General features: G+C 62.0%; 180 protein-coding genes and 1 pseudogene (1 of these 181 only partly in view). 94 read left to right on the top strand and 87 right to left on the bottom strand.

Annotated features, from left to right (window positions below):
- The coding region (locus tag ACTU46_RS08085) for a WhiB family transcriptional regulator (RefSeq protein WP_443380741.1) at window positions 1-225 on the bottom strand (225 nt) is incomplete at its 3' end.
- 332 nt (window positions 226-557) lie between these two features.
- Here ACTU46_RS08085 and ACTU46_RS08080 point away from each other — a divergent pair.
- Window positions 558-944 carry a hypothetical protein gene (locus ACTU46_RS08080; protein ID WP_443380740.1) on the top strand — a complete coding sequence of 129 codons (387 nt, stop codon included), beginning with the start codon at window positions 558-560 and terminating at the stop codon, window positions 942-944.
- A 660-nt stretch (window positions 945-1,604) separates the two neighbouring features.
- Here the strand turns inward: ACTU46_RS08080 and ACTU46_RS08075 are convergent.
- Window positions 1,605-2,588, bottom strand: coding sequence for an AraC-like ligand-binding domain-containing protein (locus ACTU46_RS08075; RefSeq protein WP_443380739.1), 984 nt, complete (start codon window positions 2,586-2,588; stop codon window positions 1,605-1,607).
- A gap of 138 nt (window positions 2,589-2,726) precedes the next feature.
- Here ACTU46_RS08075 and ACTU46_RS08070 point away from each other — a divergent pair, with 138 nt between their 5' ends.
- Genes ACTU46_RS08070 through ACTU46_RS08060 form a run of 3 tightly spaced genes read left to right on the top strand, consistent with a single transcriptional unit; the run spans window position 2,727 to window position 5,527 of the window.
- On the top strand, window positions 2,727-3,938 hold the full coding sequence (locus ACTU46_RS08070; RefSeq protein WP_443380738.1) for an acyl-CoA dehydrogenase family protein: 1,212 nt from the start codon (window positions 2,727-2,729) through the stop codon (window positions 3,936-3,938).
- 25 nt (window positions 3,939-3,963) lie between these two features.
- The gene (locus ACTU46_RS08065) at window positions 3,964-4,509 is read left to right on the top strand and encodes a flavin reductase family protein (RefSeq protein WP_443380737.1); all 546 of its coding nucleotides are present in this window, start codon (window positions 3,964-3,966) and stop codon (window positions 4,507-4,509) included.
- A 52-nt stretch (window positions 4,510-4,561) separates the two neighbouring features.
- Complete coding sequence (locus tag ACTU46_RS08060; protein WP_443380736.1) at window positions 4,562-5,527, top strand: alpha/beta hydrolase; 966 nt, start codon at window positions 4,562-4,564, stop codon at window positions 5,525-5,527.
- Between the two features lie 387 nt (window positions 5,528-5,914).
- Here the strand turns inward: ACTU46_RS08060 and ACTU46_RS08055 are convergent, their stop codons facing one another.
- The 3 genes and pseudogenes from ACTU46_RS08055 to ACTU46_RS08045 form a co-directional block, all read right to left on the bottom strand.
- Window positions 5,915-6,244 (bottom strand): hypothetical protein, encoded by a 330-nt coding sequence (locus ACTU46_RS08055; RefSeq protein WP_443380735.1) that lies wholly within the window; start codon window positions 6,242-6,244, stop codon window positions 5,915-5,917.
- A 141-nt stretch (window positions 6,245-6,385) separates the two neighbouring features.
- Window positions 6,386-6,586: a hypothetical protein gene (locus ACTU46_RS08050; RefSeq protein ID WP_443380734.1), complete on the bottom strand. Its 201-nt coding sequence runs from the start codon at window positions 6,584-6,586 to the stop codon at window positions 6,386-6,388.
- A 79-nt stretch (window positions 6,587-6,665) separates the two neighbouring features.
- A pseudogene (locus ACTU46_RS08045) lies at window positions 6,666-7,097 on the bottom strand (recombinase family protein); the annotation flags it as partial.
- Window positions 7,098-7,971: 874 nt separating this feature from the next.
- On the opposite strand from ACTU46_RS08045, the gene ACTU46_RS08040 reads away from it, so the two are divergent.
- From ACTU46_RS08040 to ACTU46_RS08030, 3 genes are all read left to right on the top strand, one after another.
- Window positions 7,972-8,625 carry a hypothetical protein gene (locus ACTU46_RS08040; RefSeq protein ID WP_443380733.1) on the top strand — a complete coding sequence of 218 codons (654 nt, stop codon included), beginning with the start codon at window positions 7,972-7,974 and terminating at the stop codon, window positions 8,623-8,625.
- Window positions 8,626-8,800: 175 nt separating this feature from the next.
- Window positions 8,801-9,751, top strand: a complete 951-nt coding sequence (locus ACTU46_RS08035) for a restriction endonuclease (RefSeq protein WP_443380732.1) — start codon at window positions 8,801-8,803, stop codon at window positions 9,749-9,751.
- Between the two features lie 107 nt (window positions 9,752-9,858).
- Window positions 9,859-10,800, top strand: a complete 942-nt coding sequence (locus ACTU46_RS08030) for a DNA-processing protein DprA (RefSeq protein ID WP_443380731.1) — start codon at window positions 9,859-9,861, stop codon at window positions 10,798-10,800.
- 745 nt (window positions 10,801-11,545) lie between these two features.
- Here ACTU46_RS08030 and ACTU46_RS08025 read toward each other — a convergent pair.
- From ACTU46_RS08025 to arsB, 4 genes are read right to left on the bottom strand one after another with little or no spacing between them, the layout of a single operon-like run.
- Entirely contained in the window at window positions 11,546-12,175 is a 630-nt protein-coding gene (locus tag ACTU46_RS08025; RefSeq protein WP_443380730.1) for an arsenate reductase/protein-tyrosine-phosphatase family protein, read from the bottom strand.
- Window positions 12,176-12,204: 29 nt separating this feature from the next.
- A complete protein-coding gene (locus ACTU46_RS08020) occupies window positions 12,205-12,612 on the bottom strand; it encodes an arsenate reductase ArsC (RefSeq protein WP_443380729.1) in 408 nt (135 codons plus the stop codon).
- 2 nt (window positions 12,613-12,614) lie between these two features.
- Window positions 12,615-13,043, bottom strand: a complete 429-nt coding sequence (locus ACTU46_RS08015) for an arsenate-mycothiol transferase ArsC (RefSeq protein ID WP_443380728.1) — start codon at window positions 13,041-13,043, stop codon at window positions 12,615-12,617.
- Window positions 13,040-14,170 carry an ACR3 family arsenite efflux transporter gene (arsB, locus tag ACTU46_RS08010; protein WP_443380727.1) on the bottom strand — a complete coding sequence of 377 codons (1,131 nt, stop codon included), beginning with the start codon at window positions 14,168-14,170 and terminating at the stop codon, window positions 13,040-13,042. The genes ACTU46_RS08015 and arsB overlap by 4 nt, the downstream gene beginning before the upstream one ends.
- 82 nt (window positions 14,171-14,252) lie before the next feature.
- On the opposite strand from arsB, the gene ACTU46_RS08005 reads away from it, so the two are divergent.
- Complete coding sequence (locus ACTU46_RS08005; protein WP_443380726.1) at window positions 14,253-14,600, top strand: ArsR/SmtB family transcription factor; 348 nt, start codon at window positions 14,253-14,255, stop codon at window positions 14,598-14,600.
- Between the two features lie 119 nt (window positions 14,601-14,719).
- A complete protein-coding gene (locus ACTU46_RS08000; RefSeq protein WP_443380725.1) occupies window positions 14,720-15,202 on the top strand; it encodes a nucleoside deaminase in 483 nt (160 codons plus the stop codon).
- Here ACTU46_RS08000 and ACTU46_RS07995 read toward each other — a convergent pair.
- Window positions 15,199-16,140 (bottom strand): LysR family transcriptional regulator, encoded by a 942-nt coding sequence (locus ACTU46_RS07995; RefSeq protein ID WP_443380724.1) that lies wholly within the window; start codon window positions 16,138-16,140, stop codon window positions 15,199-15,201. The genes ACTU46_RS08000 and ACTU46_RS07995 overlap by 4 nt on opposite strands.
- A 182-nt stretch (window positions 16,141-16,322) precedes the next feature.
- Between ACTU46_RS07995 and ACTU46_RS07990 the strand changes: the two genes are divergently transcribed.
- The 3 genes from ACTU46_RS07990 to ACTU46_RS07980 all read left to right on the top strand — a co-directional run bounded on the left by ACTU46_RS07990 (window position 16,323) and on the right by ACTU46_RS07980 (window position 20,296).
- Window positions 16,323-17,411, top strand: a complete 1,089-nt coding sequence (locus ACTU46_RS07990; RefSeq protein WP_443380723.1) for a maleylacetate reductase — start codon at window positions 16,323-16,325, stop codon at window positions 17,409-17,411.
- A 4-nt stretch (window positions 17,412-17,415) separates the two neighbouring features.
- Window positions 17,416-18,324, top strand: coding sequence for an intradiol ring-cleavage dioxygenase (locus tag ACTU46_RS07985; RefSeq protein ID WP_443380722.1), 909 nt, complete (start codon window positions 17,416-17,418; stop codon window positions 18,322-18,324).
- Between the two features lie 64 nt (window positions 18,325-18,388).
- A complete protein-coding gene (locus tag ACTU46_RS07980) occupies window positions 18,389-20,296 on the top strand; it encodes an FAD-dependent oxidoreductase (protein ID WP_443380721.1) in 1,908 nt (635 codons plus the stop codon).
- On the opposite strand, the gene ACTU46_RS07975 is transcribed toward ACTU46_RS07980, so the two are convergent.
- Window positions 20,206-20,649 (bottom strand): anthrone oxygenase family protein, encoded by a 444-nt coding sequence (locus tag ACTU46_RS07975; protein WP_443380720.1) that lies wholly within the window; start codon window positions 20,647-20,649, stop codon window positions 20,206-20,208. The two genes, ACTU46_RS07980 and ACTU46_RS07975, sit on opposite strands and share 91 nt — an antisense overlap.
- A gap of 75 nt (window positions 20,650-20,724) precedes the next feature.
- Between ACTU46_RS07975 and ACTU46_RS07970 the strand changes: the two genes are divergently transcribed.
- The 3 genes from ACTU46_RS07970 (at window position 20,725) to ACTU46_RS07960 (ending at window position 23,078) form a co-directional block, all read left to right on the top strand.
- Window positions 20,725-21,636, top strand: coding sequence for a helix-turn-helix domain-containing protein (locus tag ACTU46_RS07970; RefSeq protein ID WP_443380719.1), 912 nt, complete (start codon window positions 20,725-20,727; stop codon window positions 21,634-21,636).
- 37 nt (window positions 21,637-21,673) lie between these two features.
- On the top strand, window positions 21,674-22,066 hold the full coding sequence (locus ACTU46_RS07965) for a VOC family protein (RefSeq protein ID WP_443380718.1): 393 nt from the start codon (window positions 21,674-21,676) through the stop codon (window positions 22,064-22,066).
- A gap of 112 nt (window positions 22,067-22,178) precedes the next feature.
- The gene (locus ACTU46_RS07960; protein WP_443380717.1) at window positions 22,179-23,078 is read left to right on the top strand and encodes a hypothetical protein; all 900 of its coding nucleotides are present in this window, start codon (window positions 22,179-22,181) and stop codon (window positions 23,076-23,078) included.
- Window positions 23,079-23,185: 107 nt separating this feature from the next.
- Here ACTU46_RS07960 and ACTU46_RS07955 read toward each other — a convergent pair whose 3' ends face one another.
- Window positions 23,186-24,664 carry a succinic semialdehyde dehydrogenase gene (locus tag ACTU46_RS07955; RefSeq protein ID WP_443380716.1) on the bottom strand — a complete coding sequence of 493 codons (1,479 nt, stop codon included), beginning with the start codon at window positions 24,662-24,664 and terminating at the stop codon, window positions 23,186-23,188.
- Between the two features lie 258 nt (window positions 24,665-24,922).
- Complete coding sequence (locus ACTU46_RS07950; RefSeq protein WP_443380715.1) at window positions 24,923-26,449, bottom strand: peptide MFS transporter; 1,527 nt, start codon at window positions 26,447-26,449, stop codon at window positions 24,923-24,925.
- A gap of 390 nt (window positions 26,450-26,839) precedes the next feature.
- On the opposite strand from ACTU46_RS07950, the gene ACTU46_RS07945 reads away from it, so the two are divergent.
- From ACTU46_RS07945 to ACTU46_RS07930, 4 genes are all read left to right on the top strand, one after another.
- Window positions 26,840-27,652, top strand: coding sequence for an SDR family NAD(P)-dependent oxidoreductase (locus ACTU46_RS07945; RefSeq protein WP_443380714.1), 813 nt, complete (start codon window positions 26,840-26,842; stop codon window positions 27,650-27,652).
- Window positions 27,653-27,701: 49 nt separating this feature from the next.
- Window positions 27,702-28,865: a serine hydrolase domain-containing protein gene (locus ACTU46_RS07940; protein WP_443380713.1), complete on the top strand. Its 1,164-nt coding sequence runs from the start codon at window positions 27,702-27,704 to the stop codon at window positions 28,863-28,865.
- 39 nt (window positions 28,866-28,904) lie between these two features.
- Entirely contained in the window at window positions 28,905-31,151 is a 2,247-nt protein-coding gene (locus ACTU46_RS07935; protein WP_443380712.1) for a cytochrome P450, read from the top strand.
- Window positions 31,152-31,344: 193 nt separating this feature from the next.
- Window positions 31,345-32,463, top strand: a complete 1,119-nt coding sequence (locus tag ACTU46_RS07930) for a YncE family protein (protein ID WP_443380711.1) — start codon at window positions 31,345-31,347, stop codon at window positions 32,461-32,463.
- Window positions 32,464-32,698: 235 nt separating this feature from the next.
- Here the strand turns inward: ACTU46_RS07930 and ACTU46_RS07925 are convergent, their stop codons facing one another.
- From ACTU46_RS07925 to ACTU46_RS07905, 5 genes are all read right to left on the bottom strand, one after another.
- Complete coding sequence (locus ACTU46_RS07925) at window positions 32,699-33,793, bottom strand: HigA family addiction module antitoxin (protein ID WP_443380710.1); 1,095 nt, start codon at window positions 33,791-33,793, stop codon at window positions 32,699-32,701.
- Between the two features lie 23 nt (window positions 33,794-33,816).
- Complete coding sequence (locus tag ACTU46_RS07920) at window positions 33,817-34,143, bottom strand: hypothetical protein (RefSeq protein WP_443380709.1); 327 nt, start codon at window positions 34,141-34,143, stop codon at window positions 33,817-33,819.
- Window positions 34,144-34,403: 260 nt separating this feature from the next.
- The gene (locus ACTU46_RS07915; protein WP_443380708.1) at window positions 34,404-34,961 is read right to left on the bottom strand and encodes a TetR/AcrR family transcriptional regulator; all 558 of its coding nucleotides are present in this window, start codon (window positions 34,959-34,961) and stop codon (window positions 34,404-34,406) included.
- A 189-nt stretch (window positions 34,962-35,150) separates the two neighbouring features.
- A complete protein-coding gene (locus ACTU46_RS07910; protein ID WP_443380707.1) occupies window positions 35,151-36,644 on the bottom strand; it encodes an MFS transporter in 1,494 nt (497 codons plus the stop codon).
- A gap of 273 nt (window positions 36,645-36,917) precedes the next feature.
- Complete coding sequence (locus ACTU46_RS07905) at window positions 36,918-38,018, bottom strand: YPDG domain-containing protein (RefSeq protein WP_443380706.1); 1,101 nt, start codon at window positions 38,016-38,018, stop codon at window positions 36,918-36,920.
- 196 nt (window positions 38,019-38,214) lie between these two features.
- Here ACTU46_RS07905 and ACTU46_RS07900 point away from each other — a divergent pair, with 196 nt between their 5' ends.
- Complete coding sequence (locus ACTU46_RS07900; RefSeq protein ID WP_443380705.1) at window positions 38,215-39,183, top strand: Sir2 family NAD-dependent protein deacetylase; 969 nt, start codon at window positions 38,215-38,217, stop codon at window positions 39,181-39,183.
- A gap of 47 nt (window positions 39,184-39,230) precedes the next feature.
- On the opposite strand, the gene ACTU46_RS07895 is transcribed toward ACTU46_RS07900, so the two are convergent.
- Both ACTU46_RS07895 and ACTU46_RS07890 read right to left on the bottom strand, forming a co-directional pair.
- Window positions 39,231-40,409, bottom strand: a complete 1,179-nt coding sequence (locus ACTU46_RS07895) for an MFS transporter (protein ID WP_443380753.1) — start codon at window positions 40,407-40,409, stop codon at window positions 39,231-39,233.
- 99 nt (window positions 40,410-40,508) lie between these two features.
- Window positions 40,509-41,528 (bottom strand): esterase/lipase family protein, encoded by a 1,020-nt coding sequence (locus ACTU46_RS07890; RefSeq protein WP_443380704.1) that lies wholly within the window; start codon window positions 41,526-41,528, stop codon window positions 40,509-40,511.
- Window positions 41,529-41,635: 107 nt separating this feature from the next.
- Between ACTU46_RS07890 and amn the strand changes: the two genes are divergently transcribed.
- From amn to ACTU46_RS07860, 6 genes are all read left to right on the top strand, one after another.
- Complete coding sequence (gene amn / locus ACTU46_RS07885) at window positions 41,636-43,063, top strand: AMP nucleosidase (RefSeq protein ID WP_443380703.1); 1,428 nt, start codon at window positions 41,636-41,638, stop codon at window positions 43,061-43,063.
- Window positions 43,064-43,361: 298 nt separating this feature from the next.
- Entirely contained in the window at window positions 43,362-44,339 is a 978-nt protein-coding gene (locus ACTU46_RS07880) for an RNase H family protein (protein WP_443380702.1), read from the top strand.
- An 84-nt stretch (window positions 44,340-44,423) separates the two neighbouring features.
- Window positions 44,424-45,449 carry an LLM class flavin-dependent oxidoreductase gene (locus tag ACTU46_RS07875; protein ID WP_443380701.1) on the top strand — a complete coding sequence of 342 codons (1,026 nt, stop codon included), beginning with the start codon at window positions 44,424-44,426 and terminating at the stop codon, window positions 45,447-45,449.
- A gap of 205 nt (window positions 45,450-45,654) precedes the next feature.
- Window positions 45,655-46,698 carry a fatty acid desaturase family protein gene (locus tag ACTU46_RS07870; RefSeq protein WP_443380700.1) on the top strand — a complete coding sequence of 348 codons (1,044 nt, stop codon included), beginning with the start codon at window positions 45,655-45,657 and terminating at the stop codon, window positions 46,696-46,698.
- Between the two features lie 51 nt (window positions 46,699-46,749).
- Window positions 46,750-46,980, top strand: coding sequence for a ferredoxin (locus tag ACTU46_RS07865; RefSeq protein WP_443380699.1), 231 nt, complete (start codon window positions 46,750-46,752; stop codon window positions 46,978-46,980).
- Between the two features lie 89 nt (window positions 46,981-47,069).
- A complete protein-coding gene (locus ACTU46_RS07860) occupies window positions 47,070-48,461 on the top strand; it encodes an AI-2E family transporter (protein WP_443380698.1) in 1,392 nt (463 codons plus the stop codon).
- A gap of 279 nt (window positions 48,462-48,740) precedes the next feature.
- Here the strand turns inward: ACTU46_RS07860 and ACTU46_RS07855 are convergent, their stop codons facing one another.
- The 6 genes from ACTU46_RS07855 to ACTU46_RS07830 are packed head-to-tail and all read right to left on the bottom strand — an operon-like array spanning window position 48,741 to window position 66,410.
- On the bottom strand, window positions 48,741-50,867 hold the full coding sequence (locus tag ACTU46_RS07855) for a DEAD/DEAH box helicase (protein WP_443380697.1): 2,127 nt from the start codon (window positions 50,865-50,867) through the stop codon (window positions 48,741-48,743).
- The gene (gene brxD, locus ACTU46_RS07850) at window positions 50,864-52,150 is read right to left on the bottom strand and encodes a BREX system ATP-binding protein BrxD (protein ID WP_443380696.1); all 1,287 of its coding nucleotides are present in this window, start codon (window positions 52,148-52,150) and stop codon (window positions 50,864-50,866) included. The genes ACTU46_RS07855 and brxD overlap by 4 nt, the downstream gene beginning before the upstream one ends.
- A gap of 4 nt (window positions 52,151-52,154) precedes the next feature.
- Window positions 52,155-54,908: a BREX-2 system phosphatase PglZ gene (gene pglZ, locus ACTU46_RS07845; protein ID WP_443380695.1), complete on the bottom strand. Its 2,754-nt coding sequence runs from the start codon at window positions 54,906-54,908 to the stop codon at window positions 52,155-52,157.
- A 3-nt stretch (window positions 54,909-54,911) separates the two neighbouring features.
- The gene (locus tag ACTU46_RS07840) at window positions 54,912-58,763 is read right to left on the bottom strand and encodes a DUF6079 family protein (protein ID WP_443380694.1); all 3,852 of its coding nucleotides are present in this window, start codon (window positions 58,761-58,763) and stop codon (window positions 54,912-54,914) included.
- On the bottom strand, window positions 58,760-62,326 hold the full coding sequence (gene pglX / locus ACTU46_RS07835; protein WP_443380693.1) for a BREX-2 system adenine-specific DNA-methyltransferase PglX: 3,567 nt from the start codon (window positions 62,324-62,326) through the stop codon (window positions 58,760-58,762). The genes ACTU46_RS07840 and pglX overlap by 4 nt, the downstream gene beginning before the upstream one ends.
- Window positions 62,327-62,375: 49 nt before the next feature.
- The gene (locus tag ACTU46_RS07830; protein ID WP_443380692.1) at window positions 62,376-66,410 is read right to left on the bottom strand and encodes a protein kinase domain-containing protein; all 4,035 of its coding nucleotides are present in this window, start codon (window positions 66,408-66,410) and stop codon (window positions 62,376-62,378) included.
- 710 nt (window positions 66,411-67,120) lie between these two features.
- Here ACTU46_RS07830 and uriT point away from each other — a divergent pair.
- From uriT to ACTU46_RS07815, 3 genes are all read left to right on the top strand, one after another.
- Window positions 67,121-68,590, top strand: a complete 1,470-nt coding sequence (uriT, locus tag ACTU46_RS07825) for a uridine transporter UriT (RefSeq protein ID WP_443380691.1) — start codon at window positions 67,121-67,123, stop codon at window positions 68,588-68,590.
- Window positions 68,591-68,604: 14 nt separating this feature from the next.
- Window positions 68,605-69,558, top strand: a complete 954-nt coding sequence (uriH, locus tag ACTU46_RS07820; RefSeq protein WP_443380690.1) for a uridine-preferring nucleoside hydrolase UriH — start codon at window positions 68,605-68,607, stop codon at window positions 69,556-69,558.
- Between the two features lie 255 nt (window positions 69,559-69,813).
- Window positions 69,814-71,949, top strand: coding sequence for a LamG-like jellyroll fold domain-containing protein (locus ACTU46_RS07815; RefSeq protein ID WP_443380689.1), 2,136 nt, complete (start codon window positions 69,814-69,816; stop codon window positions 71,947-71,949).
- Window positions 71,950-72,019: 70 nt separating this feature from the next.
- On the opposite strand, the gene ACTU46_RS07810 is transcribed toward ACTU46_RS07815, so the two are convergent.
- Both ACTU46_RS07810 and ACTU46_RS07805 read right to left on the bottom strand, forming a co-directional pair.
- Window positions 72,020-72,751 carry a FadR/GntR family transcriptional regulator gene (locus ACTU46_RS07810; RefSeq protein WP_443380688.1) on the bottom strand — a complete coding sequence of 244 codons (732 nt, stop codon included), beginning with the start codon at window positions 72,749-72,751 and terminating at the stop codon, window positions 72,020-72,022.
- A gap of 138 nt (window positions 72,752-72,889) precedes the next feature.
- On the bottom strand, window positions 72,890-74,560 hold the full coding sequence (locus tag ACTU46_RS07805; RefSeq protein ID WP_443380687.1) for an L-lactate permease: 1,671 nt from the start codon (window positions 74,558-74,560) through the stop codon (window positions 72,890-72,892).
- A 408-nt stretch (window positions 74,561-74,968) separates the two neighbouring features.
- Between ACTU46_RS07805 and ACTU46_RS07800 the strand changes: the two genes are divergently transcribed.
- The 3 genes from ACTU46_RS07800 to ACTU46_RS07790 are packed head-to-tail and all read left to right on the top strand — an operon-like array spanning window position 74,969 to window position 78,035.
- The gene (locus ACTU46_RS07800) at window positions 74,969-75,799 is read left to right on the top strand and encodes a (Fe-S)-binding protein (RefSeq protein WP_443380686.1); all 831 of its coding nucleotides are present in this window, start codon (window positions 74,969-74,971) and stop codon (window positions 75,797-75,799) included.
- Window positions 75,796-77,400: a LutB/LldF family L-lactate oxidation iron-sulfur protein gene (locus ACTU46_RS07795; RefSeq protein WP_443380685.1), complete on the top strand. Its 1,605-nt coding sequence runs from the start codon at window positions 75,796-75,798 to the stop codon at window positions 77,398-77,400. The genes ACTU46_RS07800 and ACTU46_RS07795 overlap by 4 nt, the downstream gene beginning before the upstream one ends.
- Window positions 77,397-78,035 carry a LutC/YkgG family protein gene (locus ACTU46_RS07790; protein WP_443380684.1) on the top strand — a complete coding sequence of 213 codons (639 nt, stop codon included), beginning with the start codon at window positions 77,397-77,399 and terminating at the stop codon, window positions 78,033-78,035. The genes ACTU46_RS07795 and ACTU46_RS07790 overlap by 4 nt, the downstream gene beginning before the upstream one ends.
- Window positions 78,036-78,406: 371 nt before the next feature.
- On the opposite strand, the gene ACTU46_RS07785 is transcribed toward ACTU46_RS07790, so the two are convergent.
- Entirely contained in the window at window positions 78,407-78,850 is a 444-nt protein-coding gene (locus ACTU46_RS07785; RefSeq protein WP_443380683.1) for a hypothetical protein, read from the bottom strand.
- Entirely contained in the window at window positions 78,850-79,119 is a 270-nt protein-coding gene (locus ACTU46_RS07780) for a hypothetical protein (protein WP_443380682.1), read from the bottom strand. Before ACTU46_RS07780 ends, ACTU46_RS07785 begins: the two co-directional genes overlap by 1 nt.
- A 486-nt stretch (window positions 79,120-79,605) precedes the next feature.
- Between ACTU46_RS07780 and ACTU46_RS07775 the strand changes: the two genes are divergently transcribed.
- On the top strand, window positions 79,606-80,154 hold the full coding sequence (locus ACTU46_RS07775) for a hypothetical protein (RefSeq protein ID WP_443380681.1): 549 nt from the start codon (window positions 79,606-79,608) through the stop codon (window positions 80,152-80,154).
- On the opposite strand, the gene ACTU46_RS07770 is transcribed toward ACTU46_RS07775, so the two are convergent.
- Entirely contained in the window at window positions 80,151-81,215 is a 1,065-nt protein-coding gene (locus ACTU46_RS07770) for a CNNM domain-containing protein (protein WP_443380680.1), read from the bottom strand. The genes ACTU46_RS07775 and ACTU46_RS07770 overlap by 4 nt on opposite strands.
- 3 nt (window positions 81,216-81,218) lie before the next feature.
- Window positions 81,219-82,625 carry a hemolysin family protein gene (locus ACTU46_RS07765; protein ID WP_443380679.1) on the bottom strand — a complete coding sequence of 469 codons (1,407 nt, stop codon included), beginning with the start codon at window positions 82,623-82,625 and terminating at the stop codon, window positions 81,219-81,221.
- A 251-nt stretch (window positions 82,626-82,876) separates the two neighbouring features.
- Here ACTU46_RS07765 and ACTU46_RS07760 point away from each other — a divergent pair, with 251 nt between their 5' ends.
- The 3 genes from ACTU46_RS07760 to ACTU46_RS07750 all read left to right on the top strand — a co-directional run bounded on the left by ACTU46_RS07760 (window position 82,877) and on the right by ACTU46_RS07750 (window position 87,921).
- On the top strand, window positions 82,877-83,542 hold the full coding sequence (locus ACTU46_RS07760; RefSeq protein ID WP_443380678.1) for a DUF1801 domain-containing protein: 666 nt from the start codon (window positions 82,877-82,879) through the stop codon (window positions 83,540-83,542).
- Window positions 83,543-83,909: 367 nt separating this feature from the next.
- On the top strand, window positions 83,910-85,457 hold the full coding sequence (locus ACTU46_RS07755) for a GntP family permease (RefSeq protein WP_443380677.1): 1,548 nt from the start codon (window positions 83,910-83,912) through the stop codon (window positions 85,455-85,457).
- A 94-nt stretch (window positions 85,458-85,551) separates the two neighbouring features.
- Window positions 85,552-87,921: a cytochrome P450/oxidoreductase gene (locus tag ACTU46_RS07750; RefSeq protein WP_443380676.1), complete on the top strand. Its 2,370-nt coding sequence runs from the start codon at window positions 85,552-85,554 to the stop codon at window positions 87,919-87,921.
- A 687-nt stretch (window positions 87,922-88,608) separates the two neighbouring features.
- Here the strand turns inward: ACTU46_RS07750 and ACTU46_RS07745 are convergent.
- The 7 genes from ACTU46_RS07745 to ACTU46_RS07715 form a co-directional block, all read right to left on the bottom strand.
- On the bottom strand, window positions 88,609-89,169 hold the full coding sequence (locus tag ACTU46_RS07745) for a MarR family winged helix-turn-helix transcriptional regulator (protein ID WP_443380675.1): 561 nt from the start codon (window positions 89,167-89,169) through the stop codon (window positions 88,609-88,611).
- Window positions 89,170-89,310: 141 nt separating this feature from the next.
- Window positions 89,311-90,516 carry an acetyl-CoA C-acetyltransferase gene (locus ACTU46_RS07740; protein ID WP_443380674.1) on the bottom strand — a complete coding sequence of 402 codons (1,206 nt, stop codon included), beginning with the start codon at window positions 90,514-90,516 and terminating at the stop codon, window positions 89,311-89,313.
- A 1-nt stretch (window position 90,517) separates the two neighbouring features.
- Complete coding sequence (locus tag ACTU46_RS07735) at window positions 90,518-91,159, bottom strand: CoA transferase subunit B (RefSeq protein WP_443380673.1); 642 nt, start codon at window positions 91,157-91,159, stop codon at window positions 90,518-90,520.
- Window position 91,160: 1 nt separating this feature from the next.
- Entirely contained in the window at window positions 91,161-91,871 is a 711-nt protein-coding gene (locus ACTU46_RS07730) for a CoA transferase subunit A (protein WP_443380672.1), read from the bottom strand.
- Entirely contained in the window at window positions 91,871-93,115 is a 1,245-nt protein-coding gene (locus ACTU46_RS07725) for a fumarylacetoacetate hydrolase family protein (protein WP_443380671.1), read from the bottom strand. Before ACTU46_RS07725 ends, ACTU46_RS07730 begins: the two co-directional genes overlap by 1 nt.
- 29 nt (window positions 93,116-93,144) lie before the next feature.
- On the bottom strand, window positions 93,145-93,984 hold the full coding sequence (locus tag ACTU46_RS07720; RefSeq protein WP_443380670.1) for a hypothetical protein: 840 nt from the start codon (window positions 93,982-93,984) through the stop codon (window positions 93,145-93,147).
- A 3-nt stretch (window positions 93,985-93,987) separates the two neighbouring features.
- Window positions 93,988-95,199, bottom strand: a complete 1,212-nt coding sequence (locus tag ACTU46_RS07715) for a homogentisate 1,2-dioxygenase (RefSeq protein ID WP_443380669.1) — start codon at window positions 95,197-95,199, stop codon at window positions 93,988-93,990.
- Window positions 95,200-95,248: 49 nt separating this feature from the next.
- Here ACTU46_RS07715 and ACTU46_RS07710 point away from each other — a divergent pair, with 49 nt between their 5' ends.
- Window positions 95,249-95,839 (top strand): MarR family winged helix-turn-helix transcriptional regulator, encoded by a 591-nt coding sequence (locus ACTU46_RS07710; protein ID WP_443380668.1) that lies wholly within the window; start codon window positions 95,249-95,251, stop codon window positions 95,837-95,839.
- An 806-nt stretch (window positions 95,840-96,645) separates the two neighbouring features.
- Here ACTU46_RS07710 and ACTU46_RS07705 read toward each other — a convergent pair.
- The 3 genes from ACTU46_RS07705 to ACTU46_RS07695 form a co-directional block, all read right to left on the bottom strand.
- The gene (locus ACTU46_RS07705; protein ID WP_443380667.1) at window positions 96,646-97,170 is read right to left on the bottom strand and encodes a GNAT family N-acetyltransferase; all 525 of its coding nucleotides are present in this window, start codon (window positions 97,168-97,170) and stop codon (window positions 96,646-96,648) included.
- Between the two features lie 138 nt (window positions 97,171-97,308).
- Entirely contained in the window at window positions 97,309-98,847 is a 1,539-nt protein-coding gene (locus ACTU46_RS07700) for a mannitol dehydrogenase family protein (protein ID WP_443380666.1), read from the bottom strand.
- 47 nt (window positions 98,848-98,894) lie between these two features.
- Window positions 98,895-100,322 (bottom strand): RbtT/DalT/CsbX family MFS transporter, encoded by a 1,428-nt coding sequence (locus tag ACTU46_RS07695; protein WP_443380665.1) that lies wholly within the window; start codon window positions 100,320-100,322, stop codon window positions 98,895-98,897.
- Window positions 100,323-100,532: 210 nt separating this feature from the next.
- On the opposite strand from ACTU46_RS07695, the gene ACTU46_RS07690 reads away from it, so the two are divergent.
- Both ACTU46_RS07690 and xylB read left to right on the top strand, forming a co-directional pair.
- Window positions 100,533-101,387, top strand: coding sequence for a DeoR/GlpR family DNA-binding transcription regulator (locus ACTU46_RS07690; protein WP_443380664.1), 855 nt, complete (start codon window positions 100,533-100,535; stop codon window positions 101,385-101,387).
- On the top strand, window positions 101,388-102,782 hold the full coding sequence (gene xylB / locus ACTU46_RS07685; protein ID WP_443380663.1) for a xylulokinase: 1,395 nt from the start codon (window positions 101,388-101,390) through the stop codon (window positions 102,780-102,782).
- Between the two features lie 102 nt (window positions 102,783-102,884).
- On the opposite strand, the gene ACTU46_RS07680 is transcribed toward xylB, so the two are convergent.
- Entirely contained in the window at window positions 102,885-104,057 is a 1,173-nt protein-coding gene (locus ACTU46_RS07680) for an NAD(P)-dependent malic enzyme (protein ID WP_443380662.1), read from the bottom strand.
- An 852-nt stretch (window positions 104,058-104,909) separates the two neighbouring features.
- Here ACTU46_RS07680 and ACTU46_RS07675 point away from each other — a divergent pair.
- The 5 genes from ACTU46_RS07675 to ACTU46_RS07655 all read left to right on the top strand — a co-directional run bounded on the left by ACTU46_RS07675 (window position 104,910) and on the right by ACTU46_RS07655 (window position 109,652).
- Entirely contained in the window at window positions 104,910-105,983 is a 1,074-nt protein-coding gene (locus ACTU46_RS07675) for a TRAP transporter substrate-binding protein (RefSeq protein WP_443380661.1), read from the top strand.
- On the top strand, window positions 105,983-106,588 hold the full coding sequence (locus ACTU46_RS07670; protein ID WP_443380660.1) for a TRAP transporter small permease: 606 nt from the start codon (window positions 105,983-105,985) through the stop codon (window positions 106,586-106,588). Before ACTU46_RS07675 ends, ACTU46_RS07670 begins: the two co-directional genes overlap by 1 nt.
- On the top strand, window positions 106,588-107,907 hold the full coding sequence (locus tag ACTU46_RS07665) for a TRAP transporter large permease (RefSeq protein WP_443380659.1): 1,320 nt from the start codon (window positions 106,588-106,590) through the stop codon (window positions 107,905-107,907). The genes ACTU46_RS07670 and ACTU46_RS07665 overlap by 1 nt, the downstream gene beginning before the upstream one ends.
- A gap of 121 nt (window positions 107,908-108,028) precedes the next feature.
- The gene (locus ACTU46_RS07660; RefSeq protein ID WP_443380658.1) at window positions 108,029-108,415 is read left to right on the top strand and encodes an ArsR/SmtB family transcription factor; all 387 of its coding nucleotides are present in this window, start codon (window positions 108,029-108,031) and stop codon (window positions 108,413-108,415) included.
- Complete coding sequence (locus ACTU46_RS07655; protein WP_443380657.1) at window positions 108,408-109,652, top strand: MFS transporter; 1,245 nt, start codon at window positions 108,408-108,410, stop codon at window positions 109,650-109,652. Before ACTU46_RS07660 ends, ACTU46_RS07655 begins: the two co-directional genes overlap by 8 nt.
- On the opposite strand, the gene ACTU46_RS07650 is transcribed toward ACTU46_RS07655, so the two are convergent.
- Window positions 109,614-110,834, bottom strand: a complete 1,221-nt coding sequence (locus tag ACTU46_RS07650) for an FAD-dependent oxidoreductase (RefSeq protein WP_443380656.1) — start codon at window positions 110,832-110,834, stop codon at window positions 109,614-109,616. The two genes, ACTU46_RS07655 and ACTU46_RS07650, sit on opposite strands and share 39 nt — an antisense overlap.
- A gap of 280 nt (window positions 110,835-111,114) precedes the next feature.
- Here ACTU46_RS07650 and ACTU46_RS07645 point away from each other — a divergent pair, with 280 nt between their 5' ends.
- The gene (locus ACTU46_RS07645; protein ID WP_443380655.1) at window positions 111,115-112,308 is read left to right on the top strand and encodes an LppP/LprE family lipoprotein; all 1,194 of its coding nucleotides are present in this window, start codon (window positions 111,115-111,117) and stop codon (window positions 112,306-112,308) included.
- A gap of 34 nt (window positions 112,309-112,342) precedes the next feature.
- Here the strand turns inward: ACTU46_RS07645 and ACTU46_RS07640 are convergent, their stop codons facing one another.
- The 3 genes from ACTU46_RS07640 to ACTU46_RS07630 all read right to left on the bottom strand — a co-directional run bounded on the left by ACTU46_RS07640 (window position 112,343) and on the right by ACTU46_RS07630 (window position 114,523).
- Complete coding sequence (locus ACTU46_RS07640) at window positions 112,343-112,945, bottom strand: GNAT family N-acetyltransferase (RefSeq protein ID WP_443380654.1); 603 nt, start codon at window positions 112,943-112,945, stop codon at window positions 112,343-112,345.
- A gap of 79 nt (window positions 112,946-113,024) precedes the next feature.
- Window positions 113,025-113,183 carry a hypothetical protein gene (locus tag ACTU46_RS07635; protein WP_443380653.1) on the bottom strand — a complete coding sequence of 53 codons (159 nt, stop codon included), beginning with the start codon at window positions 113,181-113,183 and terminating at the stop codon, window positions 113,025-113,027.
- A gap of 206 nt (window positions 113,184-113,389) precedes the next feature.
- Window positions 113,390-114,523, bottom strand: coding sequence for an ROK family protein (locus ACTU46_RS07630; RefSeq protein WP_443380652.1), 1,134 nt, complete (start codon window positions 114,521-114,523; stop codon window positions 113,390-113,392).
- 317 nt (window positions 114,524-114,840) lie between these two features.
- Between ACTU46_RS07630 and ACTU46_RS07625 the strand changes: the two genes are divergently transcribed.
- Window positions 114,841-116,301 carry a sugar porter family MFS transporter gene (locus ACTU46_RS07625; protein WP_443380651.1) on the top strand — a complete coding sequence of 487 codons (1,461 nt, stop codon included), beginning with the start codon at window positions 114,841-114,843 and terminating at the stop codon, window positions 116,299-116,301.
- A gap of 222 nt (window positions 116,302-116,523) precedes the next feature.
- Here ACTU46_RS07625 and ACTU46_RS07620 read toward each other — a convergent pair whose 3' ends face one another.
- Entirely contained in the window at window positions 116,524-117,165 is a 642-nt protein-coding gene (locus ACTU46_RS07620) for a hypothetical protein (RefSeq protein ID WP_443380650.1), read from the bottom strand.
- A 198-nt stretch (window positions 117,166-117,363) separates the two neighbouring features.
- Between ACTU46_RS07620 and ACTU46_RS07615 the strand changes: the two genes are divergently transcribed.
- Window positions 117,364-118,140 carry an alpha/beta fold hydrolase gene (locus ACTU46_RS07615; protein WP_443380649.1) on the top strand — a complete coding sequence of 259 codons (777 nt, stop codon included), beginning with the start codon at window positions 117,364-117,366 and terminating at the stop codon, window positions 118,138-118,140.
- Between the two features lie 28 nt (window positions 118,141-118,168).
- On the opposite strand, the gene ACTU46_RS07610 is transcribed toward ACTU46_RS07615, so the two are convergent.
- Together ACTU46_RS07610 and ACTU46_RS07605 are read right to left on the bottom strand one after the other, a co-directional pair.
- On the bottom strand, window positions 118,169-118,675 hold the full coding sequence (locus ACTU46_RS07610) for a GNAT family N-acetyltransferase (protein ID WP_443380648.1): 507 nt from the start codon (window positions 118,673-118,675) through the stop codon (window positions 118,169-118,171).
- A 25-nt stretch (window positions 118,676-118,700) separates the two neighbouring features.
- Window positions 118,701-119,348: an isochorismatase family protein gene (locus tag ACTU46_RS07605; RefSeq protein WP_443380647.1), complete on the bottom strand. Its 648-nt coding sequence runs from the start codon at window positions 119,346-119,348 to the stop codon at window positions 118,701-118,703.
- 115 nt (window positions 119,349-119,463) lie between these two features.
- On the opposite strand from ACTU46_RS07605, the gene ACTU46_RS07600 reads away from it, so the two are divergent.
- Window positions 119,464-120,435, top strand: a complete 972-nt coding sequence (locus tag ACTU46_RS07600; RefSeq protein WP_443380646.1) for a GlxA family transcriptional regulator — start codon at window positions 119,464-119,466, stop codon at window positions 120,433-120,435.
- Between the two features lie 9 nt (window positions 120,436-120,444).
- On the opposite strand, the gene ACTU46_RS07595 is transcribed toward ACTU46_RS07600, so the two are convergent.
- The 10 genes from ACTU46_RS07595 to ACTU46_RS07550 form a co-directional block, all read right to left on the bottom strand.
- Entirely contained in the window at window positions 120,445-121,146 is a 702-nt protein-coding gene (locus tag ACTU46_RS07595) for a hypothetical protein (protein ID WP_443380645.1), read from the bottom strand.
- Window positions 121,143-121,757: a hypothetical protein gene (locus ACTU46_RS07590; RefSeq protein ID WP_443380644.1), complete on the bottom strand. Its 615-nt coding sequence runs from the start codon at window positions 121,755-121,757 to the stop codon at window positions 121,143-121,145. The genes ACTU46_RS07595 and ACTU46_RS07590 overlap by 4 nt, the downstream gene beginning before the upstream one ends.
- Entirely contained in the window at window positions 121,750-122,607 is an 858-nt protein-coding gene (locus ACTU46_RS07585) for an ABC transporter ATP-binding protein (protein WP_443380643.1), read from the bottom strand. The genes ACTU46_RS07590 and ACTU46_RS07585 overlap by 8 nt, the downstream gene beginning before the upstream one ends.
- Window positions 122,608-122,618: 11 nt before the next feature.
- On the bottom strand, window positions 122,619-123,722 hold the full coding sequence (locus ACTU46_RS07580; protein WP_443380642.1) for a FecCD family ABC transporter permease: 1,104 nt from the start codon (window positions 123,720-123,722) through the stop codon (window positions 122,619-122,621).
- On the bottom strand, window positions 123,706-124,818 hold the full coding sequence (locus ACTU46_RS07575; RefSeq protein WP_443380641.1) for an ABC transporter substrate-binding protein: 1,113 nt from the start codon (window positions 124,816-124,818) through the stop codon (window positions 123,706-123,708). Before ACTU46_RS07575 ends, ACTU46_RS07580 begins: the two co-directional genes overlap by 17 nt.
- Before the next feature lie 224 nt (window positions 124,819-125,042).
- The gene (gene panC / locus ACTU46_RS07570; RefSeq protein ID WP_443380640.1) at window positions 125,043-125,939 is read right to left on the bottom strand and encodes a pantoate--beta-alanine ligase; all 897 of its coding nucleotides are present in this window, start codon (window positions 125,937-125,939) and stop codon (window positions 125,043-125,045) included.
- Between the two features lie 3 nt (window positions 125,940-125,942).
- Complete coding sequence (gene panB, locus ACTU46_RS07565; protein WP_443380639.1) at window positions 125,943-126,770, bottom strand: 3-methyl-2-oxobutanoate hydroxymethyltransferase; 828 nt, start codon at window positions 126,768-126,770, stop codon at window positions 125,943-125,945.
- A gap of 379 nt (window positions 126,771-127,149) precedes the next feature.
- Window positions 127,150-127,506: a hypothetical protein gene (locus tag ACTU46_RS07560; protein ID WP_443380638.1), complete on the bottom strand. Its 357-nt coding sequence runs from the start codon at window positions 127,504-127,506 to the stop codon at window positions 127,150-127,152.
- A gap of 193 nt (window positions 127,507-127,699) precedes the next feature.
- Window positions 127,700-128,149 carry a helix-turn-helix domain-containing protein gene (locus ACTU46_RS07555; protein ID WP_443380637.1) on the bottom strand — a complete coding sequence of 150 codons (450 nt, stop codon included), beginning with the start codon at window positions 128,147-128,149 and terminating at the stop codon, window positions 127,700-127,702.
- Between the two features lie 148 nt (window positions 128,150-128,297).
- Window positions 128,298-128,867 carry a DNA-3-methyladenine glycosylase gene (locus tag ACTU46_RS07550; RefSeq protein ID WP_443380636.1) on the bottom strand — a complete coding sequence of 190 codons (570 nt, stop codon included), beginning with the start codon at window positions 128,865-128,867 and terminating at the stop codon, window positions 128,298-128,300.
- Between the two features lie 154 nt (window positions 128,868-129,021).
- On the opposite strand from ACTU46_RS07550, the gene ACTU46_RS07545 reads away from it, so the two are divergent.
- Complete coding sequence (locus ACTU46_RS07545; protein WP_443380635.1) at window positions 129,022-129,633, top strand: nitroreductase family protein; 612 nt, start codon at window positions 129,022-129,024, stop codon at window positions 129,631-129,633.
- 19 nt (window positions 129,634-129,652) lie between these two features.
- Here the strand turns inward: ACTU46_RS07545 and ACTU46_RS07540 are convergent, their stop codons facing one another.
- Window positions 129,653-131,263, bottom strand: a complete 1,611-nt coding sequence (locus ACTU46_RS07540) for a metallophosphoesterase family protein (protein WP_443380634.1) — start codon at window positions 131,261-131,263, stop codon at window positions 129,653-129,655.
- Between the two features lie 234 nt (window positions 131,264-131,497).
- Here ACTU46_RS07540 and ACTU46_RS07535 point away from each other — a divergent pair, with 234 nt between their 5' ends.
- Window positions 131,498-132,091 carry an HAD family hydrolase gene (locus ACTU46_RS07535; RefSeq protein ID WP_443380633.1) on the top strand — a complete coding sequence of 198 codons (594 nt, stop codon included), beginning with the start codon at window positions 131,498-131,500 and terminating at the stop codon, window positions 132,089-132,091.
- A complete protein-coding gene (locus tag ACTU46_RS07530; RefSeq protein WP_443380632.1) occupies window positions 132,091-132,654 on the top strand; it encodes a gamma carbonic anhydrase family protein in 564 nt (187 codons plus the stop codon). The genes ACTU46_RS07535 and ACTU46_RS07530 overlap by 1 nt, the downstream gene beginning before the upstream one ends.
- 51 nt (window positions 132,655-132,705) lie before the next feature.
- Here the strand turns inward: ACTU46_RS07530 and ACTU46_RS07525 are convergent, their stop codons facing one another.
- The 4 genes from ACTU46_RS07525 to ACTU46_RS07510 form a co-directional block, all read right to left on the bottom strand.
- A complete protein-coding gene (locus ACTU46_RS07525) occupies window positions 132,706-133,854 on the bottom strand; it encodes an ROK family protein (protein ID WP_443380631.1) in 1,149 nt (382 codons plus the stop codon).
- Between the two features lie 69 nt (window positions 133,855-133,923).
- Window positions 133,924-135,210, bottom strand: coding sequence for an MFS transporter (locus tag ACTU46_RS07520; protein WP_443380630.1), 1,287 nt, complete (start codon window positions 135,208-135,210; stop codon window positions 133,924-133,926).
- Window positions 135,211-135,324: 114 nt separating this feature from the next.
- Window positions 135,325-136,482, bottom strand: coding sequence for an LppP/LprE family lipoprotein (locus ACTU46_RS07515; RefSeq protein WP_443380629.1), 1,158 nt, complete (start codon window positions 136,480-136,482; stop codon window positions 135,325-135,327).
- Window positions 136,483-136,681: 199 nt separating this feature from the next.
- Window positions 136,682-137,446: an NAD-dependent deacylase gene (locus ACTU46_RS07510; protein WP_443380628.1), complete on the bottom strand. Its 765-nt coding sequence runs from the start codon at window positions 137,444-137,446 to the stop codon at window positions 136,682-136,684.
- 143 nt (window positions 137,447-137,589) lie between these two features.
- Here ACTU46_RS07510 and ACTU46_RS07505 point away from each other — a divergent pair, with 143 nt between their 5' ends.
- On the top strand, window positions 137,590-138,696 hold the full coding sequence (locus ACTU46_RS07505) for a TIGR00730 family Rossman fold protein (RefSeq protein WP_443380627.1): 1,107 nt from the start codon (window positions 137,590-137,592) through the stop codon (window positions 138,694-138,696).
- A gap of 174 nt (window positions 138,697-138,870) precedes the next feature.
- Window positions 138,871-140,535, top strand: a complete 1,665-nt coding sequence (locus ACTU46_RS07500; protein ID WP_443380626.1) for a DUF885 domain-containing protein — start codon at window positions 138,871-138,873, stop codon at window positions 140,533-140,535.
- Window positions 140,536-140,942: 407 nt separating this feature from the next.
- Here ACTU46_RS07500 and ACTU46_RS07495 read toward each other — a convergent pair whose 3' ends face one another.
- Together ACTU46_RS07495 and ACTU46_RS07490 are read right to left on the bottom strand one after the other, a co-directional pair.
- On the bottom strand, window positions 140,943-142,151 hold the full coding sequence (locus tag ACTU46_RS07495) for an ABC transporter permease (protein WP_443380625.1): 1,209 nt from the start codon (window positions 142,149-142,151) through the stop codon (window positions 140,943-140,945).
- A complete protein-coding gene (locus ACTU46_RS07490; protein WP_443380624.1) occupies window positions 142,148-143,029 on the bottom strand; it encodes an ABC transporter ATP-binding protein in 882 nt (293 codons plus the stop codon). Before ACTU46_RS07490 ends, ACTU46_RS07495 begins: the two co-directional genes overlap by 4 nt.
- Before the next feature lie 217 nt (window positions 143,030-143,246).
- Here ACTU46_RS07490 and ACTU46_RS07485 point away from each other — a divergent pair, with 217 nt between their 5' ends.
- From ACTU46_RS07485 to ACTU46_RS07425, 13 genes are all read left to right on the top strand, one after another.
- Window positions 143,247-143,888 carry a hypothetical protein gene (locus ACTU46_RS07485; RefSeq protein WP_443380623.1) on the top strand — a complete coding sequence of 214 codons (642 nt, stop codon included), beginning with the start codon at window positions 143,247-143,249 and terminating at the stop codon, window positions 143,886-143,888.
- 812 nt (window positions 143,889-144,700) lie between these two features.
- Complete coding sequence (gene rpsJ / locus ACTU46_RS07480) at window positions 144,701-145,006, top strand: 30S ribosomal protein S10 (RefSeq protein WP_003854291.1); 306 nt, start codon at window positions 144,701-144,703, stop codon at window positions 145,004-145,006.
- A 32-nt stretch (window positions 145,007-145,038) separates the two neighbouring features.
- Entirely contained in the window at window positions 145,039-145,695 is a 657-nt protein-coding gene (rplC, locus tag ACTU46_RS07475; RefSeq protein ID WP_443380622.1) for a 50S ribosomal protein L3, read from the top strand.
- Complete coding sequence (gene rplD, locus ACTU46_RS07470; protein ID WP_443380621.1) at window positions 145,692-146,348, top strand: 50S ribosomal protein L4; 657 nt, start codon at window positions 145,692-145,694, stop codon at window positions 146,346-146,348. Before rplC ends, rplD begins: the two co-directional genes overlap by 4 nt.
- The gene (rplW, locus tag ACTU46_RS07465) at window positions 146,348-146,653 is read left to right on the top strand and encodes a 50S ribosomal protein L23 (protein WP_443380620.1); all 306 of its coding nucleotides are present in this window, start codon (window positions 146,348-146,350) and stop codon (window positions 146,651-146,653) included. The genes rplD and rplW overlap by 1 nt, the downstream gene beginning before the upstream one ends.
- Before the next feature lie 23 nt (window positions 146,654-146,676).
- On the top strand, window positions 146,677-147,513 hold the full coding sequence (rplB, locus tag ACTU46_RS07460; protein ID WP_443380619.1) for a 50S ribosomal protein L2: 837 nt from the start codon (window positions 146,677-146,679) through the stop codon (window positions 147,511-147,513).
- Between the two features lie 16 nt (window positions 147,514-147,529).
- The gene (gene rpsS / locus ACTU46_RS07455; protein WP_443380618.1) at window positions 147,530-147,805 is read left to right on the top strand and encodes a 30S ribosomal protein S19; all 276 of its coding nucleotides are present in this window, start codon (window positions 147,530-147,532) and stop codon (window positions 147,803-147,805) included.
- A 3-nt stretch (window positions 147,806-147,808) separates the two neighbouring features.
- The gene (rplV, locus tag ACTU46_RS07450) at window positions 147,809-148,171 is read left to right on the top strand and encodes a 50S ribosomal protein L22 (RefSeq protein ID WP_443380617.1); all 363 of its coding nucleotides are present in this window, start codon (window positions 147,809-147,811) and stop codon (window positions 148,169-148,171) included.
- Window positions 148,171-148,926, top strand: coding sequence for a 30S ribosomal protein S3 (gene rpsC / locus ACTU46_RS07445; RefSeq protein ID WP_443380616.1), 756 nt, complete (start codon window positions 148,171-148,173; stop codon window positions 148,924-148,926). The genes rplV and rpsC overlap by 1 nt, the downstream gene beginning before the upstream one ends.
- A 5-nt stretch (window positions 148,927-148,931) precedes the next feature.
- A complete protein-coding gene (gene rplP / locus ACTU46_RS07440; protein WP_443380615.1) occupies window positions 148,932-149,348 on the top strand; it encodes a 50S ribosomal protein L16 in 417 nt (138 codons plus the stop codon).
- Window positions 149,348-149,578 (top strand): 50S ribosomal protein L29, encoded by a 231-nt coding sequence (gene rpmC / locus ACTU46_RS07435; protein ID WP_443380614.1) that lies wholly within the window; start codon window positions 149,348-149,350, stop codon window positions 149,576-149,578. Before rplP ends, rpmC begins: the two co-directional genes overlap by 1 nt.
- A gap of 2 nt (window positions 149,579-149,580) precedes the next feature.
- The gene (rpsQ, locus tag ACTU46_RS07430) at window positions 149,581-149,859 is read left to right on the top strand and encodes a 30S ribosomal protein S17 (RefSeq protein WP_443380613.1); all 279 of its coding nucleotides are present in this window, start codon (window positions 149,581-149,583) and stop codon (window positions 149,857-149,859) included.
- A gap of 186 nt (window positions 149,860-150,045) precedes the next feature.
- Window positions 150,046-151,062, top strand: coding sequence for a hypothetical protein (locus tag ACTU46_RS07425; RefSeq protein WP_443380612.1), 1,017 nt, complete (start codon window positions 150,046-150,048; stop codon window positions 151,060-151,062).
- A gap of 89 nt (window positions 151,063-151,151) precedes the next feature.
- On the opposite strand, the gene ACTU46_RS07420 is transcribed toward ACTU46_RS07425, so the two are convergent.
- From ACTU46_RS07420 to ACTU46_RS07410, 3 genes are read right to left on the bottom strand one after another with little or no spacing between them, the layout of a single operon-like run.
- A complete protein-coding gene (locus ACTU46_RS07420; protein ID WP_443380611.1) occupies window positions 151,152-153,509 on the bottom strand; it encodes a GNAT family N-acetyltransferase in 2,358 nt (785 codons plus the stop codon).
- Window positions 153,506-154,822: a lysine N(6)-hydroxylase/L-ornithine N(5)-oxygenase family protein gene (locus ACTU46_RS07415; protein WP_443380610.1), complete on the bottom strand. Its 1,317-nt coding sequence runs from the start codon at window positions 154,820-154,822 to the stop codon at window positions 153,506-153,508. The genes ACTU46_RS07420 and ACTU46_RS07415 overlap by 4 nt, the downstream gene beginning before the upstream one ends.
- Window positions 154,823-156,304 carry a pyridoxal phosphate-dependent decarboxylase family protein gene (locus tag ACTU46_RS07410; RefSeq protein WP_443380609.1) on the bottom strand — a complete coding sequence of 494 codons (1,482 nt, stop codon included), beginning with the start codon at window positions 156,302-156,304 and terminating at the stop codon, window positions 154,823-154,825.
- 317 nt (window positions 156,305-156,621) lie between these two features.
- Between ACTU46_RS07410 and ACTU46_RS07405 the strand changes: the two genes are divergently transcribed.
- The 4 genes from ACTU46_RS07405 (at window position 156,622) to rplE (ending at window position 159,406) form a co-directional block, all read left to right on the top strand.
- Window positions 156,622-157,857: an MFS transporter gene (locus ACTU46_RS07405; RefSeq protein WP_443380608.1), complete on the top strand. Its 1,236-nt coding sequence runs from the start codon at window positions 156,622-156,624 to the stop codon at window positions 157,855-157,857.
- A gap of 284 nt (window positions 157,858-158,141) precedes the next feature.
- Complete coding sequence (gene rplN, locus ACTU46_RS07400) at window positions 158,142-158,510, top strand: 50S ribosomal protein L14 (protein WP_443380607.1); 369 nt, start codon at window positions 158,142-158,144, stop codon at window positions 158,508-158,510.
- Window positions 158,511-158,825 carry a 50S ribosomal protein L24 gene (gene rplX, locus ACTU46_RS07395; protein WP_443380606.1) on the top strand — a complete coding sequence of 105 codons (315 nt, stop codon included), beginning with the start codon at window positions 158,511-158,513 and terminating at the stop codon, window positions 158,823-158,825.
- Between the two features lie 2 nt (window positions 158,826-158,827).
- Window positions 158,828-159,406: a 50S ribosomal protein L5 gene (gene rplE, locus ACTU46_RS07390; protein WP_443380605.1), complete on the top strand. Its 579-nt coding sequence runs from the start codon at window positions 158,828-158,830 to the stop codon at window positions 159,404-159,406.
- 198 nt (window positions 159,407-159,604) lie between these two features.
- Here rplE and ACTU46_RS07385 read toward each other — a convergent pair whose 3' ends face one another.
- Together ACTU46_RS07385 and betT are read right to left on the bottom strand one after the other, a co-directional pair.
- Window positions 159,605-159,979, bottom strand: coding sequence for a hypothetical protein (locus ACTU46_RS07385; RefSeq protein WP_443380604.1), 375 nt, complete (start codon window positions 159,977-159,979; stop codon window positions 159,605-159,607).
- Between the two features lie 153 nt (window positions 159,980-160,132).
- Complete coding sequence (gene betT, locus ACTU46_RS07380; protein ID WP_443380603.1) at window positions 160,133-162,391, bottom strand: choline BCCT transporter BetT; 2,259 nt, start codon at window positions 162,389-162,391, stop codon at window positions 160,133-160,135.
- Window positions 162,392-162,807: 416 nt separating this feature from the next.
- Between betT and ACTU46_RS07375 the strand changes: the two genes are divergently transcribed.
- Window positions 162,808-163,593: a formate/nitrite transporter family protein gene (locus ACTU46_RS07375; protein WP_443380602.1), complete on the top strand. Its 786-nt coding sequence runs from the start codon at window positions 162,808-162,810 to the stop codon at window positions 163,591-163,593.
- On the opposite strand, the gene ACTU46_RS07370 is transcribed toward ACTU46_RS07375, so the two are convergent.
- The 4 genes from ACTU46_RS07370 to ACTU46_RS07355 all read right to left on the bottom strand — a co-directional run bounded on the left by ACTU46_RS07370 (window position 163,590) and on the right by ACTU46_RS07355 (window position 167,793).
- Window positions 163,590-164,207 carry an aldo/keto reductase gene (locus ACTU46_RS07370; RefSeq protein WP_443380601.1) on the bottom strand — a complete coding sequence of 206 codons (618 nt, stop codon included), beginning with the start codon at window positions 164,205-164,207 and terminating at the stop codon, window positions 163,590-163,592. The genes ACTU46_RS07375 and ACTU46_RS07370 overlap by 4 nt on opposite strands.
- 77 nt (window positions 164,208-164,284) lie before the next feature.
- Window positions 164,285-165,136: a formate dehydrogenase accessory sulfurtransferase FdhD gene (fdhD, locus tag ACTU46_RS07365; RefSeq protein ID WP_443380600.1), complete on the bottom strand. Its 852-nt coding sequence runs from the start codon at window positions 165,134-165,136 to the stop codon at window positions 164,285-164,287.
- Window positions 165,137-167,449 (bottom strand): FdhF/YdeP family oxidoreductase, encoded by a 2,313-nt coding sequence (locus ACTU46_RS07360; RefSeq protein WP_443380599.1) that lies wholly within the window; start codon window positions 167,447-167,449, stop codon window positions 165,137-165,139. It abuts the gene before it with no gap.
- Window positions 167,450-167,502: 53 nt separating this feature from the next.
- Window positions 167,503-167,793, bottom strand: coding sequence for a DUF6457 domain-containing protein (locus ACTU46_RS07355; protein ID WP_443380598.1), 291 nt, complete (start codon window positions 167,791-167,793; stop codon window positions 167,503-167,505).
- Window positions 167,794-168,200: 407 nt separating this feature from the next.
- Between ACTU46_RS07355 and rpsH the strand changes: the two genes are divergently transcribed.
- The 6 genes from rpsH to rplO are packed head-to-tail and all read left to right on the top strand — an operon-like array spanning window position 168,201 to window position 170,907.
- Window positions 168,201-168,599, top strand: a complete 399-nt coding sequence (rpsH, locus tag ACTU46_RS07350) for a 30S ribosomal protein S8 (RefSeq protein WP_443380597.1) — start codon at window positions 168,201-168,203, stop codon at window positions 168,597-168,599.
- Between the two features lie 16 nt (window positions 168,600-168,615).
- A complete protein-coding gene (rplF, locus tag ACTU46_RS07345) occupies window positions 168,616-169,152 on the top strand; it encodes a 50S ribosomal protein L6 (RefSeq protein ID WP_443380596.1) in 537 nt (178 codons plus the stop codon).
- Between the two features lie 2 nt (window positions 169,153-169,154).
- Window positions 169,155-169,562: a 50S ribosomal protein L18 gene (gene rplR, locus ACTU46_RS07340; RefSeq protein ID WP_443380595.1), complete on the top strand. Its 408-nt coding sequence runs from the start codon at window positions 169,155-169,157 to the stop codon at window positions 169,560-169,562.
- A 43-nt stretch (window positions 169,563-169,605) separates the two neighbouring features.
- On the top strand, window positions 169,606-170,265 hold the full coding sequence (rpsE, locus tag ACTU46_RS07335) for a 30S ribosomal protein S5 (RefSeq protein WP_443380594.1): 660 nt from the start codon (window positions 169,606-169,608) through the stop codon (window positions 170,263-170,265).
- Window positions 170,266-170,267: 2 nt separating this feature from the next.
- Window positions 170,268-170,453 carry a 50S ribosomal protein L30 gene (gene rpmD / locus ACTU46_RS07330; protein ID WP_443380593.1) on the top strand — a complete coding sequence of 62 codons (186 nt, stop codon included), beginning with the start codon at window positions 170,268-170,270 and terminating at the stop codon, window positions 170,451-170,453.
- 4 nt (window positions 170,454-170,457) lie between these two features.
- Complete coding sequence (rplO, locus tag ACTU46_RS07325) at window positions 170,458-170,907, top strand: 50S ribosomal protein L15 (protein WP_443380592.1); 450 nt, start codon at window positions 170,458-170,460, stop codon at window positions 170,905-170,907.
- Window positions 170,908-171,692: 785 nt separating this feature from the next.
- On the opposite strand, the gene ACTU46_RS07320 is transcribed toward rplO, so the two are convergent.
- The 9 genes from ACTU46_RS07320 to ACTU46_RS07280 all read right to left on the bottom strand — a co-directional run bounded on the left by ACTU46_RS07320 (window position 171,693) and on the right by ACTU46_RS07280 (window position 181,739).
- On the bottom strand, window positions 171,693-173,183 hold the full coding sequence (locus ACTU46_RS07320) for an aldehyde dehydrogenase family protein (protein ID WP_443380751.1): 1,491 nt from the start codon (window positions 173,181-173,183) through the stop codon (window positions 171,693-171,695).
- Window positions 173,184-173,197: 14 nt separating this feature from the next.
- Complete coding sequence (locus ACTU46_RS07315; protein WP_443380591.1) at window positions 173,198-173,935, bottom strand: HD domain-containing protein; 738 nt, start codon at window positions 173,933-173,935, stop codon at window positions 173,198-173,200.
- Window positions 173,932-175,221 carry an NAD(P)/FAD-dependent oxidoreductase gene (locus tag ACTU46_RS07310; RefSeq protein ID WP_443380590.1) on the bottom strand — a complete coding sequence of 430 codons (1,290 nt, stop codon included), beginning with the start codon at window positions 175,219-175,221 and terminating at the stop codon, window positions 173,932-173,934. Before ACTU46_RS07310 ends, ACTU46_RS07315 begins: the two co-directional genes overlap by 4 nt.
- A gap of 32 nt (window positions 175,222-175,253) precedes the next feature.
- Window positions 175,254-175,574, bottom strand: a complete 321-nt coding sequence (locus ACTU46_RS07305) for a 2Fe-2S iron-sulfur cluster-binding protein (protein WP_443380589.1) — start codon at window positions 175,572-175,574, stop codon at window positions 175,254-175,256.
- Between the two features lie 55 nt (window positions 175,575-175,629).
- Window positions 175,630-176,370, bottom strand: a complete 741-nt coding sequence (locus ACTU46_RS07300; RefSeq protein ID WP_443380588.1) for an SDR family NAD(P)-dependent oxidoreductase — start codon at window positions 176,368-176,370, stop codon at window positions 175,630-175,632.
- Entirely contained in the window at window positions 176,363-178,246 is a 1,884-nt protein-coding gene (locus tag ACTU46_RS07295) for a PEP-utilizing enzyme (RefSeq protein WP_443380587.1), read from the bottom strand. Before ACTU46_RS07295 ends, ACTU46_RS07300 begins: the two co-directional genes overlap by 8 nt.
- Before the next feature lie 77 nt (window positions 178,247-178,323).
- On the bottom strand, window positions 178,324-179,421 hold the full coding sequence (locus ACTU46_RS07290) for a PEP/pyruvate-binding domain-containing protein (protein WP_443380586.1): 1,098 nt from the start codon (window positions 179,419-179,421) through the stop codon (window positions 178,324-178,326).
- Between the two features lie 17 nt (window positions 179,422-179,438).
- Window positions 179,439-180,734 (bottom strand): cytochrome P450, encoded by a 1,296-nt coding sequence (locus tag ACTU46_RS07285; RefSeq protein WP_443380585.1) that lies wholly within the window; start codon window positions 180,732-180,734, stop codon window positions 179,439-179,441.
- Window positions 180,735-180,938: 204 nt separating this feature from the next.
- Entirely contained in the window at window positions 180,939-181,739 is an 801-nt protein-coding gene (locus ACTU46_RS07280) for an IclR family transcriptional regulator (RefSeq protein ID WP_443380584.1), read from the bottom strand.
- Between the two features lie 367 nt (window positions 181,740-182,106).
- Here ACTU46_RS07280 and secY point away from each other — a divergent pair, with 367 nt between their 5' ends.
- From secY to ACTU46_RS07195, 17 genes are all read left to right on the top strand, one after another.
- Window positions 182,107-183,429, top strand: coding sequence for a preprotein translocase subunit SecY (gene secY, locus ACTU46_RS07275; RefSeq protein WP_443380583.1), 1,323 nt, complete (start codon window positions 182,107-182,109; stop codon window positions 183,427-183,429).
- The gene (locus ACTU46_RS07270; protein WP_443380582.1) at window positions 183,426-183,971 is read left to right on the top strand and encodes an adenylate kinase; all 546 of its coding nucleotides are present in this window, start codon (window positions 183,426-183,428) and stop codon (window positions 183,969-183,971) included. Before secY ends, ACTU46_RS07270 begins: the two co-directional genes overlap by 4 nt.
- 166 nt (window positions 183,972-184,137) lie before the next feature.
- Window positions 184,138-184,932 (top strand): type I methionyl aminopeptidase, encoded by a 795-nt coding sequence (gene map, locus ACTU46_RS07265; RefSeq protein ID WP_443380581.1) that lies wholly within the window; start codon window positions 184,138-184,140, stop codon window positions 184,930-184,932.
- Between the two features lie 77 nt (window positions 184,933-185,009).
- The gene (locus tag ACTU46_RS07260) at window positions 185,010-185,774 is read left to right on the top strand and encodes a L,D-transpeptidase (protein ID WP_443380580.1); all 765 of its coding nucleotides are present in this window, start codon (window positions 185,010-185,012) and stop codon (window positions 185,772-185,774) included.
- A gap of 347 nt (window positions 185,775-186,121) precedes the next feature.
- A complete protein-coding gene (infA, locus tag ACTU46_RS07255) occupies window positions 186,122-186,340 on the top strand; it encodes a translation initiation factor IF-1 (protein ID WP_003854422.1) in 219 nt (72 codons plus the stop codon).
- 189 nt (window positions 186,341-186,529) lie between these two features.
- Complete coding sequence (rpsM, locus tag ACTU46_RS07250; protein ID WP_443380579.1) at window positions 186,530-186,898, top strand: 30S ribosomal protein S13; 369 nt, start codon at window positions 186,530-186,532, stop codon at window positions 186,896-186,898.
- Window positions 186,898-187,302 (top strand): 30S ribosomal protein S11, encoded by a 405-nt coding sequence (rpsK, locus tag ACTU46_RS07245; protein WP_443380578.1) that lies wholly within the window; start codon window positions 186,898-186,900, stop codon window positions 187,300-187,302. Before rpsM ends, rpsK begins: the two co-directional genes overlap by 1 nt.
- A 28-nt stretch (window positions 187,303-187,330) precedes the next feature.
- Window positions 187,331-187,936, top strand: coding sequence for a 30S ribosomal protein S4 (gene rpsD / locus ACTU46_RS07240; protein ID WP_443380577.1), 606 nt, complete (start codon window positions 187,331-187,333; stop codon window positions 187,934-187,936).
- A 95-nt stretch (window positions 187,937-188,031) separates the two neighbouring features.
- A complete protein-coding gene (locus tag ACTU46_RS07235) occupies window positions 188,032-189,048 on the top strand; it encodes a DNA-directed RNA polymerase subunit alpha (RefSeq protein ID WP_443380576.1) in 1,017 nt (338 codons plus the stop codon).
- 73 nt (window positions 189,049-189,121) lie between these two features.
- Window positions 189,122-189,625: a 50S ribosomal protein L17 gene (rplQ, locus tag ACTU46_RS07230; protein ID WP_443380575.1), complete on the top strand. Its 504-nt coding sequence runs from the start codon at window positions 189,122-189,124 to the stop codon at window positions 189,623-189,625.
- Window positions 189,626-189,814: 189 nt separating this feature from the next.
- Entirely contained in the window at window positions 189,815-190,591 is a 777-nt protein-coding gene (locus ACTU46_RS07225; protein ID WP_443380574.1) for a DUF998 domain-containing protein, read from the top strand.
- Complete coding sequence (gene truA / locus ACTU46_RS07220) at window positions 190,588-191,445, top strand: tRNA pseudouridine(38-40) synthase TruA (RefSeq protein WP_443380573.1); 858 nt, start codon at window positions 190,588-190,590, stop codon at window positions 191,443-191,445. The genes ACTU46_RS07225 and truA overlap by 4 nt, the downstream gene beginning before the upstream one ends.
- Window positions 191,446-191,596: 151 nt before the next feature.
- Window positions 191,597-194,062 carry a DUF6541 family protein gene (locus ACTU46_RS07215; protein ID WP_443380572.1) on the top strand — a complete coding sequence of 822 codons (2,466 nt, stop codon included), beginning with the start codon at window positions 191,597-191,599 and terminating at the stop codon, window positions 194,060-194,062.
- A gap of 85 nt (window positions 194,063-194,147) precedes the next feature.
- Entirely contained in the window at window positions 194,148-195,398 is a 1,251-nt protein-coding gene (gene eccB / locus ACTU46_RS07210) for a type VII secretion protein EccB (protein ID WP_443380571.1), read from the top strand.
- A gap of 177 nt (window positions 195,399-195,575) precedes the next feature.
- On the top strand, window positions 195,576-197,114 hold the full coding sequence (locus ACTU46_RS07205; protein WP_443380570.1) for an FAD-binding oxidoreductase: 1,539 nt from the start codon (window positions 195,576-195,578) through the stop codon (window positions 197,112-197,114).
- A 65-nt stretch (window positions 197,115-197,179) separates the two neighbouring features.
- Window positions 197,180-198,478: a class I SAM-dependent methyltransferase gene (locus ACTU46_RS07200; protein WP_443380569.1), complete on the top strand. Its 1,299-nt coding sequence runs from the start codon at window positions 197,180-197,182 to the stop codon at window positions 198,476-198,478.
- Window positions 198,479-198,525: 47 nt separating this feature from the next.
- Window positions 198,526-198,954, top strand: coding sequence for a TIGR02611 family protein (locus tag ACTU46_RS07195; protein ID WP_443380568.1), 429 nt, complete (start codon window positions 198,526-198,528; stop codon window positions 198,952-198,954).
- Here the strand turns inward: ACTU46_RS07195 and mycP are convergent.
- Window positions 198,951-200,120: a type VII secretion-associated serine protease mycosin gene (mycP, locus tag ACTU46_RS07190; protein WP_443380567.1), complete on the bottom strand. Its 1,170-nt coding sequence runs from the start codon at window positions 200,118-200,120 to the stop codon at window positions 198,951-198,953. The genes ACTU46_RS07195 and mycP overlap by 4 nt on opposite strands.
- Window positions 200,121-200,155: 35 nt before the next feature.
- Window positions 200,156-201,013, bottom strand: the 3' portion of a protein-coding gene (gene eccD / locus ACTU46_RS07185; protein ID WP_443380566.1) for a type VII secretion integral membrane protein EccD. 465 nt of this gene lie beyond the right edge of the window; 858 of the gene's 1,323 nt are visible here — the last part of the coding sequence; its start codon lies beyond the right edge, outside the window — the gene reads right to left on this strand; it ends in the stop codon at window positions 200,156-200,158.

Genomic DNA, 201,013 nt, shown 5'->3' with positions numbered 1-201,013 from the left:
CGCGGTCACCAGACACTGGGTGCGTACCGGGCAGTGTCGGCAGATCACGGCGGCTCGGCGTTGTGCTGCTCCGCGGACAAAGAGATCATCGGGATCGCCTTGGCGGCATTTGGCTTGAGCGATCAACACCTCCCGTGGGGAGAGATCGTCCTGATTGCTTGCCCGGGCAGCGGCCCGCCAGATGGGAAGGGCACGGTGTTGATTCAGGTACAGCGAAGCGGTCATCGTCAATGTCTCCCTCTCGGAGAGCTACCCAGAACAAGTTTTGCAATGGAAACCAAAGCGTATTCACAGGTTGGTCGAATGTCGATAGGGTCATCCATAAAAAGTCATATCTTCTCGCGATCCACCCATGAATGGGGGATAAGGCCAGCTCAAAGCCCCCGAACATGGGGGCAGTCTGATGGGGGTCGCCCCCGGATCCTCGCTGAAGATATGATCACGCTGTGGGGAAAATAGGCACTTTTTTAAGTGTGGTAGTTGTGATGGTCGGGCTCATGGCATGTAGCGGTGAGGGGTCCCCGATCGCGACGGCCCCGTCTTCCCCTTCGTCATCCATGACCGGCGAGGTGCCCTCCACGGCAGCTAGCGGTACCGGGGTGCGTGAGGGGGATTTATCTGGCCCGGAACTGGCACCGGTAACCGATAGGGAGCAGGCGGCGGCGATGGTGCTCTTGGAGCGGTTTTCCGGCACGCGTATCCGCGACTTGACGGTGGGGGAGGTGGTGATCGCTGCGCGGTTATCGTGTGCGATGGCAGATCCCGCGGACCGGGCTTTCTATGATCCTGCGGCGCTGAAGGAATCGATGAGGATCACCTACAGCTGGCATCGGGAGGAGTCGGGGATATGGTTTCTTCCGGGGATGGTGGAACAGTTTTGCCCGGAGTTGCATCCCGGTGACGAGGTCATCGATGAGTTGATCACCGATATCACCAGCGGCTAACCTCCCCGCACCTCCCGGCGGCCGGCAATCTTGCGGAATGCGCAGCCGCAGCCGAGAGGCATCCTGAAGCAGGCACTGGCCTCCACACGGTGCGCCCGAGGGCGACCCCGCATGCCCCCTCGCTCATGCCCTTCATCATGACGTAAAATCCCCAAATTACTTCATTAGTATCTAAAACAGATAGTTTTGAAGCAATAAGGGGCCACTTAAGGTGCTGTTGCAAAGTTCGGGTAACGGAGTAATCGACGTGGAATGATCACGGTTACGGGCATCTTCTCCGGTCGGCAGTTCCCTCGTGACATCGTCCTGTGGGCGGTGCGCAGGCCACTACCCGCTACGGGGTGAGCTATCGAGACCTGGAAGAGATGATGACTAGTGAAACAGCTTCTCGCCTATTACTGACTTCGCGTGAGAGTGCTTGAGCTTGGCAATCAACCGATTTCTGTGCCTCATCCGGCGGCCCCGGCATGACCTTTCCTTCTGCACTGTGGATCCGGGGCTGTTACAACCGCCAAGCGAAGCTGTGACTGATATTTAGGGCCTGGTGGCCAAGGTCGTGAGATCGGCTGTTGACCACTGTTTCTTCCCTCCTCGTGTGTACTAGGTTGAAATCATTAGAAGTCCTGTTCGCAACGTCCCGATGGTCCCGATGAAGCGCACCTAGAGCGCGTCGCGGGATCCGAATGCTTTCCGACGAAACTCGGTGGGAGTGCATCCTTCGATTCGTTTGAACACCTGCCCGAAGTGCGACGGGTTCTGCACGCCCCACCGCTGAAGGAGCTTTTCGATTGGCACCATGGCGAACTCTTCCAGCGCCAGATCTGCCCTTACCCTCTCAATGCGCCGCAACCGGATGTAGCTGGCGCAGGTCATCCCCGACTGTTTGAAGGTCTGGTGTAGGTAGCGAACAGAAATGTGAGCGGAGTCCGCCACCATCTGGGGGTTGAGTTGAGGATCCGACAAGTTCGCCTCAATGAAGGCGAGGGACTGCTCCAACAACTCCGCCGCAGGGGACTGGAGGGAACCCTCCTCGGACGGGTATAGATCTGCCAGCATTGCCTCAATGAGGCCGACAAGGTGGTTCGCTACCGCCGCCCGGGCAGACGGTGTGAGCGTGGGTTCCGCGGGGAACAGTCCCGTCAGAAAGTTCAATATCGGCGGTGCCAGGCCCTGGGTGCCGTCAAATGTCAGTGCCCCGAGTTCTTCCCACCGTTTTGACCTGGTGTTGAGGCGGTCGACCGGAATGCGGACGCTACGGCTTTGGTAGTTGCCGTAGCACTCGAGCTGGGCGGGTTTATTGGACAAATACAACCCGATCTGACCGGGAGTTAGCTGAACTTGTTTACCCTGCTGGGTGAGTTTTAACATGCCGCTGACCTGGAAGGTAACGATGACATATTCGTCGTTCTCGTTCCTGACGTGCTCGACAGTGCGTTCGGCGGTGTGATCCCTAGTCGTCATGGAGAAGACGCTGGCGCTGAGGAATTTGGCGGCTTCAAAGTCACCCCGGAATGCACTGTCGTCCTGGACTGTAAACCGGAACGGCATGACGTCGTTGCCAACCCTTTCGCCCCAGGCGTCGAGATTTTGCCGGCGGCTACTCGACTCACTGTCTACCCCGCCCAGCCACAATCCATGGTCCATGACACGTAAACATATCACTGTGTCCCAGCACATAAACGTGCACGGGATCGAGAGGGGTGCTCGCTCAATCGATAGGGCAACGCTTGTGGCCCCGCTTACATTGTGAGTACACCGCCACACCGAGAGACAGGGAAGACCATGACTACGACCTTACGAACCCCGAACCGCACCGGTCTCAACCCGGGACGCGAGTTTGAAGCGCTCATGGACCGACTCGACGGCATCACCGACCTTTTGAGAGCCAATGGCGAGAAGAACGAGGACCTTGGACGCCTGACGGATGAGAGCTTTCAGGCGCTTAAAGACGTCGGAGCTTTCAAGATCGGCATTCCGGAAGAGCTCGGTGGCTACGAGCTGAAGCCCACCCAGACGATTGCCGTCCTGGAGAAGGTATCTAGGGCGGATCCGGCCTCCGGCTGGGTGCTCATGGTGCTGCAGATGATTTCTGGAACCACCGCTGCCTACCTGCCGGAGGAGGCACAGCGCGAGCTGTTCCCTGAAAACGGCGAGCACGCACTCGTCGCCGGTCAGGGCACCCGGTTCGGCAAGGCCGAGCGTGTCGACGGCGGCTACAAAATCAGCGGCAACTGGTTCTTCGGCTCGGGCATGCGCCACGCGACCTGGATTCACACCGGGGCCTTCGACGAGAAAAACGGCCGCGCCATGATGGTGCACTTCCCCCGGGAGAAGGCAAGCCTCGACGGCAACTGGGATGTGCTCGGCCTGCGCGCGACCGGCAGCATCAACTACTCCTGCGAGGACGTATTCGTTCCAGACGCCTACGTCTACGAGCCCAACACGACCGATCCCCTGGCCGGTGGCGCGCTGTATAAAACCGGACTCGCTTTGATGTCCGGGATCTGCCACACCGGCTGGGCGCTAGGCGTCGGCCGTCGCTTCCTCGATGAGATGCAGGCACATGCCGCCAAGAAGAAGAACCAGCCCGGTGCATCCACCAACACCGACCAGTTCCACGCCGAATACGCCAAGGCTGAGGCTCGGATGCGCTCCGCACGCTCATGGGCGATGGAGGTGTGGGGAGACAACGAGCGTGCTCTCGATGCCGGCGAAAAATTGACCATGCAGCAGGAGACGATGACCCGCCTCGTTCTCAACAACAGCACCTGGGCCTCCCACGACGTCAGCCAGACCGTTCACCTGTGGTCCGCGACCGCCCTCGCCCGGCGTGGCGACCTGCAGCGCACGTTCCGTGACCTGCACGTCGGCACCGGCCACGTCACCAGCGGCCCCGTTGTCCTGCAGCAGGTGGGCAAGTACCTCGCAGGCCTGGCCGCCCCTGATTCCCACTGGAACTTCTTCGACCTCGCAGAACCGACCTCGTCCGAGTAAAGACTCAGAAAGAAGGAGAATTCTCATGACTACGATGACTATGGCCCCTACCCAGACCCTTCCCGAGAAAATCTCCCAGGATTTCCGCAACGCCTTCCGGACACACCCCGCCGGCGTCGCCATCGTCACCGCCGATTCCGGAACCGGACCGGTCGGCCTGACCGCCACTAGCGTCAGCAGTGTGTCCGCCGATCCGCCGACGATCGCCCTCAACCTTTCCTCTCTTTCCCGTTCCGCCGAAAAGATCCGCGCCGCGGAACACGTGGTCGTCCACCTCCTCGGCCGAGAGCAGCTCGACCTGGCTCAGCTGTTTGCCACGCCCGGTGCCGACCGCTTCGGCGACACGTCCGTGTGGGACCGGCTTCCGTCAGGAGAGCCGTACCTTCTGAATTCCCACGTATGGATGCGTGGAAAGATCGTCGGCTCCATTGACGTCAACGGATCCACACTGGCAGCTATCGAGCTGGTTGAAACTCACGTCGATACGTCTGTAGAGCCTGCCCCGCTGGTCTACTACAACCGAACGTGGCACAAGCTGTCCGAGATGAGCTCCGTAAATCCCAGTGCGTGACGTCAGCGCGGCACTCTTCCACCCCATAATTGCGTGAAGCTAGGAGACCCACATGTCATTCGATGAAGCGACGAGTAACTTCCTCACCGCCGCCGCGGACAACACCGGCGATCGCCCGCTCTGGGAGATGTCCGCCCCCGAGGCACGCGAAGCCACCTCCGGTCTGGATGAGCTATACGGCCCCGGCCCGGAGATGCACGAAGCGCGCGACCACCAGGTCACGGGCGAGGACGGCGGGAAATTTACCGTTCGCGTCCTGGTTCCTTCTCCTTCTCCGACCGCCGTGGTCGTTTACTACCACGGCGGTGGCTGGGTGCTGGAAAACCTCACAGGCTACGACACCCTCGGACGGCAGCTGGCTGAAAAATCCGGTGCGGCTGTGGTGCTGGTGGAATACCGCAAGGCCCCGGAACACCCTTTCCCCGTCCCCGTTGAAGATGCGTGGGCCGGTATGAAATGGGCGGAGGAGAATGTCGCGAAGCAAGGCGTGGATACGCTTCCTGTCATTGTGGCCGGTGACAGTGCCGGCGCAAACCTAGCCGCTGTCGTTGCTCAGCGAGCTCGTAACGAAGGAGCACCGACGCTACAAGCACAGATTCTTGTCTGCCCGGTCACCGATGCCGATTTCACCCGCGACTCCTACCTTGCCGCGGAAAACCAGACGATGGTCTCCCTCGACGCAATGAAGTGGTTCTGGGATCAGTATGTTCCGGATGTCACCTACCGCAGTAACCCGGCGGCAACCCCACTCAACGCTCCATCTTTGGCCGGTCTTCCCCCAGCGTTGGTCATCACCGCTGAACACGATGTGCTTCGTGACGAGGGTGAGGCCTACGCGGATGCCATGCAGGAAGCTGGCGTAGAGGTGGAGCATCACCGGTGGGCAGGTCAGATGCACACCTTCTTCTCGATGGTCAACGTGCTGCCGGGTAACGCTGAAGCCATCGATCTGGTCACGACGCGAATCAAAGACTTCGCAAGGGATGCTGTTGCAAAATCGGGGTCGCTGACGGCGTAGAAGTGGAATGATCACGGTCATGTTCTCCGGCCGTCACTTCCCCCGTGAAATCATTTTTTGGGTGGTGAAATGGTGCTGATGCTACGGGCTGATCTACCACGACCTGGAAGAAATGATAACCGAGCACACTAAATATGATCTATGACATGATTGGGCGACAGTGTAGCCCGCTTCACCTATGGAGTGGGGTGCGCGGAAAGGACGGGGAAAAATGGGTTTCCTGAAATTCACCCACTCCTGACGACACCCGGCCGGGGCTGGGGTGAGTGAAGCTGGGTGCTGCACTTCACCCGTTCAGCACCCGGCTTCACCAGGCGTGGGACCCGAAACCCCTGTTCGCACACGCCATGAGCGGTTACGATGGAGCGGAACAGGGATTAAGAGTCGCTATCTGATGCCGATTGCGGAGCTGCCGATCGAGAACAACTCCTGGTAGTCCGTCTGGGGAAGGACATCATCATGGGAGCCGAAGGACAGCTGCGGTAGTAGCGTGACGTCAGCGCTGCCCAGACTGAATCGAGTGGGATCCACTAGGCTGCAGGGGTGATCCGGTACGAGCCACCAGTTCAGGTCGAACGCGATGGCGGTGCAGTTGATAGGTGAGCCCTTTTCAACGGAGGGGGCCGCATCCTGGGCGCTGGCCACCGGTGCGGACAGTAAAGCGGCCGTGGTAGCGGCGATTACCGCTGTACGTCGGGCGAATCGAGAATAGGTCATGGCACTATATCTTTCTGTAGAGGAACGAGAGTAGAGCGCGGGAAAACTTTCCGCAGACCACAGGTCTATCGTTCCCGAAGCAGATCCTTCGCGGGGAGTAGAGGGGTAGCTCTCGGCCGTGGATGGTGGTCTTTCGCGCCTTCAGGGGGCGGGTGTGATCTCCGGGAACTGGTTATTTTCCCCAGCGAGCAGTTTTCGCCCATCCTCCCGCAACTCCCCCGTCGGGGACACATGGCGGTACAGCGTCTGGCGGGTAATCCCGAGTTCTTTGCAGAGTGCCGCGACGCTGGTTTCCGGGTGTCCCATCGACGCCATCGCTAGGCGCAGCTTGGTCGGGTTCATCTTGAACGGCCGACCCCTTGCGCCCGCGGGCCCAGGCGGATTCTAGGCTGGCCTTGGTGTGCTCGGAGATCAGCTCGCGTTCAACCTCAGCCAAAGTGGCGAAAATACCGAAGACGAGCTTGCCTTGGGCGGTGGTGGTATCCACGGCCGCGCCCTTACCGGTGAGCGCCTTGAGTCCGACCTCCCGCTGCGTCAGGTCGTGGACGATATTGACCAGATGACGCATATCCCTACCCAACCAGACGGGCTTCTCTACCAGCAACGTGTCACCCGGACGTAGTGCTTTCAGGCACGCCGTCAATTCCGGGCGGTCCCCTTTCCTACCCGACGCCTTGTCCTCGTGGGTGCTGTTGCAAATAGGAATTCCGGCTGACTCACTACTGGTTAGCGTGCAGCGCAACGAAGTGGCTGATCCGCTGTTTTCTGCGGCGACCCCTACTTGACACAACAGGATTCTTGTTAGGGACGTGCTTTTAGTAGCAGGGTTCTGACGAACCCACCAAAACAGCACGTACCCACCTTAGGTGGCTAAGCGTTTCTAGTGGTCCTGAGGTTGCCGGTAAATACTCCGCTAAGGTGTATCCGAACGTCGCAAGATTTTTCTGCCGAGCATAAGGACAAGAGTGGCAACCTCATACGAGCTTGAGACATTTCCTCAGAGAATCTATGTGTGCTACCTGCAGGAGTCCATTCAGCGGAGGCAAAGGGTTTTGGCCGTCGTTCCTTCTCTTGAGGACGCCAAGGAGGTTGCGAGACGTCATAATGACTCCGTTTTTCATGTCTATTGGAGTGAATGTGCTGTGGATTGTGGAGAGAATTCCAGTTGGCGCCCGGTCCATGCAGCATCGGTAGTCGTGGCGTTCAGCCCTGGATACGGTCTGGAGGAGGTGCCCCTCCCAGACAGTGACGAGCCGGTTGATGTTCGAGCATTCCTGAACCGAGATTCTGCAGTGAACTATTTGAGGTGGTTCGACCGAAACTTGGACCCTGCGTTTTGGCAACACGCATTTTGGGAAGTTGAGCTCGGGTGGGAATCTCCAGACCTCAAGGACATTATGAAGAGATGGCAAGAATAATAAGTGGTGGCAGTATAGGTAGTGTCAGGGGCCATCGGCGGCGTGATTCCCGCCATGGCTTCTCTGGGTGTTGTTGTAAACTCGCGTTTTCGACGAAAACGGTGGATCCGGCACCAGCGTTGCGCTGCATGCTCACACATGGTTAGTTCGCTGGAATTGCTGTTTGCAACAGGACCTCCTGATAGAACAACCACGTGACCTCCAACGCGACGTAGCTATCATCGGAGGCCCCAGGCCCAGTCGCTTCCTCTCCATCAGGTGCGCGCTGTCTCAAGGCAGCACCTCAGTAGGTATGGCACTCTCATATTCATGACAGCAGCACGCATGCACGGCACTCCGGAGGAATCCCAGCGCCTGGACGAGCTGGATAAGGCCGCTAACAAAATAGATAATCAAATCCACCGGCTACTCGCCGAGCGTGAGCACCTCATGGCTGAGGCGGGCAAAATTACGACGGCAATAGAAGAACGAGTACGACCAGAAATAACAACGACAGTGCCCCGCGACGCAGGAATGAACCTTGAGCTACTCGCGAGCTGGCTCGCACTGAAGGTCCAGCGCCTGGAAGATGAAAACCTTTGGGGACTTGAAGGCAGGCTTCGTGACCCCAGGATCATGCCGGGTATGGAACTGATCATGGTGTGGGATGACGGGTACTGCACCCAACTGGTGATCCATTTCGATGCTGACCGATTCCAGGGGCTTGTCGGATACTCGCTGGAGGATCAAGGCCAGCGGTGGCAACCTGACTACGACGAACAGCGTCACGCCGAGTTCACCGCTGTGCTGCTGATGGGCGAATACCCGATCAAGTTCGCGCAAGAGTGCCGCCTCGGTGAGATCAACTGGGCAAGCCGGGCCCCTGGCTATCCGCACCCGGAAAGTATTGGCGAGCTTGTAGACCTGGCACAGCGGAACGGGGCCTGGCTACATCCGAGGATCAGCGAAATTCCACGTAATTAATACAGAGCCTCAACGGTTCCTACTCATGACAGAACCAGGTAACCAGAGTTCCTTGCTGTGCAGTGAGAAACTCAGATCCCAGGAGGTAAACCTCTCCCCTCCTAGAACACCTTTCTCACCGCCCAGGACATAAGGGTGTCGCCGAGGGCACGCACGATCCTGGAAGGATGGGGCCATGACTACAGGAGAGAGCGCACCGTCGTTTACCCAGCAGGGCATGCCCACCCATCACAACCTGGTGGTCCCTATCATCCGGGCAGTCGTGGACCTGGGCGGATCCGCACAGTCCAGGGAGATCGTTGACCACGTCCTTGAGCACTACCCGGGGGCAGAGCGCCTTCTCCAGATCACCTACCCCAACCGGCCAGAAGCAGCGGTGTTTCCCCATCGCGTTGCCTGGGGCAGGTCCACCGCGAAACTCATCGGCGCTCTCGAACAGCCCGCCCCAGGTATGTATCTATCGACTAAGTTGGGCGAAGACCTCCTGGAGATGACTGATCAGGACGCTCTGGAGAAAATCCGTGAGCTCAACCGCGAGTACAACCGTCAACAACGCCAGAAAAAAGCCCAGAACACCATCACACCCGATGCCCCTGATGTTGATGAGGCGCAACCCTCCGCGGAGGTCCTGGCGGAGACGGAAGCCGAAGACGATGCTGCCGGCTCGGAATGGAAAGCCCAGCTACTGGAACGACTCCACCGGCTCTCCCCGGAGGGCTTTGAGAAGTTCGTGCTCTACCTACTACGCCGGTATGGCCTCCAGCTGACCCACATCGGCGGAAGCGGGGACGAGGGGATCGACGGAATCGGCACCGCCCCGTTGAGCCCGGTACTCTCCTCCCGGGTGGCGGTCCAGGTCAAACGCTACGCACCCCACGGAAAACCGATCGGCCGAGAGACCGTGGCCCTGTTCCAGCGTGATGCCCAGACCCAGGGTGCTGAACGCGCCATCTTGGTGACGTTGAGCAGGTTTACCGAGCCTGCCCGTAAGGCCGCTAACTCTGCCTCCCCGACGGTGGATCTGATCAGTGGTGATCGGCTCGCGGATCTGATCCGTGATGATGGACAGTCCGGTGTTCGCCTCCAGCCCACGGTCAACGAGACCTGGTTCGACAAATTCGACTAGAAACCTCCCCGGCCCCGCAGCGCGCTACAGGGCGCTGCCAGGCCCTTCACCCCACAAGGATCAACCCCACCAAACGCCTGCTGACTGGGTCTTCGGGTATATCCGTGGTGCGGACTACGATCAGAACTATAAACGCCACAGACGCACCCACCGCATACACCGCATACACCGAAGGGGATACCTCCCTCATCGGTGTTATCGCTGCGGTGCGGGCCAAGTCCTCGTTGTCGCAGTCCGCCCGCGTCTCGATCCTGATCAGCGAGGGCGTAGACGCCGTGCTGGAGGACATCTTCGGCCATACCCTCATCCACCCCGAGCGTGACGCCGCCCTGGACATGGCTGCAGCGGACCTGGCCAGGTGGCGTGAGCAGGGCTACCAGGTCACCAGCATCCTTGATGCCGACTACCCCGAGCACCTGGCCGGGGTGCATGAAGCCCCTGCCCTGCTGTTTAGTCAAGGGAGTCTCCTCCCGGCTGATAACGGGGTCAGTGTTGTCGGTTCCCGCAACGCCTCGCCCGGACAGCTCCAGGCGGCCGGGCAGATCGCCACTGAGTTAGCCCGGCGGAACCTGACCGTGGTCTCCGGGCTTGCCACGGGTATTGATACCGCGGCCCATGCGGCAGCCTTGGCTGCGGGTGGGCGCACCGTCGCGGTCATGGGCACCGGACTGGACCACACCTACCCAGCCGGCAACCATGCACTGCGCCACCGTATCGAGTCCACCGGCCTGGTGGTCTCCCAGTTCTTCCCTGACCAGACCGGATCACGGGCCTCGTTCCCGATGCGCAATGCCGTGATGTCGGGCTATGGGCGGGCCACGATCGTGGTCGGTGCGACCGAGAAATCCGGCACCCGCCACCAGGCGAAGGCCGCAGTCGGCCACTCCCGTGGGTTGGTGCTAACACCTCAGGTGGCCACGCAGACCAGCTGGGGGCGAGACTATGTGGCCGCAGGGCTCGCACAGGTCGCCCACGGCCCAGAGGAAGCAGTCGATATTGTCTCATCGATCATCGCTACCGCTGATGCCGGCGCCCATCTGTTTGCATGAGGATCGATCCGAAGTTTGATCACACCGCCGGGTAGTCCCTCAGCTGTCCGCACATTGTCTAGAGTGTCGAGGATCATTCCTTGAAATAGGACAGGTCGTGGAGGCCACGGATGGCAGGGAGAGCAGGTGATGAACGCCAACCGCAGGGGCTAGCTCGACTCGCCCCCTGGCGAAACTTCGTGCCAGGGAGTTGATGATCATGCCCATCCTGGGATGATGTCATGCAGACAATGTCGCCATGAGTAAGAGCTAGGGTCCCACTGGCAGGTAGGGATGGTCCTTGCCAGACCGGGTTCAGGCACCGGCCGGCGACCTCCGGAGAGGCCTCCAGTGGGCGGTAGCGCTCGGGGTATTCCGCGAAGTCTTTCGCTGCTCGAGGAAACCTGGTCTCCCACTCTGAACTGCTCCCCAGAAGTTGGACTGAGAAATCAGGCACCAACCACTGGGGAGCTTTTCCATGCGAGAACGAAGTACCTTGATGCAACATCAACGAGAACAACTCGTTGACCTATTCGAAAACGGTAGCGGCTATCGCGCCGCCGCCCATCACTTAGCGGTGAGTATCAACGTCGTCCGAAAAATATTTCACCGGTGACAGTTCCATGTCAGCCCAGTCTCGGTCATCCCACCACCAAGTCTCCTAACTCTGATCAATCAACGCCAGATCCTCTGGCAGCGGCCGACCGAACAGAAAAACCTCCCCTCAGCCCTAAGTGGGCCGAGGAGAGGTTCCCGGTATCGGCGATCAGCTCTGGATGCTTTCCCAGAGGCCGCTGATGCGTCGGTCGATGTCTTCGACGATGCTTCGGGTTTCCTCGACGGTGACATCGGAGGGATCATCGAGTTCCCAGTCGAGGTAGTGCTTGCCGGGGTAGATCGGGCAGACATCGCCACAGCCCATGGTGATCACGTAGTCGGCCGCGCGCACCACATCATCGGTCAGCGGCTTCGGGAAGGCTGTGGTGAGGTCGATCCCACGCTCGGCCAGGACCTCCAGCACGACCGGATGAACTTCGGAGGCCGGGGCGGAGCCGGCGGAGCGGACTTCCACGCCCGAGCCTGCGTAGTGGCTGAGCAGGGCCGCGGCGATCTGGGAACGGCCGGCGTTGTGGACACAGACGAAGAGCACCTGTGGAACGGTGTGTTGGATCTTTCCCTCGGCCAGCGCCAGGGCGCGGAGGCGGTCTTTGACGAATTTCTCGGTGAGGACCGGGAGGTAGGTCTTGATCCGGGCGGTGCGGGCGAGGGAGATATAGGACTCGTAGACGTAGCGCTCGACGGTTTCCGCCGAGAAGACTCCTTGGTAGGACTTAGTGAGATCTTGGGCGAGGCGTTGGAGGATCTGGGTGTGCATGACCGGGGTGGTGGTGGACATGACAGACCTTTCGAGGTCGAGGTGTGAAGCTAGATGGTGGAGAGTAGCTCGTCGATCAGAAGCGTGATGCGACTCTTGATCTCGTCGCGGATTTCGCGTACCTCCTCGATGCCCCGGCCTGCCGGGTCATCGAGTTCCCAGTCCAGGTATCTGGTGCCGGGGAAGAAGGGGCAGGTGTCGCCACAGCCCATGGTGATCACGACGTCGGAAGCCTGGACAGTGTCGGCGGTGAGGATCTTCGGGGTTGCGGCGGTGATGTCGATGCCGTCTTCAGCCATGGCGGCCACCGCCACCGGGTTGAGCTGATCGGCGGGTTCGGAGCCTGCCGAGCGGACGGTGACGCGGCCGTCGGAAAGCGTGCTGAGGTAGGCGGCAGCTATCTGGGAGCGGCCGGCGTTGTGGACGCAGACGAAGAGGACGCTCGGTGCGGGGCTCATAATCAGCGCTCTTGGACTGCCTTGAGCTCGGTGAGCAGGCCCTGGACCCGGTTGTCGATGTCATCGCGGACCAGACGCATGCGCTCCAGGCCTTCGATGCCACGCTCGGAGGGCTCATCGGTGAGCCAGCGCTCGAGGGTGCCCCGGGCGTCGGCGGGCAGCTCCACCTGGGCATCGGCGCCCAGGACAACCACCCGGTCGACGCTGGTGAGCAGCTCCGGGTCAATGCCCTTCGGGGTGCCCTGGGACATATCGGCCCCAGCTTCGGCGATGACCTCGATGGACGCGGCATTGAGCTTGGAGCCGGGCTTGGTGCCGGCAGAGTGAATCTTCAGGGTATCGCCGGCGTGCTTGTGTGCCAGTGCCGCAGCCATCTGGGATTTACCGCCATTGCCGACGCAGAGGAAGAGAACGGAAGGGTTAGTGCTCATGAGGTGACAGGCTCCTTGTTCAGGGAAGGTTCCGGAGAGGAGGAACGGGCAGGGGGAAGGGTGGGGTCGCCGGGGAAGAGCTTCGGCCCCAGCCACAGCATGACGTATACCAGGCCGACAAGCACGGGGATCTCGATCAACGGTCCGATCGTGCCGGCCAGCGCCTGGGCGGAGGTCGCACCGAAGGTGCCGATGGCCACCGCGATGGCGAGCTCGAAGTTGTTGCCGGTGGCGGTAAAGGACACCGAGGCGGACTGGGCATAGCCCATGCCGGAGAGCTTGGATGCTGCCAGGGAGATGAAGAACATGGCCACGAAGTAGCTCAGCAGCGGAACCGCCAGGCGTGCCACAGTCCAGGGCTGGGAGGTGATCTGCTCGCCCTGCAGGGAAAACAGCAGGACGATGGTGTAGAGCAGGCCGATCAAGGACAGCGGAGAAATGGCGGGCAGGAACTTCGACTCATACCAACGACGTCCCTTGACCTTCTCGCCGATGATCCGGGAAAGCACACCGGCCAGCAACGGGATACCGAGGAAGACGAGCACGGAGGTGACGATCGACCAGAAGGAGAACTGGGCGGAGGTGGTCTCCAGGCCGAGCCAGGAGGGCAGGACCTGCAGGTAGAACCAACCGAGCACGCCAAACATGATCACCTGGAAAACCGAGTTGATCGCGACGAGCACGGCCGTGGCTTCACGGTCAGCGCAGGACATGTCACTCCAGACCAGCACCATGGCGATGCACCGTGCCAGACCAACAATGATCAGGCCGGTACGCAGTTCCGGCTGATCGGGCAGGAAGATCCAGGCCAGGGCGAACATCAACAGGGGGCCGACGATCCAGTTGAGAATGAGGGAAACACTCATCATGCGCTTGTCCGAGGCGATCTGTCTGGTCTTGTCATAGCGAACCTTGGCCAGCGGCGGGTACATCATCACCAGCAGGCCCAGGGCTATCGGCAGGGATATCCCGCCGACCTCCATGGAACCGAGGAAGGGAGCCAGTCCGGGGATGCCGCGGCCCAGCAGGAGGCCGAGCGCCATGGCGAGGATGATCCAGATCGGAATATATTTATCGAGGAAGGAAATACGAGCGGGTTGTACCCGGGTCTGGGTGGGAGTGGTCATGCGTCACCTTTCGAGGTATTGATGTTCGTCTATGTAAGAAGTTACTTCCTATATTGATGATCGTCAATATATGGTGGGTGGTATGAGCGTCCCCCTGTTTCTGCCGTTGACCGACCTCTCCGAATGCTGCTCCCTGGGTAGCGGGCCGCTCACTGACACGGAATCTGAGCGTTATGCGGCCCTGTTTAAGGTGCTGGCTGAGCCGGTCCGGCTGCGCATTCTTTCAAATCTGGCTGCCGGTGGTTGTGGGCCGGTCAGCGTCAATGAGCTTACGGAATTAATGGGGCTGAGCCAGCCGACGATCTCGCATCATCTGAAGAAGATGACCGAGGCGGGCCTGCTGGAGCGCATCCCGGAGGGGAGGATGGTCAAGCACCGGGTCCGTCCGGAACTCTTCGTGGAACTGCGGACCGTCCTGCAGCTCGGCTGAGACCGGGTGCGCCCCGGCGCGCTGCTTATCGACGCCGCGTACTACTCGGCAGGCGGGTTCAGTCCCGCTGCCGCCTCCCGGCGCTGCCCGGGGGCCGCCGGATGTGCCACTATGGGGCCATGATCACCAAGGTAGATCGTCTCCATCTCCGGCGCTGCATCGAACTTGCGGAGCAGGCCCTGGCCACCGACAACAGTCCTTTTGGATCCATCCTGGTCGGCGCTGATAATGAGGTCCTTTTTGCGGACCACAACCGCGATGCCAACGGCGACCCCCTCCGGCATCCCGAGTTCGAGATCGCCCGCTGGGCGCTGAAGTATATGACTGCCACCGAGCGGATGGAATCAACGGTCTACACCTCCGGAGAGCACTGCCCGATGTGCGCAGCTGCGCATGCCTGGGCGGGGCTCGGCAGAATCGTCTACGCCAGTTCCTCGACGCAGCTGGCCACCTGGCTCAATGATTTCGGGGCGCCGGCGATGCCGGTTGAGGGGTTGCCGATCAACCAGATCGCGCCGGGCATTCTGGTGGAGGGGCCGGTCGATGACCTGGCCGCCGAGGTTCAGGAGCTGCAACGCAGCTACCACCGCGAGCAGTACTAGCGCGCGGTGGTTCCCGCCGCGGTGCCGGCTACCTCGGTGCGGATGAGTTCAAGGACCCGGCGGACCACCGGGGGCAGGTAGTTCTGGACGCGCCAGAGCATGACCAGGTGGAGTGGGGGGATATCGTCGAGAATCTTGCGGTGGACGATGGAATCCACCTTGAGTCCGGTGGAGAATTCGGGCAGGACAGCCACGCCGGCACCGCCGGCGATCAGCGGAAGTGCGGTCTGCAGGGTGGCGATCTGATGAATGTGTCGGGGGCGGGATTCGGGGTGGAGGGCCCAGAATGTGTCCAGCGATTCGGGCAGGCCCGGGAACTCCGGATGCCGGGTGGGGACCAGCCAGTCGTCCTCGCGCACCTCGTGGAGGCCGATTGCGTCGATGCCGGGCGCGGCTGCGGGATGGTCGGGGTGTAGCCCCAGCAGCATGGGTAGCGTCACCAGTTTCTCGAAGTGAAGTTCCGGGTGCATCGTCCGAAGTCGGGGGATATCGCTGGTGGGCATGATGCCGATATCGGCCCGCCCCGTCCGGATGTTCTTGAGGGTGTCTGCGGGCTCCGGGTCAGCGAGGATGAACTCGACATCCGGGATCTCCCGACGGAAGGTGCGCAGCAGTATCGGCAGGTGGGACCAGTTGAACTCGGGTGCGATGTTCAAGGTGATCTGCCCGGTGGTTCCGGCGGCGTGCTCGAGGATCTTGTTCTTCGCGGCGTCCATCTGGTCGAGGACATGGGTGGCCAACTTGTAGACCTCACGTCCGGTCTCGGTGGCGGTGACCCCGGAGCGGGAGCGGATGAGTAATTCGGTGTCCAGCTCTGTTTCCAGGTTGCGGATCGCGGTGGATAGTGAGGGTTGGGTGAGGAAGAGCGCCTTCGAGGCGGCGGTGAAGGAGCCGTGGTCGATGACGGCCCGCAGGTAGTGGAGCTGGCGACTATCCATAAATTAAGTTTATACAAGGTACAGATATTTAGTATTTGTCTATGTGTTGACCGACACATAGTGTTGGCAGCAGCATGATGTGACTTTCTTCATAAACAAGTTTCTGTGTGCCTTATCGCATTGTTCATCGCTCGTTACTACGTCGGTCCCCGGGGCATTCCGGGGCATTTCGAGGAGATCGCATGACCGGGTATGAATTCACCCACCGGACCCTGGGGCAGGCCGTACATTTCGGTAGAGGAGAGGCCAGCAGATACGCCGCCGAGGAGGTGGCGGGCCATGACGCCCAGCGCGTCATGCTCATCGCCAGTGAGCGGGAAGCCGAGCTGGCGGCCGCAGTGGTCAAGGAAATTAAGATTGCCCTGACCTGGGATGACGTCATCCAGCACGTCCCCGTCGACTTGGCTCAGCGTGCCACCGAGGCTGCCCGAGAGGCCGGGATCGACCTGATCATCTCCGTCGGCGGCGGGTCCACCACCGGACTGGCCAAGGGTATCGCCCTGGAGACCGGCATCCCCGTGATCGCGGTGCCCACCACTTACGCCGGTTCCGAGGCCACCAACGTCTGGGGCCTGACAGCAGAAGCGACCAAGACCACCGGTGTTGATGACAAGGTGCTGCCGGCAACCGTCATCTACGATGCCGATCTGGTGGCTACCCTCCCGATGGGGCTGGCGGTGGCCAGTGCGCTCAACGCCATGGCTCACTGTGTGGATTCCCTCTGGGCACCCCGGGCCGATCCGATCAACCAGGTCAACGCGCTGGAAGGTGCCCGTTCACTGGCCGCGGCACTGCGCCGCATCCATGCGGACCCCGAGGATATTGACGCCCGCGGCGAAGCTTTCTACGGCTGCTATCTGGCGGCGGTCTCCTTCGCTTCCGCTGGCTCCGGCCTGCACCACAAGCTCTGCCACGTCCTCGGTGGCACCTTTGATCTCCCGCACGCCGAGACCCACGCCATCGTCCTGCCTCATGTCCTGGCCTTCAATGAGCCAGCTGTACCAGAACTCGCCGAACGGCTGAACCGTGCGTTGACCGGTGGCGACTCCCACCCCGAGGGTGCCGTCGGAGCCTTGGCCGAGCTCTACCGCGAGGTCGGCGCCCCGCGTGCGCTTCTCGACGTCGGCTTCACCGCCGCCGGCATCCCCGACGCGGTCCGCCGCACCCTGGCCGCCGTCCCGGCGTCCAACCCGGTCACCGCGACCGAAGAAAACCTCACCCAGCTGCTGCACAACGCCCTCAGCGGCGAATTGAACACCGGAAAGGCCTGACACCATGACCACCACCTCAACCACGTCGCCGACGGCTGCCGCCGTAGAACAGTCACTGCGGGAAACCAAGCTGACCGAGGAGGTCATCGCCTCCTTCGCCGGTACCGCTGACCCACGGCTGAAACAGATCATGGAAGCCACCGTGCGCCACCTGCACGCCCTGGTCCGGGAGGTCCGGCTGACCGAGGCGGAGTGGGAGTACGCCATTGACTTCCTCACCCGCGTCGGACACATCACCGATGACAAGCGCCAGGAATTCGTCCTGCTCTCCGATGTGCTGGGGGTATCCATGCAGACCATCGCGGTGAATAACCCGGCGGCCGGAGAGGCCACCGAAGCCACCGTCTTCGGGCCCTTTCATGTGGAGGACTCCCCGGAGATCCCCCTCGGCGGTGATATCGCGGGTGGTGCGCTCGGCCAGCCCTGCTGGGTGGAGGGAACCGTCACCGACACCGACGGCAACCCCGTCGCCGGTGCCAAGATCGAAGCCTGGGAAGCCGATGAAGACGGCTTCTATGATGTCCAGTACACCGATGAGCGCACCGCCGGCCGAGCCTGGTTACGCACCGATGATCAGGGGCGTTATGCCTTCTGGGCACTGACCCCGGTCCCGTATCCCATCCCGCACGACGGCCCTGTCGGCCAGATGCTGCAGGCCGTGGACCGCTCCCCGGTGCGCGCTGCCCACCTGCACTTCATGGTCACCGCCGAAGGCTTTCGCCGACTGGTCACCCATATCTTCGTCACCGGTGACCCACAGCTGGAGATCGGCGACTCCGTCTTCGGCGTCAAGGATTCCCTGATCAAGGACTTCCAGGAACAGACTGCCGATACCCCGACCCCCGATGGCCGGGAACTGGCTGGCAAGACCTGGTCCCGGGCGCGCTTTGATGTAGTCCTGGCGCAGCAGTAGTACCAGCCACCACCGGATTTAAGCACCATCACCCACACCACCTCGCACTAGGAACGGATCTCCCATGCCTTCTTCCGCTCTGCCCACCACCAACCAGCCCAACACCACCGTCCAGCCTGGCGATGTGGAAACCGATGTCCTCGTCGTCGGTTCGGGACCTGCCGGTTCCACCGCAGCGCTGGCCCTGGCCACCCACGGCATCGCCCACGTCGTCGTCAGTCGCTATCACAACACCGCCAACACCCCGCGTGCCCACATCAGCAATCAGCGCACCATGGAGGTCTTCCGGGACTTCGGCATCCAGGATCAGGCGGATCGTGATTCCACCCCGCACGCCAAGATCGGCGAGACCGTGTTCTGCACCGCCATCAACGGTGAGGAACTGGGACGGCTGCGCTCCTGGGGGGTCGGTCCGGAGCGGCACGCCGATTATGAGATGGCCTCGCCCACGCTCAACTGCGATCTGCCGCAGACCTACGCGGAGCCGCTGCTGGTCCGCAACGCCATGGCCCGCGGTTCCCGTTACCGCTGGTCCACCGAGTACGTCTCCCTGATCCAGGATGCGGAAGGCGTACACGTGCTGGTCCGCGACCGGTTGACCGGCACGGAATACACCATCCACGCCCGCTATGTCATCGGTGCCGATGGGGCGCGCTCCCGCGTCGCCGAGGACATCAACCTTCCGCTGGTGGGGCAGATGGGGAAGTCCGGGTCCATCAACATCCACTGCAAGATGGACCTCACCAAGTGGTGTGAGAACCGGGAGTCGGTGCTCTACTGGGTGCTGCAGCCGGGTGCCTCCGTCGGCGGCATCGGACTCGGCCTGGTGCGCATGGTCCGGCCCTGGAATGAGTGGCTGGTGACCTGGGGCTATGACATCGAGCAGGAACCACCGCAGCTGGATGACCAGATGGCGGAGGACATTGTCCGCCAGCTCATCGGCGATGCCGACCTCGATATCGAGGTACTCGACCACTCCATGTGGACCGTCAATGAAATGTACGCCACCCGCAACTCCGCCGGCCGGGTCTTCTGCGTCGGCGACGCCGTCCACCGTCACCCGCCTTCAAATGGCCTGGGCTCCAACACCTCCATCCAGGATTCCTTCAACCTGGGATGGAAGCTGGCCTATGTGCTCAAGGGCTGGGCCGGGGCGGAATTACTGGACTCCTACAACGATGAGCGCGTCCCGGTGGGCGAGCAGATCGTCAAACGGGCCAACAAGTCCATCACCGAATTCGGTGGCATCCTCGAGGCCCTGGGCCTGGACCCGCGCGATGACACCGAGACCATGCAGCGCCAGATCGCCACCCGCAAGGATGCGAGTCCCGAGGGGGAGCTGCGTCGTCAAGCATTGCGGGATGCCCTGGTGGCCAAGAACTACGAGTTCAACGCCCACGGCGTGGAGATGGGGCAGCGCTACGAGTCCACCGCCATCGCCCCGGACGGCACCCCCTGGCCGGAATACACCCGCGACCCGGAGCTCTACTTCCACCCGACCACCCACCCCGGTGCCCGCCTACCGCACGTCTGGATCGCCGAAGCAGACCCCACCAAGGCCAAGATCTCGACCCTGGATCTCTGCGGACACGGCGAGTTCACCCTGCTCACCGGCATCAACGGTGGTGGCTGGGTAGCGGCTGCGGGGGAGATTGCCGCGGAGCTGGGGATCCCGCTCAACGTCCACCAGATCGGTGCCGGGGGCGACTTCGAGGACCTCTACGGTGACTGGGCGCGCCTGCGTGAGGTCACTGATGAAGGTGCGATCCTGGTTCGCCCCGACCACCACGTCGCCTGGCGTTCCCTGAACGCGGTGACGGATCCCGCCGCCGCCCTGAGCTCAGCCCTGAACACTGTCCTGGCGCGTGGCTCCCAGTCAGATCAGCGCAGCAAAGGTGCCGCCAGTGCGACTGCACCGGCCACGCAGAGCAATCCGCGCACCGAGTTCGCGGCGGTCCAGGGCCCCCGGTAGGCAGCCCAGTCGAGAACACCGCTGGCCAGACGGTTGTTCAACGGCACGTTGTAGGCGACCGTCAATGCGGTGCCGGCGAGCACCGCGACCCCACCCGCCACCGCCAGATAATCCCCTCTGATCCCGCCGAGCACGGCAAGCGCGCCGGCCGCCACCGCGGAGCCGAAGAAGAGACCCAGGAAGGGCGGGGTTTCGGCCAGGACGTTGATGTGGTTCATGGTCTCGGTGGCACGGGTATCGCCGAGTCGGTCGAGAGCGGGCATGACAACCAGGCTGAAGGCGGAGTAGAAGCCGCCAACCGTCCCGGCGGTGGCAATGGCGGTGATGCGGATCAGATCTGTCGTGAGGTCCATGGTTCCGATCTAACTCCGGAATCATGGCGCCGAGAATGGTTCAGCGTCGACAGAACATACGCCAGCATCCATACTGTGAGCGTGCAACAGATTGGGATCACCGCCGCCGGGCCCCGCGCCCGAGATGCCTTCATCCTCCGCCTCCGCATGCGCGGACAGTGGCTTATCGACGTCCGCGACCGCACCCCGCTCTCGGTGATCAGCCCACTGCGCGGGCCCTGCGTGGTACGGCGGGGCACCGATTCGGTGGCCCTGGCACCCTTCGAACTGGCGCTGGTGGCAGGCAGCGGGCCCTATGAGGTGCTGCGCACCGAAGAAGATACCGAGCCGTCGGTCTACACGGTGCTGCCCAGCCAGAAATGTCTCGGCCCGGATGGCCGCCACGTGGATCAGGAACTCCGACACGGGCTCCGGACCTGGGGAAATGATCTGACAGGACCGGATGAAATCCTCGTCGGCTCCTATACCTCCATCAGCTCGGTGGCCGAGCTATTGCTGGGCACTTCAGCGCTGATCCGGGTGCCTGACCAGCAGACCCGCCCCTGGGTGGAACTGCTCGCCACCGAGGCCGGACAGGTCAGTCCGGTACACGCCGCAGTACTGGACCGGCTTCTCGATATCGTGACCCTGCGCGCCCTGGAAACCGTACCGGCTGTACCGGGCGGGATCACCGACCCCGGGATCAATGCTGCGGTAGCGGTGATCTGGGAGACGCCGGCACAGAAATGGACAGTGGCACAGCTGGCTGACATCGCCCGGATGTCACGTTCCGCCTTCGCAGTAGCCTTCCGGGAGGCACTGGGGGATACGCCGGCGTCCTACCTGACCTCACTGCGGTTGGCCTTGGCCTCCGATGCCCTCCGGGACACGGATTCTTCGCTGGATCAGATTGCCCGGGAGGTGGGCTACTCCACCGGCTTCGCGTTGAGTGAGGCCTTCCGGCGGGAGCTGGGGATCAGGCCCTCTGAGCTGCGCGTTCGCCGTTGAACGGTGAATGTCCGGTGGGTGGTTTACCCTGGGGTCCATGAGAATCAACATCACCAGCATCTTTGTCGACGACCAGGAAAAAGCCCGCGAGTTCTACACCGAAAAGCTCGGATTCCAGGTCCGCCACAATGTGCCGGTGGATGGCACCGCACTGTGGCTGACCGTGGTCTCCCCGCAGGACCCGGAAGGCACCGAACTGCTGCTCGAGCCGGACGGCCACCCGGCAGTCAAACCCTATAAGGAGGCACTGGTTGCCGATGGCATCCCGGCCACCCAGTTCGCGGTAGATGATCTCGCCGCCGAAGTGGAAAGACTCAAGGGCCTGGGCGTGAAGTTCACCATGGAGCCGGTGGACATGGAGAACATCGCCTTCGCGGTGATCGATGACACCTGCGGAAACCTGATCCAGATCGCGCAATACAAGATCTAGATCACTGGGCTAGCCTGGGTGTTCAACGGGTTTCTGGCGTGCCTTGGTTTTTCTGAGCCTTGTCTTTCCCGGAAACATCCTCGACAAACCCTGTAACCCCAAGGAGTCCGGCATGCCGCAGCTACTCGTTCTCGCCCGGGATCTGGACCGGATCGAGCTGATCGACACCAAGACCGGGGATCGTGAGGTCATCATCACCGACACCGGCCCCCACCCGGATGGTGTGGCCCGTGATGAGGACAGCATCTACTGGACAACGATGGGGAAACGGACCGCGCTCGCGCCCGGCGGTGAAGCCATCTACTCCGATGTTGATGGGGGAGTGCACGCCATCGGGGTGGACGGAAAGAACCGTCGCGATATCATCGCACCCGGCGACACCACCACCGGCAAACAACTCGCCCTGGACAGCCGCGGCAACCTCTACTGGGGAAACCGCGAGGGCCTCTCACTAGCTACCTCCCGCTGTGATGGGAGTGGGCTGCGTGACCTGGTCAAACGCGATGGTTCAGGCGCTGAGCGGGACTGGATCGTCGGCTTAGCTATCGATGAGGCCAACGGTCACATCTACTGGAGTCAGAAGGGATCTTTCACCGGTGGTGACGGCCGCATCTTCCGCGCCGGACTGGAGATTCCGGCAGGACAGACCGCGGAAAACCGGAGCGATATTGAGCTGCTGTGGGATAACCTACCTGCCCCGATCGACCTTGAACTGATCGAGGACCGGTTGCTCTGGACCGACCGGGGCTCCGGCTCCTGGCCCGGCGGCAACTCACTCAACCGGGCGAAGGTACCTGAGGTGGGTGAACGTGGCGAAACCCCCACCATTTTGGCAGAGGGCTTTGCGGAGGCCATTGGACTGGCAGTGGATCCGGAGCGGAAGGTGGCCTATGTCGCTGATCTTTCCGGTCAGATCTGGATCGTTCCGGCACCGGAGAATACCGATGTGGAAACCCATGTGGTGATCGACCTTGGGTTCCCGATAACCGGATTGAACCTCTTTCACCGGTAGAACCACCGGTCCGGCGCTTATCGACGCCGCGCGGGGAACCGGGGTGCGGGATCGCGGCGTCGTTAAGCGCTCACGCCGCTACCGGACGACCCACATCGGCGCATCATCTAACGCAGCACCCGCTTGCCCAGCTTCAGCGCGGTGCTCAGTGTCTTCGCGTACACCTCGCGGGAAAGTGTGTGGGGACCGCTGATCGGGAGCATGCGCTGCACTGCCACGGTGCGGGATTCGGTGTACTTCAATAGGCCTTCATCGGCGTGTCGACGGCCAACACCGGAGGCCTTCCAGCCGCCCATCGGGGCGTCGAGACTACCCCAGGCGGCAGCGAAACCTTCGTTGATGTTCACGGTGCCGAACTCCAGCTGGGCGGCGATTTTCCGGCCGGTCGATGGTTTCGCCCAGATACTGGCGTTGAGCCCGTAGTCGGAGTTATTGGCCTGCTGGACCGCTTCCGTCATGCTGTCCACGGCCTGGATGGCGACGACCGGTCCGAAGGTCTCTTCATAGAAGAGCTCGGCGTTTCCAGGAACATCGATGAGTATGGTGGGGGCGAAGAAGCAGGGGCCGAGCTCTGGCAGGGAGTGCCCTCCGGTGAGGATCTTGGCTCCCTTGGCCACCGCGTCGTCGATAAGCGACTGCACCCGGGCGAGGTGCTCGGGGGAGATCAACGAGCCCATCTCCACGGTCCATTCATGCCCGGCGCCGAGTTTCAGGGACCTGGTGGCGGCCTTGAAGCGGGCGGTGAACTCGTCGGCGAGTTCACGGTGGACGTAGATTCGCTCGATGGAGATGCACAGCTGGCCGGAGTTGGAGAAGCAGGCGTTGACCGCCCCGCGAACAGCCTTATCCAGATCGGCGTCAGCGGCAATGATCAAGGGATTCTTGCCGCCGAGTTCCGCGGAGAAGCTGATCAACCGCTCGCCGGCCTGCTTCGCCAGCTGGCGGCCGGTTTTAGTGGAACCGGTGAACATCAGGAAGTCGCATTCTTCGACAATCGCTTGCCCGACCACGGAACCCGTGCCGGTGAGCACCTGAAACACAAAATCCGGGAGTCCTGCCTCGGTGAGGAGCCGGGCTGCGAGCAGTGCGCTGAGCGGGGTCTTCTCATCCGGTTTTAGTACAACTGTATTACCCGCGAGGATCGCCGGGATGGCATCGGACACCGCCAGGGACAGCGGATAGTTCCAGGGGGAGATGATCCCCACCACGCCCTTCGGGACATGCTGGACCTGGGTGTGTGTCAGGACCGGCAGCGCACCTTTGGCGCGATCGGTGCGCAGTAACCTGGCAGCGGCGAAGGCATAGTGTCGCGCGGTCACCGCCACATCCATGACCTCATCGAAGGCGCTGGCGCGGTTCTTTCCGGACTCATCCTGGATGGTATCCAGGATCTCATACTGACGGTCCAGCACCAGGTCATGGAAACGCAGCATGATCTCCCGGCGTTCCCTGGCGGAGGTTTTCGCCCACTGTTTCTGAGTCTGACGGGCACGTTCGAAGGCCTGGCGGGTGTCCTCGACGGTGTGCGCGGGGACCTCGCCGAGGATGCGGTTATCGAAGGGAGAAGTGACGCTGAGGCGGCTCATGGGTTCAACGGTAGGGGAAAACCGGGTATCCCACAGGGAGATGCTCCAGCCCCGATTCTCCCGGGCACCTGCTGCGTTGTTGATTCCCGCGGGCGGCCGAGATGAACGTGGCGTGGATAGGTCGGCTCGATGATCCGGGGCCAGATCGCTGAGGCGGTGCGGCGGGTGGTGAATCCCAAGAAGTAGGGCGCAGCAAAAGGCCGGGACCCGGTAAAAACCAGGACCCGGCCGAAGCGCCAGCAAGAAGAAGTTCAGGAACTAACGCACATCCACGAACTTGCCCAGGACCCACTTCTTCGAGGCGATGATGAGGGCACCGATCACGATGGCGGCGATGCCGACCGAGATGAAGAAAGTCCGCTCGGCCGAGGCATCTTCCGGATTGTAGAAGCCGCCGAGTGTGCCAGAGAGTGAGGTGCCCATGGAGATGGCCATCAGCCAGACCGCGAACATCCGGGATTGGAAGGCAGCCGGCGCGACCTTGGTCGCCAGCGAGTTGCCCACTGGGGAGAGCAGCAGTTCACCCATGGTGAAGAGGAAGAGGATCCAGATGATCAGTAGCATCGGGGTGGAGTTCGCGCCGCCACCGGCATAAGGCAGGAAGAAAAATAGCGAGGCGCCGATGATCATATTGGCCACACCGAACTTCACGGGAGTGGACCACTGGCGCTTTCCCAGCTTCGTCCAGATAGCGGCGAAGACGCCGGAGAAGATGATGATGAAGATCGGATTGAAGGACTGGACCAGGCCTGGTTTGAGTTCCGTGCCGAGGAAGTTGAGGTTCAGTCGCTGGTCCGCGTAGACCGCCAGCACTGTGAACTGGGTCTGGAAGATGGCGAAGAAGAGCACGCCGCCGATGAACATCGGGATGAACCCCAGCAGGCGGGACTTTTCCTTCGGCGTGGTCTGCGGTGAGGAGTACATCTGTGTGAGAAGAGCGACTGCGGCGACCAGGGCAATCAGCGCCATGATGTTGGACAGCCAGGCCAGCTTGATCACACCGGTGGCGATCAGTGCGACGACGGCCACGACCACCACGATGGTGCCGAGGGCCCAGGGGAGGAACTGCTTGCGTGGCAGCGGGTTCGGCACTTCATGGCCCGCCGCGCCGATGGTGGTCTTGCGCATCAGCACGTACTGGATCAGGCCGAGTGCCATGCCGATGGCCGCGAGGCCGAAGCCCCAGTGGAAGCCGCCCCAACCCCAGAGAGCATTGGTGAGCAGCGGGCCGAAGAGAGCGCCGATGTTCACACCCATGTAGAAGATGGAGAAGCCGGCGTCGCGGCGGGGGTCGGTGCGGGAGTAGAGCTGGCCGAGGACCACCTGGGCGGCGGTTTTCACGCCACCGGAGCCCAGGGCGATCAGCACCAGGCCGAGGGATAGTCCGATATGGCCGGGGAGCAGGGCCAGCGCGATATGGCCGAGCATCACGATGATGGCCGAGTAGAACAGTGTCTTCTCGGAGCCGATGAGGCGGTCCGCGATAAAAGAGGCCGCCAGGGAGCTCATGTAGACGAAGCCGCCGTAGGCGCCGACGATGGAGAGCGCGGTGGTCTGGTCCATGCCCAGGCCACCGTCAGTGACGGAGTAGTACAGGTAGAAGGCCAGGATCGACTGCATGCCGTAGAAGCTGAAACGCTCCCACATCTCCACGCCGAAGAGGTTTGCCAGCCCCCAGGGCTGACCGAAGAATTGTCTGTGCCGGTGGGCATCCGAAATATCGGTCCCTGATGGGGGACGGTGGGATTCGGGTGTCACACCGTCTTGTGTGGTGTCGGTGTTCATGCCTTAAATCATGCCGCACATCACATTGCGGAGGGAAATTGTGCCGTGCTATGGGAATGGTTTTGGGGTGATGGCACTGGCTGGTGACCTCGGGAAACGTCGGTGCAGTGAGATTTGTGGAAGGGTCCCGGAAGGTGTTGCGGCCCTTCGGGTCCGGCCGTTTATCGGCGCTCGGGTCGGTCGGGGGCGCGCATTTCCCGCCCGCCGCTGCGGGGCGGGTTGGATGCGGCGTCGATAAGCCTGTGATGGCATCCCATAACCCCCAAATGGGGTGACTGGGGGCATATTCAAGAATATCTTCAAACTATGACTAGACAGGTGTCCAGTTATCCGGCATGCTGTGCCCAGCACATAAATGTGTCCCAATGCACAGCAGGTAGGAGTTTTGAGATGAGTCTCAGCGGAAAGATTGCGGTAGTCACCGGAGCGGGTTCGGGAATGGGGTTGGCGACGGTCCAGGCCTTCGTTCGTGAGGGTGCCACGGTCTACGCCTTCGACATCTCCCAGGACAATCTCGAACGTGAACTCAGTTCCGAGTCCGCGGTGACCACCATCGCGCTGGATATCGCGGATTCCGCCGCGGTCAACGCCGCCTTCGCGCAGGTCAATCAGGCACACGGCAAGCTGGACATCCTCATCAACGCCGCCGGCGTGAACACCCCGAACCGTCAGGCCACCGAGTGGCTCGACAACATCAACCACTCCATGCTCGAGCATGCTAAAAAGGGCGAGCCCTTCGCACCGGACTTCCTCTCCGAGATCCCGGATGAGGACTTCGAGCGGGTTATGAAGATCAACGTACACGGCACCTTCTACGCCATCCGCGCCGCCGCCCCGCTGCTTAAAGCCGCTGGTGGGGGAGCTATCGTCAACTTCGCCTCGGTCGCCGGCCTGGTCGGCCTGCCGATGCCGGCCTACTACCCGGCCTCCAAGGCCGCGGTCGTCGGTATGACCCGTTCCCTCTCCGGCGAGCTGGCCCCCTTCAATATCCGTGTCAACGCCCTGGCCCCAGCGGGCATCAACACCGCCCTGCTCACCCAGTCCGGTGAGGACCACGTTCAGGCACTCCTGTCTTTGCAGCCGCTCAAGCGCCTGGCCGAGCCCGAGGAAATCGCCGAAACCCTGGTTTTCCTCGCCTCTGATGCCGGCGCCCACTACACGGGCCAGGTGCTCTCGCCCTCCGGCGGCGCCTACCTCGCCTAATTAGTACGCCTGTAACAGAATTCAGCCAGCCGAAGGAGTCTCCCAGAACATGTCCACCCAGGATTTCAACCAGTCCGCCCTCGACCGCCTCGAATCCGTCATCAAGGCCGATATTGAACGCGGTGACTATGACGGCGTGAATATCATCCTCGCCCGACACGGTGAGATCGGCCTGCAGGGCAGCTACGGTTTCGCCGAGCGTGCCACCGGCAGGCCCACTCGGCGTGATGATGTCTACCGCATCCTCTCGATGACCAAGGCCTTCACCAACACCCTGGTCTACCGCGCTCTCGGCGAGGGCAAGCTTTCGTTGTCTACCCGCGTGGTTGATCTGATCCCGGAGTTCTTCGGCACCGATCCTTTCCGCGCGGTGCGTAAGGACAAGATCAATCTGGGGCATCTGCTCACTCACCGCTCCGGTATGCCGGCTACCCCGGATCCGGGTCTGCCGGCCGCGCAGTTCAATGTGCTGGCAGATGTCATCGCGGCCCTGGGTTCGGTGGATGTGGTTAATGAGCCCGGCTCCAACCTCAACTACGCCCCCTCGATCAATCATGCGCTGATGGGGGAGATGGTCCGCCGAGCCTACGGCTACGAGCACTTCCGTGACCTGGCCCGCGAGCTCATCTTCGAGCCCCTCGGTATGAAGGACACCGCCTTCGGTCTGCCCTCGCGTAATGAAGAGCGGGCCGTTCCGCTGAAGGTTTATGTACCCGAAGATGGTTGGCTGGCGCCGGAGGACATCGAGTGCCTCAACCGCTACATCACCGAGGACGCCGAGATGCCCTGGGTCGGTGGCACCTCCACCGTCGATGACATTTTCACCTTCGCCGAGATGTTCCGCCGTGGTGGTGAGGCGGGCGGTGAGCAGCTGATCGCACCGGCCATCCTCGACGAGGCCACCACCCTCCAAACCGGAGACATGCCCAATGACCTCTACTCCGGCATCGCCGCCGCCCGCGGTTGGGAGGCACCGGGCGGGAACTTCGGTCTCGGGTTCTCGCTGTCTGGGACCGGTACCGCCCCGAACTTCTTCGGCCCCTTCACCTCCCCGCGCACCTTCGGCAACTACGGTGCCGGCTCCACTCTCTTCTGGGTCGACCCGGAACGCGACCTGACCTTCGTCTTCCTCTCCTCCGGAGTGATGGATGAGGGCGATAACGTCGCCCGTTTCCAGAAGCTCTCCACCATGGCCGTCGCCGCGGCTCTCTGACCACTGCTTATCGACGCCCCGCCAGAAAGGCTCACAGTCATGACCACCGTTTCAGCCCCCGCCGGTAAGTGCCCCTTCGCCCACGGTTTCGACGCCATGGGAGATGATTACTACCAGGACCCGGCCGTCCACTTCGCCCAGTTCCGCGATGAGACCCCGACCTTCTTTTACCCCTACCTCAACGCCTGGATGATCAACCGGCGCGAGGATGCCCTGCAGGTGCTGGGTGATTGGCAGAAGTTCTCTTCGGCCTCCAATGGTGGGCTGATCGAGGTGCCGGAACAGTTCCAGCACATCATCTCCGGTGAATTGATCTCCCGCATTCTCGTCGGTTCGGACCCGCAGGGCCATACCACCGCCCGCGGCGTCGCCCAGCTGGGTTTCCTGCAGGAGGATATGGATGCCCTGGCGCCGGAGATTGAGGCCCGCGCTCACCGCATCATCGATAAATTCGAGAATAAGGGTGCCGGTAACCTGCTCGAGGATTACTTCATTGAGCTGACCACCCAGACGCTGCTGGCGCACATGGGCCTGGATTATGAGCATGATGGACTGATCCGGCAGCTGCGTGATGATTTCTTCGCGGTGCTGGCTTCCGCCCAGGAGCCCCTGCCGGAGCCGATGCGCTCCCAGGTCTGGTCCCGCTTCACCGAGGCCAACCTTCAGTTGCAGGAGATCATCGAGTCCCGTCGCGAGTCCGATGCCCGTGACCTGATCTCGATCATGGCCTCGCAGCAGGATGAAGAAGGCAACTACATTCTCGGGGCGGACCAGATCGCCGTCCACCTTTCGGAGTTTGCCGCCGCCGGTACCGATACCACCGCTCAGGCGATGGCCAACGCGCTGCTCTTCCTGCAGCAGAACCCGGAGGCACTAGAGGATGCGCTGCTGGAGCCGGAGCTGTGGCCGCGGGTCTTCGAGGAGACCGTCCGTCGACGTCCCTCCTCCACTTTCGCCTCCCGCCGCTCGAATATCGATATCGAGCTCTCCGGAGCGCAGATCAAGAAGGGCGACATGGTCTGGATTGCGCTGGCCTCGGTGAACACCGATCCGGAGTACGTCGAAGATCCTTTCAAATTTGATATCCACCGCCCGGATCCGCAGGATCACCTGTCCTTTTCCACTGGCCGCCACAAGTGCCTGGGCAATCCACTAGCCCGCGTCCAGGGCGCCATCGGCCTGCAGGTCCTCTTCGAGCGGCTGCCCTCGGTCACCGTTGATGATCCGGCGGCGATCGACTTCGTCCGCATGGCCCTGCTGCCGGCCCGCCGTTCGCTCAATGTCCACTGGGATGTCGCCGATGTCGAGTTCTCCAAGCGCAACACCCTGCGCACCCTGAACCTCAAGATCGCCGAGCGCAAGATTGAATCCGAGGGCGTGATCTCCCTGGCTCTGGTACACCTGGATGGCGGCGAACTACCCACGTGGAAGCCGGGCGCCCACATTGACCTGCACCTCCAGGGCCCAGACGGCGAGGAGCTGGTCCGCCAGTATTCGCTGTCCTCCGATTGCGATGACCAGTCCTGCTACCGCGTGGGTATCCTCCGCGAACCCGCCGGCCGTGGTGGCTCCGCCGCCGCCCACGACACCCTCCTCGAAGGCGGCACCCTCACCGTGTCCTGGCCGCGTAACAATTTCCGCTTCGCCGAGGCCGAGCACTACCTCTTCATCGCCGGTGGCATCGGCATCACCCCGCTCCTCGCCATGATCCGGGAAGCCGAGCGTCAGGGCAAGGACTGGACGCTGCTCTACGGTGGCCGCACCCGCAGCTCCATGGCCTTCCTCCCGGAACTGGCCACCTACGGTGACCGGGTGCAGCTGGTACCCCAGGACGAACTCGGCCACCTCGACCTGGACACCGCGCTTATCGACGCCGCGCCGAACACGCTGATCTACACCTGCGGCCCGGAGGGACTGCTGCAGGCGGTGGAGGCCCAGGCGGCACACTGGCCCAAGGGCAGCCTCCGCCTTGAGCGCTTCGCCCCGAAGATCATCGAGCGCGAGGGCGATGACGAAGCCTTCGAGGTGGAGTTCGCCGGGTCTGGGAAGACGGTCACGGTCGGAGCCGGGGAGTCCATCCTCGACGCCGCCAAGCGTGAAGGCATGCCGGTGATCTCCTCCTGTGAGACCGGTACCTGCGGCACCTGTGAAACCGCAGTGCTCAGCGGAACAGTGGATCACCGAGATTCCATCCTCACCAACGATGAACAGGCCGCGAATGACACCATGATGATCTGCGTCTCCCGTGCCGGGAAGGGTTGTTCAAAGCTGGTGCTGAGCAGGTAGAAACCCCCTGCGGTGGCCAGTCATCTCAGCACCTCGGCTGGTCGCTTCAACCTCCAAGGAAGCATGCGGCGGACTTGGCGGAACTTAAGAGCGGCCAGAACTGGCCGGAACTGGTCGGGACGGCAGTCCTAGTTTTTAATGCCGGTCAAAAGACCAAACCAACTACTCAAAAACACCCCTACCAAGGAGCCCCATGAGCCCCAACCGACTCCACCGCAGCCTCTCAGTTGCTGCGCTTCTCACCGGACTGGTTACCCTCACCGCGTGCACTCAAACCGTGGCAGAGTCGCCAGAACCCTCCACCACGGTCAATTCCGCGAATGAATGGGATGAGAAGCTCATCGAGGGTCCCCATAAGCCGGAGGACCTGATCCAGTTGTCCTCCGGGACGGTATTCCTCAGCGGAATGGCAGAAAATCCCGGCGATGCTGATGGTGGAGCAGGAAGCCTCCACACGATGAACCCGGATACCGGGCAATTGACGAATATCTGGTCGCAATCCACTATCGATGTCGCGCATGACATGGGTAAGTTCGGTGAATGCCCTGGTTCCTTGGATCCCGCTGTTGCTTCGCCCCATGGTCTCGGAACCGAAACCGCCGAAGACGGTACGGAATACCTGTACGTGGTTAACCACGGTGGTCGTGAAAGCATCGAGGTATTCGAGGTCAACGGTGGAAACACCGACACCCGACTCACCTGGGTGGGATGTTCGATTCTCTCCGAGGGAAGCATGGGCAACGGAGTGGTCGCAGACCCGAGTGGTGATGGCTTTTATGTGACTAATTTCCTGGATCCGGCTGATATGGAGGGGAACTTCGAAAAGGCCTTTGCCAATGAGCCCACCGGAGAAGTTCTGCACTGGACTCCCGAATCAGGGTGGGCCACAGTTCCGGGCTCAGAAATGTCCACTCCTAATGGAATAGCAGTCTCTGAGGACGGAAAGTCACTATATGTAGCCTCCTGGGGTGGTCGAGAACTCGTTGAATTGGATATGGCCACCGGTGAGCAACTAAATTCCGTGGCGCTGGAATTCATGCCGGACAACCTTCGCTTCATGGCAGATGGTCGACTGCTGGTCACCGGTCAGGTCATTGATAGTTTCGATACATTCATGGGATATGAGTTCGGTGAACTGCAGCCCGAGGAGCGCTATGACGTATATGCCCTTTCGACGGATTCATTCACCGTTGAGCCGGTTGCTGAGGGCAACATTGCCGGATTCGGTAATCCCACCACTGCCCTTGAGGTAGGTGAGCGCATCTTTGTGGGAAGCGTCGCGGGGGACAAGATCCTCCAGCTCGAACGGTGAATGCTGCCTCGGCTTGATGCGCGGTACTTAGCCTTCTACCCGGGAGCAGTCCCTGTCTGAGAGATTTGTGATGCCGGAGATCCATCGCAGGTGACTGTGCGATGTTCGGGCGACAGTGTCAACCTACAAGAAGTCCTTGCTTTCCTTTTAGGGGAAGCGGGGACTTCTTGTGTTCCCGCGTCAGTGTCTCACCCGGATCTGAGTGACAAAGCTACTGGTCCCGTGATGTCTCAGACTATGAGGGCAGCTTAAATGTGCGGATCTTGTCACGACCCCATCGGTGATCTTTGAGATCTAGGTGATGCATGCGTCCAATAATGATGCCAACGCTCACGCCAGCCTCGCGGGCAAGTTCCTCGGCGGCATCTTTTGAATGAATCTGACTGAGAGCTTCGTGGTATTCAGGGTTCAAGAGATGAGCAGAAGCCCAGTCATTTGCGTTTTTCTCCCTGTCGTCCTTTGGTGAGGTGACGCCCTCTTCGGTGTCTATCAGGGGCGCGGAAATGTCATCATGGAGTACATGGGCGATTTCATGGAAGAGTGTGAACCAGAAGTTATCTTCCCGGTGAAAGCGATCCGTCACGCAAATGATGGGGTTGCCATTCTGCATAAAGGAAGCTCCATTCACTCGTGCTCCCGGAATATCCTTTAATGCCACGAACCCAACGCCGCACTTGGCTAACTCTCGCGAAACTTCGCTGACGAAACTATCCGGTTCCTTCAGAGTTAGGTCTCGAAGGACGGGAATCTTATCGCGGAGGAGGTCTGCGGAGAATTCGCTCAGAGAATATGCAGATTCTTGGGCAAGATTTTCTGCCAAGAGTAGCCAGGAACCAAGTGCACCGTTCTTAACGTCATATGCAGTGCTTTGCCGATAGGCAACGGAAGTCTGCTGGGCTAGAGAAATTTTCAGACCGGGCGTTGAAGCAACTCTAAACTTCTGAAATATCTCCCGAACCAGGTCTTCGGCCTTGCGCCAGCTGCCAGTGATAATTCCGGCTTTTCTCAAGGGTGCGAGACAGTCAGCGGGGAAGAGGGACTTGACGGTGGAGATGTCTTCTTGGGAAATGGTGATCTTTTTGGTTCGAGCATCAAATTTAGCTTGGTGAACCAACCAGAACTCAGCGGAAATTCCCGTCGTAAGTTCCAGCCGACAGGCAAAGTCGGGGGAAATACTGTTATGCCCGTTGATGACTCGGCTGAGGTGCTTATTTGAGCAGCCGAGCTTGGCTGCCAGTTCATGCTGACTGACAGGGTTGTCTTCGATCCATTCCTCGAGGTAGGTTCCGGGGTGGAGAAGAGGTGCTGGTCTCGTGGGCATGACGGACATCGCGATCCTCCTTTCGATTCTGGTTAGTGGGTGTCTTTAATCTCGATGATGATCACTGAAGTGGTATCGCCTAATGGGCCGGTGGGTGGAGCAAGAAGGATCCTGAGGGATCCGGTCAGATCGCCCGAAATCTTCCCGGTATCGATGCCGCCGTCGCGACCATCCAAGACGTGCCAGCGGCCGGGCCCTTGAGCACCTAGGCGGAGGAGTTCTGCAACGTTGTCATAGTTGGCGATTTCATTGAGTCTCCGGTCTCGCTTTTTGGTGGCGCTTTTGCCGAATCTTTTGGTGAAGAGCCGATCGTCCTCGAAGAGGGCACGAGTGCGTTCATCGGCATATCTGTATTCCAATTAATTACCTACTAGGTGATCATAACAGGTCAAGGGGGTAATGAATAGGGGAAAATTGAGAAAGGAACTCTTCAGGGTGGAGCGTGATGTCCTGTTTAGATTGGAGCAGGTCATCCTGATTATGTTGATTCGGCCCGGGGAAGCATGATGGTGCTTCCTAGGCTGGGGGTCGCGCCATCAGATTAACATTGCCCGAGGTTATGATGGGAATGTATTTGCTAATTATTGGCCGGAAATACCTTGATGACCCGCCCCAACCCTCAGTCAAACAACGCCAGCCACTGTCGAGCGATCGCCCGGTGTACTAATTCCTCATTGATCGTCTGGTTGCGGACATAGAGGAAGTAGAAGTTGCGATCCATGCTCATCAGCGCGGTGAGGAACTGCACCCGGCGTTCCTCGTTCCCGGCGAGTTCCGGGATGGTGGAACTGAGGCGGCGCATCATATTCAGCCACTCATCGGCCACTGCCTGGTCTTCGGCCATGGCCTGCTCCATGGATGAGAAGTCCACGGCATGTGCCAGCCACATCTCCCGCATGACTCCCAGCCATTCGATGATGGCTTCCAGCGTGTGCTCGGGGAGAGCGAAGACACCGCTGATCGGGGTGCGGATCTCCGGCTCAATCTCCCGCATTTTGGCCAGCATGATGTCCGGTTTATTGCGGAAATGCAGGTACAGGTTCGCCCGGCTGCCATTGGCTCGTCGGGCGATCTGGTTCATGCTGGTAGCGCCGTAGCCCTGCTCCTGGAAGAGTTCATAGGCGGCATCGATGAACCGCTGGCGCGTGTGCGCCGCTTTCTGGTCCTTGAGATTCACCTTTTCGCCCCCGACCTTGATCCTGCAGTGCTTTTGGTCAGGGTACTTCAGGATGGGAGAACGAGGTGGCGGGGGTATGTCTGTGATGGAGAGAAAATCATGGCAGGGAAACACAACTGACTGAACTCCGCGCGGAAGAGACGGCAGTTCAGTCAGATATGGAACGTGAGATTTCAGGAGCGGTGCTGATTAGTGCGCGGCCACCTCGGCGATCGGCTTCCGGTGGGTGATCAGCACCCCGGCGACCACCGCGACCAGGCCGAACCCGGCCGCCACGAAGTAGCCCATGGTGAAGGCCTCCGGCAGCGGCATGCCCTCCGGGGTGGAGTTGCCGGACATGATGGCGGAGAACAGGGCGACGCCGATCGAGGACATGGCGAGCGCGACCGCGACATAGACGGAGGCGGTGCCGGCACCCTTGCCGTGCGCCGCTTCAATCGCGATGACAGAAACCGCGGCGGTGAGCAGCGTGGTGTACGCGATGCCGTAGACGAAGATGCCCAGCACCATCGCCCACACCGTGGAATGGTTCAGGGCCAACCAGATGAAGGACAGTGCCATAGCCGCACCGGAGAGAATGATCGCGCCACGAGGGGAACGGCCGAGTGCCTTCGGAGCGATGCGGGTGGCGATGATCCCGGCGAAAGTCATCGCGAGGAAGACAAAGGATGCCAGCAGCGGGGTCAGCCCGAAGCCAAAGGCGATCGGCGCGCCGGGGATCTGCAGCAGCCCCATGGTGAAGTTGAACAGCAGCATGCCGCAGACCCCGAGGGTGATGAAGATGGCATAAGCCGGGCCGAGGCGTCGGCTGAAGATGTCGCTGACCGGCAGTAGCGGGCTGGGCGTCTTGGACTCCCAGATCAGCGAAGCAATGAGCAGTGCGACGCCCAGGAGAACCGTACCGATGGTCAGCGCGGAGAACACTCCCCAGACGGTGGACTGCGAAATACCGACGCACAGGGCGGTCAACCCGAGCCCCATCAGCGCCACGCCCGCGACGTCGAGACGCTCGCTCACACCGGCGAGACGCGCCTTGGCGCGGCGGTGCACGGCGTCGGAATCGAAGCCCCATCGGTAGAACCCGATCGCACTGATCACGGTGAGAGCCGCTCCAACCCAGAACGCATCGCGCCAGGTGCCGCCGATGGCGAGCAGCGCGCCACCGAGGGCGAAGCCGAAGAAGACGCCCACGGCCTGCCCGCCGGCAATGATGGCAACTGCTTTGCGACGGTCGCCCGGGCTGAGGCGGTCTGCCATGATACCCACGCACAGTGCCTGGCCCGCCATGATGCCGGTCAGTGCCCGACCAATCATGAGGATGGCGAAGCTCGGCGCGAGGGCGGAGATGAGGTAACCGGCGGTAATACCGACCAGGCTGAGATACATCAGCCGACGGTGGCCGAACACATCACCGGCCTTCGCCAGAATTGGGATGGTGGCGGCCCCGAAGAGGGTGGTGCTCAGGAGTGCCCACGCGGTCTGGCCAGGTGTGAGGCTCAGTGACTCTCCCATCGATGCATAGAGCGGGATCGCCATCATCGTGCCGATCTCATTGAGCATCTGGAGCAGGGAGAAGGTCAATGCCATGGAGAGTCCGGCATTGCGCCAGTTGAGGATCGCGCCGGGCTTCGCTGGGGTGGCGCCCCGGGTCGGGGCGGTGGGGTGAGTCGTCGTCTGGACCATAATTCCTCGCAGATTTAAGGGAGTGACTCAGCTGCCACTCATGGGAGAATTATGATCTAGTTCACCAATATGGACAAGTGTCCAGTGAAAATAATTTTGAGCGGGTGTGGGATTTCTGGACATGTGTCCAGTTTTCGCAGTTCAGGCCATGCTCATCTCTTTTGGAGGGTGGGGTGGTGAGAAGCGCAGAGTGCCCCCGCGCACTGGTGGAAATTGTGCGCGGGGGCTGGATCCGAGACTGATTAACCGCAGTTGAATGCGGGTGGGCGGAGTTTAGCTGGAGCCGAAGGAACTGCCGCCAGCCTTGATCGGCTTCTCGATCGGGTTGGGATCTTCGTCCTTGGGATCTTCCACTGCCTTGGCCTTGGCGGTGATGTTTGTGCCGGTGGGTTCGGTGGTGCCGTCGGGGTAGGTGACGGTCAGGTTGATCTGGACTGCTCCGTCGGCATCTGCCGGGGCGGTGGCGGTGAGTTCGCCTGCGGTGGTGACCTGGAAAGTCCAGCCTGCGGTGATCAGTGCCGCGTTGTCGGCAAGGGTGATGGTGGTGCCTTCGGGAAGGGTGGTTTCCTTCGGGGTGATGGTGACGGATTTACCGCCGGTGAGGGTAGCGGCAGCGTAGGTCACGTCGTGAAGCTCAGCGTCGAGTGGTTTTGCTTCCACGGATACGATCGCGGAGGAGGACTCGGAAGTGCCATCGGAATAGGTGACCAGAATGGGTAGGGTCACCTCGCCTTCAGCGTCTTCAGGGGCAGCGATGGTGAGTGTGCCGTCTTGAGCCATGTCAAGGGTCCATCCGGCTGTGCGAAGGTTGCCCAGTTCGGGGAGGTTTACCAGTGAAATCTTGATATCTTCGGGCAGATTCGTCGCTAATGGCTGAGTAATTGTGGTCTCGCCAGGAGCTATTTTCATGGCCGGATATTCAACGGAGTAGGAGTCATTCTGGGGTGGGATGTAGGTAAGCTTCGCCGTGATGATCTCTGCGGATCCATCCGGATAGATAACGGTGATGCGAGGCGTGATCGTGGTGCCGGTGGGTGGAACCGTTATGTTGGAAAAGCTCCAGTCGGTGAATGCGAGGGATCCGTCACCGCTTTCGCTGAGTGCAACATAGAGGCCCTTTTCCACGCCGTAATTGGCGTCAGTGTGGTCTGTGAGGAGGAACTTGGTGCCAGCGGGTAGTCCGGTAGCGGAGTATAGATATGCCGAGTTGATAATCCGGCTGTGGCCCACAACGTCTTTGTAGTAAGGCTCATACTGCTCCGCCATCGTCTGCTCAGCGGCGATGACCGTCGGGGAAACCACTGCAGCGGTCGCGATTGCGCCGCCGCTTACTGCTGCGGCTGTTAGCAGTGACAGCATCTTCTTAGAAATCACGAGAGGAAGGCTCCTTGGTAAAGGGTCAAGCAGGAATCCACACAGGGAATATGTGCGACAGCTGTTAATGGTATTGCTTAGGCCTGACATGAAAATGAGTTAGGGTGAACAACTATTCGAATCACAAGCTCAACAGATCAAATACAACTCCATAATCTGCCCGCCACGAACTAGGTTGGGCAGTGTGAAATCCCGAGTGACATCCAGCGATATTTCAGCAGCGGTCCCTGACGGACAATTCCCTGACCCCGCCATCAACGAGGCTCACCGGTCTGCGCTGCGCTCCATCGCCCGGGTGGTGGAAGAGACCGTTGAACCCACCCCTCCGGCGCAGGCTCTGGCACAGATCAAGGCACAGCTCGACAAGGGCCCCGCCCTGGCGCTCACCGGTGCGGGTGTCTCCACTGATTCCGGGATCCCGGATTATCGGAGTCCGCACGGACGGCTGACCCAGCACCGTCCCATGACCTACCAGGAGTTCCTGCATGACCCGGCGGCGTCGCAACGCTACTGGGCCCGTGCCTTCGTGGGGTGGCGCCGGATGACGGGGATGAAACCGAACCGAACGCACTTCGCCCTCGTCGAGCTGGAGAAAGCTGGTTTTATCAACGGTGTGGTCACCCAGAATGTCGATGGCCTGCACCGCGATGCCGGCACGAAGAATGTCGTCCATCTGCACGGGGACATGCAGTCGGTGGTGTGCCTGGATTGTGGCACTTCAGAGGATCGTCGGCATTTCGATGAACGTCTCAGTATCGCCAACCCGCATTATCTGGCGAGCATCGAGCTCAGGCCGCAGATGATCAACCCGGATGGCGATGTCAGCTTGGCCGATGTCGACATCGCCCGCTTCCGGATGATTCCTTGTCTGAACTGTGGCTCCTTGAGGCTCAAGCCAGATGTGGTCTACTTCGGTGAGAATGTGCCGCCGGCGCGTAAGGAAGCCACGGAGCAGCTGCTCAATGACGCTGCGTCCGTCCTCGTCGCGGGTTCTTCGCTGGCCGTGATGAGTGGTTATCGGATCGTCTTGGACGCGCTCAAGCAGGGCAAGCCGGTCGCGGTGATCAATGGCGGTCCAGGTCGGGCGGACCAGAAGGTGGACACGCTGTGGCGGACCCGCGTCGCCCCGGCCTTCGATGAGCTTCTCGACGCCCTGGACCTGTAGCGCTCCCGAATGCCGGGGCGGGGCGTCGATAAGCATTCCCCGCAGCGCTAATGAAACAGCGTGCTTCGGCTCAGTTGCACCCACCGGATCAGCGCGCAGAGTACCGCGAAACCAGCCAGGATCAGCAGCGGGAGAGAGGCTCCCAGCGTGGGGAGAATTGCTTCGAGTAGCACTGGAAGGCCAAATCCGAGGTAGGCGACCACATAGAAAATGCCGATGGCGGACCCGCGTCGACTGGGTGGGCTGAGTGTGCCGATATCGCTCAACCCCTGTTGCAGGCACAGGCCATAGGCGGTGCCCAAGAGGATGGAACCTGCGAAGAACACCCACAGTGGGGGAGCGGCCCCACCGAAACTGGCCAGAGCCATTCCGGCGGCGGCACAGAGGGCGCCTGCGATTCCGGCCCCTGGCCCCCAGTTGTAGCGGCGGCCCAGCATCTGGACCCCCAGCCCGGAGCTGAAGGTGAAGATGGCGGCGATGCCCGGCAGCAGGAGTCCGGAGCTGAAGTGTCCGGCCACCCGGCTGGCCAGGACCACGAAGGCGGTGGTAGCCGTGCTGAACACCCACAGTCCCACCGGTAGGGCAGCGAGCAGGGCCCGCCCGAGGCTACGGGGCGTCGGGGTTTTTCCGCCAGCGTCACCCGTTGCGGGTGCCGGGGTGCCGCTTATCGACGCCGCGTCTCCCAGCATCCCGGCTAGGGCCACGGTGGCCAGGGAGAACAGAGTACTGAGTGCAAAGGGGAACCACAGTGAGATGCCGGGTGGCAATAGGAAAGCCAGCAGCCCGGAGGCGATCGGACCACCGGCGAAACCAAGGGAGAGGAAGATCCCGGCCAGGGTGGAACCGCCGGGCCCGCGGAGTTGTCCGGCCCAGGCGGTCCCGGCGCTCATGGCCAGACCGACTCCGAGCCCGACCAGGAACCGACCCGTCATGAGACCGGCCCCACTGTGCCACAGCATCAGGCTGAGATTGCCCAGGGCGGCGATCACTCCGCCACTCAGCACCACCGGGCGGGCACCGATCCGATCAGACAGCAGCCCGCCACCGAGCAAGCAGGGCAGGAGTCCCAGTGCGTAGATTCCGTAGGCGCCGTTGAGTAGCACGCTGGAGAGGTGTTGTTGTTCCCGGAGGACCCCGAGCATGGAGGCAAAGTGATTTGCCGCCCATCCGGAGCTCAATAACAACAGGGCGATTGCGATGAAGACTCGCTGTGGGGAACTCCGCAGGGCCATATCCGCCTCTTAGCTCAGTGATCAACAGGACACGTATACCGGGAAACTCTAGGGCCTTTAGAACGCTGGGGCAGGAACATCGCCGGGTCCCGTTTAATCCACCTGTGCCAGTTCTGCCCGGATGATCGCCCGCACCCGCGCGTCCTGGGGGAGGTCGGCATGCAGGATCACCGCCCGGGGATGATGATCCTGGATCCAGATATTCCGGACCGGATTATCGTCCGATGAATCTTCAGCGGGGTAGAGGAAGCAGGTTTCCGGCGGTTGGATCACGGTGTCACCCCGGGTGGCGATGCAGGTGTAGCTCACCCCGGGTTCCAGATCACCGCCCTCATTGATCGCCTCGATGGTGGGGTGTCCGGCCACCTGCTCGAAACCGGATTCCCCGAACCAGCTGCTGACCAGGGAGTTCATGATGCTCTCCGCCATGGAGGTGCGCACCAGCGGGCTGACGATGCCACCCAGGGTCGTGCCGTGGTTCGGTGCTGCCAGGCACACCAGATGGCGTACCTTCGGGGCCCCTCCCAGCAACCGCATCCAGTAGCGGGAGAGGGTGCCGCCCTGGGAATGGCCCACCAGAATAATCTTCGAAGCGCCCGTGACCTGCATGACGACATCGATATAGGCGCTGATCTGGGAGGCGGATTCCGCAATGGAATCGGTGGCCCGGTGGCCGAAATCCGGGGCGAAGACCGCGTAGCCTTCGGCCCGGAGGTCCGCCCCCAGCTCGGTCCAGTCACCTTTGGTGGTGCCGGTGCCATGGATGCAGATCACCGGATAGGGATGGCTTTCCGAGGGTCGCGCCCGCCAGTCGTCCTCGAAGATTCCCTTTGCGCGGATCCGCGCCAGAATCGGCAGCGAGATGGTGGCTGGACTGGCATCCAGCTCATCATCGGGGTCGTTGTCGACGTAGGCCACCACTTCCCGGGCCACCTCTGCGGCTTCCGGGGATCGTCGGCGTCCGCCGCCGGGCAGGATCACCGGGTTGTCGGGGTCGTCGGCCAGCGCGGAGGTGGATTCGATGTCTTCTGGGGCGTGGTGGGGTTTGGGGAGCAGCTTGCCCAGTCTTTCGGAGAGTTCCTGGAGCAGGTCATTCGCTCGCTCCTGTGGCATCTTCAGATCCTTCACTTCAGCTGGGGCACCTTTTAACGGCCAGTCTAGAGATCCCGGCGCTAGGCTGGGGCGCACAAGCCAAGGGATATTTAAGGGGGAGACATCGGATGACTGAACCGAAGCTCACGCAGGTGGAGACCGTCGCCGCGGCCGTCGAGAAGCTCGTGGAGCTCTACGAGGAGTCCGCTCAGTTGGCCCGGGAGGTGCTCAAGAACGGCAATTACGAGGACTACCGGGGGGTGGTCTATCCCAAGGTCGTGGTGGACGTGCTGGAATGGCGTCCGATCTCACGTTCCGAACCCTTCGGCTACGTCAACGAAGCGGGACGTTACTCAGCCACCCTCTCCAAGCCGCATCTGACCCGAGATTACCTCACTGAGCAGCTGGAACGTCTCACCGGAAACTATCCCTGCAAGATCTATGTCGGTCCTTCCGAAACCCGGATTCCGCCGGAGTACCTCCACGATGTCCAGGGTATGACCGAGGCCCGTCGCGCCGGGGACACCGCGGACGCCATTCCGCGCCCGACCCTGGATGAGGTGCATGATGCGATCGTCGATGGCGAATGGGACGCTTTCCACGGGGCGGAGAAGCCGCTGTTCCACTTCGGTCCGCAGCGTTTCGATATCGCCTGCGCCCGCATCCAGCACTACACCGGCATCGATGTGGACACGATGCAGCGCTTCATCCTCTTCACCAACTACGCCATGCACACCACGGAGTTCGTGCGGTTCGGGCTGCGCGAACTGCGCGAAGCGGACTCCCGGTACACCGCGCTGATCCTGCCGAACGGGCAGAAGATCACCACTGCTGAGGCCACCGCGATCGATCTGGACCAGCTCAACCTCGATTCCCGTTTCCAGATGCCGCGTTATGACCTCTGCACCGAAGACGGCTACGGCATCACCATGATCAACATCGGCGTCGGACCCTCGAACGCCAAGACCATCACCGATTGCCTCGCGGTGCTGCGCCCCGAAGCCTGGATCATGATCGGCCACTGCGCCGGCCTTGACGGGCGCATGCGCATCGGCGATCTCATCCTCGGCAACGCCTACCAGCGCCAGGACCGGATTCTCGATGGCCGCATCAACCCCGACATCCCGATCCCCGCGGTACCGGAGATCCAGCGTGCCCTGGAGGCCAGCGTCCATGAGATCTACGGCGGCGACAAATCGCTGATGCGCACCGGCACTGTCCTATCCACCGGCGACCGGAACTGGGAATGGCATACCCCGAAGGCCCTGTGGGAGCTGTTCAAGGGTTCGACCGCTGCCGCCGTGGACATGGAATCCTGCGCCCTGGCCGCGAACGGCTACCGCTACCGCATTCCCTACGGCACCTTGCTCAGCGTCTCCGATCTGCCACTTCACGCGGTGCCGAAGCTGCCCGCCCAGGCGCAGGCCTTCTATTCCAACTCCAAGGAGGCGCACGTCATGTGCGCGGTGCGCGCGGTGGAATCCCTGGCCAGCGACCCCGAGCGGCTGCGTACCCGCAAGCTGCGCCGCGCGATGGGCGAGGTGCCTTTCCGGTAGGCGCGGCGCTGGCCGGTGCTTATCGACGCCGCGATCCGGGCGCAGCACTGCGGCCTGGAGCTGGCAGACCCTCCTCACCTGGCACTTTATGGTGATATGTCGATTCGATCGACATATGCCCTGGGATCCAGGCCCCAACCCGCACTGGTACGGCCGTGCCAGTGGGGCGCGGCGTCGATAAGCGGGGGAGCTCTCGCCTGCCTGTTCGCTTGAATGAGGAAACCTCAGTGCGGTGTGTCCGTGCCTGTGGCAATATCCGGGGCAACACCCCAAACCCGCTTCCGTCGAGGAGTCCTTCATGCACGCAGCCGCGTCACCGGCCGAGAACGCCACCCCAGCCCGCCTCATTCATCCGCAGCCTCCGGTTGCGGTGATCCACAGCGGGTTCACCTCCCTGAGCGGTGGCGGTGAGCTGGTGCTTTCGGTGTCGGCAACGGGGCACGGTGCCCAGGCGACCTGGTTCCCCGGCTCGGAAGTGGTGGCCGCCCGCGGGCACATCATCGATGCCTTCCTCGATCTGTGGCAGCAGCATCGGGATACCGGGCTACTCCTTTATATCTCAGACAGCACCGTGCGGGGGCTCCTCAAGGAACAGTTGGATTCCTTCCCGGGCCTGGTGATTCGTGAGGTCATCGCCGGCGAGCGACTCCGGGATACCTGGGATCGGTGTCTCAGCGCCCACCGTGCCGAGGAGCTTTCCCGGGAGCCCGCCCCGGTGGAGAAGCAGCGCCCACCGCTGATGGTGGTCGCCACGGATGCTTCCCGGCAGAAACGTGGGAAATCCACCGGGATCGCTGCGGTGGGTTCGGATGGCCGGGTGCGCATGGGAAGCATGGAGGCACTATCGATTCTCGCCGGAGAGTTTTCCGCCGTGGAGATGGCCCTGAAGAGCTGGGGCCGTGCGGCTGACTGTCTCTGGATTCTCACCGATTCCCAGGCGGTGAGTCATTTCCTCAACGCCCGCATCGGAAGTGGGTGCCGTAAGGGGATGGCCTCCCAGGACGGCTGTCTGCGCAAAATCCGGGAGCTGGAACGGCAGGGGATCGAGGTGCGCATCAGCTGGGTGCGTGGCCATGATGAGCACCTGCTCAATACCTACGCTGACCGGGCGGCGGTCGCTGCGCGACGCTGTGCGGAATTCAAGCTGGCCAATCGCGCGGAGTTCGCTGAGCGCCTGCGAGCGGAACTGCAGGAAGTGCTTCTAGGCGTCCCGGTGGAACAGCTGCGCACCCATCGGATCAGTGCCGGCGAGACCGCGGTGACCGGGGTGCGCTGACGGCACCGGGACGACCTCCCCGGGGGGATCAGGCACCGGTACCAGCAGGAATGAAGTGCAGGTGGAGATGGTTGCCACTGTTGTATGCCTTTGCTCCGAAATACGTTAGGAAACCCAGTTTTGTCTGTGCCGTTGAATATTCTTGATCTGGTTTCCATCTCTGAGGGCTCCACTGCCCGAGAGGCCATTGCCGCCTCGATGGAATCCGCCACGCTCGCTGATCAGCTGGGTTATCGCCGCCTCTGGTTCGCGGAACACCACAACACCCCGAATCTTGCGTCCAGTGCCACGTCTCTGTTGATCTCACAGGCGGCTTCGGTGACTGAGCAGATCCGGCTGGGTTCCGGCGGGGTGATGCTGCCCAACCATGCTCCCTTGATGGTGGCTGAGCAGTACGGCACCCTGGCCAATATGCATGGGGGCCGGATTGACCTGGGTCTGGGACGGGCGCCGGGAACGGATCGGATGACCGCTCAGGCACTGAGCCGTTCCTCGGCTGAGCCGCAGGCCTTTGCCCAGAGCATCTATGACCTGCAGGGATGGTTCGGCGAGACCGGCACCGCCAATAGCTCCCCGATCATTTCGGCTGCCTCGGCTGGCACCGGGGTTCCCATCTGGGTGCTCGGCTCCACCGTCAATGGTGCCTCGATTGCCGGTCAGTTGGGGCTGCCCTTCTCTGTGGCCTCGCATTTCGCGCCTGATCAGATTGATGAGGCCATCGTGGTATACCGGGATTCCTTCACCACGGAGATGCCCACCGCGCAGATCGACAAACCCTATGTGATGGCCGGGATCAACGTCATGGTCGCTGATACCGATGCGGAGGCGGAGCGGGAGTTCACCACCATCGAGCAGATGTTCCTTGATATCCAACAGGGCCAGTCCCGCAAGATCCAGCCACCGGTGGATCCGAGCACTCTCTTGGGGAACAGCAACCCGGATCAGTCCATGCTGCGGATCAAGGCGGTGGGTTCCCCACAGACCGTGAAGACACAGCTGTCGGAGTTCGTGGAGCGTACCGGTGCCGATGAGCTCATCACCGTCACCTACGCCTTTGACCCGGCTGTCCGGAACCGATCGCTGCAGTTGCTGGCGGAGACCTGGTTCTGACCTCAGGATCCTGGACCGGGTTAGCCTGCGCGACTACTCCACGGACTCTTTGGTTGGCCGGTGAGGGTGCTGATCTGTCACCGTTAAAAAGGCTCCTAGCAGCATGAATCGCTCAGATGGTCAACCGGAACGGTTGTCCGTCCCCTGGATCTATGATTGAATTAAGCGAGAAAGTGTGTCTTAGATCACGGGGATGGGAGTCAGGGTGATCGCCAATCCGTACATCGAATCCTTCCTGGAACTAACCGAGAAAGTTCAGGACGCCGGTCTGATGCGGCGGCGCTACGACTTCTACCTCCCGAGAATCCTCTTCTGGACGCTGTCGATCGTGGCCACGCTGGTTGGCGTGGTAATGGTGGGGGAGAGTTGGTACCAACTGATTCTCGCGGCATTCCTGGGGCTGGCGATGTCCCAGCTCGGCTTCCTCAGCCACGAGGCCACCCACCAGGAGATCTTCCAGTCCCGGCGGTGGAATGAGTGGACCGCGCGGGTGGTCGCTGGCCTGTTCATCGGGCTGAGCTACGGCTGGTGGGCGGATAAACATGGTCGGCATCATGCGAATCCCAATAAAGAGCGCACTGATCCAGACGTGGGTTCCGGAGCATTCGCCATGACCCCGGACAACGCTGACCGCCGCACCGGACTGGGTGCCAAACTCGCCCGCTATCAGGGATACTACTTCTTACCGTTGCTGCCCTTCGAGGGATTCTCCCTCCACTTCGACTCCGTACGGACCCTGCTCAAGGCTGAGCGGGTGAAACACCGGTGGATCGAGATCCTCTTGGTCGGATTCCGGCTGATCGGCCTCCCGGTGTTTCTGTTCCTCCTGCTTCCCTTCTGGCTCGCCCTCGCCTTCATTTTTGTCCAGGTGCTGGTGTTCGGCTTTTTACTCGGCGGGGCCTTCGCGGCCAATCACATCGGCATGCCGAGCGTCCCGCACGACATCAAGCTCGACTTTCTGCGTCGGCAGGTGCATATGTCCCGCAATATCCGTGGTGGCCGGGTGGTGAACTTTTTCATGGGCGGTCTGCAGTATCAGATCGAGCACCACCTATTTCCCAAGGTTCCTCGACCGCATCTGCCGATGTTGCAGAAGATGGTCCGGGAACATTGCGCCCGTCATGGCGTCACCTATACCGAGACCACCTTGTTCGGGGCCTTCGCCATCATCATCGCCTATCTCAATCAGGTGGGTCTGAAGAACCGTGACCCCTACACCTGCCCACTGGTCCGCCAATATCGGGGTTGAACCTTCCTGAGCCGAACTGAAATAGCCGGACATACCGAGGATGAGAGCGACATGAAAGTAACCGTCAACCACGATTCCTGCGTTGCCTCAGGTAATTGCGGGTACCTTGCCCCGGAGGTTTTCCGGAATCTGGATGAACACGATGGTTTTGTCAGTCTGCTGAATAAAAATCCGCCGGAATCAGAATGGCCGGCGGTCCGGAAAGCCGAGCGGCTCTGCCCTTCCGGAACGATCTTTATCACTGATGATGCTCCTCAGGATCCCACTGACCCGCCGCATTAAACGCCCCTGCCGGCATCAGTGGCCTACTGACGCAGGCGCCCGCGCAGTGTCTTTTCTGATCGCTCCCACTTGTTTGAGGAGATGCCATCATGACCATCCCGCAAGACTCCACCCCGGACCCGTCCCGGCTACCGCGGGATGCGGTCTCCGGGGAGGAGGGAGCCAGTCACCTCGACGCCACAACCGGTGCCACCCCGCACCTCCCCGATGAATCCACGGTCCGGGAGAAGCATGCAAGCAGCTCGGCGGCGGCAGTTCCGTGGTCGGACACTTTGGGGCAGGCCGCCTCCCGCTGCGCCCAGATCCTGCTCATCGCTGCGGTGTCGGTGGGGGTGGTGTGGCTCCTGGTCCGGGTATCGGTGGTGGTCATCGCCACGCTGCTGGCGCTGATTCTGGCCTCGGCGGTCTACCCCCTGGTGAGATGGTTGGTGGATAAGAAGTGGTCCCGATTGCTGGCGACGATCGCCGCCTTCCTGGGAATCCTGGCGCTGCTCAGTGGGCTGGTCACGGGCATCGTCTTCGCGGTCCGCAGTGAATGGGATGAATTATCCTCATCCGCGGTGGCGGGTTGGCAGGAACTGCAGGATTTCATCATGGACAGCCCGCTGCCCGTTGATACCGCCGCCATCGACACCGCATTGCAGCGGGCCACCGAATTTCTCACCAGTGGCGCTTTCATCGGCAGCGCGCTGACCGGGATCAGCGCTGCGACGGAGGTCATCACTGGCCTGGTGCTCATGATCGTCATCTTGTTCTTCTTCTTGAAGGACGGGCCGAAGATATGGAATTTCACGTTGAGGTGGTTTCATGGCGGAACGCGTGCCAAAGTAGCTGAATCCGGGGACCGAACCATCCAGACCCTCGGCGGTTACGTTCGTGGCACCGCGATCATCGCGGCCGTCGATGCCCTGTTCATCGGGATTCCGCTGGCCTTGCTCGGGGTTCCGCTGGCACTGCCCCTGGCGGCCATCGTATTCGTCGGGGGATTTCTCCCGATCGTGGGTGCCACGGTCGCCGGAATCCTGGCTGCGCTGGTGGCTCTGGTGACCAATGGTCTGGTGATCGCGCTCATCGTGGTCGCCATCGTCATTGCGGTCAACCAGCTTGAGGGCGATCTGCTCCAGCCCGTGGTGATGGGCAGGACGCTGAGTCTGCACGCCATTATCGTGCTGCTGGCCTTGGCGGTGGGAACCATCGTGGGTGGATTCTTCGGGGCGGTGCTCGCCGTTCCCTTGGCAGCGGTGGCGTGGTCGGTGATCCAGGTGTGGAATGACACGTATCAGGTGGGTACGGATCCGGTACTGGGGGAGGACCCGCTAGATCCCAAAGACCGGGTGGATGCGAAGTCGAGTATGGCCGAGCGGTGGAAGTACCAGCAGATGCGTTATCAGCGGAGATTCACCAGGAAGCGCCCCATGAAAAATGAGGCCGCTGAAATGGAAACAGAGGTCGGCGGACGGCAGGATTCAACGCCGGAGTAACCACGCTGTGTTTTCCGGATGTCTTCAATCGAGGGGGTTGAAGAAAGTACATAGCGAAGTTCCAATCCAGGGAGCTGTGTTCGGTGCGTCGTTGCTGAAATACCTGAGAAAATTCGCATTCGCAGACCATGCCAACAGCCGCACAACTTCATAGTGAAGCGCCACGTTTGGTCGGGATGAATTCATCGTTTAATCAGAGCACCGTTATCAAGAAACGCTATTTACCGCATGGAGAACATCATAAGTCTCCTGAAAACCCGGCACTTTTCCGCCAAAACTCTATTCGGTGATTAGCCTTGTCTCGAGTACATGCAATGCCCACTCCGCTGGTAGGGCCTGCGAGAACTTCAGCTCATCGAGTGCGTCCTCGTTGACCTCGGGCAGGGGGCGATCACTTATAGACAGTCTCCTGGCAAGGTTCACGCGTTCGCGCACCGCGGATTCCGGAACTCCGTGATGGATGAAGATCCGGTCATGGCGGATGCGTTGGCGTTGTGGCGCGAGTTCCTCCCCGAGACACGGGCCGAGGTCGGCGACGAGCTGCTGGTTGGCTACCGTCCCCGCCCACGTCCACAGCTGCCCGTGGGAGGTCTCGTTCGAGCTGGGCGCATACAGGAACCCACCCGAAGGTGTGAGTGCTGCGTACTCCTCGCGGAGATGCCCCAACACTTCTGCCGCGCGTCTGGTCACAGCAACCCCTGCTGGATTCTCACCACGCAGCACCGCGAGCATTCCGGCGGTGACCTCGGGTCCAAAACCTCGGGAGGTTGATCCCCACCTAGTGACCGCCCCGGTGTCGGTCTTCTCTACCAACAGGCGTCGACGCCGCCAGTCGATCGAGGTGACTTTCCAATACCTTCCCGCCAAGGACATGGTCATTGGTGCCGATGGACCGGAAGCCTTTGATGAAGAAGCAGAGAGCATAGTGCGCAGCTCGACGGTACCGATGTCATAGCGGCCGTCGGTAACGGTGAACACTGGCGGGGTGGTGAAGGCAGAGAGCAGCTCCATGAAGTGGCGGCGCCCGAAAGCCTTCTCTGCCTCGACCCCGATGAATGCCTGGCCGCCGTCGGTTTCCAACATGCCTGAGGAGATGAGGTGCTGGAGGATTTCGGCCGGGTCGATCCCGAGAATTTCCTCAGTCATTAGGGGGGTGGCGGCCCAAAGTCGCCGCCAGGTGCCCAGGTTGATAGTGCCATTACTCAGGGCAGCCGCTAGAAACTGCTGCGCTGCCAGGTGCATAGGCAGCGGCGGGGGAGTGACCTGTTCGACGAACCCATCTGACCAGGCCTGTAACAAGCCAAGGGTGTGGATGATACCGTCCTCGTCGTCAATGGTGATCAGCAGGCAGTTGCGCAAGGATCCCGCACGCCGCCCGGTGCGCCCGAGTCGCTGCAGGAAGGACGACACGGTACCAGGGGTGCCGATCTGGATGACCCGGTCAAGATCTCCGACGTCGATACCCAGTTCAAGGGTGGAGGTGGCCACGATGATGCAGTCACGGTCGTTGGCGAAGGCATCCTCAGCTCGTCGTCTCTCATCGGCCGACAGCGATGAGTGGGACAGATACACCTGGGTCCCACGCTCGTGGAGTGCGGCCCCGAGTTCCTCCGCCATGCGACGCGAATCCACGAAGACCAGGCGCTTTTCCCCCTGGTGGAGCTTGGACAGCAACAGGGCGGCCGACGATACACCGCTGACATAGTCGAGGGTGATATCCGCCTGGGCCACAATCCCCGGCTCAATATCTGGCGCCAGGATGTGGCCCGGGCGATCGTGCCGGCCACCCTGGAGCCAGGACAACAGCGACTCTGGGTTGCCCACAGTCGCGGACATTCCTATCCGCTGCAGCGGGTGGCCGGTGAGCTCCTCCAGCCTGGAAAGTACCGCGGACAAGTGCCATCCTCGGTCATCACCGGCGAACGCGTGGACCTCGTCGATGATCACAGCGTTGACCCCACCGAGAAATTCGGCGGCATTGACCCCACGGCTGACCATCATGGCCTCGAGAGACTCTGGGGTGGTCAGTAGGATGTCCGGCGGGTCGGTGATGATGCGCTTTCGCGAGGACTGCCCGACGTCGCCGTGCCAGACTGCCACGCGTCGCCCGAGCCAGGCAGCGTACTCGCTCAGTCGAGGTTCGAGGTTATTGAGCAGTGCCTTGATAGGGCAGAGGTAGAGGACCGAGACCCCCGCCCACTCCTCGGAAGCCATTCTGGACAGGATCGGGAAGACGGCGGCCTCTGTCTTGCCGCCAGCCGTGGGTGCCAACAGGATCGCATCTTCCCCCGCTGCTAGCGGGGCGGCGGCCTGTTCTTGGAGGGGACGCAGCCCCGGCCACCGCAGCGTAGAGGCGATGTAGTGGATGATCACCGGGTGCAGGGCATCGAGGCCGGAGTTACTCACAGCCCAATGTCATCCGGGTTGGTCACCACGCCATGGGCGGCTGCCCGTTCACTCTCGGACATACTGGTTTCGGGGATGGAGACGGTGTAGTCGGTTCGGGGATCGAAGGCGTGGTGCAGCTCGATCCTGTCGAGGACGTCGATCAGGGTGCGCAGGAATTGACGAGGGGCGACACCCACCCTGCCTCCAAGCACACCGGCGACGGCATCGGCGAGGTCAGCGACGAACTCATCGTCGGCGCTCGCCAGAATCCGCTCGCCTGCGGAGGATCCAGCGACGTAGAGGTCCCGGACCTTGATGCCGACCTCAATGAGTCGGTCGCGGGTGAAGCCCTGCAGCCGGATCTGCGGTAGGCGGGGATTGTCCCACTTCGGGTCCCCGGAAAAGTCGACCCGCAATCGGGAATCCAGTGGCGGGAGACGGCGTACACCCTGGTTGCCCTCGAAGAAGGCGGTAGTGCCGGTGATGAGCAGGTACAAGCCGGGGTAGTGGCCGGCGTCGATCTCATCGATCCACTGGCGTAATGCGTTGAGGGCTTTCTCGCGGGAATCGGTGCGCATGCGCTGCAGGGTCTCTACCTCGTCGAGGACGAGGACCAAGCCGGAATGCCCCGAACCGCGGAGGATCTCCACCAACCCCCGCAGGAAACCCATGGCGGTGAAATGATCGAGATCGCTTTTGACCCCGGCCCTGCGCTTGATAGAGGCAGCGACGGAGGGCTGACCACCGAGCCAAGCAGCCAGACCATCGGCGGTGGTGACATCATCCTCAAGAATGGACTGCCGGTAGGAGCGCAACGCCAGCGGGAATACTGGCGCCGTCGCGGCGACGGCGGCCAGCCGTTGCTCGACGATGGAGTCTGCCACCTCATTCGAACCGTGCGAATCCTTCTCCACCTGGTAGAGCCAGGTGTCGAGGACCATGCGGAACCCACCGGATCCGAAGGCCGCGGTGCGTAGGCTCTCAGTAGCCCGACGGTAGACGGTCTCCAGTTTGTGCAACGGGGTCTCCAGCTCGGAGATCTGGACTTCGGCGACCGCGAAGTTCTTGCCTAGGGCGTGCTGTTGAATCCACCGTGAGGCGAAAGTCTTGCCCGATCCATATTCACCGCGGATCGCTTTGAACACCGCTGCACCGCTAGCGACCTTGTCCAGTTCTTCGGCGATGACCGGTTCGAGCTGGTTTAGGCCTACTGCCAACTGATCAAGCCCGGAGGCGGGAACTGTCCCTCGGCGGAGGGCGTCGATGATCGCTGTGCGGCGAGCTGGCGAGACCTCGGGCATGGTTTTAGGAATCCTTTACATCGAATTGCTCGGTCAGCAGGTTCCGGTTGAGCACGAGGTCTGCATCCTGCTGTTCGAGTACCTGGACCCCGTCCACATTGAGGATACGGAGCAATGTGGAAATGACCCCGCGCAGCTGGATGGGGCCGAGCTGCCACGTCTCTCGGAGGGTTGCCACCGGTAGACGTCCGCTGTTGGTAGCGATCTGACGAATTAGGTCGGCGACCTCTCCCCGGGAGCGACCATCCACCGGATAGGACGTGGTCTGGGTCTTGAAGAGCGCATTGGTCTCCAAGTCCGGGAAGATACCAGTATTCCGCGTGAGAGTGGTGGCAGGGTCATCGAATAGTGTGGGGGCATCGTCAACGCGTTTCTTCTTGGCGGGTGAGGGTTTGGACACTGGCATGGGAGCCTGCCCATCCCCGGAACGAAGATCCCACCAGGCGGGGTAGCGGGTAGACGCACCGCCGGTGGTCAGCGGGAACCCAGGCAACCGATCCGCCAGCGTAGCCACTGAGCCAGTCAGGATGGTCACGGGGATGGCGACCTCGGCGAGGCTGAGGCCGCCGTGATATCCGGCCTTCCGAGAGGTGTACCGGATGCCCTCATCGACCGCGAGGATCGCCTCATGGGAATCGTTGCGTACTCGGGAACCGGAGACCACCGTCTCGCCAGGGCCTGGCGGAGTGAGGGGTTCCCTCCATCGGGCGGCACCCGTGCCACCCGAGGTGGGAGAAGTTTCATGCCGTTCCAGCACATGCCCATGATCGGAGACGAACACCACCGTACGGCCCACGACCGCGGCGGCGCGCAGCAGCGGATGCAGATGGGAGATGTCCTTGACATCCCACACGCGTTCGATCGGGTCAGACTTGTTCAGTGCATCGTCGATAGTGTTGAGCACCGCCACGACCAGCTTGTTGTGGGCGGTATCCTCTACCTGGGCGCGGACACTGTCGACGATCCCGGCATCCAGATCGGCCTTGTGGAGCAGGCTCCAGCCCGGCGACTGATTCTTGAGATGGGCGGAGACCCAGGCACGCAACCCGGCGCGCTCCTCGGCCTGCCCGCCGGTGGTCAGCGTCCCGGAGATCAGGCTCGTGCGGGCGAAGGTGGTCACGCTGGGTAGGACGCTGAGCGCGGTGGAGAGTTCCTCTTCACCTGGAACCGCCTCCTGCCAGTGTCCGTTGAGGTCGGTGAGGATATTGTCCACCAGGATGTTGGAGGCGGGCACACTCATGCCGTCAAGCACGATCATGAGCACCGGACGGGGGTCGGCAGCATCATTCAGGAGTGGGGCCACGACCCGGTCGAGGACGTCTTCGGCTAGGAGCGTACTGCCAGCTGTGTGTCGTTCGGTGGCAGTCGTGGCGGCGATCCCCGCGAAGTCACGGTCGAGCGCGGCGCGCCGGGGGCGGACTTCGGCGAGCACGCGGTGGGCCAGCTGCGCGAGTTGTGAGGTTGACTGGTTGCGCCATGCCCGGTTGACACACACATCCAGCCAGCTGGCATCGCGGCGATAGTACTTCAGCCAACCAGACAGTGTGGTCGGCGTCGATGCGGGCGGGGTGCGTAACCATTGGACCATGCGGATCACGGCGGTGGCGACAGTGATATCCGGATGGTCGGGGAGACCGGCGATATGGGCCCGGACCGCTGCCAAGGCATCTGGTACACCGACCCAACCAGGGTCGGCGTACCAGGTGGACAGGGCTTCGGTGAGCCTGGCAATCCGGGCATCGAGCGCTCCGCGGCACACCCGTGAGCGATACAGCAGTTCCTTTGCGCCAAGACGGGAGCCGGAGGTGATGAATTCCTCGGCCCGCCCGGCGGCTTCCTTGAGATGATCATCCGCCCCAGTGCCGGGGTGTGATCGGGAGGTGAACACTGACACGGAGGCATTCGCCCAGGAGTCGAGTTCCTCCGCAGCGGTCGGCCCGGTGCCGGTAGTTATCCGGAAAGCACCTTCGGCGGCGGCGCGGACAGTGTCGTCGACCCCGGGACCAGGTTGGATGACCTCCGCGGCCAATCCCCACGCGGCCAGATCCTGCGGGCCATATGCGTCCAGATAGCGCACCATTGCCCCGGATCCGTCACCCAGCCGGGTGCGCAGCCAGCCCAAGGAACTTTCTGCGACCTCGCGGGACACAGAGGAGATGAAGTCCGACCACCGGTGAGCAGATTCGGGGTCGAGCGACCATTCGGCTACCGCGGACATAGTCAGGGTTGAGGGCAACCCTGCCCCGACGGTCAGCAGCTGGTAGTGGAGATGAGCGGTGGTGAGCACACCCGCTGGCGCCGGGGCCAGATCGACGGGGTTGCCGTCGCAGCGAGCCAGGAACTCAACGACACCCGCGATATCGCGGCGATTGCGGATGATGCCACGCCCTTGGGTGGTGGCGGAGAACAACTCACGGAGTGCGTCGGCGGGGATGGGGATATTAACCCGGTGAAAAGGCGTGAGGTGGGTGAGGATGTCACCGGGAAGGGAGGCGTCGAGCAGTGGGGTGACCAACACCGTGAAGTCGGCGTCCCCTTCGGGGAAGGCGATGGCCTGGCGCATCGACAAGGGCGTGGGAGTATCGATGACCGCGACCCGCGCTCCAGCCACCTCCACGGTGGGAGGACCCTCCCACCCGGAGGGGTCGTAGAGGGCAATGATGCCGGTGGTGAAATTTTTCTCCATGACATGGGCGATAGCGCTGGCGATGTCGCTTCTGCCCACCTGCGTGTGCAGGATGGGTGCTGGGGTTGACATGGACTACTCGTCCTCCCAGGTCACGGTGATGGTGAAGGCCCGGTTGGACCCGGCGAACTCGTCAAGGCTGGCCTTGACCGCAGTCAGATCCAGGGGGTCCTTGACCATGAACGTCCGCGCCGGGGTGGGATTCGGGTCAGTAATGGGAGGAGCGACCGGAACAGGAGTGGGGGCAGGGGTCGAGGTCGGGTTGGTAGCGGGAGGAGTGATGAGCAGCTCGCTGATCCACCGGGAGAAGTCCTCACCGAACATGCGGATGGTCACAGACGCCCGACTGATGAATTCGTGTTCGCGGATGCCCTTGCGCAGCTTGTCGACGATCATCTGTGCCCCGCTGTCATTGCCCTGGTTGTCCGCTGCGTGACCGAGCACAGTGGTGAGGTTCTTGGCATGGGATTCAGAACGGAAGCGGCGCAACAGCTCCGTCACGTCCTCGGCCGTCTCCAAGGACTCGAGCGCCTCCAGGGTGGTAGCTCCGCACACGGTGGTTGCTCCCCCCTGGCGGTGTGTGATCGTCGAGGCCAGGTGGCCGACCACCTTTAGCGAGGAGGAGGAATCGCGGGCCAGCTGGTCGATGAGCGTGTTGAGGTCTGCTGCCAGGCGGGAACGATGGCTTTCTCCGGTGATCCCGATGAAGGTGTTGAAGCTGGCCACCTCGGTGGCCAGAGCCTGCGCTGCAGAGCGCAGGGAGGCCGCCCGGTCGGTGACCTGGTTTTGCAGTTCCTTGAGGTTGGTACTGGTCAGATGAGCGTTGAGGTGGATGCCGAACAGCAACCCGGCGGCCTCGACAGCATCTGCCCACTCCTGCGCTTCGGGGAGTGCGACTGGCTGCAATTCCATCCGCGGGTCGATGTCCTTGAGGGTGGGTTCGTTGCTGAGGGTGCTGCCGTAGTGGACCCAGGAGCGGTTGCGGGCGGCAGCCCAGGCGGCGATGTAGAGGTGGATGGTGTCCTGGTTGAGACCGAAGTTGGGGTGGAGCTGTTCAATGGCGTTGTAGATCGCCTGCACGTTCACCACCGCTGTGGGGTCAAGCCCGCTGCGTCGGAGCTGGGTATCAATGTCGGTCAGTTTCTTGCCGTGGGAATCCACGTTGAAGGTCAGATGGGTGTCAAAGACTTGGGCGAGGTTCAGCGGTGGCAGGATCGATCTGGCTGCCTTGCGCTCTTCCAGTGCCAGGTCGGTGCGGTGGGCGCGGTCACCGGCGGCCCGGCGCAGAACACCCGCGACCCTGGTGAAGTCGGTGGTGGTCAACAGCCGCTCCGAATCGAAACGTGGGTGAGAAGGATAACGGGCGGTGAACACCGCCTCGATGAGCCGATCGGCCGCGTCAGAGAAATCCGCGCCCGAGGGTTTGGCCACGGTGATTGAGGGATCGAGACTTTTCAGTGGTTCCTGCCCCTCTGCGAAGGTGACGCCCGACTGGGCGCCGTAGGCTTCGGCGAGTTCGCGCTCCAGGGAAGAATTGAGCGTTTCGGCCCGAGAACGCAGGATCTGCTTGATGGATTCCCGGGAATCCTCGGCGATCCTGGCGGTGTAGTCCCGCCAGCCACTTTTGGTCAACAGATGCTCGATGACCACCAGCTCGCCGAGCTTGTTCATCTGTTCGTTAGCGAAGAACTGCGGCAGCCACACCACTGTAAACGGTGCCTCTCCATCGGAAACCCGCAGCTGATCGACTCGCTGGTGATCCTCTGCGGGAGTATGACCAGGCTCGTCGAAGGGATAGTCGACGACAAGACGTAGGGCCTGTGCCTGGAAGGGGCGGAAATCCGAGTCCTTGAGGTTGGCACGGTCGCGGACGTTGCCGAAGATCACCTCTGCCTTGCGGGCAGTGCCTCGCCAGATGACCAGACGGGTCAGGGATCCGTCAGCCGCCGGAGCCACATCTGCCACGCGGAGTGCCTCAGCAAGTAGGGAGCGGATCTTGACTCTGCGACGTTCGTCGGTGTCCTCGCGTTGGGCTTGCTCGACGAGGTCTTTCCACGGCACCTCATCAAGACGCACGGAGATCACGGGGTCATTGGTGCCGGGTTGAATGACGATCTCGGTGAACTCACGGGCCCATTCGCGTATCAGCTCCATGGTCTGGCTGATGCTGTCATTCTTGAACATGGTGACCATGGAGCCGTGGTTGAGATGAGCCAGGCGGGAGATCGTCATCGACTTCAAGGCAGGAACTTCGGGGGCAACGCCGGCGAGGATCAAGGTCTTGCCGATGCGCAGCTCGGCGTGCAGGGCGCGCAATTCGGTGGGCAGATCGCGGTCCGGGGTGTCGGTGGGAATGGAGTACTTGGCCAGGATGTGGGGGCGCAGCTGTTCCACCCAGAACTTCCTGCCCAGGCGGAAGGCCTCGCCACCCTGCTTGCTGATGTGCTTGTCGCCCTCAAGGAGGTAGTCGAAGGAGTCACCGACGGGGATGATCTTGTCGATGGTCATGGTTTCGCGTTTATCGATCAGGAGTTGTTCCATGACCTTCAATGCGGTGCGTTCACGCTGCATGATCGATGACAGGGCGACGAGGGTGTCCACGAGGGCGGGGGAGAAAGGATAGGTAAGCCGGAACTGCTCCATCGTGGAGGAGGAGTGCTGGTCATTGGTGTTGACCCCATCGAGCAGCACCGTAGAAATATCCTGGTTGAGACCCAACTTGCTGAATGACTCATCGAGCTGCATCTTTGCCTGGGCGTTTCGGGGTTGCAGGAGGCGTCGGTTGGCGATCTTGGGCAGGTTCTTGTCTCCCAAAGTGATCGTGTGAAAACGACCGCCCTGGTGGTTGAAGGCCTGCTGGCGGGCATCGAGGTCCGCACCCGACTCGATGCTGGTGTCCTGCCAGGTGGACAGGTCAAACTGGCGGGCGATGAAAAAGACCATCGGCAGGGCCGAACCGTGCTCATTTTCCACCAGCAGGGTCAGTTTCTGTGCCTCCTGGTTGAACTGCGCGCGGCTGGGAATCATGAACATCAACCACAGGATCAACTCGTCGAGGTAGAAGATCACCCCGTCGTAACCCAGGGATTTCGCGTGTTCGGAGATAACCTTCAACCCCTCGGCCATACCCAGCCAGGGGGAAGTGGTGGCATAGGAGGAGAACATCGTCTGGGTCAATGCCTGGATTAGCGCGGTGCGCGTATGTTCATCGGCGTCGGTCGAGATCGCAGCATCGAAAGCGGCCGCATTCCACCTGGCAGTGTCCTGGCCAGTCAGGGAGCCGAAATCGATTCCGGTGGACTGGGCCTTGGCGGACTGCCCCGTGCCACCTGGCATGGCGGTGGCCTTGTTGAGGCTGGAGAAAAAAGCGTCATCGCCCAAGGTGCGTCGCATCCCCGTGGCGTCCTCAAACAACCCGCCGGCGGTGTGCAGCACCGGGGCAGGAGCCTCGGGGTGGAGCTTATTGATCTGGCGGAGGTAACCCTTGAACAGGGTGTCCTCGACGGAACTCGAATCCAGGAAATGGTACGTCAGCTGAAGAAGGTTCTTACCGGTAATATCCGCATGCTCAGCAGCGATCGGTTGGAGCTCGGCATCCTCACGGGTGACCGGGGCGCCAGCCAGCAGGCCGTAGAGCACTGCCATGAAGTGCGACTTACCGGAGCCGAAGGAGCCGTGGAGGTAGACCGCCTGGCTCTCCTGTCGGGAAAATGCCGTCTCCACGAAGTCCATGGCGGTGTCGAGATTGCGGGCAATCTCCTCGGTGACCACATAGGAGGAGACGGTCTCGCGCAGCTTGTCCTCCGCGACCGAGTTCTCCAACTTGAGCACGAAGGTGTCGCCCTGGTGCTCGGAGATGTCGAAGACTTCGCCAAGGGTCGGGGCCTGCGGGGCGTTGTTACCGAAGCCGGGGAGGGAGAAACTCATGGCTGGGTACGTCCTTTCCGTCCGCGGGTGGTCGCGGGGATATAGGTGTCAAGATCTTCGACGGGGATGCCGATGGCGTTGGCGGCGTTATTGAGCTGGCCGCTGAGGTAGTCACCGAGTTTGAGACCGGTGTGGGGATCAAGCTCGTTGTGCCATTGGAGGATCCACGGCAGCTGCTCCTGCAGACCCGAGAGGATGCTGGCCAGCTGCTCCGGGGAGGCATCCTCGCTGTCGCGCTCCTGATACAACCACATGCTGGCCAGCCCCTGCTCAAGGTGGTCCCAACCCGCCCAGCCGATGACGGTGGAAGGGTCGTCAACGCTGCCCGCGCCGGGATAGGAGATGAAGCGTTCCTTGGGTACGTCGAGTTTCCCGCGGTGGCGCCACACTGCGGTGGGCATGTCCGCGCTGGTGTAGTTCGGAGGGACGGGGACCTGATCGGCGGTGATCTCATCGGCATCTTCCTGGCGTTGTGCGTCCCAGGTAGCTTCCCATTCGGCGCGTTTGCGCACGCCCTTGCCCTTGTAGCGCATCCCCTTGAGGTAGGGCACAGCCTCTGCATTGAGCAGGTCTGCGAGCATGAGGGCGGTGGTGGCGTCGCGCTTGGCGCTCCACAATGACAGCACCTGGCGCAGATCGTTGAACTCATCGGAGGTCTCGATGACACCGGCGAGCTGATTGATGCTCAACGGCCGGGGCATGCCGTTGTTATCGCGCCACAGTCCGGGCGCTTCCAAGCGGGTCAGCAGCCAGGCCGCTAGTGCCTCGGGGACCTTGTCCTCCCAGAGGACCGTTTGCCAGCGTCGCTTGTACTCCGGTTGCTCCAGCAGTGCGATCTTCTTGTCCACTGCTGCCAGGTCCATGCGTTGCTGTACCGCGTCACGATAGGAGTCGCTCCAGGTGTCGGGCAGATCGGTGGTAGGGGTGGAGTGGTGGCGTTCAAACCAGGCGGTGGTGGTTTCCCCGTCCGCCACCCGACACGCCAGTGTGATTTCGAAGGCACGGGTGCCTAACTCGATGCCGTCGACCTCACCGACGGGCAAGGAATAGTTAGTATCTGTGAGCCCATAGAGGTGGTAGACATCCCAGTCGAGTTCCTCCTGCTCTGCGATCATGAGGTTGTGAATCCGCTGCCACTGGGCATGAGCCTCATCGCTGGTCTCCATGCTGGGGGTGGAACGCTCGAATACTGCGACAGGCTCCCACTTCGCCAGCTCCTGCGCCAGTTCATCCAGCCGACGACCACGGTCAGTGACGTTGCCAGCAGGCAAGGGGAAACGCTTGAGTGTGGTACCGGTGAATTCGAAGAACTCATCGAAAAGCTCATGGCGTGACTCTTGATTCACACCACCGATTCCCTTTCCATGGCTGTTCTGCTTCAGCCAGAAGCAGGCGGTCGATGAGTTCAACACACCCAGGAGCTCGAGATGGTCGTCCTCGGTCGCATCCTCCGGCAGCTTGATCACCGGGGCAGATTGCTTGAAGACTTTCCCGCCACGGTCCAGCACGAAATGGTTGTGGGTAGTGACGAAGGCGAAGGCGATTCCTAGCGGAGCGGTGAATCGAGCGGGAAAGAACATCGTGTGATCAAACCATCGAAGACCTCGTTGTTCAGGTGTTTGTCCAAAATCTTGACGTTTCTTGAGTAAAACTCGGAAAGTCCAGAAATGGCGTTGCTCAAATTTTCCAGGCTGCAGAGGGCTAGCTTTATCCGAGTATGGGAACAGGGTAATGAGGTTCTTCGAAGCGTTGAAATCGCGAACCTCCTGGCCCGTGACCAGGGGAACCTGGTTCTTAATGCCAAAGGTATTTTCTGAGTAGCTCGGATAGAAATAGGCGGGGTCAAGACCGGTGTGCGTGGTTCGTCCAATCACTGAGATCCACTCTGAGAGTTCCTTCGATGAGTGAGAATCTATTGCTGCTGCTGTATCTGCAGCTGAGCCGCCCTGCAAGTTCCATGGATGTGTGGATACGAACTCGCGCGATAGCTCAGATACTGTTACATAGTTGTCTTGGTAACCGGAGACGTCGATATGCTTGACAATAGATCGCCATACTTTCCCTTCTGACGCGATGTCCGGGACACCTGGCTCGCCCTGAATACCGAGCACGCCGATGATTTTGCGGCGCGAAGGCGCTGCGTGACGACCGACGATGATCACAGTGGGTGTTCCGTGTCCCGGGATGTAGGCACCGGAGGAATCGATTACCTCGCGGAGATCAACCTGTCCGAAGTACTTCTCAATCATTGGCTTGCCAAACTCCCGTTGCATGAAGGAGTTCGAGGTGATTTGGCCTACCCAACCGGCGAGACCAGCCGTGTTCGGGCCTTTTGCTAGGCGGAAGAATTTCACCATGAAGGGCACAGTCAGGGCGTAGGTTCCCTTGCAATATTCCTTGTAGCGCTCCCGATAGGTCTTGTTTAGGACCTTGTCTTTGACAGTGATATACGGCGGGTTACCCACCACAGCGTCGTAGGTCTGCGGCTGGAGCAGCTTGTTTAGACGTTGTTGATCTTCAGTCTCCAAAGCATAGACCCCCGATTGCAGCGCAAATTCGCCCTGACCAGATACGGACGCTCCATACAGCAGGCTGTCCCCAGCCAACACCTCAAACTCCGGCTCTGTGAGACCGACATCAAGACGCTCTTCCTGTGATGCCTTCATGAAGGCGACGATGAGGCGGAAACGGGTAATGGCGACTGCAAACGGGTTGATGTCTACGCCATGGATCGCGCCCATGGCCTTGATAGCGCGTTCACGGGCGTTGAGCCCGGGCTCCTGCTGGGTCCACCGGTCAAACAGTCGCTGAAACGCCCCGAGGAGGAAGTGGCCGGAACCGCAGGTCGGATCGATGAGCCTGAAGCCCTCGAGTCGGCGTTCGGCTAGGGCCGGGGTCAGAGTGCGGTCGAGGATGAACTCCTCGACGAACTCCGGGGTCTGCCGCAGTGCGTACTTCTCCTGCGCATAGGTGGACAGATTCTCGTACAAGTCGCCCAGGTAGCGGGTGTCTAGCTCAGGGTCGCGAAAACCCCAGACAGAGTTGTCCTCATCATCGGCCTGGCGCCAGAAGTCGATGAGGTCACGGGCGGCATCATCTGAGGGGGAGTAGAGGCTGATTGCGGCGTGATCGTCGACCAAGCCCTGCGTCGCCGGAACTGCGCGTAGCTGTGCACAGACCTCCTCCAGGTAACCGAGATAGTTGAGGTGGGGGTGCTCAGCGTAGAAACGTTGCTCACGGTCGCGGGAAGCGCTCCGCCGCTGGAGGGTGTTCCCGGAGATGAAGGTGCCTGCCGGGCCGAAGAGCTCATTGTCCTCGATGAAACGGACGAAGACGGTGGTCAGCACCCAGCCAACGGCCGCCTGCAGGAGCAGATCCTCGCACCAGTCGCCGAAGCTGCCGCCGACGCGCTCGGCCTTGCGCGCGGCGTCGTAGTCATCCTTCCAGCGCGCCCTGGTGTCCTCGTCGGCGTCGAGACCCGAACGCATGTCAGCCAGCACCATCGCCACCACTGGTTGCAGGGCGGTGGTCAGGGTTATTTCGGTGTGTGTTCCTCGTGCCATCGGAGTAAAGCTCCTTGTGCTCTGTCTATGGTTGGTACAGGTGGGAAGGTCAGTGGTGGATGATCTGGCCGGGGCTGGACAACGGCAATGCCACCCCGAAGATTTCCACGGAGGTGGAAGAGACCGTCTTGTCCGGGCGAGGGACAAACAACCAGATCGCCGACCGGTTGACGTTCTGCGCCACGTCGGCATGATCACGCAGCAGATCCAGGCAACCGTAGTCGGCGAGGATCGAGAGGTCGGTGAGCACAATCGCGTCGGCATTAGTAGACAGGATATTCGGCCATGCCCGCTCGGCTGCACGCCTAATCACCGGAGCGATATCACCACGGGTCTCGGGCGTATCTAGCGATAACAGTGCCGTCATTTTGTCTCCTTGACCTGTCGACTCCAGCAGAATCTTCAGTTCATTCAACACCGCAGCGGCGACACTGACCTTGGGCACCTCGAACAGCTGCGCGATTCGGCTGGCAGTGGACTCCAGATCATTGACGTGAACCGTGACTGCACGCAGCATGCGGGCAGCGATGGACTCCCGCAACCGTTCGGCGAGCTCCGCGACCGGGGTGCGGATGTGCGGATCTGATGCCGTGGTGGTGGGCACACGGGTGTGCAGGGAAGTGAAAGCGGATTCGTCTTCGGCTGAACGGAGGTAGGCAGCAGCCTGGATATCCCAGCGTAGATCCGGGTCCACCGCCGAGATGACCGCGTCCAGCTCCGGGTGGGAGGGCAACTTCTGGTGGTGAACGGCAGGGAACCTCGATGTGATGCCGCGGGTAAGGACCCCGCGCCTCACCAACCTGGTATCCGCCAGGGGGAGAACCTCGCGAAGAAGTTCCACGGAGTTCATATGGCGCGAGTACAGGTCACCGGTCGGGGTCAGTGCCATGTCCGGAGAGCTGTGTACCGCAAGTCCTGGCAGTGCCCGGCGAGAGACCGGGAGGTTGCTCGGATTGACATTTAGGAAGGCTGCGGCGGCGGTGAGTAGGGCCTCCTGAAATTCGGCTGACGGGACCACAACCCTGCCGGCACTGTCCAGCAGAGATCTACCGGCAGTGGCGAGCGCGCCGGGCAGATCCTCCAACCCAACATGAGAGGTCAGCGCCACGACGTTCTGGGAGCGACCACGCCGGACCACGGACAGGGACACATCCGTCTCACGGTTACGGGTGATGCCCAGCTCCACTAGGCGCAGCGCACCGAGTTGCTGGCGGCGGGTCTGAGTCATCGCGTCGTCGGGGTAGAGGTCGGTGACCATGCCTGCCAGTTGCTCTGGGGTGGCGATCCCGCCGAGGGCCTCGAGGTTGTTGCTCAGGGCATTTTTCAACCGGCTGAATTCCGTCGCCAGCAGGGGCGTTTTCCCCCAGAGGGCGGGGATGTCGCCGGTGAGCTGGGGGATTCTGCCCACCGAGACCTTGAGGATCTTCGAGTACGTGGGGTTGGTGGCGAAGGGGTCCTCGGGGGAGCTCTCGGCAGTGCCGAGAATGTTGGCTACGAGGCGTCGACCCGAGCTGTTCTTGACACCGGCGCGGTTGAGCAGGTCGTCGATGAGCATGCTCAGCGAGGTGATACCAGCCGTCGTGGTGCTCGCTGGCTGCGGAGCCGGGGTGGGGTGGGCTATGTTGACTGGGGTTGTGTCGGGCTGGTCTTTGTCTGCCTTCCTGGCGGCGAGGAAGGCGGTGCGCATCTCCTCGGCTGACCCGGGGCGGCGGCGGATATCGCCGTCAAGGGCGGAAGACAGCAGCGTGCTCAGTAGTTCACGCTGCTGCGCGGTCCACACTGCCGGTAGGTCCTCAGAGGAAAGCAGCAGGCGGCCGTCGGTGGCGTCAGCCGAGGTGTTGTCCTCGGCGTAGCGTGGGGATTCTTGCATCGCCATCTGGTAGAGGACAGCGGCAGCCGAGTAGCGCTCCGCATGCGAATCGAAGATCGTCCGCCCGCACTGGCCGAGGAACGGGTCCCGGTACGGCGGGGTACCGGCGTCGATGTTGTCGAGCGGGGAGTGGCTGAGCGAGAAATCGAAGAGCATGAGCTTGAGCTTCGAGGGTTTCCCCGATAGCCCGAGGTTGGCGGGCTTGATGTCCCGGTGAGTGATGCCCGTGCCCTCCAGGGCCACCAGGATGTTCAGTAGCTGTAGTCCGAGGCCCCAGAATTGATCAGTGGTGGGGATTCCCAGTGTCAGCCCGTCCGAGAGCGTGGCATCGCCGCAGGAGGACAACAACAGCGCATGCCGGGAATGCGGTAGTCCCGGAAGTTCCTGGAGAAGGGTGACAAAGGAGTTCCGGTGTTCGTGCCCGCTGAGTTCCTTGTCCAAGGCTCGGAGGGTTTGGGCCTCCTCCACGAGGGTGGTGGCCTTGTTCGCGGAGGTGGCCATCTTGAGTACCCGCGGCGTCGATGATTCATCGTTGACGTCGACCACCGAGATGCCGCGCGCCGTCGAGCCGGAACCAAGCACCTTGAGCACCTCGAGGCGGCCGTCGATGAGCTCGCCGATCGGGGTCTGCAGCGGATCGTCCTCCGTGGTGGCACGACGTCCCTGCGCCAGTTCCCGCAGTTTCCCGGCGAACAGCTCCACCGGGGAGGGTGTGACCCTCGGCGGGTTCACCGGCAGGACCGCTTTGTGGCGGACGGCCGGGCTGGCGGAGGTGATCTTCGTGATCAGTGCCTGCATCAACGGTTCCACCTGTGTGCCGGTGGTTCCCAGATCGAGGCCACCGTGGTCCTTGAGCAAACCGATGAGCTCCGCGCGCGTGGTCGCTGGTTGCACGCCACCTGAGAGAATGAAATAAGCCAGGGCGCCGACGGAGAAGAGATCAGCCAGGCGGCCGTCAGCCTGCGCCAGGTATCCCTCCGGGGGGAGGAAACCCACCCCGGCGTCATAGGCGGCCGTCGTGCTCATCGGCTGTAAGGCCGTGCCCAACAGGGTTCCCTGCGGCTGGACGGCGTCTACCTGCACTGCCTGAGCCCAGTCGGTGACCTTGACCTCGACCCTGGGGTTCGCTCCCTGCAGCGCGATGACGTTGAGCAGGACCGCCTCTGGCGTCAGCTGCCGGTGGATGACGTTATTGCGGTGCGCGTAGGCCACCGCATCGGCGATCTGCAGGATAATCTCTACCTGCTGGGCGGCAGTCAGCTTCAGTCCGGGCAACAGCAGGTCGAGTTGCTCGAAACCCGGGTGTTCCGGGTAGACGAGCGCTGGTAGATCATACTTGTCCACCCGCTCGAGGCTCTTGGGTGAGTCAATTCCCGGGTGGGCCAGCGAGGACAGTAACTTGTACTCGCGGGTGGCGGCCTTTTCCGCCCGGAGGGCATCGGCAGCTGTCGCTTCAGGGGCGATTGGGCGGAGCTTGATCAGCGCTTTCTCGTTATGGTCAACGTGCCGGGCGGACCACACCACCACGTCGTCCGAGTCATCGACTTTCGAGAGCAGCTCCCATGAGCCGGCGCGTTGTTTGCGGTTGATAACCCCGGAAATTTTGTCGATGGCCGAGCTCATCATGATGCGGCCGAAATCCTCGTCGACCTCGGTATAGGTGGGTGACTCCAGGATCCGCTCGGTGATCCCTGGCAGGTTCACCACGTCGGTGAGGTGGTCCAGTGTGAACACGTTCATCTGGCCGTCGGCACTGAGCTGGGAGAGGAAGTGGTTGCTGTGCAGCAACACGCCTTCCTTGACGATCGGGGGAGTGAGGTACCGCGGCGGGATGGGGAAGTCCGCTGCAGCCTTTATCTCTTGAAACGCGGTCTGCAGCTTGCTGGCCAGCCGCTGCGCCTTACGCCGAGTGGCCAGCGTCGGGGACTTCCGGTTGAAGACACTCCCGGTCTTGCCCGTGAGGTTCCAGTTGTGTTCATCACCGCGGATGATTCCGCTCCAGCTCTTGAGCTCGAGGAGGTGGAGGCGTCCGCGGCCGAGAACGAGTGCGTCAACCTCATTCCAGGTGCCCTGGGAGTCCTGGAACTCGAAGTTGGTCCACAGGCGGTAGGGGGCGGCATCGGGAATCAGCTTCCCAAGGGCGTCGAGGCCGGCTCGTTCATGGTCGTACTCGGAGCGGGAGATCTCTACCCATCTCAGGGAATCTTTACGCACTTCTGTTTCCGTCCTTTCCGCCGCGGCATACCCGAGCCTGGGGGCTGCTTTGGATGGCACACGTTTAACACTCCATGTTAATGCGATTAACCCGATCGGCGGAGCATCAGGTGCCACCAAGGCATCCTGGGCAATCACTAGCTCAGTCTGCAGCTCCCGGTTCTGCGACTGTAGAGCTCCTCGATGCCGAGTTAGTAGGCCACGGCGAGGGCGGGGTAGCGGAAAGTGTTGACTGCGTGGAAAGACACTTGGAGGATAACGTGCGGGTCTGCCGGGGAGTTGCGGTCTACAAGGTAGATGACCCGGTAGTTTCACTGGCCCGTTGGGATCACTAGAAGTGATCGTCTTGGAAGCTTCGCACGCAGTGGCGCATCGGCATGCAATGAGCTGTGCACTCACGGACCGAGTCGGAATCAATAAACGTGTCGCAGGGGTTGTGCCCGCGATAGTCGAGTCGGTGCTGCTAACTCTTCATCCTGCAAAAGGTGAATTTACGCGGAGAACCTTAAACGCGTTGCCGCCTCCTCTTGCAGAGCGACCAGGAGGCAAGCCACTCAAACTGATGAAAATCAAAGCTCACAGCACCTTTTGGCCCCAAAAAGTTACTTTTCATATACATCTCTAAGGCCTAGGATGAGCAGAAAGGTTATCCCACAAATGCCCGTCTGGATATGACCGGTTCGGGCCTTGCCGAAAGAAGGTGTGTCCGCATGGCACCCCCCTCATCGCAACCCATCCAGTCACAGACAGCGGAACCCCCGAGGCTTGCTAGCAGCCAGGTTGCCGCGCTCGTCATCGCCCTGCTGGTGGCGGTGTTCGCCTTCCAGCTCAATGCTTCGATGCTCTCCCCGGCCTTGGTGGTCATGGAGAACGAGCTCAGTGCCACCAGCGCCGAGATCGGTCTGACCCAGACCGCTTTCTTTACCGCGGCGGCGTTGTTCTCCCTGTTCCTGCCGCGCTGGGCTGATCTGATCGGGCGTCGTAAAGTTCTGGTCGGCATGATGGTGGTCCTGCTGGTGGGCTGTATCGTCGCGGCGCTCGCCCCCAACGTCACGGTGCTGTTCATTGGCCGCGTGATCCAGGGTGTGGCGGGCCCGACGGTTCCGATGTGTCTGATCATGTTGCGGGTGCAGGTCCCCAATGACAAGCAGTATGGCCTGCTCATGGGCATCATCACCTCGGTTAATGGCGGTATCGGTGGCGTGGATGCGCTCGCCGGCGGCTGGTTGGCCGATCATCTCGGGTTCCGGTCAATTTTCTGGGTGATGGCTGTGATCGCCATTATCGCCATTGTTGCGGTGCAGTTCGGCACCAGGGAATCCACTGCGGTGGAGACCCATCCGATGGATTGGAAGGGTGTGGTGCCGATCGTCATCGCCCTGGCGGCGGCACTGATCGCCTTCAACGAGGCGGGTAAGCTCGCGGCCGCGAACTGGCTGCTGGTGGTCGGTCTGCTGGTGGTCACGGTGATTTCCTTCATCGTGTTCTGGCGGATCGAGTCCACGGTCAAGCATCCGCTGGTGTCCACCCATTACATGAAGCAGCGCCGCACCTGGGCTCTGCTGTTGACCACCCTGCTGACCATGACCGGTGTCTTTGCGGTGATGAACGGCCTGATCCCGAACCTGGGGCAGAATACCGAGGTCGGTGCGGGTGTCAGCGCGGACGTCGTCTCCTGGTGGACCTTGACTCCCTATGCGCTGGCTGGTCTGGTCATGGGTCCGATCGCGGGCTACCTGGCCGGTAAGTTCGGCTACAAGCTGATCCTCCAGATCGGCCTGATCGCCACGGCCATCGGGCTGGGCTTCGCCATCTTCGTGGTGGGAGATCCGAGCCGGATCTCCTTGTTGCTGATCTCGCTGTTCGTCGGTGTCGCCTACGCCGGTATCTCCAACATCATGCTTAACGGCATGGGTATTGTGCTCAGCCCGGCGGATAACCCGGGTTATCTGCCGGGTATGAACGCTGCCGCCTTCAACCTGGGTGCGGGGTTGAGCTTCGCCATCCTCTTCGCGGTGTTCACCTTCTTCGCTGAGACTGACCCTGCCGCCGGCTTCCGGGCAGGTATCGGCACCGGTGCGGTGATCCTCGCGCTGGCCTTCCTGACCTCCTTCCTGATCCCCAAGCCGGAATCTCTTTCCGATGCGGTGGGGGATGAAGCCGCCATCATCGAGAGCTAAGGAATACTGGAGCCATGACTGCTTCCCCGAAGAAAATCATCCTCGATTGCGACCCCGGTCATGATGACGCCGTCGCCATCATCCTCGCCGCCGGAAACCCCGCTATTGACTTGCTGGGGATCACCACCATCGGTGGTAATCAGACTCTGCCGAAGGTCACCCACAACGCCTTGACCGTGCTCACCGTGCTGGGTCAGACTGAGGTTCCGGTCTACGCCGGCTGCACCCGCCCGCTGGTGCAGAAGGTGGAGGTCGCCCCGGACATCCACGGTGACTCCGGCATGGAGATTCACGGCTATGAGTTGCCGGAACCCGCCATCGACGTCGTTGCCGATGTCCACGCCGTCGACTACATCATCGACACCGTGATGAACAATGAACCCGGCACCATCACCCTGGTGCCCACCGGCCCGCTGACCAATATCGCCCTGGCGGTGCGCAAGGAGCCGCGCATCGCGGAGCGGGTCAAGGAGGTCGTGCTCATGGGCGGCGGCTACCACGAGGGCAACTGGTCCGCGGTCGCCGAGTTCAACATCATGGTTGATCCGGAGGCGGCGCACATCGTCTTCAACGAGTCCTGGCCGCTGACCATGGTCGGCCTGGATCTGACCCACCAGGCCCTGGCCACCGCGGACGTCGAGAAGCGGCTGGTGGACCTGAACCTGGACATCGCTGATTTCGTGGTCGGCCTCTTTGGCTTCTTCCGTCAGTCCTATAAGGATGCGCAGGGCTTCGATGATCCGCCGGTGCACGATCCCTGCACCATCGCCTACCTGATTGATCCTGAGGTGGTTACCACCCAGAAGGTGCCGCTGGATGTGGAGCTGCGCGGTGCGCTGACCGTCGGGATGACCGTCGCTGATTTCCGGGCCCCGGCGCCAGCGGACTGTACTACTCAGGTTGCGGTGAAGCTGGACCGCGAGAAGTTCTGGGATCTGGTCATTGATGCGGTGAAGGCGCTGAGCTAGCCGGCTTATCGACGCCGCGGCGCAGGCCCGGGGAGGGGGTTCCGCACCCCTTCCCCGGGGTTTTCGTCTGCGGACGATAGTCGCTGCGAAAGCTCTGCATATAAATATCCACTTAAGTTTTCCCAATGTGCGGCTCACGTCTTACCGGGGTTTCCTATCAGGCAACTTTTTATTCACTAAATGATCATACTTTTATATTCATCGGTTCCCGGCTCTGGGAATCGGCTTAAAGTGTCATTTCTGTGAAAGGTTGTCATGACTGACCGTCGTGTCTCCGCTCGTCCCTATATCGCATCTGTGCTCGTTGCCGCCCTGGCTTTCGGCGGTACCGTCGCCGTCGCCCAGGCGCAGGATGCGGAACTCGGTTCCCGCTTCACCCTCGGTGTCATGCCGGACACCCAGTTCTACTCCCGGTACTCCACCCCAGACACCGGCAATCTCTACGAGGCCCGTTATGGCTCGGAGCCCTTCGCCACCCAGGCCAGCTGGTTGGTGGATAACCAGGATGAATTGAACATTCCCTTCACTACCCACCTGGGTGATGTGGTCGACCAGTCCACGGTCACCCAGGAGTGGGAGGTAGCTGATCGCTCGATGCAGATCCTCGAGGACGGTGGCATGAACTACTCCGTCCTGCCGGGCAACCATGACATCCTCCGGGATGCGGCCGAGACCCCGTTCAGCGAATACTTCTCCGCTGAGCGCGCCGCCCAGAACGACACCTTCGGTGATCGCTACGGGGCCGCTAATAACGAGTCCGAGTTCCACATCTTCGAAGCTGAAGGCCAGGAGTACCTGGTCCTCGCCCTGGCCTGGCGGGCCGATGAGGGTGCGCTGGCCTGGGCGCAGTCCGTCATTGATGCCCACCCGGAGCTGCCGGTCATCCTGACCGCCCATGAGATCTCCAATATCGACGCCGATGGCGAGATCTTCCTCTCTGACTCCTATGGCCAGGGCCTCTGGGACACCTTCATCTCGAAAAATGACCAGATCTTCCTCACCATCAGCGGACACCACCACGGTGCCGGCTACCGCATCGACCGCAATGATGCCGGCCATGAGGTGGTCAACGTCCTGCAGGACAACCAGATGGCCTACCAGGGTGGCAACGGTATTCTCGGCCTGATCCAGTTCGACCTTTCCGCTAACTCACTGGACATGACCGCGCTGTCCCCGTGGGTCGCCGCGAAGCCGGCTGAGACCCTCAACCAGTTTGACCACCTCATCCCGGAGGGTTCCGGTGATTCCTGGTCTGTCGACATGGACTTCGCGGAGCGCTTCGCCGGTTTCAACGCCGACTGGACCATCGGTGAGGCCGATGACCCGGATTACGCAGCTAAGGCCCGCGAGATTGTCTCCGCGGGTTATCTCCCGCCGGCCGTCACGGAGGGCGACCTGCCACAGGACGCCCAGGACTACCCCAAGGTCGCGGACACCGCGGTGCACTGGCGTCCCGGTGCCACCACGGTCAACGGTGAGCAGGCCACTGAGGGCCAGGCTGCTGGTCCCGGCGCCGTGATCCCGGATATCGCTGGTGGAAATGATCTGGTCCGTGCCGAATTGAACACCCGTGGTGCCGCGGGATCCCAGGCCGAGGATGTTACCTGGGTGGCGGACGCCCATGAGCTTTCCTCGGATACCGGTTCCCTGAAGTGGGTCGATCCGGCCGAGAACAGCCAGCGACTGAACTGGTTCGAGACCACCGCGGATGCCGCCATCAATGAGGAGACTTTCGAGGAGGGCTACACCTTCGAGACCTTCCTCAAGATCGACGAGAACTTTGACGGTGACAACCACTGGATGGGTGCGATCTCCCGGCAGGGTGAGCGCGGTGAACTGGCTGAGAACATGCCCGAGGGCGAGGAGCCGCCGGCGGCCCTGGCGGTGTCCTCCCTGCGTGAGCTGCAGTGGACCAATGTCGCGATCGGTGGCAACGGTGATTCCAACTGGTCCCATGAGGTTCCCAAGGGCGAGTGGCTGCACGTGGCCATCGTCAATGACCCAGACACTGACACCGTTGAGATGTTTGTCAACGGTGCCCCGATCCTGCGTGATGTGCTGGACTCCCAGGGGCTGGAGAGCACCGGCGATGCCTGGTTGATCGGTGCCAACATGTGGGACGCTGACCCGGCCAACCCCTGGTTCGGTCAGGTCGGCGAGACCCGGATCGTTCACGGCGCGATCGGGCAGGACCAGTGGCTGACCGCCCGGGCCGAGGATTCCCTCGCGCCGCCCGCAGGCTCCTCCACCGGTTCTTCCACCGGTGGCTTGCTCGGCCTGTTTGCCGCCCTCGGTGGCATTGCGGCGGGCGCAGTTGCGCTGTTCAGCCTTGATCACCCGGCGCTCAACCAGGTCAAGGATCAGCTGCGCGCCTTCGGCCTGAAGTTCTAGCGCACCCGCAGCTCAGCACTTATCGACGCCCGACCCCGACCCGGGGCGGGCGTCGATAAGCGTTCCGGACTCAGGCGGAATGCCTGGCACCGCCATGGTCGCTGAGCCCGAAGAACCAGATGATGTGGTGGCGGAGCGCCTCGGCGGCATCCTCCCCGCGGCGTTCCTGGAAGGCGGCGATGATCTCGCGGTGCTGCCGTTGCAACTCGGCTCTCACGCCGGGCCAATCCTGGAGTTTGGCTACCGTTTCCTGGACATAGCCGATGGTGGCCTGGCGCAGGGAATCCATGATGGTCTCCACCACGACATTGCCGGCCAGCGAACTTAAGGCCACATGGAACTCGGCGTCGAGGATGTGGAACTCGATATCGGGAAGCTCGGGATCATCCATCTTCGCCACCAGCTCCGCAGCCCGGGTGAGGGTGTTGCGGCGGGTGGCGGAATCAGGGGCACCGGCGGCCTCGAGGGCGCATTGGGTCTCCAGCAGGAGACGGGTCTGCACCAGATCCTTGATGGGTAGCGAGCGGGTGGCCACATGCATCCGCAGTGCCCAGGCGAGGGCGGCGGAGGCCTCGGAGATGACCACTGCGCCGGCGGCCGGGCCAGAGCCGGTGGAGGAGCGGACCAGGCCCATGACATCGAGGATGCGGATGGCCTCCCGGACCGAAGCCCGGGAGATGCCGAACTGTTCCGCCAGGATCCGTTCGCTGGGGAGTTTATCGCCGAGGGAGATCTCCCCGGAGCGCAGTTGATCCTCAATCCAGTCGAGGACAACGGTGTAGGCGCGGGTGGGGCTGGTCATGGCATCTCCTGATTCGAGGTGGTCAAGCTCAATCTTAGGTAATGCTCATCCCGAAATGGGCATGGGATTGGCGGGCTGACCCCGGGGATACCGTTGGGTGCGGATCGCCGGGGCAATACAGCTGTACTAGAGCTGCCGCTAGGGGGTGGGCAGCATGCCAGCGAGCACATTGGACTGCAGGAACACGAGGCTACAGACGACCAGCAGCAGGCCCAGGGACCACCACACGACTGCCCGGAAGATCTCGGATTCCTTGCCCTCCATGCCCACGGCCGTGGCGGCAATCGCCAGGGACTGCGGGGAGACCATCTTGCCCACCACACCACCGGAGGTGTTGGCGGCGACCAGCAGGTTCGGATCCGCGCCGATACCCTCGGCGGCGGTCTGCTGCAGGTTGGAGAAGAGGGCGTTCGCGGAGGTGTCGGAACCGGTCACCGCGGTACCGAGCCAGCCGAGCACAGGGGAGAAGAAGACGAAGATGGCACCGAGGCCCGCGAACCAGGTGCCGATGGCGATGGTCTGGCCGGAGAAGTTCATGACATAGGCCAGCGCCAGCACGGTGACGATGGTCAGTGCAGCGAAGCGCATGCGGTAGAAACAGCGGCCGATCTCGGCCACTGCATCGCCCATGCTCAGCTTGAACATTCCATTGTTGGTGTAGACGGTGTAAATGCTGGCCACCAGCAGGCCGGAGATCAGCAGCAGGGTTCCTGGGCTGGAGAGCCACTGGAAGTTGTAGATGGTGTTGGTGATTGGCTCACCCGCATCATCGAGAAGCCGGCCGTCAAGGCCGGGCCAGGGGAACTTGAGGTCGGTGCTGGCGATGAGGGCAGGGATATCGGCACCGAGCTTCCACAGTTTGGCGATGGCGAAGATAACGACCACCAGGACATAAGGCAGTAGTGCCATCCAGATCCGGGGAATGGTGAGGCCCTCGGTGGCGGGGCGGGGCGGGGCGCCCAGGCGCTCGCGGACACCCTCGGTGCCCTTGGGCTTCCAGAAGCGCATCAGGATCACAGCGGCACCCACGCCGACCAGCGAGGCGACGACATCGGTGAGCTCATAGGAGAAGTGGGTGGCGGACCACCACTGGGCGATGGCGAAGGAACCGCCGATGGCCAGGGCCGCCGGCCAGGCCTCACGTAGGCCGCGCCAACCGTCGATGATGAACAGCAGGAAGAAGGGCACCATGACGGCGATGAAGGGTGCCTGGTGTCCGACGATGGCACCGATGTGGGCCGGATCAAGGCCGGTCAGGTTGCCGGCGGTGGTGATCGGGATGGCGATGGCGCCGAAGGCCACGGGTGCGGTATTGGCGAGCAGCACCACGGTCGCGGTCTTCAGTGGTTTGAGGCCGAGCGCCAGAATCATGGTGGCGGTGATGGCCACCGGGGCACCGAATCCGGCCAGTGCCTCCAGTAGACCGCCAAAACAGAAGGCGATGAGGATGGCCTGGATACGCAGGTCACCGCCGCCGATCTGGTCGAAGATGGCACGCATGTCCTCGAAGCGGCCACTGAGCACGGTGATCTGGTAGAACCACAATGCCATGACCACGATCCAGACGATCGGGAAGAAGCCGAAGACCGCTCCCTGGCTCGCAGAGAGCAAGGCCAGGTTCCAAGGCATTCCGAAGGCGAAGATGGCCACAACGAGGGCCACCGCCAGGGAGGCCAGGCCGGCCACATGGGCCTTTGCCTTCACCAGGAGCAACATGGCGAAGAAGGTGATCAGGGGAAGAGTGCCGACCAGGGCAGTGAGGGCGAGACTGCCGCCAACTGCATCGGTCAACGCGGTGTAGGTGTTCACGCGTGTCTCCTGAGGGTGGGATGAGGGTGGATGCTTCGGGGTGGTCAGTGGTTCAGTCGGGGGCGTGCAGCTGGAACTTTCGGGTTGAAATCAGGGGCCGGGAAGAGGACTGCGAGGCATCGGAAACGTGGGTTATGGGGGACTGTGGACTGACCACTGTGGACTGACCACAGAATAATATATGGCACACCTCACATTCGTCAAGCTTTATTGCGGGGGCGCACACTCATTGCGTGATCCGGCTCACTGGCTTATTATGGTCAGACCACAGGGGTTCGGCCCTTGCCCCTGGGCGGTCTACGCGTGAAAACTCCCTCCCGGGAGCCGCGCGTGAGGCTGCACCGGAAAATTCCGCACCGGAATTCTTGCCCAGCTCTTCCCTCTCACCCCGTTGTCCGGAGGTCACGAATGAGAATCGCACTTTTCAGCACCTGCATCGTGGATGCGATGTATCCCAAGGTCGCGCTCGCCACGGTCAGAATTCTCGAGCGCCTCGGCCATGAAGTTGTCTTCCCGCCCGGCCAGGGCTGCTGCTCACAGATGCACGTGAATTCCGGCTATTTCGACGATGCCCTGCCAGTGGTCCGCAACCATGTCAAGGCTTTCACCTCGGTGGAATATGAGGTGGCGGTGGCGCCCTCGGGCTCCTGTGTGGCCTCACTCGGCCATCAACAGCCGATGATCGCCCGCGCCGGGGGAGATGAGCGTCTGGCACAGCAGGCTCAGGATGTCGCCGCGAACACCTATGAACTGGCACAGTTGCTTACCGATGTCATGGGTATCACCGATGCCGCTGAACAGCTCGGCTCCTGGTTCCCGGAGAAGGTGACCTACCACCCCTCCTGTCACGGCATGCGGCTGCTGCGCTTGGGCGACCGGCAGAAGAACCTGGTCCAATCGGTCGGTGACATTGACTTCACCGAGCTTCCCGACGCCGAGGAATGCTGCGGCTTCGGCGGCACCTTCTCCTTCAAAAACCCTGATGTCTCCGCTGCGATGGCCGATGAGAAGATCGGCAACATCGAGAAGACCGGAGCCAGTCTGTGCACCGGCGGTGACTCCTCCTGCCTGATGCACCTGGGTGGTGCGCTGGCACGGCGAAAGTCCCCGATCCGGACCGTCCACCTCGCGGAGATCCTCGCCTCGACCAAGGAGAACCCACTGCGTGTCGAGGGCCCCGTGGAGCTGTCTATCGCTAAAACCGCCACATCTGTCACGACCGAAGGAGCGAACCGATGAGCCCGACCTTGCTGGGTATGCCCGGGGTGCGCAGCCACGCCTCCGAATCATCCAACCTGCACGCTGATGAGTCCTTCCCCGATGCGGCGAAGAAGGAAATGGGAAACACCCAGATGCGGGCGAATATCCGTCACGCCACGCACACCATCCGAGGTAAACGCGCCCGGGTGGTGGGGGAACTCCCGGACTGGGAGGATCTGCGTGATGCCGGTTCCGCGCTGAAGGAACAGGTCATGGCGAATCTGCCGGAACTGCTGGAGGAGTTCGAACGCAACTTCACCGCCCGCGGTGGCCATATCCACTGGGCACGTGACGGGGAGGAGGCGAACCGGATCATCACCGAACTGGTGCAGGCCACCGGTTCGAAGGAGGTCATCAAGATCAAGTCGATGGCCACCCAGGAGATCAACTTGGAGGAACACCTCAACTCTTATGGCATCACCGCCACGGAGACTGACCTGGCGGAACTGATCGTCCAGCTCGGGCATGATAAGCCGAGCCATATCCTGGTGCCGGCGATCCACCGCAACCGCGATGAGATCCGGGATATCTTCCTCAAGGAGATGCCGGAGGTATCCCCGGATCTAACGAATGAACCCAAGGTCCTGGCAGAAGCAGCCCGGGTCCATCTGCGGGAGAAGTTCCTCAACACCTCGGTGGCCATCTCCGGCGCGAACTTCGGGGTCGCCGATTCCGGCACGCTGACCATCGTGGAGTCCGAGGGTAACGGCCGGATGTGTCTGACCCTGCCGAATACCCTGATCTCGGTGATGGGCATCGAGAAGCTGGTGCCCACCTTCGCTGATCTGGAGGTCTTCCTCCAGCTGCTGCCGCGTTCCTCCACCGGGGAGCGGATGAACCCCTATACCTCCATGTGGACTGGGGTGACCCCCGGCGATGGTCCGCAGAACATGCACCTGGTGCTGCTGGACAATGGCCGTTCCGCGGTGCTCGACGATCCCGCTGGCCGTTCCGCGCTGCACTGCATCCGTTGCTCCGCCTGCCTGAATGTCTGCCCCGTCTATGAGCAGGCCGGTGGGCACGCCTACGGCTCCACCTACCCGGGCCCGATCGGGGCGATCCTCTCCCCGCAGCTCACGGGGATCACCTCCGCAGAAAATGCCTCCCTGCCCTACGCCTCCTCCCTCTGTGGCGCCTGCTTCGATGCCTGCCCGGTCAAGATCAACATCCCGGAGATCCTGGTTCACCTCCGCGATGAAGACGTGCGCACCCAGCACGGCGAGCGCGGTCCCGTTGAGGATTCAACCGCGGCGCAGGGGCGCCTGGCCAAACTCCGGGCAAAACTGCCGCGGGTGCCCTCGGAGATGGACGTGATGATGAAGGGAGCCTCGGTGATGATGTCCTCCGGCAAGGTGATGTCGCTGGCCGAACGCGCACTGCCGCTGGGTCGCGTCGTCGCCGGCCGGGACCACACCATCACCTGGCTTCCCGGTGTCGCCGGCGGCTGGACCGATGAGCGCGATATCCCCGCCCCGCCGAAGCAGTCCTTCCGTAACTGGTGGGCTGAACATGAGAACGAGACCGCTGAGCGCGTCGCCCGCGATGGCGGCCTCCGCAACGCTGGAGAGGACGAGCAGTGAGCAACGCCAAGCAGGAGATCCTCGCCCGACTGCGCTCGTCGCTTGACGACGCCCCCGTGGTACCCGAGGTACCACGCGCCTACCGCCGCACCTCGGAAAAACCGGCTGCCGAGGTGCTCGAGATGCTGGAGGACCGACTGGTCGACTACAAGGCCAATGTCTTCCATGAAACGGCTGATTCCATTGCCGGGCGGATCGCCACACTGCTCGGGGAGAATGCCACCTTCGTGATCCCCGAGGGTCTCGAACCTTCCTGGCTACCGGAGGGCGATCACCGTAAAATCATCGTGGAATCCCGTGATGAGCGTGTCGGTATGACTTTGAGCGTTCGGGAACTCAACGACGTCGACGCCGTGGTCACCTCCTCCACCGTCTCCTGTGCGGAAACCGGAACCATCTTCCTCTCCGGGACAGCGAGCGAGGGGCGCCGGGCCATCAGCCTGGTCCCGGACCATCACATCTGCGTGGTGCCACATGACTCGGTGGTGGAACTGATCCCGGAAGCACTGTCCCGGGTGGAGCCCACCGCGCCGATCACCATGATCTCCGGACCATCCGCCACCTCAGATATCGAGCTGGAACGCGTGGAAGGCGTGCACGGCCCGCGGCGCCTGGATGTGATTCTGCTGGGGTAGGTGGTTCGGTAGAAGATGTGGCGATGGGGGCCAGCAAAGGATCCCCCGGCGGATTCATTGGTTCAGGATGGCTCAGGGTGACCAGGGAGATTAGCTACGGAGGCGGTACAGGTGCCACGTAGTTCTCCACCACCGAGGACGGGACAACCTGCCTGATCTACCTGCAGCTCGCGGAGCGGCCAGGCGTAATCCAGCGTCTGGGTCCGGCGCACCCTATCGAGTTGTTGTGGATCATCGGCGGCAGACGGCAAAATGCTGCGCAGGAGAAGGTCAACAGCTGTCAACCTTAAATGCTGAACCATAAACATCTGTTCGTGGTGGCTGACGCGGTTGCGGAGACACCGCCGGACAAGCTTTGCTGATCCCTTGGCTTAGGAGACTTTTCTCTTTTTGCCCGTCTTCTTGCCCACAAACTGACCGGTGGCAGCACTCCGAGATACCGCACGGCCCCGCGACCTCGTTGAGACCACCACAGTTTTCCTGGCTTTCCGCTCTCGGGGTTGGCCATCATTTTCGGCTAAAGAGATCAGTTCCCTGAGCGCGCTGACCGGAACCACCGCCTGATCACTGGTGTGTTCGGCAACAGCACTCTCCACCATCCGCCGGATGACGGATCCAGTCGTCTCACCTTCTTCTGCGGCGATCTTTCGGACAGCCTCGAGCACCGACACCGGCAGCCTGACAGTAAATGCATCCATGGGTTCACCAGCGTTGCCGGAACCAGGTGCTGTCTTCATCGGCTCGGCAGCCTTAGCCTCGGCCGAGAAATCACCGGCATCAAAAAACTCAGCTAGCTCCTTAAAGTTAGTGCTCATCATTTCCCCTTGTCTTTGAAGTTCTTTTTCTCGCCCGAGGTCATCTCTCGCGCGGTCACCACGTAGTCACGGCCATCGAGGGAGTCAGCCAGGACCACTAAAAGGTGTCGCCCTGAGTCGGTGATTCCAAACACCAGGGTCGTGTTTCCTCGGCCCTGTCGGTAGAGCTTGGGATCTCCTTGCAGAACTTCATGGACCTCGGCGGGCGTGACATCATGTCTGGCGATGTGTTGTTCACTGTCGTCGGTCCAAGCGATCTCGTGCCACATCCATTTACCTTGTCTGACCTTTAACTACGGTATGTATACATACCGTACACGCCGCTTCTCGGTGGAGGAAGGGTATATCAATTTCAGGTCCCACAAAAGGTTTGAGAGGTGCTGTTGTAATCTCGGGATATCGATGGCGTGAGCGTGGAATAATTAGGGCCACGGGTACCTTCTCTGGGTTGTCGTTTCCCTCGTGAGCTCATCTTATGAACGGTGCGGTGGTACTGCCGCTACGGGGCTCAGTTGATCTGAGGCCTGGAGGAAATGATGACCGAGCGGGGTGTTCATCAACCGGGTCTTCGAGACAGCCTGATCACGCCGGCACATCTTCCTCATCAAGAGATGAAAAACTGAGCTTTCTCGGCGCTTCACCCAACTGTGCAATCCCCTCCACTCGGAGCTCTCCACTTCGCAAAATTCTGCGGATCTCCTTGGTTTCCGCTTGACTGAGAGGAACTACAAGAATTCCCTTTGGCAGGAGCCCCCATGACCACCGAAACTTTCCTCACCCCAGTTAGCCTTGAGGTTCTCAAGTCCCTGATCGGCCAAGAGCTCAAGGCCTACGGCAGTGATCTGGAGATTGACGAGGGGCTCGCGGCCTTTGATGTCTGGCTCGATCTCGAGCAGGGCTGGGTGCAGCTCGCCTATGAAGAAACCGTCGTTGATTTCGGAGATTTCGAGAACGTGGAATCCCTGCTGCGGGTCCACCCGCAGGGCAGCGCATTTCCCGGTGGTGAGCTGCACGAGCTGGGCGGCAGAATCACAACAATCTCCCGCATCCAGGACAAGATCATCGCCGTCGACAAGCTTATCGACGCCGTGTCCTGGGACTGGTGGCGCGACTCAGGGCTGCGTTTCACCCTGGATAACGGCCAGGATCTGATCATTCATCGGGCGGCCACCGTCAACGGTGAGGTGCGCATGCGGACAGGTCAGGCCGGGTCCACCGAACCCGACCCCATCCCGAAGCGTCCCTTCCAGGAGGGGCAGAAGCGACGCTATCAATTCGAGCGCCGCGAGGTGGCCCTGGCTTAGGCTTCTCTCCGAGGTTCGGAGTGGACCCGGTTGATTTCCTTCTCGATACTCGGCCACAGCTGGCGCAGGATATAACCCCAGGTGATCACGCCCCGGACGGTGTGCCCGTTATTCACGGAAATGATCACGGCGAGCTGTTCATTCTCCGCGCGCATCTGCTCCAGGGCTTCCTGCAACGTGGCGTCTTCCGGCAGCGTGAGTGCTGGTCGGGACCACTCATATGCCGGGGTCTCCTTGTTTGCGAGGAGGGTGTCACGGACGTGGACGACCCGGGGGACGTCCCAGGACGGGTCGTCGAGAAGCACCCGCAATCGCCCGGAATCCCGGGCGGCGCGGTGTACATCCTGAACCGTGGCAGCGGCCGGCAGAGTGGTCGGGTCATTGTCAGGATGGTCGATGACCTCATTGACGGTGGCCCGCTCCAGCTCGATGACCCCGGTGATCTGGGAGGCGGAGATGGTGTCCAGTGTGCCGGTCATCCGGGAATGTTCCACCAGCAGCCGCAGCGTATCGGCATCATAACCACGGGCGGCGGCCCGCTCCACGGGCTCTTCGCCGGCGGCTCGGACCAGCCGGTTGGCGGCCTGGTTGATCCACTGCAGCAGCGGCCGGAACACGTTGATGAAACCGCGGGCCGGCACCGCAATGGTGCGGATTGCAGACTCCGGGTGAGCGATCGCCCAGGATTTCGGCGCCATTTCACCGACGACCAGGTGAAGGAAGGTGACGATGAACAGCGCCAGAATGAAGGCGATGGCATCGGCCGCGATCACCGGTATGGGTAGGGCCTCGAAGACGGGCATCAGGGCGTGGTGAACCCAAGGCTTGGTGACTGCCCCCAGTGCGAAGGTACACACGGTGATACCCAACTGGGCGCCGGCGAGCATCAGAGTCAGCTCATTGAGACTACGCAGTGCCGCCCGGGAAGAGGCGGAGGTTTCCGCCGTCTCCTCCAGTCGGTTGCGGCGTGCCGCCAGTAGGGCGAATTCGATGATGACGAAGAAGGCGGACAACGCGATCAGCACGATTGTCGTGGGAAGGGCGAAATACCATTCGGTCATGAGTTAGCGATCCGCCTCGTCCTGGAGTTCTGGGGTAGTCACTTTCCCCGGGGAGGGGAGGACCTCGATGAGTCGGAGGTGTACCTCGGCCGGGACATTACGTTTGACGTCCTCGACCAGGATGCGCAGAATGCGCTGCGGTGCTTCATCGGCCTTGAGATAATCCTCAGGCTCCGCGACGAGTTCAATGTCGTGGATCTCACCGACATCCACGAGGCCACCCGTGTGGGAGAGCAGGAGACCCGAGATAGTCTCGTAGTCCCCCTCGGGTAGGTCATGCCCGACGGCACGCTCTACTTCATCGATCGGGGTATCGCCCTCAACCGACCATTCATTCTCACGCGTGGCGGTGATTTCCTCGGCCCGAGACAGGTCATGTTCATCGGAGACATCCCCGAGGATCTCCTCCGCCAGGTCTTCGAGCGTGATGATCCCGATGAATCCACCGTATTCGTCGATCACGCAGGCCAGCTGATCTCCCTGTTGCTGCAGCTCAGCTACGACATCAGGCAGCGCCATAGGCTCAGGAACCACCACTGCATCGCGCATTAGGCTGGCCGCCGGCGCGGTGTCGGGTAGGTCGGTGTCGAGCAGATCGATGAGATGGACGACACCTGTTGGCACGTGTTCCTTATCGATGACGGGGTAGCGCGAATGGGCGGTGGACATGAGACCGCGGACCTCGCCGACCGTCGTCTCAGGTCCGATGACATCGGCCCGGGACCGGGGAATCATGGCATGACCGGCATCCTGGTCGGGAAAATCCAGCAGCCGGTCCAAGACCAGAAAGGTACTATCGCCCAGATCTCCGCTTTCTCGGGAGGCATTGACGATGTGTTCGAGGTCTTCGGTGGTGGCTGAGGAATCGATGTCCTCGACCGGTTCAATGCGGAGCACGCGCAGCAGTGCATTGGAGGAGATGTCGAAGAACTTGATCAGCCAGCCGGTGGTCTTCAGATAGATTGATGTTGAACGAGCCAGTGCCAGGGAAGATTTCATCGGGGCGGCAATGGTGTAGTTCTTCGGGAAGAGCTCACCGAAGATCATCTGCACCACGGTGGAGATGGCCAGCGCCAGAATGGTGCCCACCCCGATGGATACCGCAGCGGGTATACCCACCCCGCCCAGCAACACGCCGAGTGATTCACCGACCAGTGGTTCCGCCACGAAACCGACCAGCAGACCGGTGACGGTGATTCCAAGTTGCGCCCCGGAGAGCATGAAGGATGTCCGATCGGTGATCGCCAGCGCCCGGATGGATCTGGGGTCCCCGCTGTCGGCTCGGGCGCGTAGCTGGGTACGGTCCACCGACATATAGGCGAATTCCTGTGCCACGAAATAGCCGTTTATTATGATGATCACCCCGATGACGGCCAGTCCGAGCAGCAGGGTTAGAACAGCCGTTAGCATTCTCCCACCCGCCTCAACACGTCTCGATCAGTGAGGGCGGGCCAGATAGATCGTTCGGGGGGCTCCATATGGAGTGAAAACCTCTTCTTTAATTCTAGGGCGCTGACCATGTTGTCAGCGTCGGAAAACACCGTCAGTCTACCTACAAAGTTCCGGCAGCAAAGGACAAACAGTGATCCAATTCAAGCGGAATTGAAGACGGCGGTGAATTCATAAGGTGCGTGTCCGGTGCCTGTTTTAGACTCCGTGGCATGAGCACCAACTTTGAACAGATCAAGGGCACCGCCAAGCCCCTCCACCGCGCTCTGGAAGAGGCTGGCTACCCGGGCCTCGAATCGCTTGACCGCGTCGATTACGCACGGGTCGCCGGTCTCCACGGCGTCGGAAAGCGCGGGCTGGAGCGGCTGCAGGCCGCCCTGGTTGAGCGAGGTCTCTCGATGTCCGGCGAAATTCCAACACCAACAGAAACCGGGGCGAAGGTGACCCGCGGACACACTGGAACCAGCGCCAAGGACATCAAGACCAAGCCCACCGGGCTGGACCCCGCCGAGTACATCGAAAACCTCGATACGCCGCGCCGGGTGGAACATGGGCGGCAACTGCTGGAGATTTTCAACCGCCTGACCGGGGCAGAACCGGTGATGTGGGGCGGCTCGATGATCGGCTACGGGCAGGTGCACTTCGAGTCCCATACCGGGCGGGAAGGGGACTGGTTTCGCCTGGGTTTCAGCCCGCGCAAGTCCAAGCTCACGCTCTATGGGCTGAAAGATGAGAATGGTGCTGCCGAGCTGCTGGACAAGTTGGGCAAGTACACCGTGGGCACCGGCTGTATCTACTTCAATAAGCCGGAGGATGTGGATATTGAGGTGCTGGAGGAGCTGATCGAGCGGGCGTGGAAGACGCTGCCGGGGGAGTAGTGGTTGCCGGGTGGGGGCCTGGTTTAGGTGACAGCTGGGGTGAGCTGCCCCTGATCTCGGACGTGAGGCTGGAGGGCTTCAGGTCTTCATGAACTGTGTTTGAGCGGGTCACGGGAATGACAAATTAGTTCACGATAGAACGATATTTGATTCCACACCTTCCGCTAGCCGTGCGGATGGTTCGCGGATTTCCGGAGCTTCCAGCATATTTCGCCACATTAGATCAGGCTTCGTGATGTACATTACATCGATGGGTGTGTATCATTTCCGCCTGCGGAGCAAAACAGATTTAGTAATGAATCAAAATGTCGCGGGTCGGCATGCTTTTTAGCTCCACCTTTGCCCTCCATCCATCAAGGAGCTTCTCGTGGTCATACCGATCATTGGCATCATTCTTTCGCTCATCTTTCTCATTGGAATGGCGTATCGGGGACATTCTGTTGTCGCGATTGCGCCCCTTGCCGCATTGATTGCGGTGGTCTTCTCTTGGGATCCCCTGCTTGCCAGTTACACACAGATTTTCATGCCGGCGCTCGGCACGTTCCTCATCAACTTTTTCCCACTCTTCCTCGCGGGCGCGATCTTTGGCCGACTAATGGCGGTCAGTGGCTATGCTGAGGATCTTGCACGCTGGATTCCCCGTATTTTCGGCCAGAAGCAGGCAGTTCTGGTCACTGCTGTCATTACCGCACTGCTGACTTATGGTGGTGTCAGTGCCTGGGTCATTGCCTTCACGGTTGTGCCGATCGCCAAGCCGCTTTTCCGTCGAGCGAACGTTTCGATGAAGTTGATGCCGGCGGCCATTGCTCTGGGAATTTTCACTTTTGCCACGGCAGCGCTTCCGGGTTCGCCGCAGATTCACAATGCAATCCCAACCTCTTACTTTGGTACGACAACCTTCGCGGCTCCGATCCTGGGCATTGTGGGTGCCATTGCGACCTTCAGTCTGGGTATGTTCTGGCTGATTTGGCGGGAGCGTTCCCTGCAGCGAAAGGGAGAGGGATTTGTAGATATTTCCAGCTCCTCCATCGCTGATGATGCTGGTGGGGATGGTGGGGGAGCTCTGGTGAAGGATCCGCTTCCTGGCTCTGCGGCTAGTGCGGAGGCCTCACTGGCTACTGCCAGTGATTTGACTGCGCGAACTGCGGCTTCCGCTGGAAAAGCTCCGCTCGGTCATGTGGCGGTCGAGGAGATGTCGATGGGAGAGGCAACCAGGCGTGGCCTTATCGGCCTGTTGCCGATCATCGTTGTTGTATTGGTCAACGCTGCGTATGTCTACCTGATTTCTCCTCGTATGGAATACGGCTATCTCGCTGAGGAGCGATTTGGTGCCACCTCGATCTCTGCGGTACTCGGCATCTGGTCGGTGACTGTCGCACTTGCGGCTGCAACGGTGCTCATTTTCCTGTTGAAGCCGGGGAACTTCGGTAAGTATCTGAATTCCTTGACTGAGGGCGCCCGCAATGCGGTGCTCCCGGCTTTCACGACCGCGAGTGAGGTTGGCTATGGTGCGGTCATTGCATCGCTTGCTGTGTTTGCAGTGCTAAGCAATGGGTTGTTCAACATCAGTGATAACCCGTTGATCGTAGGAACTGTGGCCACTGCGGTTATTTCTGGCATTACCGGTTCCTCCTCTGGCGGTCTATCGATCACTCTCCAGACCTTCGGAGAGCAGTTGAACTCGATGGCTCAGGCCAGTGGGATCGATCCGGAGTTCATGCACCGTGCTGTTGCCATGGCCTCGGTCAGCTTTGATTCGCTTCCCCATAATGGAGCTATTGTGACCCTGCTGCTGGTCTGTGGCCTCACACATCGTCAGGCATACAAGGATATTGGTGTGGTCACCGTGCTGGTCCCATTTGCTGGCCTGCTGGTGATTATGGCACTGGGAACCGCAGTGCCTGCGTTGGTTTAGCTTCTGAAGTTTTGAGTCTTGGGCGCCCTTTCTATCGGTTATTGCCGATGATCGGGCGCTTTTTCGTTGGGGCCTGGGATTCCGTCAGGGAATATTGGTCAAACTCTTGACCTTCTACTGTGTCTTGCATTACGTTAGAGCTCACGCGACAACAGGAGGAACTATGACCATCACACTGAGTACAGCTCCCGCCGGAAAATGCCCCTTTGGGCACGGCGGCGGGGCTTCGGAGACCTTTGATCCCTTTAGCCTCGATTATCAGATCAACCCCGGCGAGCATGCCAAGTGGGCACGGGAGAATGAGCCGATCTTCTTCCATGAGAAGCTCGGCTATTGGGTTGTCACTCGCTATGCCGATGTTCAGGAAGTCTTCCGGGACAACATCACCTTCTCTCCCTCGGTTGCTCTAGAGAAGATCACTCCGCTCACTGAGGAAGCCAAGCAGATCCTTGCTGATCATGACTTTGCCTTACGTCGGACTTTGGTCAATGAAGATGAGCCCGACCACACTGCACGCCGACGTGCTCTAGGAGGTGCATTTGATATTGAGCACTTGGAAGAGCACGAAGAGATGGTCCGGCGATTGGTTACTGAGCGCATCGATGGCTTCATTGACAATGGCAATGTTGACCTTGTTCCCGGTCTGCTCTACGAAGTGCCACTGATGGTGGCCTTCCACTTTCTCGGTGTACCGGAACACGACATGGATTTGCTGCACAAGTACTCCGTCGCACATACGGTGAGTACCTGGGGAAAACCGACTGATGAGGAACAAATCGAGATTGCAGAGTCTGTCGGAAAATTCTGGCAACTCGCCGGAAAGATCCTGGAGGAACTCCGCGAAACACCTGATGCAGATGGTTGGATGCCGATGAGTATCCGCGCCCAAAAGGAACAGCCGGATGTAGTCACCGATTCCTATTTGCATTCGATGATGATGGCCGGGATTGTTGCCGCGCACGAGACAACTGCGTTCTCAGGCGCAAACGCGATGAAGCTCCTTCTCGAGAATCGTGAAATCTGGGAGCTGCTGTGTGAGAAACCTGAACTGATCCCGAATGCAATTGAAGAATCGTTGCGGCTTTCCGGTGGTGTAGCCGCTTGGCGCCGGATTAGCACTCGCCCCACGACCCTGGGTGGAGTCGAGCTGCCGGAAGGTGCACGGGTCCTCATGGTCAGTGCTGCAGCGAACCGTGACCCCGAAATGTTCCCGGACCCGGATGCCATTGATCTGTACCGCGACAATGTCTCGAAGCACTTGACCTTCGGATTCGGGAGCCATCAGTGCCTGGGTAAGAATCTCGCCCGTTTGGAACTGCAGGTGATCCTCCAAGAATTGACCACCCGCCTTCCTCACCTGGAACTAGTTGAAGACCAGGATTTCGGGTATGTCCCGAACACCTCTTTCCGTGGTCCGCAGCATCTTGAGGTGGAGTGGAATCCGGAGGCTAATCCTGAGCGTCAGGCGATGGCCCAAAAGAATATTCATCCCGAGATCATCTTCAACGGTCCCAGCCGCGAGCTGCGTACCCGCCGTATGAGTGTCACTGAGATCGACGATGTTGCGCAAGGCATTCGCCGAATTGTTCTTCGGTCGGAGGACGGATCACGATTGCCAAACTCTTGGCCTGGTGCGCACATCGAGATTGAGGTGGACGGGTTCAACCGGCATTACTCACTTTGTGGCCAGGGCACAGACTACTGGGAGATCGCGGTAGCTCTTGACCCGGAGAGTAGGGGTGGTTCGGCGTGGATCCACGAGAATGTCAGAAATGGCAGTGTGCTTAATGTGCGTGGTCCCCGGAGCAATTTTCGCGCGGACACTAGTGCCACCCAATTGATTCTTGTGGCAGGCGGTGTGGGTATCACCCCGATGCTGGCCATGGCTGATGAAGCCAAGGCGCGTGGGATTGATTATGAGTTGCACTATGCCGGCAAACACCGGGACAAGATGGCCTACCTTGACCGGATTGAGTGCGACCATGGAGAACACACCAGGATCTATGTCTCCATGGAGGGGCTCCGCCTGGATGTCTCAAGTTTTGCTGATCGGCAGAGTCCGGGTGTGCAGGTGTTGACTTGTGGTCCGGACCGGCTTACCTCCGCACTTCTCGATGCGCTCGCTCATTGGCCGGCTGATACTGTGCGACGTGAGTCCTTCTCTGCGGCGAATCTGGCCGATGAATCCGAGAATGAGCAGTTCACGGTGGTCATCAACTCCACCGGTGAAGAGCTGGAGGTTCCGGCAAACACCACTTTGCTGGAATACCTCGAAAACTCCGGCCATGATCTTTACGCTGATTGTCGTGAAGGGCTGTGTGGCACCTGCGAGGTTGGGGTGCTGGCGGGTGATCCGGAGCACCGGGACCATTTGCTGAGCGACCGTGAAAAAATAGATGGAACCCGGATGCTCCCCTGTGTGTCTCGCGGTAGTTGCTCTTCCAAGCTCGTTCTGGATCTGTAGATACTTCCTGCAACAGGCAAAGACCCTGGGCTGAGGAGCTGGATACCGGGACATTCACCTGGGTTTTCCAGATTACCGCGGATATCGCTCCCGAACCGGGGAATTTGGCGAGTACCTCCTCGAAGAGATTTCTGCTGACTTACTCCAGGTGCTGGATGAGCTGCCAGGCTATGAACCGGTTTCCATCCTCAGTAATTCCATGAGGGTGTCTTTGGACAGCACCTCCTGAACCAGTTGAAGGAGCGTCTGTCTGCGTTCATCGGAATCTCCTCAGTGTCTGTTTCAGGTGCTCCGATTTCCGCCTGTGCAGCGAGGTCTTTTCGAAGCCGCAGAAAATGATGTTGATGCTAGACAAACTGTCTTCAACAGCAGCACCAGGCCGCGACTCTCCGGCAAGTAGCTCTTAAAACAAGTGGCTCTTAAAATTGGTACCGGACACCACAGAATCCTCCACCGATGTAGTGATGGGCGGCTCCCCCAAGCCCTGGCAGACTATGACTTTCTCGGGCAGTTGAGTTCCCAGGTAATACTGGTGCTGGCGTTATCGGGGCAGCCGATCCGGCGGTTACTGCGGAGCGGATCCAGCAGGCAGAGGGTGCCGGGCTCCCTGCTCCCATGCTGCCTTTATCCTTCCGGGGTCCCGCTGAGGCGGAAACCATTGGTCGGGAGAGTCTTCGGGAGATACCGCTAGGCTGTGCCGCGTAGCCCGAATATGTCCTTCCGGTCCATAAGCTTATTCAGTAGTTCATTGAGGGTATCGCGCTCGGACTCGTTCAGCGGAGAGATCCACTGCCTGAGCAGCTCATTCTGCTCCAGATATGCCTGGCGGACCGTTTCCTCGCCTGCGGGGGTCAAACGCAGCCGGTAGGTTCGGCGGTCCTGGTGGGAGAGGAGTCGCTCGATGAAGCCCTGTTTGAGGAGTCCTGCTGAGAGGTTGGAGACCGTGGCTTTACTGGAGTTGGTGAGTAGCGTGAGCTTGGACTGCTCGATCTCGCCGACATTCCACAGGACAAAGAGCATCCGGAAAGAAGACCAGGTCAGCTTTAACGGACGATGGACCTGGGACTCCGCGATGTGCTTCATGATCTCTGAGGCGCGGTTGAAGGACAACGCAAGATGGCTGGCGTCGGTGTGGACTGCATCCAGTTCATCATTTAAGCGTGAGGTCGCCAGCGCAACGAAACTCCAATAATCGAGATCGCCATGAAAATCAGCGTCATTGTGCTGTTCGTTCTCAGTGGATTCCATGATTTCCCGATCCTTTCTGAAGTAGGAGAGCGCTCAAGTGAACGAGTTTAGCGTGGGCGAGAAGTGGTCGAGAAAGAGAACGGCCCCGTCGAGTCACCGTAGCGGTGACATTGACGGGGCCGAGCTTGGCGGAAGGTAACCTCATCGCCAGAGCAGCAGTGCATCTCCTTGCCCGCCGCCGCCGCACAGGGCGACAGCGGATCTGCCGGTGCCCCGGCGGCTGAGCTCGTGGGCGGCGTGGACGACGAGTCGGGCCCCGGAAGCGCCGACCGGGTGACCCAACGCTATGGCACCTCCGTGGATATTTGTCTGTTCCAATGGATAGCCGAGTTCTTCCAATGATTTCACGGCTACCGCGCCGAAGGCCTCATTGATCTCGATGAAGTCGAGGTCGGCAACAGTCCAGTCCCCGCTGGCTCGGTCGACGGCAGCATTAATCGCGCGGGCTGGCTGAGAATGCAGCGTGGTGTCGGGACCCGCGACATGGCCAGCGGCACCTATCACCGCCAGATATTCAAGATTGTTCTTTTCGGCCCAAGCGCGGGTTGTCAGCACTACCGCGGCGGCACCATCTGAAATCGGGGAAGAGTTACCCGCAGTGACGCTGCCTCCCTTGATGAATGCCGGACGAAGCTTGGCCAGCGATTCTACCGTTGACTCAGGCCGGATCCCCTGGTCCCGATCGATGATCAGTGGCTCCCCCTTTCGCTGGGGAACTTCAACCGCGGCGATCTCGGGGGAGAAGACACCGGATTCCCAGGCGGCTGCAGCTCGTTGGTGCGACATTGCCGCCACTTCATCTTGCTGCTGACGGCTGATCCCCAGACTCTCATTGTGTTCGTCGGTGCTGGTGCCCATTGAAGCGTGGTCGAATGCATCTGTCAGAGCATCACGTTCCAGAGCATCGAGGGTCTGGACGGAGCCATAGGTGACCCCGGAACGAATCCCACGAAGCAGATGCGGGGCATTCGACATGGACTCCTGGCCACCGGCCACCACCACCTGAGTCTCACCGAGACGGAGCATGCGAGAGCCTTCGATAACTGCGCGCAAGCCTGAGAGACACACGCTGTTGACCGTCAGAGTTGGCGTGGACATGGGCAGCCCCGCGTGCACAGCAGCCTGTCGAGCTGGGTTCTGGCCACAGTCAGCCTGAACCACTTGCCCCATGATGACGTGGTCGATGTCGGTGACTTTGACACCGGAATCTACCAGGGCCGCGCGGATTGCGGTGGCGCCCAGGTGTGGGGCATCAATACCGGAGAGCTGGCCGAGGAGTCTTCCTTGCGGAGTTCGGCGGGCGGCAAGTATGACGACATCCTTCGGGGAGGCGTTAGCAACCGACATGTCAGTTCTCCAGTTCCACGGTGTAGGCAGCTTCGGTTTTCTCGGCGATTTCCTCTTCAGTGACTCCTGGTGCGAGGTGGCGGAGGATGAGGTGGTCTGCTGCAACATCGAAGTCACCGAGGTCGGTGATGATGCGGTTGACGACGCCGATACCGGTGAGCGGTAACTCGCACTGCTGTTTCAGTTTGGGGTCACCATTGCGGGTGGTGTGCTCGGTCAGCACGATCACCCGCGGAGTTCCGGCGACGAGGTCCATGGCGCCACCCATGCCCTTGACCATCTTTCCGGGGACCATCCAGTTCGCGAGGTCACCGCCCTGGGAGACTTCCATGGCACCCAGAATGGCCATGCCCACATGCCCACCCCGAATCATGCCGAAGCTGGTGGCAGAATCAAAGATCGAGGCACCGGGTACCAGGGTTACTGTCTGTTTTCCGGCGTTAATCAGGTCGGCATCTTCTTCTCCGGAGTAGGGGAAGGGCCCCATCCCGAGAATCCCGTTCTCGGATTGGAGCATCACCCGAACGCCTGCGCGGATATGGTTGGCCACCAGGGTCGGAATCCCGATGCCCAGGTTTACATAGTCTCCATCTGACAATTCCTGGGCCGCACGGGCGGCCATATCTGCTCTAGTCCAGGCCATGTCAGGCCTCCTTTTCACGGACGGTGCGTTGTTCAATGGGTTTTTCCCGTGGTGCCGCCTGGAAGATGTGGTTGATGTAGACCCCTGGGGTCATGATGTCGTCTGGGTCTAACTCACCGCGGGGCACCAGATCCTCCACCTGGGCGAAGGTGATGCGTCCGGATTCGGCGCACAGGGGGTTAAAATTCCGGGCAGTGCGGCGGAACCGCAGGTTGCCGTCCTCGTCGCCGAGGGCGGCATGGACCAGTGCGATGTCGGCGACGATCCCACGCTCCTGGAGATAGATCTGGCCGTCGAATTCCGCGGTGGGCTTTCCCTCTGCCACGAGCGTGCCGACGCCCGTCGCGGTGTAGAAGGCGGGGATGCCTGCACCGCCGGCACGGAGTCGCTCAGCCAGAGTCCCCTGCGGGTTGAATTCGACCTCGAGTTCGCCGCTGAGGTACAGCTCGGCGAAGAGTTTGTTCTCTCCGACATAGGAGGACAGCACGCGCTTGACCTGACGGTTCTCCAGTAGGAGGCCGAGTCCGGCACCGTCGATCCCCATATTGTTGGAGACGATGGTGAGATCCTTGGCCCCGGTGTCACGCAGTGCTTCGATCAGCTCGAAGGGGTTACCGGACAACCCGAATCCACCCACCGCGATGGTCATACCGTCCTGGACTACCTCGCGTAGCGAATCCAAGACGGGGCCGGAGATGATCTTGTTCGACATCAGTTGTCCTTCCCGGTGGCTGGACGAATGGTTCCTAGGCACTCACCGAAGTCAATGACGGAACCATCCGGGCCCGGTGCGCTGCCGGTCAGCCCGATGGTCTGGCCATCCTGGAGGAAGAACATTTCATTGCCATCAGCAAGTTTGACCGGTTCCTTGCCGCCCCAGGAAAGTTCGATGAAGGATCCTCGCTGATCGACGCCAGGTCCTGAGACAGTTCCGGAACCGAACATGTCACCCGGACGCAATGATGCTCCATTGACCGTCATGTGGGCCGCCATCTGCGGTGCGGTGTAGTACATCAGCTTGAAGGGAGGGCGTGATAGCTCTTCACCATTGACAGTGACTCCCATGGTGATATCGAGGCCATGGGGGCCACCGGTGGAGTCATCATCGCGTAGGTATTCAGCCAGCTCGAAGGTCCGTTCCGGGGCTGGATGGCGAGCCTCGGTGAGTGCATCCCAAGGAACAACCCAGGTGCCGACGGTGGAGGCGAAGGATTTGCCGAGGTAGGGGCCAAGCGGTACGTACTCATAGTTCTGGATATCGCGTGCAGACCAGTCATTGAAAAGAAAGACCCCGAAGAGGTGTTCTTCAGCAGCCTGGCGTACCGAGACCTCGCCCTTCGGAGCGGAACCGCCCAACACGAAACCGATCTCAGCCTCGATGTCGAGGCGTCGCGACGCCCCGAAGATGGGGTTTCCCTCGGGGTTCGGCAGCAGGCCCTTCGGGCGGACGACATCGGTACCAGAGACCACGATCGAGCCTGATCGGCCGTGGTACCCGATGGGTAGGTGCTTCCAGTTTGGCTTCAGCGCGGCTTCATTGGGTCGGAACATCTTTCCCAGATTCGTCGCATGGTGCTCCGATGCGTAGTAGTCCACGTAGTCCGCTGGAGTAAATGCCAGCTGGTAGGTGACTTCGTCGATACCTGAGGTGGCGGCGGCTACCGTATCGCCCAGTGACTCATCTCTTACCGTGTCCTGCAGCCACTGCCGGACCAGTCGCCACACCTCAACTCCAGCACTCAGTAGCAGATCCAGGTTTGGGGAACCGATAACCGTGTGAGCCCGCTCATCAAGGCCCGGCACTGAGATGGCGAGTGCCGCGAGGTTGATGACACGGTCGCCGAGTCGCGCGCCAAGATGGAAGGTTTCACCACCATCGGTAGAGAAGGAACCATAGGGGAGGTTTTCGGGGCCGAATCCCTCGATGGACAGAGTGGTGGCTGCGCTGGTGGGCATGAACTTAATCTCCTTTGATAAGTGGTGGTCTAAAAGGTCTGAACAGTTTGAAGGCTGAGTTGACCGATCTCGCCGAGAGTTTCCGTGGGCTCACTCAGGGAGCAGGTACCGAAGGAAAGGAAGCTGTCTCTCCAGTCATCGGATGCTGCAAGCGCTGCGGTGACCACCTCGGCATCATTACTGTTGAGCAGGGACAGCGCCCTTTCCCGGGGGGCTCCGGATTGTAGCGCCGCAGTAGCGGCAGCGATATTGAGGAATCCGAAGTGATCGAAACCGGTGTGGGAATCGGTGTAGCGCAGTGCGCGGTGAAGACCTGCCGTCAATTTGAAAGGCAGTCCAGTTTCGACAGCTGCCGTGAGAACCTTGATTACCTGCTCTGCAGAAGGAAAGAAGTGGGCGTCAATCCCACCGGTGCGGAACTTCAGGGACAGACCATTGGTCTTCAGTGTGGCTAGCGAATCATGGTTGACTGCATCCGCCGTCAATTCAACGTAGACCTCGATGTTCTGGTGCCTGGACTTGAAGGCCGCAGCCTGTTCAATGCCGAGTGCGGGATTCTCACCGACCTTGACCTCGATAGCGGAAACACTGGTGTTCGGAGATACTCCCGAGAGTTCGGAAATGAGCTCAGTGGCCTCCAGTAGTTGCTCGGTTGGGAGGACGACTGAGATACCTAGCGTTTCCCCCTTGGCTAGCTGGACTGCCTCCAGGACCTTGGCCAAGGGAAGAATCAGGGGGCCGATGAAATCTGAGGTGACCTGGTGTCGGAAAGTACGGATATGTTCGGCAACTGCGGTGTCCAGTGGCGCAAGCCCCGGTGGGAAGACAGCAGCATCATCGAAAAAGCCGTGGTACGTGGACTCTCTCATCGACTAAGCCTCTCCGATCCAGCGACCGGCAGTCCAGGAGGACTTATAGGCTGGATCATTGGCGGCCAAAGCAGCTTCACCGAGTAGCAGGGGCTTGAAGGTATCGACCATGACCGCAGTCTCATCGAAGAAGTCCTTCCCGATGGAGGCTTCCATCGCGCCGGGCTGAGGACCGTGCGGATGCCCACCGGGGTGCAGTGAGATGGATCCCTCCTTGATGCCAGAACCCTTGCGCGCTTCATAATCACCCTCGACGTAGAACATGACTTCATCAGAGTCGACGTTGGAGTGGTAATAGGGCACCGGAATCGCATCCTCGGCGTAATCAACCTTGCGTGGGACAAAGTTGCAAACAACAAAGTTATGGCCCTCCCAGACCTGGTGGGCCGGCGGCGGCTGGTGCAACTTTCCGGTGATGGGCGCGTAATCGTAGATGCTGAAGACGAAGGGATAGAGGCAGCCGTCCCAGCCGACAACATCAAAGGGATGATGCGGTAGAACGTGAATGGTGCCGGAAACCCCTGAGGGGCCGGATCCACGGTGCTTGATGTAGAGCTCAACATCTGATCCTTCGGCGATCATAACCTCCTCCGGAATTCGGAAGTTTCGCTCGAAGAAGGGGGAATGCTCAAGGAGCTGGCCATAGCGAGACATGTAGCGGTTTGGCGGCGCAATATGGCTGTTGGCTTCAATAAAGTAGAGACGAGCCTCTTCGCCATCGCGGAGCACCCAACGGTGAATGGATGCTCGGGGGAGCATTACATAATCGCCCTGGGAGACCTCAAGCGGCCCAAACATGGTCTCCACCAGGGCAGATCCGCTTTCGACATAGACGCATTCATCGCCGATGCCGTTCTTGTAGAGCGGGGAGGTGGCGTTGACCGTGGCATAGGAGAGCCGCACATCAGAGTTGCCCATCACAAGGCGACGGTGCCGAACTGCGTCGACGGCGCCGTTATCGCCCTGGAACTCCAGGTCATGAAGTTTGAGGTGGAGCGGAAGGAGTGGTTCATTGGGCACCAGGGTCTGGTCCGGCAGCTCCCATTTGCGGGCATCAACCAGGGCAGACGGAATGTTCCGGTGGTACAACAAGGCGGAGTCCAAGGAGAAGCCCTCTTCGCCCATCAGTTCCTCGTAGTACAAATTGCCGCTATCGTCGCGCAGGGCGGTATGCCGGTGCTTCGGCAGTTTTCCGAGCTTGTGGTAGTAGACCATGGTTGTTCTCCTAGACTGTCTTAAAAAGTGAAAGGATCCGGTGGTGGTTGTGAGCGATTGGCAGGACACAGAGCTGACAGTGACGGATAGCGAGGCTGTGGCTGGCACCTCTCGGGAGCATCTCGACTATTGGACTTTTAGTCTGTTGGCTCGGGAGCGGGTTATTGAGGAGTTTCCTGAGATCAATCCAGATGTAAATGGGCTGGTCCTCTACCTCAACCGTGCTTCCGGTCATCTGACAGCTGAGCTTGAAACGGAGGTGCATAAACCACAGGGGCTGAGTTGGGCGGGTTATCGTCTGCTATTCGTACTGTGGATAGCCGGTGATCTGGAACCACACCGTGCAGCGGTGCTCACCAACACCAGTCGAGCTTCGGTATCCAGCCTTTCCCAGCGGTTCATTCAGGAGGGTCTGATTCACCGTCGACCGTCCTCCACCGATGGAAGATCGGTAGTGCTCTCACTGGCAGATGCCGGCCGGGACAAAGTTCGTGCTGCATTTCTCGCCCAAGATGAAGCGCAGAAAGGGTGGCTATCCGTTCTCACTGACACTGAGCAGGAAATCCTGCGGATGCTATTGGCGAAAATGATGGAGTCGTGGACTCGATCTGGTTCTGGAATAGAAATAGATCGGGACTGAACTTCTTCAATGTGCAGTTGGGTGAGGGTGGCTGTGCCGTCGCTTCTCTATTGAGTTGTGGGGTTTTGAGTTCGGGGTCTTGAATCAGCTCATTTGCATGGCCTTTTCCTGTCGGTGCGTACGGGGTGGTGGGTTTTCAAAGCCATCGCTGTGACTGAACTCACCGTATATCCGATGGTAAATTTTGTCAATTGATTTACTAGTTTTCAGGCCATTGGGCGCCTAGGTTTCCATGCCTTTGGACAAGATCTGGCACTTGAGGTGCCGTTTCCTTGAGGGGCCCTGCGGGGGGCCGTCACGGCGGGCTGTCCATATGGTTCGATCCTGAACTAGAAGATGGAGGTGATGCCGGCCAGTCCTGAGTTAAGTGCCAATTGGGGAAGTTTCCCGATGGAGTTGTCACTTTCGAGGCGCAGGGCTCTGGAGATTTGGGCCTATCGCATGTGGATGTCGGAAGTCCTGGAGTCGCTGTCGGGGCTAACTGGCCGCCGTTGACATCAGATTTCCACGTTCAGTGCCTGGGCGATGAACGTGGAAAGAGTCATTTTTCCAGCGCTCTTCATCTGAATTTGAAACATTTGGGATGAAGATCAGTGAGCAGGTATGGAAAAGCACTCGATGGACACTTTCGGAGGCTGGGACGAGCTTCGGAGCTCAAATCTCGCGTCAGTTTTTGAGAGGGGCCTCATCGGTGTGCGGGAGGGGATAGGCGGCAGAGTGGCGTGGATGTTGTGCCCCTGTCTAACAGGTGCTCCCGCCGGAGGTTGACTAGCTTTCCAAGCTCAGGGCATGGGGAACTACAAGAACTACTGCTTATCCCAGTCCGGTTGGCCGAAGGCCGCGTGGTAGCTGACAAAATCCTGCGGGGTGGTGCTGTCGCCCAGGTTCAGGGCTAGAAGTTGGCCTTCTGGGGCGTTGCGGAAGGCCAGGCCCTCGATCTTCCGGAAACCGAAGCGCAGGTAGAACTCCGGGTCGCCGAGGGATACCACGCCACCGGCGCCGCCTTCCCGTAGTTCCTTCAGGGCGGCTTCCATGAGGGCGCGGCCGATGCCAGCATTCTGGTATTCAGGATCCACGGCCACGGGACCCAGGCCGTACCAGCCGCCGGTGCCATCAGAGATGGTGATGGGGGAGGCGGCAATGTATCCGGCGAGGTCCAGTCCTTGGATGGCTACCAGGGATAGGGAGAGGACATCGGCATCGCGCAGGCTCTCGACGATCTTCGGGAGATTGTGGGCGGAGTATTCGGCCTGCTCGTATGAACGGGCGACAATGTGGCGGATCGCGGTAATGTCCGCTTCAGCTTCGCGACGGATCCAGGGCTTGTCCATGATCCCGATCCTACGGTTAGCGGGAGTGAAGGACTCCCGGAGGGTGTCGCCCGAACGGCAGCGGCCATGCATGGGAGGGGTGCTCCGCCGCCCGGAAGTCGGGAGGCACCCACCCGGAGGCCGGGTGAATGACAAGAATTAAGCCTGAATGGCGTGATCCGGTGAGGCCGCTCCAATGCCCGCCAGAATCTGATCTAGTGTGGCTTCGGCACCCTGTTTATGCAGTGAGTTCAGTGCTTCGGCGTAGGCCGCCACAAAGCGCTCGGAATCCACCAGATCGCCGAAGAGTTCACGGTCGCGGAGGAAAGCCAGAATATCTGAATGGTTGTGGGAGGCGTTCTCCTTGATCCGGTCAGTGAGGCGATCAATCACCTTGATCGGCTGACCCTGTTCATCCACCCCCTCGGCATAGCGGGCCCAGGAGGCGACGATCGCGGCGGAGAGCGCCACCTGTCCATCATTGGCCAGGTTCTCGTGGATCACCGGGAGCAGCCATTTCGGGATCCGGTCGGAGGACTCGGCGCATAGCCGCGGCACGGTGTCCTTGACGGCGGCGTTGCCGAAACGGGCGATCAGCTGGTGACGGTAGGCATTTAGGTCCACGCCGGGCAGTTCGTGCAGGGTCGGGGTGGCTTCTTGCTCCATGTAGGCGAGCAGGAAGCGGCGGAAGCGTTCATCGGCCATGACATCGTGAACCATATGGTGGCCGGCGAGGTGCCCGAAGTAGCACAGGCCCTGGTGGGAGGCATTGAGCAGGCGCAGCTTCATCAGCTCATAGGGTTCGACCTCTTCAACCACCTGCACCTCGACCTCTTCATAGGCGGGGCGGCCGGCGGTGAAGGAATCCTCAAGCACCCACTGGGTGAAGTCCTCGGAGACCACCGGCCAGGCATCCAGGTAGCCGGTGGCGGCGACATCGGCACGGTCACTGTCGGTGGTCTCCGGGGTGATGCGGTCGACCATGGAACTCGGGAATTTCACATTGTCACGGACCCAGGAACCCAGGTCCTCGGAGACCGACTCGGCGAACGCAATGAAGTGTGCCGCGGCCAGCTCGCCATTGCCCTGGATATTGTCGCAGCTCATGATGGTGAACGGCGCCTGTCCGGCCGCCCGGCGTGCCATCAGCGCTGCGGTGATCAGGCCGAAGAAGGTCTGCAGGCCAGCAACCCGGCCGGCGATGAGCTCGGCGATGTCCGCCTGTATCCGGGCGTTGCCGTGGTCGAAGCCGCCGGAGGCGGGGTCGATGTTGTACCCGCCTTCGGTGACGGTGAGGGAGACGATGCGGATCGCGGCGTCGCTAAGCGTGTCCACGGCGGCCGTCGGGTTCTCGGGGGCGAAGACATAGTCGATGATGGCGCCGATGACCCGTTGCTCCAGCTCGCCGGCGGGGGACTTGGTGCTCAGGGTGTAGAGGTGGTCCTGGCTGGCCAGGGCATCGCGCATGCGTACATCGGAGGGCATGACGCCCATGCCGATGATGCCCCAGTCCAAGGCTTTCCCCTCATTCATGAGGCGGTCGAGGTACATCGCCTGGTGCGCGCGGTGGAAACCACCGACCCCGAAGTGGACGATGCCCGGGGTGACCTGGCTGCGCTCGTAGCTGGGAATGCTGGCGCCTGAGGCGGCGGCCACCGCAGCGAGGTTGGCGGTGTTGAGCTGGATGGGCTGGTTCATGAGGTTCTCCTGGGTGCTCGGATGAGGGGCGTTCTGGTACAGGTGAATTACTTGGGTGCCACCACGGTGGCGGGAATGGCGAGGTCCTCGATCTGCGCGTCCTCATCGAGGGCGGGGAGCCCGTCAAAGCCGGGCTGGGTGCCGCGAAGCTTGAGTACCATCGCGCCGGAGAGCAGGTAGAGGGCGACCATGACCAGGATCAGCCCGGTGGGGCCGATCAGCGGGTGCAGGACCGCAACCAGCAGGGGGCCGACGGCCACGGCACCGCCCACGCCCAGGTTGTAGGTGGCCATGGCGGCACCGGGGTGCTTCGGGTCGAGGGAGACGGCGATCGCGGAGAGCGGGACATAGCCGGCCAGCGTGACACCGAAGAGGGCGCCGGCGGCGACGGTGAAGCCGAAGACCAGGCCGTCGCTCAGGCCGAAACGGACACCGAAGTAGGGGATGAAATAGACCAGTGAGAGGGTGACCGCGCCGCCGACGGCACCGGCCCAGAAGACGGTTTTGGCCCAGCCGCGCTTATCTCCGAAGCGGCCGAAGAAGGGGTTGAAGGGCAGATTCACCGCATAGATGACGGTGGTCAGCAGCAGGAACCAGCCGAGCTGCCAGCCCAGGTCATCGGTGAAGAAGGAGGGGAAGAACACCGCCATCGCGTAGGTCGGGATGGAGTTGATGGTGCGGATATAGGTGACGAAGCGGGCCCGGCGGTCATGGCGCAACAGCTTGAAACCCTGGCCGAGGGTCTGGGAGACCAGCTCCGGGTTGGACACCAGCGGGTGACGGCCGCGGCGTTCCTTCACGCCGATCAGGGCGATCAATGAGCCGATGATCACCAGTACCAGCGACACCCAGAGGGTTTCGTAGAAGCTCAGGTTGATGAACTGCATGGAGACGGTGGCCACCAGCGCACCCAGCGTGGGCAGGCCCGCGGAGAACGCCACATAGAACCAGCCCACGCCGGTGCCCAGGTGTTTCGCCGGAGCGGTCGCGGTGATCCACACCAGGAAGCCGTAGGCGAAGAAGGGGTAACCGAAACCACGCAGGCCATAGGTGAGGAAGATCAGCCAAGTCTGCTCGGAGGTGAGCGCGACGCAGAGGAAGGCCAGCTCAAAGATGATCCAGATGCTCGCGCCGAGGATCATCACCTTGCGCGGTCCCCAGAGGTCGGAGAGCGCGGCGGCGAAGAAGGCGGCGATCGCCACGGCCACACCATAAACGGTGACCAGGGTGCCGGCGAGGGAGATGCTGAAACCGTGCTCGGAACTCAGGAAGGGCTCGAGGATATTGGTTTCCACGCCATCGCCGATCATGAAGATCGTCAGGCCGATGAAGCCGAAGATCAGGGCGCGGGGGATGCCGATGCGATCGAGGAAGCTGTGGTGCGCACCCGGATCGCTTATCGACGCCGTGCTCGGCGGGGGAGTGTCCTTGTCGGTCGCGGGGGATCCGGCGGCCGGGGTCTTGGATGCTGACATGGGCTCTGCTCTCTGTGGGGTTCCACGATGAAACCTGTTGAATTTCACTTCGAGATGTTGTGTCCGGTGTTGGGTCTTGGTGGACTTGTGTGCCGGTTCACGGTTTGTTTCCGTCAATTTAACGCCATCATGTTAGAAAAATGCAAGAGTCAACATGAAAATGTTAGACAAGTGTGGTTTTCTGCAGCTTTAACATGGTAGTTTTTTCACATGGCCCGAGTAATCCCTGCCACGACGCAGGAGCGGCGAAGAGAACGCATCGTCGCCTATATCACCCGTCACGGTTCCGCCCGGGTGGAACAGCTGGCGGAACATTTCGACGTCAGCGCGATGACCATCCACCGCGACCTGGAGGCACTCGCCGCGGAGAATCTCCTCGAGCGGATCCGGGGCGGTGCCCGTTCCCTCTCGCCCTCGATGAGCGAGCTGGCAGTCGGCCAGCGCCGCCACCTGCACCGCACCACCAAGGAAGCGCTCTGCGCCGCAGCGGCCCGGCTGATCCCGGAGGGTGCGGTCGTCGCCATCGATGATTCCACCACCCTTGAGGCGCTGGTCGAGCGGCTGCCCGAGCGCAGCCCTTCCGCGCTGATCACCCACTCCCTGAAAGCGATGAGCGATCACCGCAAGCGCGCCGGGCTGACCGACATCCGGCTGATCGCCTGCGGTGGGCTCTACTTCGCGGAGACCGATTCCTTCCTCGGCACCGCCACTTCGCAGCAGCTCGCGGGTCTCTCGGCGGATATCACCTTCGTCTCCACCACCTCGCTGCGCACCACCGGTTCCACGGCGGCACTGTTCCACCCGGACATGGAGGCCGCGGACACCAAGCGGGCGCTGATCGGTATCGGCGCCATCCGTGTGCTGGTGCTGGATTCCTCCAAATTCGACTCACCGGGAGTTTTCCGCGTCGCCCCGCTCGACGACTTTGAGCACATCATCGTCGATCACCGCTGCACCCGCGAGCAGCACGAGATCCTCACCCGCTCCCGTGCCCAGATTCACGTGGTGGGCCCCGATGGCAACGCATATGATTCCCATAACACCCCCGAAGAAGAGGACATCTAAATGGCCCTGGTCCTAGGAATCGACAGTTCCACCCAGTCCTGCAAGGCGGTGCTTGTCGACGCCGCCACCGGCGAGGTCGTGGACCGCGGCCGGGCCTCCCATCCCAACGGCACCGAGGTTGATCCCGCCGCCTGGATCGAGGCGCTCGAGACCGCCACCGCCGGCCTGCTGGAGCGTGCCGATGCCGTCTCTATCGCCGGCCAGCAGCACGGCATGGTCGCATTGGATGCCGAGGGGGACGTGGTACGCCCGGCGCTGCTGTGGAATGACACCCGCTCGGCCCAGGCTGCCGCGGACTTGAACGCGGAGATCGGTGGCGTCGGGGCCGCCGTGGAGCAGACCGGCAGTGTCTACCTCGCCTCCATCACCGCCACTAAGCTGCGCTGGATGCGGGACCAGGAACCCGAGAATGCTGCGCGGACCGCTGCCGTCCTGCTGCCCCATGACTACCTCACCTGGCACCTGTTGGGGCGCACCCGCATGGTCACCGATCACGGTGATGCCTCCGGCACCGGCTACTACAGCACCCGTGACCGTGCCTGGCGTCCCGATCTGGCGGAGCTGGCACTGGGGCATGCGGTGCAGTTGCCGGAGCTGTTGGGGGCTTCGGAAGCTGCTGGTCGAGTGGCCGCGTCCGTTGCATCCGGTGGTGCCCTGATGGCTCCCGGTACCGGTGACAATGCCGCCGCCGCCCTGGGGCTGTGCCTGGGGGCGGGTGATGTGAGCGTGTCCATCGGTACCTCCGGTGTGGCCGCCGCCGCGGTCCAGCACAGCGTCCATGATCCTTCCGGGCTGGTCACCGGCTTTGCCGATGCCACCGGCGCCTACCTACCGCTGTCCTGCACCCTCAATGGGGCACGTGTCCTGGAACTCGGCCGACGCCTCCTCGGCGTGGAATGGCAGGAGTTCGATCAGCTGGCACTGGCTGCCGATGCCGGTTCCCGTGGTCTGGTGCTCCAGCCCTACCTGGACGGCGAGCGCACCCCGAACCGCCCGGAAGCCACGGGGGTGCTGGCCGGTCTGACCACCGCCACCACCCGCGAGGACTTCGCCCGGGCCACTGTTGAAGGCCTGCTCTCCTCCATGGATGATGCGGTGAGTGCACTGGTGGAGGCCACCGGAATTCCAGCCAAGCGCATCCTGCTCATCGGCGGTGGCGCGCAGTCGGAGGCGGTCCGCAAGATCGCCCCGGAGATCTTCGGGGTGGACACCGTGGTGCCGGAACCCGCCGAATATGTCGCCCTCGGTGCCGCCCGCCAGGCTGCCTGGGTACTCTCCGGGGAGCAGGAGCCGCCGCAGTGGGCTGTTCCGGGGTCCGAGGTGGCCCGCGCGGATAAAAATGTGGAGCTGGGGGAGCGTTATGCCCGGCTGCGGGAGGCAACACAGGAGTGGTAAGCCTGCGTTGACTGGAGGTCCCGCGTCCTAACTTTTATTGACTCCGAAATAGGAACAGCCCAACACATCTTTTAACGTGTTGGGCTGTTTCGCACTAGGTTCCTATCCCTGCGCTGCAGCCGCCTGGACTGCGGCGCTGACCGCCGGGGCGACCCGGGGATCCAGCGGGGAGGGCACGATGTGCCCGGCGTCGAGGGTGTCGGCGGCGATCTCGGCGATGGCGCGGGAGGCGGCCAGCTTCATCTCCGGGGTGATGGCTTTGGCGTTGGCGGCCAGTGCGCCATGGAAGATGCCGGGGAAGGCCAGAACGTTGTTGATCTGGTTCGGCAGGTCACTGCGGCCGGTGGCCACGACAGCACCATAGCGGCGGGAGAGCTCCGGGTCGATTTCCGGGGTCGGGTTGGCCAGGGTGAACAGAATCGGCTCGGGGGCCATGAGCTTCAGGGCTTCTTCGCCGATGTTGCCGCCGGAGACGCCGATGAAGGTGTCTGCGTCAGTGAAGGCCTCATTGATGCCGCCGGTGATGCCACGCGGGTTGGTCTTGGCAGCGAGTTCCGCCTTGACCGGGGTGAGATCGCCGCGCCCAGCTTCGATGATGCCGCGGGAGTCCAGGACGACGATGTCCTTGGCACCGGCGTCGAGAAGCATGTCCACCGCAGCGACCCCGGCCGCGCCAGCTCCGGAGATCACGATGCGCAGCTCAGCGAGCTCACGTCCCAGCAGCTTGATGGCGTTGCGAAGTGCTGCCAGAATAACGATGGCGGTGCCATGCTGGTCATCGTGCATCACCGGGATGTCCAGACGTTCGATCAGCTTGCGCTCGACCTCGAAGCAGCGCGGGGCGGAGATGTCCTCGAGGTTGATGCCGCCGAAGGAAGGCGCCAGTGCGACGATGGTGTCCACGAGATCGTCGACCTCATGGAGGTCGAGCACCAGCGGGATGGCCTTCAGCCCGGCGAAGGAGCTGAACAGCTGGGCCTTACCTTCCATCACTGGGAGAGCTGCCTGCGGTCCGATGTCGCCGAGACCGAGCACGGCGCTGCCATCCGAGATGATGGCGACGGTGTTGCCGATGCCGGTGTGGGTGCGTGCGACGGCCGGATCTGCCGCGATGGCCTGGCAGACCGTGGCCACGCCCGGGGTGTACGCGAGGGAGAGGTCGCGCATGGTCTCCAGCGGCCGGGCCGAGGAGATCGCGAGCTTGCCACCCTCGTGGGCGGCGAAGATTTCTTCGGTGGTCAGCGCTTGTGCGTTCTGGGATTCGGTCGGGGCCATCGGGGATCCACCTCTAGTTGGGTTTGCAGGACAAACCTTCAAACTACAGAACCGTACTCTGTTCGTGAATTAGCGAAGGTGTGCGAAGGGCGAACTTTCCGCTGAGCAGTGGGGATGGCCCCTCCCTCCCCCGGCAGTGATGAATAAAAATGTGGTCAGGCCAAATGCCGGTAGTTTGCCGATTGTCCGGCGCTGGTGGATCGGCAGGCGGTCCGCCCCTGACATGTCCATCTCTGCCCGTCCGGTGCTGGTGGCGGGGCGCTATCAGGGTCTGGAGTCCCGGGCCGGGATGGGGCGTGGGGCCTCGCCGCTCCCGGCGGCGTCGGCAAGTGCAGTTTGGGGCGGGTGCCGGCCGCACTTCAGCCTCGGGAATGGCACTGCCGGGGGAGAGCGCCGCCCCGGAACCCCGGTGGGCGACCTTCATGCTGTGCCCGGATCACCTCTGGGGTTCGGGTCCGGTTCTGGCTGCTGCGCGCGCTTCCCACATTGACCCTTCCGATTCTGTCTGTCCAGGCTAAACGGACTGTCCGGATCCCCCTAAGTTCCCACATCTCGGCGGGAGGCGCGTTGGACTCTCCGTGACTCTTCCACCCCCAATGCTCACCCCTGCTCCGTATCTGTGGATCGGCGGGTCGTTGCGGAAGTCTCCCTTAAGCTGCGAGGATGGACATGGGGCAACCGGAAGGTGAACATCATTTAAGGGGGGGCTTTTAAAACGTGAATTGGTACTACTAAAATTTATGTCTGTTAGTCCTGTCACATACGGATATCCTCATCACTGCCTCAGCCACCGCCTCAAGCTCCGACCATGAAGGCGCAAGGTCGGGGCCCGTGAAGAATTGGAGTCACAAGTTGCGAAAACGAGGACCCGTCGCCGCGGTGGCCGCCCTCGCCCTCTCCTTCAGCCTCACGTCCTGCGCGGACCTGGGGGGACTGGATCTGGAGACGGTGGGCAGCCCGGATAAGACGACCTATATCAAGCTCGCGCTGAATCAGGCGGAAACGCACCCCAGTTTCATCGCGTTGGAGAGCTTCTCGGAGCGCTTCGAGGAGGCGACCGACGGCCGCTGGAAGATTCAGATCTTCCCCAATGAGCAGCTCGGGTCCCAGCAGGAGGTGCTGCAGTTCATCTCCTCTTCGGCGATCGAGATGGCCATTGTCTCCGGCACGCAGCTGGAGAACCTGAACAAGGATTTCCAGGTGCTGAACATGCCCACCACCTTCGGTTCGGTGGATCACCAGATGAGTGTGATCCGTGATCAGGACCTGATGGAGCCGCTGTTCACCAGCCTGGAGGATGCCAATAACATCTCCGTCATCGGCGGCTTCACCCAGGGCACCCGCAGCATCTACACCAAGGATGCCCCGATTGAGACCCCGGAGGATCTGCAGGGTAAGAAGATCCGTGTCCAGGAATCGGATATGCACATCCGCATGATCGAACTCATGGGAGGCTCGGCCACCCCGCTGTCCTATGGCGAGGTCTACACCGCGATCCAGTCCGGGGTGCTCGATGGCGCCGAGAACAACGAGGTCAGCTACGTCACCCAGAACCACAATGAGGTCGCACCCTTCTGGTCGCAGACTAATCATCTGGTGGGGCTGGACTACATGGTCATGCGCCATGATCTCCTGGAGGCGATGCCGCCCGCGGACCGCGAGCTCTTCCTCGCGGAATGGGACAAGGCCATGATCGAGCACACCGATCTCTGGGCCACCGAAACGGAAGAGGCCATTGAAGAGGCTAAATCTGAGGGGGCGACTTTCACCGGGGTGGATGAGGAGGCTTTCCGGGAGGCACTGGCGCCGATCCGGGAGGAATTCCTGAACACGGATTTCCAGAACGAGCTTTTCGATGCCATCCGTTCCGCCGATCCCGCTGATACTGCCGCTGGAACCGGTGCCGCCGGGGAGGGGGACAACTGATGTTGGCCACCAAAAATGTCCTGAACAAGATCCTCGCTTTTCTGAGCATCCTCCTTTTCGCGGTCCTGGTGTGCGTCACCGTCTGGCAGGTCTTCTCCCGCCAGGTGATCAACTCACCCTCGACCTGGTCCGAGGAGCTGTCCAAGATCCTCTTCGTCTGGCTCTCCTTCATCGGCTCGGCCTTCCTCTTCGGTGAGCGTGGCCATATCGCGGTGGACTTCATCGCGCGTCGGCTGCCACCTGCCGGGCAGAAGGCGACCGCCGCCTTCGTCCAGCTGGTGATTCTCTTCTTCGCGCTGGGTGCCATGGTCTGGGGTGGCTACCTCGCCTCCTCGATCGCCTGGGAGCAGAATCTGACGGCACTGCCCTTCACCATCGGCTGGGTGTATCTGATCATCCCGGTCGCCGGTGTCTGTATCGCGATCTTCGCCTTCATCGATTTCATTGAGGTGCTCCAGGGCAAGGAGCCGCCCTACCCGGATATTGAGGAGGCTGAAGAGCCGATGTACCTGGAAGAAGCGGCGGGGGAGCAGCTCCTCAATGGTTCCCCGGAGGGCACTGCTGCCACCGGAAACGCTGAATCCTCGGAAGGGGGCCGGTCCTGATGTTGTCTCCTGCAGTTGTCGCAGCGCTGATTCTGCTCATCGGCATTGTTATCCTCATCATCTGTTCGGTCCCCATCGCGGTGGCGATCGGAGTGCCCTCGATGCTGGCGGCCATGGCCGTCCTCGGTCCGGAGAATGCCGCCCAGGCGGTGGCGCAGCGCATGTTCACCGGCACGAACTCCTTCAGCCTGCTGGCCATCCCCTTCTTCGTGTTGGCCGGCGCACTGATGAACTCCGGTGGTATCGCCGCCCGGCTTATCGACGCCGCGAAGGTCCTCGTCGGTCGGATGCCCGCCTCGATGGCGCAGACGAACATTGTCGCCAACGCCATGTTCGGTGCCGTCTCCGGCGCGGCCGTCGCCGCCGCCTCGGCCGTCGGTACCGTGATGACCCCGCGCATGAAGGAGGACGGTTACTCCCGTTCCTATGCCGCGGCCGTCAACGTCGCCTCGGCTCCCTCGGGCATGCTGATCCCGCCGTCGAATACCTTCATCGTCTACTCCCTGGTCTCCACGACCTCAATTGCGGCGTTGTTCATGGCCGGTGTCGGGCCCGGTCTGCTCTGGGTGCTGGCCTGTGTGATCGTCGGCGGGCTGTTGGCGCGGCGCGAGAACTACAAGAAGGTGACCGTCGCCCCGAGTGCGAAGATCGTCGCACTGACCCTCTGGCGGGCGGTGCCCTCATTGCTGATGATCGTCATCGTCATCGGTGGCATCCTCTTCGGCTGGTTCACGCCGACCGAGTCTGCCGCCATCGCCGTGGTCTACTGCCTGGTGCTGGGCTTTGCCTACCGGGCGATCAAGATCAAGGATCTGCCGCAGATCCTGCTGCGGGCCACCCGCACCACCTCCATCGTGATGATGCTGGTCGCGGTCTCCTCCGCGCTGTCCTGGGTGATGTCCTTCGCCCAGATCCCGCAGTTGATCGCAGACGCACTGCTGTCGATCTCGGACTCCAAGGTCATCATTTTGCTGATCATGATGTTCATCCTGCTGCTGGTGGGTACCTTCATGGATCCGACGCCGGCCATCCTGATCTTCGTGCCGATCTTCCTGCCGGTGGTCACGGAGCTCGGTGTGGACCCGGTCCACTTCGGTGCCATGGTCGTGATGAACCTGTCCGTCGGTGTGATCACCCCGCCGGTGGGCAATGTGCTCTTCGTCGGTGCCCAGGTCGCCGGCCTGCGTATCGAGTCGGTGCTCTCGAAGCTCTGGCCCTTCTTGGTCGCCATCATCATCGCCCTGTTTGTGGTGGTGTTTGTCCCGCAGATCTCGATCTGGCTACCGACCACGATGGGTCTGATGACCCCGGCCGGTTAGCGCCTCTGACTGGCCTCGATGACGCCGGTGCCCACTGGAAGCAGTAGTCCAGTGGGCACCGGCTTTTGCCTGCCCTGCTGCATGCTGGGCCGGACCCGACCCGACATGTTAGTATCTGCGCATGAATGCAGATAAGAAGTGCTCCCTGGATGTTGACAGCTCCTATGTGGAACTCGCGGTCGAGGTGTTCTCGATGCTGGCCGATGCCACCCGGGTCCGGATCATCCTGGCCCTGCGGGACGGCGAGCTCCCGGTGAACCAGCTGGCGGAGATCGTCGACAAATCCCCTGCGGCGGTCTCCCAGCACCTGGCCAAACTGCGCCTGGCCCGGATGGTGGTCACCCGGCAGGAAGGACAGCGGGTGTTCTACCGGCTGGCCAACGGGCATGCCCGCCGCCTGGTCGCCGATGCGGTCTTCCAGGCCGAACACGCCGTGGATGATCAGCCGGAGCACCACCGCGGCACCCACCCCGGAGCCCCGGAACCTGAGGGCCATCATCATGCGTGAGGTGCTGGCGAACCCCTCCTACGCCCGGTTGTTCGCCGCCCAGCTGATCGCCCTGCTGGGCACCGGGCTGCTGACGGTGGCCCTCGGGCTGCTGGCCTTCGAGGTCGCCGGTGGGGAGGCCGGCCTGGTGCTGGGCACCGCGATGACGATCAAGATGCTCGCCTATGTCGCGGTCTCACCGGTCATGGCGGCGCTGACGGCAAAACTGCCCCGCAAAACCGTTCTGGTCTCGGCGGATGTGCTCCGGGCCCTGGTGGCGTTCTCCTTACCCGCGGTCTCGGAGGCCTGGCAGATCTATCTGCTGGTCTTTCTCCTCCAATCCGCCTCGGCGACCTTCACCCCCACCTTCCAGGCGGTGATTCCGGAGGTGCTGCCGGATGAGGCCCAGTACACCCGGGCGCTCTCGCTGTCCCGACTGGCCTATGACCTGGAGTCCCTGCTCAGCCCGATCATCGCCGCCGCCCTACTGACGGTGATGGTCTACAACAACCTCTTCTTCGGTACGTTCCTGGGCTTCGCGGCCTCCACCGCGCTGGTGCTGGCCACCAGGTTCCCCCGCTTGGCGCCGGTGGAACCGGCGCCCTTCGCGGAACGGCTGACCCGTGGCGTGCGCGTCTTCTGGCGCGAGCCGGAACTGCGCAGCCTGATGGGGATGAACCTGGTGGTGGCCGCCGCCACGGCGATGGTCATCGTCAACACCATTGTGCTGGTCCGTGGCGATCTCGACCGTTCGGAATCGGATGTGGCCCTGCTTCTGGCCGCCTATGGTGCCGGGTCGATGATCGTGGCGCTGGGGTTGCCGCAGGCGCTCGACCACCTCCCGGACCGGCCGGTGATGCTGCTCGGCACGGCGTTGCTGCCGGTGGGGTTGCTCGCCGCCGCCGCGGTGATGGCCGGCCTACCGCCGGAGAGCCAGTGGCTGCCGCTCAACCTGCTGTGGCTGCTGCTCGGGGCTGCGGCCTCACTGGTGCTCACGCCTTCCGCCCGGCTGCTTCGCCGCGCCTCGGATGACAGGAACCGGCCAGCGGTCTTCGCCGCGCAGTTTTCCCTCTCACATGCCTGTTTCCTGCTCACATACCCGCTGGCCGGTGCCCTGGGTGCCGCTCTCGGCTTATCGACGACCGCGGTGATCCTCGCCGGGCTCGGGATCCTCGGCGGGGTACTGGCGGTAGCGGCCCGGGTGCCGGGAGCGGTGCAGCTACCGTCGGGCGAACCTGGGCACATGCTCGGGTCTTAGCCCGATGCCCACCAGGTAGGCAGGAACCACGGTCAGGAAAGGGAGACGGCGGGCCAGGACCAGGATCGGCTTGGGCGGGCCCAGCATCTTGCCGAGGATCATCGGGTTGATCAGGTTGCGGTGGATGACCCGCTGCAGCCCCTGGGCAGCGATGACCGCCGGTAGACGCCGTTTCCGGACGGCCTTCAGGTGGCGTTCGGTGACTTCGCCGGCCAGGAGCGGTTTCGCCAGTAGCCTCGCTGCGGCAACGGCATCCTGAACGGCTACGTTGATGCCGAGGCCACCAGCGGGGGACATGGCGTGGGCCGCGTCCCCCAGGCAGAGCAGCCCTGGGACGTGCCAGGTCCGGAGACGGTTGAAATGGACGTCGAGGAACTTGACCTGATCCATCGACTCCAGCTCGGCGAGCTGGTCAGCAACCTCGGGTAATAGCTCGGCGAGGTCCTTCCGGAAAGCCTCAATGCCGCGTGCCCGCAGCCGGGCATCGGTGCCTTTCTCGCTGAGGTAGGCGACCTGGAAATAGCCCTCGCGGGGGATGGCGATGACGCCCCGCCCTGGGCCGAAGCGTGGCAGCAGGAAGGGGTCAATGTTTTCAGCTGCGGGGACGCGACACCACCAGGCATCGATATTCACCGGATATTCCTGTGGCACCAGGCCGACTGCCTGGCGCAGGGTGGAATGGCGCCCATCGCAGGCGATGACGAGGTCCGCGGAAATGCTTCCCGCACCTTCCGCCGAAGAATATCTGACGCCCGTGACCACCCCTGTGGCGGAGCGGATCACATCAGTGGCCTCGGTATTCATCCGCAGGGTGAAGGTCGGTTCCCGCCGCCCGGCGGCGGCGAGCATATCCAGGAGATCCCACTGGGGAACCATCGCGATATAGCGGTGCCGGGCCCTGATCCGGGTGAAATCGATCAGGGTGACGGGTTTCCCGGAGTCATCCTTGAAGGACATCTTCGTTACCTTGCTCTGGGGCAGTTGCTCGAACTCCTCCCAGAGACCGAGTTCCGCCAACAGCTGCATGGTGGTCGGGTGGACGGTGTCGCCGCGGAAGTCACGGAGGAAATCCCCGTGTTTCTCCAGGACGGTCACCTCAACTCCGGCTCTGGCCAGAATCAGTCCCAGGAACATCCCGGCTGGTCCGCCGCCGACCACCACACAGGTTGTCTTCTCACTCATCGCAGACCTCCGAGCCCGCCAGGAAGATGCTTCAAGGAATGTTGCACGTACCCTGAAATTATCACCCATCCCCGATGGGCACCAGGGCCGGTTAAATTGCTCTCAGCTGCGGAAACCATGAATCTATCAGTGGTGTCCCGAAGCCAGGTCCCGTCGATCTCCCTCCGGTCACACCTGCGTATCAACATGGCATCCAAGCCCGGAATCCGGTATCAGTTCGCCCGGCACGACGATAAAAGGGTTAAACCCTCACATCCGAATTCTGCAGGAAGAGCCTGAGATGAGTCTCCGCAGTTTCTTCGTCACTATCTTCGCCGTGGCCCTGGCCTTCGGGCCGGCGGCCTGCTCCGCCACGGACTCTGACCCCGGCGCCCAACCGCCCTCGAGCAGTACCGTCACCTCAACTGCCCCGGTGGACCCTCCGGACGTCGATACCCCAACCCCGAGTGTCCCCGTCACCACCGCCCCGGTCTCCACTGCACTGCCCACCGACATCCCGATTGAGGACTCCGAACCACCGACCGACTGCGCCCTGGCGGAGCTGGACCTCGTGGAGACCGAGTTCGGTGCCTGGCTGAATTCCCAGATCATCCCGACGAATGAACCCGGGACCGTGTTCTACATCGACGAGATCTTCAACCAGTTCAACCCCTGCTCAGAACTGAGTTTTGTCACGCTCCACGGCCAGAACGGTGACCGTGACCATCCCGCCGGTACCGGTTCCGCCCTCGCCGGCACCGCCGTCTTCTTCAACTATGAGCACCTGATCACCAGCCCCGCGCCCATCGAATTCCGGGCCGTCCCCTCGGGCGAGCGGATCAATGACAGCGAACTCGAGATCACCTACGGGCATGCCGGTGGTGCCACCGCGGAAGGTGTCACGGAGCTGCTCCCGATCCACTACCGCATGGAGGGCGCTCAGTTGCTCGGCAATGAACTTATTCCGGCGGAACACCAGGGCAACCTCCACCTGGACCTCACCCGCGCCGGGCCACCCGGGGTGGGGGTGTTCCGACCTTTCGGCAACGCCCACTTCCGGCCCTGGGATCAGGAGCTTCCGGTCTGGAACCAGTACGCGATCATGATGGGCGAGGAACGGATCAACTGCGATTTCCCGGCCTTCAACGGTGAGCAACTGACCTGCTATGACGAATACTCCGCCCCCTGGCCGGTGATGGAAGACTCGATAGAAGAGGCCGCCAATATCGCGACCATGAACTTTCGCGCCCCCTGGCAAGTGAGCACCAGTACCGGAAACCCGCCGGAGATCAAGTCGGACTTCGAGCTGCTGCCCGATGAGTCGACCACGCGGGTGGGCAACTTCTTCATCCAGACCTACGGTGATGTGATCATCATCCATGACGTGAACTGGGCTTACCGGCTCGGTGTGGGCATTGCCGAACCTGTTGAGGTACCCAGTTTCCAGCTCGACATCTCCCGCCACCCGCAGGATCTGCTTCCCTGGGAGGGGTAGGAGCTTATGTGCGCCGCGCTGAACCAGTGGCCTCTCAGGGGAGGTCGCGCAGCCGGACCTCCGGTGCCGGGTACCAGGTATGGATGTCCTCGATCATGGCGCGTTGCCGTGCCGCCAGCTGTTCATCCTCGATCAGGATGCCCTCCCGGCCCGGGATGATTTCTTTCTCAAAAGCCAGATGGCCAATGGTTTCGGGGTCGGCGGCAAGATCAAAAAGCGGGGTATAACCGAGGCCGAGGTACATGTTTTTGGCCTCGGGCTGGCGGGGGCCGGTGGTCAGGTAAATGCGCCGGTAGCCGCGCTCGGCGATCTCCCTTTCCAGGGCGGACATGATCGTCCGTGAGAGGCCCTGCCGCCGGTGCTGGCTGGAGGTCCACACTCGCTTGATCTCGGCCGTTTCCTCGTCGAGGTACATGAAAGCCCCGCCGGCGATGGTTTCATTCCCGCGACGGATCAGCAGGAAATCACCATAGGGCGGGGTGAAGAGTAGCGGCGGGAAAAGGCCCATCTCGGCGTGTACGTCGAAGTCTTCCATATCGGCGTAGCGCTGTGAGTAGTCCGCGATGAGCTCCGCGACCATGCCGCGGGCATGCTCGGAGTCAAGGCTTGAATGAATGAGTTGGTCTATTGCGGACACTGCGGCTCTCCCTGACCTGGAACGGATTGATGGGGGAGATCATATCCGATGGCGGGGATGGAGCTGTGTCGGGATTGTTTTAGGCTGCGCGCTTGGAATCGAGGAAGAGGAGGAACGCGGTGGTGCAGGCGGCCAGTGTCACCAGGGGCGCCTGGGCAACCCAACTCCGTTCATTGCTGGCCTGCTCACTTTCCTGAACCTGCGCGGCTTCAATGCCCTCAAGGGTGATGGTGCTCATGTGTCTGCCGCTCCTTGGTTCTGGTTGATGTTGCTTTCAAGGGCAGGCTATGCCGATCACAAGAAGTGCGCTAGGTATTTCTTCAAAATGTTGGAATCTGGTCCTATTTGGGGGTGAAGCGGAAGCCTGAAAATGAGAGAGGGGGTGTGTAGTGCCCCCGGTATTTCTGAAAATGGCGGCCAGTGGTTCAGGTGCGGGGGTAGTGCTTAGCTCCCCGCCGCCACCTGTAGCGCATTGAGCTGGGCATCGCGCATGGCATAGCTGGTTAGTCCCCGAAGCACGGCTTTATTGCTGGGGGTGCCGCGGCGCACCTGTAGTGGGGCGAGGCTGCGCTGCTCCAGGGCGTTCTTGATCTGTTGGTAGAGCGATTCTGCGGCGGCGAGCGGCCCGCCGATGATGACGGTGCCGGGATCGAAGAGGATGGAGACCGTCAGTACCGTCTCGGCGAGCAGTTCCCGGGCTTGATCCGCCTCTTCATGGGAGGGGTCGGCGAAGGCCTGTAGGGCAGACTGGACGTCGATGGAGGCATGGTCCTTCGATCCGAATGAGGTGGCGGCCAGCCAGCTGTGCAGGGTAGATCCCCCCGGGGTGGGTAGATAGCTGAATTCCCCGGTGGCACCGTTGGCCCCGCGGATCACCTGACCTTCAGAGACCAGGGCGGCACCGATTCCGGGTCCGAGATAGATGTAGAGGAAGGTGTCGGTGGCGTCTTCGTCGAGTTGTCGGGAGGCCTCGGTCTCTGCCATGGCTGCCCAGTTCACGTCATTATCCACCCTGACCTGCGGTAATGTGCTGATTCCTAGGGAGTCGCTGATATTGGGGATACTGCCGGAGAAGGGGGAGCCGGACACCGGGTGGATCGCCAGGGTGCGTGGATGGACGGGGGCGGCGACGGAGATCGCGACGGCACGGCGCGGCGTCGATAAGCAGGTGGCGGATTCCGCCAGGCTTTCCCGGGCCCAGTCGATGGCCGCTGGAAAGCTGAGATCCGCGGTGGAGAACCGCTCGGAGATCAGCTGTCCGCAGAAGTCCATGGTGCTGATCCGGATGTTGCGGCGCTCGAGGACGATGGCGCTGGTATGGCCATAGTCCGGGTTTGCACGGTAGAGCAGGGCCTTGCGGCCACGGGTGGCGGGGGAGGTCTCGCCGGCCTCGGTGATCACGCCGACGGCGAGGAGTCGGTTGGCCGACTCGGAGATCGTCGGCTTGGAGATGCCGGTGGCGCGGGCGATTTCCGCCCTGGAGGCGGTGCCGTGACGGAAGAGGAATGTCAGGAAGGCCTGATCAGTCATCCCGGCGAGAGTTGCGGGGAGGGGCCGGGGGCTGGGGATGGACTGCATCAGGTCGGAGCCTATCTCGCTGAAATTGATGGGGGAGTTTAGGTGGCAGGGGGCCGCATCGGGCAGGGGGAAGTCGATGTCGGGGCGTCACTTCGAGGGCATCGCTGGCCCTTAGCGGTGGTGTGGCTGTGATGTACAACTTTTTCTTTACTTGTGACCGTCCTCACGATACCTTATTAAGTTAAGGAACTTAACCAAATCATTTTGGGGTACAACGAGAGAGCTTCGTCATGGACGCAGCCCACCTGTTGCCCTGACTTGGAAAACCGCCACCTCCCGGTAGTCGATGCACACCGGGACGACAGAATCGACATCCCATGACAGAGACACTTTCGGTTTCCGCCGATGAGAAGGTGGGTGGCAGGCTCATTGCCATCGTCTTCACCGCTGCCCTCGGTGGCTTCCTCTTCGGCTTCGACAGCTCCATCGTCAACGGCACCGTGGAAGCGGTGCGCGGCGAATTCAGCCTCGGCTCCGCGCTCCTCGGCTTCGTGGTTTCCGGTGCGCTCCTGGGTGCCGGCCTCGGTGCCTGGACCGCCGGCATCTGCGCCGACCGCATCGGTCGGGTCAAGACCATGGTCATCGCCGCCACCATCTTGTTCATCTCCTCCATCGGTGCCGGGCTGGCCTTTGGCGTGGTTGATCTGATCGCCTGGCGCTTCCTCGGCGGTGTCGGTATCGGCTTCGCCTCCGTGATCGCACCCGGCTATATCGCCGAGGTTTCCCCCGCGAAGCACCGTGGTGTGCTTGGCACCATGCAGCAGATGGCCCTGGTCATCGGCATTTTCATCGCACTGCTCACCAGCGCGCTACTAGCACGGGTGGCGGGCGGCGCGGCGGAGGAACTCTGGTTCGGGCTGCCTGCCTGGCGCTGGATGCTCATGTCCGCGGCGGTGCCTTCCCTGATCTACGGCATCCTCGCCAGTCGGCTGCCGGAATCCCCGCGCTATCTCGCCTCCCGCGGCCGCAATGATGAGGCCCGCACGGTGTTGCGTGAGGTGGTGGGCATGCGCGATGAAACGGCCATCGACGCCAAGATCGATGCCATGCTCCAGACCGTGAAACTGGAGAGCCGACAGAAGTTCAGCGATCTGCTCGGTGGCCGCTTCGGCCTGCTCCCGCTGGTCTGGATCGGCATCGTACTTTCGGTGTTCCAGCAGTTTGTGGGCATCAATGTCATCTTCTACTACTCCACCACCCTGTGGCAGGCCGTCGGATTCCAAGAATCGGACTCCTTCACCATCTCGGTGATCACCGCGGTCACCAATATCGTGGCCACCATCATCGCGATCATGCTCATCGACAAGGTCGGCCGCCGGAAGCTGCTGCTCTTCGGCTCCGTGATCATGGTCCTAGCCCTGGGCACCATGGCCTTCGCCTTCTTCCAGGCAACGATTATCGACGGCGAGCCCGTCCTCGAAGGTCTCTGGGGCCCGGTCGCCCTGATCGCCGCCAACCTCTTCGTCATCGGCTTCGGTATGAGCTGGGGCCCGACCGTCTGGGTGCTGCTCGGCGAGATGTTCCCCAACCGCATCCGCGCCTATGCCCTCGGGGTCAGCGGTGCCATGCAGTGGATCGCCAACTTCGTGGTCAGTGCGACCTTCCCCTCCCTGGCGGACCTCAGCCTCGGGGTGGCTTATGGCCTCTACGGCTTCTTCGCCCTGCTCTCCCTGGTCTTCGTGTACTACTTCATTCCGGAAACCAACGGCAAGCAGCTCGAGGCCATGGGCGAGGATGACCCAGGTGCGGCGGCAGCGGTCCCGGGGGCGAAGGCCTAAAAGCGGGCCGGGCCGAGTACCCCGCGCCGGCCCGCACGTTCAGCGAACTCATCCAGCAGTTCCAGCACCTCCGGCGCGCCAGGCCCGCCGGTTTTTCTGCACCTGGGCATTACGCAGAATGCCATCACTTTCCAGACGCTCAAGACCGCTGCGGATATTGCGGACCGAGACATCCAGCTCGTGGCTGAGCCCCGCGGCTTCGATAAGCGGCCCCACCTGTGGTTAAGCGATGATTGAACGATCCACACCCGAGATGGTGAAGGAGGTGTCCCCGGAGACACAGGTGACATCGCGTGCGGCGGAAACCTCACAGCTCACGGCATCAACCACGAGGCGCTCACCGGGGGAGAGGCTGGCCGGAGCCGGCGGCACACCTTCGAGGATCGTGTAGTGGATGCCGCCCATGCTCGCCGAGACCGCGCCGGGGCGCTGGTCGGCAAAGGGCGGGGTGCTGATGTCCGGGACCGCTGCGCCGGCGACACCGGTGCAGGTCGCGCCATCGGGTGTGACCAGGCAGGTGCCGGTCTCATCTTGCTGGGTGACATAGGAGAAGATGTGCTGCCCGTTGACCTGGAACTTCGCCGGGTCGACCACGATCGGGCCGGCATCAGCGGTGGTGTCGATGGCTTCGCTGCTGGTGGTCTCGTTGTTCCTCGTCTCGGCGTCGGATACCTCGGTGGTGCTGGTCTCGGAGGTGTCGGTCCCGGTGGTGTCTGCGGCTTCCGGAGCCTCGGCTGAGGCGAGCGCGGTGGTCGTGGTTTCGGCGGAATCACCTGCCGGGGTTTCGGTGGCGGTGCCGCAGGCGACGAGGCCGAGACTCAAGGCGCCGAGGGCTGCAAGGGTGAATTTTCGAGGCGAGAACATACTCTAAACCTAAGCCACGGGTTGAAGGAGTGGGCACTGAAGGGCGAAACCTTTGTCATTCTGTTGTGCTTGATGCTGAAGTCTTCGGCAGGTGCGGCCCTTCCCTCGGGATGTGGTGCTTCAGGCCTCCCCGGAATTACCCTGCGCAGAAACTGTGTCCGGCATTACACTTTGGTTAACTGACGAAGGGAACACACGATGACGCTTTTTCCCACTCACACCATCGGTACCGGACCTCATGCCGTGCTCTGCCTGAGCGGTTGGTTCGGCCACAGCAAAGGCTGGGGCCCCTGGGCCGAGAATCTGGACACCGAGAACTACTCCTGGCTCTTCCCCGACTACCGCGGCTATGGCAGCCAGGTCACCTACCGTGGTGATTTCACCATCGATGAGGTCACTGAGGAGCTGCATACTCTCCTCGATTCCTTGCGGACCTATGAATCGGTGACGGTCCTGGGGCATTCCATGGGCGGTGTCTTCGCCCAGCATCTGTTGACCAAAGCCGGCGGGAAAATCGCCGCCTACATCGGGATTTCCTCGGTCTCCGCCGCCGGCACGCCGATGCCGCCGGAGCAGCGGGACCTCTTTGAATCGGCGGGGGACAGCGTTGATGCCCGTCAGATGATCATCGACATCACCACCGGGCAGCGGCTCTCCGACCGGTGGCTGGCCAGCCTGGCGCAGGCGACCACACAGACCTCCTCCGATGATGCGGTGGCAGGTTATTTCCGGGCCTGGGCGGACTGCAACTTTCTCGATGAACTCGGTGTTCAGGAGATCCCGGCACTGGTGATCGTCGGGGCGCATGATCCTGCGGTCACCGTGGAATCAAGTCAGCAGGCGTTCGGGGAGGTCTTCCCGGATCTGAGCATCATCGAGTTTCCTGATGCCGGCCACTATTCAATGTTTGAGTCCCCCATTCGGCTGCTCACGGAGGTGGAGCGCTTCTTAAATACCCGGGTGCTCAATCGCTGAGTGACTGAGATCAGCTGCCTACTCGGAATCAGCTGTCGAAGGCGGCGTGATACTCCACCACGCCCTGCGGGAAGGTGGTGTCATTGAGCAGCAACGCCATGAAGTACTCGGCCGGTGCCGGCGGATATGTCAATCCCGGGACCACCTCGAAGCCGAACCGGTGGTAGTACGCCGGTTCCCCGAGCAAGACGACACCGCCCGCGCCCGCCGCCCGCAGTTGCGCCAGTGCCGCCCGCATCAGGGCGCTGCCGATGCCACCTCCCTGCAGGTCAGGGTGCACACTGATCGGCCCCAAGCCGAACCAGTCGCCCCTCCCATCGCCGATGCTGACCGCCGAGATCGCGACATGCCCGACCACGCCGGCAGCCGTCTCGGCGACCAGGGAGAGGTGCAGCGCCGCGTCATCCCGCAGCTTATCGACGATCGCGGGTTCCGAACCGTCGGAGTGCTCCAGCTCGGCGAAGGCCTGTTCGATGACGGCCCGGATCCCGGGGATATCCGTGGGGGTCTCAGGGCGAATGTGGAGGGTGCTCATGGCGGCTGAGTCTAGAGCAGAGCGTTTAGGCCAGAGCGGCTACCTGGTGCACCTCACGGCCCTGGAGCGCAGATTCCACCAGGTTGCTGCCGGGCAGCGCGGTGCCCGCGGTGACGGCGGACTTCCAGCTCTCGGTGTCGGTGACCGTGGCCAGATTGGAGTGCAGGACTGCCATCAGGGTGGTGTGGAGGGTTTTGGCGTCCACGGAACCGGCGGAGTTGGAGATGCTGATCGCACCGGCGGCATCGGAGAGCACCTCAACCTTCAGGCCGAGGGATTCCGCCCCGAAGGCGGAACCGATGACGCAGTTATTGCTCATGAAACCGACCAGGGTGATGGTGTCCACCTGGTTCTCCCGGACCCAAGCTTCAACGTCGGTGCCATCGAAGATGCTGGCGTAGATCTTGTTGGCGTGGTGCCACTCCGGCTGCACCAGCCCGGCGATCTCGGGGTGCAGCTGTGCGCCCTCGGAAGCAGCCGCGAAGATCGGGGCCCCCTCCGGCAGTTCATGCCGGATGGCAGCCACCGGAATATTGTGCTCGCCGGCAATGCTGATGGCCTCGATGATGGAAGCCAGGGCCTGATCCCGGGGCGGGTACTGGATCTCCAGGGGGCCATTGAAGTATTCATTCTGGATGTCTACGAGGATCAGGGCGCGACGCGGCTGGGACATGTGATTCCTTTCAGCGGGATGCACTTTTGACGGTGCCTTGCCGCCTAGTATCGCGCTGCCTTCACTGCTAGCGTGAGTGTCATATCTGACCACCTTCGATGGGAAAAGGACAGACATGAAGATTGCGGTCCATGCCTTCGAGGGTGTCCCGATGTTTCATCTCTCGGTACCACTCCAGGTCTTTTCCGAGGCGGAGAACCTGGGACTCGGGGAATCATGGCGGATCAACATCTGGTCGCCGGACGGCGCACCGGTGCGTACCGCCGAAGGGGTGTTGCTCGATGACCTCAACGGCCCCGAGATCCTCGGGGAGGCTGACGTGATCATCTTCCCCTCCTGGCCCGCTGAGTTTCCTGAGGTAGCAGCTGAGCTGGTGGAACTGATCCGTGCCGGGCACCACCGCGGTGCCATGATCGTCGGACTGTGCCTGGGCGCCTTCCCGGTGGCCGCCAGCGGCATCATCGACGGCCGTGCCGCAGTGACACACTGGGGTGCGATTGAGCGGTTTCAGCGCGCCTATCCGCAGGTGAAGGTGGAATCCAACGCCATCTACATCGACCACGGTGATGTGATGACCTCCGCGGGAACAGCCTCCGGGCTCGATGCCTGCCTCCACTTGGTCCGGGAAAGACTGGGGGCGCGGGCTGCGACCACGCTGGCCCGGCAACTGGTGATCGCTCCGCACCGGGAAGGTAACCAGGCGCAGTACATTGAGCGACCGCTCCCGGATGAGAGCATTCCCGGCCCGGTCAGTGAGGTCATCGATTGGATGCTGGCCAACCTCGACCAACCGCTGACGGTAACGGAGATGGCGGAACGCGCACATCTGAGCCCGCGACACTTCTCCCGGGTGTTCGCTGAGGTCAGCGGTACCACGCCGGCGAAATGGCTGCTGCAGAACCGGCTGAACCAGTCCCGGCAGCTGCTGGAGAGCACCGATCTGTCCATCACTGATATCGCCCGGGAAGGTGGTTTTTCCAGCGCGGTCACCTTCCGGCAGAACTTCCGGGCGGCGTTCTCCACCACCCCGACCTCCTACCGCTCACGTTTCCAGGAGACCGAGCCGGACCTCCGCGGCCGTCGATAAGCGCTGGTTTTAAGCGCGCCTGGTCGCATCCGTCCAGCGCAGCAGTCCGTAGAGGAAACGGGTTGCGCCGGGCATGAAGTTCGAGCCGTGGTGGAAGATCGGATCCAATGAGGTCACGATGATCCGCCCGGCGGTGGAGGTGGTGTCCTCGAAAAGGAGGGAACCATAGTTGCTCCAGGTGCCATCCTCATTTGGTTCCTCGAGTTCGAGCAGGGAGGTGACCTCGTGCTCGACGGTGAAGGAACCGTGCTGGTGCCAGATCACCGACTTGGGGCTCAGATACTGCCAGGCCTCGTGTCCGGCTGCGGTGGGACGGATCCCCGGGTCCTCCCCGGTGGACCACCACCAGAAGTTGGTCGGGGCGTCGCGGTGGCTGATACCGGCCAGCCAGTTCTGGACTTCGTTGATCCCCAGGACGACGAGGGTGTTGCCCTCCTCGGCGACGGCCCGGAATTCCGCGGCATGCTCCTGCAGCAGCTCCGGGTGCATCCGGTCAGCGAGGATGACGGTTTTGAAGCCGTCGAGGTCGCCGGGTTGCAGGTTGCGGATGTGCAGCCAGCTGGGGGAGTAGGCGATGACCGAGGGGTCTTTCATCGTGGTCAGGTGTGAGGAGGTGCCGTTGTGCACGATAGCCAGGTCGCCGTGGTCCGCAGTGAAGTCATTGCGGACCAGGGTGGAGCCATCGGGCAGGGTGACGGTGGGCTTGTTCATCGGTTCATCAACCATTCGATCAGCTGCGGGTGGATACGGGCGGCGGTGTTGCGGTCCTGCATGAAGATCGCCGGCTCAATACCCGGGTGAATCAGGACGCGGCCCAGGCCGTGGGAGTAGACATAGTCCACCGGCAGGCGGTGCTGACCGATCCGGGTGGTGATCAGGGCACCGGCCGGGTGGTTGAGGGTGTAGCCGCGGGCATAGAAGCCGGTGACCCCCTTGCGCATGCTGGCGTCGATCAGGTCCACGCCGGCCCATACCGGGTGAGCGTCGCCCGGGGTCAGGAAGAGTTCCGTCGGGGCGTCGTAGTGCAGCGGGCGGAAATCACCCTGCCGGGGCAGGAACTTGGCCACCGGGTGGCCGCAGAGTGCGACCCGGCCGCCGGCGAAGATAAACTTCTCGATCAGCTCAGCCTGGGACACCAGATACTCCTGATCGGCGTTCATCGAGATCAGGAGGCCGCTGACCCCGGAGAGGTCGGCCTTTTCCAGCTCGTAGAGGTCGAGTGGAGCCACGTTCTCACCCAGGTTGAGATTGCGTTTGACCATGGAGTTGCCGCCCATGTGCAGGTAGCGGACCCGGGGTAGGTGGGTCGGGGATTCAGACACTGGTCGTTCCAACTTTCTTGTGGTTCATGTGTATTAGACGTGTTGCCGCGTCCTGCTTATCGACGCCGCGTGCCTGCCCGGCCAATGCGGTGGTACCCGCAGTGCGGATACTCTCAAAACGGGTGATCACGGTGGCTCGGTGCCGGTCGCCGTCGAGCACGTGGTGGCGGAACACCTCCACGCCGTAGAGCTCGGTGAGCGCTTCATCGGTGAGGATCTCAGCGGCGGGGCCGGCGCTCAACTGGCCACCGTGGCCCAGGATCAGACCCTGCCCGCCGAGGTGGAGGGCATGGTCCGGGCTATGGGTGGAGAGCACCACCGCCAAGCCATCGGCGGCCAGATCCCGGATCAGTTCCAGGACGATCGCCTGGTTGCGCAGATCCAGGGCGGAGACCGGCTCATCCAGGATGAGGGCGTCACAACCGGTGGCCAGAGCGCGGGCGATGAGCACCAGTTGTTGCTGGCCGCCGGAGAGACCAGCGAAGGGCCGCTGGCTCAGGTGGGCCATGCCCACTCTGTCCAGTGCCGTGAAGGTCTCGTCCCGGTCGGTCTTGCCCGGTGCAGAGAACATGCCCAGGTGCTGGGCGCGGCCCATCAGGACCATGTCGAAGACGGTGTAGGCGAAGACTCCGGCGGTGGCCTGGGGGACGAAGCCGACCAGTCCGCAGCGTTCCACAGTGCCTTCGGTGGGATCTGCGATGCCGGCGAGGAGCCGGAGCAGGGTGGATTTTCCGGCGCCGTTGGCCCCCAACAGGCTGGTGATGCCGGACAAGGGAATGCGCACATCGAGGTGGCGGAAGGTCCAGTCGGAGTTCGGGTACCGGAAGCCGATACCGGTGGCGTTGATCATGAGCTTCCTCTCTATCCGGTCAGTCCGCCGCGACGGTGCACGGCGCGTAGCAGGGCGATGAATACCGGGGCGCCGATCACTGCGGTGAGGATGCCCACGGGCAGTTCGGTGGCGGTCACCGAGCGTGAGAGGGTGTCTATCAGTGCCAGATAACCCGCACCGATCAGCGCGGACATCGGGAGGAGGACCCGGTGGTCCGGGCCGGTGATCAGCCGGGCGAAGTGGGGGACCACCAGGCCGACCCAACCGACGACCCCGACCACGGACACCGCCCCGGCTGTCATCAACGCGACCATCACCAGCAGCAGAATCCGCAGTGGCTTCGGATTGATGCCCAGCGATCTGGCGTCCGTATCCCCGAGACTGAGTACGTTGATCCGCCAGCGCAGGCTGAGGATCACGAGACTGCCGATCCCGATCGGAATCAATGCGATGAGTACCTTGGCCTGCGAAGCTGCAGCCAGGGAACCCATCAACCAGAACACGATCGAGGGTAGCTCGGTGTAGGGATCGGCGATGATCGTCATGAAGGAGACCAGTGCGGAAAACAACGCGCCGACCACCACCCCGCCGAGGATGATCATGAGCAGTGAACCACCGGTTGTGCTCCGGCCGATCCAGATGACGAGTGCCAGCGCCAGCATGCCCATGGCGAAGGACAGGCCAACCAACCACAATGACCCCAGACCAAGAACCAGGGCGAGCACCCCGCCAAAGGCGGCACCATTGGAGACCCCCACCACCTGCGGGCTGACCAGGGGATTCCGGAAAATCGCCTGCAGGGTGGCGCCGGCCAGCGCCAGACCGGCACCGACGATCAACGCCAGCAGCACCCGTGGCAGCCGGGAGCCGAGGACCACCTGTACCTCCTGGTCGGTCCAGGTCTGACGGATATCGACGAACTGTCCGATCAGCATGCGGAGCACCTCGTTGAAGGGCACCGAGTAGCGTCCGATGGACAGGCTGAACAGGGAAATCAGCACCACGGCCAGCAGCGCGATCACCCAGCGCAGACCAGTGGCCCGCGGTGCCGGATGCGGGACCGGTTCCGGGGTGGTGAGCTCAGCGAGGGCAGTGGGCTTGCTCAGTGTGGTGGGCTTAGCCGGTGAAGACATCGTAATCAGCGCTTCCCCGGTTGGCGTCGAGGAAGAGGATCTGGTCGATCTGCTCCTCGCTGAGATCATGGTTGTACAGGTAGGCGAAGTTCTCCTTCATCGCGGAGCGCAGGTGGAAATCGGCGACCTCCGGGTTGATCAGGGTGGCGGCCCACTGCCACATCAGGTTGGATTCATTGCTCGGTGGATCCCAGGAGAAACCGCCGTTGGGAACGCGGTAGACGCGACGGTTGGCTACCGCGGACACATCGGCCCAGAAGGGATCCTGATAGAGGGTCTCCGGGGTGGCCGGGGAGAAATTACCCAGGAAAATGACTTCGGGGTCGAGCTTGAGCAACTCTTCCTTGGCGATGGCGACACTCGAGCCCTTCTGGGTGATGACGTTGTCGGCACCGCAGAGGGTGAGCCAGTAGTCCATATAGGAGCCCGGGCCCGAAACCTGCAGCTCATCGTAGTTGTAGATGTTGACGGCCCGGGGACGCTGGCCCGCTTTGCCGACCACGGACTCAACCCGGGCCAGATCGGTGTGCATCGTCTCGAGGATCTGTTGCCCGCGTTCAGGCTTGCCCACCAAGGTGGACAACAGCGACACCCATTCCTCGAGCATCTCCTGCGTGCCGTAGTTGAGCAGGAGCAGCTCCAGGCCGGCCTGTTCGATCGGGGTGATGATCTCATCGCCATAATGGCCCCACTGGATCGTGACATCCGGATGCTGGGCGACGATGGTTTCGATATTCGGGACGAAGTCTGCGCCGTTGGCGGCGATCGGTAGATCCATGATCTCGGGGAACATGGTGGCCAAGAAGCCCTTTTCCGCCAGCATCTGGGCGGAGGAGTTCACCGCGACGACCTTGGCCAGCGACTGGTCCACCCCGGCCAGCATGGCGGGCAGCGGGATGATGGTGGTGGCGATGCGGTCGACGGGGCCGTCGAAGGAGACGGTGCGGCCGAACTGGTCGGTGACAGTCAGACCTGCACCACCGGCCTCACCTGCGGTGGGTTGGGTCTCGCGGGTCGAGCAGCCGGCGAGGCCGAGCATCCCGGCACCGCCGAGTGCCAGTGCCGCCTGGATGAAGCGCCTTCGGTTCAGTGGCATGTGATGGAGCGCCACAGGGCCGTTCGAGGTCATGGGGAAGTCACTTTCGTTGAGCACCAGATCGTCCGGAACTGGACAATCGGATACCTTAAGGAAAGGCTGGCCTAAGTGGCAAGGCACATGGAAGGCTTGCCTGCCCTAATCTTTGGAAAGGTGTGGTTACGCTCGGAAAATGAATTTAAACTGCCCGGCCAGGGGGTGGGCTTGGGGGTAATGGCTGGCCGTCAGCGGGCCGGAATCAGTTCCATATTGTCGATGAGCCGCACTTTGCCTACCTGGATCGCCGCAACCACCAGTGCCGGCTTGTCCAGTGGAGTGGCCAGAACTGTGCGGCTCAGGGATTCCAGCGTGCGTGGGTCCACCACTTCCAGATGATCTAGTGTCACACCTGTACTAGATCGCAGCTGTTCTCGGGCAGCTTCGACATCGATCGCCATACCTGCAGCAGTACGATTGCGCAGTTCACGCAGCACCCGGGAGAGGATCAGGGCATTCTTCCGTTCCTGCGCTGATAAGCGCTGGTTCCGGCTGGACTCCGCGAGACCGTCTGCGGCGCGGATGATCGGAACTGGCCGGATCTCCACGGGAAAATTCAGATCCGCCACCATTCGCTTGAGCACCGCCACCTGCTGGGCGTCTTTCTGCCCGAAGTAGGCGCGGAATTCTCCGCTTCGCGGCTGTGTCAGGTGAAAGAGCTTTGCGACGACCGTGGCCACCCCGTCGAAGTGGCCCGGTCGGCTGGCACCTTCCAGGCGCTGACCCATCTCACCGGTGCGGACCCACAGCATGGGGGTCCCGCCCGGGTACATCTCCTCCTGGGTGGGGGCGAAGACGATATCGGCGCCTGCCTTATTGAGTAGTTCGAGATCGGCCGTCAGCTGGCGTGGGTAGTTGCGGAAGTCATCGCAATCACCGAGATTCTCAAACTGCAGCGGATTGGCGAAGATGCTCACCACCACCAGATCATTGTCTGACCTGGCACGATCAACCAGTGAGGTATGCCCATCATGGAGTGCGCCCATGGTGGGCACTAACCCTAGTGAGTCCGTACCGGCACTGAGCTCGGTAATGGCGGTGCGTAGTTCGGCAGCGGTGCGGGTGAGTCGGGGAGTGGTACTCATGTGCTACTTCCCGGGGTGGTCTTCGTAGGATTCTGCGGCGGCTGGGAACTCCCCACCGATGACATCCTCGTGGTACTGGCGGGCGGCCTCGACCAGCTGCTCCCCGAGAGTGGCGTAGCTGCGAACGAACTTCGCGGTCCGACCCCGGTTCAGGCCGAAGGCATCCTGCCAGACCAAGATCTGGCCGTCGGTACCCGCTCCGGCACCGATCCCGATCGTGGGGATGGTCAACGCCGCGGTGATCTCTGCAGCGATGGCAGCCGGGGTCATCTCGATGACCACGGCGAAGGCACCGGCCTCCTGGACTGCGAGGGCATCGGCAAGCAGCTTTTCCGCACCGGAGCCACGTCCCTGGATGACCGGGCCGCCGAGCGCGTGCTCAGACTGCGGGGTGAAACCGATGTGGGCGCACACCGGGATGCCGGCCTCGACGACCCTGCGGATGGTCGGCGCGATCTCCACGCCACCCTCCAGCTTCACGCCCGCCACGCCTGATTCCTTCATGAAGCGCACCGATGTTGCGACAGCCTGTTCCGGGCTGGTTTCGTAGCTGCCAAAGGGGAGATCGACCGTGACAAAGGCACGCCTGGTGGCAGCGGCCACGGCCCGGGCCATGATGAGCATCTCATCGACGGTCATGGAGAGGGTGGTCTCCCGACCCAGAACGACATTGGCGGCGGAATCGCCGACCAGGAGCAGATCGATCCCGGCCTCATCGAAGATGGCGGCGGTGAGCGCGTCATAACTGGTGAGCGCGGAGATCTTGAGGCCCTCGGCCTTGGCCTGGGCGAAATGGCGGGTGCGGACCCGGGAAGCTTCAATTCCTGACATGCGGCTGAGTATAGATTCCCGGGTAAATCTTTAGCCCGTGAATGGCGGCCTTGATCGTTTTAGGGGGTGGTGGTTCAGCTGCGGGAATCTCCTGGACTCTCCGGTCCGGTCAACTTGTGTACCAAAAATGAAAACTACAGGTCCGATATCCTGACCTGCGGATTCACGGTTTCCTCCGGTGAACTGGACGTGGGTTCAATATGGCTCGGAGCAATCGCAGGCTTAAAAATCCAGAAACTCTGGATGGAGAAGCGGGTCTCCCAGCCTTGCGGAAGGTATGCGGTCAATTGCGTTGGGTCTGCATGGTCATCGGGTGATGTGCGGGCTTATCGGTGGCTCTTTCCTCACCCATTCTGCAGTATTTAGGTGCCGTGACATGCTATCTCCGTAGCAGTTCTGCTGCGGATGGCGCTCCGGATTTCGACAGCGCATCAAGCACATCATCGATGGTTCTGGGTGGATTCTTGAAGGCCGCCGCCGCATATGTCACGGCCTGATGTGCTCGGGAGCCGAATAGGTTGATCTGATCGCAAAGGAACTCATCGGCACCTTGTATTTCGATGCCGTACCGGTCCATTACGTCCTTGGGGAAGTCTTTCTTGTTTTCCGTGACGATCACCTGGGCGCCACATCTGATGGCAGCGGCAAGAACATGGCGATCATCGGGATCCGGCAGGGACAGGGCTTCGATGAGCTCTTCTGCCCGGTAACGAGACAGTCGTCCACGGCCTGACACATCAGTTCTCGTGTTCTGCGCAGCTTGTCGGGGTGGAGGTCTGGGCGGTTGGCCTGGAGGTTTCGGAATACTTCGTCCAGGATGTGATCGGTCCACCGTGCCTGAAAAATATCGGTGCCTGCGAGTCTGATGAGAATGTCTCTGAGTATGTTTGGGTAGAGCACATTGGCATCGAAAATGACGGTGGACCCACTCACTCGTACAGTCCTATCTCCTCGGTGAGGGCGGTGAGTTCATCGGCAGCGATGCGTCCTTCGATGTCTCGTTGGTGCTTGTACGCCTGTACCTCGGCGGCGTATATCCGCCGGTGAGTGCCGACCTTATGGCCCGGTAGGACGCCATCATTCATGAGTTTGACGACGTGGGGGCGGGAAACATTGAGTAAATCCGCTGCCTGTTGGGTGGTCAGTTCGGCATGCAGTGGTATGACGCCGACAGCCTGTCCGGCCGCTGAGTTCACCAGGATCTCCCGGAGAATGGTTGCGACTTCCCGGGGGAGGCGGATCTTTTCCTCAGAGCTCTCGACGACGACATCCACGACGTCGGGTGGGGGGACGCTGCCGAGAACGTGATTGAGCTGGTGGAGTGCTTCGCGAGCGGTGGCGGCTATATCGGTGCCGTTGTTGTCCTTGAGCTGTGTCATGACACCAGGATATCGCCTAAACGAAATAAACGAAACGCCATGTGCTGGCTGTACCCAGCCGGGAGTCGCGCTCCTCATGGAGGGGCCGGGCGATGAGAAAAGGGGTCTTGGACAGCAGCTAGTGCCCAGGAGATGTCTTCCGGGTGGGCTACCCCTTCGGCCTACCTCTCCGTCCGCTCACCGTTTTATCTCCCGGTATCCAGAAGCGCAGCGGAGCCTGGGCGTTCTTGGAGATGCCGATGCGTGGCCCACGCACCCATTCCGGTTCCTGCTGGCGCTGTTTCAACAGGAAAGAGCCATCACTATTCAGGACAGGGGAGTGGTTGTCACTCAGCTGGAGATCGAGTGCCTGGCCGAGGTTGCCCGGGCCTTGGGCGAGCCGGGTGAAGGGGACGTTCCCGCGGCGTCGATAAGCGATCTCGAGCCCGGCCACCACCTCGCCGGCACGCAGCAGGCAGCCCTGTCCCACGCCTTCGGGGGCGCAGACGATATTGCCGGCGCGGTGGATGCCATAGGAGAGGTAGACGTACATGTGGCCGCCGGGGCCGAACATCGCCTTATTGCGTTCCGTCATGCCCCGGTGGGTGTGGGCGGCGGAGTCCTCGGCGCCGACGTAGGCCTCCACCTCGGTCAGGCGGATGGACACCCCGGCGTGGGTGAGTACGCAGCCGAGCAGCTGCGGGGCGACGATATCGGCGGTGGCGGTGAAATCGATCATCAGGGGAACAATTCTGGGAAGGAAGCGTTGGTTGAAGTGTTGTGTAACAGGTAGCGGGTAATCTCCACCCTGAATTCAGGGGTTCCCGTTGATTGTGCCACTGACTAACATTCCAGAACATCATCCCCGAGCAATGCAGGAGAACTAACTTCCCATGACCCAGACCACCGCCGAGACAATGACCGCCGAGACCAGCGTCCGAGAAGCCATCATCAGCCGCCGCGCGACCCGCAAGTACACCGAGCAGCTTCCCTCCACCGAGGTGGTCGACCGGATCGCAGAGCTCTCGCTGGAGGCCCCCAGCGCCTTCAACGCGCAGCTGCGTGACCTGGTGATTGTCCGCGACCCTGAGGTCAAGCAGGCCCTTTTCGAAGCTTCCGGTCAGAAGCAGTTCCTGGCGGCCCCGGTCATCTTCATCACCGTCGCCCGCGCTGAGGTGCTGCCGGAGGACGCGGAGGAAGTACTCGGGGAGCGCACCACTGGCTACCTCAAGCGGCTGCGGGAAAGCTATGACGAGGCTGGCCTGCGGGAATCCGCCATGAAGGATGCCATGCTGCTGGCCGGCTTCGTGATGGTCGCCGCCCAGAGTGAGGGCCTGGCCACCTCCCCGACCACCGGTTGGGATGAGGAGGAGGTCAAGGCCGCTCTCGGGCTGGCGGGGCGCCCGGATCGCGCCATCGGTCTGGTCATCGCCGCCGGTTACCCGGCAGAGTTCCCCGAGCACCCGGGGCGCGCCGCCAGCCGTCGCGTGGACGAGCGTTACTGAGCCGCTGAGCGCCGGGTGATCAGGCCATCCGGGCGAAGTCCTGGAAACGGATCATCTCACCGCTCTTGAAGTCCCAGGCCTCCACCCGCACCCGGTCGCCGTAGACCTTGACCCGCAGGCCGGTGGAGGTGTCCGCCGGGGTGATGGTCTCATCATGATCGCCATCGGGGAAGTACTCGTTGAGGATCGCGCCGGTGTTGACCACCGGGAACCCCTGGCGGCCAGCTTCGCCGGTGCCCTCGTAGCGGTAGGTGCCCCACCAGTTGTTCTGGTGGAGGGAGGCGTGGGTGTGGCTGGTGAACATGATGGAGTGGTTGTACTTCGAGACGACATCGGAGATGGCGGCGGTGTCTTCGAAATCATTCTGGTACCAGGCCGAGTGGGACATGGAGACGGTCTGCGGCAGTAGCGGGTGGGTGAACACCAGCGCGGGGACCTTCTTGGCCTCCCAGAATGCCAGGCGCTGATCGAGCCAGTTCAGCTGCTCCTCGGAGAGCCGCTGGAAGGGCTCCTTGCCGCCACGGTCGACATCGGAGTAGTACTCGGTGTTGATGGTGATCAGCGGGACACCGTCGACGATGAGTTCGGTCCACGGCTGTTCCTGGCCGGAGTACTCCAGGAAGCGGTTCAGGTAGGTCTCGCTGCCTTCGGGGCCGTACATCTCATGGTTGCCGATGGTCCACACCTGCTTGCCGGAGGCATGCGGGGTCCGGGCGTTGGCGGCGTTGAACTCATCCCATAGGTGCTGCTCACCGGTGTCGACGATGTCACCGTTGATCACCAGTGCACCAGCCTGCTCCGGCATGCCGTTGAGCGTCTCAATGGCCGCCTCGAAATCAGGGATATCGCCCTGGATATCGGAGATGACGTCGATGATCGCCTCGGGTTCCCCGCTGAGCGCTGCGAAGGGTTCGGTGACGGCGATATTGTCCACCGCCCACCACCAGTCATCATTGCCGCCGAGGTAGTTGAAGCTGACGCGCAGGTTCTTGGCTCCGGCCGGAACGGCGACCTCGATGGCCTCGTGTGCGGTGAAACGGTCCGCGTCGTAGCGCAGGATCTCCTGCTCGACGCCGTCGAACTCGACGGTGACCGTGGCACCCTGGGGTGCCTGACCATGGCGGTAATGCGAGTCGAACTCCACCACCACCGCATTACGCCCGGCGACCTCGATCTCCGGGGTGCTCAGGCGGGCATCCATGGAGTCGGTGGCGTTCAGGCGCTGCTGCTTGGAGTCGATGATGGCGATCTGCCCATGACCCTGGGTGAACCAGTGGCGCATATCGGTGCCGGCGGCCCAGGTCCAGTCGCGGATGGTGGCCAGGGACCAGCCGTTCCAGCGTTCCTCACCTGAGGTGACGCCGGTGGTCTGGGAATTCCAGCCAGCCGGAACCTCATGGGTGAACTTCGAAGGGTTGGGAACATCATCAAAACCCTCGCTGAACAGCACCTCCCGGGTCATCGGGGTGGTCTGGGTGTTGCCCGGGGCAGGTAGTGCCGAAGAGCCGTTCGGGGAGCTATTGAGGAGGGCGGAGGAGCCGAGACCCTGGCTCGACTGTGCGTGCGCGGTGGGGGCGATCAGCAAGGTGGTGCAGAGAAGCAGGGCAGGAATTTGGCGCGAAGTACGCACAGCAGAGGCCTTTCAGGGATGGAAAAGAGGAAACTCCAATTAGTATTACCTAGGAAAGTTGCGGGTGGGGGTTCATGAGATGAAACTGGGCTGAAGTTTTCCTGGCCATTCACCTTGTCCGGAGCCTTGGACCGCCCACTCGGTGACCTCGCTCAACGCATTATTTCCTCACCTGGCTGAACCTGATAGGTACTCTGGGGGGAAGTAGTACGACCTGTCTAAAAGGAGGGCCCTATGAGCAGTCTTCTCTTTGACCTCTACGGTGTTCTGTTACGTACGCAGTCAGAGGATGCGAAACACCGGATTGAAAGAGCCGTTCTCGGTGACGCCACCATCTGGCCCCACTACTGGGCGTTGCGCCCGGCCTATGACGCCGGTTTGGTCAGCGACCAGAGTTACTGGCAGCAGGTGAGACTGCGCGCCGGGCTGGCTGACTTCGATCTCTTTGAGGCGGTGGCCGCGGATGAGGACAGTTGGCTTGAGCCGGACCCGGCGATGGTGGAGCTGGTGCTCAGCCGCATTGGCTCCGGTTGGCGTGCCGGTATTCTCTCTAATATCCCGGCAGGTCTGGCGGAGCGGGTGCGGGAGAAGTTCAGCTGGCTGGCGGAGTTCTCCGCGGTCACCTTCTCCTGCGATATCGGTCTGGTCAAGCCTGATCAGAAGGCCTTTCATGTCGCCCTGGACGCGATGGGCGCGAAGGCTTCCGACACCATCTTCTTTGATGATCGCCCCGAGAACGTCGAGGCCGCCGAGCGGCTGGGCATGAAGGGCGTGGTGTTCACCAAAATCTCCCAGGTTCGGCTCCTCACAGAAAAGCAGAGTGTCTGATGATTGATTCTTCCCGACAGGGCCCGTTGATCCTGCCCTTCGGTAACAAGCGCCCCCGGATTCACCGTTCCGCCTGGATCGCCCCGAATGCCACCATCATCGGTGATGTGGAAATCGGCCCGGAAGCCTCGGTCTTCTATGGCTGCGTGTTGCGCGGTGATGTCAATGCCATCACGGTTGGGGCGCGCACCAATATCCAGGACAATTGTGTTCTTCATGTGGACCGTGATGCTCCCTGCACGCTCGGTGATGACGTCACCATCGGCCATCTCGCGCTAGTCCATGGCGCGACAGTGGGCAATGGCACGCTGATCGGCATGAAGTCCGCGCTGCTCTCCCGTTCCGAGGTGGGGCCGGGCTCCTTGATCGCCGCCGGTGCGGTGGTGTTGGAGGGCCAGGTCATTGCCCCGCGTTCCCTGGCTGCGGGTGTCCCCGCGAAAGTCCGCCGGGAGCTCAGTGAGGAGCAGTCGGCGGCCTTCATTCCGCACGCGGGACGTTATATCGAGATTGCCGCCCGACAATCCGGGGAGCAGCTGAGTCTTGAGGATGTCTGGGTGGATTAGCACAGCTGTGCTTATCTGCGCCGCGCCTGCCCCGGGCACGGCGCCCCGGGCCTAGGGCGCAAGCTTCAGCGGCTCGCGCAGTAGCTGATCCAGCGCGGCCGCGCGGGCGACGGCGCGCACGATCTCCCGGTGTGTGGGAATCATCCGCAGGTTCAGCTCTCCGTCGGTCAGGGTGCGGACGGTCTCGGCGAAGATCCGGGGAGCGCCGGGATCCTCGGTGAAGGCGGAGCCCGCCACCACCAGGGTGCCCGGGCGATGGGTGCTCACCAGCTCGGCGGCGACCTGCCCGAGTAGGCGGGCGCGCTCGTCGAGAAGATCTCGGACGTCCGAGTTATTCTCCCCGGCATTCACTGCGGCGGCGAGGCTGGGTAGATCGAGGCTCAGATCATTGAGCCGTCGAAGAAATCCCTGGGTGCTCAGGGCTTCCTCGGTGGCCAGGCCGGTGGTGTCCAGTAGCGTGCTCTCGGTCCCGGGGAGGGTGGGAATGGAGTGCACTCCCTCGGTATCGCTGAAGGCTGCACCGATGGAGTCATCGGCGAAGAGGTTGAGGGAGTTCTCCAGCTTCCCCGGTGCCGGCAGCTCGGTGGACTGGATCTCGGCGGCGAGCAGGGCGGGTACCGCGGAGGCCACCACGACCGGCACGGAGAACTGGTAACGCAGGCGTTCTGCCAGGTCGAGGTTGTGCCAGCCGAGGTTCGGGGCGTTGACCACGCCTTCGCGACTGACCCTTCCGGAGGTGGTCACGCCAACGCTGACCAGGGGATTGCTGATGCCATTGGTGAGTTGGTGCAGTCCCGCGATGATGTACTCGAGAAAGTCCTCGGGGCTGGTCTCGGCGACATTCTGGGCTACGTGCGCATCACGGAAGGTCCGGCCCTTGGCGTCATAGAGGGCGATATAAGTGCTGGTGGTGCCGATGGCGATGCCGGCGTGCAGCCAGAGGCTCGGTGCGAGTTCGAGCGGGATCGTCGGGCGGCCACGGCCCTTCGCCCGGCTGAGGTCATTGCGCTCGTGGACCAGTCCAAGATCGATGAGTGCATTCACTGCGCGGGTGACCGTGGGCTGGGATAAGCCGGTTGCGGTGACGAGATCACTGCGGGTGAGGATCTGCCGGGTACGGATCAGGTGCAGGCACTTTGCAGCGGGCAACTGGGGTCGACTGAATACCGCCGGGGCCGGAGTGCGTGCAGGAGTGCTCATGTGCTGAATAATAAGCCACCTAGACAATGTAGTCTAATCAACTTTCCGTGTTGCAGACCGCTTGGTCTGTCACATTGGTTCTGTGGTGACTCCACCCCCGGGTCGCTCATAGCGACGGAAAGCAGGGACCGCCACCACGCAGACCAGGGTGAGGAGAACCACCACAGCACCACCGAAGAAGGTGGTCCAGCCGGTCCCGAGCATGCCTGCGGACCAGCCGTGGAGCACATCGGCCAACCGGGGTCCGCCCACCACGATCACGATATAAATGCCCTGGATACGGCCCTGAACGTGCTCCTGGGCGGACTGCTGCAAAATGGCCGTGCGCAGGGAGGCGGAGAACATGTCGACCGCGCCACCCACGACCAACATCATGATCACCAGCCAGGCCCAGGACGTGATCGCACCGGGGCTGAGCAGCACGCCGATTCCGGCCACCATGATCGCCGCACCCCAGGCGATGATGCAGACATAGACCGCCACCCCCTGTCGGACCACCCGGGATACCCAGCCGGAGAGTAGACCACCCAGTACCGCACCCACCGCCATGGAGGAGTAGAGCAGCGCCAGCATGGTTCCTCCCTCGGCGGCACCACCAAAATTGGTGTCCGCGATTTCCGGGTACAACGCCCGGGGCATGCCGAAGACCATGGCGATCAGATCCAGCAGCATCGCCACCATCAACACCGGCTGAGTCAACAGATAACGCAGTCCATCGACCACCGAACGCAGCCCCGCCTTCATCACCTCACCTGTGGGGAGCAGCGTGGGCAGGCGGAACACCGCCACCAGCGTGGGCAGCAGGAAGGCCACATCCAGGAAATAAAGCCAGGTGTAGCCGATCAGGGGGATCATCGCGCCCGCCAGCAGCGGGCCGATAATCGCCCCGGCCTGCATGAGCATCATGTTCAGGGAGGACCCCGCCGGCAGCAGCTCCAGCGGCAGAATGGAGCGGAACACTGCTGTACGGGTCGGTTGATTCACCGCGAAAAAGGCCTGCTGCAATGAGAACATGCTCAACAGCAGCCACACATTCTCATTGCCCAGGGCACTGAGCAGCAGGAAACCAGCGGTGCTCAGGATCATGCCCAGGGTGGTGGTGATCAGCACCTTCCGCTTATCAAAGGCATCAGCGATCGAGCCGCCGTACAGCCCGAAGATCACCAGCGGTACCAGGCCAAAAAGGCCGGTCAACCCCACATAGGCACTGGATCCGGTGAGGGCGTAAATCTGGGCCGGGACCGCCACCACGGTCAACTGGGCACCGATCACGGTGGCGATATTTGCCCTCCACAGCCGCTTATAGGCGGGAACTTTCAGCGGTCGGGTATCGGCGAAGATGTCACGGAAGCTCACCCGAGCTACCATAGCCCGCAGATCGGTCAGTTCTGCAGCTATGGGCGCATTTGTGTCAGTCCTGGGCACGCCCGGCATCCGGGCGCCCCATCACGCGGAAGGGTGTCGATGAACTCAGGGCTGCCAGCGGCTTCGGTCGAGGATGTTTGCGGGAGCGCTCTCGAAGCCATCCTCCCGGATCTCGATGGCGGCACCACCGTAGATCAGCCGAGGATGAGCATCCCGGGTGTCGATGAGGTAGTGGCCGACACGGGTCAACGTCCCCGCAGCGATGGTGTGCGCGACGGGAAAATCCGAGATGGTCTCTTCATCGAAGTAAGTGGTGGCCAGGGTGGTCGGTAATAGTGCGATCTGCAGGTAGTTGGCGGTGGTGCCCGGGCTGGGGGTTAGCGGATCAGTGGCCGGGGGTGCTTCGAAAGCCGGCTCAACAAACGGCCAGTCCACCCCGTATCCGGCGCAGCCGATCCATCCCCAGTTATTGTGGCGTTCCGCGAAGTTCAGGATGCACAGCAGCTCACTGTCCTCATCCAACTGAATCCGCACATTTGAACCGGGGTATTCCGCCAGTTCATATTCGGCGTCGAAGGGCTGGTGGTAGACATTGCCCCGCGGCAGCGCCGGGACGTCCGAAGCGGGCGGGGCAGCCCTCAGGTCCAATGTGGTCGCCGTCTTCGAGTATTCCCGGAGCAGGTCAAACTCTGCCACATTGAGCCCCCCTTCCTCCCAACTGAAGGTGGCGCTCTGTTGTTCTCGGCTCACCGTCTGACCTGGTGAGGCATAGTGCCCGAAGGTCACCTGGATCTTGTTCCCGGAAATTCGCTCCACCAGTGGGTTTGCCGCCACTTGGATGGGTAGTGGATCCGTGAGCAGCTGATCGCGGTGGAAAAGCAGCACTGCGGCGCTGTCGGCATGATCGAGGTCATCCTGGGTGGAGCCGGAGAGCGTGACCCAGCTCAGGTCTGCACAGGGGTCGAAACTATTGTCTTCGACGGTGGCCAGAAACAGCGGATAGCCGCTCCAAAAACCATGCGGACCTTCCTCACCTCCCGGAGGGATCGTGGGGATCTGATTCAGCGCGGTGTAGGGCCCAAAGGCGGTGGAGGCCAGGTCCAGGGTTGGATCGCAGGTCTCCGGAGCACTACTTTCGGGGGCATCACTGGTGCAGGCGGTCAGGGCGAACAGGCAGACGCCCCCGGCGAGTACCGCGACAGCCCGCTTGGCGACGCCCCAGGCACCCCGGCCCGCGGTGAAGGAAAGGCTTCGAGCTCGCATCGGCGACCCTCCTGCTCTGAACCGGTGTTCTCAGTGGAAGTACTGTGCGTTGCAGCTTGAGAACGCGATCGCACCTTTGCTGTTCAAATGTTAAAGCAAATGAATGTCAGTTATCGAGAATTCTTGTGGTTCCGGGGGTACGCGGGGTGTATCGACTGATGCTCGCCGGAGTTTTGTCCAGGACTGAGTGCGGATGAGGTCAGTCTGCCGCCAATCCCGACACCAGTGCCGGGAGTGCGGTGGCGGCGCCCGCCCGCCAGGACAGGGTGCACAGTGAGCTCAGTTCAGTGGTGGCCGGGGAGATCTCGATGATCGGTATTCCTCGTTCATATGCCAGCAACGGCAGTGAGGCCGCCGGCTGCACTACTCCGGACGTTCCCACGATCACGACCAGGTCAGCGTTGTCCATGCCAGTTTCCGCCTGTTCCCATTCCCGCTGCGGCAGGGGTTCCCCGAACCAGACGATATCGGGGCGGATGAGATTGCCGCAGAGCGGACAATCCGGTGGGGGCAGTCTTTCCACCGCTTCCGCAGGGAATTCGATCTTCCCTTTCCACGGTCGGTGGCAGATGGTGCAGCGGAACTTGAACAGGCTGCCATGCAGGTGGGTGACCAGATCCGTGCCGCCACGTTCGTGCAGGTCATCGATATTTTGGGTGGTGACGTGCACCTGCGCCTTGGTAGGGGAATGAGACCACTCAGCGATTGCCCGGTGGCCGGCATTGGGCTTCGCCCGGGATGCCAGGTGGGCGCGCCACAGGTACCAGGCCCACATTGGTTCCGGATCTGTGACCCAGGCGGAAATGCTCGCCATCGCTTGGGGATCCACCTTCTCCCACACCCCGGTCACCGCATCACGATAGGTATCCAGGCCGGATTCCGCACTCATTCCGGCCCCGGTGAAAAACTCGATCCGGCGGGCGCTGCGGGCGAGTTCAAGGGCTTCCTGAAGTTGTTCCGCCATGTCTTAAGACGCTAGCCGCTGCGCGGGGCGCTGGCCAGGGGTTCCCCGGTTGAAGAGCCCCTGATCTTTTTTGCACCTTAATAATTACTGTCGCTCTGCACAATCGCCTTCATTGGCGCCCCGGCCTCATTATGCTCGGTGGCATGACACGTCCTGAGCTGACCACCATTCCTGGCATGGACCTACGGCCGATGATCGCGGCAGACCACGGGGTGCGTACCGCCGCAGTGCTGCGCAATGTCAACCGCGTGACTGCGCGGATCACCGAGGATGACCTCACCCGGGATCCCTGGCGGCAGTACCTCGACTTCCGCCCCACCCGCGGGGACTACGGGATCATTGCTTCGCTGGAGGGCCAACCGGTCGGGGTGGTGTGGGTGGTGTTCGCCCCGGCAGTGGGATTCCTCCGGTCCGATGTGCCGGAGCTGGTGATCAGTGTGGATGAATCCCGGCAGGGGCAGGGGATCGGGGCAGTGCTGCTCGAGGTGATCCGCAACCATGGTCGGGATGCCCGGTGGACGGGGATTTCACTCTCTGTGGAGGAGGGGAACCCCGCGAAGCGGCTCTATGAGCGCACCGGTTTCGAGGTGGTTGCAACCGCCCCGGTGGGAACTATGTTCCTGGATTTCAGCGGGGGAACCGCAGTGGCAGGGCTGGCAGATATGAGCATCGCGGCAGCACCTGAAATCCGTTCCCTCGCGGTCTACTGCGGTTCCCGGGCGGGCTTCAACCCCGAGTTCCTGGTGGCCGCCGAGACCTTGGGCAAGGAGTTGGGCCAGCGCGGGATCCGGCTGATCTACGGTGGTGGCAACGTGGGGCTGATGGGTGCGGTGGCCAACGCCGCGCTGGCCGCTGGTGGGGAAGTCATCGGCGTGATTCCGCAGTCCCTGGTGGATCGTGAAATGGCTCACCACGGGCTCAGCAGTCTGGAGGTGGTGGACACCATGGCGCAACGCAAAACCCGGATGGAGGCTCTCGCGGATGCCTTCGTGGTGCTGCCGGGCGGTGCAGGCACCCTGGAAGAGACCTTTGAGGTGTTCACCATGACGCAGCTGGGTGAGCTCTCAGGGCCGCTGGCGTTGATCAACACCTCCGGTTTCTGGGATCCGCTGCGGGAGATGCTGGACAAGATGGTGCAGGAGGGATTTCTCCGGCAGAAATTCGTGGACACCCTCATCGTCGTGGATACCCCGGCGGAGCTCTTCCGCAGTCTCCCGGTTTGGCGTTCACCGGGTGATAAGTGGGCCTGATGTTCGTTCTCTCCCGGCTCGCGGGGAACCTGGGAGATCGCCACCCGGCGAGGCTCTGCCGGGGAGCGCGGCGTCGATAAGCGTTGAGGGTTATCGGAGCTGTTTCACAACTGTTATTGGCTGGAGCTGTCTCGGGTGGATAAGGGGGCGAAGACAGGGCTAGACTCTGCACTCATGAGTTTAGTGAGTTCCGAACAGCGGTCTCCGTCCCTGTTGGACGCCAGCTGTGAGGTGTTCGTCCATGACCTGGCGGCCCTGTCGCCGACCGATGCCACTTCCTGGGGTATCCCGGGCTTTGAAGGGGAACTACAGGATTTCTCCCCGGAGCACTGGGAATCAGTTGCGGAGCGTGCCCGTGAGATGGTCGCCGATATCGATGCCTTCGATGACTGCACGGATGACAATGATGATGAGGACGATTTCGATGAGATCGACCATGTCACCGCTGCCGTGCTGCGTGACCGCCTGACCCTGATCGCCGACAAACACCACCGCGGTGAGTACCTCCGCCTGCTCAACAATATCGAGTCCCCGGTCCAGATGATCCGGGATACCTTCCTGCTCATGCCTGCGGAAACCGCAGAGCAGAAGGATGCCATCCGCTCCCGGCTCTCCAAGGTCGCCCACTCCCTGGAGGGCTACCGCGAATCCCTGGCGGAGTCCGCCGCGCACGGCAAAATCGCCCCGCACCGCCAGATCGATGAGGTCATCTCCCAGTGCGCGGACCTCGCTGATTCTGATTCCATGCTCGAGAAGCTCGGGGTGGAACCGAACAGCGCCGAGGTGGCCGAGGCCAAACAAGCCTTTGGTCTGATGTCGGACTGGCTCAGCGAGCAACTGGCCCCGCACGCCCCGAATGAGGATGCGGTGGGCCGGGACCGCTATGAGCTCTTCTCCCGCGAGTTCGTCGGCGATGCCGTCAATCTTGACGAAGCCTACTGCTGGGGGCTGGAACAGCTGCGTGAGATCACCGCCCAGGAGCAGGCGATCGCCGACCAGCTCTATGGCGAAGGCACCCCGGTCAAGCAGGCCTTCCGTAACCTCAACAATGAGGATCGCTACCGCATCGAGGGCACCGATGCACTGCAGAAGTGGATGCAGGAGACCGCGGACCGCGTGATCCGCGAACTCGACGGCACCCACTTCGACATCCCCGAACAGGTACGCACCATCGAAGCGCGGATTGACCCGGCCGGCACCGGCGGCATCTTCTACACCCCGCCCTCCGATGATTTCGTCCGCCCGGGGCGCATGTGGTGGTCTGTGCCGCAAGGCCAACAGATTTTCCACACCTGGCAGGAACTGACCACCGTCTTCCACGAAGGCGTTCCCGGCCACCACCTGCAGCTGGGCCAGACCCTCGCAGAGAGCGATAACCTCAACCTCTGGCGTCGTGTCGCCTGCTGGAACTCCGGACACGGCGAAGGCTGGGCACTCTACGCTGAATCGCTGATGGCGGAACTGGGATACCACGAGGATCCGGGAACCCGCATGGGGCTTCTCGACGCTCAGCGCCTCCGCGCCGCCCGCGTCGTCCTCGACATCGGCGTCCACCTCGGCAAGAAGATCCCCGAAGGTACCGGCATCTGGGACGCCTCCTACGCCAGGTCCTTCCTCCGGGAGAACACCGCCATGGATGAGACAGTTCTCGCCTTCGAACTCAACCGTTACCTCGGGTGGCCCGGACAGGCCCCCTCCTACGCGCTGGGCCAGCGGCTCTGGATGAACCTGCGTGACGACGCCCTAGCCCAGGGCATGGCACTCCAGGACTTCCACCGCCAGGCCCTGAGCTATGGCTCCATCCCGATGTCCATTCTCCGCGAGGAGATCCTGGACTAGGTTCGGGGCTGTTTGGCCTGGGGCTGGGGTTTCCAGGTGGTTGACCTGGGGTTTGACGTTTAGGTCTCGAGGATCCGCCCAATTGCACTCTGGGGAGGATCATTGGCCTGATCCTCGAGACCTACCCGTCATCCCGGGAATCCTGGACACGCTTTTGGCGGTACGGCAGAATTCAGGGCTTCATGGCTTTAGGGCCTGACCTGGGGTTTGACGTTTAGGTCTCGAGGATCGGCCCAATTGCACTCTGGGGAGGGTCATTGGCCTGATTCTCGAGACCTACCCTTCACTCCGGCAAGCCCGGCAAGCCCGGCAAGCCCGGCATGACCAGCAAGCCCAGTGTGGGGGTTGTACCGGTGCCAAGGGCCACCCAAAAGGGCCACCCGGAAAGTGAAGACCGTGGCAGCGAGCTATTTCGCGGACTTCAGTGCCTGGGTCCACTTCATCTTGCGGCCGTTATGGAGAATGGCGTTTCGGTAGATGCGGGCCACCAGCAGCAGGACCAGGAAGGTCACGAGGGCCATCACCGCATAGGAGGCCAGCACTAGCGCCCAGGACATATTGCCCGCGGCGCCCTGCAGCGGTGCCACGCTCAGCGAGAAGGGCGGCAGCCAGCTCAACACCTGCATGATGGTCGAATCCAGCGCACTCCAGCCGAAGGCCGGGGCATAGATGACACCGAAGACGAAGATCATGATCGGGGTCTGGGTGGATGCCAGGTCTTCGGAGCGGGAGACCATGGCGCCCGCAGCAGCCCAGAGGCTGCCGAAGAAGAGCAGGCCGAGAATATAGGCGAGTGCCAGGATCGGCAGCACGGTCAGATCCAGATCGAAGTCGTCGAGCAGGCCGGAGAAACTCAGCGCAATCATTGCGATGCCGAGGATCACCACGGTGCCGATCAGCCCGACGAGCATATTGCCCAGTAGCTTTCCGGCGAGGAAGTCCAGGGGGCGGACACTGGAGAGGATGATCTCCACGACGCGGGAGGATTTCTCTTCGGTGACTCTTCCGCCGATGTTTCCGGCGAAGAGCATGATGAAGAAGATGAGGACGGAGACTCCGGCGAGAACGGTGATGATCGCCGCGAAATCGGATTCCTCGCCGATGTTGACCAGGTTGAGGGAGACGTCGGGTAGCGCTGCGTAGTAATCATCGGGGGCGATGTTGACGGCCCCGAGGGCCTCGGTCTGGGAGTAGCTGCTCAACCCGATATTCAGGGTGGCCAGGATTCCGGCGTTCGGATCCCCGTCGCTGATCAGGTCGAAGCGGCCGTTGTTGAGCACGAGTGCAGCATCAGCTCCCTCAGCTACGCGTTCGCGGGCGTCCTCGGGGGAAGCGGCGGTGCTCAGATCCAGGGAGCTCAGCCCGGCGCCCGGAAACACCGGGGAATCTGCTGCGCCAGTGGCCTCCGGTACCTCGAAGTAGGATTCCTCAATTCCGTAGAGGACGACTTCCGGGTCGGAGGATTCCCGGTTGCTCAGCCAGGTGATCACTCCGATGCCGGCGATGATGACCACCAGCGTGATCACCAAGGAGAGAATGATGCCCTTGCTTCTGGTGGCCACGATGATCTCGCGTCCGGCCACGGTTTTGATGGTGTTCAGCGATGAATAGCTCATGCCTGGACAACCTCCCGGAAAAGTTCGGTCAGGTCGGGGACCCGACGGGTGAAAGCGTGGACCGGGCCGACGGCCAGCGCGGCCTGCAGGATCTTCTGGTCATCCTCAGTGGACTCGGCCTCGAGGATCACCGCTTCCGGGGTCTCAGACACGAGGGAGGTGCCGGTGGGGTACCACCCGCGGGCGGCGGTGTGGATCTCAAAGCGAATCGGCCCGCGGTTGCGCAGCTCCGGCACGGTTCCTTCGGCGCGCATTTCACCCTGGGAGATGATGCCCACCCGATCGCAGAGGCGTTGCACCAGATCGAGTTGGTGGGAGGAGAAGATCACGGGCACGCCTTCGTTGGCGCGCTCCAGCAGAATTTCGCTCATGACGTTCACGGCGACGGGATCCAGTCCGGAGAATGGTTCATCGAGGATCAGGAGTTCGGGGTTATGGATCAGGGAGGCCGCCAGCTGTACCCGCTGCTGATTGCCCAGACTGAGTTCCTCGAGCTTGTCGGCCACCCGCTCACCCAAGCCGAGCCGCTCAAGAAGGGAGTGGGTGTTGTCTCGGGCGTCCTTCTGGGATAGCCCATGGAGGCGAGCGAAGAAGATCAGCTGGTCGGCGATCTTCTCCTTGGCGTAGAGGCCACGCTCTTCAGGCATGTATCCGATTCTCCGACGGATATCAATGTCCATTTTCTGGTCGCCGTAGCGCACCTCGCCGGAATCCGCGGTGAGGACCCCCAAGGCGATACGCATGGTGGTGGACTTGCCGGCGCCGTTGGATCCGACAAATCCGTACACCTCGCCAGGGTGGACGGAGAAGGTCATGTCCTTCAGTGCCATCACCTCGCCGAAGCTCTTGGTGAGATGGTCAATGTGTAACGAGGGCAATACGCTCAGCCTCCGGGATAGGGGCGGTGGCTGGTGGCACAACCGGTTGAGTTGAACCAGGCGAGCTCCGCAGTGGTGGTGGGTTGTTCCTGCCACAAAAAGTATGACATTAGAATGAGCTTTCATGAAGGATCCCGCCAGAATCCCGTTGGTGATAGCTGAGCTACACCAGACGTGGGAAGCCCAGCCTGACCTCTCTCTACCAACACTCTTCGGATTGCTTGAAAATCGCGGCATCGGCTGGGGGAGTGGGGACCAGGAACTTATCGACGTCCTGCGGGCCCTGCGCCGCGAGTACCCCGCCCAGCTGAGCGGGTACTCCCGCACCGCCGCCCCCTCCCCGGCGGATGAGGTGCGGGGACGCTTCCTGGTGGAGACCGAGTCCCCGGCGCATCGGGTCACGGTGGATCCCTTCCGGGTCAGTGTGCGACGGGTGACGCGGGAAAAAGAACAACCCCAGCCGGGGGTGTGGGAATTTGAACGTATCCGCCGCTGTCGGGCGGGTGATCCACTGGTGCTCACCGACACCGCCGGCATCGACCACCGGCTCGGGGTGATCTTCCGGATCACCCTGCTCAATTCTGATCCAGAGCCTGAGGTGGCCACGCTGGATGGTCTGGAGCGACGGGACATTGAGGACCAGGTGTATCAGCTGCTCCTTGAAGATGGCGGTAGTGCACTGCTCACCCATGGTCTGTCAGTGTTCACTGTGGCTCGTCGCTCGTTGGCACAACGTCACCTGAAGTGGGAACGGCTGCTGAGCGCCACCCCGGGTAAAACGCTGCGGGTCAGGGAAGCCGGTAGTGGCCAGGCGGTGGACCTCGGGATGCTGGAGAAGATCATCCCACTGGAGGTCTAGGCTGCGTGGTCTTCGGGTGGTTCAGTAGTGAGCCAGACACACCGGAGTCGGCATGAGTTCGCGGGGGCTGGGGGAGTCTCCGTGGCGGAGGTGCTCACCTCCGAGATGGTGTCCACGGTTTTCGGGCTCCCCGCGATGATCTGCGCGGACCCGGTCACCGGCACCCCCACCGTGGTCCTGCTGGATCCCCGGGGCGATCACCGGCGCGGCGTCGATAAGCGGGGTGGTGGAAGTAGCCGGCGGACTGGGGTGCTAGGGCAATATTTGGTGACCTGGCTTTCAATCCTGAAGGGTCAGGGAAAAATGTTTGTGTTATCAGGGCGTGGCGTGGTTTAATACTTGGGTTGCTTTAACACGACGTGCGTCGACTGCACCGCCGAGCAAACCTGGAGACAGGGGCTGCTGGCAATGCGACCGACAATATCGATCATGGTGAGGTGAACATGACACCTTCAGTCAGATCCTTCCGGATCTGCAGAGGGCTCCCATTCGGGCAGATCGTTATATGCGAGATGTTCGGGCGCGGGGACCGGAGAAGGGGCATGGCAAATAAACAGCGGCAGTAGGTCTGGACCACGCTTATCACGAGTATTGGTCCCTTCCAGCTTGATGTACGGGTCTTCTTGTACCCCCGTACCTGAGGCAATTGGCGAGTGTTTATCCCACGCCTGAATTGCATCCGGTCATTCATGACAGTCAAGATGAAACTGGCGTTGCGCCCGTGCTCCGGCCGGACAACGTTATAGAGTAATCAAAGAGCGATTCCCACCTCTCCAATCATGGATGTGGGGCAAGCGAGGAAGAGGATAAGCGTGGCGGGACAAAAGATCCGCATTCGGCTCAAGGCCTACGACCACGAGGCGATCGATGCGTCTGCACGCAAGATCGTTGAGACCGTGACCCGTACGGGTGCACGTGTGGTTGGCCCGGTGCCGTTGCCTACCGAAAAGAACGTATACGCCGTTATTCGTTCTCCCCATAAGTACAAGGATTCTCGCGAGCACTTCGAGATGCGCACTCATAAGCGCCTGATCGATATCCTCGACCCGACGCCGAAGACGGTTGACGCGCTCATGCGCATCGACCTCCCGGCTAGCGTCGACGTGAACATTCAGTGATCGACGGAAACTTTGGCAGCGGAGAATAAGTAATGAGTGAAAACGAGATCAAGGGCATTCTGGGCACCAAGCTCGGCATGACTCAGGTCTTCGACGAGGAGAACCGGGTCATTCCGGTGACCGTCGTCGAGGCTGGGCCGTGCGTGGTTACCCAGATTCGTACCAAGGACATTGATGGCTACAACGCCATCCAGATCGCCTTCGGCGAAATTGACCCGCGTAAGGCCAACAAGCCTGCCGCAGGTCACTTCAAGAAGGCTGGCGTTACCCCCCGCCGTCACGTCACCGAGATTCGTATGGACGATGTCTCCGGTTACGTGATCGGACAGGATGTCACCGTTGAGATCTTCGAAGGCATCACCTTCGTCGACGTCACCGGTACCTCCAAGGGTAAGGGCTACGCCGGCGGCATGAAACGCCACGGCTTCGCAGGTCAGGGTGCCAGTCACGGTAACCAGGCCGCGCACCGTCGCGTCGGTGGTATTGGCGCAGCCTCTACCCCGGGCCGTATTTTCAAGGGTAAGAAGATGGCCGGCCGCATGGGTAACGATCGCGTCACCACCCAGAACCTCAAGGTTCAGAAGATTGACGCCGATTCCAACCTGCTGCTCATCAAGGGTGCAATCCCGGGCAACAAGGGTGGCATCGTCACCGTTAAGACCGCAGTGAAGGGCGGTGCACACGCATGACCAATTTGAAGCTTGACGTCCACACCGCCGATGGCTCCACCAACGGCCAGGTTGAGCTGCCTGCTGAGATCTTCGACCGTGAGGCCAGCATTGCGCTGATGCACCAGGTCGTTATCGCCCAGCTCGCCGCAAAGCGCTCGGGTAACCACTCCACCAAGACCCGTGCTGAGGTCTCCGGCGGCGGCCGCAAGCCGTTCCGCCAGAAGGGTACCGGCCGTGCCCGTCAGGGCTCGATCCGTGCTCCGCACTTCGTCGGTGGTGGCGTTTCTCACGGCCCGAAGCCGCGTGACTACTCGCAGCGCACCCCCAAGAAGATGAAGACCGCCGCACTCTTCGGCGCTCTGACCGACCGTGCACGCCACGATCGCATTCATGTGATCGAGGAGCTCGTCTCCGGTCAGAAGCCGTCGACCAAGTCGGCACGCACCTTCATTGAGCGTCTCACCGACCGCAAGTCGGTTCTGCTCATCGTCGGTCGCGAGGACTTCATCTCCCGCAAGAGTGCCAACAACCTGCCCGGCGTCCGTACCTTGGTCTCCGAGCAGCTGAACACCTACGACGTGCTTAACGCAGACGACGTTGTGTTCTCGGTTGAGGCTCTGCACGCCTTCATCAACCGCGCTACCGGCGTGGACCAGGAGGAGAAGAACTAATGGCCAAGATCGCAGATCCGCGTGACATCATCATCGCCCCGGTCGTCTCTGAGAAGTCCTACGGCCTGATGGAGCAGAACGTTTACACGTTCCTCGTCAACCCGGATTCCAACAAGACCCAGATCAAGACCGCCGTCGAGCAGATCTTCGGTGTGAAGGTCGCCTCCGTGAACACTCTGAACCGTGAGGGTAAGCGCAAGCGCACCCGCTCCGGTTTCGGTGTCCGCAAGGCAACCAAGCGCGCCTATGTCTCGCTCCGCGAAGGCAGCGACTCTATCGACATCTTCGGTGGCACCGCCGCTTAAGGCGTCGAAAGGTAAGGAACATTATGGCTATTCGTAAATACAAGCCGACAACTCCGGGTCGCCGCGCGAGCTCCGTTTCCGAATTCAGCGAGCTCACTCGCTCAACCCCGGAAAAGTCGCTGCTGCGCCCGCTGCACAAGACCGGTGGACGTAACGTCCACGGTCACATCACCACCCGTCACCGCGGTGGTGGACACAAGCGTCGTTACCGCGTCATCGACTTCCGTCGTAGTGACAAGGATGGCATCTTCGCGAAGGTCGCTCACATCGAGTACGACCCGAACCGTACCGCCAACATTGCGCTGCTGCACTACCGCGATGGCGAGAAGCGCTACATCATTGCTCCGAAGGGCCTGACTCAGGGAACCCTCATCGAAGCTGGTGCTAACGCGGACATCAAGGTTGGCAACAACCTTCCGCTGCGCAACATCCCGACCGGTACCACCATCCACGCTGTCGAGCTGAAGCCGGGCGCTGGCGCCAAGCTGGCTCGTTCCGCTGGTTCCTCCGTTCAGCTGCTCGGTAAGGAAGGCAACTACGCTGTTCTGCGTATGCCCTCCACCGAAATCCGCCGCGTGGATATCCGTTGCCGCGCAACCATCGGTGAGGTCGGCAACGCTGACCAGATCAACATCCGCTGGGGCAAGGCTGGCCGTATGCGCTGGAAGGGCTGGCGTCCGTCCGTCCGAGGTGTCGTCATGAACCCGGTCGACCACCCGCATGGTGGTGGTGAGGGTAAGACTTCCGGTGGTCGCCACCCGGTGTCGCCGTGGGGCCAGAAGGAAGGCCGCACCCGCAACCCGAACCGATACAGCAACAACATGATCGTGCGTCGCCGCCGGTCCAACAAGAAGCGCTAAGAGGAGGTAACAGAGAATGCCACGTAGCCTTAAGAAGGGCCCGTTCGTCGATGAGCACCTCCTCAACAAGGTTGATGCTCAGAACGAAAAGGGTACCAAGCAGGTCATCAAGACCTGGTCCCGCCGTTCCACCATTCTCCCCGACTTCATCGGTCACACTTTCGCCGTCCACGACGGTCGCAAGCATGTCCCGGTGTTCATTGACGACGCCATGGTCGGTCATAAGCTCGGTGAGTTTGCTCCCACGAAGACCTTCAAGGGTCACATCAAGGACCAGAAGGGACGTCGATAAGCGATGAGTGAGACTGTCACTTCCGCACGCGCAGTTGCGCGATACGTCCGCGTCACCCCGATGAAGGCCCGTCGCGTCATCGATCTCGTTCGCGGCAAGTCCGTGACCGAGGCTATGGCGATCCTGAAGTACGCTCCGCAGGATGCCTCCACCCCGGTTGCCAAGGTCATTGCTTCGGCAGCGGCCAACGCCGAGAACAACTACGGTCTGGATCCCCGCACCCTGGTCATCTCTGAGGCTTATGCCGACGAGGGACCGACCATGAAGCGCTTTCAGCCGCGTGCTCAGGGTCGTGCTTTCCAGATCCGCAAGCGCACCAGCCACATCACCGTGGTTGTTGCGAGCCAGAAGGAAGGGGTCAAGTAGTGGGCCAGAAGATTCATCCCCACGGCCTCCGGTTGGGTATCACTTCCGATTGGAAGTCCCACTGGTACGCCGATAACTCCTACGCCGACTACGTCGCCGAAGACATCAAGATCCGTAGCTTCCTTTCCAAGGGCTTGGATCGCGCCGGCATCGCCGACGTTGTCATCGAGCGCACCCGCGACCGCGTCCGTGTCGATATTCACACCGCCCGTCCGGGCATTGTGATCGGCCGTCGTGGAGCTGAGGCTGACCGCATCCGTCGCGAGCTCGAGAAGCTCAGCGGCAAGCAGGTTGCCCTCAACATCCTCGAGGTCAAGAACATTGACGCCAACGCTACTCTGGTGGCTCAGTCCATCGCTGAGCAGCTGGTCAACCGCGTTGCTTTCCGTCGTGCAATGCGTAAGGCAATCCAGTCCGCCATGCGCCAGCCGCAGGTCAAGGGCATCAAGGTTGTCTGCTCCGGTCGTCTCGGCGGCGCCGAGATGTCCCGCACCGAGCGCTACCATGAAGGTCGCGTTCCGCTGCACACCCTCCGTGCCGAGATCGATTATGGCATCCAAGAGGCTCACACCACTTTCGGCCGTATCGGCGTCAAGGTGTGGATCTACAAGGGTGACGTCGTCGGTGGTCGTCGCGAGAGCGAGATCAACGCACCCGCAGATCGTCGTGGACGCGGTGCCGGTGCTGCTGACCGCAACGCACGTCCGCGTCGCGGTGGCCAGCGTCGTCAGCGCGCTGAGAAGAAGGAGGGCTAAAGCACATGCTTATCCCCAAGCGCGTGAAGTACCGTCGCCAGCACCGGCCGCACCGTACCGGTGTGTCCAAGGGCGGTAACCGCATCAGCTTCGGTGATTACGCCATTCAGGCTCTCGAGCCGGCTTATGTCACCAACCGTCAGATCGAGTCCGCACGTATTGCCATTAACCGGCACGTCAAGCGTGGCGGCAAGGTCTGGATCAACATCTTCCCGGACCGCCCGCTGACCCAGAAGCCGCTCGGCGTGCGTATGGGTTCCGGTAAGGGCCCGGTCGAGAAGTGGGTGGCCAACGTTAAGCCCGGCCGCATTCTCTTCGAGATGACCTACCCCGACGAGGAGACCGCCCTCGAGGCACTCCGTCGTGCCGGTCAGAAGCTCCCCTGCAAGGTCCGTATCGTGAAGAAGGAGGATCAGTTCTGATGGCAACCGGTACCCCCGCACACGAGTTCCGTGAGCTGAACCCCGAAGAGCTGACCGTCCGTCTGACTGAGGCGAAGGAAGAACTCTTCAACCTGCGCTTTCAGATGGCTACCGGCCAGCTGACAAATAACCGCCGCCTGCGCACGGTCAAGCGCGACATCGCCCGCATCTACACCGTTATCCGCGAGCGTGAGCTGGGCCTGTCCGTAGTTCCGGGAGCTGAGGCTTAATTATGAGTGAGGCAAACGTGAACGAGAAGGAACAGGGCGCACGTAAGGTCCGCCAGGGCTACGTCGTCTCTGACAAGATGAGCAAGACCATCGTCGTCGAGGTTGAGGATCGCAAGCAGCACGCGCTGTACAGCAAGATCCTCCGCTCCAACAAGAAGGTCAAGGCCCACGATGAGGCAGAGACCGCCGGTATCGGCGACCTCGTCCGCATCGAGGAGTGCCGTCCGCTTTCCAAGGACAAGCACTACCGTCTGATCGAGATCGTGGAGAAGGCTAAGTAAGCTTCCCCCGCATCTTCGGATGATTTGAATGCCCCACCCGGGCCGCGAGAAATTGCTCACCTGGGTGGGGCTTTCGCATGCCCGGTCCCAGATCCGGGTTAAACTGCGAGCTATAAAGAAGAACTTGTTTGTGTGGAGGGAAAGCGTCCGGGTCGGAGGTCTGGGATGAGAAGTGCAGCAAAGCTGATGATCCTTCTCCTTGGCGTCAGCATCGGATGCGTGGTCCTCGTCCTGGGAATGGCGCTGGTGCCGCTGCTCGGCCTGAGCTGGGAACTCGAGCGGGTGGAGCAGGAGGCTGCGAGGAAGTCCGACTCTGTCCTGGTGGGCCCCGACAAGAACGCGGCCCTGGCCGATGGACAGGCGTTACACACCGAGATCATTGATCATCTGGAACGGAAACACCGGGGCAAATTCGGCCACAATATCTTCATCAACCAGGAGAGCGCGAGCCTGGAGATGGAGGTGTTCTTCCTCGACGGAGTCATGGATGAATCACAACTTCTCCCGCTCTGGGAATACCTCTCCGAAATGCAACCCAAGTTCGCGGAGAACAACTGGCAGCTGGATCTGCGGACGCAGGTGCTGACCGAGCATGGCGAGGTGGCGGTTACCGGCTTCGCTGGTCAGCGGTGGGCGGAGTTGAGCCGGGTACTGGAACAACCGGTGGTGGACGGAGCCCGGATCAGCATCGACCTGGCCACCAACACCGCCACCCTGGACTGGGATGAATCCGGAATCAGCGACTGCGGCCCGAACCCGACGGAGCGGGGGCCCGAGTTTTTCAGCGCCGCGATGGAGCACTCGAGTTCTCTGCTCAAGGGACTGGGGTGGAGCAGCGAGCAGTCACCGGGGCTGATCTTCACGGCGGACGGCTGCGGCGGGCAGCTGAGCCTGCATGGGGAACTGGTCAACGGGGAGCGCGCGGCGAAGCTTGCGGCGCTGTCTGAGGTATATGAGGCGGCGGAGCGCCAGGCCAGGGTCAAGCGGATGTGGATCATCGCGGACCATCTGCCACCGGCGGGGGAGGAGCACACCGACGGGCGGGGTGAACTCTCGGTCCGGGTGGTGTCCCCGGATGGTTCATCGCCCGGTGCTGAGTTCATCGAAGTGCTGGGGCCGGAGTTGCAGGAGCAGTGGCGCTACGGCTCCCTCAGCCTGAACGGGTTCCTCATGGCCGGGCCGAACGGTTCGGCAGCGGGCTGAATCACAATCTCCTCCGCTGCTGCGGGACATAATGCAGGAACACCCGGGCCCCGCTCAGGGGTCCGGGTGTCAACCGGGGTACGGCAGAGTCAGTGAACCTTCAGCGGCTCAGTCCGGGTGGCCGAGAACAGCGGGTTCGGCATGTCCCCGGCGTAGAGCAGGGAGGAGTTCTGGTCACCCAGGTTGACCATGGCCGTGGGGTCCCGCAGCTGCAGGCGGTTCAGACAGGAATGCCGGAAGGTAGCCGCCAGGATCGGCAGGGTTCCGGTGTCCTGGGCGGCGATATAGTTCCGGCAGACCCGCCAGAACTCGGCCTCGGGCAGGATCCCGTGATCGTCTAGCAGCGCCGCGAGGTGACGGAGCACCCCGTCGAGCACGTCGGTCTGTACCGAAAGCGCCCGCTGGGCGTCATCGAGGTCGCCGAAGTCCGCCTGGATTCGGGTGATCTCCGTGGGCAGCTCACGGTCCCGGTTGACCACCGCAACCTCCTCCCCGAGGTCCTTGAAGAAGGACCCGACAGGCAGTCCTTCGCGGAGCTCGAGAATCACATTTTCCCCGTGCGGCATGAACACCACGTCGTGGTGCACCAGACTGCGGATGACGGGGTAGAGGTAGACCTCCAGCAGGGCGTGGAGCCACTGTGCGGCATCGACTCCGGAACGTTGGATCCATTCCCCGACCAGCGGTGCGCCTGCAGCGTCCACATGCAGTACCGCAGCCAGGGTCACCGCGATGGAGTCGGGGGCCAGCATCGGGACCGGGGACTCCCGCCACAGCGCCGAGAGCATCTTCTGGTGCCCACCCGGCTCCGCGGCACCCTTATCGACGGCCGCGTGATAGACGTCACCGGTGAAGCCGACGCTGGCGACCTCCCGGATGAACCGGACATTGCGTGCCGCGATGCCCGGGTCCGCGCCGACGGTGGACATCAGCCAGTCATTCACCGCCGGGGTGTCCCCCATGTACTTTGGCGACAGCCCCCGGAGGAAGCCCATGTTGCGCACCGCCACCGCGGTCTTGACATAGGCGGCCTCCGGTCGACTCTGGTTGAAGAAGGTGCGCAGTGACTGTTGCGGGCGGAAGATGTCCGGGCCGGTACCCAGGTAGACCAGGTCCCGGTGCACCAGATTCGTGGCAAAGCTGGTGGTTACCCGGTTCTCCCACTGCCAGGGGTGGACCGGCAGGGGCACATAGTCCCCGCCGAGTTCCCGGAGCCGCTCCCACAGGTGCGTCCCCATCTGTTCCTGCAGGAACTCCTCCGGCACCAGACCGGCCACCGCGCCACGGACACACATCTGCCGCCGTGCGGCCAACCAGACCAGCTGGGTGGGGCGCCCCAGTTCCGGGGCCCAGGCCACGAGATCCGCCTCGCTCATTCCGCCGCGACCGGCATTGGCGAGGAATCCGGGGTGCCCCTCGGTCATCGAGGCCTCCACGTACTGCAGGTGACGGGCCTGGTCCCGGGGGCCCTTCACCTGGACCTGCGCCAGTTCCGCCGAGCTCGGTCGCCCCGCCGCCAGGTTTCGGGCTCTGCCGGCGAGGGTGGCCTGCAGCTCCTCCAGGTAGATCGGGAGGAACTCCGCGGTCAGGCCGAGGTCATCGGCAGCCGAGACGATCAGGTCAACCAGGCGAAGCAGCTGGCCGTTCTCCGCCTCGATGCTGGCCGGGTCCACACTCAGGTGCTCGAGTTGATGAGCCCGCGCCCGGAACCGGATAGCTCGGTCCCCGAAGACCACCCGGTAGTTGCCCGCCGTCAGCTCGGTGACGGTGAGCAACCGCTCGTGGACGAACTCCCGGATCGCCTTCGCGATCAGCTCCCGCTCCGCCCGTTCCCCGGAGCTGAGCAGATGGGTGTCCTGGGAATGCCGCTGTTCCGCGACTGCCAGCCCCGCCAACTGGGAGGCCCGGAACCTGGCTGCGGTGCAGACCTGGATCCGGGCGTGCTTCCCACCCAGGTCGGTGTCGCCGAGCCCCGGCACATCCCGGAAGCCGGCCCGTTCATTCTTGGCGTGGACAGCCGTGTTCCGGACATCCGGTTCGACGAGCACCCGGGTGTGGGCCCGGACGTCGACCAGCCAGCGCAGCAGTGCCGCGAAGAGCGCATCAGTCAGGCCGGGGAGCGGGGCATTCTCCGCCGGTGACACCAGCAGGTGGATGCCGATGTCACCCTGGTGGAGCTGCAGGTGCCCGGCCAGCGGGGACTGCGCCGGCTCGTAGGTCTCGGCCAGAGCGACCGGGCTTCCCTTAAGCTCCAGCAGCCAGGCCTCGGCATTCGCTGAGTCGGCGATGGACCGGTACTCCCGGTTGATATCTTCCTCGCTGGCTCCTAGCGCACCCCAGAATGCCGATTTGGGGTGGGTGATCCAGCGGTGCAGCAGGTGGGTGTCCTGAGCCGGGTTCACCGGTCGGATGCGGATGCTGCCGCAGGTGGTGAGGATGGTGTTCACAGTCCGGTACCTCCGAAAGTCTGGTGGGCGATGTGCCGCTCGATGGGGTAGACCTCACGGCCCATGATCTGGGCGAGGATCACTGAATTACGCCAGGGTCCCATCCCCAGATCCGGGGCGGATAGGGCGTGGGTGTGTTCCTCGGCGTTCTGGACAAAAAGAGTTCCGGCTTCGTCGATCTCGAAATCCAGGCCGACGGCCAGGCGCTGCTGCTCATCGAAACGGATGTGCCCGGCGGCCGGAGCCAGGAAGGCAGGCAGTCGTGGTGGCCGGTAGCCGGTGGCGAGGATGACCACCTCGCTGGCGTGGACCCCGCTGCGGCCCGACTCCCGGTGCGCCAGCTGCAGGCGGTGCCGCCCGGTGGAACCGTCGGTGGGTTCGGCCTCAGGCGCCCAGCTGGCGCTGACCCCGGTGCACAACGTGGTGTCGAGCTGCTTGCCCAGGCTCAGCCGGTCCAGGTTGTCGTAGATCTCATTGATGAGGTCCGGGGAGATTCCCTTGTGCAGGTTGCGCTGGAAGAGGTTGAGTTCATCGCGCTGCTGTTCGGGCAGACCATGGAAGTATCCGGTGTATTCCGGGGAGGTCATCTCCAGGGTCAACTTGGTGTACTCCATGGGGAAGAAGCGTGGGGAACGGGTGAACCAGTTCAGTCGGTGCCCCTTCTCCGCCGCCGGGTCCATCAGGGCGCGGTAGATTTCTGCGGCGGACTGCCCGGAGCCGATGACCGTCACGGATTCGGCGGCCTCGATCTCCGCGCGGTGGTGCAAGAACTCCGAGGAATGCCAGACGCCGGGGACCTCCAGGGCCGCCGCGAGCGGCTCCGGGACGTGGGGGGTGGTGCCCACCCCGGAGACCACGTGGTGGGCCAGGATGCGGCGGGAGCCGGCGGCGTCGAGAAGCGTCACCTCCCAGAGCTCGCCCCGGCGCTCCACCGAGGCGACCTCGGTGTCCCAGACCGTGGTGCTGAGTTGGGAGTCGACCCAGGCGCAGTAGGCGGAGTACTCCGAGCGCAGGGGATAGAAGTTCTCCCGGATGTAGTAGCGGTGGATCCGCTTGTTCAGCTTGAGGTAGTTGAGGAAGGAGTAGACGCTGGTGGGATCCGCGAGGGTGACCAGGTCCGCCAGGAAGGGCACCTGGATGGTGGCCCAGGGCAGCATCATCCCCTCGTGCCAGATGAATTCCGGTCGGCGGTCGAAGAAGACCGCCCGCAACTCCCCAGAATCCACCAGCGGCTGGGCGAGGGCGGCCAACCCCAGGTTGAAGGGGCCCAGCCCGACCCCGACCAGATCATAGATTTCGGTGTGCTCGGCCATTTAGTGCTGCTCCTCCAGGATGTCCGCACCGGCGGTGATGACGTGGTCGATGACGGTGGCAATGCTCTCCGGTGTCATCTGCGGGTCCAGCATGGTGAACTTCAGGCAGGTTTGACCCCGAAAGGTGGTGGTGGCGATGATCACCTCCGCAGAGTCGAAGAGCCGGTCACGGATGGCGAGGTTTCCGGCGGCGCGGTGCGAGAAGAGCACCGTCGACAGCTGGGGTTCATCCAGCAGCTCCAGGCAGTCCTGTGCCCGGATCTGCTCGGCGGCGTTCTGCGCCAGGTCACAGCAGCGGTCGAAGGCCTCTCCCAGGCACTCCGCGCCCAGGGTGCGCAGCGTGACCCACAGCTTGAGGGCGTCAAAGCGCCGGGTGGTCTGCAGGGAGACATCCGCGAGATTGAGGCGCTCGGAGAACTCCGGGTTCAGGTAGTCCGCGAACCAGTTCACGTGGGTCAGGTCGGTGGCATTGCGGAAGATGATCGCGGAGCAGGCCACCGGCTGGAAGAAACCCTTGTGGAAGTCGACGGTGACGCTGTCTGCGAGGTGGATGCCCACCAGCCAGTTCCGGCGCGCCGGGGAGACCAGCAGGGCCCCACCATAGGCGGCGTCGACATGCAGGTGGACCCGGTGGCGGGAACAGATCTCGGCGATCTCCGGCAGGGGATCGATCGCGCCGCGGTCGGTGGTGCCGGCGGTGGCGACGACGACCGCCGGGAGATCCCCCTGATGCTCGGCCTCACGCAGTGCCTGCTCCAGCTTGTTCGGATCGATCCGACCCCGCTCATCCTGATCCACCTTGACCAGAGCGGACTCGTCGAGGCCGAGCAAGTGTGCGGCCCGGGCGACGGAGTAGTGGGTGTTACCGGTGGCGAAGAAGCGCAGTTTGGAAAACACCTGGGAACGGGAAGGCGCAGTCTCCTCCGACAGCGCCCGTTTGATCGCCTTCTCCCGGGCGACGAGCAGCGCCTGCAGATTCGACTGGGTGCCACCCGAGGTGAACACGCCATCGGCGTTGGTGCCGCTCCGGACACCGGTGGGGAAGCCGATCTGTGCTGCGGTCCACCGCAGCAGCCGCTTCTCGATCAGTGCGGCGGAGGTGGCCTGGTCCCAGGACTCCACCGCGGTGTTGACGGTGGTGGCCAGCACTTCGGCGGCGATGGCGGGGACGGTGACCGGGCAGTTCAGATGGGCGATGTAGTTGGGGTGGTGGTACCAGACCGCGTGGTCCAGCCAGACCTCACGGAGTTCTTGCAGGGCCTGCCCGAGATCACCGGTCGGTTGCGCCAGATCAACCGAGTCGATCTGGAAGCCGAGCTCGGGACGGGAACGGGGGGAGCGCGGGCGGTCGGCCTCGCGGAGGTATTCGGCACATAACTCGCTCGCCATGGCGAGCGCGGATTGGAGTCTGCCGGTGTCAGCACCAACCAGATGTGGGTTGAGCGTACCGGTGGGGGTTGCTTGTTCTCGGGTATCTAGCATGTCGGCAATCATAGGAAGGTTAGCCTTAGTTAACTTAAGGGTAGCCTTGGTGTAGTTTTGGAAAAGGATGTCGATATGCTTTCTGAACTGCGCATTCACAATTCCGAGAAAATTCCGGAAGTGGGGCCGAAAGGGGTGAAACGGGTGTGATTCCGGGGGGAAGTCCCTGCGGCACTCCCTTCTGGCGGGGACTTCGGCGGTGTCGATGGGCGGCGGCGTTTCAGGGGTGGGCGAGGTACCGTGGGCGCTGCCGCGGCAGGTCCGGACTAGCATCTGGGGAGGTACCCGATCGCTTCAGCCGGAAGGTGGACAACTGCATGAGTCAGGCACAGTCGCAGGGAAGTGCCGCCCGGGGCGGTCGGCCGGCCATTCCGGTGGTTCTGGCCTTCCTTGCGGTGTTCGTGGCGGCGATCAATCTGCGCCCGGCGATCGCCTCCCTGGGCGTGGTGATCACCGATATCACCGAACACTTCGGTGCCGGTGGCGCCGTGGCCGGCATCCTGACTGCTCTGCCCGGTTTCTGCTTCGCCATCTTCGGCATCGTTGCGGTGCCGTTCTCCCGGCGAATCGGGCTGACCGCGACGATGACCGTGGGTATGGCGATCAGCCTGGTGGGCGTGGGGCTGCGTCCCTGGGTGGGCAATATCTGGGCGTTCATCCTGCTCACCGGTTTCGTGGTGGCCGGAATCGCGGTGGCCAATGTGCTGCTGCCCGCCTGGATTAAGCTGCACGGCGCGAAGAACTGGGTCGCCCTGACCACGATCTATACCGCGGTGCTGGGGCTCGGCGGGGCGCTCGGCCCGCTTTCGGCGCTACTTTTCGACGGCGTGAACGCCTGGCAGTGGATCATCTTCATCTGGGTGGCCCCCGCCGCGCTTCAGCTGATCATCTGGGTACCGATCTGGCTGCGCACCCGCAATGACTTCCCCCGCGCCGATCCCGAGGCCGTCAAGGTGCCGAAGGTCTCGATGTGGAAGTCGCCGACCGCGGTGGCGCTGATGATCTTCTTCGGGATGCAGTCCATGAACGCCTATATCCAGATGGGCTGGGTGCCCACCATGCTTATCGACGCCGGGGTAGACAAGGACAAGTCCAGCATCGCGGTGGCGATGCTCGGCATCTTCGGCCTGATCGGCGGCCTGGTGGTGCCCACCCTGATCGCGCGGGTCCGTAACTTCCAGTTCTTCCCCCCGCTCTTCGGGGCGCTGACCATCGCCGGATACCTCGGCCTGATGCTGGCCCCGGCCCAGGGGTGGCTGCTCTGGGCGGTCTTCCTCGGCATGGGCGGGTTCTGCTTCCCGACGGCCCTGGCGCTGATTCCTTCCCGGACCGTCAGTCCGGCGATTACCGCGCAGCTCTCCGGCTTCGTGCAGCCGGTGGGCTATCTTTTCGCCGGTGTCGGCCCGCTGCTGGTGGGAGCCGCCTACGATGCACTCGGGGGATGGACGGTTGTCCTGGTGGTGCTCAGTGCGACCGCGGTCCTCAAGGGGTGGCTTGGTTTCCTGGCCGCCCGCAACCGCAGCGTCGACGATGAGCTCGGGCTCGCCAGCTGAGCGGGGCCTGCTTCTCGGCCCGGTTGTGCCGGGATCCTGAGGTTCTGGGCAGGTTGAGGGATTTGCGTATCTGCCTGCGCTTATGGTTGACTGTTTCAGTCGCTTGTCCAAGGTCGGTCCGTAGTGCGTTTCCGAACTGCAGCCCGAGACCCTTCGACACGGTGTGACCTTCGGGTTCACCTTTGTTCGTTGCTCTTTATGAGTGGCAGGCGAAGAAGCAGTACAGACCGCGTGCGTTCGGGACGGAAATCCGACGCACATACAACCAGGTCAGGAGACCAGTAGTGATTCAGCAAGAATCGCGTCTGAAGATCGCCGACAACACCGGTGCACGAGAGATTCTGTGCATCCGCGTTCTCGGCGGTTCGACCCGACGTTTTGCTGGCATTGGTGACACTATCGTCGCCACTGTCAAGGAAGCAGCACCCGGCGGCAACGTCAAGTCTGGCGAAATCGTCAAGGCTGTCATTGTCCGCACCAAGAAGGAGACCCGTCGTGCAGACGGCTCCTACATCTCTTTCGATGAGAACGCAGCTGTTCTCATCAAGAGCGACAGCGAGCCCCGTGGTACCCGTATCTTCGGCCCCGTCGCTCGTGAGCTTCGTGACAAGAAGTTCATGAAGATCGTCTCGCTGGCACCGGAGGTAATCTAAATGAAGATCCATAAGGGCGACATGGTCGTCGTCATCTCCGGCCCGGACAAGGGTGCGAAGGGCAAGGTCATTAAGGCCTTCCCGACCACTGAAAAGGTCCTGGTCGAGGGTGTCAACCGCATCAAGAAGCACGTTGCAAACTCCGCTCCCGAGCGTGGCGCCGAGTCCGGTGGCATCGTGACCCAGGAAGCACCGATCCACGTGTCCAACGTGGCTGTGCTGGATTCCGACGGAACCCCGACTCGCGTCGGCTACCGCTTCGACGAGAACGGCAAGAAGATCCGTGTCTCGCGTCGTAACGGGAAGGACATCTAAGCATGAGCGAGAACTACACCCCCCGTCTGAAGACCGTCTACCGCGACGAGATCAAGGGCAAGCTGCAGGAAGAGTTCTCCTTTGAGAACGTCATGCAGATCCCGGGTCTGACCAAGATTGTGGTCAACATGGGCGTCGGCGACGCTGCACGTGACTCCAAGATGATCAACGGTGCTCTCGAGGACCTGACCCTCATCACCGGTCAGAAGCCGCAGATGCGTCGTGCCAAGACCTCCATCGCGAACTTCAAGCTCCGCGAAGGTATGCCGATCGGCGCAAAGGTCACCCTGCGCGGCGACCGCATGTGGGAATTCCTGGACCGTCTGCTGACCGTGGCTCTGCCGCGTATCCGCGACTTCCGTGGTCTCTCCGACCAGCAGTTCGACGGCCACGGTAACTACACCTTCGGCCTCACCGAGCAGACCATGTTCTACGAGATCGACGTGGACAAGGTTGACCGCCCGCGTGGTATGGACATCACCGTCGTCACCACCGCGACCAACAACGACGAAGGCCGCGCACTGCTGCGCAACCTCGGCTTCCCCTTCAAGGGCGAAGACGGCACCCGCCAGCAGGTCTAGTCTTTCAGGTTGAACTCTCTGTGCCTTTGATGGCCTGAGCGTTGAGCGCTTAAAGCCCTCCCCCACCCGGAATCCCGGGTGTGGGAGGGCTTTTTCGTGCCTAGAGAAGCTCCTGGCACTGTCCTGAATCTCGGTTGGCCCTGCCGTGCCCACGCCCAGCAGACGCGGGAATTGGCCTGCTAGACGGATGACAGGATCTCACCTTGGAATCTGGGGTGCCGGCGAGGGGTCAGGGTTGAGCCATGAAACGAGCAGGCTCAGCAGAAAGAGGAGGATCAGGAGCACCAGGCCGAGAACCGGGCCGATGAGGCCCCAGATATTGATCGGGTTCGCGGATTCGATGATGAGCAACCAGACCCAGGAGCCCCACCCGCTGAGGAGGAGAAGGCCCGGGACTAGGTTCAGAACTTTTAGAATCAGCTGAGTTCTGAGGAGGAAGGGCAGCAGCATTCCGAGCAGGGATACTACTGTCGCGAGATACCATACCCAGCGTCCCCCAATATTTGATTCGCCCCACATCAGCCAGAGAAAAGACAGCTGAGCCAGGGTGCACAGCAGCAGTAGCGTACGCATGGGACCGATACTAACAAAGCCAAGTGGCTTCCAGTCTGGGATCTGTCTGCATGCTCTCGGAGATCCGGGAAGTAGAACCGCCCGGCGACATCACCGAAACTGAGGTGATGTCGCAGGGCGGGGCGTCGATAAGCGCGGGGAGGGCCGCGGGGTTTAACGCGGGTCGGACTCCTGGCCGTCGGCTTCCACGACTGGGACCTCCGCCGGTGCCAAGATCACCGGCGGGGTGATCACAGTGTCGGTCAGCGCCTCAGCGGAGTAGCTGAGGAAACTGAGGTGGGCTTCGAAACGGTCGAGCACGTCATCGATGACCTGCTGCTGGGAGACGCCGTAGAGATCGTAGCCTTCGGAACCGGTGTGGGTGTACACCTCGAGGCGGAAGTATTTGTCCGTCCTGGGTGCGGGGCGGGCGCCGAAGGTCGGCACCGGTGTCGAGATCGCCACGATGTGGTAGAGGAAGCCTCGCTGGCCGGGGATGTCGACGCGGAAGATGTGTTCCGCGATCCCGCTCTCGGTGTCCGCGAGCTCGTCCAGAGCGGCCTGGTAGCCCTGGTTCCGGAACTCGGCGGCGACGGTGGACATGGCCGGGGCGATCGTCTTGTTGACGTAGCGGTTGACGGCCTTGTCATCCGGGTAGGAGCGGATGCTGGACAGCCGTTGCCGGAGGGTCCGCTCTGGAGCGTGACCACCGGTGGTGGCCTCGCTGCGACGGCGTCGGACATGGCCCTCGCGGTCGGCCTTCTCCATGCGTAGCGCCCGGGAGAAGGAGAGCATCACCAGGTAGGCGACGATGGTCACCGGTAGCGCGAATATGAGAGTGGCGTATTCCATGGTGACCACACCGCCGGACATCAGCATGGCGATGGTGAGCAGGGCGGTGACGATAGCCCAGAAGATGCGTAGCCACTTCGGGCCGTCCTCCTCCGGGTTGGGGGTGGAGGAGGAGAAGTTCGACATGACCATGGCGCCGGAGTTGGCGGAGGTCAGGTAGAAGAGCAGACCGGAAAGGGTGGCCAGCCCGACCAGGAACATGGCACCCGGGAACATCTGGAGCAGGTCATACCAGCCCTGTTCCGGGTTGTTGATGGCGGTTTCCGCGAAGTCCATGTTGCCGTTGATGACAACTTCGTAGATGGCGCTGTTGCCGAAGAAGGAGACCATCACCAGGTCGCAGAGGACCGGGGCGGTAATTGCGGCAATGACGAACTCACGCAGGGTGCGGCCGCGGGAGATCCGGGCCAGGAAGAGACCGACGAAGGGACCCCAGGCGAGCCAGAACGCCCAGAAGAAGAGGGTCTCGCCGGACATCCACTCGCCACCATCTGGTTGGTAGGCCATGGTTTGGGTGATGCGCTGCGGCATGGTCGCAATGAAGCGGCCGATATTCTCAATCAGGGAGTTGAGCAGGAAGGCGGTCTGTCCGGTGACCAGGATGTAGAGCATCATGGCCGCGGCGACCCAGAGGTTGAGTTCCGAGATCAGGCGGATGCCCTTGTCCACGCCGGAGGAGGTGGCCGCGATGGTCATCACGACGGCGACGAGTACCAGGGCGATCTGCAGTCCGAGTCCCTGGGGCAGGCCGAAGAGGATGGAGAAACCGACGTTGAGCAGGACGACACCGATACCCATGGAGGTGGCGACACCCATGACGGTGCCCACCAGGATGATGATGTCGAGCGCGTCGCCGGCGGGGCCCCGGACACGCTTACCCAGCAACGGGTAGAGAGCGGCGCGGATGGACAGCGGCATTCCCCAGCGGTAGGCGAAATAACCCATGGCCATGCCGAGCAGAGCGTACATCGACCAGCCTGCCATGCCGTAGTGGAACATCGTCCAGATGACGGAGTCCTGCAGCGCGGCAGCGCTCTGTGGTTCGGCATTCGGTGGGGTGAGGTAGTGACTGATCGGGCCGGTCACCGAGTAGAAGAGCATATCGATGCCCACACCGGCGGCGAAGAGCATGGCCACCCAGGTGAAGAGTTTGTACTGCGGGCGGGAGTGGTCCGGACCCAGTCGGACGTTGCCTTCCTTGGAGAACGCGACCCAGATGACGAAGCAGATCACCACGGTGACGGTGAGGACGTAGAACCAGCCGAGGTTATTGCCGATCCAGGAGACGATGGTCTGCATCGTTGTGGCGGCATGGTCCGGGGTGATGATCGCCCAGAGGGAGAAGGCGATGATGATCGCCGAGGAGATGATCAGCACCTGCCAGTTGATCTTGATGCCGCTCTCGTCGACGACCTCGGCGCGGCCCTGGGCCATTTCGGCGCTGGATTTCGGGGGTCGGTTGGACTCCCTTTCGACCTGCACCGGCTTCTTGGTCCGCTGGCTACCGCCGAGCTTCTCCCTGTCAACCTTTGGTCTGGATCGTTCGTTATCGATGGGATTCTGGTCCGGAGACTCAGCCATTCGCACACTCTCTTTCCATTGTTCGGTTATGAGGAAAACGAGCGCCTTCCTGGCTGACAGTAAAAGAAGAATGTAGTTAACTGTGCAGGCCAGCGGCGCATCAGACACCGAAATGATAGTACGAAATGCGTGACTTGTATAGCGTTCATGGCGTTTAGCTATGAATCCAGCCAAGAAAGGTAATTGCCTATAAGTCCAGCGCATCAGACATGTTCGGCAGCCCTTCGGACCTGTTCCCACTTTAGCTAAATGTGCCTAATATCACCACGCAACCTCCTTGTGTAGTGCAATTTTTCAGGCTACCGAAGGCTGGTCGGCAGCGGGGAAGTGTCCGGAAAATAGGTCATATCAATGTTAGGGTGAAGCCGGAACACAGCTGTAATGCACCTGAAGAGCGCGAACAGAGAAGAGCCACCGTGAGTTTGAATGACACCGTTGCAGGGGTGATCAATAAGAAGTCAGACCTGTACTCCCATGATTTCTGGCGCTTTGTGGTGCGCGCGATCCTCGCAGGTGTCTACCTGACCATCGGCACGGCCATGGCAGCAGTGGTCGGTCAGGGAGTGGAGGATCTGGCCCCGGGAATGGGCTCGATCACCTTCGGTTTCCTCTTCTTCATCGGCTTGTTCTGCATCATCCTGCTCGGTGCGGAACTCGCGACCGGCAATATGATGTATCTGGTCTATGGTGCGATCCAGAAACAGATTGGCTGGTGGCGGGCCTTCCGGATTCTGACGGTAACCACCATTTTCAACCTGGTCGGTGCAGTGATCGTGGCCTTCCTACTCGGCCAGGCGCGGATCTTCGAAGCCGTCGGCCCGGACCATCTGCTCTCCGTGCTCTCCCAGGGCAAGCTCCTCAAAGATGCCGGTCAGCTGCTCATTGAGGCGATCCTGGCCAACTTCGTGGTCAACATGGGCATTGTCGGCGCCACCCTCATCAAAGAATGGGTGGGCAAGTTCTTCATGTTGATGTTCGTGATCGGCTCCTTCGTTATCCTGGGACTGGAGCACCTCATCGCGAACTTCTCACTCTTCTCGCTGGTCTTCTTCAGCGCGGACCCGATGATCACGGAAATGACCATCGGGAATGTCGCCCTGAACTGGGTGGTGGTGTTCATCGGCAACATCATTGGCGGCGGCGTCCTCATGGGCGGGGCCTACGCCTGGCTGAACAAGGGGCGCGACAGCTACCGGGACTAAAACTCCTCGTATTCCGCCGGGTCCTGGTTCCACAGGCGGCTGGGTGCGGCGCCCAGCGTGTTCACTGCGGCAACGGCTTCCGCCGAAAGCTGCTTATCGACGCTCGCGAGGTTCTCCCGCAGCCGTTCCGGCGAGGTGGAGCGCGGCAGCGGGACAGTGCCCAGCGAGGCGTGCCAGGCCAGGATCTCCGGCTGCGGGAACCGTGGGTGCAGCTCCAGCTGGTTGACTTCTGGCCGCACCCCGGTGCGGGCCTCGAGCTCTTCGACGTCCTCGGGCAGGAAATTGGAGACGCCGATGTGGGAGACCAGGCCCTTGTCGCGGGCGTCGATAAGCGCTTCCCAGGCACCCACGAACTGCCCCTGCTTCGGGTTGGGCCAGTGGATCAGATAGAGATCGAGATAATCCAGGCCGAGCCGGTAGCGGGATTCCTCGATGCTGGCCTTCGCCTCGGCGGGATCATGGTGGCGGCCGGGTAATTTGGAGGCCACGATCAACTCGGAACGTTCCACCCCGGAATCGCGGATCGCCTTCCCGACCGCGCCTTCATTGTCATAGTTGAAGGCGGTATCGAGCAAGCTGTAACCGGCATCGATGGCCTCGCGGATGACCGCCACCCCGGCGGCACCACGCAGGCTATAGGTTCCGAGACCGAACTTGGGCAGGGAAATTTTCGCATGCCTATGCCACGATATTAGACACTTCCCGCGGTAACTGCCGCCGGTGTCAGGGCACCGGAGTAGAGATTGAAACGCTCGCCCCGGGTGAAACCGGTCAGTGCCATGCCCGCTTCCCGGGCCAGCTCCACCGCCAGGGAACTGGCTGCTGAGACCGCCACCAGGGCGGGGAACCCCGCCATCACAGCCTTCTGTACCAGTTCAAAGGATGCTCGGCTGCTCATCACCAGAATCAGATCCTTGGCAGGCAATTTATCCGCCAGCAACAGAGCCCCGATGACCTTGTCGGCGGCATTATGGCGACCGATATCTTCCCGGATGACCACCGGATCACCACTCAGGGTAAAGGCCCCAGCGGCGTGAATGCCACCGGTGCGCTTGAAGGCCTTCTGACCCTCCCGCAGCTTCTCCGGCAGCCCGATGATCACCTGTGGGTCCAGCTCCACCGGCTCGATCGGGTGGGCCTGCTTGCCCATGATCTGCTCGATGCTGGTGGAGCCGCACACCCCGCAGGCCGAGGTGGTGGTGACCTTACGGATGAACTCCGGCCCCGGGGCCTTCACCCCGCGGGCCAGGTCCACCTCGAGCAGGTTATAGGTGTTCTTGCCCTCAGCATCGGTGCCGGAGCAATAACGGGCCTCCTGGATATCCACCTTTGAGGCGATCAGACCCTCGCCGTGGAGGAAACCGTGGATCAACTCGATATCATCGCCCGGGGTGCGCATGGTGGTGGTCAGCGTAGTGCCGTTGACCTTCAGCTCCAGGGGTTCCTCCACCGCGACGGTATCGGCCCGGGTGTCGGTGGCATGGCTACCGTCACCATTGACTGTGACGCGGGTGACCGCAAAATTCCGGGTGATCCGACCCATTTACTTGTCCTCCTTGACCGGCTGGTCCTCCGCACGCTTGCCCAGCGGCTCCAGGCGCACGACCACGGACTTGGAGACCGGGGTGTTGGACCTTTCGGCCACCGCATCCATCGGCACCAGGACATTGGCCTCGGGGAAATAGGTGGTCACACAATCCTTGGCGGAGGAGTACTCCACGACGCGGAAGTTCGGGGCGCGGCGCTCTTCACCTTCGAAGACGGAGACGATATCCACCAGGTCGCCGTCGCGCAGACCACGCTCCTTGCAGTCCTGCGGGTTGACGAAGACCACGCGGCGACCGTTCTTCACACCACGGTAGCGGTCATCCAGACCGTAGATGGTGGAGTTGTACTGGTCGTGGGAGCGCACCGTCTGCAGCAGCAGATAGCCCTCGGGTAGGTCGATGACCTCGGTCTGGTTGATGCTGAGCTGGGCCTTACCGTTCAGGGTGTTGAACACCCGCTCGCGGGGGCCATTCGGCAGGGCGAAGCCGCCGGGGGTCTGGATGCGCTTGTTGTAGTGTCCGAAACCGGGGAGGGTGGCCTCGATGTGATCACGGATCACACCGTAGTCATCGATCATCGGCAGCCAGTACTCATCGCCGAAGGCCTCATGGCCGATCCTGCCGATGATCTCCGGCTCAGACTGCAGGTTCAGGTCCTTATTGGCCTTGCGCTTACCGACGGACGCGGAGACGATGCCGGCGGAGTTCTCCACCGTCAGCTGCTGCCGGCCGGTGGCCTGGATATCCTCATCGGTGCGGGCCTTGACGGGCAGGATCAGGGACTTCTCGCCGGGCCAGGCATGGGAACCATTTGGTTTGGTGGACAAGTGCACGGTCAGCTCCTGCTGACTCATGGCCTTCTCTATCCGGGAGGTGTCTGAGGCCACGCGCACCAGGTTGCCGCCGAGCGACATGAAGAACTTGGTCTTTCCCTGCCACATCGCACGCAGTGCGTCGACGGTGTCCAAGCCATCCTCGCGGGGGACATCGAAATCGAAACGATCCTGCAGCGCCTGCAGGAAAGGCTCCGGCATCTTCTCCCAGATGCCCACGGTGCGGTTGCCCTGCACATTGGAGTGGCCGCGCAGCGGGGCGGTACCGGCACCCGGCTTGCCCATGTTGCCGGTGAGCAGCAGGAAGTTGATGATCTCCCGGATGGTGTACACCGCATTCTTGTGCTGGGTGACACCCAGGGTCCAGCTCACGATGGCACTGCTGGAGTTCTCGACCATGTCCGCGGCGGTCTTGATCTCCTTCATCGTCAGGCCACAGCCGCGCAGCAGCTCCGTGTCATCGAGGCTGTTGAGATGGGCGATGGTTTCCTCGACACCGGAGCAGAACTTATCCAGGAAGTCATGATCGATGGCATCGCGGCGGATCAGCTCCCGGTTCAGCGCCTGAAAGAAGGCACGGTCGCCGTCGAGCCGGATCTGCAGATACTCATCAGCCAACTTCTCCGACATGCCCAGCGCACCCTTGAGAGACTGCGGTTCGGCGAAGGCCATCAGGCCGGTCTCCGGAATGGGATTGATGGCCAGGATCTTGCCGCCATTGGCCTTGCACTTGGTGAAGGCGGTCAGGGCGCGCGGATGGTTGGTGCCCGGGTTCTGCCCCACTGAGATCAGCAGGTCGGTGATGTAGAAGTCATTCATGGTCACCGAACCCTTGCCCAGACCGACGGTCTCGGACAGGGCGGTGCCGGTGGACTCATGGCACATATTGCCGCAATCCGGCAGGTTATTGCTGCCATGGCGCCGGGCTAGCAGGCCGAACATATAGGCGGCCTCATTGGAGGCACGGCCGGAGGTGTACCAGATGGCCTCCGCCGGCTCAGTCTGCTTCAACTGCGCGGCGATGACGCGGTAGGCCTCCTCCCAGCTGATCGGGCGATAGTGCTCATCGCCGGAGGAACGGTCATAGATCAGGGGAGTGGTGATGCGACCCTGCTTGCCCAACCAGTGGTCGGTCTTGCTCCGCAGGTCCTGCACGGAGTGCTGTGCCCAGAAATCGACATCGGCCCGGTCCGGGGTGGTTTCCTCGGCGATCGCCTTCGCGCCATTCTCGCAGAACTCCACGATGCCCAGGTCACCCTGCGCCGGCTCCGGCCAGGCACACCCCGGACAATCCACACCACCATGCTTGTTCATGTCCAGCAGCGAGGTGATGCCGTGTGCGGGCACCGCATGCTGCAGGGCATGGATGACCCCGGGGATGCCGGCCGCCGACTTCGCTGGCTTGGTGATCTTGGGGTTATCGAACTCATTGGCGGTGGGGTTGACTGAGGAAACCTGGACCGGGGGAGTAGTCATAGCCCCACTGTAGCTGCAATGAAAAGTCGGTCCAGCCGGCCCGCAAGGCTGTGTTAGGCCTGTTCCAGGAGGTTCAGGACCTGCCGGATATTCTCCCGGGACTTATCGACGGCCGCCTCGGGCCCGGCCTCGGTCGTCAGGGCCCGGCCACTGGCCAGCCCCACCAGGAAAGCAGTGAGTGGGGCGGCCGGACGGGAGGGGCCATGTGCGACATCGCGGGTGAGATCAAGCAGATCCTTCATCAGGGCCTGGATCACGGTCGGGTCCTGGCCCAGCTCGGTGGAGACACTCTGTAGCCAGGCGTGGGCGTTCGCCAGGCTCGGATCGGACTTCTCTGCACTCATTGTTGGGTTGCTCCCTATATATGCGGTGTTCCGGCGTTCTCGGGGGATGTCGCCGGGAGGGCTGGCTTTTAGCATATCTTCGCCTGGCAGGCGTGCTGAGGTGGCGGTGGGGGAGGGGATTTCGTGAGTTTTGGCGCGATGAGCAGGGATTTTGTTCTCCGGGGTTGGGCGGGTAACGTTGGCCAACGGACTCGTGCGCATTTTAAGAAATTGACGTGTGCCGCCGAGACTGCCAGAACATCTGAATTCAACTTTGTTATAGGCCCCCCGCCACTATGCGGACCGTGTGACATAAGAGCAGCGAGCGCCCCAGGCTATTGAGCCTGGGGAGCGTGAAGTGGCTCAAAACACACGGAAAACGCTCAGGTGGGTAGGGAACCCTAACGAGAAAGGTACCGGTCACCTCTATGACCATGACTGATCCCATTGCCGACATGCTGTCGCGCGTGCGCAACGCAAACCATGCGCACCATGACACCGTGTCGATGCCCTCTTCCACGCTGAAGGTCAACATTGCGGAGATCCTCAAGCAGGAGGGCTACATCGCTTCCTACACCGTCGAGGAAGAGAAGGTCGGCAAGACCCTCTCCCTCGAGCTGAAGTACGGCCCGTCCCGTCAGCGTTCCATTGCTGGCGTGCGTCGTGTTTCCAAGCCGGGTCTGCGTGTGTACACCAAGTCCACCAACCTGCCGCAGGTCCTCGGCGGCCTGGGCGTGGCGATTATCTCCACGTCCCAGGGTCTGCTGACCGATCGCCAGGCTACCGAGAAGGGCGTAGGCGGAGAAGTCCTCGCCTACGTCTGGTAAAAGGGAGGATTGAACTATGTCGCGTATCGGTAAGAACCCGATTGCCATCCCGTCCGGCGTTGAGACCAAGATCGACGGTCAGTTCATCGAGGTCAAGGGCCCTAAGGGCACCCTGTCTCGTGAGCTGCCTGCTCCGATCAGCGTCGCAGTCGCCGAGAACGAGATCCAGGTCTCCCGTCCGGATGACCACCGCAAGAACCGTGCACTGCACGGCCTGTCCCGCTCGCTCGTCAACAACATGGTTGTCGGCGTGACCGAGGGCTACACCATCAAGATGGAAATCTTCGGTGTCGGCTACCGCGTCCAGGCCAAGGGTAAGAACCTCGAGTTCGCCCTGGGTTACAGTCACCCGGTCCTCGTTGAGGCTCCGGAGGGCATCACCTTCGCCATTGACGGAAACACCAAGTGCTCCGTCACCGGTATTGACAAGCAGCAGGTCGGACAGATCGCCGCTAACATCCGTCGTTTGCGGAAGGACGATCCCTACAAGGGTAAGGGCATCCGCTACGAGGGTGAGCAGATCCGTCGCAAGGTCGGAAAGACGGGTAAGTAAGCATGAGCAACAACGCAGAAACCACAACGAAGCGCACTCCGGTCGGCAAGGACATCTCGACTCGTCGTCGTGTCGCACGCTCCCGTCGTCACTTCCGTATTCGCAAGACCCTTCGCGGCACCCCCGAGGCACCGCGCCTGGTCATTCACCGCAGCTCCCGTCACATGCACGCACAGCTGATCGACGATCTCGCCGGTCACACCGTTGCTGCAGCCTCCACCATTGAGGTCGACGTCCGAGCACTCGAGGGCGACAAGAAGGCCAAGGCAGCCAAGGTCGGTCAGCTCATTGCTGAGCGCGCCAAGGCAGCCGGCTTCGAAGCTGTCGTTTTTGACCGTGCGGGCTACAAGTACCACGGCCGCGTTGCTGCGCTGGCCGATGCCGCACGCGAAGGTGGTCTGAAGTTCTAATGATGATCACCAGCACCCAGAACATCTACGGAAGGAACGCGTAATGCCGGGACGTGAACGGCGTGACGGCGGACGCTCCGCCGACCAGAGTCAGAGCGCCAGCAACACCAACGCCAACAGCGGCAACAAGAACGATCGTGGCGGCCGCCGCAACGATCGTGACCGTCGCAACAAGCAGGAAGACGAGCGCTCGCAGTACATTGAGCGCGTTGTCACCATCAACCGTGTGTCCAAGGTCGTCAAGGGTGGTCGTCGCTTCAGCTTCACCGCTCTGGTGATCGTGGGCGACGGCAAGGGCATGGTCGGTGTCGGTTACGGCAAGGCCAAGGAAGTTCCGGCAGCTATCCAGAAGGGTTCGGAAGAGGCTCGCAAGAACTTCTTCCGCGTCCCGATGGTCGGCGGAACCATCACCCACCCGGTCCAGGGCGAGGCTGCAGCTGGCGTTGTCATGCTGCGTCCGGCTTCCCCGGGTACCGGCGTCATCGCCGGTGGCGCTGCACGTCCGGTGCTTGAGTGCGCTGGCGTCCAGGACATCCTGTCGAAGTCCCTGGGCTCCGACAATGCCATCAACGTCGTCCACGCTACTGTGGCCGGCCTGAAGCAGCTGGTCCGCCCCGAAGAGGTCGCCGCACGTCGCGGTAAGACCGTCGAGGAAGTTGCCCCGGCTCGTATGCTGCGCGTTCGCGCAGGGCAGGAGGCATAACCATGGCTCTGAAGATTACGCAGAAGAAGGGCCTGGTCGGTACCAAGCCCATGCACCGCTCTAACATGCAGAGCCTCGGCCTCCGTCGCATCGGCCACAGCGTTGTTCAGCCCGACACCGCAACGGTGCGCGGCATGGTCAACGTGGTGCGTCACCTGGTCGTCGTCGAAGAAGTGGCGGGAGAGTAAAAACATGAGCGATCCCATTAAGCTCCACGATCTGCGCCCCGCAAAGGGCGCAAACAAGCAGAAGCACCGCGTTGGTCGCGGTGAAGCAGGCAAGGGCGGCAAGACCGCCGGCCGTGGTACCAAGGGCACCAAGGCTCGCAAGCAGGTTTCGGCCGCTTTCGAGGGTGGCCAGATGCCGCTTCACATGCGTCTGCCGAAGCTCAAGGGCTTCAAGAACCCCAACAAGGTCACTTTCCAGGTCATCAACGTTTCTGACCTCGAGAAGGCCTTCCCCCAGGGTGGCGACATCACTGTCGCTGAGATCGTTGCAGCGGGCCTCGTGCGCCCGAAGCAGCCGGTCAAGGTTCTCGGTAACGGCGACCTCGGCGTCAAGCTGAACGTCACCGCCACCAAGTTCTCCACCTCCGCAAAGGAAAAGATCGAGGCCGCTGGCGGCTCGATCACCGAGGCCTAATTCTTTAGGACTCACTCAAGGACCTTCGGGTCCTGGTAGATCCCCCGGGATCAGCGCTCTAGTTCGCTAGGGTGCTGGTGTCGGGGGATTTTTCTATGGGTGGATGCGGGGCGGGTTCCGGGATCCTCAACCGTTTCGTGCGCGGGGCTTGGGATGATGGGCAAAATATGTGCAAGATGGTCGCTCGTGCCCTGAATTGGGAGTGATTTGTGGCGTTTTATATGTATTTTGCCACGGTAGGGATGTTGACTAACCACCAAATGCTGATTGGCAGCAAGGCGCTGATCGGGCAACCGTGTCTGAAGGCGGTGCCGGAAGCGTGAGCCACGGTGAATCCGTGCTGGCATATGCTCAGAAGGGGAGCGTGGGTCTGATGTTCCGTACTCATCGAAAGTGATTCGCCCGGCTCAGTAATGTAGAACTGGTGTGCTATAAATTGGTGATAGTATCCGAGCCGGAGTTTAGGATGCGTGCAGTGTCACCGGCATCGAGAGTCTGCTCTCCACCATTTCCCAGCTCACCATAGGATCACCTTGAAGCCCTCGTTTGAAATCCAGATACTCACCAAAAGCAGGTGGGAGACCATCGCTACCGAGACAAAGAAGAAGGACGCCAATAAAGCCAGGCGGCAGGCACGCTTCTTCTATCCGGTGGTTCGTATCGAGAAAGTCGCGTAGTCGCGCACCAAGGCCTTCCATCACCAGCTTCTGCTCGCTATAGGTGATCGAAAAACGGGAAGTAGCTGCCCACTCCGCAACTCCTTCCCACTCCTGTCCGTCAGACCATCACACCTGTCGGTGGATCGACTTATAGCTCAGATAAGCGCTCAGTCCTTCGATTCCGTACTCCACCCCCATGCCTGAATCGTGTCGGCCACCGAAGGGCGCGGAGTGGTTGGAGCCGAAGAAATTGATGCCGACTGAGCCGGAGTCAACCTGTCGGGCCACCTCAAGGGCACGCTGTTCATCCGTCCCGAAGACCAGGCCACCGAGTCCGAATTCGGTGTTATTGGCCAGTTTAATAGCCTCTTCAACACCATTTGAGTCATCATATTTCAGGATTACGATGACGGGCCCGAAGATCTCCTCCCGGCTAATGCGCATGTCCGGGGTGACATCGGCGAAGACGGTGGGTTCGATGAACACCCCGGCAGCCAAACCGTCCCCGAAGGTAGCAGCTTGGCCGCCGGTCACCGCACGTGCTCCTTCCGCGTGCGCGGATTCGATGTACTCCATCACAGTGGCGTATTGGGCGGCGCTGGCCACTGGTCCGAAGACGGTGTCTTCATCCAGTGGATCACCTTGCCTGCCTGCGGCGATGGCCGCAGCCACCGTCGATACCACCTCCTCATAACGTGAGGCCGGGGCGATGATCCGGGTGCTGATGTAACAAGTCTGCCCGGTGTTGCGCATGCAGGAACGGATCACCCGGGCGGCCAGCACGTCGAGGTCAACATCAGGAAGGACGATGGCGGAGGATTTGCCGCCGAGCTCCAAGGTCACCGGGCGCAGCAATTCCCCGCAGGCGGCGGCGATCTTACGCCCCACCGGGGTAGAGCCGGTGAAAGCGACCTTATCGATACCGTGATGGCGAACCATGGCATCACCGAAGCGGCCCGGCCCAGTCAGCAGGTTCACCACCCCTGCCGGAACCCCGGCGGCGGCTACTGCCTCGATGATGAAACGCAGCGAGAGCGACGTCGGGGAGGCTGGCTTGATGATGGTGGTGCAGCCCGCGAGTAACGCCGGCGCCAGTTTGATCACCACGAGGTTGATAGGAAAGTTCCAGGGGGCGATCAGTGCGCAGACCCCGATCGGATCCTTGTCCACCAGGGACTCTGCACCACCGGCGGGGAAGGGGCGGATATCCTCGGCATCCAACCAGACGGCCAGCCCTGCGAAGTAGCGGAAGATACCGGCGGCATTGGCGGCAGCCCCGCGAGTCTCGGAGATCGGGGAGCCGTTCTCCCGGGTGTTGGTCAGTGCCAGCACCTCGGCACGTTTCTCAATCTCATCGGCGATGCGTAGCAGGTATTCAGCGCGCTCGGCGGCTCGCAACCCGCTCCATGCCGGCAATGCGGTGCGGGCGGAATCCACTGCGGTGTCCAGTTCTTCGGTGGTAGCCGCCGGTACGGAGCCCCATTGCTCTCCGGTAGCGGGATCGACCACGGGGTTTCTCCCGGGTGCTGTTGCGGGTACCCACTGTCCATTGATGAAGAAATCGTTGACGTGAGTGTGGGGGAGGTCGAGCGCGGCGCGTCGGATCGCGGCGTTGATAAGCGGTGCGGTGTTCATCGCAGGACCTCCGTGCGCAGCAGCGCCTTGGCGCGGTCCAGGTCGGCGCGGCCCATCCGGTAGGCGGCCTCCGAGATCAGCTCGGGGATGATCTCCCGGTCGAGACGGTCCACATAATCCGCCGGATTCATGCCGAACCAGCTGGTGGAGGCCATGATTCCGGCGCGGTCGAAACGCCAGAGGCGGTCGGAGTCGCGGACCAGAGCATCCTCGAGAGAGTAGGCGACGTGGCGGGTATCGTGGCCGTCGATGATCTCGCAGACCTGCGCCACGAATTCGGTGTCGTAGCCGAGCGTCGGCAGCACCCGGCGGGCGACGTTGCAGCCCTCCGTCTCGTGTTCGAAGCGGATCGCCGCCTTGCGCCAGTCGCCTTGGAAACCCTCCGAGATGATGCGGGATTCGTCCACGTGTGCCCAGCCGGTGTCGTGCAGGATGGTTGCCACCATCACGAGCTCGCGATCCGCCTGCGGGTAGGCGTCGCAGAGCCGGGCAGCGTAGGCAGCGACGATCGGGAGGTGGATATCATTGGCGCGGGTCCGGGACTCCGGAATGATGGCCTGCCACAACTCGTCGAATCCGGTGGAGGGGGTATCACAGATGGGCTGGGTGTTCACCGGTCCCTTGGCCGAGACCGGCCGCTGCGGATAGCGCTGGGCAAAAGCCACGGCGCGGGGGTCATCGGCGTGAACACCGGGTTCTGCTTTTTCCCAAGCGGGTGTGATGCTGTTCGTCATGATGCGGCCTCCAGGTCCACGGCAAGCTTCTTCAATGGGATGGTGATATCGCCCGCCTGCTCGGCGGGAATATTCTGCCCCTTGGACAGGGCGGAACGCACCGCCATGAAGTCCAGGGGGGAGTTGATACAATCCGCGGCGATGATCTGGCCTTCGCGGTAGTAGAGCACCGCGAACTTCTGCTTGGCATCATCGCGGCGGATGAGGGTCCGGTCATAGCCCAAGGTCAGCCCGGCGATCTGAAGTTTCAGGTCAGCCTGATTAGACCAGAACCAGGGGATGCCAACATAGGCCTCGGGCTGCCCGACCAGGGAGTAGGCCGCGATTTTGGCGTGCTCGATGGCGTTGTTCACGCTTTCGAGGCGGATCCGCTCATCAGCGGGTGCGCCCGGGATCGGGTTGGGGATATTGGCCACATCGCCGATGGCCACGGTGGTGCCGTCAGAGGCCACCGCATGCGCGTCCACCACGATGCCGTTGTTCACCGCCAGCCCCAGCTCCTCGGCGAGTTCGGTGTTGGGGAGCACCCCGATCCCGACGATGACCAGCTGGGCCGGCACCACGGTGCCGTCCGCCAACTCGACTCCGCTGAGCTTGCCGTTTTCCCCGATGAACTGCGTGATCCGGGCATTCAGCTTGATGTCGATGCCGCGCTCCCGGTGGGCGTTGAGGAAGTATTCGGCGGTGTCTTCACCGACCGCCCGACCGATCAGCCGGGGGCCATGTTCCAGGACCGTGGTGTTCTTTCCCAAGTCATGGAGGGAGGATGCGGCCTCGAGCCCGATGAATCCACCCCCGATCACCACGGCATCGTTGACGGAACCGATCATGGATTTCAGGGCCAGGGCATCATCGGCGTTGCGCAGATAGGTCACGCCCTCGAGCTGCGCGCCAGGCAGATCCAGCTGGCGGGGTCGGGCACCCACCGCCAGCGCCAGGCGGCGAAAGGGGTGCCGGCTGCCATCAGTGCCGAAGGCGATGCCGGAGCCAGCGCTGTTCTTGTCGATGGTGTCGATCCGCACCCCCTTGACCAAGGTGATGCCATTGTCAGCCCAGTACTCATTGGAGCGGAAGATCAGCCGTTCCTTGTCGATCTTGTCCTGCAGAAACTCCTTGGATAGCGCGGGGCGCTGATATGGGCGGTGGTCCTCCTCCCCGAGCAGCGTGATCGCTTCGGTGAAGCCGAGGCCGCGCAGTGAGACGGCGAGCTGCACCCCGGCCTGGTTGGCGCCGATGATCAACAACCCGGTTTCTGGCGTGCTCTTGGACTCAACAGTGATGGTCATGGTTTCTCCCTCGTTGCTCAGCCGGCGGCCGGCTAAACCTGGGTCTCCGGGGTGGTCACGTGCAGGTCCATACCCTCAGTGACCTTGATCTGACAGGACAATCGGGAGCAGCTTTCCCGATCGACGGCCGCGCCGTAGAGCATCTCGTCCTCCATGTCCGCCATGGGCGGAAGCTCGGCGAAATCACTCTCGGCGACGAAGACGTGGCAGGTGGCGCAGGACAAGGAACCGCCGCATTCGGCGACGATGCCCGGCACACCATTACGCACCGCGGTCTCCATGACAGAGTCACCGGCATTGGCATCGATGGAACGGGTCTGGCCCTCGGTATCGGTGAAGTGGATGGTGGACATGATCACTCCTAGGTGGTGGGTGAGTCTGAAATCGAGTCTGAATTAAAGACGGGCACTAGATGAACTGGCGGCCACCGTCGACCACAAGGGTCTGCCCGGTGATGTAGCCGGCCTCCGGGGAGGCGAGGAAGAGGGCGGCACCGACGATGTCTTCAGGTTGACTGGCGCGTTTGATGGAGCCGCGGTCCACCCCATAGGTTTCGGCATTGTCCATGAGTCCGACACTGGCCTCGGTCAGGGTGAAGCCCGGGGCTACAGCATTGACCGTGATACCGCGGGTACCCAGTTCCTTGGCCAGCACCCGGGTCAAGGCCACCACCCCGCCCTTGGAAGCGACATAGTGAGCCCAGTGAGCAGAACCGGAGAAGACAGTGGCACTCGAGAGATTGATTACCCGGGCATTCTCGGTGAGGTAGGGGCTGGCCGCCCGGGTGACCAACCAGGGACCCTTGAGGTTGACCCCCATGACCAGGTCCCACTCATCCGGGTCGATCTCCTCGAAGGGGGAGCGGTTGACGGTGGCGTAGATGGCGGCGTTGTTGACCACCACGTCGATCTGCCCGCCCCCGAAGGCGGCAGCCGCCCGGGCCAGCTCGGTGACCGAAGATAAGTCGGTTACATCCACCTCGAAGGCGGCGGCCTGCGCACCTGCGGCATGCAGCAGCGCCACGGTCTCCGCTGCCCCGGCGAGGTTGATATCGGCGACCGCGACGAGGTCGCCACGAGCAGCGAAACCCTCGGCAAAGGCCCTGCCCAGGCCACCGGCAGCACCGGTGATCAGTACGGTTCTAGACATGCGCGTCCACCCCGTGGCTGTGGCTGTGCGCGCCGGGTCCCTCGATCACCGGGGCGTCGTCAAGCACCGTGACGGTGCCCTTGGTGCCATCGACGCGGAGGCGCTGGCCGGTCTTGATGGAGGTGGAGGCGCTACCGGTGCCGGTGACGGCCGGGAGGGCGTACTCGCGGCAGACGATGGCGGCGTGGCTCATCATGCCACCGATGTCGGTGACGGTGGCCTTGATCTTGCCGAAGATCGGGCCCCAGCTTGGTGCGGTGACCGGGGCAACCAGGATCTCGTCCTGCTGGATCTGGGAGAGGTCATCGGCGTCCATGATCACCCGGGCGAATCCCTCGACCACCCCGGGGGAAGCGGCCATACCTTTGAGCACGCCCTCTTCGGCGTCCTTGTCATTGCCGAGCCAGGACTGCACCTGCTCGGTGGTGATGCCCCAGAGCATGCGGGTGAACGGTTCGGTGATGGACTCCGGCGGGGTGTTCAGCGCCGGCGCCGGGCGGGCGGTCTTGAGCGCGGTGACGATCTTCTTGCGCTCGGCGATGATCTCGGGCCAGTACACCGGTCCGATCGGGCCGGTGGGGGCACCGACCCCCCAACCGGTGGCCAGGTCGAAGAGCACATCGCGGACTTCATTGCGGTTGAGGTAGAGCAGGTCATCGGCTTCCTCCCAGAAACCGTAGGAGTGCAGGGTACGGGAGAGCTCGCGGACCTTGCGCCAGAACACCGACATGGTCCAGTGCTCGATGTAGAAGTTGTGGTTCTCCACATAGGGGTAGGCGGTGGCGGCCAGGGAACGCTTGGCGTCGAAGGTGGTCAATTGCTCGCCATCGAGCAGCTCGCGGTACTCCTCGACGATGCGTTCCTTCTCGGCGATCAGTTCATCCTTCGGCCGACCGATGACCTGGCCTTCATCGAGTCGGCGGATGTAGTCGGCGATATAGCCCAGCGGCAGCTCCAGATGCTCGATCCAGTACTTGTCGTGGCCATAGAAACCATTGCCCACGGTGAAGTTGAACCACGGGTCCTGGGCCTGCGTCCAGCGGGCCAGCCACTGCTCACCGCCTGTTGCCGCCGCGATCGCCGCCAGGGTGGCTTGGGCATCATCGGTGTCGGCGAACTGTGTCTGCAGCCCCAGATCCACCGCCAGCTGTGCCAGGGTCTTGAGCTCATCATCGGGACGGAAGAGCTCCATGTCCACGCCCTGGACCATCGTCGCGATGGACTGGTCCGGCATACCCGGGAAGATCTCCTTGCAGTAGTTGAAGAAGTCCAGGTAGGCGATGTATCCCAAGTTCAGAAACTCGAAGTGGTACTGCCATTTCTGGTAGGCCAGCTGGATCAGGCGATCATAGTTCTCCAGCAGTACCTCGGTGCCGTCCTTGGCCTTGCCAGAGATGATGTCCGCCATGGGGACCTTCTCCGGCAGGCGCTCGAAGGTCAGGGTCTCCAGCTCATCAATGGTGCCGCGGACCTTGACCTTCCAGTCCTCGAGCAGCTGGTCCCAGTTCTGGAAATAGTGGGAGATGCGGGCCTGAAATTCGGGTACCCGCTCGGCGATCTGATCCGCCGGGACCGGCACCGGGGACATGTAGAGATACCCCAGGTGGACCCGGAATTCAATGCCGTTGGCGTTCGGGATCAGCAGGTGGCGGGTGTTGTACTGGCCCAGACACTTGACGGCGAACTCGCCACCGATGGTCTCGAAGGGCTTGAACACGGTCGGCCAGTGCTGGGAATCGCAGAACCAGAACTTAGCGTCCTCAGCTTCCTTGAGCTTGTCCTGGAACACCAGATAGTAGGGGTAGATCGATTCCCAACCCTCGGCACCTTCGGGTACCGGTAGTTCAGAGGGCTTGGGGAAGGACTTCTTCGACATGGGAACTCCTGATTGAGAGGGGATGCGGGGAGGGGGAACAGTGCTTATCGACGCCCCGTGAGCCGGGGTCTGGCCGGTTAACGTCCGCCGGTCATGGCGGCGGTGATGGAGCTGAGATCGAATCCACCGACGGCAGGCGTGGCTGCTGCCGGGGTGGCGGTCTCCTTCTTCACACCATGGGAATGGATGGTCTCCGGGCGGGACTGCAGCAGCAGGAGATTTTCACCTTCGGGCAAGTCATTGTCCAGGGCCCACTCAATGTCCTGCGGGCACTTATAGTGCTTCTCTGCACGCTTGGCCATCTTGGCCACTGCTACTACCTCGGCATCGGTGAGACTGCGGATCGCGGCCCGCTCGGCCGGGACCGGCTTCTCAATCAAGCTGCCGGAGCTGGGGTCCGGAACCAGCTCGGCGTGCTTTTCACCGAGGTGCTCGGTGATGATCTGCAGGGTGATCTTGTCCAGCAGGATATTGTCCGGCGTGACTTCGCCGGAGACGACCATCTCGCCCACGCCCCAGGAAGAGTCGATGGTGATCTTGGAGCGGTCGCCATTGGCGGGGTTCATGGTGATAGCCACGCCAGCGACCTTGGAGTTGACCATCTTCTGCACGACCACAGCCATGGAGAGTCCCTCATTGGGAATGTTGTTCTTCAGGCGGTAGATGATCGCGCGGGAGGTGAACAGCGAGGCCCAGCACTTCCGGATGTGTTCGGTGACGGCATCCAGACCGATCTGCCAGAGGTAGGTGTCCTGCTGGCCGGCGAAGGAGGCATCTGGCAGGTCCTCGGCGGTAGCGGAGGAACGCACAGCCACCGGAACCTCGCCACCACACTTCGCCATCAGTTCACCGTGGGCGTCAACCACGGACTGTCGCACGGCGGTGGGTACCGGCCGGCTGCAGAGTTCCGCACGGATGGTGGCGGAGACGCGGTCCACCTCAGTGATGTTCTCGGGGTCCAGATCACCCAGCAACTGCTCGATCTCAGCGGAGATTCCGGCCTGCCGGAGGAAGTCATCATAGGAGGCCGTGGTGACCACGAATCCGGGCGGGACCGGCATCTTGGCGGCGGTCATAGACACCAGGGAGGCTCCCTTGCCTCCCAGGACCTCAAGGAGGGGTTCCAGTTCTTCGTCGAAACGCTGGACGTAGGGGACATTGAGGCTGTTGGTCATGGCAGTTCCTGACTTTTTCAGATGTTCCAGGTGACCGGGACGGCCACGGGGACGCGGAAGGAGAGGTTTTCCCGGAAATCGATCGGGGCATCGTCTAGCAGTTCCAGAGAGGGGAGGAGCCTGGTGGCTTCCTCGAGACAGATCTTCGCTTGCAGCTTGGCCAGCATATTTCCCAGGCAGTAGTGGATGCCGAAGCCGAAGGAGAGGTGTTCGCGGGCGTTGGGACGGGAGATGTCGAAGCTCTCACCATTCTCGAAATGGTCTTCGTCTCGGTTGGCGGAACCCATCAGGAGCAGTAGCCCCTCGCCCTCCTTGATCGACACCCCGCCGACTTCGGTGTCCTGGAGCGCCTTGCGGCGCCAACCAACGATGGAACCGGCATAACGCAGCACCTCATCGACGGCTGCGGAAATCTTCTTCGGCTCCTCGACCAGGGTGTTCCACTGGTTCCGGTGGGCGAGCAGTACCCGGAAGCAGTTGGAAATCAGGGTGGTGGTGGTCTCATGGCCGGCGAAGAGCAGGGAGTAGAGCAGCGAGGCGATCTCATGATCGGTGATCTCCTGGCCGGCCTGCTGGGCGCGGACCAGGTCGGCGGTGAGATTGTCGCCACCCTGTTCGTGGGCCTCGGCGACCATGCGCTGGCATTCCTGCCAGTAGTCGACCAGGTTGTGGGCGTGGGGGATCTGTTCTTCATCGGAGAGGTCACCCCAAGTCATGGCAGCGCGGGAATCAGACCACTTCTTATAGGTGTCCACCTGGGAGATGTCCGCCCCGATCAGGGTGAGGATGGTGATGGTGGGAATGTCATAGGCGAGGTCGGCAACCATGTCGCCGGTGAGGTTCTCGCGGGCGAGTAGGTCTTCCAGGCGGGAGATGACGTTTGCGCGGATCTCGGGCTCCAGCACCTTGAAACGGCGTGGGGTGAAGGCCTTCTGAGCGATGGCGCGGATTCGGGTGTGCTCCGGGGGAATCCGGGCGGAGAGGCCTGAGTAGGCAGTGAAGCCGCCCTCGAGCATGATCTCGGTGGCCTGGGGTCCGCGCGGCCGCACCGGTGCCTGAGCGTTCTCAGAGGAGAAGGTTTCCCAGTCGTTGAAGACAGCTTTGATGTCGTCGTAGCGGGTGACTACCCAGTAGCCGATCCGCTCGTCGAACATCACCGGTTCCTCCTTGCGGAGTTCGGCGTAGGCGGGGAAGGGGTCGTTCAGTTGGAAGGGCTCGTAGCCATGGTGCTTGCCCTCGGCGGTGGCAGCACCGTGGCCGAAGGGGCAGCCACCGGAGGATTCCTCAGCGGTGATGGTTGACTCGGAAGTCATCTCTTCTCCTGTCCGTGCCCAATTCGGTGTTGTCCTGAAATGCCGAGGTGGGGCTTACTGTGGATCACTATGGGTTCCGCGTCGTGATGTTAATCACGTTGCGCATGTCCCAAGTGTGGACCGATGAAGATTGAGATGCGAGCCATATTTCCACTCAGTGGAAATGGGGTGACTTTCCGCTAGTCAGGGACCAGGCGGAGACTCTTATCGACGCCGCGGGGTGGTCCGGTGCGAGGAGAGCAGGGTGTCCAATGGGATATGGGCGGTGGCCCGGGTGAGTCGCTGGCTCGACGCCTGCAGGATCGGGAGAAAGCGCTCCAGGGTGCTGGCCTGTGCGGTGGGGACCACCACTCCCAGTCCGGCACCGAGTGTTCCGGTGTGCCAGACCGGCACTGCAATTGAGGCGGCGCCATTCCGATGCTCGTCCACGGTGATCGAAAAACCCTGCGACTTGATCTGCCTGAGCTGTGTCGCCAGCTGGGCGGGATCGGTGATCGTCCGATTGGCGGAGCTCGTCAGTGGAAGTTTCAGGTAAGCATCCTGGATCCAGGGTTCATCGAAGGCGAGGAGGATCTTGCCTACCGCGGTTGAGTGGAGGGGGAGGCGGCCACCGACCCGGGAGGAGCGTGGCACCTTCTTGGTGCCGTAGGCGCGCTCAATCAGGAGCGCCTCATTCCCCTCGCGGACCACCAGCTGGGCGGTCTCCCCGGTCAGGGAGTAGAGATCATGGACGAAGGGGCGAGCGGTCTCGCGGAGCTGGCGGCCGACATTCTGGGCCAATTCCCAGGTGCGCAGTCCCAGTTGATAGTGGCCCTCGGCGGTGCGGGTGAGGAGGTCGCCGGCGGTCAATTCATTGACCAGTCGGTGGGTTGTGCTTAATGGCAGGTCGGCCAGCTGGGCAATCTCAGACAGGCCCAGGGGGCGGGGATCCTTCTCGAAGGCGCCGAGGATGGCGATCACCTTTGAGGTGACACTGCGGCCGGGTTCACGGTTGCCGCCAGCCATCAGGTTTCGCCCTGCAGGGCTCGTATCGGGACAGTCACGCCTCAAAGGTTAGTGCGGCCGGAAAGGTCTTCATAGGGAGCGTCTGAAATTCGGGGGAGAGACGGGGCGTGGGGTGTCTTCGTGGCACCCTTAAGGCACGGCAATAATAGGCTGAGTGTGGGAGTGGCATTTGGTCCACCTGCCGACTGTATGGCATGCCTAACAGTCTGGGGTGTCAGGTGGGAGGGTTTCTGGGTGGCTGGTAGACTAGATAGGTCAATCATGCCCATCTCCCAAACGGGCCAGCATCAGAATTACACATCTTCTCGACCTCATCAGGTTCGCAACAGCGGCCAGCTCTGGGGGAGGGCGAGATCCAGGAGGATATGTGTCTGCCATTATCTCGGCATTCAGGGACGCCGATCTTCGCAAGAAGATTCTCTTCACCATTGCGATGGTCATTCTGTACCGCATCGGCGCACAGATCCCGTCTCCCGGCGTGGACTATGCCGCGATCAGCGGGCGACTGCGTGATCTCACCCAGGAAGAGGGCAGCGTCTACTCGCTGATCAACCTCTTCTCGGGTGGCGCTTTGCTACAACTCTCGATCTTCGCGATCGGCATCATGCCCTACATCACCGCGTCGATCATCGTTCAGCTTCTGACCGTGGTCATCCCACACTTCGAGCAGCTGAAGAAGGAGGGGCAGTCGGGGCAGTCCAAGATGACGCAGTACACCCGCTATCTGACTCTCGGCCTGGCACTGCTGCAGTCTTCGGGCATCGTCGCACTGGCGGACCGGGAGCAGTTGCTGGGTGCCGGAATCCAGGTGCTGGATTCCGACCGCGGCATCATGGACCTGCTGCTGCTGGTCATCGTCATGACCTCAGGTGCGATTCTGGTCATGTGGTTGGGTGAGCTGATCACGGAGAAGGGCGTGGGCAACGGTATGTCCCTGCTCATCTTCGCGGGTATCGCCACCCGCCTGCCCACCGACGGCATGAACATTCTCAACGATTCCGGTGGACTGGTCTTCGCGATGGTCGTGGTCACCGTGATCATCCTCGTGGTCGGCGTGGTTTTCGTGGAGCAGGGTCAGCGCCGGATCCCGGTGCAGTACGCCAAGCGGATGGTCGGACGCCGCCAGTACGGTGGTTCCTCCACCTACCTGCCGCTGAAGGTCAACCAGGCCGGTGTTATCCCGGTGATCTTCGCTTCCTCGCTGATCTACATGCCGGTGCTGATCACCCAGATCGTCAACTCCGGTGGCGCGGTCGCACCGGATAACTGGTGGCAGCGCAATGTCATCCAGTACCTGCAGACCCCCTCCTCCTGGCAGTACATCGTTCTGTACTTCGCACTGATCATCTTCTTCTCCTACTTCTACGTCTCGGTGCAGTATGACCCGAATGATCAGGCGGAGAACATGAAGAAGTACGGTGGATTCATCCCGGGTATCCGCCCGGGTCGACCGACTGCCCAGTACCTGGGATACGTCATGAACCGACTGCTGTTTGTCGGCGCCCTGTATCTTGGTGTCATCGCCGTCCTGCCGAATATCGCCATGGATCTCGGCATGGGTGGTGCCAGCTCAGGTATGACCGCCTTCGGCGGCACGGCAATCCTTATTCTGGTGTCGGTGGCGCTGACCACTGTCCAGCAGATTGAAAGCCAGCTTCTCCAAAGCAACTACGAAGGACTACTCAAATGAGACTCGTACTCCTCGGGCCCCCCGGGGCCGGCAAGGGCACCCAGGCCGCACTTCTCTCCGAGAAGCTGGCCGTGCCGCACATCTCCACCGGCGATCTGTTCCGTGCGAACATCGGCGAGGGAACCCCGCTCGGCATCGAAGCCAAGCAGTACATCGACGCCGGTAAGCTCGTGCCCACCGATGTCACCGCACGCATGGTCAAGTCCCGTCTGGCTGAGTCCGACGCCGCCGAGGGCTTCCTGCTGGATGGCTTCCCCCGCACCGTGGAGCAGGCCGAGATCCTCAAGTCCCTGCTGGAGGAGAGCTCCCAGCAGCTCGACGGCGTGCTGAACTTCAAGATTTCTGAGGATGTCGTGGTCGAGCGTATGCTTGCTCGCGGTCGTGCCGATGACAATGAAGAGACCATCCGCACCCGCTTGGCGGTCTACCGCGATGAGACTTCCCCGCTGATCGAGCACTACGGCGAGAAGATCATCGATGTTGAGGCCGAAGGCACCGTCGATGAGATCAACGCCCGGGCACTGAACTCCCTGGGCAAGTAATACGGGGGATTTCTTCTCCGAATGAATCGGGGCCGCGACCTTAATCAGGTGCGGCCTCGTTTTTATTTCTCCGGGGCCGTTCTCGGAGGGGGTCCGATACCTTGAACCTCGAGTTTCGGCTGAATAACTTATAAAGAAACAACAACTCTAGGAGATCAGGGAAACCATGGGATTTAGATCCAAGAAGAAGCAGATTCCGGCCAAGACCCCCGGGGAGCTTGATGCGATGCAGGCGGCCGGTGAAATCGTCGGCCGCACCCTGCAGGCCGTGAAAGCCGCGGCAAAGCCCGGAATGAGCACTCTCGAGCTCGATGAGATCGCCGAGAGCACCATCCGCGAATCCGGTGCGATCCCCACCTTCCTGGGGTACCACGGCTTCACCGGGTCGATCTGCACCTCCATCAATGAAGTCATCGTTCACGGGATTCCCGGTGCTGAGACCATCCTTGAGCCCGGTGACCTGGTGTCCATTGACTGTGGCGCCACCTTTGAAGGCTGGGTCGGTGACTCTGCCTGGTCCTTCGGCGTCGGTGATCTCGATGAGGAGACGGAGAAACTGAACCAGGCCACGGAATGGGTGCTCATGGAAGGGCTCAAGGCCATGGTTCCGGGCAACCGGCTCACCGATGTCTCGCATGCCCTGGAGATGGCTACCCGCCAGGCCGAGCAGAAGTTCGCCGTCGAACTCGGCATCGTCGACGGCTACGGCGGCCACGGCATCGGACAGAGCATGCACGAGGATCCCTACCTGGCGAATGAGGGGAAGGGCGGCCGTGGGCCGATGATCCAGGAGGGTTCGGTGTTGGCCATCGAGCCCATGCTGACCCTCGGTACCGTCGACAGTGCAGTCCTGGAAGATGACTGGACGGTGGTCACCCTTGACGGTTCCTGGTCCGCACACTGGGAACACACCGTAGCGGCCACTGCTGCTGGTCCCCGGATCCTCACCCCGCGTTACTGAGAGTCATCCTTGCGGCTTGGGTGATAAGAGGGGGGATAAACCCGTGAATCCAGCAAGAAGGGTTTATACTCCCCACTATGTTCTATAAGTCACGTAACGCTCAGTCGACATCGACCAAACGGCGCCTCGCCGTGTTCGCCTCCGCTGGCATCACGGCACTGGCTCTTCTCAGTGCTCCGGTGAGCGCTGGTGCGGCTCCGCAGCTGCCGGTGAATGGATCCTCCGACCTCGGTAATATCGAAGCTGAACTGCGTGAACTCGGTAGCAGCAATGATCAGGCTGCCCGGGACTCCGCGTGGCAGACCCGCCAGAACCTGCATGCGCAGGCCGGGAATTTGCCTCCCCAGGCCGCCGAAGCTGCCAAACAAGCCGTGGATAGTGCCGTGAATACGGTCTTCCCCGGATTGATCGCTGCACGGACCGCTCCGGCTCCGGCACCTGCCCCCGCACCGGCCCCAGCTCCTGCCCCCGCCCCCGCCTTCGACAAGGGCTCGTGCCCGGCTGAAGCCGAGGTCTGCGTGGACCTTGATGGTGGCCGCTCCTGGCTGCAGGAAAATGGCCAGGTAGTCTACGGCGCCGTCCCGGTCTCCTCCGGAGCCATCGGGCCTAACACCGAAACCCCGCGTGGCACCTTCTACGTCAACCGCAAGGTCAAGGACGAGATCAGCTACGAGTTCAATAACGCTCCGATGCCTTATGCGATCTACTTCACCTATAACGGTCACGCCTTCCACCAGGGCAACGTCGCCACCACCTCCGCCGGCTGTGTTCGCCTCGGTCACACCGATGCGGTGCACTACTTCAATAACCTCCAGATCGGCGACATGGTCTATATCTACTAATTCGGTAATGCTCGGCGGCCGGGGAAATCACCCCCGGAATGATATGGGCTGAGCGTGGTTGGTCGATGGCAGAAGCTGGCCGGTTCCCTGGAAAAGGGGGAGTCGGCCATTTCTGCTTTTCCGGGGTTGGAACCCGGAAGTTCAGTGGACGCCCACGCCCTGGGGAGTTGATCCTTCGGTGTGAGCTGTGTGCCATAGCCGATTCTTTGCATTCCTGCAGCGCGGGCGGTAGTGTTTAGCTCCGGTGTATGTGAATCATGTACGCCGATACAAGCAGTAGAAAAAAGTGGAGCTGGTTCAACGGCGGGGAGTTACCTCGTCTGCCCAGTTCCGGGAATGCGGAGGATATGGCTAAGGAAGGCGCAATCGAGGTTGAGGGTCGCATTGTCGAACCCCTGCCGAACGCAATGTTCCGTGTCGAGCTAGATAACGGACACAAGGTTCTCGCTCACATCAGTGGCAAGATGCGCCAGCACTACATCCGTATCCTCCCCGAGGATCGTGTCGTCGTGGAGCTTTCTCCCTACGATTTGACCCGCGGACGCATCGTCTACCGCTACAAGTAAAGCAACCGCCTCCTCTCTCTGAGCACGTCAACGCTATCAACGCGGGACGTGCTTGACACACCTGTGGTCACGGTGGCCGCAGCCTCATGAATCACGATCCATCGTCCGGATTCCGACCGGGCAAAGTATCGCTTGATGGGGATGAGCTGGGAGAAAACCACCGTACAAAACCGGAAAGGTTATGCCAACATGGCACGTCTCGCAGGAGTTGACCTTCCGCGCAACAAGCGCATGGAAATCGCTCTCACCTACATTTACGGCATCGGTCCCACCCGTGCCAAGCAGCTTCTGGAAGAGACCGGCGTCTCTCCCGACCTGCGTACCGACAACCTCAGCGATGAGCAGATTGCTGCTCTTCGCGACGTGATTGAAAACACCTGGAAGGTCGAGGGCGATCTTCGCCGCGAAGTCCAGGCTGATATCCGTCGCAAGATTGAGATTGGCAGCTACCAGGGTCTGCGCCATCGTCGCGGACTCCCGGTCCGTGGCCAGCGCACCAAGACCAACGCGCGTACGCGTAAGGGTCCGAAGAAGACGATCGCCGGAAAGAAGAAGTAATGCCACCGAAGACTCGCACTAGCGCACGCCGTACCGGTCGTCGCGTCGTAAAAAAGAACGTGGCCCAGGGCCACGCGTACATCAAGTCCACCTTCAACAACACCATCGTGTCGATCACCGACACCACCGGTGCTGTGATCTCCTGGGCTTCCTCCGGCCACGTCGGTTTCAAGGGTTCGCGTAAGTCGACTCCCTTCGCCGCACAGCTGGCTGCTGAGAACGCTGCCCGCAAGGCAATGGAGCACGGGATGAAGAAGGTTGACGTTTTCGTTAAGGGTCCGGGTTCGGGCCGCGAAACCGCTATCCGTTCCCTTCAGGCCGCTGGCCTCGAGGTCAACTCGATCTCCGACGTGACTCCGCAGCCGCACAACGGCTGCCGTCCGCCGAAGCGCCGTCGGGTTTAATACAGGGAATAGGAAGAGGTAACCAAAAATGGCTCGTTATACCGGCCCCGCAACCCGTAAGTCCCGTCGTCTGCGCGTCGACCTTATCGGCGGAGACATGTCCTTTGAGCGTCGTCCCTACCCCCCGGGGCAGGCTGGCCGCGCTCGCATCAAGGAGTCTGAGTACCTCCTGCAGCTGCAGGAGAAGCAGAAGGCTCGTTTCACCTATGGCGTGATGGAGAAGCAGTTCCGTCGTTACTACGCTGAGGCCAACCGTCGTTCCGGTAAGACCGGCGACAACCTGATCATCCTGCTCGAGGCTCGCCTCGACAACGTGGTCTACCGTGCAGGTCTGGCCAACACCCGTCGTCAGGCTCGTCAGCTCGTCTCTCACGGTCACTTCACCGTGAACGGCAAGCGCGTCAACGTCCCGTCTTTCCAGGTGTCCCAGTACGACATCATCGACGTCCGTGACAAGTCTCAGAAGATGAACTGGTTCGAAGAGGCTCAGGATAACCTCGTCGACGCCGTCGTCCCGGCTTGGCTGCAGGTCGTTCCGTCCACTCTGCGCCTCCTCGTGCACCAGCTGCCCGAGCGCGCTCAGATCGACGTTCCGCTGCAGGAGCAGCTCATCGTCGAGTTCTACTCGAAGTAACACTGTCTTCCGACCCATCGGGTCGGAATGCAGGAACCTTCATCATCCTTTCCGTCTAAGACGTCAAATAGTGGTCGTCACCCAAGGAGAGTTCCATGCTCATTTCCCAGCGCCCCACCCTGACCGAGGAGTACGTAGACTCCGCGCGTTCGAAGTTCGTTATCGAGCCGCTCGAGCCCGGTTTCGGCTACACCCTCGGTAACTCACTGCGTCGTACCCTGCTGTCATCCATTCCGGGTGCAGCAGTGACCAGCATCAAGGTCGATGGTGTGCTCCACGAGTTCACCACCATCAACGGTGTGAAGGAGGATGTCTCTGACATCGTCCTGAACATCAAGGGTTTGGTACTGTCCTCCGACTCTGATGAGCCGGTCGTCATGTACCTCAGCAAGGAAGGCCCGGGAGAGGTCACTGCCGGCGACATTCAGCCGCCGGCAGGCGTGGAGATCCATAACCCGGATCTGCACATCGCCTCCCTCAATGGGCAGGGTCGTCTGGACATTGAGCTGGTTGTCGAGCGTGGCCGCGGCTACGTTCCGGCAGCTCTGAGCAATGTCTCCGGAGACGTCGGTCGTATCCCGATTGATCAGATCTACTCTCCGGTACTGAAGGTCAGCTACAAGGTGGAGGCTACTCGTGTCGAGCAGCGCACCGACTTTGACAAGCTGATCATCGATGTTGAGACGAAGAACTCCATCACCGCACGTGATGCCATTGCCTCCGCTGGTAAGACCCTGGTCGAGCTGTTCGGTCTCGCACGCGAGCTGAATGAAGCTGCTGAAGGCATCGAGATCGGTCCCTCTCCGCAGGAGACCGAGTACATCGCCGCCTACAGCATGCCGATCGAGGATCTGAACTTCTCCGTTCGTTCCTACAACTGCCTGAAGCGTCAGGAAATCCACACCGTCGGTGAGCTCGCAGAGTGCACCGAGTCGGATCTGCTGGATATCCGTAACTTCGGTCAGAAGTCGATCAACGAGGTGAAGATCAAGCTGGCTGGCCTGGAGCTGACGCTCAAGGATGCTCCTGAGGACTTTGATCCCTCCTCCTTGGAGGGCTATGACGCCGAGACCGGTGACTACATCGACCTCGATTCTGAAGGTTCCGAGTAAAACACCTTAGGAGAGTGACCCATTACCTCCGGGTCCTCTCCGCGCTCATCTATCCGTACACGAGGAGTACATAATGCCTACCCCGAAGAAGGGCACCCGTCTCGGCGGCTCCGCGGCCAACCAGAAGAAGATTCTCTCGAATCTGGCTGCTCAGCTGTTCGAGCACGGTGCCATCAAGACCACCGATGCCAAGGCCAAGACCCTGCGTCCCTACGCCGAGAAGCTGATCACCAAGGCTAAGTCCGGCTCCCTGTCGGACCGTCGTCTGGTGCTCGCTCAGGTCCCGCACAAGGACGTTGTTTCTTACCTGTTCGACGAGCTTGCCCCCAAGTTTGAGGGCCGTGAGGGTGGCTACACCCGCATCGTCAAGCTCGAGAACCGTAAGGGTGACAACGCCCCGATGAGCCAGATTTCCCTGGTTGTCGAGGAGACCGTCTCCACCGAAGCTTCCCGCGCCACCCGCGCAGCTGCTTCGCAGAAGGCTGCTGAGGAAGCTCCGGCTGAGGAGACCGCTGAGGTCGCCGAAGCTGCAGAGTCCACCGAGGCTCCGGCTGAGGAGAAGACCGAAGAGAAGTAATTCTCCCGGGCTTCACCTGCTCTAAAGCAAGGGGTGTCGCCCCTTCCCACACCACGTGGGGAGGGGCGACACCCCTTTGAGCTATCCCTTTCGTGCTGGGGAGAGAGATTCCTGGGAGCAGGTTGGGTCCCCGTCCACGCACTCCATATACTTGGTCGGACAAGCAACCACAATGGGAAAGGTGCCCCTTTGAGTCGACTTCGTCTCGCCGGATCGCTGATGGTGTTCGCCATACTTCTGGCCTATCTCGGCCAGTTTCTCGCGATGTATTTCTGGGAGGGGTTCTTTGTTCTGGAGTCCAACCCCATTTCCGACCTCAGCGTCGCCACCTGTGCGGCTTTCACCGACGGCTATGCGGACCGCTATCTCTGCAGTCCGGGACACCTCTGGTTCAGTATCGGTGCGGTCCTCGGTGGCGTACTGCTGCTCCTGGCGGCAGTGATCCTCATTCTCGGGTTGGGGGATGCCCGCGGCAAGTCCCTCCCTGGGGGTCGTACTCTCGGCCTGACGCTGACAGTGGCAGCTCTGAGCCTGATCGTGCTCGGGGCGGTGTCTTATGATGCGCAGGTCAGCGTCCATACCTCGGCGTGGATGGTGATGATGGTTGCCCTCTGGGCGGCGATGGTGGGGGCTCTCTGGTCCAGCATTCGGGTAGCCCGACAGGTTGGTGAACCACAACCGGAAGTCACACCTCTGCTCAGTCGGTCCTTGGTGCTTCTTTCCGTGCTGCTGCTGACTATTTCGGTGGTCGGTTTTCTCCTCCTGCGCACCGCGCCTGATACTGCGCCCCTGGGTATCTACTACCGGTTGGCCTTTGATCCGCTGCTGCTCTGGATCATTACGCTCGGCGCAGGGTTGCTGGGGCAGGGGGCACCGCGGCGTCGTCAAGTAAGTGACCGGGATAATGCCCGGCGTCAGGCGCAGGCTGAGCGGGATTCCGCACTGCGGAAGGCGGCACAGCAGTGAGTGAGCTGATCCGGATCCGACTTGATCTGGCCTATGACGGCACTGATTTCCACGGTTGGGCCAAACAAGGTGATTCTGATCTGCGTACCGTGCAGAAGGTCATCGAGGAGTCGCTGCGCCTGGTACTGCGGGTGCCGGCGGAACTGACGGTGGCCGGGCGTACTGATGCTGGAGTGCACGCCAACGGGCAGGTCGCCCATGTGGATATTCCCCGGGAGTCCCTGAATACCCGAAGCATTGATGGCGACCCAGCCCGCCTGGCGCGGCGGCTTTCCCGACTGCTGCCCCCGGATGTCAGGATTCAGAGTTGCGAGCTGGCTCCGGCGGGATTTGATGCCCGTTTCTCGGCGCTGCGTCGGCACTATATCTATCGCGTCACCACCCACCCTTCCGGCGCCTTGCCCACCCGGGTGCGTGATACTGCGGTGTGGCCGAAGTCGGTGAACCTGGCGGATATGCAGGCCGCGGCGGAGGTGTTGCTCGGGCTGCATGATTTCGCCGCCTTCTGCAAGGCAAAGCCCAATGCCACCACGGTGCGTGATCTGCAGGCTTTCACCTGGCAGGATATTTCCACTCCGACCGAACCTCAGCTCTATGAGGCTCATGTCACCGCTGATGCCTTCTGCTGGTCGATGGTGCGCTCGTTGGTGGGGTCCTGCCTGGTGGTGGGGGAGGGACGTCGTCCGGAGGGTTTCACCGAGGGTCTACTCGAGGAGCGGAGTCGTTCCTCGCAGGTTCCGGTGGCCCCGGCGTGCGGTCTCAGCCTGATCGGGGTGGAATATCCGGCGGTGGCGGAGCTGGCCGCCCGGGCGGAAACCACCCGGGATCGACGGGTTTTGCCGGGGAGGGAATGACCCCGGAGATCATTGTGTTGCAGGTCACGGTAACTTAAAACTAATGGCAGGGTGCGGGGCGTACCACAAGGGACGGGGCAGGTGCGGTTACACTCTTAGTCGTTCAATCTCCCCCGGCCAGAGCTTAAGAGGAAGGTAACCTTAACGGGTCATGGATACCTATCAGACCATCATTATTGCGGCACTGGTTTTCACGGTGCCGGGTCTGGTCCTCAACTGGATCTCCGGGCTGAAGGGCCCTTGGGCTATCGCAGCCGCCATCCCGACCACTTTCGGACTCTACGGGCTCGCAGCCTGGCTGATCGGCCTGACTGATGCTCGTTTCGGCGTCGGGACCGTCGTCGTGGTCTGGGCGATTCTGCTGCTGCTCGCGCTGGTGTGGCGCGGCGGTTTCTTCACCTTCAAAGGGCTGCGAGCCCGGAAGCGTGCCCAGGAAACCACCGCGGCAGATCCACCCGGGGCCCCGCGTGAAAACGCTGCAACCGACACCCTCGAGTTCACCCCGGCGGCCGATGTCACCCCGACGTCGACAAGCGGTACCGTGGTCTCCCTGCCCGCCGAGGAGGCGCTCGCTGAAACTGAGCCGGCGGCCCCCACCCCGGTGAAGAAGACCCGCTGGTGGCTGGAGGGATGGCGTACCGGCAGCCTCCTGGACCCGGTATGGCTGCTGCCTGCCGGTGGTGCGCTGGTGGGTATGTGGCTGCTGATCTCGCGTGGCATGGAGCTGCTGAAGAGCGCACCGCATGGTGTGGAGAATATCTTCCAGGGTTGGGATGTGCACTGGCATGCCAGTGTGGTGCAGTTCATCGGGCGCGAGGGCATCGCCTCCGCCACCCGGATGGGTGAGCTGCAGAATATCGAGACCCAGGCCGAGATGTATTATCCGACGGCCTGGCATGCCGGTGCCGCGCTCTTCGCGGACCTCGCCAATATTTCGCCGATCGCTGCCATCAATATCACCGCTATCGTGCTCGCCGGAATGGCGTTGCCGCTCTCAGTGGCGCTGATCGCCTGGCGTCTGGTGAACAACCGTGGTCTCACCGCCCAGATCGCTGCGGGGCTGGGCGGTATCGCGGTCTTCGGATCTCCGGTGCTCTTCTGGATCGGCCATTATGTCGGCGCCTGGCCCTACCTGGCGGCCATCGGGGTCTCCGGGATCGTGCTGGCGCTGTTCATGGCGGTGCCCTACCGCCCGGTGGCGGCCTTTGCCGCCGCCATGTCGCTGATGGGTCTGACCCAGCTGCATCCTTCCGCTGCCACCATCGTGGTGCTCGGGTTGGGACTCTGGTGGGTTTTCCAGTTGTTGTGGTCCCCGGCTCGCAAGGCAAAATCCCTCAAGGGGGCGATCGGTTTCCGGCTGCGGGATCTGGTGTTGCTCGGTGGTGCAGGTATCGCCGGCGCAGTGGTCCTGCTGCCGCAGATTCTCTCCGGCGCAGAGCAGACCGAGGAGGTCGCCGCCTTCTCCGCGGAGGAGAATGTCACTCACGCAGAGGCCTGGGAAAAGGCCTTCAAGATGCTCACCCGTCACACTGACGCCTTCTCGGACTTTGATCCGAGTTGGTTGATCTGGCTGGCGGTGATCGGTGCGGTGGCACTGCTGGTCTGGTGCCGCAATATCTGGGCCCCGGTGTTCTACTTCCTGAGCGTATGGCTGACCGCCAACTCACTGCAGCCCTTTGATGAACCCTGGGGCAGCTGGCTCAACACCATCGGTAGTCTGCACTACTCCACTGCGCACCGTCTGGTCATGCCGGCGGCGATGTTCCTCTTCGCCGCGGCTGCGGTCGGGGTGGCCGTGATCATCCGGCTGATCACCCTGGCCCCGGTGAAGAAGTTCGCGTTGCCTTCCACCATCGCCTCGGTGGTGCTCGCGCTGATCATGGCCTGGGTGACCGTCGGCTACTCCGAGCGCAATCTCGGTGAGGGAGCTGACTGGTCGATCACGGCCTCCCGTGATGACCGCATGGTCTCAGATGTGGATCTGCGAGCCTTTGACTGGCTGGCACAGCAGCCGGGCGCCTATGACGGCTACATCATGGGTGAGCCTGCGGATGGTCAGGGCTGGATGTACGCCTATAACGGATTGCCCTCCCTGAACCGTCACTATCAGTGGCCGACCACCGCGCCGGACGCTATCACCAACATGCTCTACTGGCACGGCAACCTCATCGGCTCCGGAAACCACGGCGACCCGGATCAGACCAACCATGTCGATCGGGGGGCGAAGGAGCTCGGGATCAATTATTTCTTCATCTCCCCGGGTAATTTCTGGGGCTTCCAGGAGACCAACCTCGCCTTGAATGAGGGGCTGTGGCATGCCCCGGGGCTGACCGCCGTGTACCAGGACCATAATGTCTCGATCTTCGCGGTCAATGAGGCCTTCACTGACGCCGAGCTGTCGCAGATGCGCGCGCCCGGGAATTCTCCGGTCCCTCTGGGGCCGATCCCCACCAAGGGTGAACTCGACCGGGCGGAAACCCCGGCGGAGGAAAATGACCCCTTCTTCCACCGTCCGTCCAAACCGGATCTGGGTGGCCCGGACCTGGAAAACCCGGTCCTGAATCCTTATGTCCAGCCGATCGAGTACCCGATCGTCGAGGTCCCGATCAACCAGTAGGGAACCGTAACGGCCCTGCCACAGTCTGAGAGGACGGTGGGAGGGCTATTTTCTGCTCCTCCCCAGGATCGTGAGGGAGAGACAGATGTCGGAGGTGTTGCTGCCCACCACCCGGGCGCAGGTGTCGGGGCACCAGTTTTTGCGGCGTCGGGTGGAGCATGCGCTGGTGCTCGGTGATCTGCGGATGATCCATGATCCGCTGGCTCGAAGGCAGCGGGCGCTGCTCTTCGGGGTGGTGGCGGTGGTTCTTATCGGCCTGGGTGCGGGCCTGCTCGCCCTGTTGCGTCCGGCGGCGGATCCCGGTGACGCTCCGATCCTGCGCGCTGATTCCGGTGCGCTGTTCGTCCGGGTGGAAGGTACTCTCCACCCGGTCCATAATCTGGCCTCCGCCAGGCTGGTGGCAGGGCAGCCTGCGATGCCGGCCCGGATCGCTGATGAGATTTTGCTGAGCCGGAACCTGGGTGCCCCGGTGGGGCTTATCGACGCCCCCGGGATTCTCTCCGAAGCACCACCCGGCCAGCTGCTGTGGAGCGTGTGCGAGGCGGTGAACGAGGAACGGACCGGGGTACTGGCCGGGCCTTCCCCGAAGGCTTTCGGAGAGCGGGCGGCCGTGCTGGTGGAAGTCGGCGAGCATACCCAGCTGCTCACCGCCGCGGGCCGCTTCCGGATACCGGAGGAACAGTCTCGGGAGGGGCGGGTGATCCGCAGAGCGCTGGGCATCACCGCGGCGACGCCACGCTGGGAACCACGGGCAGAGGTCCTCGAGGTGGCAATGGAGGGACCTGAGTTGTGGCCACCCGAGGGAGCGGTCCGGGTGCTACAGGCCGGGGAGTTGGCCTGGATGGAAACCCAGGCCGGGCTGGTGCGGTTAAGTGATCTGCAGGCGGAGATTCTCGCAGATCTGGGGACACCGGTGGAGGAGGTTCCCCGGGAGCTGCTGGCTGATCATCCGGATGATCCGCAACCTCTGGCACTGGCCCTGCCCGAGCACCGCTTCACCTGGATCGACCCGGTGGCTTCACCGATCTGTCTCAGTGGGGAGGACGGTAGACCAGGCACCCTGGAACAGTTGCCCGGGGCGGTGGATTTGCCTGGGGAGTCGGTGGCGCAGTTCTATGCCGGGCCGCCGCAGGGGAGTGTGGCGGTGGATACCGGCTCGGGTTATCGGGTGGTCGCTGAGAGCGGGTCGGTGCATCAGGTGGCATCACCGGAAGTGCTCGGGGTACTGGGGTTATCGTCAGAACCGGTGGCGGCACCTTGGTCGATCCTGCGGCTGCTGCCCCAGGGCACGGCCCTGGATCCCAGGGCTGCCCGGCAGGTGCAGTTCCCGGACTGAAGCAGGGGAAGCCGGAAGCAGCGCAGCCACTGATCTCAGGTGCTGGTTGAGGAGAGTTCCCGGAAGGTTCCGGTAGCTCATCAGGTGGATCCGGCACCGGCGTGGGGGTCGCTGCGTCATCCCAGCGGTGGTGCTTCCCCGGGCACGGGAGAAATATTAGGGTTAAGCTGGATTTTCATGAGCATCCTTGACACTGTCCTGGCTGTGGCCGGGCGAGCGACAAATCTGATCACCTCGGGACGCGGACTTGATGCAGTCAGGGTCCACCCCGTCGGTTGGTATCGGCACGAGCAGGCCATCGACACCTTGGTGCAGAGTTTCCGGGCGGTCCCTGCCGGGGAGCGGGTGCGCTTGGCCAAGAAGACCTCCAATCTCTTCCGCAGCCGAGAGAAGTCGAAGGTGCCCGGCCTGGATGTCCGCGGTCTCGGCGGGGTGATAGAGATAGACCCGGTGGCCCGCACCGCGCAGGTCCAGGGCATGTGCACCTACGAAGATCTGGTGGACGCCACCCTGCCCTATGGTTTGATTCCGCTGGTGGTGCCGCAGCTCAAGACCATCACCCTGGGTGGTGCGGTCACCGGCATGGGGGTCGAGTCCACCAGTTTCCGCAATGGCCTGCCGCATGAATCCGTCCTGGAGATGGATGTGCTCACCGGCACCGGAGAGATCATCACCTGTTCCCCAGAGGAGAACCCGGATCTCTTCCGGGGGTTCCCGAACTCCTATGGCTCGTTGGGTTATGCGGTGCGGTTGAAGATCGAGCTGGAAGAGGTCACACCCTTCGTGGAACTGCGCCATGTGCGTTTCCATGACCTGGATGCCCTGACGCAGACCCTGGCTGAGGTCTCCATCACGAGGGAGTTCGAGGGTGAACCGGTCGATTACCTCGATGGGGTGGCCTTTGGACTGGATGAGTCCTACCTGGTGCTGGGGCGCCAGAGCGCGGAGCCCGGCCCCAGCAGTGACTACACCCGGCAGCAGATCTACTACCGCTCTCTCCAACACCCCGAGGGTGTGCTCCGGGACCGGTTGAAGATCCGTGACTATATCTGGCGCTGGGACATCGACTGGTTCTGGTGCTCCCGTGCCTTCGGCGCCCAGCACCCGGTGGTGCGTCAGCTCTGGCCCCGGCATCTGCTGCGCTCCAGCTTCTATTGGAAATTGATCGGCCTGGACCGCAAATACGATATCGCGGACCGACTGGCCGCCCGGCAGGGGGAACCCGCCCGGGAGCGGGTGGTCCAGGACGTTGAGGTGACGGTGGCGAAGGTTCCCGAGTTTCTGGAATGGTTCTTCCAGGCCAGTGACATTGAACCGGTGTGGCTGTGCCCGATCCGGCTGCGTTCCGGGGCACAGGAACTGACCGGTTCCGGCGAGCTGCTGCAGGGCGAGCAGGCGGTGGCGGATGGTGCCCTGGAACATCCCTGGCCGCTGTACCCGCTGAGTGCTGAGACCACCTGGATCAATCTGGGGTTCTGGTCCTCGGTGCCGGTGGACCTGCTCGGCGGGGATTCCGGTGAGGGCGCCTTCAACAAACTCATTGAGTCCCGGATAGCGGAGCTCTCGGGCCACAAGTCCCTCTACTCAGAGGCCTTTTACACCCGGGAGCAGTTTGAGCAGCTCTATGGCGGGCAGATCCCGGGCCTGCTGAAGCGCAGGTTCGATCCCTCCGGACGGTTCCCCGGGCTCTTTGAAAAGACTGTCCGCGGCGCCTGATACCCGCCCGCGGAGCACACCACCAGTAGCGCATATTTCACAAGAACAGGATTAATAAAGCAGATATGTCGGAGTACTTTGTGCCCATGACGGTCGCGGAGATGGCTGAGGCTGTCACCGTCGCGCCGATTCCCTTCCGGATCACCGCCTTCGACGGCAGCGCCACCGGACCCGAGAACGCAAAATACTGCCTTGAGGTGACTTCCCTGGAAGGTCTGAGCTATATCGCGACCGCCCCGGGCGATCTGGGTCTGGCCCGCGCCTATATGACCGGTGGTCTCAAAGCACATGGTGAGCACCCGGCGCACCCTTATGGCATGTTCGATTCCCTGCGGATCCTTTATGGTTGTATCCGGCGTCCCGATGCCGCCACGATGATCACCCTGGTGCGTTCCCTCCGGTACCTCGGGGCCCTGCGGATCCAGCCGATCCCGGAGATTGAACGCACCAGTCGTTGGCGCAAGCGCCTGGTGGAGGGCCTGACCCGTCATTCAAAGGAACGCGACAAGGAGTCAGTCTCCTCGCATTATGACATCTCCAATGAGTTCTATGAGCTCTTCCTCGGCGACTCCATGACCTATACCTGCGCGTACTACCCGACCCCGGAAGCAACGCTGGAGGAGGCACAGGAGAACAAGTACCGCCTGATCTTCGACAAACTGGCATTGAAAGCGGGCGACACGCTACTCGACGTCGGCTGCGGCTGGGGTGGCATGGCGCGTTATGCCGCCGCCCGCGGCGTGAAAGCCATCGGGGTGACCCTCTCCCAGGAACAGGCTGATTGGGCGCAGACCAAGATCAAGGAGGTGGGCCTGGAAAAGCTGGCTGAGGTCCGCTGCATGGACTACCGTGATGTGCCGGAATCCGGTTTCGACGCGGTTTCCGCGATCGGCATCCTGGAGCACATCGGGGTAGATAACTACCCTGATTATTTTGAGGCCCTCTATGCGAGCCTCAAACCGGGTGGCCGGATGCTCAATCACTGCATCACCTACCCGGATAACCGGCCACGCAAGGCCGGCGATTTCATCGACCGTTATATCTTCCCTGATGGTGAACTCACCGGTTCCGGCACTGTGCAGCAGCATATGCAGGACGCCAAGTTCGAGGTGCTGCATGTCGAGAACCTCCGCTTCGATTACCAACGCACCCTGCACGAATGGTGCCAGAATCTCAAGGCGAACTGGGCGGAGGCCGTCGAGCTCGTCGGGGAGCCCACCGCTCGCCTCTGGGGCCTGTACATGGCAGGTTCGGAATGGGGCTTCGAGCATAATGTCGTCCAGCTGCACCAGGTGCTCGGGGTCAAGCTGCTCGACGATGGTTCCCGTGGTGAGCTGCCTGAGCGCATGTGGTGGAAGCTCTAAAGTTGATCGACCGGGAACTTACCGGCAGGAAGGAGCGTTGGTAGACCATGGCAACGATGCGCGAAATGGTCAGCGATCGGGTACACAAATTCTCGGAAACCCACCAACGATCCAAGGACGCCACATACGGCTTCCTGGTTCGGCCGTTGACCCTGACTCTGGGATGGACGGTGCTGGTCATCGGGATCATCACCATCCCGCTACCCGGACAGGGCTGGCTGACCACCTTCCTCGGCGTGGGCATTCTCTCCCTGGAACTACAGTGGGCGCATAACCTGCTGGGCTGGGGAGTGAAGGTCTATGACCGATTCTTCGCCTGGTTCAACCGGCAGACCCTACGTACCAGGATCTCGATGGTCGCCGGGTTGATCCTCGCGATCTGGGTGATCTTCGCCGGCATCGCCATCGGTTGGTGGCATGCCGGTGGCCTGAACTTCCTCTCTCCGGTGGCATTGCAGCTGGGGATGAGCCGTTAATTCAGCCTTGTTCTCCTGATATTGGGGCGCTGCCACCCCAATACCGTGGCCGCCAGCACCACCGCCACCCCTAAGCCCACCAACAAGCCCGCCGCCCGGCGCGGCGCCACCTGTGGTGATTGAGAGAGCACCCTCACCTGAATTTCCCGGGGTTCGGGCGGGTTGCCCGGTGGCAGTTGGCTCAGTGCGCGATGCGGATCCAGCGCCCCGGAGGCGGGATCCACGCTATCCAGGATGCGTTGTCTGATCTCGGTGGCACTGAGATAGGGATACCGCTGGCGGAGCAGTGCCGCGGTTCCGGCAACCACCGGGGCGGCGAAGCTGGTCCCCTCGAAGGGCACCACCCCTTGTTCACTCTGCAGCCCGGAAGCCAGTCCTGCTCCGTCGGGGGAGAGGGCCACCGGGACGAGACCATGGGCGGAGAGTAGCGGTTGTGCCGGGACCGGGACTGAATAGTCGGCGATCAGGTGGGGGTCGCGGTACCCGGATACCGCCAGGACGGTGGCGGAATGAGCCGGGTAGACCACGGAATCTGGTTCGCAGTTGGGGCCGAGGTTGCCAGCGGCAGCCACCACGATGGCCCCGGCTTCCTCGGCTCGGGCGAGTGCCTCATCGAGGGTATCGGTGTTGAGGTGGGCGGCGGTGTCCGCCGGGACGCAGGCCACCACCGAGATGGAGATGACCTGGGCCTGGTGGTCCACTGCCCGGTGAATGGCCCCGGCCAGGGTGCCGACGGTTCCCAGTGGGGAATCATCGGTGGTGCGGTAGCGGGCACTGGATTGTCTGATGCTGATGATTTCAGCTTCGGGGGCCACTCCGACGAGGTCATCCTCCGCGGTGGGGCGGGTGGCGATCACCCCGGCCACCACGGTGCCGTGCCCATCGCAGTCGACCAAGGCGCCAGTAGGCGTTTCCGCCGGATCTGATTCCGGGGGATCTGGGGTGCCGAGGAAGTCGCCGCCGTCGATCACCTCACCCAGTCGGGGGTGCGGGGCGACGCCGGTGTCAATCACCGCCACCTTCACTCCAGCCCCGGTAGCCAGGGCATGTGCCGGTGCCAGCTCCAGTCCGCTTTCCGGAGGCGAAGTGGAATAGGGGACCGGCACGGCGCATTGCGGTGCTTCTTGGGCGAACCCCGGGATGGGGATGAATAAGGTGCTGAGCACGAGGAGGATGATCCTGCCTGATCGGAGCCGCTGGTTCATCCCAGCCCCCGGATCATCCCGAAAATTCCCATGAGCTGGGCGGCGAGCGGGAATACCGCGATGATCGCCAGCGACTCCGCCCGCTCCAGCCACACCACTGTCGTCGGCTCCAGTGCGGGGATCCGGGCAGCCCATAGCGGCGTACTCAAGGCCACCAAGGCTGCCACCGCCGCCAGCGTCACCTGGGAAGAATGGCCGGAACCCTGGACAGCGGCGAGCACCACCGCCAGTATTCCGCTCAACCCACCGGTAAATAACGCCCAGGTGGCGAGCGGACTGCGGTGCCGGGAGGCATGCAGGAGCAACGCGCCGGTGGTGGCCATCCCGAGTCCCTGGGCGAATCCACCACCGTGCATCCCGACCATGAGCACCGCCGGAAGAAGACCGAGTACCGCCCCGGCGATGATGCCCTCGTGCAGCCTCACCGCCCGCCCTGCGCGGTCCTCGATTCCAGGGTCCGGCAGATCGGCGATCTTCAGGTCCTGCCCGGCGGAGGGCAATACCGGTACCCGCAGCCCGGCGAATTGGGCGGCGGCAGCTGGTACCACCAGTAAAATCAGGACCACCGCAGCCACCACCGCGGCGGCCGCGCCGGGTGGGGAGATCCCGAAACTCAACGTAGAACCGGCACAGAGCGCGAGGGCTGAAAGGGTACCGAGTACCGCCCCGGCGCGGGCGTGCAGCACTCCTGCGATGCCGAGACCCAAGATCGCCACCACCGCGCCGAGGGCACCCGCACTCAGTGCCCAGGCAGCCACATTCAGATCCCACTGGAGGCCGTCCGTGACGGTGAATATCCCGGTGGTGGCGGCCAATCCGACCACCGTGACCGCCAGGGCTTCCAGGTCTCGGTG

The organism is Corynebacterium sp. A21, assembly GCF_052266655.1.
In the GTDB taxonomy this organism is placed as follows: domain Bacteria; phylum Actinomycetota; class Actinomycetes; order Mycobacteriales; family Mycobacteriaceae; genus Corynebacterium.
Note: the sequence above shows the minus strand (reverse complement) of the source record. Positions and strands in the feature narration are given on the sequence as shown.

Bases quoted from the DNA above. Each gene is read 5' to 3' on its own strand.
- ACTU46_RS08080 (WP_443380740.1), top strand. From the start codon at position 558: ATGACCGGCGAGGTGCCCTCCACGGCAGCTAGCGGTACCGGGGTGCGT.
- ACTU46_RS08075 (WP_443380739.1), bottom strand. From the start codon at position 2,588: ATGGACCATGGATTGTGGCTGGGCGGGGTAGACAGTGAGTCGAGTAGC.
- ACTU46_RS08070 (WP_443380738.1), top strand. From the start codon at position 2,727: ATGACTACGACCTTACGAACCCCGAACCGCACCGGTCTCAACCCGGGA.
- ACTU46_RS08065 (WP_443380737.1), top strand. From the start codon at position 3,964: ATGACTACGATGACTATGGCCCCTACCCAGACCCTTCCCGAGAAAATC.
- ACTU46_RS08060 (WP_443380736.1), top strand. From the start codon at position 4,562: ATGTCATTCGATGAAGCGACGAGTAACTTCCTCACCGCCGCCGCGGAC.
- ACTU46_RS08055 (WP_443380735.1), bottom strand. From the start codon at position 6,244: ATGACCTATTCTCGATTCGCCCGACGTACAGCGGTAATCGCCGCTACC.
- ACTU46_RS08050 (WP_443380734.1), bottom strand. From the start codon at position 6,586: ATGAACCCGACCAAGCTGCGCCTAGCGATGGCGTCGATGGGACACCCG.
- ACTU46_RS08040 (WP_443380733.1), top strand. From the start codon at position 7,972: ATGACAGCAGCACGCATGCACGGCACTCCGGAGGAATCCCAGCGCCTG.
- ACTU46_RS08035 (WP_443380732.1), top strand. From the start codon at position 8,801: ATGACTACAGGAGAGAGCGCACCGTCGTTTACCCAGCAGGGCATGCCC.
- ACTU46_RS08025 (WP_443380730.1), bottom strand. From the start codon at position 12,175: ATGTCCACCACCACCCCGGTCATGCACACCCAGATCCTCCAACGCCTC.
- ACTU46_RS08020 (WP_443380729.1), bottom strand. From the start codon at position 12,612: ATGAGCCCCGCACCGAGCGTCCTCTTCGTCTGCGTCCACAACGCCGGC.
- ACTU46_RS08015 (WP_443380728.1), bottom strand. From the start codon at position 13,043: ATGAGCACTAACCCTTCCGTTCTCTTCCTCTGCGTCGGCAATGGCGGT.
- arsB (WP_443380727.1), bottom strand. From the start codon at position 14,170: ATGACCACTCCCACCCAGACCCGGGTACAACCCGCTCGTATTTCCTTC.
- ACTU46_RS08005 (WP_443380726.1), top strand. From the start codon at position 14,253: ATGAGCGTCCCCCTGTTTCTGCCGTTGACCGACCTCTCCGAATGCTGC.
- ACTU46_RS08000 (WP_443380725.1), top strand. From the start codon at position 14,720: ATGATCACCAAGGTAGATCGTCTCCATCTCCGGCGCTGCATCGAACTT.
- ACTU46_RS07995 (WP_443380724.1), bottom strand. From the start codon at position 16,140: ATGGATAGTCGCCAGCTCCACTACCTGCGGGCCGTCATCGACCACGGC.
- ACTU46_RS07990 (WP_443380723.1), top strand. From the start codon at position 16,323: ATGACCGGGTATGAATTCACCCACCGGACCCTGGGGCAGGCCGTACAT.
- ACTU46_RS07985 (WP_443380722.1), top strand. From the start codon at position 17,416: ATGACCACCACCTCAACCACGTCGCCGACGGCTGCCGCCGTAGAACAG.
- ACTU46_RS07980 (WP_443380721.1), top strand. From the start codon at position 18,389: ATGCCTTCTTCCGCTCTGCCCACCACCAACCAGCCCAACACCACCGTC.
- ACTU46_RS07975 (WP_443380720.1), bottom strand. From the start codon at position 20,649: ATGGACCTCACGACAGATCTGATCCGCATCACCGCCATTGCCACCGCC.
- ACTU46_RS07965 (WP_443380718.1), top strand. From the start codon at position 21,674: ATGAGAATCAACATCACCAGCATCTTTGTCGACGACCAGGAAAAAGCC.
- ACTU46_RS07960 (WP_443380717.1), top strand. From the start codon at position 22,179: ATGCCGCAGCTACTCGTTCTCGCCCGGGATCTGGACCGGATCGAGCTG.
- ACTU46_RS07955 (WP_443380716.1), bottom strand. From the start codon at position 24,664: ATGAGCCGCCTCAGCGTCACTTCTCCCTTCGATAACCGCATCCTCGGC.
- ACTU46_RS07950 (WP_443380715.1), bottom strand. From the start codon at position 26,449: ATGAACACCGACACCACACAAGACGGTGTGACACCCGAATCCCACCGT.
- ACTU46_RS07945 (WP_443380714.1), top strand. From the start codon at position 26,840: ATGAGTCTCAGCGGAAAGATTGCGGTAGTCACCGGAGCGGGTTCGGGA.
- ACTU46_RS07940 (WP_443380713.1), top strand. From the start codon at position 27,702: ATGTCCACCCAGGATTTCAACCAGTCCGCCCTCGACCGCCTCGAATCC.
- ACTU46_RS07935 (WP_443380712.1), top strand. From the start codon at position 28,905: ATGACCACCGTTTCAGCCCCCGCCGGTAAGTGCCCCTTCGCCCACGGT.
- ACTU46_RS07930 (WP_443380711.1), top strand. From the start codon at position 31,345: ATGAGCCCCAACCGACTCCACCGCAGCCTCTCAGTTGCTGCGCTTCTC.
- ACTU46_RS07925 (WP_443380710.1), bottom strand. From the start codon at position 33,793: ATGTCCGTCATGCCCACGAGACCAGCACCTCTTCTCCACCCCGGAACC.
- ACTU46_RS07910 (WP_443380707.1), bottom strand. From the start codon at position 36,644: ATGGTCCAGACGACGACTCACCCCACCGCCCCGACCCGGGGCGCCACC.
- ACTU46_RS07890 (WP_443380704.1), bottom strand. From the start codon at position 41,528: ATGCCACAGGAGCGAGCGAATGACCTGCTCCAGGAACTCTCCGAAAGA.
- amn (WP_443380703.1), top strand. From the start codon at position 41,636: ATGACTGAACCGAAGCTCACGCAGGTGGAGACCGTCGCCGCGGCCGTC.
- ACTU46_RS07880 (WP_443380702.1), top strand. From the start codon at position 43,362: ATGCACGCAGCCGCGTCACCGGCCGAGAACGCCACCCCAGCCCGCCTC.
- ACTU46_RS07875 (WP_443380701.1), top strand. From the start codon at position 44,424: ATGCCTTTGCTCCGAAATACGTTAGGAAACCCAGTTTTGTCTGTGCCG.
- ACTU46_RS07865 (WP_443380699.1), top strand. From the start codon at position 46,750: ATGAAAGTAACCGTCAACCACGATTCCTGCGTTGCCTCAGGTAATTGC.
- ACTU46_RS07860 (WP_443380698.1), top strand. From the start codon at position 47,070: ATGACCATCCCGCAAGACTCCACCCCGGACCCGTCCCGGCTACCGCGG.
- brxD (WP_443380696.1), bottom strand. From the start codon at position 52,150: ATGCCCGAGGTCTCGCCAGCTCGCCGCACAGCGATCATCGACGCCCTC.
- pglZ (WP_443380695.1), bottom strand. From the start codon at position 54,908: ATGTCAACCCCAGCACCCATCCTGCACACGCAGGTGGGCAGAAGCGAC.
- ACTU46_RS07840 (WP_443380694.1), bottom strand. From the start codon at position 58,763: ATGAGTTTCTCCCTCCCCGGCTTCGGTAACAACGCCCCGCAGGCCCCG.
- pglX (WP_443380693.1), bottom strand. From the start codon at position 62,326: ATGGCACGAGGAACACACACCGAAATAACCCTGACCACCGCCCTGCAA.
- uriT (WP_443380691.1), top strand. From the start codon at position 67,121: ATGGCACCCCCCTCATCGCAACCCATCCAGTCACAGACAGCGGAACCC.
- uriH (WP_443380690.1), top strand. From the start codon at position 68,605: ATGACTGCTTCCCCGAAGAAAATCATCCTCGATTGCGACCCCGGTCAT.
- ACTU46_RS07815 (WP_443380689.1), top strand. From the start codon at position 69,814: ATGACTGACCGTCGTGTCTCCGCTCGTCCCTATATCGCATCTGTGCTC.
- ACTU46_RS07810 (WP_443380688.1), bottom strand. From the start codon at position 72,751: ATGACCAGCCCCACCCGCGCCTACACCGTTGTCCTCGACTGGATTGAG.
- ACTU46_RS07800 (WP_443380686.1), top strand. From the start codon at position 74,969: ATGAGAATCGCACTTTTCAGCACCTGCATCGTGGATGCGATGTATCCC.
- ACTU46_RS07795 (WP_443380685.1), top strand. From the start codon at position 75,796: ATGAGCCCGACCTTGCTGGGTATGCCCGGGGTGCGCAGCCACGCCTCC.
- ACTU46_RS07785 (WP_443380683.1), bottom strand. From the start codon at position 78,850: ATGAGCACTAACTTTAAGGAGCTAGCTGAGTTTTTTGATGCCGGTGAT.
- ACTU46_RS07780 (WP_443380682.1), bottom strand. From the start codon at position 79,119: ATGTGGCACGAGATCGCTTGGACCGACGACAGTGAACAACACATCGCC.
- ACTU46_RS07775 (WP_443380681.1), top strand. From the start codon at position 79,606: ATGACCACCGAAACTTTCCTCACCCCAGTTAGCCTTGAGGTTCTCAAG.
- ACTU46_RS07770 (WP_443380680.1), bottom strand. From the start codon at position 81,215: ATGACCGAATGGTATTTCGCCCTTCCCACGACAATCGTGCTGATCGCG.
- ACTU46_RS07765 (WP_443380679.1), bottom strand. From the start codon at position 82,625: ATGCTAACGGCTGTTCTAACCCTGCTGCTCGGACTGGCCGTCATCGGG.
- ACTU46_RS07760 (WP_443380678.1), top strand. From the start codon at position 82,877: ATGAGCACCAACTTTGAACAGATCAAGGGCACCGCCAAGCCCCTCCAC.
- ACTU46_RS07745 (WP_443380675.1), bottom strand. From the start codon at position 89,169: ATGGAATCCACTGAGAACGAACAGCACAATGACGCTGATTTTCATGGC.
- ACTU46_RS07740 (WP_443380674.1), bottom strand. From the start codon at position 90,516: ATGTCGGTTGCTAACGCCTCCCCGAAGGATGTCGTCATACTTGCCGCC.
- ACTU46_RS07735 (WP_443380673.1), bottom strand. From the start codon at position 91,159: ATGGCCTGGACTAGAGCAGATATGGCCGCCCGTGCGGCCCAGGAATTG.
- ACTU46_RS07730 (WP_443380672.1), bottom strand. From the start codon at position 91,871: ATGTCGAACAAGATCATCTCCGGCCCCGTCTTGGATTCGCTACGCGAG.
- ACTU46_RS07725 (WP_443380671.1), bottom strand. From the start codon at position 93,115: ATGCCCACCAGCGCAGCCACCACTCTGTCCATCGAGGGATTCGGCCCC.
- ACTU46_RS07720 (WP_443380670.1), bottom strand. From the start codon at position 93,984: ATGAGAGAGTCCACGTACCACGGCTTTTTCGATGATGCTGCTGTCTTC.
- ACTU46_RS07715 (WP_443380669.1), bottom strand. From the start codon at position 95,199: ATGGTCTACTACCACAAGCTCGGAAAACTGCCGAAGCACCGGCATACC.
- ACTU46_RS07705 (WP_443380667.1), bottom strand. From the start codon at position 97,170: ATGGACAAGCCCTGGATCCGTCGCGAAGCTGAAGCGGACATTACCGCG.
- ACTU46_RS07700 (WP_443380666.1), bottom strand. From the start codon at position 98,847: ATGAACCAGCCCATCCAGCTCAACACCGCCAACCTCGCTGCGGTGGCC.
- ACTU46_RS07695 (WP_443380665.1), bottom strand. From the start codon at position 100,322: ATGTCAGCATCCAAGACCCCGGCCGCCGGATCCCCCGCGACCGACAAG.
- ACTU46_RS07690 (WP_443380664.1), top strand. From the start codon at position 100,533: ATGGCCCGAGTAATCCCTGCCACGACGCAGGAGCGGCGAAGAGAACGC.
- xylB (WP_443380663.1), top strand. From the start codon at position 101,388: ATGGCCCTGGTCCTAGGAATCGACAGTTCCACCCAGTCCTGCAAGGCG.
- ACTU46_RS07680 (WP_443380662.1), bottom strand. From the start codon at position 104,057: ATGGCCCCGACCGAATCCCAGAACGCACAAGCGCTGACCACCGAAGAA.
- ACTU46_RS07670 (WP_443380660.1), top strand. From the start codon at position 105,983: ATGTTGGCCACCAAAAATGTCCTGAACAAGATCCTCGCTTTTCTGAGC.
- ACTU46_RS07665 (WP_443380659.1), top strand. From the start codon at position 106,588: ATGTTGTCTCCTGCAGTTGTCGCAGCGCTGATTCTGCTCATCGGCATT.
- ACTU46_RS07660 (WP_443380658.1), top strand. From the start codon at position 108,029: ATGAATGCAGATAAGAAGTGCTCCCTGGATGTTGACAGCTCCTATGTG.
- ACTU46_RS07655 (WP_443380657.1), top strand. From the start codon at position 108,408: ATGCGTGAGGTGCTGGCGAACCCCTCCTACGCCCGGTTGTTCGCCGCC.
- ACTU46_RS07650 (WP_443380656.1), bottom strand. From the start codon at position 110,834: ATGAGTGAGAAGACAACCTGTGTGGTGGTCGGCGGCGGACCAGCCGGG.
- ACTU46_RS07645 (WP_443380655.1), top strand. From the start codon at position 111,115: ATGAGTCTCCGCAGTTTCTTCGTCACTATCTTCGCCGTGGCCCTGGCC.
- ACTU46_RS07635 (WP_443380653.1), bottom strand. From the start codon at position 113,183: ATGAGCACCATCACCCTTGAGGGCATTGAAGCCGCGCAGGTTCAGGAA.
- ACTU46_RS07630 (WP_443380652.1), bottom strand. From the start codon at position 114,523: ATGCAGTCCATCCCCAGCCCCCGGCCCCTCCCCGCAACTCTCGCCGGG.
- ACTU46_RS07625 (WP_443380651.1), top strand. From the start codon at position 114,841: ATGACAGAGACACTTTCGGTTTCCGCCGATGAGAAGGTGGGTGGCAGG.
- ACTU46_RS07620 (WP_443380650.1), bottom strand. From the start codon at position 117,165: ATGTTCTCGCCTCGAAAATTCACCCTTGCAGCCCTCGGCGCCTTGAGT.
- ACTU46_RS07615 (WP_443380649.1), top strand. From the start codon at position 117,364: ATGACGCTTTTTCCCACTCACACCATCGGTACCGGACCTCATGCCGTG.
- ACTU46_RS07610 (WP_443380648.1), bottom strand. From the start codon at position 118,675: ATGAGCACCCTCCACATTCGCCCTGAGACCCCCACGGATATCCCCGGG.
- ACTU46_RS07605 (WP_443380647.1), bottom strand. From the start codon at position 119,348: ATGTCCCAGCCGCGTCGCGCCCTGATCCTCGTAGACATCCAGAATGAA.
- ACTU46_RS07600 (WP_443380646.1), top strand. From the start codon at position 119,464: ATGAAGATTGCGGTCCATGCCTTCGAGGGTGTCCCGATGTTTCATCTC.
- ACTU46_RS07595 (WP_443380645.1), bottom strand. From the start codon at position 121,146: ATGAACAAGCCCACCGTCACCCTGCCCGATGGCTCCACCCTGGTCCGC.
- ACTU46_RS07585 (WP_443380643.1), bottom strand. From the start codon at position 122,607: ATGATCAACGCCACCGGTATCGGCTTCCGGTACCCGAACTCCGACTGG.
- ACTU46_RS07580 (WP_443380642.1), bottom strand. From the start codon at position 123,722: ATGTCTTCACCGGCTAAGCCCACCACACTGAGCAAGCCCACTGCCCTC.
- ACTU46_RS07575 (WP_443380641.1), bottom strand. From the start codon at position 124,818: ATGCCACTGAACCGAAGGCGCTTCATCCAGGCGGCACTGGCACTCGGC.
- panC (WP_443380640.1), bottom strand. From the start codon at position 125,939: ATGAGTACCACTCCCCGACTCACCCGCACCGCTGCCGAACTACGCACC.
- panB (WP_443380639.1), bottom strand. From the start codon at position 126,770: ATGTCAGGAATTGAAGCTTCCCGGGTCCGCACCCGCCATTTCGCCCAG.
- ACTU46_RS07555 (WP_443380637.1), bottom strand. From the start codon at position 128,149: ATGACACAGCTCAAGGACAACAACGGCACCGATATAGCCGCCACCGCT.
- ACTU46_RS07550 (WP_443380636.1), bottom strand. From the start codon at position 128,867: ATGATCGATTTCACCGCCACCGCCGATATCGTCGCCCCGCAGCTGCTC.
- ACTU46_RS07545 (WP_443380635.1), top strand. From the start codon at position 129,022: ATGACCCAGACCACCGCCGAGACAATGACCGCCGAGACCAGCGTCCGA.
- ACTU46_RS07535 (WP_443380633.1), top strand. From the start codon at position 131,498: ATGAGCAGTCTTCTCTTTGACCTCTACGGTGTTCTGTTACGTACGCAG.
- ACTU46_RS07530 (WP_443380632.1), top strand. From the start codon at position 132,091: ATGATTGATTCTTCCCGACAGGGCCCGTTGATCCTGCCCTTCGGTAAC.
- ACTU46_RS07525 (WP_443380631.1), bottom strand. From the start codon at position 133,854: ATGAGCACTCCTGCACGCACTCCGGCCCCGGCGGTATTCAGTCGACCC.
- ACTU46_RS07515 (WP_443380629.1), bottom strand. From the start codon at position 136,482: ATGCGAGCTCGAAGCCTTTCCTTCACCGCGGGCCGGGGTGCCTGGGGC.
- ACTU46_RS07510 (WP_443380628.1), bottom strand. From the start codon at position 137,446: ATGGCGGAACAACTTCAGGAAGCCCTTGAACTCGCCCGCAGCGCCCGC.
- ACTU46_RS07505 (WP_443380627.1), top strand. From the start codon at position 137,590: ATGACACGTCCTGAGCTGACCACCATTCCTGGCATGGACCTACGGCCG.
- ACTU46_RS07500 (WP_443380626.1), top strand. From the start codon at position 138,871: ATGAGTTTAGTGAGTTCCGAACAGCGGTCTCCGTCCCTGTTGGACGCC.
- ACTU46_RS07495 (WP_443380625.1), bottom strand. From the start codon at position 142,151: ATGAGCTATTCATCGCTGAACACCATCAAAACCGTGGCCGGACGCGAG.
- rplC (WP_443380622.1), top strand. From the start codon at position 145,039: ATGAGTGAAAACGAGATCAAGGGCATTCTGGGCACCAAGCTCGGCATG.
- rplD (WP_443380621.1), top strand. From the start codon at position 145,692: ATGACCAATTTGAAGCTTGACGTCCACACCGCCGATGGCTCCACCAAC.
- rplW (WP_443380620.1), top strand. From the start codon at position 146,348: ATGGCCAAGATCGCAGATCCGCGTGACATCATCATCGCCCCGGTCGTC.
- rplB (WP_443380619.1), top strand. From the start codon at position 146,677: ATGGCTATTCGTAAATACAAGCCGACAACTCCGGGTCGCCGCGCGAGC.
- rpsS (WP_443380618.1), top strand. From the start codon at position 147,530: ATGCCACGTAGCCTTAAGAAGGGCCCGTTCGTCGATGAGCACCTCCTC.
- rplV (WP_443380617.1), top strand. From the start codon at position 147,809: ATGAGTGAGACTGTCACTTCCGCACGCGCAGTTGCGCGATACGTCCGC.
- rplP (WP_443380615.1), top strand. From the start codon at position 148,932: ATGCTTATCCCCAAGCGCGTGAAGTACCGTCGCCAGCACCGGCCGCAC.
- rpmC (WP_443380614.1), top strand. From the start codon at position 149,348: ATGGCAACCGGTACCCCCGCACACGAGTTCCGTGAGCTGAACCCCGAA.
- rpsQ (WP_443380613.1), top strand. From the start codon at position 149,581: ATGAGTGAGGCAAACGTGAACGAGAAGGAACAGGGCGCACGTAAGGTC.
- ACTU46_RS07425 (WP_443380612.1), top strand. From the start codon at position 150,046: ATGATCCTTCTCCTTGGCGTCAGCATCGGATGCGTGGTCCTCGTCCTG.
- ACTU46_RS07415 (WP_443380610.1), bottom strand. From the start codon at position 154,822: ATGGCCGAGCACACCGAAATCTATGATCTGGTCGGGGTCGGGCTGGGC.
- ACTU46_RS07410 (WP_443380609.1), bottom strand. From the start codon at position 156,304: ATGCTAGATACCCGAGAACAAGCAACCCCCACCGGTACGCTCAACCCA.
- ACTU46_RS07405 (WP_443380608.1), top strand. From the start codon at position 156,622: ATGAGTCAGGCACAGTCGCAGGGAAGTGCCGCCCGGGGCGGTCGGCCG.
- rplX (WP_443380606.1), top strand. From the start codon at position 158,511: ATGAAGATCCATAAGGGCGACATGGTCGTCGTCATCTCCGGCCCGGAC.
- rplE (WP_443380605.1), top strand. From the start codon at position 158,828: ATGAGCGAGAACTACACCCCCCGTCTGAAGACCGTCTACCGCGACGAG.
- ACTU46_RS07385 (WP_443380604.1), bottom strand. From the start codon at position 159,979: ATGCGTACGCTACTGCTGCTGTGCACCCTGGCTCAGCTGTCTTTTCTC.
- betT (WP_443380603.1), bottom strand. From the start codon at position 162,391: ATGGCTGAGTCTCCGGACCAGAATCCCATCGATAACGAACGATCCAGA.
- fdhD (WP_443380600.1), bottom strand. From the start codon at position 165,136: ATGGGTCGGATCACCCGGAATTTTGCGGTCACCCGCGTCACAGTCAAT.
- ACTU46_RS07360 (WP_443380599.1), bottom strand. From the start codon at position 167,449: ATGACTACTCCCCCGGTCCAGGTTTCCTCAGTCAACCCCACCGCCAAT.
- ACTU46_RS07355 (WP_443380598.1), bottom strand. From the start codon at position 167,793: ATGAGTGCAGAGAAGTCCGATCCGAGCCTGGCGAACGCCCACGCCTGG.
- rpsH (WP_443380597.1), top strand. From the start codon at position 168,201: ATGACCATGACTGATCCCATTGCCGACATGCTGTCGCGCGTGCGCAAC.
- rplF (WP_443380596.1), top strand. From the start codon at position 168,616: ATGTCGCGTATCGGTAAGAACCCGATTGCCATCCCGTCCGGCGTTGAG.
- rplR (WP_443380595.1), top strand. From the start codon at position 169,155: ATGAGCAACAACGCAGAAACCACAACGAAGCGCACTCCGGTCGGCAAG.
- rpsE (WP_443380594.1), top strand. From the start codon at position 169,606: ATGCCGGGACGTGAACGGCGTGACGGCGGACGCTCCGCCGACCAGAGT.
- rpmD (WP_443380593.1), top strand. From the start codon at position 170,268: ATGGCTCTGAAGATTACGCAGAAGAAGGGCCTGGTCGGTACCAAGCCC.
- rplO (WP_443380592.1), top strand. From the start codon at position 170,458: ATGAGCGATCCCATTAAGCTCCACGATCTGCGCCCCGCAAAGGGCGCA.
- ACTU46_RS07315 (WP_443380591.1), bottom strand. From the start codon at position 173,935: ATGACGAACAGCATCACACCCGCTTGGGAAAAAGCAGAACCCGGTGTT.
- ACTU46_RS07310 (WP_443380590.1), bottom strand. From the start codon at position 175,221: ATGACCATCACTGTTGAGTCCAAGAGCACGCCAGAAACCGGGTTGTTG.
- ACTU46_RS07305 (WP_443380589.1), bottom strand. From the start codon at position 175,574: ATGTCCACCATCCACTTCACCGATACCGAGGGCCAGACCCGTTCCATC.
- ACTU46_RS07300 (WP_443380588.1), bottom strand. From the start codon at position 176,370: ATGTCTAGAACCGTACTGATCACCGGTGCTGCCGGTGGCCTGGGCAGG.
- ACTU46_RS07295 (WP_443380587.1), bottom strand. From the start codon at position 178,246: ATGTCGAAGAAGTCCTTCCCCAAGCCCTCTGAACTACCGGTACCCGAA.
- ACTU46_RS07290 (WP_443380586.1), bottom strand. From the start codon at position 179,421: ATGACCAACAGCCTCAATGTCCCCTACGTCCAGCGTTTCGACGAAGAA.
- ACTU46_RS07285 (WP_443380585.1), bottom strand. From the start codon at position 180,734: ATGACTTCCGAGTCAACCATCACCGCTGAGGAATCCTCCGGTGGCTGC.
- ACTU46_RS07280 (WP_443380584.1), bottom strand. From the start codon at position 181,739: ATGGCTGGCGGCAACCGTGAACCCGGCCGCAGTGTCACCTCAAAGGTG.
- ACTU46_RS07270 (WP_443380582.1), top strand. From the start codon at position 183,426: ATGAGACTCGTACTCCTCGGGCCCCCCGGGGCCGGCAAGGGCACCCAG.
- map (WP_443380581.1), top strand. From the start codon at position 184,138: ATGGGATTTAGATCCAAGAAGAAGCAGATTCCGGCCAAGACCCCCGGG.
- ACTU46_RS07260 (WP_443380580.1), top strand. From the start codon at position 185,010: ATGTTCTATAAGTCACGTAACGCTCAGTCGACATCGACCAAACGGCGC.
- infA (WP_003854422.1), top strand. From the start codon at position 186,122: ATGGCTAAGGAAGGCGCAATCGAGGTTGAGGGTCGCATTGTCGAACCC.
- rpsM (WP_443380579.1), top strand. From the start codon at position 186,530: ATGGCACGTCTCGCAGGAGTTGACCTTCCGCGCAACAAGCGCATGGAA.
- rpsK (WP_443380578.1), top strand. From the start codon at position 186,898: ATGCCACCGAAGACTCGCACTAGCGCACGCCGTACCGGTCGTCGCGTC.
- rpsD (WP_443380577.1), top strand. From the start codon at position 187,331: ATGGCTCGTTATACCGGCCCCGCAACCCGTAAGTCCCGTCGTCTGCGC.
- ACTU46_RS07235 (WP_443380576.1), top strand. From the start codon at position 188,032: ATGCTCATTTCCCAGCGCCCCACCCTGACCGAGGAGTACGTAGACTCC.
- rplQ (WP_443380575.1), top strand. From the start codon at position 189,122: ATGCCTACCCCGAAGAAGGGCACCCGTCTCGGCGGCTCCGCGGCCAAC.
- ACTU46_RS07215 (WP_443380572.1), top strand. From the start codon at position 191,597: ATGGATACCTATCAGACCATCATTATTGCGGCACTGGTTTTCACGGTG.
- eccB (WP_443380571.1), top strand. From the start codon at position 194,148: ATGTCGGAGGTGTTGCTGCCCACCACCCGGGCGCAGGTGTCGGGGCAC.
- ACTU46_RS07205 (WP_443380570.1), top strand. From the start codon at position 195,576: ATGAGCATCCTTGACACTGTCCTGGCTGTGGCCGGGCGAGCGACAAAT.
- ACTU46_RS07200 (WP_443380569.1), top strand. From the start codon at position 197,180: ATGTCGGAGTACTTTGTGCCCATGACGGTCGCGGAGATGGCTGAGGCT.
- ACTU46_RS07195 (WP_443380568.1), top strand. From the start codon at position 198,526: ATGGCAACGATGCGCGAAATGGTCAGCGATCGGGTACACAAATTCTCG.